This is a genomic window from Actinosynnema sp. NPDC050801, from assembly GCF_040673975.1.
Classification (GTDB): Bacteria; Actinomycetota; Actinomycetes; order Mycobacteriales; family Pseudonocardiaceae; genus Actinosynnema.
In genome coordinates, this window is record NZ_JBFAQZ010000001.1 from 408739 (window position 1) to 632830 (window position 224092).

The 224092-nt window shown below is 71.2% G+C and carries 229 protein-coding genes, 5 tRNA genes and 1 other RNA gene (2 of these 235 running past the window's edge); 131 read left to right on the top strand and 104 right to left on the bottom strand.

Annotated features, from left to right (window positions below; all coding sequences use genetic code 11):
* Positions 1 to 403: the 3' portion of an HIT family protein gene (locus AB0K14_RS01995; RefSeq protein ID WP_360454843.1), read on the top strand. Its footprint begins 95 nt before the window's first position; only the last 403 of its 498 coding nucleotides appear in the window; the start codon falls outside the window, past its left edge; it ends in the stop codon at positions 401 to 403.
* Here AB0K14_RS01995 and AB0K14_RS02000 read toward each other — a convergent pair.
* The 4 genes from AB0K14_RS02000 to AB0K14_RS02015 form a co-directional block, all read right to left on the bottom strand.
* Positions 388 to 948 carry a class I SAM-dependent methyltransferase gene (locus AB0K14_RS02000; protein ID WP_360454481.1) on the bottom strand — a complete coding sequence of 187 codons (561 nt, stop codon included), beginning with the start codon at positions 946 to 948 and terminating at the stop codon, positions 388 to 390. The two genes, AB0K14_RS01995 and AB0K14_RS02000, sit on opposite strands and share 16 nt — an antisense overlap.
* Before the next feature lie 71 nt (positions 949 to 1019).
* Positions 1020 to 1787 carry a hypothetical protein gene (locus AB0K14_RS02005; RefSeq protein ID WP_360454484.1) on the bottom strand — a complete coding sequence of 256 codons (768 nt, stop codon included), beginning with the start codon at positions 1785 to 1787 and terminating at the stop codon, positions 1020 to 1022.
* The gene (gene thiL, locus AB0K14_RS02010; protein ID WP_360454487.1) at positions 1784 to 2860 is read right to left on the bottom strand and encodes a thiamine-phosphate kinase; all 1077 of its coding nucleotides are present in this window, start codon (positions 2858 to 2860) and stop codon (positions 1784 to 1786) included. Before thiL ends, AB0K14_RS02005 begins: the two co-directional genes overlap by 4 nt.
* A gap of 3 nt (positions 2861 to 2863) precedes the next feature.
* Complete coding sequence (locus AB0K14_RS02015; RefSeq protein WP_360454490.1) at positions 2864 to 3781, bottom strand: HIT domain-containing protein; 918 nt, start codon at positions 3779 to 3781, stop codon at positions 2864 to 2866.
* Between the two features lie 44 nt (positions 3782 to 3825).
* On the opposite strand from AB0K14_RS02015, the gene AB0K14_RS02020 reads away from it, so the two are divergent.
* The 6 genes from AB0K14_RS02020 to AB0K14_RS02045 all read left to right on the top strand — a co-directional run bounded on the left by AB0K14_RS02020 (position 3826) and on the right by AB0K14_RS02045 (position 7957).
* Positions 3826 to 4122, top strand: coding sequence for a nucleoside triphosphate pyrophosphohydrolase (locus AB0K14_RS02020; protein ID WP_360454493.1), 297 nt, complete (start codon positions 3826 to 3828; stop codon positions 4120 to 4122).
* Between the two features lie 704 nt (positions 4123 to 4826).
* Complete coding sequence (locus AB0K14_RS02025) at positions 4827 to 5366, top strand: SigE family RNA polymerase sigma factor (RefSeq protein ID WP_360454496.1); 540 nt, start codon at positions 4827 to 4829, stop codon at positions 5364 to 5366.
* Positions 5356 to 6210 carry a hypothetical protein gene (locus tag AB0K14_RS02030; protein ID WP_360454499.1) on the top strand — a complete coding sequence of 285 codons (855 nt, stop codon included), beginning with the start codon at positions 5356 to 5358 and terminating at the stop codon, positions 6208 to 6210. The genes AB0K14_RS02025 and AB0K14_RS02030 overlap by 11 nt, the downstream gene beginning before the upstream one ends.
* 143 nt (positions 6211 to 6353) lie before the next feature.
* Positions 6354 to 6773 (top strand): hypothetical protein, encoded by a 420-nt coding sequence (locus AB0K14_RS02035; protein WP_360454502.1) that lies wholly within the window; start codon positions 6354 to 6356, stop codon positions 6771 to 6773.
* Positions 6774 to 6995, top strand: coding sequence for a helix-turn-helix transcriptional regulator (locus AB0K14_RS02040; RefSeq protein WP_360454505.1), 222 nt, complete (start codon positions 6774 to 6776; stop codon positions 6993 to 6995).
* Complete coding sequence (locus tag AB0K14_RS02045) at positions 6995 to 7957, top strand: NAD(P)-dependent alcohol dehydrogenase (protein ID WP_360454508.1); 963 nt, start codon at positions 6995 to 6997, stop codon at positions 7955 to 7957. The genes AB0K14_RS02040 and AB0K14_RS02045 overlap by 1 nt, the downstream gene beginning before the upstream one ends.
* On the opposite strand, the gene AB0K14_RS02050 is transcribed toward AB0K14_RS02045, so the two are convergent.
* Together AB0K14_RS02050 and AB0K14_RS02055 are read right to left on the bottom strand one after the other, a co-directional pair.
* Complete coding sequence (locus AB0K14_RS02050) at positions 7958 to 9937, bottom strand: glycosyl hydrolase family 28-related protein (RefSeq protein ID WP_360454511.1); 1980 nt, start codon at positions 9935 to 9937, stop codon at positions 7958 to 7960. It abuts the gene before it with no gap.
* A gap of 112 nt (positions 9938 to 10049) precedes the next feature.
* On the bottom strand, positions 10050 to 10871 hold the full coding sequence (locus AB0K14_RS02055; protein ID WP_360454514.1) for a serine hydrolase domain-containing protein: 822 nt from the start codon (positions 10869 to 10871) through the stop codon (positions 10050 to 10052).
* Between the two features lie 17 nt (positions 10872 to 10888).
* On the opposite strand from AB0K14_RS02055, the gene AB0K14_RS02060 reads away from it, so the two are divergent.
* Positions 10889 to 11776, top strand: coding sequence for a ribonuclease Z (locus AB0K14_RS02060; RefSeq protein WP_360454517.1), 888 nt, complete (start codon positions 10889 to 10891; stop codon positions 11774 to 11776).
* Between the two features lie 3 nt (positions 11777 to 11779).
* Here AB0K14_RS02060 and AB0K14_RS02065 read toward each other — a convergent pair whose 3' ends face one another.
* Positions 11780 to 12634 carry an NAD-dependent epimerase/dehydratase family protein gene (locus tag AB0K14_RS02065; protein WP_360454520.1) on the bottom strand — a complete coding sequence of 285 codons (855 nt, stop codon included), beginning with the start codon at positions 12632 to 12634 and terminating at the stop codon, positions 11780 to 11782.
* A gap of 117 nt (positions 12635 to 12751) precedes the next feature.
* Here AB0K14_RS02065 and AB0K14_RS02070 point away from each other — a divergent pair, with 117 nt between their 5' ends.
* Together AB0K14_RS02070 and AB0K14_RS02075 are read left to right on the top strand one after the other, a co-directional pair.
* Positions 12752 to 12964 (top strand): hypothetical protein, encoded by a 213-nt coding sequence (locus AB0K14_RS02070; protein ID WP_360454523.1) that lies wholly within the window; start codon positions 12752 to 12754, stop codon positions 12962 to 12964.
* A gap of 150 nt (positions 12965 to 13114) precedes the next feature.
* Positions 13115 to 14545, top strand: a complete 1431-nt coding sequence (locus tag AB0K14_RS02075) for a hypothetical protein (protein WP_360454526.1) — start codon at positions 13115 to 13117, stop codon at positions 14543 to 14545.
* Between the two features lie 15 nt (positions 14546 to 14560).
* On the opposite strand, the gene AB0K14_RS02080 is transcribed toward AB0K14_RS02075, so the two are convergent.
* The gene (locus AB0K14_RS02080) at positions 14561 to 15349 is read right to left on the bottom strand and encodes a hypothetical protein (protein WP_360454529.1); all 789 of its coding nucleotides are present in this window, start codon (positions 15347 to 15349) and stop codon (positions 14561 to 14563) included.
* A gap of 83 nt (positions 15350 to 15432) precedes the next feature.
* Here AB0K14_RS02080 and AB0K14_RS02085 point away from each other — a divergent pair, with 83 nt between their 5' ends.
* The 3 genes from AB0K14_RS02085 to AB0K14_RS02095 all read left to right on the top strand — a co-directional run bounded on the left by AB0K14_RS02085 (position 15433) and on the right by AB0K14_RS02095 (position 19098).
* Positions 15433 to 16644: a DNA cytosine methyltransferase gene (locus AB0K14_RS02085; protein WP_360454532.1), complete on the top strand. Its 1212-nt coding sequence runs from the start codon at positions 15433 to 15435 to the stop codon at positions 16642 to 16644.
* Between the two features lie 391 nt (positions 16645 to 17035).
* Positions 17036 to 18268 (top strand): thioester domain-containing protein, encoded by a 1233-nt coding sequence (locus AB0K14_RS02090; protein WP_360454535.1) that lies wholly within the window; start codon positions 17036 to 17038, stop codon positions 18266 to 18268.
* Between the two features lie 206 nt (positions 18269 to 18474).
* Positions 18475 to 19098 (top strand): putative glycolipid-binding domain-containing protein, encoded by a 624-nt coding sequence (locus tag AB0K14_RS02095; RefSeq protein ID WP_360454538.1) that lies wholly within the window; start codon positions 18475 to 18477, stop codon positions 19096 to 19098.
* A 136-nt stretch (positions 19099 to 19234) separates the two neighbouring features.
* Here AB0K14_RS02095 and AB0K14_RS02100 read toward each other — a convergent pair whose 3' ends face one another.
* The 5 genes from AB0K14_RS02100 to AB0K14_RS02120 all read right to left on the bottom strand — a co-directional run bounded on the left by AB0K14_RS02100 (position 19235) and on the right by AB0K14_RS02120 (position 26416).
* A complete protein-coding gene (locus tag AB0K14_RS02100; RefSeq protein ID WP_360454541.1) occupies positions 19235 to 20419 on the bottom strand; it encodes a thiolase family protein in 1185 nt (394 codons plus the stop codon).
* 13 nt (positions 20420 to 20432) lie between these two features.
* Entirely contained in the window at positions 20433 to 22226 is a 1794-nt protein-coding gene (locus tag AB0K14_RS02105; protein WP_360454544.1) for a fibronectin type III domain-containing protein, read from the bottom strand.
* A 77-nt stretch (positions 22227 to 22303) separates the two neighbouring features.
* Positions 22304 to 24058: a fibronectin type III domain-containing protein gene (locus AB0K14_RS02110; RefSeq protein WP_360454547.1), complete on the bottom strand. Its 1755-nt coding sequence runs from the start codon at positions 24056 to 24058 to the stop codon at positions 22304 to 22306.
* Positions 24059 to 24067: 9 nt separating this feature from the next.
* Positions 24068 to 25018, bottom strand: a complete 951-nt coding sequence (locus AB0K14_RS02115) for a prephenate dehydrogenase (RefSeq protein ID WP_360454550.1) — start codon at positions 25016 to 25018, stop codon at positions 24068 to 24070.
* Between the two features lie 162 nt (positions 25019 to 25180).
* The gene (locus AB0K14_RS02120) at positions 25181 to 26416 is read right to left on the bottom strand and encodes a M20 family metallopeptidase (protein WP_360454553.1); all 1236 of its coding nucleotides are present in this window, start codon (positions 26414 to 26416) and stop codon (positions 25181 to 25183) included.
* Positions 26417 to 26505: 89 nt separating this feature from the next.
* Here AB0K14_RS02120 and AB0K14_RS02125 point away from each other — a divergent pair, with 89 nt between their 5' ends.
* From AB0K14_RS02125 to AB0K14_RS02135, 3 genes are all read left to right on the top strand, one after another.
* The gene (locus AB0K14_RS02125) at positions 26506 to 26994 is read left to right on the top strand and encodes a tRNA adenosine deaminase-associated protein (RefSeq protein ID WP_360454556.1); all 489 of its coding nucleotides are present in this window, start codon (positions 26506 to 26508) and stop codon (positions 26992 to 26994) included.
* Between the two features lie 31 nt (positions 26995 to 27025).
* Entirely contained in the window at positions 27026 to 27460 is a 435-nt protein-coding gene (locus tag AB0K14_RS02130; protein WP_360454845.1) for a nucleoside deaminase, read from the top strand.
* Positions 27461 to 27543: 83 nt separating this feature from the next.
* Positions 27544 to 27628, top strand: a tRNA-Ser gene (locus AB0K14_RS02135).
* A gap of 88 nt (positions 27629 to 27716) precedes the next feature.
* Here AB0K14_RS02135 and AB0K14_RS02140 read toward each other — a convergent pair.
* The 3 genes from AB0K14_RS02140 to AB0K14_RS02150 all read right to left on the bottom strand — a co-directional run bounded on the left by AB0K14_RS02140 (position 27717) and on the right by AB0K14_RS02150 (position 31014).
* Entirely contained in the window at positions 27717 to 28007 is a 291-nt protein-coding gene (locus AB0K14_RS02140; RefSeq protein WP_360454559.1) for a tyrosine-type recombinase/integrase, read from the bottom strand.
* Positions 28008 to 28497: 490 nt separating this feature from the next.
* A complete protein-coding gene (locus tag AB0K14_RS02145; RefSeq protein WP_360454562.1) occupies positions 28498 to 29292 on the bottom strand; it encodes a hypothetical protein in 795 nt (264 codons plus the stop codon).
* A gap of 612 nt (positions 29293 to 29904) precedes the next feature.
* A complete protein-coding gene (locus tag AB0K14_RS02150; RefSeq protein ID WP_360454565.1) occupies positions 29905 to 31014 on the bottom strand; it encodes a toll/interleukin-1 receptor domain-containing protein in 1110 nt (369 codons plus the stop codon).
* Between the two features lie 255 nt (positions 31015 to 31269).
* Here AB0K14_RS02150 and AB0K14_RS02155 point away from each other — a divergent pair, with 255 nt between their 5' ends.
* Both AB0K14_RS02155 and AB0K14_RS02160 read left to right on the top strand, forming a co-directional pair.
* On the top strand, positions 31270 to 33714 hold the full coding sequence (locus AB0K14_RS02155; RefSeq protein ID WP_360454567.1) for an endonuclease/exonuclease/phosphatase family protein: 2445 nt from the start codon (positions 31270 to 31272) through the stop codon (positions 33712 to 33714).
* A 419-nt stretch (positions 33715 to 34133) separates the two neighbouring features.
* On the top strand, positions 34134 to 34577 hold the full coding sequence (locus tag AB0K14_RS02160; protein ID WP_364337140.1) for a hypothetical protein: 444 nt from the start codon (positions 34134 to 34136) through the stop codon (positions 34575 to 34577).
* Between the two features lie 566 nt (positions 34578 to 35143).
* Here the strand turns inward: AB0K14_RS02160 and AB0K14_RS02165 are convergent.
* The 3 genes from AB0K14_RS02165 to AB0K14_RS02175 form a co-directional block, all read right to left on the bottom strand.
* Positions 35144 to 35228: transfer RNA gene (locus tag AB0K14_RS02165), tRNA-Ser, on the bottom strand.
* Between the two features lie 44 nt (positions 35229 to 35272).
* On the bottom strand, positions 35273 to 35545 hold the full coding sequence (locus AB0K14_RS02170) for a hypothetical protein (protein ID WP_360454572.1): 273 nt from the start codon (positions 35543 to 35545) through the stop codon (positions 35273 to 35275).
* Positions 35542 to 35838 (bottom strand): hypothetical protein, encoded by a 297-nt coding sequence (locus AB0K14_RS02175; protein WP_360454575.1) that lies wholly within the window; start codon positions 35836 to 35838, stop codon positions 35542 to 35544. The genes AB0K14_RS02170 and AB0K14_RS02175 overlap by 4 nt, the downstream gene beginning before the upstream one ends.
* Positions 35839 to 35959: 121 nt before the next feature.
* Here AB0K14_RS02175 and ffs point away from each other — a divergent pair.
* The 5 genes from ffs (at position 35960) to AB0K14_RS02200 (ending at position 39748) form a co-directional block, all read left to right on the top strand.
* Positions 35960 to 36054: signal recognition particle sRNA small type (ffs, locus tag AB0K14_RS02180), an RNA gene on the top strand.
* A gap of 31 nt (positions 36055 to 36085) precedes the next feature.
* A complete protein-coding gene (locus AB0K14_RS02185; RefSeq protein WP_360454578.1) occupies positions 36086 to 38272 on the top strand; it encodes a DNA polymerase III subunit gamma and tau in 2187 nt (728 codons plus the stop codon).
* 74 nt (positions 38273 to 38346) lie between these two features.
* The gene (locus tag AB0K14_RS02190) at positions 38347 to 38673 is read left to right on the top strand and encodes a YbaB/EbfC family nucleoid-associated protein (RefSeq protein ID WP_360454848.1); all 327 of its coding nucleotides are present in this window, start codon (positions 38347 to 38349) and stop codon (positions 38671 to 38673) included.
* A complete protein-coding gene (recR, locus tag AB0K14_RS02195) occupies positions 38673 to 39266 on the top strand; it encodes a recombination mediator RecR (RefSeq protein WP_158852803.1) in 594 nt (197 codons plus the stop codon). Before AB0K14_RS02190 ends, recR begins: the two co-directional genes overlap by 1 nt.
* Positions 39263 to 39748, top strand: a complete 486-nt coding sequence (locus AB0K14_RS02200; protein ID WP_360454581.1) for an AAA family ATPase — start codon at positions 39263 to 39265, stop codon at positions 39746 to 39748. Before recR ends, AB0K14_RS02200 begins: the two co-directional genes overlap by 4 nt.
* Before the next feature lie 17 nt (positions 39749 to 39765).
* On the opposite strand, the gene AB0K14_RS02205 is transcribed toward AB0K14_RS02200, so the two are convergent.
* Positions 39766 to 43026, bottom strand: coding sequence for a BTAD domain-containing putative transcriptional regulator (locus AB0K14_RS02205; RefSeq protein WP_360454586.1), 3261 nt, complete (start codon positions 43024 to 43026; stop codon positions 39766 to 39768).
* 229 nt (positions 43027 to 43255) lie between these two features.
* On the opposite strand from AB0K14_RS02205, the gene AB0K14_RS02210 reads away from it, so the two are divergent.
* The 5 genes from AB0K14_RS02210 to AB0K14_RS02230 all read left to right on the top strand — a co-directional run bounded on the left by AB0K14_RS02210 (position 43256) and on the right by AB0K14_RS02230 (position 49084).
* Positions 43256 to 44938 (top strand): ABC transporter substrate-binding protein, encoded by a 1683-nt coding sequence (locus AB0K14_RS02210; protein ID WP_360454589.1) that lies wholly within the window; start codon positions 43256 to 43258, stop codon positions 44936 to 44938.
* 37 nt (positions 44939 to 44975) lie between these two features.
* On the top strand, positions 44976 to 45980 hold the full coding sequence (locus AB0K14_RS02215) for an ABC transporter permease (protein WP_360454592.1): 1005 nt from the start codon (positions 44976 to 44978) through the stop codon (positions 45978 to 45980).
* Positions 45981 to 45986: 6 nt separating this feature from the next.
* On the top strand, positions 45987 to 46919 hold the full coding sequence (locus AB0K14_RS02220) for an ABC transporter permease (protein ID WP_360454595.1): 933 nt from the start codon (positions 45987 to 45989) through the stop codon (positions 46917 to 46919).
* A gap of 3 nt (positions 46920 to 46922) precedes the next feature.
* Positions 46923 to 47918: an ABC transporter ATP-binding protein gene (locus AB0K14_RS02225; protein WP_360454598.1), complete on the top strand. Its 996-nt coding sequence runs from the start codon at positions 46923 to 46925 to the stop codon at positions 47916 to 47918.
* A gap of 62 nt (positions 47919 to 47980) precedes the next feature.
* Positions 47981 to 49084, top strand: a complete 1104-nt coding sequence (locus AB0K14_RS02230) for an ABC transporter ATP-binding protein (protein WP_360454851.1) — start codon at positions 47981 to 47983, stop codon at positions 49082 to 49084.
* A 76-nt stretch (positions 49085 to 49160) separates the two neighbouring features.
* Here AB0K14_RS02230 and AB0K14_RS02235 read toward each other — a convergent pair whose 3' ends face one another.
* The gene (locus AB0K14_RS02235; protein WP_360454601.1) at positions 49161 to 49868 is read right to left on the bottom strand and encodes an SDR family oxidoreductase; all 708 of its coding nucleotides are present in this window, start codon (positions 49866 to 49868) and stop codon (positions 49161 to 49163) included.
* An 83-nt stretch (positions 49869 to 49951) separates the two neighbouring features.
* Between AB0K14_RS02235 and AB0K14_RS02240 the strand changes: the two genes are divergently transcribed.
* Positions 49952 to 50395 (top strand): helix-turn-helix domain-containing protein, encoded by a 444-nt coding sequence (locus AB0K14_RS02240; RefSeq protein WP_360454603.1) that lies wholly within the window; start codon positions 49952 to 49954, stop codon positions 50393 to 50395.
* Between the two features lie 95 nt (positions 50396 to 50490).
* Here AB0K14_RS02240 and AB0K14_RS02245 read toward each other — a convergent pair whose 3' ends face one another.
* A complete protein-coding gene (locus AB0K14_RS02245) occupies positions 50491 to 51054 on the bottom strand; it encodes a TIGR03086 family metal-binding protein (protein WP_360454606.1) in 564 nt (187 codons plus the stop codon).
* Positions 51055 to 51102: 48 nt separating this feature from the next.
* Between AB0K14_RS02245 and AB0K14_RS02250 the strand changes: the two genes are divergently transcribed.
* A complete protein-coding gene (locus AB0K14_RS02250) occupies positions 51103 to 51804 on the top strand; it encodes a TetR/AcrR family transcriptional regulator (protein ID WP_360454609.1) in 702 nt (233 codons plus the stop codon).
* 245 nt (positions 51805 to 52049) lie between these two features.
* A complete protein-coding gene (locus tag AB0K14_RS02255; protein WP_360454612.1) occupies positions 52050 to 52433 on the top strand; it encodes a hypothetical protein in 384 nt (127 codons plus the stop codon).
* Positions 52434 to 52621: 188 nt separating this feature from the next.
* Here the strand turns inward: AB0K14_RS02255 and leuA are convergent, their stop codons facing one another.
* Entirely contained in the window at positions 52622 to 54412 is a 1791-nt protein-coding gene (leuA, locus tag AB0K14_RS02260; protein WP_360454615.1) for a 2-isopropylmalate synthase, read from the bottom strand.
* Positions 54413 to 54640: 228 nt separating this feature from the next.
* On the opposite strand from leuA, the gene AB0K14_RS02265 reads away from it, so the two are divergent.
* Positions 54641 to 54940, top strand: coding sequence for a hypothetical protein (locus tag AB0K14_RS02265; protein WP_360454618.1), 300 nt, complete (start codon positions 54641 to 54643; stop codon positions 54938 to 54940).
* A gap of 42 nt (positions 54941 to 54982) precedes the next feature.
* On the top strand, positions 54983 to 55300 hold the full coding sequence (locus AB0K14_RS02270; protein WP_360454621.1) for a hypothetical protein: 318 nt from the start codon (positions 54983 to 54985) through the stop codon (positions 55298 to 55300).
* On the opposite strand, the gene AB0K14_RS02275 is transcribed toward AB0K14_RS02270, so the two are convergent.
* On the bottom strand, positions 55265 to 55867 hold the full coding sequence (locus AB0K14_RS02275; RefSeq protein WP_360454624.1) for a nitroreductase family protein: 603 nt from the start codon (positions 55865 to 55867) through the stop codon (positions 55265 to 55267). The two genes, AB0K14_RS02270 and AB0K14_RS02275, sit on opposite strands and share 36 nt — an antisense overlap.
* Complete coding sequence (locus AB0K14_RS02280) at positions 55867 to 57066, bottom strand: glycosyltransferase 87 family protein (protein ID WP_360454627.1); 1200 nt, start codon at positions 57064 to 57066, stop codon at positions 55867 to 55869. The genes AB0K14_RS02275 and AB0K14_RS02280 overlap by 1 nt, the downstream gene beginning before the upstream one ends.
* Before the next feature lie 101 nt (positions 57067 to 57167).
* Here AB0K14_RS02280 and AB0K14_RS02285 point away from each other — a divergent pair, with 101 nt between their 5' ends.
* From AB0K14_RS02285 to AB0K14_RS02295, 3 genes are read left to right on the top strand one after another with little or no spacing between them, the layout of a single operon-like run.
* Positions 57168 to 58433, top strand: coding sequence for an aspartate kinase (locus AB0K14_RS02285; protein ID WP_360454630.1), 1266 nt, complete (start codon positions 57168 to 57170; stop codon positions 58431 to 58433).
* Positions 58430 to 59521: an aspartate-semialdehyde dehydrogenase gene (locus tag AB0K14_RS02290; protein ID WP_360454633.1), complete on the top strand. Its 1092-nt coding sequence runs from the start codon at positions 58430 to 58432 to the stop codon at positions 59519 to 59521. The genes AB0K14_RS02285 and AB0K14_RS02290 overlap by 4 nt, the downstream gene beginning before the upstream one ends.
* An 11-nt stretch (positions 59522 to 59532) precedes the next feature.
* The gene (locus AB0K14_RS02295; protein WP_360454636.1) at positions 59533 to 60960 is read left to right on the top strand and encodes a gluconokinase; all 1428 of its coding nucleotides are present in this window, start codon (positions 59533 to 59535) and stop codon (positions 60958 to 60960) included.
* On the opposite strand, the gene AB0K14_RS02300 is transcribed toward AB0K14_RS02295, so the two are convergent.
* Positions 60943 to 62118, bottom strand: coding sequence for an MFS transporter (locus AB0K14_RS02300; protein WP_360454639.1), 1176 nt, complete (start codon positions 62116 to 62118; stop codon positions 60943 to 60945). The two genes, AB0K14_RS02295 and AB0K14_RS02300, sit on opposite strands and share 18 nt — an antisense overlap.
* 85 nt (positions 62119 to 62203) lie before the next feature.
* On the opposite strand from AB0K14_RS02300, the gene AB0K14_RS02305 reads away from it, so the two are divergent.
* Entirely contained in the window at positions 62204 to 62674 is a 471-nt protein-coding gene (locus AB0K14_RS02305; protein ID WP_360454642.1) for a Fur family transcriptional regulator, read from the top strand.
* Positions 62675 to 62705: 31 nt separating this feature from the next.
* A complete protein-coding gene (locus tag AB0K14_RS02310) occupies positions 62706 to 64154 on the top strand; it encodes a catalase (protein ID WP_360454645.1) in 1449 nt (482 codons plus the stop codon).
* A gap of 245 nt (positions 64155 to 64399) precedes the next feature.
* On the opposite strand, the gene AB0K14_RS02315 is transcribed toward AB0K14_RS02310, so the two are convergent.
* Entirely contained in the window at positions 64400 to 64642 is a 243-nt protein-coding gene (locus tag AB0K14_RS02315; RefSeq protein ID WP_360454648.1) for a hypothetical protein, read from the bottom strand.
* Between the two features lie 91 nt (positions 64643 to 64733).
* Between AB0K14_RS02315 and AB0K14_RS02320 the strand changes: the two genes are divergently transcribed.
* The 3 genes from AB0K14_RS02320 to AB0K14_RS02330 are packed head-to-tail and all read left to right on the top strand — an operon-like array spanning position 64734 to position 66022.
* Positions 64734 to 65033, top strand: a complete 300-nt coding sequence (locus AB0K14_RS02320) for a YbaB/EbfC family nucleoid-associated protein (RefSeq protein WP_360454651.1) — start codon at positions 64734 to 64736, stop codon at positions 65031 to 65033.
* A gap of 27 nt (positions 65034 to 65060) precedes the next feature.
* A complete protein-coding gene (locus AB0K14_RS02325; protein WP_360454654.1) occupies positions 65061 to 65381 on the top strand; it encodes a DUF2563 family protein in 321 nt (106 codons plus the stop codon).
* Complete coding sequence (locus AB0K14_RS02330; protein WP_360454657.1) at positions 65378 to 66022, top strand: hypothetical protein; 645 nt, start codon at positions 65378 to 65380, stop codon at positions 66020 to 66022. Before AB0K14_RS02325 ends, AB0K14_RS02330 begins: the two co-directional genes overlap by 4 nt.
* 172 nt (positions 66023 to 66194) lie before the next feature.
* On the opposite strand, the gene AB0K14_RS02335 is transcribed toward AB0K14_RS02330, so the two are convergent.
* A complete protein-coding gene (locus tag AB0K14_RS02335; protein WP_360454659.1) occupies positions 66195 to 67262 on the bottom strand; it encodes an alpha/beta hydrolase in 1068 nt (355 codons plus the stop codon).
* A 77-nt stretch (positions 67263 to 67339) separates the two neighbouring features.
* Here AB0K14_RS02335 and AB0K14_RS02340 point away from each other — a divergent pair, with 77 nt between their 5' ends.
* The 3 genes from AB0K14_RS02340 to AB0K14_RS02350 all read left to right on the top strand — a co-directional run bounded on the left by AB0K14_RS02340 (position 67340) and on the right by AB0K14_RS02350 (position 68938).
* Positions 67340 to 67900 (top strand): NAD(P)H-dependent oxidoreductase, encoded by a 561-nt coding sequence (locus AB0K14_RS02340; RefSeq protein WP_360454662.1) that lies wholly within the window; start codon positions 67340 to 67342, stop codon positions 67898 to 67900.
* A 113-nt stretch (positions 67901 to 68013) separates the two neighbouring features.
* Complete coding sequence (locus AB0K14_RS02345) at positions 68014 to 68436, top strand: organic hydroperoxide resistance protein (protein ID WP_360454665.1); 423 nt, start codon at positions 68014 to 68016, stop codon at positions 68434 to 68436.
* A 16-nt stretch (positions 68437 to 68452) separates the two neighbouring features.
* Positions 68453 to 68938, top strand: coding sequence for a DNA starvation/stationary phase protection protein (locus tag AB0K14_RS02350; protein WP_360454668.1), 486 nt, complete (start codon positions 68453 to 68455; stop codon positions 68936 to 68938).
* A 183-nt stretch (positions 68939 to 69121) separates the two neighbouring features.
* On the opposite strand, the gene AB0K14_RS02355 is transcribed toward AB0K14_RS02350, so the two are convergent.
* The 3 genes from AB0K14_RS02355 to AB0K14_RS02365 form a co-directional block, all read right to left on the bottom strand.
* Positions 69122 to 70930 (bottom strand): prolyl oligopeptidase family serine peptidase, encoded by a 1809-nt coding sequence (locus AB0K14_RS02355; protein ID WP_360454671.1) that lies wholly within the window; start codon positions 70928 to 70930, stop codon positions 69122 to 69124.
* A complete protein-coding gene (locus AB0K14_RS02360; protein WP_360454674.1) occupies positions 70927 to 71715 on the bottom strand; it encodes a methyltransferase domain-containing protein in 789 nt (262 codons plus the stop codon). Before AB0K14_RS02360 ends, AB0K14_RS02355 begins: the two co-directional genes overlap by 4 nt.
* A 106-nt stretch (positions 71716 to 71821) precedes the next feature.
* The gene (locus AB0K14_RS02365) at positions 71822 to 72034 is read right to left on the bottom strand and encodes a hypothetical protein (RefSeq protein WP_360454677.1); all 213 of its coding nucleotides are present in this window, start codon (positions 72032 to 72034) and stop codon (positions 71822 to 71824) included.
* A 255-nt stretch (positions 72035 to 72289) separates the two neighbouring features.
* Between AB0K14_RS02365 and AB0K14_RS02370 the strand changes: the two genes are divergently transcribed.
* The 3 genes from AB0K14_RS02370 to AB0K14_RS02380 all read left to right on the top strand — a co-directional run bounded on the left by AB0K14_RS02370 (position 72290) and on the right by AB0K14_RS02380 (position 74314).
* Positions 72290 to 72490: a hypothetical protein gene (locus tag AB0K14_RS02370; RefSeq protein WP_360454680.1), complete on the top strand. Its 201-nt coding sequence runs from the start codon at positions 72290 to 72292 to the stop codon at positions 72488 to 72490.
* A 92-nt stretch (positions 72491 to 72582) separates the two neighbouring features.
* A complete protein-coding gene (locus tag AB0K14_RS02375; protein WP_360454683.1) occupies positions 72583 to 73344 on the top strand; it encodes a class I SAM-dependent methyltransferase in 762 nt (253 codons plus the stop codon).
* 610 nt (positions 73345 to 73954) lie between these two features.
* Positions 73955 to 74314: a MerR family transcriptional regulator gene (locus AB0K14_RS02380; protein ID WP_360454686.1), complete on the top strand. Its 360-nt coding sequence runs from the start codon at positions 73955 to 73957 to the stop codon at positions 74312 to 74314.
* 81 nt (positions 74315 to 74395) lie between these two features.
* Here the strand turns inward: AB0K14_RS02380 and AB0K14_RS02385 are convergent, their stop codons facing one another.
* The 3 genes from AB0K14_RS02385 to AB0K14_RS02395 all read right to left on the bottom strand — a co-directional run bounded on the left by AB0K14_RS02385 (position 74396) and on the right by AB0K14_RS02395 (position 76070).
* On the bottom strand, positions 74396 to 74863 hold the full coding sequence (locus AB0K14_RS02385; RefSeq protein WP_360454689.1) for a hypothetical protein: 468 nt from the start codon (positions 74861 to 74863) through the stop codon (positions 74396 to 74398).
* A 149-nt stretch (positions 74864 to 75012) separates the two neighbouring features.
* A tRNA-Pro gene (locus tag AB0K14_RS02390) sits at positions 75013 to 75086 on the bottom strand.
* 24 nt (positions 75087 to 75110) lie between these two features.
* Complete coding sequence (locus tag AB0K14_RS02395) at positions 75111 to 76070, bottom strand: metallophosphoesterase (RefSeq protein WP_360454692.1); 960 nt, start codon at positions 76068 to 76070, stop codon at positions 75111 to 75113.
* 64 nt (positions 76071 to 76134) lie between these two features.
* Between AB0K14_RS02395 and AB0K14_RS02400 the strand changes: the two genes are divergently transcribed.
* Entirely contained in the window at positions 76135 to 76602 is a 468-nt protein-coding gene (locus AB0K14_RS02400) for a GatB/YqeY domain-containing protein (protein ID WP_360454695.1), read from the top strand.
* 694 nt (positions 76603 to 77296) lie between these two features.
* On the opposite strand, the gene AB0K14_RS02405 is transcribed toward AB0K14_RS02400, so the two are convergent.
* The gene (locus AB0K14_RS02405) at positions 77297 to 79768 is read right to left on the bottom strand and encodes a transglycosylase domain-containing protein (RefSeq protein WP_360454698.1); all 2472 of its coding nucleotides are present in this window, start codon (positions 79766 to 79768) and stop codon (positions 77297 to 77299) included.
* 258 nt (positions 79769 to 80026) lie between these two features.
* Between AB0K14_RS02405 and AB0K14_RS02410 the strand changes: the two genes are divergently transcribed.
* Positions 80027 to 80317: a WhiB family transcriptional regulator gene (locus AB0K14_RS02410; protein WP_106616446.1), complete on the top strand. Its 291-nt coding sequence runs from the start codon at positions 80027 to 80029 to the stop codon at positions 80315 to 80317.
* Positions 80318 to 80331: 14 nt separating this feature from the next.
* Here the strand turns inward: AB0K14_RS02410 and AB0K14_RS02415 are convergent, their stop codons facing one another.
* The 4 genes from AB0K14_RS02415 to AB0K14_RS02430 all read right to left on the bottom strand — a co-directional run bounded on the left by AB0K14_RS02415 (position 80332) and on the right by AB0K14_RS02430 (position 83096).
* The gene (locus tag AB0K14_RS02415) at positions 80332 to 81459 is read right to left on the bottom strand and encodes an ArsA-related P-loop ATPase (RefSeq protein WP_360454702.1); all 1128 of its coding nucleotides are present in this window, start codon (positions 81457 to 81459) and stop codon (positions 80332 to 80334) included.
* On the bottom strand, positions 81456 to 82448 hold the full coding sequence (locus AB0K14_RS02420; RefSeq protein ID WP_360454704.1) for an ArsA-related P-loop ATPase: 993 nt from the start codon (positions 82446 to 82448) through the stop codon (positions 81456 to 81458). Before AB0K14_RS02420 ends, AB0K14_RS02415 begins: the two co-directional genes overlap by 4 nt.
* Positions 82449 to 82544: 96 nt before the next feature.
* On the bottom strand, positions 82545 to 82796 hold the full coding sequence (locus AB0K14_RS02425) for a hypothetical protein (protein WP_360454707.1): 252 nt from the start codon (positions 82794 to 82796) through the stop codon (positions 82545 to 82547).
* Between the two features lie 36 nt (positions 82797 to 82832).
* Entirely contained in the window at positions 82833 to 83096 is a 264-nt protein-coding gene (locus AB0K14_RS02430; RefSeq protein WP_360454710.1) for a hypothetical protein, read from the bottom strand.
* A 94-nt stretch (positions 83097 to 83190) separates the two neighbouring features.
* Between AB0K14_RS02430 and AB0K14_RS02435 the strand changes: the two genes are divergently transcribed.
* From AB0K14_RS02435 to AB0K14_RS02460, 6 genes are all read left to right on the top strand, one after another.
* Positions 83191 to 84048: a helix-turn-helix transcriptional regulator gene (locus tag AB0K14_RS02435; protein WP_360454713.1), complete on the top strand. Its 858-nt coding sequence runs from the start codon at positions 83191 to 83193 to the stop codon at positions 84046 to 84048.
* Positions 84045 to 84236, top strand: a complete 192-nt coding sequence (locus AB0K14_RS02440; protein WP_360454716.1) for a DUF397 domain-containing protein — start codon at positions 84045 to 84047, stop codon at positions 84234 to 84236. Before AB0K14_RS02435 ends, AB0K14_RS02440 begins: the two co-directional genes overlap by 4 nt.
* A 77-nt stretch (positions 84237 to 84313) precedes the next feature.
* A complete protein-coding gene (locus tag AB0K14_RS02445; RefSeq protein ID WP_106616451.1) occupies positions 84314 to 84469 on the top strand; it encodes a hypothetical protein in 156 nt (51 codons plus the stop codon).
* Positions 84466 to 84924, top strand: a complete 459-nt coding sequence (locus AB0K14_RS02450) for a RidA family protein (RefSeq protein WP_360454719.1) — start codon at positions 84466 to 84468, stop codon at positions 84922 to 84924. The genes AB0K14_RS02445 and AB0K14_RS02450 overlap by 4 nt, the downstream gene beginning before the upstream one ends.
* A gap of 1 nt (position 84925) precedes the next feature.
* Positions 84926 to 85528: a hypothetical protein gene (locus tag AB0K14_RS02455; RefSeq protein WP_360454722.1), complete on the top strand. Its 603-nt coding sequence runs from the start codon at positions 84926 to 84928 to the stop codon at positions 85526 to 85528.
* Positions 85529 to 85566: 38 nt separating this feature from the next.
* On the top strand, positions 85567 to 86874 hold the full coding sequence (locus AB0K14_RS02460) for a hypothetical protein (RefSeq protein WP_360454725.1): 1308 nt from the start codon (positions 85567 to 85569) through the stop codon (positions 86872 to 86874).
* A gap of 70 nt (positions 86875 to 86944) precedes the next feature.
* On the opposite strand, the gene AB0K14_RS02465 is transcribed toward AB0K14_RS02460, so the two are convergent.
* Together AB0K14_RS02465 and AB0K14_RS02470 are read right to left on the bottom strand one after the other, a co-directional pair.
* On the bottom strand, positions 86945 to 87844 hold the full coding sequence (locus AB0K14_RS02465) for a Gfo/Idh/MocA family oxidoreductase (RefSeq protein ID WP_360454854.1): 900 nt from the start codon (positions 87842 to 87844) through the stop codon (positions 86945 to 86947).
* 8 nt (positions 87845 to 87852) lie between these two features.
* The gene (locus AB0K14_RS02470; protein WP_360454728.1) at positions 87853 to 88209 is read right to left on the bottom strand and encodes a hypothetical protein; all 357 of its coding nucleotides are present in this window, start codon (positions 88207 to 88209) and stop codon (positions 87853 to 87855) included.
* A gap of 28 nt (positions 88210 to 88237) precedes the next feature.
* Here AB0K14_RS02470 and AB0K14_RS02475 point away from each other — a divergent pair, with 28 nt between their 5' ends.
* The 3 genes from AB0K14_RS02475 to AB0K14_RS02485 all read left to right on the top strand — a co-directional run bounded on the left by AB0K14_RS02475 (position 88238) and on the right by AB0K14_RS02485 (position 90915).
* Positions 88238 to 89041, top strand: a complete 804-nt coding sequence (locus AB0K14_RS02475) for an NUDIX hydrolase (protein ID WP_360454730.1) — start codon at positions 88238 to 88240, stop codon at positions 89039 to 89041.
* Positions 89038 to 89805 (top strand): MBL fold metallo-hydrolase, encoded by a 768-nt coding sequence (locus tag AB0K14_RS02480; protein WP_360454733.1) that lies wholly within the window; start codon positions 89038 to 89040, stop codon positions 89803 to 89805. The genes AB0K14_RS02475 and AB0K14_RS02480 overlap by 4 nt, the downstream gene beginning before the upstream one ends.
* A gap of 63 nt (positions 89806 to 89868) precedes the next feature.
* On the top strand, positions 89869 to 90915 hold the full coding sequence (locus AB0K14_RS02485; RefSeq protein WP_360454736.1) for a toll/interleukin-1 receptor domain-containing protein: 1047 nt from the start codon (positions 89869 to 89871) through the stop codon (positions 90913 to 90915).
* Between the two features lie 2 nt (positions 90916 to 90917).
* Here the strand turns inward: AB0K14_RS02485 and dnaN are convergent, their stop codons facing one another.
* From dnaN to AB0K14_RS02505, 4 genes are all read right to left on the bottom strand, one after another.
* Positions 90918 to 92021: a DNA polymerase III subunit beta gene (gene dnaN, locus AB0K14_RS02490; RefSeq protein WP_360454738.1), complete on the bottom strand. Its 1104-nt coding sequence runs from the start codon at positions 92019 to 92021 to the stop codon at positions 90918 to 90920.
* Between the two features lie 40 nt (positions 92022 to 92061).
* Positions 92062 to 93297 (bottom strand): MFS transporter, encoded by a 1236-nt coding sequence (locus AB0K14_RS02495; RefSeq protein ID WP_360454741.1) that lies wholly within the window; start codon positions 93295 to 93297, stop codon positions 92062 to 92064.
* 435 nt (positions 93298 to 93732) lie between these two features.
* Positions 93733 to 94407, bottom strand: coding sequence for a Crp/Fnr family transcriptional regulator (locus AB0K14_RS02500; protein ID WP_033441932.1), 675 nt, complete (start codon positions 94405 to 94407; stop codon positions 93733 to 93735).
* Positions 94408 to 94603: 196 nt separating this feature from the next.
* Positions 94604 to 94855, bottom strand: coding sequence for a hypothetical protein (locus tag AB0K14_RS02505; protein ID WP_015097743.1), 252 nt, complete (start codon positions 94853 to 94855; stop codon positions 94604 to 94606).
* A gap of 176 nt (positions 94856 to 95031) precedes the next feature.
* Here AB0K14_RS02505 and nth point away from each other — a divergent pair, with 176 nt between their 5' ends.
* From nth to AB0K14_RS02535, 6 genes are read left to right on the top strand one after another with little or no spacing between them, the layout of a single operon-like run.
* Positions 95032 to 95799, top strand: coding sequence for an endonuclease III (gene nth / locus AB0K14_RS02510; RefSeq protein ID WP_360454744.1), 768 nt, complete (start codon positions 95032 to 95034; stop codon positions 95797 to 95799).
* A complete protein-coding gene (locus tag AB0K14_RS02515; protein ID WP_360454747.1) occupies positions 95796 to 96398 on the top strand; it encodes a TlpA disulfide reductase family protein in 603 nt (200 codons plus the stop codon). The genes nth and AB0K14_RS02515 overlap by 4 nt, the downstream gene beginning before the upstream one ends.
* On the top strand, positions 96395 to 97063 hold the full coding sequence (locus AB0K14_RS02520; RefSeq protein ID WP_360454750.1) for a CoA pyrophosphatase: 669 nt from the start codon (positions 96395 to 96397) through the stop codon (positions 97061 to 97063). Before AB0K14_RS02515 ends, AB0K14_RS02520 begins: the two co-directional genes overlap by 4 nt.
* Positions 97064 to 98251, top strand: a complete 1188-nt coding sequence (locus tag AB0K14_RS02525) for a MarP family serine protease (protein ID WP_360454754.1) — start codon at positions 97064 to 97066, stop codon at positions 98249 to 98251.
* Between the two features lie 30 nt (positions 98252 to 98281).
* Positions 98282 to 100153, top strand: a complete 1872-nt coding sequence (locus AB0K14_RS02530) for a toll/interleukin-1 receptor domain-containing protein (protein ID WP_360454757.1) — start codon at positions 98282 to 98284, stop codon at positions 100151 to 100153.
* Entirely contained in the window at positions 100150 to 101457 is a 1308-nt protein-coding gene (locus AB0K14_RS02535; protein WP_360454760.1) for an AAA family ATPase, read from the top strand. Before AB0K14_RS02530 ends, AB0K14_RS02535 begins: the two co-directional genes overlap by 4 nt.
* 22 nt (positions 101458 to 101479) lie before the next feature.
* On the opposite strand, the gene AB0K14_RS02540 is transcribed toward AB0K14_RS02535, so the two are convergent.
* The 5 genes from AB0K14_RS02540 to AB0K14_RS02560 form a co-directional block, all read right to left on the bottom strand.
* On the bottom strand, positions 101480 to 102406 hold the full coding sequence (locus AB0K14_RS02540; protein ID WP_360454763.1) for an alpha/beta hydrolase: 927 nt from the start codon (positions 102404 to 102406) through the stop codon (positions 101480 to 101482).
* 8 nt (positions 102407 to 102414) lie between these two features.
* Positions 102415 to 102894 carry a phage holin family protein gene (locus tag AB0K14_RS02545; protein WP_360454766.1) on the bottom strand — a complete coding sequence of 160 codons (480 nt, stop codon included), beginning with the start codon at positions 102892 to 102894 and terminating at the stop codon, positions 102415 to 102417.
* Between the two features lie 59 nt (positions 102895 to 102953).
* Positions 102954 to 104150 (bottom strand): Na+/H+ antiporter NhaA, encoded by a 1197-nt coding sequence (nhaA, locus tag AB0K14_RS02550; protein WP_360454768.1) that lies wholly within the window; start codon positions 104148 to 104150, stop codon positions 102954 to 102956.
* A gap of 143 nt (positions 104151 to 104293) precedes the next feature.
* Positions 104294 to 106270, bottom strand: a complete 1977-nt coding sequence (gene acs, locus AB0K14_RS02555) for an acetate--CoA ligase (protein WP_360454771.1) — start codon at positions 106268 to 106270, stop codon at positions 104294 to 104296.
* A gap of 202 nt (positions 106271 to 106472) precedes the next feature.
* Positions 106473 to 107042, bottom strand: coding sequence for a GNAT family protein (locus tag AB0K14_RS02560; protein ID WP_360454774.1), 570 nt, complete (start codon positions 107040 to 107042; stop codon positions 106473 to 106475).
* Positions 107043 to 107134: 92 nt separating this feature from the next.
* Between AB0K14_RS02560 and AB0K14_RS02565 the strand changes: the two genes are divergently transcribed.
* Positions 107135 to 107860, top strand: coding sequence for an oxidoreductase (locus AB0K14_RS02565; protein ID WP_360454777.1), 726 nt, complete (start codon positions 107135 to 107137; stop codon positions 107858 to 107860).
* Between the two features lie 234 nt (positions 107861 to 108094).
* Here AB0K14_RS02565 and kynU read toward each other — a convergent pair whose 3' ends face one another.
* Complete coding sequence (gene kynU, locus AB0K14_RS02570; RefSeq protein WP_360454779.1) at positions 108095 to 109225, bottom strand: kynureninase; 1131 nt, start codon at positions 109223 to 109225, stop codon at positions 108095 to 108097.
* Positions 109222 to 110037 carry a tryptophan 2,3-dioxygenase family protein gene (locus AB0K14_RS02575; protein ID WP_360454782.1) on the bottom strand — a complete coding sequence of 272 codons (816 nt, stop codon included), beginning with the start codon at positions 110035 to 110037 and terminating at the stop codon, positions 109222 to 109224. Before AB0K14_RS02575 ends, kynU begins: the two co-directional genes overlap by 4 nt.
* A gap of 107 nt (positions 110038 to 110144) precedes the next feature.
* Between AB0K14_RS02575 and AB0K14_RS02580 the strand changes: the two genes are divergently transcribed.
* On the top strand, positions 110145 to 110594 hold the full coding sequence (locus AB0K14_RS02580) for an Lrp/AsnC family transcriptional regulator (RefSeq protein ID WP_360454785.1): 450 nt from the start codon (positions 110145 to 110147) through the stop codon (positions 110592 to 110594).
* Here AB0K14_RS02580 and murQ read toward each other — a convergent pair.
* From murQ to AB0K14_RS02610, 6 genes are all read right to left on the bottom strand, one after another.
* A complete protein-coding gene (murQ, locus tag AB0K14_RS02585) occupies positions 110563 to 111498 on the bottom strand; it encodes an N-acetylmuramic acid 6-phosphate etherase (RefSeq protein WP_360454788.1) in 936 nt (311 codons plus the stop codon). The genes AB0K14_RS02580 and murQ overlap by 32 nt on opposite strands.
* A complete protein-coding gene (locus AB0K14_RS02590; protein WP_360454791.1) occupies positions 111495 to 112412 on the bottom strand; it encodes a MurR/RpiR family transcriptional regulator in 918 nt (305 codons plus the stop codon). Before AB0K14_RS02590 ends, murQ begins: the two co-directional genes overlap by 4 nt.
* 109 nt (positions 112413 to 112521) lie before the next feature.
* Complete coding sequence (locus tag AB0K14_RS02595) at positions 112522 to 114201, bottom strand: serine hydrolase domain-containing protein (protein WP_360454794.1); 1680 nt, start codon at positions 114199 to 114201, stop codon at positions 112522 to 112524.
* A gap of 13 nt (positions 114202 to 114214) precedes the next feature.
* Positions 114215 to 115462, bottom strand: coding sequence for a DUF1343 domain-containing protein (locus tag AB0K14_RS02600; RefSeq protein ID WP_360454857.1), 1248 nt, complete (start codon positions 115460 to 115462; stop codon positions 114215 to 114217).
* Positions 115463 to 115467: 5 nt separating this feature from the next.
* Complete coding sequence (locus tag AB0K14_RS02605) at positions 115468 to 117072, bottom strand: glycoside hydrolase family 3 N-terminal domain-containing protein (protein WP_360454860.1); 1605 nt, start codon at positions 117070 to 117072, stop codon at positions 115468 to 115470.
* A gap of 751 nt (positions 117073 to 117823) precedes the next feature.
* The gene (locus AB0K14_RS02610; RefSeq protein ID WP_360454797.1) at positions 117824 to 118636 is read right to left on the bottom strand and encodes an HAD-IB family hydrolase; all 813 of its coding nucleotides are present in this window, start codon (positions 118634 to 118636) and stop codon (positions 117824 to 117826) included.
* A 471-nt stretch (positions 118637 to 119107) separates the two neighbouring features.
* Between AB0K14_RS02610 and ssd the strand changes: the two genes are divergently transcribed.
* The 9 genes from ssd (at position 119108) to AB0K14_RS02655 (ending at position 125221) form a co-directional block, all read left to right on the top strand.
* Positions 119108 to 120166, top strand: a complete 1059-nt coding sequence (gene ssd, locus AB0K14_RS02615) for a septum site-determining protein Ssd (protein WP_360454800.1) — start codon at positions 119108 to 119110, stop codon at positions 120164 to 120166.
* 220 nt (positions 120167 to 120386) lie between these two features.
* Entirely contained in the window at positions 120387 to 120539 is a 153-nt protein-coding gene (locus AB0K14_RS02620) for a hypothetical protein (protein WP_364337184.1), read from the top strand.
* The gene (locus AB0K14_RS02625; protein ID WP_360454803.1) at positions 120523 to 121653 is read left to right on the top strand and encodes a TadA family conjugal transfer-associated ATPase; all 1131 of its coding nucleotides are present in this window, start codon (positions 120523 to 120525) and stop codon (positions 121651 to 121653) included. The genes AB0K14_RS02620 and AB0K14_RS02625 overlap by 17 nt, the downstream gene beginning before the upstream one ends.
* A complete protein-coding gene (locus tag AB0K14_RS02630; RefSeq protein WP_360454806.1) occupies positions 121650 to 122411 on the top strand; it encodes a type II secretion system F family protein in 762 nt (253 codons plus the stop codon). Before AB0K14_RS02625 ends, AB0K14_RS02630 begins: the two co-directional genes overlap by 4 nt.
* Before the next feature lie 385 nt (positions 122412 to 122796).
* Positions 122797 to 123351: a type II secretion system F family protein gene (locus AB0K14_RS02635; RefSeq protein ID WP_360454809.1), complete on the top strand. Its 555-nt coding sequence runs from the start codon at positions 122797 to 122799 to the stop codon at positions 123349 to 123351.
* A 28-nt stretch (positions 123352 to 123379) separates the two neighbouring features.
* On the top strand, positions 123380 to 123556 hold the full coding sequence (locus AB0K14_RS02640) for a DUF4244 domain-containing protein (protein WP_360454812.1): 177 nt from the start codon (positions 123380 to 123382) through the stop codon (positions 123554 to 123556).
* A complete protein-coding gene (locus tag AB0K14_RS02645; RefSeq protein ID WP_360454815.1) occupies positions 123553 to 124029 on the top strand; it encodes a TadE family type IV pilus minor pilin in 477 nt (158 codons plus the stop codon). Before AB0K14_RS02640 ends, AB0K14_RS02645 begins: the two co-directional genes overlap by 4 nt.
* Complete coding sequence (locus tag AB0K14_RS02650; RefSeq protein WP_360454817.1) at positions 124022 to 124354, top strand: Rv3654c family TadE-like protein; 333 nt, start codon at positions 124022 to 124024, stop codon at positions 124352 to 124354. The genes AB0K14_RS02645 and AB0K14_RS02650 overlap by 8 nt, the downstream gene beginning before the upstream one ends.
* A 264-nt stretch (positions 124355 to 124618) precedes the next feature.
* A complete protein-coding gene (locus AB0K14_RS02655) occupies positions 124619 to 125221 on the top strand; it encodes a bifunctional DNA primase/polymerase (RefSeq protein WP_360454820.1) in 603 nt (200 codons plus the stop codon).
* Here the strand turns inward: AB0K14_RS02655 and AB0K14_RS02660 are convergent.
* Entirely contained in the window at positions 125191 to 127644 is a 2454-nt protein-coding gene (locus tag AB0K14_RS02660) for a DEAD/DEAH box helicase (RefSeq protein ID WP_360454823.1), read from the bottom strand. The genes AB0K14_RS02655 and AB0K14_RS02660 overlap by 31 nt on opposite strands.
* A 226-nt stretch (positions 127645 to 127870) precedes the next feature.
* On the opposite strand from AB0K14_RS02660, the gene AB0K14_RS02665 reads away from it, so the two are divergent.
* The 8 genes from AB0K14_RS02665 (at position 127871) to AB0K14_RS02700 (ending at position 139432) form a co-directional block, all read left to right on the top strand.
* The gene (locus AB0K14_RS02665) at positions 127871 to 130162 is read left to right on the top strand and encodes a sodium-translocating pyrophosphatase (protein WP_360454826.1); all 2292 of its coding nucleotides are present in this window, start codon (positions 127871 to 127873) and stop codon (positions 130160 to 130162) included.
* A 144-nt stretch (positions 130163 to 130306) separates the two neighbouring features.
* A complete protein-coding gene (locus AB0K14_RS02670) occupies positions 130307 to 130888 on the top strand; it encodes a hypothetical protein (RefSeq protein WP_360454829.1) in 582 nt (193 codons plus the stop codon).
* Positions 130889 to 130928: 40 nt separating this feature from the next.
* Positions 130929 to 131534, top strand: a complete 606-nt coding sequence (locus AB0K14_RS02675; RefSeq protein ID WP_360454832.1) for a hypothetical protein — start codon at positions 130929 to 130931, stop codon at positions 131532 to 131534.
* 92 nt (positions 131535 to 131626) lie between these two features.
* The gene (locus tag AB0K14_RS02680) at positions 131627 to 132604 is read left to right on the top strand and encodes a hypothetical protein (protein ID WP_360454835.1); all 978 of its coding nucleotides are present in this window, start codon (positions 131627 to 131629) and stop codon (positions 132602 to 132604) included.
* A gap of 126 nt (positions 132605 to 132730) precedes the next feature.
* Positions 132731 to 135508 (top strand): type I DNA topoisomerase, encoded by a 2778-nt coding sequence (topA, locus tag AB0K14_RS02685; protein WP_360454838.1) that lies wholly within the window; start codon positions 132731 to 132733, stop codon positions 135506 to 135508.
* Positions 135509 to 135521: 13 nt separating this feature from the next.
* Positions 135522 to 136100 carry a hypothetical protein gene (locus tag AB0K14_RS02690; protein WP_364337195.1) on the top strand — a complete coding sequence of 193 codons (579 nt, stop codon included), beginning with the start codon at positions 135522 to 135524 and terminating at the stop codon, positions 136098 to 136100.
* 84 nt (positions 136101 to 136184) lie between these two features.
* Positions 136185 to 138212, top strand: coding sequence for a dTMP kinase (locus AB0K14_RS02695; RefSeq protein WP_360466162.1), 2028 nt, complete (start codon positions 136185 to 136187; stop codon positions 138210 to 138212).
* Between the two features lie 20 nt (positions 138213 to 138232).
* Complete coding sequence (locus AB0K14_RS02700) at positions 138233 to 139432, top strand: DNA polymerase III subunit delta' (RefSeq protein WP_360466164.1); 1200 nt, start codon at positions 138233 to 138235, stop codon at positions 139430 to 139432.
* A gap of 10 nt (positions 139433 to 139442) precedes the next feature.
* Here AB0K14_RS02700 and AB0K14_RS02705 read toward each other — a convergent pair whose 3' ends face one another.
* Complete coding sequence (locus tag AB0K14_RS02705; RefSeq protein WP_360466166.1) at positions 139443 to 141044, bottom strand: hypothetical protein; 1602 nt, start codon at positions 141042 to 141044, stop codon at positions 139443 to 139445.
* A 122-nt stretch (positions 141045 to 141166) separates the two neighbouring features.
* Between AB0K14_RS02705 and AB0K14_RS02710 the strand changes: the two genes are divergently transcribed.
* Both AB0K14_RS02710 and AB0K14_RS02715 read left to right on the top strand, forming a co-directional pair.
* Positions 141167 to 141240 (top strand) — tRNA-Thr (locus AB0K14_RS02710).
* A 168-nt stretch (positions 141241 to 141408) separates the two neighbouring features.
* Entirely contained in the window at positions 141409 to 141585 is a 177-nt protein-coding gene (locus tag AB0K14_RS02715) for a hypothetical protein (protein WP_360466169.1), read from the top strand.
* Here AB0K14_RS02715 and AB0K14_RS02720 read toward each other — a convergent pair.
* Positions 141572 to 142522: a TIGR03617 family F420-dependent LLM class oxidoreductase gene (locus AB0K14_RS02720; protein WP_360466172.1), complete on the bottom strand. Its 951-nt coding sequence runs from the start codon at positions 142520 to 142522 to the stop codon at positions 141572 to 141574. The two genes, AB0K14_RS02715 and AB0K14_RS02720, sit on opposite strands and share 14 nt — an antisense overlap.
* Positions 142523 to 142671: 149 nt before the next feature.
* Here AB0K14_RS02720 and AB0K14_RS02725 point away from each other — a divergent pair, with 149 nt between their 5' ends.
* The gene (locus AB0K14_RS02725) at positions 142672 to 143175 is read left to right on the top strand and encodes a MarR family transcriptional regulator (RefSeq protein ID WP_360466175.1); all 504 of its coding nucleotides are present in this window, start codon (positions 142672 to 142674) and stop codon (positions 143173 to 143175) included.
* Positions 143175 to 144848 carry an MDR family MFS transporter gene (locus AB0K14_RS02730; RefSeq protein ID WP_360466177.1) on the top strand — a complete coding sequence of 558 codons (1674 nt, stop codon included), beginning with the start codon at positions 143175 to 143177 and terminating at the stop codon, positions 144846 to 144848. Before AB0K14_RS02725 ends, AB0K14_RS02730 begins: the two co-directional genes overlap by 1 nt.
* Positions 144849 to 144929: 81 nt before the next feature.
* Here the strand turns inward: AB0K14_RS02730 and AB0K14_RS02735 are convergent, their stop codons facing one another.
* The gene (locus AB0K14_RS02735) at positions 144930 to 145433 is read right to left on the bottom strand and encodes an inorganic diphosphatase (protein ID WP_360466180.1); all 504 of its coding nucleotides are present in this window, start codon (positions 145431 to 145433) and stop codon (positions 144930 to 144932) included.
* 38 nt (positions 145434 to 145471) lie between these two features.
* Positions 145472 to 145732: a hypothetical protein gene (locus tag AB0K14_RS02740; RefSeq protein WP_360466182.1), complete on the bottom strand. Its 261-nt coding sequence runs from the start codon at positions 145730 to 145732 to the stop codon at positions 145472 to 145474.
* 82 nt (positions 145733 to 145814) lie between these two features.
* Between AB0K14_RS02740 and dacB the strand changes: the two genes are divergently transcribed.
* The 4 genes from dacB (at position 145815) to hpt (ending at position 149870) form a co-directional block, all read left to right on the top strand.
* Positions 145815 to 147164 (top strand): D-alanyl-D-alanine carboxypeptidase/D-alanyl-D-alanine-endopeptidase, encoded by a 1350-nt coding sequence (gene dacB, locus AB0K14_RS02745; protein ID WP_360466185.1) that lies wholly within the window; start codon positions 145815 to 145817, stop codon positions 147162 to 147164.
* A 201-nt stretch (positions 147165 to 147365) separates the two neighbouring features.
* Complete coding sequence (locus AB0K14_RS02750) at positions 147366 to 148379, top strand: zinc-dependent metalloprotease (protein WP_360466187.1); 1014 nt, start codon at positions 147366 to 147368, stop codon at positions 148377 to 148379.
* A 10-nt stretch (positions 148380 to 148389) separates the two neighbouring features.
* Positions 148390 to 149301: a tRNA lysidine(34) synthetase TilS gene (gene tilS, locus AB0K14_RS02755; protein WP_360466190.1), complete on the top strand. Its 912-nt coding sequence runs from the start codon at positions 148390 to 148392 to the stop codon at positions 149299 to 149301.
* A 17-nt stretch (positions 149302 to 149318) separates the two neighbouring features.
* Positions 149319 to 149870, top strand: a complete 552-nt coding sequence (gene hpt, locus AB0K14_RS02760) for a hypoxanthine phosphoribosyltransferase (protein ID WP_360466193.1) — start codon at positions 149319 to 149321, stop codon at positions 149868 to 149870.
* A 123-nt stretch (positions 149871 to 149993) separates the two neighbouring features.
* Here hpt and AB0K14_RS02765 read toward each other — a convergent pair whose 3' ends face one another.
* A complete protein-coding gene (locus AB0K14_RS02765) occupies positions 149994 to 151694 on the bottom strand; it encodes a substrate-binding and VWA domain-containing protein (RefSeq protein ID WP_360454346.1) in 1701 nt (566 codons plus the stop codon).
* A 420-nt stretch (positions 151695 to 152114) separates the two neighbouring features.
* Between AB0K14_RS02765 and ftsH the strand changes: the two genes are divergently transcribed.
* From ftsH to AB0K14_RS02805, 8 genes are read left to right on the top strand one after another with little or no spacing between them, the layout of a single operon-like run.
* Positions 152115 to 154421: an ATP-dependent zinc metalloprotease FtsH gene (gene ftsH / locus AB0K14_RS02770; RefSeq protein WP_360454343.1), complete on the top strand. Its 2307-nt coding sequence runs from the start codon at positions 152115 to 152117 to the stop codon at positions 154419 to 154421.
* Positions 154422 to 154459: 38 nt separating this feature from the next.
* A complete protein-coding gene (gene folE / locus AB0K14_RS02775) occupies positions 154460 to 155062 on the top strand; it encodes a GTP cyclohydrolase I FolE (protein ID WP_360454369.1) in 603 nt (200 codons plus the stop codon).
* Positions 155063 to 155091: 29 nt separating this feature from the next.
* Positions 155092 to 155880 carry a dihydropteroate synthase gene (gene folP / locus AB0K14_RS02780; RefSeq protein WP_360454367.1) on the top strand — a complete coding sequence of 263 codons (789 nt, stop codon included), beginning with the start codon at positions 155092 to 155094 and terminating at the stop codon, positions 155878 to 155880.
* Between the two features lie 28 nt (positions 155881 to 155908).
* Positions 155909 to 156271: a dihydroneopterin aldolase gene (gene folB, locus AB0K14_RS02785; protein ID WP_360454364.1), complete on the top strand. Its 363-nt coding sequence runs from the start codon at positions 155909 to 155911 to the stop codon at positions 156269 to 156271.
* The gene (gene folK / locus AB0K14_RS02790; RefSeq protein ID WP_360454341.1) at positions 156264 to 156746 is read left to right on the top strand and encodes a 2-amino-4-hydroxy-6-hydroxymethyldihydropteridine diphosphokinase; all 483 of its coding nucleotides are present in this window, start codon (positions 156264 to 156266) and stop codon (positions 156744 to 156746) included. Before folB ends, folK begins: the two co-directional genes overlap by 8 nt.
* A gap of 55 nt (positions 156747 to 156801) precedes the next feature.
* A complete protein-coding gene (locus AB0K14_RS02795) occupies positions 156802 to 157458 on the top strand; it encodes a maleylpyruvate isomerase family mycothiol-dependent enzyme (protein ID WP_360454338.1) in 657 nt (218 codons plus the stop codon).
* A 17-nt stretch (positions 157459 to 157475) separates the two neighbouring features.
* Positions 157476 to 157928 carry a DUF3180 domain-containing protein gene (locus AB0K14_RS02800; protein ID WP_360454336.1) on the top strand — a complete coding sequence of 151 codons (453 nt, stop codon included), beginning with the start codon at positions 157476 to 157478 and terminating at the stop codon, positions 157926 to 157928.
* Between the two features lie 50 nt (positions 157929 to 157978).
* A complete protein-coding gene (locus tag AB0K14_RS02805) occupies positions 157979 to 159937 on the top strand; it encodes a DUF6779 domain-containing protein (RefSeq protein WP_360454333.1) in 1959 nt (652 codons plus the stop codon).
* Between the two features lie 3 nt (positions 159938 to 159940).
* Here the strand turns inward: AB0K14_RS02805 and AB0K14_RS02810 are convergent, their stop codons facing one another.
* From AB0K14_RS02810 to AB0K14_RS02820, 3 genes are read right to left on the bottom strand one after another with little or no spacing between them, the layout of a single operon-like run.
* Positions 159941 to 161005, bottom strand: coding sequence for an NADH-quinone oxidoreductase subunit D (locus AB0K14_RS02810; protein WP_360454330.1), 1065 nt, complete (start codon positions 161003 to 161005; stop codon positions 159941 to 159943).
* A gap of 41 nt (positions 161006 to 161046) precedes the next feature.
* On the bottom strand, positions 161047 to 161493 hold the full coding sequence (locus AB0K14_RS02815) for a DUF1203 domain-containing protein (RefSeq protein ID WP_360454327.1): 447 nt from the start codon (positions 161491 to 161493) through the stop codon (positions 161047 to 161049).
* A 55-nt stretch (positions 161494 to 161548) separates the two neighbouring features.
* A complete protein-coding gene (locus AB0K14_RS02820) occupies positions 161549 to 161947 on the bottom strand; it encodes a MarR family winged helix-turn-helix transcriptional regulator (protein ID WP_360454324.1) in 399 nt (132 codons plus the stop codon).
* A gap of 91 nt (positions 161948 to 162038) precedes the next feature.
* Between AB0K14_RS02820 and AB0K14_RS02825 the strand changes: the two genes are divergently transcribed.
* A complete protein-coding gene (locus AB0K14_RS02825) occupies positions 162039 to 162362 on the top strand; it encodes a cupin domain-containing protein (protein WP_360454321.1) in 324 nt (107 codons plus the stop codon).
* A 20-nt stretch (positions 162363 to 162382) separates the two neighbouring features.
* Here AB0K14_RS02825 and AB0K14_RS02830 read toward each other — a convergent pair whose 3' ends face one another.
* Positions 162383 to 163294, bottom strand: coding sequence for an SAM-dependent methyltransferase (locus AB0K14_RS02830; RefSeq protein WP_360454318.1), 912 nt, complete (start codon positions 163292 to 163294; stop codon positions 162383 to 162385).
* A gap of 30 nt (positions 163295 to 163324) precedes the next feature.
* On the opposite strand from AB0K14_RS02830, the gene AB0K14_RS02835 reads away from it, so the two are divergent.
* The 5 genes from AB0K14_RS02835 (at position 163325) to AB0K14_RS02855 (ending at position 167687) form a co-directional block, all read left to right on the top strand.
* Positions 163325 to 164497, top strand: coding sequence for a PrsW family intramembrane metalloprotease (locus AB0K14_RS02835; protein WP_360454315.1), 1173 nt, complete (start codon positions 163325 to 163327; stop codon positions 164495 to 164497).
* Between the two features lie 91 nt (positions 164498 to 164588).
* Entirely contained in the window at positions 164589 to 165497 is a 909-nt protein-coding gene (locus AB0K14_RS02840; protein ID WP_360454313.1) for a DUF2520 domain-containing protein, read from the top strand.
* Entirely contained in the window at positions 165494 to 166384 is an 891-nt protein-coding gene (gene panC, locus AB0K14_RS02845) for a pantoate--beta-alanine ligase (protein WP_360454310.1), read from the top strand. Before AB0K14_RS02840 ends, panC begins: the two co-directional genes overlap by 4 nt.
* 10 nt (positions 166385 to 166394) lie before the next feature.
* Positions 166395 to 166889, top strand: coding sequence for an aspartate 1-decarboxylase (gene panD / locus AB0K14_RS02850; protein WP_360454308.1), 495 nt, complete (start codon positions 166395 to 166397; stop codon positions 166887 to 166889).
* Positions 166890 to 166901: 12 nt separating this feature from the next.
* Entirely contained in the window at positions 166902 to 167687 is a 786-nt protein-coding gene (locus AB0K14_RS02855) for a type III pantothenate kinase (RefSeq protein ID WP_360454305.1), read from the top strand.
* 39 nt (positions 167688 to 167726) lie between these two features.
* Here the strand turns inward: AB0K14_RS02855 and AB0K14_RS02860 are convergent, their stop codons facing one another.
* A complete protein-coding gene (locus tag AB0K14_RS02860; protein WP_360454302.1) occupies positions 167727 to 168482 on the bottom strand; it encodes a methyltransferase domain-containing protein in 756 nt (251 codons plus the stop codon).
* A 62-nt stretch (positions 168483 to 168544) separates the two neighbouring features.
* Between AB0K14_RS02860 and lysS the strand changes: the two genes are divergently transcribed.
* The 3 genes from lysS (at position 168545) to AB0K14_RS02875 (ending at position 172212) form a co-directional block, all read left to right on the top strand.
* Entirely contained in the window at positions 168545 to 170056 is a 1512-nt protein-coding gene (gene lysS / locus AB0K14_RS02865) for a lysine--tRNA ligase (protein WP_360454299.1), read from the top strand.
* 114 nt (positions 170057 to 170170) lie between these two features.
* Positions 170171 to 170518, top strand: coding sequence for an Lsr2 family protein (locus AB0K14_RS02870; RefSeq protein WP_204842672.1), 348 nt, complete (start codon positions 170171 to 170173; stop codon positions 170516 to 170518).
* Between the two features lie 359 nt (positions 170519 to 170877).
* Positions 170878 to 172212: a TIR domain-containing protein gene (locus tag AB0K14_RS02875; protein ID WP_360454295.1), complete on the top strand. Its 1335-nt coding sequence runs from the start codon at positions 170878 to 170880 to the stop codon at positions 172210 to 172212.
* Here the strand turns inward: AB0K14_RS02875 and AB0K14_RS02880 are convergent.
* The gene (locus AB0K14_RS02880; RefSeq protein WP_360454292.1) at positions 172209 to 173009 is read right to left on the bottom strand and encodes a (2Fe-2S)-binding protein; all 801 of its coding nucleotides are present in this window, start codon (positions 173007 to 173009) and stop codon (positions 172209 to 172211) included. The genes AB0K14_RS02875 and AB0K14_RS02880 overlap by 4 nt on opposite strands.
* 394 nt (positions 173010 to 173403) lie before the next feature.
* Between AB0K14_RS02880 and AB0K14_RS02885 the strand changes: the two genes are divergently transcribed.
* Positions 173404 to 175962, top strand: a complete 2559-nt coding sequence (locus AB0K14_RS02885) for an ATP-dependent Clp protease ATP-binding subunit (RefSeq protein WP_360454289.1) — start codon at positions 173404 to 173406, stop codon at positions 175960 to 175962.
* 93 nt (positions 175963 to 176055) lie between these two features.
* On the opposite strand, the gene pcp is transcribed toward AB0K14_RS02885, so the two are convergent.
* Positions 176056 to 176688 (bottom strand): pyroglutamyl-peptidase I, encoded by a 633-nt coding sequence (gene pcp, locus AB0K14_RS02890; protein WP_360454286.1) that lies wholly within the window; start codon positions 176686 to 176688, stop codon positions 176056 to 176058.
* An 18-nt stretch (positions 176689 to 176706) separates the two neighbouring features.
* Here pcp and AB0K14_RS02895 point away from each other — a divergent pair, with 18 nt between their 5' ends.
* Positions 176707 to 177681: an endonuclease/exonuclease/phosphatase family protein gene (locus AB0K14_RS02895; protein WP_360454283.1), complete on the top strand. Its 975-nt coding sequence runs from the start codon at positions 176707 to 176709 to the stop codon at positions 177679 to 177681.
* Here AB0K14_RS02895 and AB0K14_RS02900 read toward each other — a convergent pair.
* From AB0K14_RS02900 to AB0K14_RS02915, 4 genes are read right to left on the bottom strand one after another with little or no spacing between them, the layout of a single operon-like run.
* Positions 177653 to 178486, bottom strand: a complete 834-nt coding sequence (locus AB0K14_RS02900) for a Sir2 family NAD-dependent protein deacetylase (protein ID WP_360454280.1) — start codon at positions 178484 to 178486, stop codon at positions 177653 to 177655. The genes AB0K14_RS02895 and AB0K14_RS02900 overlap by 29 nt on opposite strands.
* Positions 178487 to 178494: 8 nt before the next feature.
* Complete coding sequence (locus AB0K14_RS02905; RefSeq protein ID WP_360454277.1) at positions 178495 to 178803, bottom strand: antibiotic biosynthesis monooxygenase; 309 nt, start codon at positions 178801 to 178803, stop codon at positions 178495 to 178497.
* A gap of 9 nt (positions 178804 to 178812) precedes the next feature.
* Positions 178813 to 179424, bottom strand: a complete 612-nt coding sequence (locus AB0K14_RS02910) for a CGNR zinc finger domain-containing protein (RefSeq protein WP_360454274.1) — start codon at positions 179422 to 179424, stop codon at positions 178813 to 178815.
* A 39-nt stretch (positions 179425 to 179463) separates the two neighbouring features.
* Positions 179464 to 180945: a M1 family metallopeptidase gene (locus tag AB0K14_RS02915; protein WP_360454271.1), complete on the bottom strand. Its 1482-nt coding sequence runs from the start codon at positions 180943 to 180945 to the stop codon at positions 179464 to 179466.
* Between the two features lie 17 nt (positions 180946 to 180962).
* Between AB0K14_RS02915 and AB0K14_RS02920 the strand changes: the two genes are divergently transcribed.
* Positions 180963 to 181709 carry an alpha/beta hydrolase gene (locus AB0K14_RS02920; RefSeq protein ID WP_360454268.1) on the top strand — a complete coding sequence of 249 codons (747 nt, stop codon included), beginning with the start codon at positions 180963 to 180965 and terminating at the stop codon, positions 181707 to 181709.
* On the opposite strand, the gene AB0K14_RS02925 is transcribed toward AB0K14_RS02920, so the two are convergent.
* Genes AB0K14_RS02925 through AB0K14_RS02935 form a run of 3 tightly spaced genes read right to left on the bottom strand, consistent with a single transcriptional unit; the run spans position 181658 to position 183562 of the window.
* The gene (locus tag AB0K14_RS02925) at positions 181658 to 182155 is read right to left on the bottom strand and encodes a 2'-5' RNA ligase family protein (protein WP_360454266.1); all 498 of its coding nucleotides are present in this window, start codon (positions 182153 to 182155) and stop codon (positions 181658 to 181660) included. The genes AB0K14_RS02920 and AB0K14_RS02925 overlap by 52 nt on opposite strands.
* A gap of 1 nt (position 182156) precedes the next feature.
* On the bottom strand, positions 182157 to 183026 hold the full coding sequence (locus tag AB0K14_RS02930; RefSeq protein ID WP_360454263.1) for an A/G-specific adenine glycosylase: 870 nt from the start codon (positions 183024 to 183026) through the stop codon (positions 182157 to 182159).
* 44 nt (positions 183027 to 183070) lie between these two features.
* The gene (locus tag AB0K14_RS02935; RefSeq protein ID WP_360454260.1) at positions 183071 to 183562 is read right to left on the bottom strand and encodes a carbonic anhydrase; all 492 of its coding nucleotides are present in this window, start codon (positions 183560 to 183562) and stop codon (positions 183071 to 183073) included.
* 140 nt (positions 183563 to 183702) lie between these two features.
* On the opposite strand from AB0K14_RS02935, the gene AB0K14_RS02940 reads away from it, so the two are divergent.
* Complete coding sequence (locus AB0K14_RS02940) at positions 183703 to 184365, top strand: hypothetical protein (protein ID WP_360454257.1); 663 nt, start codon at positions 183703 to 183705, stop codon at positions 184363 to 184365.
* 24 nt (positions 184366 to 184389) lie between these two features.
* On the opposite strand, the gene AB0K14_RS02945 is transcribed toward AB0K14_RS02940, so the two are convergent.
* The 3 genes from AB0K14_RS02945 to AB0K14_RS02955 all read right to left on the bottom strand — a co-directional run bounded on the left by AB0K14_RS02945 (position 184390) and on the right by AB0K14_RS02955 (position 187495).
* A complete protein-coding gene (locus AB0K14_RS02945) occupies positions 184390 to 184983 on the bottom strand; it encodes a YdcF family protein (RefSeq protein ID WP_360454361.1) in 594 nt (197 codons plus the stop codon).
* Positions 184984 to 185231: 248 nt separating this feature from the next.
* On the bottom strand, positions 185232 to 186335 hold the full coding sequence (locus AB0K14_RS02950; RefSeq protein WP_360454255.1) for a LacI family DNA-binding transcriptional regulator: 1104 nt from the start codon (positions 186333 to 186335) through the stop codon (positions 185232 to 185234).
* Positions 186336 to 186442: 107 nt separating this feature from the next.
* The gene (locus AB0K14_RS02955; protein ID WP_364337222.1) at positions 186443 to 187495 is read right to left on the bottom strand and encodes a LacI family DNA-binding transcriptional regulator; all 1053 of its coding nucleotides are present in this window, start codon (positions 187493 to 187495) and stop codon (positions 186443 to 186445) included.
* Between the two features lie 231 nt (positions 187496 to 187726).
* On the opposite strand from AB0K14_RS02955, the gene AB0K14_RS02960 reads away from it, so the two are divergent.
* The 3 genes from AB0K14_RS02960 (at position 187727) to AB0K14_RS02970 (ending at position 190867) form a co-directional block, all read left to right on the top strand.
* Complete coding sequence (locus tag AB0K14_RS02960; RefSeq protein ID WP_360454249.1) at positions 187727 to 188983, top strand: extracellular solute-binding protein; 1257 nt, start codon at positions 187727 to 187729, stop codon at positions 188981 to 188983.
* A gap of 109 nt (positions 188984 to 189092) precedes the next feature.
* Positions 189093 to 189974: a sugar ABC transporter permease gene (locus tag AB0K14_RS02965; protein ID WP_360454358.1), complete on the top strand. Its 882-nt coding sequence runs from the start codon at positions 189093 to 189095 to the stop codon at positions 189972 to 189974.
* The gene (locus AB0K14_RS02970; protein ID WP_360454246.1) at positions 189974 to 190867 is read left to right on the top strand and encodes a carbohydrate ABC transporter permease; all 894 of its coding nucleotides are present in this window, start codon (positions 189974 to 189976) and stop codon (positions 190865 to 190867) included. Before AB0K14_RS02965 ends, AB0K14_RS02970 begins: the two co-directional genes overlap by 1 nt.
* 37 nt (positions 190868 to 190904) lie before the next feature.
* On the opposite strand, the gene AB0K14_RS02975 is transcribed toward AB0K14_RS02970, so the two are convergent.
* Positions 190905 to 191306 carry a type II toxin-antitoxin system VapC family toxin gene (locus AB0K14_RS02975; protein WP_360454243.1) on the bottom strand — a complete coding sequence of 134 codons (402 nt, stop codon included), beginning with the start codon at positions 191304 to 191306 and terminating at the stop codon, positions 190905 to 190907.
* The gene (locus AB0K14_RS02980) at positions 191299 to 191571 is read right to left on the bottom strand and encodes a PhdYeFM domain-containing protein (RefSeq protein WP_360454240.1); all 273 of its coding nucleotides are present in this window, start codon (positions 191569 to 191571) and stop codon (positions 191299 to 191301) included. Before AB0K14_RS02980 ends, AB0K14_RS02975 begins: the two co-directional genes overlap by 8 nt.
* A gap of 237 nt (positions 191572 to 191808) precedes the next feature.
* Here AB0K14_RS02980 and ugpC point away from each other — a divergent pair, with 237 nt between their 5' ends.
* From ugpC to AB0K14_RS03000, 4 genes are all read left to right on the top strand, one after another.
* Positions 191809 to 192909: a sn-glycerol-3-phosphate ABC transporter ATP-binding protein UgpC gene (gene ugpC / locus AB0K14_RS02985; RefSeq protein ID WP_360454237.1), complete on the top strand. Its 1101-nt coding sequence runs from the start codon at positions 191809 to 191811 to the stop codon at positions 192907 to 192909.
* Between the two features lie 159 nt (positions 192910 to 193068).
* Positions 193069 to 194052, top strand: a complete 984-nt coding sequence (locus tag AB0K14_RS02990) for a zinc ABC transporter substrate-binding protein (RefSeq protein ID WP_360454234.1) — start codon at positions 193069 to 193071, stop codon at positions 194050 to 194052.
* A complete protein-coding gene (locus tag AB0K14_RS02995; protein WP_360454231.1) occupies positions 194049 to 194882 on the top strand; it encodes a metal ABC transporter ATP-binding protein in 834 nt (277 codons plus the stop codon). The genes AB0K14_RS02990 and AB0K14_RS02995 overlap by 4 nt, the downstream gene beginning before the upstream one ends.
* Entirely contained in the window at positions 194882 to 195712 is an 831-nt protein-coding gene (locus AB0K14_RS03000; RefSeq protein WP_360454228.1) for a metal ABC transporter permease, read from the top strand. The genes AB0K14_RS02995 and AB0K14_RS03000 overlap by 1 nt, the downstream gene beginning before the upstream one ends.
* A gap of 51 nt (positions 195713 to 195763) precedes the next feature.
* On the opposite strand, the gene AB0K14_RS03005 is transcribed toward AB0K14_RS03000, so the two are convergent.
* From AB0K14_RS03005 to AB0K14_RS03055, 11 genes are all read right to left on the bottom strand, one after another.
* On the bottom strand, positions 195764 to 195952 hold the full coding sequence (locus tag AB0K14_RS03005; protein WP_360454225.1) for a hypothetical protein: 189 nt from the start codon (positions 195950 to 195952) through the stop codon (positions 195764 to 195766).
* A gap of 252 nt (positions 195953 to 196204) precedes the next feature.
* Positions 196205 to 197605: a GGDEF domain-containing protein gene (locus AB0K14_RS03010; protein ID WP_360454223.1), complete on the bottom strand. Its 1401-nt coding sequence runs from the start codon at positions 197603 to 197605 to the stop codon at positions 196205 to 196207.
* 302 nt (positions 197606 to 197907) lie between these two features.
* Positions 197908 to 199131 carry an MFS transporter gene (locus AB0K14_RS03015; RefSeq protein ID WP_360454220.1) on the bottom strand — a complete coding sequence of 408 codons (1224 nt, stop codon included), beginning with the start codon at positions 199129 to 199131 and terminating at the stop codon, positions 197908 to 197910.
* 360 nt (positions 199132 to 199491) lie between these two features.
* A complete protein-coding gene (locus AB0K14_RS03020) occupies positions 199492 to 200913 on the bottom strand; it encodes an MBOAT family protein (protein ID WP_360454217.1) in 1422 nt (473 codons plus the stop codon).
* A gap of 291 nt (positions 200914 to 201204) precedes the next feature.
* Positions 201205 to 202173: a 23S rRNA (guanosine(2251)-2'-O)-methyltransferase RlmB gene (rlmB, locus tag AB0K14_RS03025; protein WP_360454214.1), complete on the bottom strand. Its 969-nt coding sequence runs from the start codon at positions 202171 to 202173 to the stop codon at positions 201205 to 201207.
* Positions 202174 to 202177: 4 nt separating this feature from the next.
* Positions 202178 to 203569: a cysteine--tRNA ligase gene (gene cysS, locus AB0K14_RS03030; protein WP_360454211.1), complete on the bottom strand. Its 1392-nt coding sequence runs from the start codon at positions 203567 to 203569 to the stop codon at positions 202178 to 202180.
* 45 nt (positions 203570 to 203614) lie between these two features.
* Complete coding sequence (locus tag AB0K14_RS03035) at positions 203615 to 204226, bottom strand: HAD family hydrolase (RefSeq protein WP_360454208.1); 612 nt, start codon at positions 204224 to 204226, stop codon at positions 203615 to 203617.
* Between the two features lie 289 nt (positions 204227 to 204515).
* Positions 204516 to 204911 carry a PPOX class F420-dependent oxidoreductase gene (locus tag AB0K14_RS03040; protein WP_360454205.1) on the bottom strand — a complete coding sequence of 132 codons (396 nt, stop codon included), beginning with the start codon at positions 204909 to 204911 and terminating at the stop codon, positions 204516 to 204518.
* Positions 204912 to 204916: 5 nt separating this feature from the next.
* Positions 204917 to 205390, bottom strand: a complete 474-nt coding sequence (gene ispF, locus AB0K14_RS03045) for a 2-C-methyl-D-erythritol 2,4-cyclodiphosphate synthase (RefSeq protein WP_360454202.1) — start codon at positions 205388 to 205390, stop codon at positions 204917 to 204919.
* A complete protein-coding gene (gene ispD, locus AB0K14_RS03050; protein WP_360454199.1) occupies positions 205387 to 206085 on the bottom strand; it encodes a 2-C-methyl-D-erythritol 4-phosphate cytidylyltransferase in 699 nt (232 codons plus the stop codon). Before ispD ends, ispF begins: the two co-directional genes overlap by 4 nt.
* A gap of 31 nt (positions 206086 to 206116) precedes the next feature.
* Entirely contained in the window at positions 206117 to 206605 is a 489-nt protein-coding gene (locus AB0K14_RS03055) for a CarD family transcriptional regulator (RefSeq protein ID WP_012782996.1), read from the bottom strand.
* 301 nt (positions 206606 to 206906) lie between these two features.
* Here AB0K14_RS03055 and AB0K14_RS03060 point away from each other — a divergent pair, with 301 nt between their 5' ends.
* From AB0K14_RS03060 to radA, 3 genes are all read left to right on the top strand, one after another.
* Positions 206907 to 207698 carry a hypothetical protein gene (locus AB0K14_RS03060; RefSeq protein WP_360454196.1) on the top strand — a complete coding sequence of 264 codons (792 nt, stop codon included), beginning with the start codon at positions 206907 to 206909 and terminating at the stop codon, positions 207696 to 207698.
* 118 nt (positions 207699 to 207816) lie between these two features.
* Entirely contained in the window at positions 207817 to 208584 is a 768-nt protein-coding gene (locus AB0K14_RS03065; protein ID WP_360454193.1) for a hypothetical protein, read from the top strand.
* 50 nt (positions 208585 to 208634) lie between these two features.
* Positions 208635 to 209999, top strand: a complete 1365-nt coding sequence (radA, locus tag AB0K14_RS03070; protein ID WP_360454190.1) for a DNA repair protein RadA — start codon at positions 208635 to 208637, stop codon at positions 209997 to 209999.
* A 44-nt stretch (positions 210000 to 210043) separates the two neighbouring features.
* Here radA and otsB read toward each other — a convergent pair whose 3' ends face one another.
* The 3 genes from otsB to AB0K14_RS03085 all read right to left on the bottom strand — a co-directional run bounded on the left by otsB (position 210044) and on the right by AB0K14_RS03085 (position 215563).
* Positions 210044 to 212578 carry a trehalose-phosphatase gene (gene otsB / locus AB0K14_RS03075; RefSeq protein WP_360454187.1) on the bottom strand — a complete coding sequence of 845 codons (2535 nt, stop codon included), beginning with the start codon at positions 212576 to 212578 and terminating at the stop codon, positions 210044 to 210046.
* A gap of 55 nt (positions 212579 to 212633) precedes the next feature.
* Positions 212634 to 214070, bottom strand: a complete 1437-nt coding sequence (locus AB0K14_RS03080; RefSeq protein ID WP_360454184.1) for a trehalose-6-phosphate synthase — start codon at positions 214068 to 214070, stop codon at positions 212634 to 212636.
* A gap of 155 nt (positions 214071 to 214225) precedes the next feature.
* Positions 214226 to 215563: a threonine/serine exporter family protein gene (locus tag AB0K14_RS03085; RefSeq protein ID WP_360454181.1), complete on the bottom strand. Its 1338-nt coding sequence runs from the start codon at positions 215561 to 215563 to the stop codon at positions 214226 to 214228.
* Positions 215564 to 215843: 280 nt separating this feature from the next.
* On the opposite strand from AB0K14_RS03085, the gene AB0K14_RS03090 reads away from it, so the two are divergent.
* Together AB0K14_RS03090 and AB0K14_RS03095 are read left to right on the top strand one after the other, a co-directional pair.
* Positions 215844 to 215919 (top strand) — tRNA-Thr (locus AB0K14_RS03090).
* 100 nt (positions 215920 to 216019) lie between these two features.
* On the top strand, positions 216020 to 216934 hold the full coding sequence (locus AB0K14_RS03095; protein ID WP_360454178.1) for a tyrosine-type recombinase/integrase: 915 nt from the start codon (positions 216020 to 216022) through the stop codon (positions 216932 to 216934).
* A 388-nt stretch (positions 216935 to 217322) separates the two neighbouring features.
* On the opposite strand, the gene AB0K14_RS03100 is transcribed toward AB0K14_RS03095, so the two are convergent.
* Genes AB0K14_RS03100 through AB0K14_RS03115 form a run of 4 tightly spaced genes read right to left on the bottom strand, consistent with a single transcriptional unit; the run spans position 217323 to position 219131 of the window.
* Positions 217323 to 217502, bottom strand: a complete 180-nt coding sequence (locus tag AB0K14_RS03100) for a DUF397 domain-containing protein (protein WP_360454175.1) — start codon at positions 217500 to 217502, stop codon at positions 217323 to 217325.
* 15 nt (positions 217503 to 217517) lie between these two features.
* Positions 217518 to 218384 carry a helix-turn-helix transcriptional regulator gene (locus AB0K14_RS03105; RefSeq protein WP_360454172.1) on the bottom strand — a complete coding sequence of 289 codons (867 nt, stop codon included), beginning with the start codon at positions 218382 to 218384 and terminating at the stop codon, positions 217518 to 217520.
* Between the two features lie 16 nt (positions 218385 to 218400).
* On the bottom strand, positions 218401 to 218925 hold the full coding sequence (locus AB0K14_RS03110; RefSeq protein ID WP_360454169.1) for a DUF6879 family protein: 525 nt from the start codon (positions 218923 to 218925) through the stop codon (positions 218401 to 218403).
* Complete coding sequence (locus AB0K14_RS03115; RefSeq protein WP_360454166.1) at positions 218925 to 219131, bottom strand: hypothetical protein; 207 nt, start codon at positions 219129 to 219131, stop codon at positions 218925 to 218927. The genes AB0K14_RS03110 and AB0K14_RS03115 overlap by 1 nt, the downstream gene beginning before the upstream one ends.
* A 264-nt stretch (positions 219132 to 219395) precedes the next feature.
* Between AB0K14_RS03115 and AB0K14_RS03120 the strand changes: the two genes are divergently transcribed.
* The 7 genes from AB0K14_RS03120 (at position 219396) to AB0K14_RS03150 (ending at position 223137) form a co-directional block, all read left to right on the top strand.
* The gene (locus AB0K14_RS03120; protein ID WP_360454163.1) at positions 219396 to 219530 is read left to right on the top strand and encodes a hypothetical protein; all 135 of its coding nucleotides are present in this window, start codon (positions 219396 to 219398) and stop codon (positions 219528 to 219530) included.
* On the top strand, positions 219527 to 219862 hold the full coding sequence (locus AB0K14_RS03125) for a hypothetical protein (RefSeq protein ID WP_360454160.1): 336 nt from the start codon (positions 219527 to 219529) through the stop codon (positions 219860 to 219862). Before AB0K14_RS03120 ends, AB0K14_RS03125 begins: the two co-directional genes overlap by 4 nt.
* Entirely contained in the window at positions 219859 to 220191 is a 333-nt protein-coding gene (locus AB0K14_RS03130) for a hypothetical protein (protein ID WP_360454157.1), read from the top strand. Before AB0K14_RS03125 ends, AB0K14_RS03130 begins: the two co-directional genes overlap by 4 nt.
* Before the next feature lie 58 nt (positions 220192 to 220249).
* On the top strand, positions 220250 to 220639 hold the full coding sequence (locus AB0K14_RS03135) for a hypothetical protein (protein ID WP_360454154.1): 390 nt from the start codon (positions 220250 to 220252) through the stop codon (positions 220637 to 220639).
* 112 nt (positions 220640 to 220751) lie between these two features.
* Complete coding sequence (locus AB0K14_RS03140) at positions 220752 to 220880, top strand: hypothetical protein (RefSeq protein ID WP_360454151.1); 129 nt, start codon at positions 220752 to 220754, stop codon at positions 220878 to 220880.
* Between the two features lie 59 nt (positions 220881 to 220939).
* Positions 220940 to 222547 carry an asparagine synthase C-terminal domain-containing protein gene (locus AB0K14_RS03145; protein WP_360454148.1) on the top strand — a complete coding sequence of 536 codons (1608 nt, stop codon included), beginning with the start codon at positions 220940 to 220942 and terminating at the stop codon, positions 222545 to 222547.
* Between the two features lie 101 nt (positions 222548 to 222648).
* The gene (locus AB0K14_RS03150) at positions 222649 to 223137 is read left to right on the top strand and encodes a hypothetical protein (RefSeq protein WP_360454145.1); all 489 of its coding nucleotides are present in this window, start codon (positions 222649 to 222651) and stop codon (positions 223135 to 223137) included.
* A gap of 66 nt (positions 223138 to 223203) precedes the next feature.
* Here AB0K14_RS03150 and AB0K14_RS03155 read toward each other — a convergent pair whose 3' ends face one another.
* The 3 genes in view from AB0K14_RS03155 to AB0K14_RS03165 are tightly spaced (at most 58 nt apart) and all read right to left on the bottom strand, a layout consistent with a single transcriptional unit that may run on beyond the window.
* Positions 223204 to 223476 (bottom strand): hypothetical protein, encoded by a 273-nt coding sequence (locus tag AB0K14_RS03155; protein ID WP_360454143.1) that lies wholly within the window; start codon positions 223474 to 223476, stop codon positions 223204 to 223206.
* 58 nt (positions 223477 to 223534) lie between these two features.
* Positions 223535 to 223678, bottom strand: coding sequence for a hypothetical protein (locus AB0K14_RS03160; RefSeq protein WP_360454140.1), 144 nt, complete (start codon positions 223676 to 223678; stop codon positions 223535 to 223537).
* Positions 223675 to 224092 carry the 3' portion of a peptidoglycan-binding domain-containing protein gene (locus AB0K14_RS03165; protein ID WP_360454137.1) on the bottom strand. It continues 278 nt past the right edge of the window, so the window shows 418 of its 696 coding nt (coding positions 279-696); its start codon lies beyond the right edge, outside the window; the stop codon is at positions 223675 to 223677. Before AB0K14_RS03165 ends, AB0K14_RS03160 begins: the two co-directional genes overlap by 4 nt.

The following is a 224092-nucleotide window of genomic DNA, read 5'->3' on the forward strand; positions in this document are numbered from 1 at the left end:
AACGGCCGCGCAGGGCGGTTGCCTGTTCTGTCAGATCTATGACGAATCAATTAACCACCTGCTGGCGGAAAGTGACCTGTTCTACGTCAGGTGGGACAACTACCCGGCGGCGGAGGGGCACGTGGAGGTGGTGCCCAAGCGGCACGTGGAGTCCTACTTCGACCTCACGGACGAGGAAGCCGCCGAGGCTTACCGCATGGTGAAGCTGGCGCAGCGGATGCTCGACTCCAAGTACCACCCCGCCGGTTACACCATCGGGGTCAACGAGGGGCGTGCGGCCGGCCGTACGGTGGACCACCTGCACATCCACCTCATCCCCAGGTACACGGGTGACGTGACCGACCCCCGGGGCGGTGTCCGCCATGTGCTCCCCGGCACCGACCCGGATCAGTGGGGGTCCTGACCCTTCGTCGCCTCCGCGATGAACCAGGTACCGCGACCGCTCGGGTGGACCTCCGCCCTGATGAACCCCGCTTCGTGCAGTTCACGCACCACCGAGTCCGGCTTCCTGAGCGAGAACCACCGCGGGAACGAGAGTCGCCCTCCGGTCATCCAGGCTTCCTCGTCGCCATCCTTGAGGCTGATGGCCGCCAGTCCATCCGGGAGCAACACCCGGTGCACCTCGCGGAACGCCTCGATGTGGTGGCGGCGGGGGATGTGCAAGACACTCGCGCACGCCCAGACCCCCGCGAACACGTCGTCGCGGAACGGCAAGGACGTCAAGTCGAACTGCACCACGCCCGCCGGTGCGCACCGCAGGCGCGTCATCGTCAACAGCCGCTCGCTCAAGTCCCCCGAGATCACCATCGCGCCGCGGTGGACGAGGTACTCGGTGTCACGGCCGGCACCGCACCCCAAGTCCAGCACGGGGCCCGCCGGCAGTGCGTCGAGGAAGCGGTCCAGTTCCTGGTCGAGTCCCGGGAACTGTGCCAACCGACCAGTGGTCATCGCGTACTCGTCAGCGTTCCGGTTGTACGTGGCACGTGTGTGGGCGACCACCTCCCTGATACCGGGCTCTGTCATGTGCACTCGAAGTCTTCTCGTCCGATCGCCATGCCGAGGTTGCTCATCTCCTCGAGCAGGTCGCGACGGAGCAGCACGTCGTAACCGTGACTGGCGTCCACACTGATGCAGCCGACGAACCTGTTGCGGCCGTTCCTGATCGGCGTCGCGAACACCGCGCCGCGGTGCTTGACGACTTCGAACGTCTTCCATGTCAAGTTCATCACCGACGCCGGACCGTGCTGCGAGACGAAACTGTCGAACGTCGCCTCGTCGGTCAGCCGCGCGGCCAACGGCTCCACGTCGAAGTCGACCTCGCGGTCGTACAACCAGCACAGACCCACCACGCCGACTCCCTTGCGGGGGGAGAAGCTCCGCGTCGTCGGGTAGGAGGCCATGCGGTAGGTGGCGACCCGTTTCAGCACGCCCTGCACGGGATGGCGGAGAGTCCTGCGCTTGCGCCAGATGTGCAGTGCCAGGTCACCAGTGGCCAACGGCGGCTGCACTTGCCCTCCAATGTCGAGCAGCCTCCCGAAGGTCGACAGGACGCGCCTGCGCATCGTCACGTTGCGGTCGGCCAATGACCGCGTCTGCCAACCCTCGAACGGCGTGAGCGCGCCGAAGGCGCCTGCCACGCCCAAGAGGACCAACATCAGGTACGACCGGTCGTGCAGGATCGCGTCCCAGATCTCCTTGGACGGCACGTTGTACGTCTTCCCGGCGAGCAACAACGTCGTGACCAGCAGCAAGGACTTGTCGATCGCCTTGGCCGTCGTGCGCCTCATGCCCTGCGGTCACCCGGTTCGTCCGACACGTGACGCCACGCCCTGCCGGGTAGTGGTGTCATCGTGCCGTCCCTGCGGACGAGCACGACTCCCGCGTCCTGCTGCACAACGCCGATCCGGTGAAAGTCGAGCCGCTCGGCGAGCCCTTCGACCTCCGCTCGCGCAACGGTGAAGACGAGCTCGAAGTCGACCGAGTCACCCATCACGACGCCCAGGGGGTCGAGGTCGAGGTGCTCGGCCACGGCCGCCACCGCTTCGGGGATCGGCAGGTCTCGTTCTTGCACGGTGATGCCCACCCCGCTCGCCGATGCGATCGACTCCAGCGTGGCCTTCAGCCCGTCCGACGTGTCCTGACAGCTCGTCACCACACCGCTGGCACGCAGCGCCCGCCCCTCGCGGACCCGTGCGTGCGGACGTTTCCAGTTGGCCAGCATCGTGGCGAGGTGCTGCTCGTCTATGACGTCGTCCGGCTTGTCGGCGCGGAGGTAGGCCATCGCCGCCCCCGCGAGGCCTGTGGGCGAGGTGAGGCATACGACGTCGCCGGGTTTCGCCCCTGACCGCAATAGGGATCCGCCACCAGGGCAGACGCCCAGTGCGGCGGCTGAGAGGATGAGTCGCTCGGCACCGCCGATGTCGCCGCCGACGTTGAGGCAGTCGAAGCGGGAGCAGGCGTCGCGGATTCCTCGCATGACGCGCTCGAAGAGGTCGTCCGTCATGTCCGGCGGGTAGCGCACAACAGACAGGACGCCGATCGGGGTGGCGCCCATGGCGGCGATGTCGCTGACGTTCGCGGCCACCAAGTAGTGCCCGAGGTCGTACTCGTCGAGGTATCCCATTTCGTACAAGCGGAACTTGGGTCCCCGAACGTAGTCCGAGCCGACCACCAAGTCGTGGTCGCCGCTGAGCCTGAACACAGCGCAGTCGTCCTGCGCGTCGGCGCCAGCGATCAGGTCGACTGCACCCCCTTCCGGCCACCTGACGGGAGCAAATTCACCGACCTGATCGCCGAAGATTCGGACGATCGTGTTGGCCAACCGCGTCGGTTCGTCCGAGAACACCGGTTTGGTGGACATGTGTCACGCTCCCGGATCCGGACGGACGTAGCTGAGCCGGTCGGACCAGTGTTCGACCATCCGCATCGTCGAACGCAGGTCGTCTTTACGCATAACGACCGCGTAGTCCCATTCGGGATCTTCGATCGAGAGGACGGCGCCAGCCACCGAGCGCAGGTACTGGCGCTTTTGCTGTGCGGTCGGTAGGTAGACGCGGCAGCGTCCGTTGAACAAGCGCAAGAAGTAGCTCGACCCCGGCCAGGGGTCTTGCGCCAGTTCGCTGATGGAGTTCAGGTCTTGGTAGGCCAAGCCGTCTCGGAGCAGGAGGTCGTCTACCGCATTGCCGTCCACTGGCAGCAAGTGCAGGTGTGCGTGGGTGATGCATGCGTGGTCCTCTTGGCCCGGCCCGGATCCGTGCTCCATGACCAGCGGCTGTCGGAAAGTTTCCGCATAGATTTCGACTATGTTATCCACCAAGTCCTCTGTCTCGCCTGGGTGTGCGGTCAGCACTTGGGCGAAGGAAAGGTAGTGCTTCTTTGGGAGCAGCAGCAGGTGGCCGGCGGTGAGGGGCGACATGTCCGCCAAGAGTTCGAAGTTCTCGGTTGCATACACACGTCGCGATGGTGGATCACCATCGTAGAAACGGTTGAACGCGGTGTCGATGGCGCCGGAGATCTCTTCACAAAAATCCGCGCCCGTGCACTGTGTCGCGCTGGCCATGGCTTCCCCCTGGTCGTCTCCCGCTGGGTGTGGATCGGCTTGGTCTGAATCTTCGCGCATGCTAGGGGTGAGCCGCGTGGTTCGGGCCGAGTTTAGCTCGAAGGTACCAATGTGTATGTCCGCAATTGTGCGGGTCGCAATGTCGATCAGCGGTGTTCGGAACGTCTCGGATTCCTCGGCGAGGTGGATTTCTGCTCGAGCGAAGGCTGAGTCGCAGTTCATCGCACCCGTTAAGCTGCGATCCTGTGGACCCTAACGGCAAGCTCGTGCGCGGCTTGGTGCCCGATCTCATCCGAGTCGGGGGCGGCGACCCTGTGGTCCGCCGCGCCACTCCCGGCGAGTACCGGGAGAGACTGCTCGCGAAGCTGGTCGAGGAAGCGGTTGAAGCCGCGGGGGCCGTCGGTGACGACCTGGTCGAGGAGTTGGCCGACATGCTGGAGGTGGTGCACGCCATCACCGCGCACCACGGCGTCCCGTTCGATCGGATCGAGGGGACGCGCGTCCGCAAGGCTGTCGAACGCGGTGGCTTCGCGGGCGGCGTTGTCTGGCTAGGGAATCGCTAGCCGGCGGACACCATCGCCAGTTGGCGCCGAAGCCCGATCTTCGGCAACACCCGCTGGCGTCTCGATCGCTTGAGGTCATTGAACATGCGCTTGGGCGGTTGGCAGGTCACTGAAGACGTCGACGACTTCCCACCCGGACCGGGGACTGTCTTGCGCTCGCACCTCGCCCTGCGCGCCATGCTGTTGGCGTTGGTCGAGAGGTTGCGGACGGGTTGGGTGGAGGAAGCGACCCTGTTCGGCTGGCTGAAACGCGGGCCGAGGTTCGTGGTTTCTTCTACCGCCAGCCGACCCGTCGGGTGAGTGTGAGCCTCCCCGACGCCGAACGCACCGGCAGCCTCTTTGCCCACCTGGCGAGAATGCTGCCTCGATGTCATCTGCGTCACGGCGATGCACGACACCGCGTCTGCTGAGGCGTGGCAGCGGAGCACGGGTGCGGTGGCAGCGCCGGGGTGCGGGTCCGCCATCATCCGCCCGTAGTCACACGGGCGCCGTCACGGTCGACGTGAGCCGGGCCGCGCTCTCCGGCGGTGCGATGGCCCCAACCGGCAACGCCTCCTACCGGCGCATCGGGTACGTCCGGATCGCGAACTTCGCCGGCTGGAAGTTCCAGTAGCGGTGCCAGCGGGCTGCTGATGCCAACCGCCGACTCGAAAATTCCGGCCGGCGTGACAACCCGGTCGGGCGGGAAGACGTTCATCCTGGTTGTGTTCTTCAGACGGAGTACCGGCGGGCTGCCCGACGCCCGCTTCGAGCAGTTCGTGCGCGCACAGTCGCCCGGCCTGCTGCGCCTGGCGTTCCTGCTGGTCAACGATCGCGGGCACGCCGAGGACCTGCTGCAGACGGCACTGCTGAGAACGGCGCTGCGCTGGCACCGGGTGCTGGAGCACCCCGAGGCGTACGCACGGCAGGTGCTGGTCAACCTCGCGCGGGATCGGTGGCGGTGGGTGAAGCGGCGCGTCGCCGAACAGCCGTTGAACGACCTGGTGGCGCCGCCCGACCCGGGTGATCACGCCCGGGGCGTGGTGGACCGGCAAGCCGTGCGGCAGGCCGTGGCGGCGTTGCCGCAGCGGCAGCGCGAGGTCGTCGTGCTGCGGTTCTTCGCCGACCTCTCCGTCGCGGAGACCGCGCGGACGATGGGCATCACCGAAGGAACGGTGAAGTCCCAGACCCACCGGGCGCTCTCACTGCTGCGGCAGTCGCTCGACGACGCCGAGACCTTCCAGGAGGCCAACGATGTCCACTGACGACCGGCTCGACGACACCTTCGTGCACGAGTTGCGCACCGCACTGCGGTCGGGCGAGGAGGAGGTGCCGGCCACCCTGCTGCCGTCGCTGGCCAAGCGCTACGGCCGCCGCATCGCCCTCCGGCGGGCAGGGCTCACCGCGGTGCCGGTCGTGCTCGCGCTGACGGTCGGGGTCGTGGGCCTGCGGCCGGGATCGGCCCCGCCGGACGCCGGTCAAGCGTCGTCGTCCTCAGCCCCGGTGCCGAACGTCGACATCACGCTGGTGGCGCGCGAGGTCACGACCGCGCTCGACGGCGTGGACGGCTGGGTCGTGCACAGGACCACGACCGAGGAGTCCGGCAAGTACGGCAAGCCGGGCAGGCCCGCCGTCTACGACAACCACAGCCTCGGCGACGGCACCGCGTTCCGGTCGTCGGTCCTGGTGGGCGGCAAGCCCGTCATGGACACGAGCATCGAGCCCGACGGCGCCACCACCTCGGTCGACCACGTGAACCGGACGTGGCGGCGCACGCCGGGGTACCACTCGCCGGGCGAGGCCGTGGCGGACACCGACGTGTTGACCCCCACGCAGATCAAGCGCGCGCTCGCCGACGGACGCCTGCGCGTGGTCGCCCAGGGTGAGTCCGTCAACGGCAAGCCGACCGTCCACCTGGAGGGTGACCTGGGTCTGAAGGCCACGCCGCCCGTCGGGCTCTGGGTCGACGTCGACACGTGGCTCCCGGTGCGGCAGCAGCACCTGCAGGACGGCGCCCCGCCGGCCGACCTGGAGTGGTTGCCGCCGACCCCGGAGAACCTGGGCAAGCTCCTCGCCCCCGTCCCGGACGGGTTCACCGAAGCGCGGTGAGCGCGATCGCCCCGCAGCGCCAGGGCGGTGCCGCGCCCCACCGGTGATCGCGCCCCTGCCGGGCAATGTCAAAGATGCTTGACATCATGTCAAGCAAGGCAGACACTGGCCATGTCAAGTTTCCTTTACATGGGGCGGGCGCGATGTCGTACGAGGAGAGAGGAACCCTGGTGTACCTGGTGGTCAGCGTGCTGACCTACCTCGGGTACGCCGCGGTCGTCCTGGGGCGGGCGGGTGACCGGCCGTTGGTCGAGGTGTCCTACGTGGCGCCCATGTTGTGGGCGATCGGCGTCTCCATCGCGCTGTCGATCACCAGTCGGATCGCGATGGAGGTCGCCAAGCCCAGCGGCAGCTACAAGGCCGACGCCCGCGACCGCGACATCAACCGGTTCGGGGAGCACGTGGCCGGGATCGGGCTCGGCGCGGGCATGGTGCTGCCGCTGGTGTTGGCGCTGGTGGAGGCGCCGCACTTCTGGATCGCCAACGCGATCTACGCCGTGTTCACCGCGTGGGCCGTGTTCGGGGCGGCGGTCAAGCTGGTCGCGTACCGGCGGGGGTTCTGAGTGGGCAAGCCGACCAGGATCACCAACTCGATCCGAGCACTCCGCTTCGCGCACGGCGAGATGACGCAGGCCGAGCTGGCCCGCCGCATCGACGTCACGCGCCAGACCGTCATCGCCATCGAGCAGGGCCGCTACTCGCCCTCGCTGGAGATGGCGTTCCAGATCGCCCGCGTGTTCCGAGTCCCGCTCGGCGACGTGTTCCAGTACCCGGAGGAAGACTGATGAGAGCCATCACCCAGGACGCGTACGGCGCGCTCGAAGAAGTGCTGCGGCTCGACGACATCGACAAGCCGCCGGTCGGGGACGGTGAGGTGCTGATCCGCATCCAGGCCGCCGCCGTCTCCGGCTCCGACTGGCACATCCTGCGCGGCCTGCCCTACGCGGCACGGCCGGTGGTCGGTCTGCGACGTCCGCGCAACAGGGTGCCCGGGCTGGAGCTGGCCGGCACGGTCGAGGCGGTCGGCCGGGGCGTGACCGGCGCGAAGGTCGGTGATGAGGTGTTCGGGTGGTGCTCCGGCGCGTTCTGCGAGTACGCCGTCGTGCCCGAGGGCCAGGTGACGGCGAAGCCCGCCAACATCACCCCGGAACAGGCGGCGGCGGTGCCGATCGCCGGGTTCACCGCGTTGCAGGCGGTCCGGGACGCGGGTCGGGTCCGCGCCGCGCAGAAGGTGCTGGTCACCGGCGCTTCGGGGTGCGTCGGGGTGTACGCCGTGCAACTCGCCAAGCATTACGGCGCGGAGGTGACCGCGGTGTGCAGCGCGGCGAAGGCGGACCTGGTCACGGGGCTCGGGGCGGACCACGTGCTGGACTACGCGGCCGGGCCGTTGGCGGGCAGCGGGTTCGACGTGGTGGTCGACCTCTACGGCAACCCGTCGCTGCGCACCCTCAAGCGGCTGTTGAAGCCGGGTGGGACGGCCGTGCTCGCCGGCGGCACGGGCGGGCGGTGGTTGATGGGCATGGACCGGTGGGTCCGCGGGCTGGTCGCGGCGCCGTTCCTCGGCATCAAGGTGCGCCCGCTGGTGCACAAGGACCGCTTGGACGACCTCGTGCTGCTGCGCGAGCTCATCGAGGCGGGCGAGGTCACACCGGCGCTGGACCGCACTTACCCCCTGGCCGAGGCCGCCGCCGCGATCGAGGACGTGCGGCGCGGCCGGGTGCGCGGCCACGCCGTCGTCACGCCCTAGTCACCACCGCGACGGCGCGGGCGGCGGCACGACCGGTGGCCGGTCGTCGCAGGTGATCGTGTTCGGCAGCAGCCACGGCGCGAGCCAGCCGTCGTTGCCGCCGCGGTCGGTCAGGGCGAACTCCGAGCCGGTGGCCGGGAAGTGGAACGCGCCGCAGTTGTTCACCGGCACCGCGCCGACGTTGCGGGCGTCCACGTTCTCGAACGTCGCCGACCCGGCCGAACGGGCGCTCACCACCGACGTGCCCGTTCCGTCGACCCGGACGTCCTGGAAGTGCACGTTGGTGATCGAGTGCAGGTCCTTCACCGACCACTCGCTCACCATCATGATCGCGTTGTAGGTGTTGTCCAGGAAGTGGTTGCCCACGACCCGGACGTCGGCGTCGATGTCGCGTTCCAACGCGTAGAACCAGATCGCGCCGAGCCCGATGTTCCAGTTCAGCTCGTGCGTGCCGGCCCGGACGGTGGTGTTGTCGGTGATCCGGACCGACCCGGTGAACGGCTGGGCCCCGAACCGCGAGCCGAGCTGGATGCCGCTGCCCTCGCGCACCGGGTCGGCGATCAGGTTGCCCACCACGGCGTTGTCCGTGCCGCCGTACAGCGCGATCCCGTTGGCCAGCACGGGTGACTGCACGGTGTTGCGCTCGAACCGGTTGCGGGCGTTCTGCCGGTGCTCCGACCACATGGCCAGGCCGTCGTCACCGGTGTTGCGGATGAAGTTGTTGCGCACCAGGGAATCCGTGACACCGGTGTGGAAGTTGAGCGCGTCGGCGACCTGGTCGACCACGATGTTGTCGGTGACCGAGACGTTCGACATCGGACCGTCGAACCACAGCCCCACCTTGGTGTGGCGCAGGTGCAGGCCTCGGATGGTGGAGTCGCTGAGGGCACCGCCGATCCCGTTGACCTGGTCGGTGTCGATGCGCTCGCGCACGTCGCCCTCGATCGCGAACCCGCGCAGGTGCACGTTGCGGCTGCCGCCGGCCTCGGCGGGCTTGCCGTAGAAGCCCACTCCGGTGTGGACGGAGCCGTCGGGCGCGGGCTCGGGGAGGGTGACTTCCCGGCCCTTGAACACGGTGTGCCAGTTGCCCGCGCCCTCGATCGTGACGTCGTCCACGACGATGTGACGGTCGACCCGGAACGTGCCCGGCGGCACGTACACCGGGAGCCGGTGCCGCTTGGCGAACGCGATGGCGCGGTCGAGCGCGGCGGCCGAGTCGCGCCTGCCGGTCGGGTCCGCGCCGAACAGCAGCACGTTCGCGGCCACCGGGTGCACGCGCGGCGCGGGCACCAGCTCGGAGTCCAGCAGGTCGATCACGGTCCACGCGGCGTTCGTGCCGACGGGCGCGGTGAGCCGGACGCGGTCGCCCGCGCGGTGCGTCCTGTCCAGCTTCAGGCGCTGCTCGTCGTAGAAGTGGCTGGGGCGGAACGGCTTGCGGATGACGGGCGCGGGCGAGGTCTGCGACGGCACGCACGCGCACTCGGTGATCCACCAGTCCGGGTGCGGCAGGTCGGCGTCCGGGTCGTTGGTGAACGGGTACTGGTTGTACAGCCACGCGTACTGCGAGGTGAGCGTCATCGTCCTGCGGTGCTCGCCGTTCACCGCCACGTCGAGCGGTGCGGTGATCCCGCCGCCGGTCGGCGCGTCCGGGATGCTGTACCGCACGGTGATCGCGTCGGCGGCCTTCGGCAGGGTGAACTCGACGTGCTCGCCGGGCAGCAGCCGGACGGCCTGACGTCCGGACGCCTCGGACGGCAACGTGTACGCCGTGCGGTCGGGCCCGATGACCGTGCCGGTCGTGGTGGCGTGCTCCGCCTCCTGTTCCACGAACGCGACGTCCGCGCCCCGGCCCGCGACGAGCGCCGGGTCGAGCGCCGCCCTGGTGACGACGGGTGCGGGCACGGCCTGGGCCGCGGGCGTCACGAGCCCGGCCGCCACCACCGCCGCGACCAAGCCGAACCTCACGGACGTCCGCGGCATCGGGGTCTCGTTTCTCTCGCGCAGGCAGGGCGACGCGACCCTAAGCGGGTTGTGCTCTGCATCACAAGAGTTTGTCGAGGAATTGCGCGAATCAGTCGACTAGTTGCAGCGCCTACCGGGTGCGGCCCAGCTCCGCCAGCACGCCGTCGGTGAACACCGGCCACGCCGCGGCGGCCCACTCGCCGAAGTTCCGGTCGGTCAGCGCCACGCACGCCACACCGGCGTCCGGGTCCACCCACAGGAACGTGCCGCTCTGCCCGAAGTGCCCGACCGTGCGCGGCGAACTGGCCGACCCCGTCCAGTGCGGCGACTTCGCCGCCCGGACCTCGAACCCGAGGCCCCAGTCGTTCTCCTTCTGCAGCCCGAACCCGGGCAGCACGCCGCGCAGCCCCGGGAACGCCACCGTCGTCGCCTCGGTCACCAGCTCGGCCGACACCAGCTTCGGCGCCTGCACCTCCGCCGCGAACCGCACCAGGTCCGACACCGTGGACACCGCGCCCGCGCCGGCCGAGCCGGTCAGCTCCGACGACGCCATGCCCAGCGGCTCGAACACCGCCTCCGCCAGGTACCGCGCGAACGGGATCTCCGTGGCCGCCGCCACGAAGTCCGCGAGCACCTGGAACCCGGTGTTGGAGTAGATCCGCTTGGCCCCCGGCGCGGCCTGGACCTCGGCCGAGTCGAACGCCAACCCGGACGTGTGCGCGATCAGGTGCCGCACCGTCGACCCCTCGGGCCCGGCGGGCTGGTCCCACTCGACCGCGCCCTCCTCCACCGCCACCAGCACCGCGTACGACGTCAGCAGCTTGGTCACCGACGCCAGCGGGAACCGGTGGTCGACCGGCCCGTGCGCGCCCAGCACCTCGCCCCGCGCGTCGACCACGGCCGTCGCCGCGGTGTCCACCGGCCACGACGACACGGCCTGCAAGCTCTCCATGCCGCAGACTCTGCCATGTGTCACCCCGAGAGCTGGTCGTGCTCGGCACCGCGAGCCAGGTGCCCACCCGCGCCCGCAACCACAACGGCTACCTGCTGCGCTGGGACGCCGAGGGCTTCCTGTTCGACCCGGGTGACGGCACGCAGCGGCAGATGGTGCGCGCGGGCGTCGCGGTCACCGACGTCACCAGGCTCTTCATCACGCACTTCCACGGCGACCACTGCCTCGGTGTGCCGGGGGTCGTGCAGCGCATGTCCCTCGACCGGGTCCCGCACACCGTGCACGCGCACTTCCCGGCCGAGGGCGCGGAGTACTTCGAACGGCTCCGGCACGCCAGCTCGTTCCACGACGTGGCCGACGTCCGCGCGCACCCGGTCACCGAGCCGGGCGTGCTCGCCGAGGGGCCGTTCGGGCGGGTGGAGGCACGGCGGCTGGACCACACGCTGCCCGCCTTCGGCTACCGCCTGGTCGAGCCGGACGGCCGCACGATGCTCCCCGAGCGGCTGGCCGCCCGCGGCATCCGCGGCCCGGCGATCCGCGCGCTCCGGCCGCCGCTGCTGGACGAGGTGAGCGTGCCGCGCCGGGGCCAGCGGTTCGCGTTCGTCATGGACACCCGCCTGTGCGACGGGGTGTTCGAACTGGCCGACGGCGCCGACCTGCTGGTCATCGAGTCGACCTACCTGCACGTCGACGAGCCGCTCGCGGTGGAGCACGGCCACCTCACCGCCCGCCAGGCGGCGACCGTCGCGGCCCAGTGCGGCGTGCGCAAGCTCGTCCTCACCCACTTCTCGCAGCGCTACACCGACCCCCGCCTGTTCCACGACGAGGCCGCCGAGGTGTTCGACGGCGAGGTCGTGGTGGCCGCCGACCTGGACCGGGTGCCGCTGCCGCGGCGGCGGGCGTGACGCTCAGGTCCGATGTGGACCCTCGGCCGCCCACTGGTCGCGGACCAGGTCGTCGAGGTCGGAGCAGGTCGGCGCCCAGCCCAGCGCGCGCAGCCGGGTCGTGTCCGCGCGCAGCTCGCGCACCTCGCCGGGGTGCGCGGGCCGCCGCACGACCGGCACCGGCCGGCCGGTCACCCGTGCCGCGGCGGCCAGCACGTCGGCCACGCTCGCGGGCGTCGCGCCCACGTTGAGCACCGCGTACTCCGGCCCCTCGCACTCCACGGCGGTCACGAACGCCCGCGCCACGTCCCGCACGTGCACGAAGTCCCGCACCGCCGACCCGTCGCCGAGCACCTCCACCGACGGCAGCCGCCCGGCCGCCACCGCGCACACCTTGGTGATCAGGCGCGTGTCGTCCACGTCCCCGCCGCCGGCGACGTTGAACAGCCGCAGCACCACCCCGCTCACCCGACCGGCGGCGGCGGCCCACGCCAGCACGTCCTCGGCGGCGGCCTTGGAGGAGGCGTAGGGGTTGGTCGGCGCACGGGGGCAGTCCTCGGTGATTGCCGCCGCCCCGGACACGGCGGCCCCGTACACGCCCGCCGTGGACGCCAGCACGAACCGCGGCGGCGGCGACCGCAGCAGGTTCACCGTGCCGCCCACGTTGACGTCGTAGTACCGGACCGGGTCGTCGAACGACTCGCGCACCCGCGCCAGGCCCGCCAGGTGCACGACCGCGTCGACGTCGCCGAGGCCGCCGAGCCCGTCGGGCGAGCGGACATCACCCGAAAAGGGGATGGGGGAGTGACCGGCGGCGGAGAGCTCGGCGAGAACCGCCCGTCCGACGTACCCGCTGGATCCGGTGACCAGAACGCGCATGGCCACATCCCAGCACGTCCGCCGCTCGGCAGGGGGTCCGGAACTCGGTGCAAATTCACCCTAAAGGTGGGGACCGGTGGGGCCGATACAACCCAAGTGAGTTACCCGCATCCAGCCATGCACACGAGCATCGAGGGCGTTCTCGCCGAGCACGCCGTGCACGAGGCCAAGCGGCAGCGCTTCCTGGAGACCGCCGCCGCGATCGTGGCCGCCGCGCCACCGTCGGTGGACGACACGCTGCTCGGCCTGCTGCTCCCGTTCCCCAAGGCCAAGGGTCCGCGTGCTTTCCTGAACCGGGTTGACCAGGTACTTCGCCACGCCGCTCGATGATCTCGCGCAACCGTCCCCGATCCCATCGGCAAGTTTCATCCGGTCGTTGCCGGACCGTGCTGGGCCGATCCCATCGCCTGCCTCTACAGTGCGTGACACCCGGCGCTCGCCGGTTGTCTCGTCTGCTTCTCATAAAGCGAGTTCTCGGCGATGGATCACGTCCTTTCCGCGCTTCAAGCGCGCCTCGGAAACCTGTTCGGCGACCGGTTGGTCGTGCTCGCGGGCGGCACTCGGCTGAGTAGTCGCGCGGGCGAGCTCCACCAGCTCGGTGCCCGCCACACGCTCGTGCTGTCGACGGACGACCACGCGCCGCTGCACGACTCGGAAGTGGCCCGCTGGGTGCCGCTGGGCATCGCGGGCGGCTTCGTCGCGGTCGAGCAGAACCGGCTCACCAAGCTGCTCACCTCGCCCAACCGCGAGGTCCGCGAGGTGCTGGCGGACTTCGACCCGCACGGCGAGGCGCTGGTGATCAGCACCCCGTACGTGCACACCCCCGAGTTCGCGGGCAGGCCGGTGCTCAACGCCCGCCGCCCCGAATGGGTGGAGTTGGAGAACAAGACGACGATCGACGGGCTGTGGGACGAGCTGTCCGCGCCGCGTGCGCCCGCCGTCGTGCTGGGCCTGGACTTCGAGGGGCTGTGGGCGGCGACCCGGCGCTTGGACCGCGGCGCGGGCGTCGTCTGGTCCGGCGACGGCCCGGCGATCAACGGCGGCGCGAACTTCGTCCGCCGCGTCCGCGATCGGCAGGAGGCGCAGGACGCCTTCGACGTGCTCGCGCCCAAGTGCGACTTCGTCCGGGTGATGCCGTTCCTGGAGGGCATCCCGGTGAGCGTGCACGGGATCGTGTTCCCGGACGGCACCGCGGTGCTGCGGCCGATCGAGATGGTCGTGCCGCGCCGCGCGGGCCAGGCCCGGTTCCTGTACGCGGGCTGCGCGTCGTACTACGACCCGCCCGGGTGGATCCGCGAGGAGATGCGCAACCTGGCCCGCCGGGTCGGCGAGCGGCTGCGCGAGACGGTCGACTACCGCGGCACGTTCACCCTCGACGGCATCGCGACCGCCGACGGCTTCCTGCCCACCGAGATCAACACCCGCTACGGCGGCGCGATGGTGTGCTTCGAGGACGCCCTCCCGCAGCTGCCGCTGGCGTTGGTCCAGGTCGCGCTGGTCGCCGGGCACGACCTCGGCGTGTCGTCCATCGAGTTCGAGGAGCTGCTGGTCTCCGCCGCCGACGACTACCGGCACGGCTCGGTCGGCGCGAACGTGCGCGCGGTTCACCCGACCGACGTGGTGGAACGCTCGATCGTGTTCACCGAGTGGTCGTGCCGGTTCGCGCACCCCGAGGAGGCGCCGCACGGCGTGCTGCGGCTGCGGCCGTCGCCGCTGGGCGCGCGGCTGGAGCTCGACTTCTACGCCGACCAGCTGCCGCCCGCCCGTCCGGTGGTGGCGTTGACCGTGGCCGCGTTCGCGCTGGCCGACCAGGAGTGGGGCACCGCGCTCGGCCCGCTGGAGCCCGCGGTGCCGGTCGCCGACGACGAGGCCGCCGCGGCGGTCGTGGAGCCGACCGCCGTCACGGCCTGATCGTCGGCGTGATCGTCACCGGGTGATCGTCACGTCTTCCTGGTCGTCACCGTAGGCGGCCAGGAAGGCGTACCGGTACCCCATCAGCTGCAACGTCACCGCGGGCGGCTGGTTGGGCGGGAAGGCGTTGCCCCGGTAGGCGCGCAACAGGTGCGGGTGGCACTGCGCGGTGGCGCGCAGCAGCGCGGGCGTGACCGGCTCGTCGTCCACCAGGTGCAGCACCACCCGCGCGGCCAGCGCCAGCAGCCGCGGCGAGCGGTCCGCGGAGGCGAGCGCCTCGGCCACGTCCACCACGTGCCGCGGCACGACCTCCGGCACCGCGATGGCCAGCGCCATCGAGCACGCCACCTCCGCGCCCGCCAGCGCCTCGAACACCTTCGGCGCGCCCTTGGCCACCTCGTACCGCGTCTGCGTGATCCAGTCCGGTGGGCGGCGGGGCAGCTCGCGCCCGAGCGCGTTCCACCGCCGGCGGGTGCGCTTGCCGTCGTCGGTGAAGCCCGCGCCGGCCAACGCCATCGCGGCCAGCATGAAGATCACCCGATCGCGGCTGTCCGCGGGCACGCGGTAGCTCGCGCCCATCTCGACCAGGAAGGGCACGGCCCAGACGCTGGCCTCGGACACGGTGTCGTCGCCGAGCAGCCGGTCGGCGAGGGCTTCGCAGGCGACCTCCCGGGTCACCCGCTCGCCGTGCACCACGCGCCGCATCAGGTCGTCCACCCCTGACCCGTGTGCCAGCACCGACCAGGGCATGTCCTCCAGTCCACGCAACGGGTCCGGCCGTTGCCACGCAGGTGGGAGCTCCATGGCGGGCAACGTACGCGATCAAGCGCGTGAGTACCGGTGGGATCACTCGCCAGAGGGGGACGACCCCACCGTACGATCGCGCGGTGCGCGGACCCACCTTCAAGGTCGTCGACCTCTTCTCCGGCGCCGGTGGCATGAGCCTCGGCTTCCAAGCGCACCGCGACTTCACCATCGTCGGCGCGGCCGACGCGCAGATCGGCAAGCCGTCGTCCCGGCTGGGCTCCTTGCGCTGCAACGGCATCTACCGGGACAACATCGGCGTCGACCCGTTGCAGGTGGACCTGGGCAGGCTCGACCCGGCCGTGCTGCGGCAGGTGTGGAACCTGCGGCGCGGGGAGTTGGACGTGCTGGTGGCGTGCCCGCCGTGCTCGGGCTTCACCCGGATCGCGCCCGCCAACCACCTGCGTGACGACCCGCGCAACTCGCTGGTCGGCCGCGTCGCCGCGTACGTGGCCGAGTTCCGGCCGCGGGTGCTGGTCCTGGAGAACGCGCGGGAGCTGGTCAAGGGCAAGCAGCGGCACCACCTGGAGGGGTTGGCCGACCAGCTGCTCGAGATCGGGTACGAAGTGGACGCGAGCACCCACATGCTGTCCCGCTTCGGCTTGCCGCAGCTGAGGGAGCGGGCGATGGTCGTGGCGGTCGACGCCGGCGTGCCGCTGCGCACGTTGGAGGACCTGTGGCAGGGCTGGGAGGTCCGGCCGGGCGCGGTGACCGTGCGGCGGGCGATCGGCAAGCTGCCGGCGGTGGAGGCGGGCGAGGCGCACGTGGAGGACGCGATGCACGTGTCGCCGTCGTTCCGCCGTGACCGCTCGCTGGACCGGATGCGGGCCATCCCGGCCGACGGCGGGTCGTGGGGCGACCTGGTCGGCTCACCGGCGGAGCTGCTGCTGAACCCGGCCCAGCGCAAGATCATCGAAGAGGGCAAGTGGGGCTCGCACCCCGACGTCTACGGCCGGCTGTGGTGGGACGAGCCGGCGCGCACGATCAAGCGCGAGTGCGGGCACGTCGGCAACGGGCGCTACTCCCACCCCGAGCAGCACCGGTTGTGCACCGTGCGGGAGATGGCGCTGCTCCAGGGGTTCCCGCGCAGGTTCCGGTTCGACGTCTCGGTGATCGGCAACGCCTACCGCCACCTCGGCGACGCCGTGCCGCCGCTGATCTCGTTCCAGCTCGCGTCGCTGGTGAAGTGGATGCTGACCGGCCGCCCGCCGACCGCCCGCGACCTGTGCCTGCCGGGCACGTCGCTGCGGGTCGGCGACATCCGTCCGGTCGCGCCGTCCGCGTTGGTGGCATAGATCACCGTTTGGCAACGGTGTGGCGTCGAAAGCGGGTCGCCGACTATTACGTGCAATCCACTGTGGACCGTCTGAGCTGCACTGATCGTCCGGCGGCGGGTGGTGGTGTCCGTTTCGGCCGGCGTCGAAGCGAGCGGTCGGAGTCCATTTCCGACGCCCCGTCGACTGCCTTGGATCGTCCATTGTGGACGGTTGAGACGTGTTTCCGCTGCTGGTGATAGGTGATACCCACGGTTGCACCCTTCCTCGATCGAGTGAACGGGATCGGATAGTGTTCGGTCGATTCCTGTCGTTTCGGTGTTGAGCGCTCTGCCAAGTAGCTCCCCGGACGACACGGACCGCCGCCTCGAACCACACCAACGGGCTACCCTCGCGAGCCTCAAGGAGACAAATGGCATCCCGGTTGAGTCCGAAGCGCCTCGGGGCCGCGGTCCTCGGCGCCTCGCTCGCGCTGATGACTGCGGCGCTGCCCGCAGCCGCCGACCCGATCAAGATCATCCCGATCGAGCGCGACGACCCCGACTTCGGCAAGCACCACGAAGAGGGCATCGAGCTCGGCCTCAAGGGTGAGTCGCGCGAGTGGTTCGACGCCAACCTGATCCCGCTGTACGTCATCGAGAACGGCGACAAGACCGTCGTCAAGGCGTACTGCGTGGAGCTGCCGACCCAGCTGCAGAACGGCACGCCGCTGCACGAGGTGCCCTGGAACGAGCACCCGAACGACCGGACCAAGTTCAAGGAGAACGCGGCGAAGGTCAACTGGATCCTGCACAACAGCTACCCGCTGCTGGAGTCCGACGCGCTGTCGGAGGCGACCGGCCGCGACATCGACAACCGTGAGGCCATCGCCGCCACGCAGGCCGCGATCTGGCACTTCACCGACGGTGCGAGCCTGAAGGACGACCCGACCAAGGACTCGAACCCCGAGGTCGACGCCGACGTCAAGGCCGTCTACGCCTACCTGACCGGCGAGAAGAACACGGGCATCGAGCAGCAGCCCGCGCCGACGCTGAAGGTCGACCCGAAGGAGCTGTCCGGCAAGGCCGGCGAGCTGATCGGGCCGTTCACCGTCTCCACCACGGCCGACAAGGTCATGCTGGAGGCCGACCTGCCGGAGGGCGTCACGCTCACCGACAAGGACGGCACCGAGCTGCCCACCGCCACCGAGGGTGACATGGGCGCCCAGGCGGTCGAGACCAAGACCGCCGACGTGTACGTCAAGGTCGCCGCGGGCACCGAGCCCGGCGAGGTGGAGTTCTCCGTCAAGGCGAACGCCCAGCTGCAGCACGGCCGGCTGTTCGTGTCGGTCGACAGCAGCAAGAAGACCCAGTCGCTGATCATCGCCAAGCCGTCCGAGGTCAAGGTCGAGGCCGACGCGAAGGCGAAGTGGGTCGAGGGTGCGGTCGTGACCACGACCACCACCGCCGCCCCCACGACCACCACCACGACGACCACCACCACCGTGGCGCCGACCACGACCACCACGGTCGCGGCCGGTGGCGGCACTGACGACGACCTGGCCAACACCGGTGCGTCCATCTTCGTGCCGCTGCTGATCGGCCTCGGCCTGCTGGGTGCGGGTGCCGGCGCGCTGCTGTACCTGCGTCGCAAGCGCACCGCCTGACATCTGGTCTGAGCTCCACCCGAACGGCCCTCTGGGACTCCCAGGGGGCCGTTCGGGCGTGCTGGGGGTTACTCGCGCCGGTGGCCGCTGGGGGTGGGGGATCGATTCGGGTAGCCTTCGTCAGGAGTGCGAAGGAGCACGATGAGCTTCGACCAGACCAGCGACAGGGCGGCCGAGCAGGCCGACGACATCCTTCCGGGTGGAGAGTGAACTCGTTCAACACGGCTGAGCGGGCGAACCCGTCCGGCGAGACCCGTTCCGCCGCCGCGCAGATGGTGACCTGGCAGGGCTACGACGTGCCCAGGCTGGAGCAGGTGCGCTTCCTGCTCTCGGAGCGCAAGCTGCGAGCCTCGGGCCGTTTGGTGACCGCCGGTCCGGCCGAGCAGTTCAGCGGGTCGTTCGAGGTGTCGGTCGGTGAGACCGGTGCCGTCACCCGGCTGCTGCTGCGCACGGCCACGGTGTCGGAGGAGCGGCAGATCTCGGTCAGCCGTTCGTCGGAGGGCATCTGGCTGGTCGACGCGGGCCAGGGCGCGGAGCGGGCCGACTTCGAGGGTGCGGTGGACGTGGACGTGCAGTTCGCGGTCCTGTTCAACGCCATCCCGATCCGCAGGCTCAACCTCCAGCAGGAGGAGGGCGAGCACGAGATCCCGGTCGTCTACGTGACCCTGCCGGACCTGTCGGTCCAACTGGTGCGCCAGCGCTACCGCACGGTCTCGATCGGCGAGGACCGCTCGGTGGTCTCGTTCACGCACGGTGAGTTCGAACAGGACATCACCGTCGACCGGACCGGCCTGGTGGTCGACTACCCCCGCATCGCCTACCGCATCTGAACCCCACAACGGCGCGAAGCCCTGGCTCCCGCCGTCCGACGGGCCCACCAGGGCTCACTTCCTCGGTCGAGCGACCTCGGCTGGGACCAAACCTAGCGCGCCGATCCCGGCCGCGCTGTCGCTCGATCGGGCGGTCTCACACCCGGACGGCGATCGCCATGCCCTGGCCGACCCCGACGCACGCCGCCGCGACGCCCAGACCGCCGCCGCGGGCGCGCAGGTGCCGGCACAGGTCGATGATCACCCGCGGGAAGGACGCGCCGAGCGGGTGGCCGTACGCGATCGCGCCGCCGTGCACGTTCACCTTCTCCCGGTCCACCTCGGGCAGGTGGTGGAGCACCGACAGCGCCATCGCCGCGAACGCCTCGTTGATCTCCCACAGGTCGACCTGCCCGGCCTCGATCCGCAACCGGTCGAGCAGCTTGCGGACCGCCGACACCGGGGCCAGGGTGAACCGCTGCGGCTCCTCCGCCGTCACGGCGGACCCCAGGAACTCACCCAACGGCGTGATCCCCAACGAGGACGCCGTCTCCTCCGACCCCATCAGCACCGCCGCCGCACCGTCGCTCAACGGCGACGAGTTGCCCGCCGTCACCGGCCCGCTGTCCGAGAACGCCGACTTCAGCTTGGCCAACTTGTCCGCCGACGTCTCCGGCCGCACGGACTCGTCCCGCCGCACCGGCGCGCCGTCCCGCAGCTGCACGGGGAACGCGAACCCGTCGTGCACCCCCGCGTCCCAGGCCGCCGACGCCCGCCGGTGCGACCGCAGCGCGAACAGGTCCATCTGCTCCCGCGTGATGCCCAACGCCACCGCGACGTCCTCCGCCGCACGTCCCAGCGGCACGGTCCACTCGGCCTTCATCCTGGGGTTCACCAGCCGCCACCCCAGCGCCGTGGACACCGACTCCAGCCGGTCGGCGAACGGCCGGTCCGGCCGCGGCACGACGAACGGCGCCCGCGTCATCCCCTCCACCCCGCCGGCCACCAGCAGCGAGGCGTCACCCAGCGCCAACGCGCGCGCCGCCTGCACGATCGCCTCACCACCCGACGCGCACAGCCGGTTCACCGCCACCCCCGGCACCGACGTCGGGAGCCCGGCCAGCAGCGCGGCCATCCGCCCGATGTTCCGGTTCTCCTCGCCCGCACCGTTGGTGTTGCCCAGCAGCACGTCGTCGATCGACGCGGGGTCGAGGTCGGGATGGCGTCGCAGCAGTTCCACGATGGGCAGCGCGGCCAGGTCGTCCACGCGCACACCGGACAGCCCACCGCGGTAGCGGCCGAACGGCGTGCGGGCGGCGTCGAGGATGAGGGGGCGCGACATGCACCCCATCTTCTCACCGGCCGACGAAGAACGGGATGTAAGCCGAGGTGGGGCGGGTCTCACCGGACGTGCCGAACAGCCGCACCTCGATCATGTGCGGCCCGATCGACATGTCGCCGGTGTTCAGCGCGAACCGGTACCGCCCGGCGACACCGGGCCCGCCGGACGCGGTCGGCACGACGGCCACCCGCTCGTCGTCCACCCGCACGCTGAACCCGGCCAGCCCCGCCAACGCCACCCCGGGCCGCCCCTCCAGCAGCAGGTCGAACACCATCCGGCCGCGCTGCACCGCGGCACCCTCGGGCACGGTCTGGCCGCTGGCGTCGAGCACGGTGCCGTTCACCCTGGCCAGCTCCAGCTCCCGCCCGTGCAACGGCGCCTTCTCCGTGCTCGGCGGCGTGCCCGGGAACGACCCGCTCAGCTCCAGGTCCACGTGCGTGGCCTGCACCCGCAACCCGGTCACCAGCGTGACCGCCAACTTCCGCGACGACGTCACCCGCAACGCCTCCACCGGCAGGTCCGCCACCACCGGGTAGGCCACGCCCGCCCGCCACGGCGCACCGGCCGGCGCGGGCCGCAGCGGCACCACCACACCCGCCACCGACACGCTGAACGACGGCGCTTCCGGTGACGCGTCGGTGTGCAGCAACGCCATCCGCAGCTGGCCGCCCGTCACGCCGGGCCACGCCTCCAGCGGCCCGGCGTCGGGCGGTTCGACCGCCACCGCGACCTCCACCTCCGGCCCCGGCACCCACGCGGGCGCCACGGCCGGCGCCGCGTCGAACGCGACCAGGCTGACGGCCGCGCGCTGCCCGGTCGGACCGGCGACCGACACCAGCGCCGTCGCCTCACGCCACGCGGGCACCGCCGGGCTGGTCGCGACCACGTCGCCGTCGAACAGCACCCGTGCGCCGTCACGCCGCAGCACCAGTTCCCACCGGTGGCTGATGCCGGTCTCCAGCGCGGGCACCGCGCGCACCACCTCCGTCGGCGTCCCGGCGGGCACGACGACCTGCACGGACGTCGTCCCGGCACCGGTCGCGACCCGGAGCCGCACCGCGTCCGGCGGCAGCGCGTCGCCGCTGACCAGCGACACCGGTCCCGGCACGAGGTCGAGCACCAGTTCGCCGTCACCGCCGGGCGCGTCGGTCTCCACCACGAACCGGCCCAGCTCGTCGGCGTCGCGCAGCACGAACGGCGTCCGCGACCGCAACGTCGCCGGAGCCGCCGCGCAGTTGCTGCTGAGCACCAACCGCCGCCCGTCGTCGCCCTGACCCGGCGTGGCGCGGGCGCAGTTGCCCCGTGACGCCAACCGCCACCGGGTCGGGTCGGGCGCGTCGGGCTGGTCGAACCGGTCCTCCAGGGCGTAGTCGCCGGAGGGGAGCGCGTGCGGCGTCCCGGTGGCCTTCGCGGGCGCGGAACGCTGCCCGAACGCGTCCACGGCGTACACCGCGACCTCGTACATGCGTTCGTCCTCAAGCCCGTCGATCTGGGTCACCGGCTCGGTGATCAACCGGGAGTGGTCGTCGCCCCACCGCACCTCGTAGCCGGGCGCGTCACCACTCCAGCGCAGCTGCAACCGCCGGGGACCGGACGTCACCCTCAACCCTTGCGGCGGCTCGGGCAGCGGACCGGCGGTCGGCACGAGCACGCCCTCCGCGGCGTACGGGGCGAGGGACGTCGGCGGCGGCGCGGACACGCTGGTGGCGGTGACGGGGTCGCCGACGCCCGCGGTCCGCATCACCGCGACCGCACCGGCGAACAGCACCGCACCGGCGGCGATCAGGGCGATCCGGCGACGTTCCATGGCGTCAAGCTAGGTGGCGCGGTGATGGAGGTCACTACGTCGTTGCGGACCCGAGACCAACGAACCGCCGCCGGGGCCTACAGCGGCCGGATCTCGAACGTCTGCTGCTGCGACTGCACGCCGGACCGCTCGTCCACCGGGACCACCCGCACGTCCAGCTCGTGCCGTCCCGAGGACAGCCGCGCCAGGTCCAGCAGGAACTCGTGCCGCCCGCCCGCCGAGCCGTTGGTGGGCAGCACGACGATCCGATCACCGTCGAGGTCGACCTCCAGCGCCTTGACGGCGGCGACCTCGCGCGCCCGCGAGTCCGCGAGCTCGACGGCCAGCCGCACCTTGCCCCCGTGCGGGAACCCCGAGTCGTCCCCGGACTCGTGCACCACGGAGACGGCGGGCAGCGGCACCTGCGGATCGGGGTCCGCGCGGCTGACGAGCCGGGGCAGCGGGTGGCGTGCGTCCGGCCCGTCGGCGATGACGAGGTGCGCGTCGTAGGCGGTGAGGCCGCCGTCGGAACGCAGCCTGACCTTGGGGTTCGAGTCGGGGTGCGGCAGCGGGAAGTCGGCGTGCACGACGGACGGGCGGGACCGGTCGAGGCCGCGGTCGGGTGGCATGAACACCGCCGGCGCGGACCGCGTGCCCAGCTCCACGGTGATCGGCGCGGTGCGTTCGGCCACCACGGACGCGACCACGCGCACCGAGGACGCGCCCGCCAACTGGGAGTTGGCCACGTTGCCCAGCGACACCCCACCGTCGTCGGTCGCGCCCGGCCCGAGCGGTGCCACGGACCCCGGTGCCGGCATGCCCGGCGCGCCGCCGATGCCGAACGTGTCCACGTGGGTGCCCTGGGCCTGCCGGAACACCAGGCGCGCGCGGGCGGACGTCCACGGCAACCGCACCGGCGCGGCCGCCACCTCGACCCCGTCCCGCAGCGCCAGCACGCTCTCCGGCAGGACGCGCAGTTCCCAGCGGTGGCGCACGCCCCAGGTCGGCGGCGGGTAGGTGCCGCCCAGCTCGTTCGACGGCGCGTCGTCACCCAGGACGAACTGCGCGCCGAACGGCGTGATGCGCAGGACCACGGCGCCCGGCGGGAACGGTGCCTCCAGGTGACCGAGGTCGTGCACCGGGTCGGGCAGCAGGGCGATCAGCACGGCGCTCTCGTCCGGCCGGTGGCCGATCGGACCGTCGGTGGTGAGCGAGACCCGGGCGATCGCGCCGTCCGGTGCGGGCGCGCTGAACCGCACCGGCACGTTGGACTGCAGGTCGACGCGGTCGCAGTCGATCTCCACCCGCTTGCCGTTGAACGGGCGCAGGCAGAGGCAGTCGGTGTGGCCGCGGTCGAAGACCCGCCACCGACGGGGGTTGAGCGCTTCCGGGCCGTCGAACAGGTCGATGGGCGCCATCAGGTGCGACAGCCACGAATCGTCGTACGCCAGCCGAGGCACGGCGTGGGCGGCCGCGGGGTCCGACCGGTTGCCCATCGCGTCGAGCGCGCGCACCTCCACCGCGGTGTCGGCGTTGGCGTCGAGGTCGGTCAGCTCCGTCTCGGTGCCGCGGACCAGGCGGGTCCGGCCGTTCCAGCGCACTTCGAAGCCGCCGTGGCCGATGCCGTCGGTGGCCGTCCAGGACGCGCGCAGGCTGGTGCGGTCCAACGCGGTCAGCTCAAGGTTGGTGGGCGCCACCAGGCGTTGGGTGTCGGGGACGTACTCGACCCCCTCGTCCAGGAACCGTTCGAGGGTCCGGGGACGCGGGGGAGCGGATTCGTCGCGCAGGACCGCCACCGCACCGCCCAGGAGCACGAGGCCGCCGACCAGTGCGATGAGTCTCCGACGCTCCACCGGTGCACCTTATGGTGTGCGTGCGAGCGCGGTCGTGCCGTTCAGCCCGACGACCCGGCCTCCGCGTGAACCCAGGTCGCGCAGGGCTTGCCGGGCGTCGGGCGCGGTGAGGTCGATGGTCAGGTCGGTGTGCGCGGGCTGGTTCTCCAGCGCGAGGCGTGCGGTGTGACCGGCGTCGATGGTCTTGGCCAGGCCGCCGGTGGAGGCCAGCGAGCCGCGGGCCGCGCCGAGCCGGCCCAACGCGTCGTCCACGGCGTCGAGCAGCGCACCGCGGTTGCCCTCGCACATCGCGCGGACCAGTTCGGGTCGGCTGCCCGCGACGCGCGTGCCGTCGCCGAACGAGCCCGCGGCCAGCGAGAGGGCCAGCGGTCCGCCGTCCGCGCCGACGCTGGCCAGCACGGCGGCCAGCAGGTGCGGCAGGTGCGAGATGCGGGCCACCGCGGCGTCGTGCTCCGCGGCACTGGTGGGGACGACGTGCGCGTTCGCGTCCAGCGCGAGTTCGATGACGTCGGTGAGGACGTCCTGGTCTGCGTCGTCCTCGGCGGTGACGACCCAGGCCGCGCCGTCGAACAGGTCGGCGCGGCCCGCGGCCCAGCCGGAGGCCGAGGCGCCCGCCATGGGGTGGCCGCCGACGTACCGGGCGTGCGGCGCGACCCGGTGGACCAGGTCGTCGACCGGGCCCTTGACGCTGACCACGTCGGTGAGCCGGATGCCTTCGGGGAGCGCGCGGAGCACTTCTTCCACAGCCGGCAGGGGAACGGCGACCACGACCAGCGCGTCCTGGACGTGCGCGCGTTCGAGTGCCGAGGCGAGGTCGACCACGTCGTGGCCGTCTTCGCGGGCGGCCGCCGCGTCGGCTGTCGAAGCGGTCGCGCCCCAGGTCACGCGCCCCGCGGCGGCCGCCGCGCGCAACACCGAACCACCGATCAACCCGAGCCCGACCACGCAGACGCTTCGCACGGCGCCCATCCTGCCGGCGTCGACCCCGGCGCCTCACTTGTCCACAGGACAGGAGTTGTCCACAGGTACGCGATCACCCCTCGTCCCACCCGCCGCGCGCGGGCAAAGTCGAGGCCGTGAACACCACCACGGCCCCGACCCGGCCCACCGCCCGCCTGCGGCCTACCGAAGGGCGTCCAGCGCGAACGCGGTGTAGACCACCACTCCGTGCTCCATGGCGGCCTCGTCGAAGAGCACCCGGCTGGAGTGGTTCGGCTCCGCCTGGGCCAGCTCGACCCCGCGCGGGCAGGCGCCCAGGAACGCCATCGCGCCCGGCACTCGTTGCAGCACGTAGGAGAAGTCCTCGGCACCCATCAGCGGGTCCTCCATGTAGGAGGCCCACCGCGAGCCGAGGGCCGCCGTGGTCACGTCGATGACGTGCGGGCCGACCACGTCGTCGTTCACCGTGACCGGGTAGCCGGGCACGATCCGCACCTCGGCCGTGCAGCCGTGCGCGGCGGCCACGTGCGTGACGACCTGTTCCAGCTCGCGGTGCACCAGGGTCCTGGTGTCCTCCGAGAGCGTCCGGATGGTGCCCTCCACCAGGGCGGTCTCCGGGATGATGTTGGTCGTCGTGCCCGCGGCGATGCGGGCGATGGTGACCACCGCCGGGTGGTGCACGCTGACCCGCCTCGCGACCATGGTCTGCAGCGCGCCGACCATCGCGGCGGCCGGCGGCACCGGGTCGATCGCGTCGTGCGGCATCCCACCGTGCCCGCCGCGGCCCTTGACGGTGATGTGGAAGGTGTCCGCCGAGGCCATCGTCGGCCCGGGGCGGGAGATCACGACGCCGGACTGGAGCGTGGAGGTGATGTGCAGGGCGAACGCCTTCTCCACCGGCGTGCCCGCCGCGTCGAGCACGCCCTCGTCGAGCATGTGCCGCGCGCCGTGCTGGCCCTCCTCGCCGGGTTGGAACATGAACACGACCTGACCGGCCAGCGCGTCCTTGCGCGAGGAGAGCAGTCGTGCGGCGGAGGCCAGCATCGCGACGTGCGTGTCGTGGCCGCAGGCGTGCATGGAGCCGTCGACCTCGGAGGCGTAGGCGAGACCGGTCTCCTCCTGGAGCGGCAGCGCGTCCATGTCGCCGCGCAGCAGCACGGTCGGTCCCGGCTTGTCGCCGCGCAGCACCGCGGTGACCGAGCTGCTCGACGTGCCGGTGGTCACCTCGACCGGCAGGCCGGACAGCGCGTGCTGGATCGCGGCCTGGGTCGCGGGCAGGTCCAAGCCCTGCTCCGGGTGCCGGTGCACCTGCCGTCGCAACGCCACTGTCCTGGGCTGGAGTGCTCGGGCGGCCTCCACCAGCCCCGTGAACCGGGGCTCGGGGGCGGTCGTCTGTGCGTTCGGCAGCGTTGTGCTCATCCTCCGATAGTGGCACCGCGCGGCCCCGCATGCCCGTGGCCGAGGCCCCCGTGCTACCGGGTGCGTCGGTGTGGCCCTACGGTGTGCACATGGCACACCAGGAGCCGGTCAACGGCTTCGCTGTCGCGGTCGTCCGTGAAGACGGCCGGTGGCGGTGCAGCAAGATGGACGGCTCAGCGCTGTCCGAGCTCGACGCGGCGATCACGGAACTGCGCCAACTGCGTTCGACGGGTGCCGTCTTCGGGTTGCTGGCGGTGGACGACGAGTTCTTCATCGTCCTGCGCCCGGTGCCCGGCGGGGTGTCCCTGCTGCTGTCCGACGCCGCGGCCGCGTTGGACTACGACATCGCCGCCGACGTCCTCGACCTCCTGCGGGTCGACCCGCCGGACGAGGAGGACGACGAGCTGTGGCCGGAGGGCGACCTGGCCGTGCTGGCCGACCTCGGGATGCCGCAGCACGAGATGCAGGTGATCGTGGACGAGGTCGACCTGTACCCGGACGAGCAGCTGCAGATGATCGCGCAGCGCTGCGGGTTCGGCGACGAGTTCGTCAAGCTGCTGGACAGCATCCAGGCGTGACCGCGTGATCAGCCAGGCGTCCGACGAGGCGATGGTCGAAGCCGCCCTGGCGGTCGCCGCCGAGGCCCCCCGGACGGGCGACATCCCGATCGGCGCGGTCGTCTACGGCCCGGACGGCGCCGAACTGGCGCGCGCCTGCAACGCCCGCGAAGCCCTGGGCGACCCGACCGCGCACGCCGAGGTCCTGGCCCTCCGCGCCGCCGCCTCGGCGTTCGGCGACGGCTGGCGGCTGACCGGCTGCACCCTGGCGGTGACCGTCGAGCCGTGCACCATGTGCGCCGGCGCCCTGGTCCTGTCCCGCGTGGACCGCGTCGTCTTCGGCTGCTGGGAACCCCGCACCGGAGCCGTGGGCTCCCTGTGGGACGTCGTGCGCGACCGCCGCCTCAACCACCGCCCCGAAGTCGTCGGCGGCGTCCTGGCCGAGCGCTGCGCGTCCCTGCTGGAGTCCTTCTTCGCCGACCTGTGACTCTCCACATGCTCTGACCAGCGCAAATCCGACCTGCCACCCCCTGTTGGGTCAGAGCACGCCGGTCTTGTATTGTTCTCGGCGGTGGCGTGTCCGAGCGGCCGAAGGAGCACGCCTCGAAAGCGTGTGAGGTGAAAGCCTCCGTGGGTTCAAATCCCACCGCCACCGCAGGTCAAAGGGCCGGACACCTCACCAGGTGTCCGGCCCTTTGTCATGTCGTCTCAGTCTTCGTCTCAGTCGTGCGCCTCAGGCCCGTTCAGGCCGCGTCTGCGTCGTCCTCCGGGCCGTCCGTCGGGGACGGCTTCCAGAGCAGTCCACCGACCCGCTGAGCCACGTCACGGCGGATCGCTGAGGTGATGTGTTGGTACCGCGCGGCCATCGCCGTGTTCGACCAGCCCATGATCCCCATGACGGTCCGTTCGGCCACTCCGAGCAGCAACAGCACCGTGGCGGCGGTGTGTCGAGCGTCGTGCAGCCTGTCGTCCGGCACCCCGGCGCGATCCCGAAGGTCGGCGTTGGCCTCGATACAAGGCGAGCGACGATGCAACAGCTCTGAAAGTCAGTGGACTGATCTGGTGAGAACGGCAAAGAGCAAGTGATCCGGCTAGATTGGAATCGCGAGCGATGGGCTATATAGTGGCGAAGCAGTAGGATCAGATCGATTCTTGGCGGGACCGCTACAGGAAAGCACTAATCGAGGGCTCGGGCGGAGAGTGGGAAGCGGCCGTCGTCTTCGATTTTGAACGCAATCGAGTACGATCTTGCGCCAGCCGTATATGCGGTACAGTGGAAAGATCCTGCCAAAGTCCCTATTGCTGTGAAAATCTTCGGATACACTCCAAATCTTGCGCCGCGAGTGTTCTTGATCGGTCAGACGGGAAATCAACACGTACTGCGAGTTGCAAAAGAGAAAAAGATCATATATGTGAGCATGGATGAGGTGTACTTGACAACGGCGGATAAGATCGAGCGGCAGAACGACCGGTGCGATTTCGAACAGTGGATCGCAGACCTCGGAAGCGAGACCTCGAGCCGATCTACTGCTCATGGCGATCATCAAGCCGTTTTTGCCTTAGGTCAATTACCGCCAAAGGTGCCGTAATGGCGAGTGCTGAGACGACAAGGATCAAAGCGAGCCAAGAAATATTGCCTTCCAGTGCGCCCTCTGTAAGCAACGCTACTCCCGTGACCATCAAGGGGAAGCTGGCAGAGATTGCAATGAGAAACTTGGGTAGTGGATACGCCAGCTTCGAATCGCGGATAATCACGTTTTCAAGGTCGCCGACTGGATGGAAATCCGGCTTACCGTTGAGTAGTACGGTATAACGCAGTCTGTGTCGGCGGGTCAGCAGAGCCGGACCTACATGCAGTGCGGTGTCAACGACTTCGACCCTTGGTTCGCGTACGGCTGGACGTCCTGCGTCCACGGACTGCTTCAGCAATGCCACGATCGGCACACTGAAGTCTAGTTCCAACGGCTGGCCGCCAAATGCCGCCGCAGAGATGTCCAATGCCCCTCGACTCGCCATCTCCACCTCGACGACATAGGGCGACCTCAACTTGTGGCCATCGAGAGCCACTGTCAACTGGCGGCCGTGCAGGCCCGGCGCAGTGTTAACCAACGGCACCAGCGACTCCACCCATATGTGCAATGTTCGACGTGGGCGGGCCGAGCGGAAGGCTGCCCACACTGCCCACGACCCAAGCATGACCGCGACGACGATCCCGACGATCGTCCACGCTGTGCCCGAGGTGTACCAGGGCTCCTGCGGTACCTGCTGCTGACCTAACGGCATTCGGACATTCAAGCAGTAGAGCACGTAGAGCATCATTGGTCTGGTGGAACCTGGAACGCGGGCACTGGGCCGCGAAGGTCCGCGGGGGTGGAAGCGCCCCCAGCGTCCTAAACCTCCCGCCGCAGGTCAGCCCTGGGACGCTGTGATCGGCCGGGACGCTTGAAGCGTCCCAAGTACGCGGCTGGGACGCTTCAAACGTCCCACGGTTCCGAAGCGTCCCAGGGCTGACCTGGGCTGGGACGCTTGGGACGCTTTACCCCCTCCGTGGGAAGCAACCTGGCGGACTATGGTGCGGTCTGACGGCACCTTCGTAGGGGATTGGTCCAGCGGTGACGAAAGCGACCGGGGCGCAATCGTCACCAGTGTCCGCAGGGGATGCGTTACTGCCCGCGGGGCATACGTCACGCGGTGGCTCGGCCGTCTCAGTTGTCCTCTCAACCCTGTCCCGTTCGGCGGTGTTCGCCTGTGTTCATCAGGGTGCGGGATCGTGGCCAGTCGCTCTCTGACCAGTCCAAACGGCCTTTGGCGGTCACTTCTGGATGATGGATCGCAGACCTCGAAAGGGTGTGAGGTTAACGCCTCCGTGGGTTCAAATCCCACCGCCACCGCTCCGCAGAGCCCTGGGTGCCATCACGGCACCTGGGACTCTCACTTTGCCGCCTCCCGAGCCGCCGCGAGTTGCTCCGCCCACCGCAGGACGATCGCGTTGCTGTCACCGACCAGCCGCTTGTACTCCTGGTCCAGCCTCACCAGTTCTTGGAAGGTCCGGCTGAGCTTGACGTGCCGGGCGTAGAAATCCGCAACGTCGTCTTCCCGTGAGACTTTCTTTCCTTCCTCGATATTGATCACCGCGTCGTCAATCGCGTCGCCGATCGACTCGATCAAGGCCGGGCCCGCGGGGTGATCGGACGCGGCGCGCAGGAGCTTCGTCATCACCGGGTCCAGTTCGATCGAGCGCGCGGAGTACCGTGCCGCCTCGCCGTTGTGGCGCAGGCTCAGCAGCTTGCTCTCGTTCGCGTGCCGGATCAAATTCGAGAGGTGAGCGGACTGCTTCGCGCCCCGGGCGCGCAATCGTCCCTTGGTGGAGTAGTAAGTCTCGGACGTGGCTCGGCGTTGAGCGTAAGTCGTGCGGGCGCTGACGACCGCGTCGTGCCATTCCGGGAGCAGGGCCTCGACCTTGGCGATCAAGCCCACCAAGTCGTCCTCGTCCTCCTCGGGTGACGACGGCTCCTCGTTGCGCAGCTGGACCTCCGCCAGGCGCGACTCGATCTCGACGAGCCGGGACGCCACCCGGTGCAGCGCCTGGCGGTAGTCGCTGGAGTCGCTGTCCGTCAGGCGCAGCGCGGACCAGTCCTCGTACTGGGTGCGGGCGACGTTGGCCATCAGCTCGTCGGGGCTGTCCACGGTCAGGTCGGCGACCTGGACGTAGAGGATCGGCAGGATGAATTCCTGCAACCCCAGGCTGGTGGCCTGCGCGGAGAACTCGATGAACTCGCGGCGGCACTCGGGGCGGCTGAAGTACCTCGGCGTGATGATCGGGATGAAGAAGGTCGCCGCCGACAAGCCCGTGTCGATGCGTTCCTTCCAGTTGTCGCCCCACTGCAACGCGGTGCGGTCGACGAAGAGCTCCAGGCTCCGGCCGGTCAGGAGGTCGTATTCCTCGGCAATGCTTTCCGCGAGCTTGAGGATGCCGCCGCGCGCCGAGCGGTCGTCGTCGTGCGCGTAGCTCCAGAAGCCGATCGCACCACCGGTCGTCATCCCGGCGACGATAGTCGGGCGGCCCGACGCGCACGGGCGCCGAGCCGGTCCTCGTCAGGTCCGGGTCGGCGCCCCTGTGGTGCGTGGCGTGCCCGGACCGGCGCTGGGAGGGCCACCGGGAGGCACGGCCATGACCCTACCCTACGTTCGAACACACGTTCGAGTGAGGGTATAGGTCAACCGTTAGTCACGGTGTCTTCCGCCGTTCACTCGATCCGGGGAGGATGCGCGCAGCCGCCAACTACGGAGGACCCGTTGAGACCTACCCCGCTCCGCGTCGGACTGGCGGTCACCGCCGCCTCGGCCGTGACGTTCGCCCTTGCCACGCCGATCCACGCGGCACCGAGCCAGGACGCCCTCATCGCCGAGGTCTACGGCGGCGGCGGCAACTCCGGTGCCACGCTGACCCAGGACTTCGTCGAACTCGGCAACGCGGGCAGCGCCCCGGTCGCCGTCGACGGCTGGAGCGTGCAGTACCTCCCGGCGAGCGCGAGCGCGTCCAGCCAGTGGCAGGTCACCCCGCTGACCGGCTCGATCGCGGCCGGCGCGCGGTTCCTGGTCGCGCAGTCCAAGGGCTCCGGCGGCACGGTGGAGCTGCCCGCGCCGGACGTCACCGGCACGGTCGCCATGGGCGGTTCGGGCGGCACGATCGCGCTCGTCACCGCGACTTCCCCGCTGACCTGCAAGACCGCCGCCGACTGCGCCGCCGACACCCGCGTGCGCGACCTGGTCGGCTACGGCACGTCGACCGTCGTCCGGGAGACCACCCCCACGGCGAACCCGGGCAACACCACTTCGGCAGCCCGCAGCACGTTGGCCGACACCGACGACAACGCGGCCGACTTCACCATCGGCGCGCCGACCCCGGTCAACTCCAAGGGCCAGGGCCCCGGCACCCCGGACCCCGACCCCGAGCCCGGCGACAAGCGGATCCGCGACATCCAGGGCACGACCCGCGTCTCGCCGCTGCTGGGCCAGAAGGTCGCCGGCGTGCCCGGTGTCGTCACCGCCACCCGCGCCATCGGCGACCGCGGCTTCTGGATCCAGGACACCGCCCCGGACAACGACCCGCGCACCAGTGAGGGCGTGTTCGTCTACACCGCGGGCCTCGCCCCGACCGTCGAGCCCGGCGACGACGTGCTGGTCTCCGGCACGATCGCCGAGTACCGGCCGGCCGGTGACGCGGCGAGCAACTCCAACCAGACGCTCACCGAGATCACGAGCGCCACGGTCACGGTGAAGTCCAAGGGCAACGCCCTGCCGCCCCCGGAGACCCTGAACCCGCCGGCGGGCTACCTGCCCACCGCGGGCGGCGGCAGCATCGAGGCGCTCCCGCTCGACCCGGCGACCTACGGCCAGGACTACTACGAGTCCCGCGAGGGCATGTACGTCCAGGTGGACGACGCCCGCGTGGTCGGACCCACGAACGGCTTCGGCGAGACGTGGATCACCACCAACCCGGCCCAGAACCCGACCGCCCGCGGCGGCACGATCTACCTCGGCTACGACCAGCCCAACAGCGGCCGGATCAAGGTCAAGCCCGGCGCCGCGGCGCCGCAGACGAGCAACGTCGGTGACGTGTGGCGCGGCACGACGGTCGGCAACGTCGAGTACACCAACTTCGGCGGCTACACGCTGGCCACGAAGACGGTCGGCGAGCACGTCTCCGGCGGCATCACGCCGGAGGTCACGGACGCGCAGCGCTCCTACGAGCTGTCGGTGGCCACGTACAACGTGGAGAACCTGGCCGCCACCAACGACCAGGCCAAGTTCGACCGCCTCGGCGCGGCCGTCGTGAACAACCTCAAGAGCCCGGACGTCGTGGTGCTGGAGGAGATCCAGGACAACAACGGCGCGACCGACGACGGCACGGTGGCGGCGGACGCGACGTTCGCCAGGTTCACCGACGCCATCGCGGCCGCGGGCGGCCCGCGCTACCAGTGGCGGCAGATCGACCCGGTGAACAAGGCCGACGGCGGCGAGCCGGGCGGCAACATCCGGGTGGCGTTCCTGTTCAACCCGGCGCGGGTGTCCTTCGTGGACCGCGCGGGCGGCGACGCGACCACCGCGGTGTCGGTCGTGAAGCAGCACGGCCGGGCCGCGCTGTCGGTGTCACCGGGCCGCGTCGCGCCCACCGACCCGGCGTGGAACAGCAGCCGCAAGCCGCTGGCCGGCGAGTTCAAGTTCCGCGGCCGCACGGTGTTCGTGGTCGCGAACCACTTCAACTCCAAGGGCGGCGACCAGGCCATGCACGGCCGCTACCAGGAGCCGGTGCGCGGTTCCGAGGTGCAGCGCGCCCAGCAGGCCGCTTTGCTGCGCGGTTTCGTGGACCAAGTCAAGGCGGTCGACAAGGGCGCCAACGTGGTCCTCGCGGGTGACATCAACGACTACCAGTTCTCCCCGGTGGTGCGGACCCTGACCGGCAACGGCGACGTGGTGGCACTGATCGACACGCTGCCCGCGAACGAGCGGTACAGCTACGTGTTCGAGGGCAACTCGCAGACCCTCGACCACATCCTGATCAGCGCCAACATCACCCGCTACCGCTACGACGTGGTGCACGTCAACGCCGAGTTCGCCGACCAGGCCAGCGACCACGACCCGCAGGTCGTGAAGCTGCGCCCGAGCACCGGCAACGCGCACGTCGACCAGCTGCTGTTCCTGCTGGAGGACATCGCGGACCGCCTGCCGAGGGCGTAGCCCGCAGCCGGCGTGAGGCCCTCTCGGATGCGGCCTGAGGGGGCCTCACGCGACGCGAGGGGGAGCAGAGGGGAAGCAGGACGGGGCGGGGGATTTCCCCCGGTGCTTCCCTCTGCAACTTCCCCAGGGCGACCAGCGCCGATGCCGTCAGGGGAAGATCATCGGCTGTGCCCGTGTCGGGCGTGAGAAGCGCCCCTGGTCAAAGCCACCACCTGCACTGGACCTGGTGGCGGCGACGACGCCACCAAGCCCGCGCCCGCTGGTACCACCACCGCACCCGACCACGCCGGGACCGGCAAACATGGCCAACAAGGCAAAGTGCGGCTGCCCTACGAGGCGAAACCGGCGGTTCTCCCGTTTTCGCCTGTCGGGTGTTCGCCGGACACCGGCAGAGAGGCCGCTCTCTTAACTTAATGGTCATGAAGATGAGCAACGCCTCGCGCCGCAGCGCGAGGCTGGGTCTGATGGCGGTGGTGATGGTGGCGGTCAGCCTGCTGACCGCCACGGCCGCGCACGCGTTGACCTGGTACGACTCTGTGCCCGTCAATGCCTCGAACGTGACGACCATCGCAGACGACGCGCTGCCTGACGGCGGTGTCGTCCAGATCCGACGCGGCACGTACGACGGCAACACGTACTACTGGGGACGGGTCTCCTCCCCGGGTTCGACATACAACAGCGGCCACGACCTGAAGTTCAGTGTCGGCGGGAATTGCGTGAACAACAGTGCCGGTTCGAAGATCAAGGACATCAACCGGACGACCTACACCTCCGCCGTGCGGCGGAACAACAGCTGCAGTTACGGCGCGCACGTCATCAACAGGAGTACAGGCAAGTCTGTCAAGGTCGCCGTGTACTACTGATCGGCGACGCTCCTCGGCACGCGCCGTCGGACACCATCCGCTGTGCAGGAACCCCGGAAACCACCGGGGGCCTGGCGGTCTGCCTGATCCCCCTCGCGTGCTTCCCCCTCGACAGCCGCCCGCCGCGCCGGAAGTCGGCCCACGGCCGGCGGCACCGACCCTGGCTCCAGGGGGTGGCACCTAGGGTGTTCGACGGTCGCTGACCAGGCCGCTGGCGGCTCTAGGTCCAGACCCGCCGCCCTCTGGACCTGGACCCCCGTCCAGAGCCCCGAAGGGCGGCTGAGCTGACCCCTGGACTCCAGACCGCGACAGGGAAGCAGCCAGGGAAGCGCCGGGGAGGCAGGGATTTCCCCTGACCGCTTCCCTGGCCGAGTTCCCTGCGCCCACCTCGGGCGATGCCCGGCAGGGAAGATCATCGGGAGTTCGTGGGGGGCGTCGGACGACGATGACGACGGCCCTGCCGGTGTGCTCGTTCCGGCCTGACGAGCAGGGGTGATGAGCCCCGAACTGAGACTCACCAACGACGAGAGCCCCGATCACCTGACGGTGACCGGGGCTCTGGTCTGCGGAGGATACGGGATTTGAACCCGTGAGGGGGTTAACCCAACACGATTTCCAGTCGTGCGCACTAGGCCACTATGCGAATCCTCCGCCGGAGAGACTACCGGACGGCCGGTGAGCCGCCCAAAACGGGGCTAGCAGAACCAGCCGTCGGCGACCCAGCCGTGGGCGTTGATGTGCCCGTAGGCGAAGCCGTAGACGTAGTTGCCGACCTTCGGTCCCTTCACCAGGAACGTCTGGCCGCGGTAGAGGGTGCCCATCCACGGGCCGTCGTTGGGCGCGGTGCGCACGTAGAGGTCGTTGGCGCACACGGTCTCGCGTTCGCCGATGGTGCCGTTGGCGGCCTGGGCGGTGGTCGCGGTCGCGACGAGGGCGACGGCGGTGACCAGGACTGCTGCTGCCCTCACCACGAGTCGTACCCCCCGATGCACTCGATCCGCAGGTAGCCCCAGTCGTTGGGGCCGAAGTCCATGCTCGCCGCCCACCCGTTGTAGACGGGGTGTGCTCCGGGCGTGTGGCCGATCTTGTTGCCGTAGGTCAGGGTGCGCTTGAACTCGACCGGGCCGACCGCGTGGTTGTAGTTGCCGTAGAAGCTCGCGGTCTGGCAGACGACGATGGCGTGCCGGGGCGGTACCGGTTCGGCCGCGGCGGCCGTGGCTCCGAGCAGCAGGGCTGTGCACGCGAGGACGAGAGCCCTCATCTGGTTCCTCCTTCACCGGGTAGTGCTACTAGCCGGTGAAATTTTCCCGTTCCGTGCCCGGGTCCGGACAGGGCCAAGCGTGGGTCCGGGCAGACCCGGCGGGGCGACCGGCTACACTTGCCTCGGACCTCGTGCGGCACACATCTCGCGAATCTCCCCAGGGCCGGAAGGCAGCAAGGATAAGCGGGCTCTGGTGGGTGCACGGGGTCCCCTTTCTTTGTCGGACCCTCCCGGTAAGGTCGCCGACGTGGCGCTCGCCCTCTACCGCAAGTACCGTCCGGCGACCTTCGGCGAGGTCGTCGGGCAGGAGCACGTCACCGAACCGCTGCGCACCGCCCTGGCAGCTGGTCGGGTCAACCACGCGTACCTGTTCTCCGGGCCGCGCGGCTGCGGCAAGACGTCCAGCGCCCGCATCATGGCGCGCTCGCTGAACTGCGTGAAGGGCCCGACGCCCGACCCGTGCGGCGAGTGCAACTCGTGCGTCGGACTCGCGCCCAACGGGCCGGGCAGCGTGGACGTGGTCGAGCTCGACGCGGCCAGCCACGGCGGCGTGGACGACGCCCGCGACCTGCGCGACAAGGCGTTCTACGCGCCGGCCGAGTCGCGGTACCGGGTGTTCATCATCGACGAGGCCCACATGGTCACCACGCAGGGCTTCAACGCCCTGCTGAAGATCGTGGAGGAGCCGCCCGAGCACCTCATCTTCATCTTCGCCACCACCGAGCCGGACAAGGTGCTGCCCACCATCCGCTCGCGCACGCACCACTACCCGTTCCGGCTGATCCCGCCGGGCTCGATGCGGGCGCTGCTGGAGCGCAACTGCGCGGCCGAGGGCGTGGCGGTCGACCCGTCGGTGTTCCCGCTGGTCATCCGCGCGGGCGGTGGGTCGGCCCGGGACACGCAGTCGGTGATGGACCAGCTGCTGTCCGGCGCGGGCCCCGAAGGGGTGCGCTACGACCGGGCGATCTCGTTGCTCGGCGTGACGGACGTGGCGCTGATCGACGACGTGGTGGACGGCCTCGCGGCGGGCGACGGCTCGCAGGTCTTCGGCACCATCGACCGCCTGGTCGACGCCGGGCACGACCCGCGCCGGTTCGCCTCCGACCTGCTCGACCGGCTGCGCGACCTGGTGCTGCTGCACGCCGTGCCGGACGCGGCGCAGCGCGGCCTGGTGTCCGCGCCGGACGACGAGCTGGCCAAGATGATCGCCCAGCGCGAGGCGACCAGGCCCGCGACCATCACCCGGTGGGCGGAGATCCTGCACCAGGGGCTGACCGAGATGCGCGGCTCGACCGCGCCCCGGCTGCTGCTCGAACTCGTGACCGCGCGGATGCTCCTGCCGTCCGTCGGCGACGTCGAGTCTGGCCTGCTGCAACGCGTTGAGCAGCTGGAACGCCACGGCCCACCGGCCGGCGGCGCGGCCGGGCCCGCCCCGGAGACCAAGTTCCAGCGGCCCTCGCAGCGCCCCGCGGAACCGGCCGCCGCCCCACCGCCCGCCGCCGTGCCACCCGCTCCCGCGCAGGCCGCCGCGCCCGCGCCGCAAGCCGCCGCGCCCGGGCTGCCCGCTCCTCCGGTGCTGCGGTCGGCGGCGATGAGGCAGGCCGGCGACCCGGCCGCACCCGCCCAGCCGCAGGCCGGTGCCCAGGACGTGCAGGGTGGTCGGGCCGCCGTGCCGGCGCCCGCCGCACCGGAGCCGCCGCAGGGTGGTCGAGGGGTCGTGCCGCCGCCCGCCGGCGCACCGGACGCGCCATCGAACACCGCGGTGGGCGGTGCGCCCGTGGTCCCGCCGCCCGCCCCGGCCGCCGACCGGTACCCGGACCAGCCGGCCGAGGTCCCGGCCGCCCCTGCCTCGCCCTCGGGCGGTGTCGACGCGGTCGAGGTGCGTCGGCGCTGGTCGGAGCTGTTGGGCGTGGTCCGCGGCACGAGCCGCAGCACCGAGGCGATGCTCACCAACGCCACCGTCGCCGACGTCGACGGCACCACGGTCACCCTCACCCACGCCTCCGCCCCGCTGGCCCGCCGGCTCGCCGAACCGCGCAACGCCGACACGATCGCCGCCGCGTTCGCCCAGGTCCTCGGCGGCACGTGGCAGGTGCGGTGCGTGCACGGCGACGCGAGCGCCGCACCGGCCCGGCAGGCGCCGCAGAAGCCGCAGCGGCCCGCGCCGACCAGGCCGAGCCAGGCGCAGGGCCAGGCGCGCCACCCCGAGCCGAACCGCCCGGCGCCGTCCGGCCGGGCACCCGCCGACGACGTGCCGCCGCCACCCGAGCCGCCGGAGCCCGATGAGCCCCTCCCGCCGGAGCCGGTGGACGAGGAGGAGATGCTGGCCGAGGCCGCCCTGCCGGGCGACGCGGACGACCAGCGGCTCGACCCGGAGGCCGTGGTGCTCAAGCTCCTCGCCGACGAGCTCGGCGCGCGGCCGTTGAAGGGCTGATCGACGCGACTACGCTGGCGAACGGCGGCAGACCCCGAAGAGAGGAACCCGCGGTGCAACCCGGTGGGCCCAACATGCAGCAGATCCTCCAGCAGGCGCAGATGATGCAGCAGCAGCTCGCCGCTGCGCAGCAAGAGCTGGCCGAGGCCGAGGTCACCGGCACCGCCGGTGGCGGTCTGGTCACCGCCGTCGTGTCCGGCGGCGGCGAGCTCAAGAGCCTGAACATCGACCCGAAGGTGGTCGACCCGGACGACGTCGAGACGTTGTCCGACCTGGTGGTCGCGGCCGTGCGCGACGCCAACCGCGCCGCGCAGGAGCTGGCGGCCCAGAAGATGGGCCCGCTGGCCAGCGGCATGGGCGGGATGGACGACCTGGGCGGTCTCGGGAAGCTGTTCGGCTGATGTACGAGGGGCCCGTCCAGGACTTGATCGACGAGCTCGGCAGGCTGCCGGGCGTCGGTCCGAAGAGCGCGCAACGCATCGCCTTCCACCTGCTCGCCGCGGACCCGGCCGACATCGGCCGGCTCCAGGACGCGTTGCAGAAGGTCAAGGACGGCGTGGTGTTCTGCGACGTGTGCGGCAACGTCTCGGCCGAGACGACCTGCCGCATCTGCCGCGACCCGCGCCGCGACCTGACCCTGATCTGCGTCGTGGAGGAGCCGAAGGACGTGCTGGCGGTCGAGCGGACGCGCGAGTTCAAGGGCCGCTACCACGTCCTGGGCGGTGCGCTCGACCCGTTGTCGGGCGTCGGGCCGGACCAGCTGCGGATCAGGCAGCTGCTGACCCGGATCGGCACCGACGTGAGCGAGATCATCATCGCCACGGACCCGAACACCGAGGGCGAGGCGACCGCGACGTACCTGGTGCGGATGCTGCGTGACTTCCCGGGCCTCACCGTCACCAGGCTCGCGTCGGGCCTGCCGATGGGCGGCGACCTGGAGTTCGCCGACGAGCTCACCCTCGGCCGGGCCCTGTCCGGCCGGCGCAGCATGTGAGGCTCGTCGCCGTCGACGGGCCGTCGGGCTCGGGCAAGTCGACCTACGCGGCGCGCCTGGCCGAGGAGCTGGGTGCCGCGGTGGTGGCGACGGACCACTTCGCCACCTGGACCGACCCGGTGTCGTGGTGGCCCCGCCTGGTCGCCGAGGTCCTCGACCCCCTCCGGCACGGCCGCGAGGCCCGCTACCGGCGGATGGACTGGACGCTCGGGTGGCCGAGACCCGGTGACCTCGTGGTCGTGCCGGTGCCGGACGTGCTGATCGTCGAGGGCGTCTCGGCGGCCCGCCGCTCGATCGCGCCGCTCCTGGACGAGGCGATCTGGGTCGAGGTGCCCGACCCGGAGGAACGGCTGCGCCGGGCCGTCGCCAGGGACGGCGAGGCGAGCCGAGAGCACCTGCGGCGCTGGCAGGCGTTCGAACGCGGCTGGTTCGCGGTGGACGGCACCAAGGCCCGCGCCGACCGGATCGTCCTGGTCGACTGACCGGCACCCCCGGGGCGCTACCCGTCGAGTGCCGCCCGCACGACGTCGGCCTCGGGCGACCCGATGGCGGTGAACCACTCCAGCGCGGTGCCCCAGTGCTGCCCCGCGGCCACGACGTCGCCGGTGGCGGCCAGCGCGTCACCGGCCAGGTGGGCGGCTCGCGCCCGCACGAACCGCTGCCCCGTGGCGCCGCTGAGCTCCAGGCACCGCAGCGCCAGGTCGAGCGCCTGGGCCACGTCGCCCTGGTCGAGCCTGATCCGGCCGAGCACGGCCAGCACGTCGACTTCGGCGATCCGCAGTCGGTAGCGGACCGCGCTGTCCAGCGCCTGGCTCGCCGAGTACTTGGCCTCGTCCAACCGGCCCGCCGCGCGGTGGACCAGCGCCAGGCTGCGCCGCGCCGCGCAGATGCCCAACGGGTAGCCGGTCTCCTCGGCGATCCGCAGCGCCTCCGTGCTGCGCTCCACCGCCTCCTCCAGCCGACCCAACCCGCACAGGGCCTCGCTCAGGGCGATCTTCGCGTCGCACAGGCCCTTGAGGTTGCCCAGTTCCTGCGCGATCGCGACGGCCCGCCCGGCCTCGTGCGCCGCGTCCGCCCACCGGCCTCGCATCACGCAGGTCAGCGCCAGGCCCTCGTGCGAGAAGTGCGCGAAGCCGCGCGCCCCGGCCCGTTCGTAGAGCTCGCCGCACCGCACGTAGAGCTGCGCGGCCCGTTCCGGCTGCCCCAGGAACAGGTGCACCTCGGCCAGCGCCCGGTGGCTGTCGGCCTGCGTCATCCACGCGCCAAGCCGGTTGCCGACGTCCAGCGCGCCCTCGAACGACGACACCGCCCGGTCCAGCTGCCCGAGCTGCATGTAGACACCGCCGAGGTTGAGCTGGGCGATGCCCTCCTGCTGCAGCGCACCGATGTCCCGCGTGATGACCAGCGCGCGTTCGAGGTGCTCGGCGGCCTGCTCCAGCTCGCCGATGTCGATGCAGACCGCGCCGAGGTTGGCCAGCACGGCCGCCTCGACGGCGGGCGCGGCGCCGGTGCGCTGCTGGATCGGGATGGCCCGGCGGAAGTAGTCGACGGCCACCCGGTGCTGCCCGATCGCCCAGTACAGCGTGCCCAGCGACGACAGCATCGCCACCTCGCCGACCGCGTCCTGGGAGGCCTGCGCCACCGCGAGCCCGGCCTTGGCGGTCGCCAGCCACTCCACCGGCAACCCGATCGTGTAGAAGTACCGCCGCAACGCGTCGGCCAGCTGCCACACGTCGCGGTCGGGCCGGCGGTCGGCGGCGTGCACGACGAGCCCGACCAGGTTGCCCCGCTCGGCGTCGAGCCAGGCCAGCGCCTCCGCCGAGGTGGAGAACAGGCGCGGCGTCACGCCCGGCACGACGTCGGTGCGCGGCAGCCGCAGCAACGTGCTCTTGAACGCGTCCGTGGCGTTGTCCACCGACCGGATCGACCAGTCCAGCAGCCGCCGCGCGGCCTGCGCGCTCTCCGCCGCGTCGTCCTCGAACTCGCGCCGCTCGGCCGCGTAGTCCCGCAGCAGGTCGTGGAACTGGTAACGGCCGGGCGCGTGGTTGTCCACCAGGTTCGCCGTGGCCAGCCGGTCGAGCCTGCGCCGCGCGTCCTGCGTGGTCAGCCCGCCCAACGCGGCCGCGACGTCCGGCGTGATGTCGCCCGGCGCCAGCGACAGCAGCCGGAACAGCGTCGCCAGCTCCGGCTTCAACGCGGTGTAGGACAGGTCGAACGCCGCGTGCACGGCGGCCCGCTCGTCGCCCTCCACGGCCAGCGCCGCCAACCGGTTGCCCGCACGCAGCTCCTCCACGTACGAGGCGATGGTGATCTCCGGCCGGGACAGCAGGTTCGCCGCCGCGATCCGCAGCGCGAGCGGCAGGTGGGCGCACAACTCGGCCAGCTCCTCGGCCGCCTCCGACTGCGACGCCACCACGTCCTCGCCGAGCATCCCGACCAGCAGCGCCCGCGTCTCGGCCCGGTCGAGCACGTCGAGCCGCACGTTGGACGCGGCGTGGCTGACCGCCAGCCCGCGCAGGGTGTCCCGGCTGGTCACGAGCACCGCGCAGCCCGGCGAGCCGGGCAGCAGCGGCCGGATCTGCTCGGCGTTGGCCGCGTTGTCCAGCACCAGCAGCACCTGCTGGTCGGTCAGCCGCGACCGGAACATCGCCTCCTGCTCGTCCTGGTCCAGCGGCACCGACTCGGGCGGCACGCCCTGCGCGCGCAGGAACCGCGGCAGCACGTCCACCGCGCTCAACGGCGGGCCCTGGGCGTAGCCGCGCAGGTTCACGTACAGCTGCCCGTCGGGGAAGAAGTGCCGCATCTTGTGCGCCGCGTGCACGGCCAGCGCCGTCTTGCCCACGCCGGGCGGCCCGGCCAGCGTCACCACCGGCACGCCCTGCGCGGTCCGCAGCAACGCCTCGATCAGCTGAACGGCCTGCTCACGGCCCACGAAGTCGCCGATGTCGGCGGGCAGCTGCGAGGGCACCACCCGGTCGCGCCGCGCCGCGGGCGCGTTCTGCCCCAGGTCCAGCGACGGCGACCCGCCGAGCACCTGCTGGTGCACCCGCCGCAGCTCGTCACCGGGGTCGATGCCCAGCTGCTCGGCCAGCAGCCCGCTGACCCGCCGGTACGCGCCCAGCGCGTCGGCCTGCCGCCCGGACCGGTACAGCGCGATCATCAGCTGCGCCCACAGCCGCTCCCGCAGCGGGTGTTCGCTGGTCAGCCGGGACAGCTCGGGGATCAGCTCGGCGTGCCGGCCCAGGTCGAGGTCGACCTCGACCCGGCGCTCCTCGACGTGCAGCCGCCGTTCGCCCAGCCGGGGCACCTCGTCGCGGTGCAGCACCTCCGAGGGCACGTCCACCATCGCGGGCCCGCGCCACAGCGCCAGCGCCGCGGTGAAGATCGCCGACGCCGACTCCAGCCTGCCCGCGGCCCGCTCCCGCTCACCCTCCTCGACCAGCTGTTCGAACCGCATGACGTCGATCGTGCGTTCGTCGACGTCGATCAGGTAGCCGTCGGGCACGGTCCGGATCGGCACGGCCGGGCCGAGCACCTGGCGCAGCCGCATCACGTAGGTCTGCAACGTGCCACGCGCCCGCGCGGGAGGGTCGGCGCCCCAGATGTGCTCCGCCAGCTCGTCGACCGAGACGCCGGCGCCGGCGCGCATGAGAAGCGACACGAGCAGGGACCGCTGCCGGCCCGCCCGCACCACGACCTGCTCGCCGTCGACCAGCACCTGCAACGGGCCGAGGACGCGGAACTCGACCACAGGGCTCACCGGCGACCTCCCTCCGCACGTGTGCAGGTTTCTGTTGTCCGTTGTACAGCGTAGGAGGGCGTTTGCCCGATCCGCCGTCGTCACGTTGGGCCAGCGAACGTGCGCCGGACGTATGAGAATGCAGATTCGCGTGGCCGGATCGTGACCTGTGCTGCGCCGGAAGGGGTGTGGTGACCGGTTAGGGTCCGTGACCACACCGTGAGATCCCGGATTTCCCTAGGGGTGTTTGATGGTTCATTCCCGAACGGCCCGGCGCCGTTGGACGGCCGCGATCGGCCTGACCGGCGTCGCTGCGCTCGCACTGTCCGCCTGCGCCGAATCCGGCCGCACGGACGACCCGGGGGCCGGCCAGGTCGGTGGCACGCTCACCTTCGGTGCGGCCGGTGCTCCCAAGCTGTTCGACCCGTTCTACGCCACTGATGGCGAGACGTTCCGCGTCGCCCGCCAGATGTACGAGGGCCTGGTCGGCTTCAAGCCGGGAACCGCCGAGGTGGAGCCCGCACTGGCGACCGACTGGGACTCCTCCGAAGACGGCAAGACGTGGACGTTCACACTGAAAGAAAATGTGAAATTCCACGACGACTCCGCCTTCAACGCCGAAGCGGTGTGCTTCAACTTCGACCGCTGGTACAACCAGAAGGGCGCCGGTCAGTCCGACGCCGTTTCGCAGTACTGGCTGGACAACTTCGGCGGCTTCGCGGACACCCCCGACAAGCCGTCGCTGTACAAGTCCTGCGCGGCCAAGGACCCCAAGACCGCGGTCATCGAGCTGAACGAGGCCACCTCGCAGTTCCCGTCGGTCCTGGGCTTCACGTCGTTCTCCATCTCCAGCCCGACGGCGCTCAAGCAGTACGACGCGGACAACGTGGTCGCGGCCGGTGACAGCTTCACCTACCCGGCTTACGCCAACGAGCACCCGACCGGCACGGGCCCGTTCAAGTTCTCGAAGTTCGACAAGGCGAACAACGTCGTCGAGCTCGTCCGCAACGAGAACTACCACGGTTCGAAGGCGAAGCTCGACAAGATCGTCTTCCGGATCATCCCGGACGAGACCGCCCGCAAGCAGGCGCTGGAGGCCGGCGACATCGACGGCTACGACCTGCCGAACGCGGCGGACTGGCCGGGCCTGAAGGAGAAGGGCTTCAACGTCGCGGTCCGCCCGGCGTTCAACGTCCTGTACCTGGGCATCAACCAGAAGAACAACCCGAAGCTGCAGGACCTGCGGGTCCGCCAGGCCCTCATGTACGCGATCAACCGCGAGCAGCTGGTGAAGTCGCAGCTGCCCGAGGGCGCGACGGTGGCCACCCAGTTCATGCCGAGCACGGTCGACGGCTACAACAAGAGCATCTCCGAGGTGAAGTACGACCCGGAGAAGGCCAAGTCGCTGCTGGCCGAGGCGGGCGCGTCCGACCTGACGCTGAAGTTCTTCTGGCCGACCGAGGTCACCCGGCCGTACATGCCGAGCCCGAAGGACATCCAGGCCGCCATCGCGGGCGACCTGGAGAAGGCCGGCATCAAGCTCGACGTGTCCAGCAAGCCGTGGAACGGCGGTTACCTGACCGACGTCGACCAGGGCATCCCGGACCTGTTCATGCTGGGCTGGACCGGTGACAACGGCACCGCGCACAACTGGATCGGCACGTTCTTCGGCCGCGCCGACAACCGGTTCAACACCGGTGCGTCGCCGTGGGGCGCGGAACTGGCCACCGAGCTGGGCAAGGCGAGCGCCGAGCCCGACGAGGACAAGCGCCGCGGCCTGTACGAGGGGCTGAACAAGAAGATCATGGAGGAGTACCTGCCCGCCGTCCCGGTGTCGCACTCGCCGCCGGCCCTGGTGCTCAAGTCGGAGATCAAGGGTGTCGTGCCCAGCCCGCTGACCGACGAGAGGTTCGGTTCGGCCAGCAAGGGCTGAGTCGCACAACTCCAGATAGAGACCACGGGGTAGCTCAATGCTCCGCTACACGATCCGACGGCTCATCCAGCTGGTCGGCGTGGTGCTGGTGCTGTCCCTGCTGCTCTTCGCGTGGCTCCGCGCTCTCCCGGGAGGACCGGTCTCGGCCCTCCTGGGGGAGCGCTCCACGCCCGAGTCGCGGGAAGCCCTCACCAAACAGCTCGGCTTGGACCAGCCGATCTTCGTCCAGTACTTCAAGTTCATGGGTCGCGCGCTGTCGGGTGACTTCGGCGTCTCGACGGGCGTGCAGCCCGGCGACTCGGCCCTCGACATCTTCCTGCAGCGCTTCCCCGCCACCCTCGAACTGAGCTTCCTGGCCATCGTCATCGCCATCGCCATCGGCATCCCGCTGGGGTACATGGCCGCGAAGCGCCGCGGTGGCTGGTTCGACAACCTCAGCGTCGGCGGCTCGCTGCTCGGCGTGGCCGTGCCGGTGTTCTTCCTGGCCTACGTGCTCAAGGACGTGCTGTCGTCCGCGCTGGGCCTGCCGACCGGTGGCCGCCAGGACGCGATCGACGCCACCCGGGTCACCGGGTTCTTCGTCCTCGACGGCGTGATCACCCAGGAGTGGGACGCGGCGCTGAACGCGCTGGAGCACCTGATCCTGCCCGCGATGGCGCTGGCCACCATCCCGTTCGCGGTGGTGTTCCGGATCACCCGGGCCGCCGTGCTCGACGTGCTCGACGAGGACTTCGTGCGCACCGCCGAGTCCAAGGGCCTCACCGCGCAGACCATCCGGCGCAGGCACGTGCTGCGCAACGCGATGCTGCCGGTCGTCACCACCATCGGCCTGCAGACCGGCGCGCTGCTGGCGGGCGCGGTGCTCACCGAGAAGGTGTTCGCGTTCGCCGGTGTCGGCGAGGCGCTGGCCCTCGGCTTCGAGCGACGCGACTACCCCGTGCTGCTGCTGCTGATCATCATGGCCACGGTCGTGTACGTGGTGGTCAACCTGCTGGTGGACCTCTCGTACGCGCTCATCGACCCGCGGATCAGGACGAGGTGAGCCGCGATGGTCACTCCCACCCGTAAGAAGGACCGCATCGACAAGCTCGCCGAGAGCAGCGCCGACGCCGGCGTGAGCCTCGCCGCGAGCGCGTGGCGGACGCTGCGCCGCAGCCCGGTGTTCCTCGTCGGCGCCACCATCATCGGCCTGTTCGTGCTGGTCTCGGTGCTGTCGCCGTGGCTGGCGCCGCACGACCCGTCCGAGGCCATGCTGATCGACCAGGTCATCAAGGCGCGCAACGAGATCCCGCCGCCCCAGGACGGCCACCCGCTCGGCGGCGACCTCCAGGGCCGCGACTTCCTGTCCCGGCTGCTCATCGGCTCGCAGCAGACGCTGATCGTCGGCGTGCTGGCGACCCTGATCGGGCTGGTGGGCGGGCTCACGCTCGGCACGCTCGCGGGCGCGTTCGGCGGCTGGGTCGACTCGCTCGTCATGCGCGTGGTCGACGTCATGCTGTCGCTGCCCAGCCTGCTGCTGGCGTTCAGCATCAGCGCGATGTTCGCCAAGCCCAACCAGTACACCGTGATCATCGCGGTGGCGGTGGTGCAGATCCCGGTGTTCGCGCGGCTGCTGCGCGGGTCGATGCTGGCCCAGCGGCACAGCGACCACGTGCTGGCCGCGACCGCGCTCGGCGTGAAGCCCGGCGCCATCGTGTTCCGGCACATGCTGCCCAACTCGCTCGGCCCGGTGATCGTGCAGTCGACGCTGGTGCTGGCCACGGCCATCATCGACGCCGCCGCGCTGTCGTTCCTCGGCCTGGGCAACCCCGACGACCGGATCCCGGAGTGGGGGCAGATGCTCGGCGACGTGCAGACCGTGTTCGACACGCACCCGCAGCTGGCGTTCTGGCCCGCGGGCGCCATCATCGTCGTCGCCCTCGGCTTCACGCTGATGGGTGAAACGCTGCGTGAAGCCCTCGACCCCAAGAGCAGGCGGTGAGTCGTGCCACTCCTGGAAGTACGTGACCTCACCGTGGTCTTCGAGCGCAAGGGGGAGAAGTCCTTCACCGCCGTGGACCACGTGAGCTTCGACGTGGAACCGGGCCAGACCGTCGGCCTGGTCGGCGAGTCGGGGTGCGGCAAGTCCGTGACGTCGCTGGCGATCATGGGGCTGCTGCCCAAGCGCGGCGCGCGCGTGTCCGGTTCGGTGCGGTACGAAGGCGTGGACCTGCTGTCGCTGTCGGACCGCGAGATGCGCGACCGGCGCGGCCGCGACCTGGGCATGGTGTTCCAGGACCCGCTGTCCTCGCTGAACCCGGTGATCCCGATCGGGTTGCAGGTCACCGAGGTGCTGGAGCGGCACCGCGACCTGCCGCGCAAGAAGGCGATGCTGGAGGCGGCCGAGCTGCTGGACAAGGTCGGCATCCCCGACCCGACCCGGCGGCTGTCGGAGTACCCGCACCAGCTGTCCGGCGGCATGCGGCAGCGCGCGCTGATCGCCATCGCCCTGGCGTGCCGGCCGCGGCTGCTGATCGCGGACGAGCCGACGACGGCGCTGGACGTGACGATCCAGGCGCAGATCCTGGCGCTGCTGAAGGAACTGGTGCACGACATGGGCACCGCGCTGGTCATGATCACGCACGACCTGGGCGTGGTCGCGGGCCTGTGCGACGAGGTGAACGTGCTCTACGCCGGGCGCGTGGTGGAGAAGGCGCACCGGCACGAGCTGTTCGCCGCGCCGCGCCACCCGTACACGCACGGCCTGCTGTCGTCGATCCCGCGGCTCGACGCGCCGCGCGGCGAGAGGTTGAACCCGATCAGGGGTTCGGTGTCGGACAACATCCCGTGGACGCAGGGGTGCGCGTTCGCGCCCCGGTGCCCGAACAAACTGGACGTGTGCGTGCAGGTGACGCCCGAGCAGGAGGACATCGGCGGCGGCCGGTTGCTGCGCTGCCACAACCCGGTGCGGCCGCCGGTGGTCGAGGAGGTGTCGGTGTGAGCACCGCGACCACCCCCCAACCGGAGAGCCCCCAGCCCGGCGCTCCGGCGTCCGAGAGGCCCCTGGGCGAGACGTTGGTGTCCGTCGAGGGCATCAAGGTGCACTTCCCGATCAAGCGGGGCGTGATCCTCGACCGGACGGTCGGCCACGTGTACGCGGTGGACGGGGTCGACCTGTCCGTGCGGCGCGGCGAGACCTACGGCCTGGTCGGCGAGTCCGGCTGCGGCAAGTCCACCCTCGGGCGGGCGGTGCTGCGGCTGTCCGAGCCGACGGCGGGGCGGGTCGTGTTCGACGGCACGGACCTGTCGACGTTGAAGGGCGAGCAGCTGCGCCGGATGCGCCGCCGGATGCAGATGGTGTTCCAGGACCCGATGTCGTCCCTGGACCCGCGGCAGTCGGTGGAGTCGATCCTGGTCGAGGGCCTGCGGGCGCACGACCTGGACAAGGGCCGCGAGCAGACCGGCGAGCGGTTGCGCTCGTTGCTGTCGGCGGTCGGGCTGCCGTCCACGTCGCTGCGCAAGTACCCGCACGAGTTCTCCGGCGGTCAGCGGCAGCGCATCGGCATCGCGCGGGCGCTGGCGGTCGAACCGGACCTGATCATCGCCGACGAGCCGGTGTCCGCGCTGGACGTGTCGGTGCAGGCGCAGGTCGTCAACCTGCTGGAGGAGCTGCAGGAGGAGTTCGGGCTCACCTACCTGGTGATCGCGCACGACCTCGCCGTGGTGCGGCACATCTCCGACCGGGTCGGCGTGATGTACCTGGGCGGCCTGGTGGAGGAGGCGACCTCGGACGGCCTGTACGCCGAGCCCCTGCACCCGTACACCAAGGCGTTGCTGTCCGCGATCCCCGTGCCGGACCCGCTGGTCGAGGACCGGCGCGAGCGCATCCTGCTGTCCGGCGACCTCCCGTCGCCCGCCAACCCGCCCAAGGGCTGCCGCTTCCACACCCGCTGCCCGTGGAAGCAGGCGACCCGCTGCGACACCGAGCGGCCCGAGCTGCGCGAGGTGCTGCCGGGGCACAAGGTCGCCTGCCACTGGGCGGAGGACATCCGGGCGGGCGCCATCCGGCCGCACGAGGTGCAGGCCGTCCTGGTGGAGGAGGACGGCATCTCGCCGGACGTCCCGCTGGTCGGCCCGGCCTCGGTGACGGAGGCGTTGAACCCGTGAGCCGTAGGTCCGGGGCGCCGTCCACCGACGGCGCCCCGGACCGGCGGTGCGGACCGGTCGGCCGGACCCGGACCGGTCAGACCCGGGCGGCCCGCGGGTAGAGCAGGGTCGGGTCGGCGGCCAGGGCGGCCTTGAGGTCGACGACCCCCTGGTCGGCCAGCACCTCGATCCGGTCGGCCGCGACACCGTCGAGGGCGGCGCGCACCACGTCGGCCGGGTCGTTCTTGGGCATGTCGAGGCCCGCGGTCATGTCGGTGTCGGTCGGGCCCAGCAGCAGACCGGTGACCAGCGTGCCCTGGCCCGCGAGCTCCACGCGGACGCCGTTGGTGAGGCTCCACTGCGCCGCCTTGGCCGCGCTGTACGCGGTGGCGCGGTCGTAGGACACCCAGGACATCGAGGACAGCACGTTCAGGATCGCCCCTCCGCCGTTGGCGGCCAGGACGGGCGCGAACGCGCGGATCACGTCCAGCGTGCCGTAGAAGTGGGTGTCCATCTCCAACCGGATCGCGGCCGGGTCGCCGGTGACGAGGTTCTCGCCGGTGATCACGCCCGCGTTGTTGACCAGCAGGGTGACGTCGGCGGCGACGCTCGCCGCGGCGGCGATCGACCCGGGGTCGGTGACGTCCAGGCGCAGCACCTCGACGCCCGGCAGGTCGACCCGGTCCGGGTTGCGGGCCGTCGCGTAGACCTTGGCCGCGCCCCGGTCCAGCAGCTGCCGCGCGAACTGCCGGCCGAGGCCGCGGTTGGCCCCGGTGACCAGGGCGACCGAGTTGGCGATCTCCATGCGTTCTCTCCCCTGAGCGTGGGTTGGTGCGCCCAACCTAGCGGGGGCTGGCTTGGGTCTGACAACCCAGCCATACTGGGGCCGTGACGGCACCCGACGGCTCGCCCTGCGCCATGGTCAAGGCGGTGGAGGTCGTCGGCGAGCGCTGGACGTTCCTCGTGCTGCGCGAGGCGCTGGCGGGTGCCAGCCGGTTCTCGGAGTTCCGCGCCGCGCTGGGCATCGCCTCCGACGTGCTCGCGGCCCGGCTCGCCAAGCTGGTGGACACCGGGCTGATGTGCCGGCGGGGCTACCGGGAGCCGGGGCAGCGCCCCCGCGAGGGCTACCACCTCACCGAGGCGGGCAGGCGGCTGAGCGTGGTGCTGTGCGCGTTGCAGCAGTGGGGCGACGAGCACATCCCGTGCACCACCCCCACGGTCGACTACCGCGCCACCGACGGGCGTGCGGTGTCGGTGCGGTTCGTGGACGCGGACGGTGTCGTGGTCCCGGCGCACGACGTCCGGGCGGAGCGCACGGCGCCGGTTGCCTAGAGGTCCGGCGGTACCGACCCGGCGGTCAGGTCAGGTCGGGGGGAACCGCGTCGGGGCGCCTCCCCCTGTCGGCGGCGCCCCGACGCGGTGGTCGGTCAGGCGGACCAGGTCGGCGCGCGGCCGAGCAGGGCCACCAGGCGGTCCGTGACCGGCGCGTCCTCCGGCACGGGGACCGGCATCGCGAACGCGCCGCCCGGACCGCGCACGTCCGGCGTCGTCGGGTAGTGCCGCGCCATCCGGTAGGCGGCGGTCGCGAGTTCGGGGTCGAGGGTGCTGTCGACGCCGATCGCGCGGGACAGGTCCCAGGCGTGCACCAGGTTGTCCACGAAGTGCCCGGCGACCAGGTCGCGGCCCGGGCGGCGGCCGTAGCCGGGGAACTCGGCGTCGCGCTCCAGCACGCCCTCGGCGCGGAACGCCTCGGTGGCCGCGTCGGTCGCCGCCCGGTACGCGGTGAGCATGTCGTCGTCGGCCGGCGCCTCCACGTCCGCGTGGCGGATGGCCGCGGTGAACGACAGCGTCATCTCGACCTGGTGGCGCAGCAGTTCGTAGACCGTCCAGCCGGCGCACGGCGTGGCCAGGTCCAGGTGGGCTTCGTCGAGCTCCGCCATCAGCTTCAGGTTGAGGTCGAGTGCCGACCGGTTCAGGTCCAGGAGATCCATGGTGTCCACCCCTCAAGTTGTACGAACGATCGTACAATTAGTTTGGCGGTGGTCAAGGGGGATAGCGTGGACGTCGTGAAGGTCGACGGACGGGTGGAGCGCGGCGAGCAGACGCGGCGGCAGATCCTGCGCCGGGCGGCGGAGATCGCGTCGGTCGAAGGGCTGGAGGGCCTGTCGATCGGGCGGTTGGCCACCGAGCTGGAGGTCAGCAAGAGCGGGGTGTTCGCGCACTTCGGGTCGAAGGAGGAGTTGCAGCTGTCGACCGTGCGCGCGGCGGCGGCGATCTTCGCGCGGCAGGTGGTGGAGCCCGCGCTGACCGTGCCGCCCGGGTTGGCGAGGTTGGAGCTGCTGCTGGACGGGTGGCTGGCGTACTCGGAGAACCGCACGTTCCCCGGCGGGTGCTTCTTCTACGCCGTGCAGGCCGAGTTCGACGCCCGGCCGGGGCGGGTGCGCGACGCCATCGCCGGGTACGGGCGCGAGTGGAACTCCTACGTGCGCCAGACGATCGGCGAGGTCGGCGGGATAGCCGACCCGGACCAGCTGACGTTCGAGCTGATCGCGTTCCTGGAGATGGCCAACGCCCAGTCCGTGCTGCACGACGACCCGGACGCGTACGAACGGGCCCGCGTCGCGGTGCGCAACCGCTTGGCTCAGGCGGGTGCGGCGTCCGGTGCGGCGGCGTCGGGCACGGCGGCGTCGGGCACGGCGGCGTCGGGCACGGGCACGGCGGCGTCCACGGCCCGGCGCTGAGCGGCCTTGACCGCCATCCCGATCGGCACGCTGATCAGCGTCGCCACCCCGAACGAGATCAGCGTGGCCACCACCGGGTCGGTGAAGACCTGGCCGCCGAAGTAGCCCACCGTGGCCGTGTAGGCGCTCCACAACGTGGCGCCGACGAGCGCGATCGGCGTGAACCGCCGGAGGGGCCACCGCAGCGCGCCGGCCAGGATGGCCCCGCAAGCCCGCCGCCGGGCACGAACCGCACCCCGACCAGGATGGACTCACCGCGCGTGGCCAACCTGGCCGCCGTCCACGTGATCACCGCCCGCGGCCCGGGCCGCCGCCCGACCCGCGCGAGCGCCCGCATCCCCGCACCGCGCCCGATGCCGAAGTTGATCAGGTCGGACAACGCGCAACCGGCGGCCGCCACCGCGATCACCGCCGTCAACGACAGCTCACCGGACGCCGCCAGCACCCCGTACCCGATCAACACGGCCTCGGTCGGCGCCAGCGGCACGACGGCGACGACGAACAGCACCACGAACGCGGTCATGACCGGGGAACGCCGCCGGGTTCCCGATCATCTCCGACCTGTCGAGGTCTTCAGCAACCCGTCACCCGCGGGTCGCGAATCCGCTGGTAAGGCGCGGGCGATGTGATGTGCGGCACGGGTCTCGCTGAGATCCCCGGTGCAGAACGCGGCGGTCAGGTGCGCTGTCGCGACTTCAGCAGCCGTTGGCAGGAGCCCTGGCGTTCACCGGTTCCCCGGTCGCGGTGCCGGGCACCGCCGCCGCCCGCCGCGCGTGGTCGCCCCGCCGTCGTGGAACGGCGGGGCGACCACCGCTCACTACCGGTTGGCGCGGTTGATCGCCGACACCAGGGCGCGCAGCGACGCGGCGACCGTGGAGCTGTCGATGCCGACGCCCCACAGCACCCGGTCGGAGACGGCGCACTCCAGGTAGGCCGCCGCGCGGGCGTCGTCACCCGACGACATCGCGTGCTCGAAGTAGTCCAGCACCCGCACGTCGTACCCGATGGTGGCCAGCGCGTCCACGAACGCGGCGATCGGGCCGTTGCCGCCGCCGGTGATCTCCTGCGTCTCGCCGTCCACCACCACGACGGCCTTGATCGTCTCGTGGCCGCTGCCGTCGCCGGACACCTTCTGCCGCACCAGCCTCAGCGGCGCGGTGGCGTCCAGGTACTCGTCGGAGAACGCGTCCCACATGTCCTTGGGGCCGATCTCGCCGCCGCGGGTGTCGGTGACCTCCTGGATGACCCGGGAGAACTCGACCTGCAACCGGCGCGGCAGGTCCAGGTGGTGCTCGGTCTTCATCAGGTACGCCACGCCGCCCTTGCCGGACTGCGAGTTCACCCGGATCACGGCCTCGTAGTTGCGGCCGACGTCCTTGGGGTCGATCGGCAGGTACGGGACCTCCCACGGGAACTCGTCCACGTGCTGCCCGGCGGCCTTGGCGGCGTCCTCCAGGGCCTCGAAGCCCTTCTTGATCGCGTCCTGGTGGGAACCCGAGAACGCGGTGAACACCAGGTCGCCGCCGTACGGGTGCCGTTCGGGCACGGGCAGCTGGTTGCAGTACTCGACCGTGCGCCGGACCTCGTCGATGTCGGAGAAGTCGATCTGCGGGTCGACGCCCTGGCTGAACATGTTCATGCCCAGCGTCACCAGGCACACGTTGCCGGTGCGCTCGCCGTTGCCGAACAGGCAGCCCTCGATCCGGTCGGCGCCCGCCAGGTAGCCCAGCTCGGCGGCCGCCACGCCGGTGCCGCGGTCGTTGTGCGGGTGCAGCGACAGGATGATCGACTCACGTCGCGCCAGGTTGCGCGACATCCACTCGATCGAGTCCGCGTACACGTTCGGGGTGGCCATCTCCACCGTCGCGGGCAGGTTGATGATCAGCGGCTTCTCCGGCGTCGGCCGGATGACCGCCGACACCGCGTCGCAGACCTCCAGCGCGTACGACAGCTCGGTGCCGGTGTAGGACTCGGGCGAGTACTCGTAGCGGAACTCGGTCTCCGGGTAGTCCTTCTCCTGCTCCAGCGCGAACGCGGCGGCGTCGGTGGCGATCTTCTTGATGCCCTCGCGGTCGGACTTGAACACGACCCGGCGCTGCAGGATGGACGTCGAGTTGTAGAAGTGGACGATCGCCTTGGCCGCGCCGCGCAGCGACTCGAACGTGCGGCTGATCAGCTCGGGCCGGCACTGGGTCAGCACCTGGATGGTGACGTCGGGCGGGATCGCGCCGTCCTCGATGATCTCGCGGACGAAGTCGAAGTCGGTCTGCGACGCGGCCGGGAAGCCGACCTCGATCTCCTTGTAACCCATCCGGACGAGCAGGTCGAACATCTTGCGCTTGCGCGCGGGCGACATGGGGTCGATCAGGGCCTGGTTGCCGTCGCGCAGGTCGACGGCGCACCACAGCGGCGCCTTGGTGATCCGCTTGGTCGGCCAGGTCCGGTCGGGTACGTCGACCGCTTCCACCTGGTCGTGGAACGGCCGGTAGCGGTGCACCGGCATCGACGTGCCGCGCTGTGGGTTCCACGCGGGCTGGTCGGGCACGGGACGGGCCGGGGGCCGGATGCGGCTGGTGCCGGAGGTGTAGGCATCGTGACTGGTGTTCATGTTCGCGGTGCTCCTGCTGCTGCCGGTGGGATGACGACCGGCGGGCAACGCTCGTTCCCGCGACGGGGGGCCGGTCTGATCAGACCCCGTCACGGCGGCGAAGCAGGAGGGCACGTGCCATGCCGCACAGGTTAACCGCATTCCGCGCCGGCGTGGAACCGAGCGCCCATATGGTGGAACTTCACCCATCCGAGTTTCACTCGATCGTGCATTGGGCATCTTCTTGACATGTCCAGATGGCGAACCTCAACGCGCAGCGGCAGCTCCACGGCCGCGCGAGTGATCCGCGGTGTCGGTGCCGTTTTCGCGGGCATCGAGGTGCTGTACATCCTCATGCTCCTCATCGGGGTGAACACGGCCAACGCGTTCTTCCGCTTCATCCAGCAGCTCGCCGAGCCGCTGGCGCTGTTCTTCCCAGGCCTGTTCCAGACGGGCAACGCCAACCTCGACGTGATCCTGAACTACGGTCTCGCGGCTGTGTTCTGGCTCGTCGTCGCCGGCCTGCTCGCCCGCCTCGTCGCCCGCTAGCGGGCCGTCGAAAGTCGCGGGAAGGCGTGCCACACTCCCGTCATGGCTGAACACCGGACCGCGCACCGCTCGGTGCGCACGAAGGTCGTGTCGGTCGTGGCGGGAGTGCTCGGTTGGGCGGGTCTGCTGGCCGCCGTCGTGCTCGTGGCGCACGTCCTGCTGACCGTCGGCGGCGCGAACCCGGCGAACTCGATCACCACCACCGTCGCGACCTGGGCCGACCGGCTCGCGCTCGGGTTCCGCGACCTCTTCACCCCTGAGGACGCCAAGCTGCGCGTGCTGGTCGACTACGGCTTGGCGGCGCTGTTCTGGTTGGTCGCGCGCTCACTCGTGCTCAGGCTCGTCCGCCGCCTCGCCTGAGCCGGGGAAGGCGGGCCGGCCCCACCGCCCCGTGAACGCGGTCTCGGTGAGCGGCTTGCGCACCCGCGGTCGCCGTTCCCGGGCACGCAGGTCCTCGGGCAGGTCCGCATCGTCGCCGAGCAGCCCGACCGCGATCACCACGACCGGCCGCACGTGGTCGGGCAGCCCGAACGCCTCCCGCACCGCGTCCGGTGAGAACCCGCCGATCTGGTGCGTGACCAGGCCGGACTCCACCGCCCGCAGCACCAGGTTCTGCACCGCGAGGCCCAGCGCGAACTCGGTGTTCGGCACCGGACCGCGTTCGTCGGTCTCGGCCACCGCGCCGACGAGCAGCACCGAGGCGCGCCCGGCCCACGTCCGGTTACCGGGCCGCAGCGCCGCGAAGATTCGCTCGAACGTGTCGTCGCCGCGGTACCCGACGAGGAAGCGGGCGGGTTGCGTGTTGCCGTGCGAGGCCGCCCACCGGGCCGCTTCCAGCAGCACGCGCACGGTGTCCGGCGACACCTCGGCCGTGCCGTCGAACGCCCGCGGGCTCCAGCGCCGTGCGATCAGGTCGTCGAGTTCCATCAGATCGCATACTGCCAAGCCGTGATGGCGTACGCGCCGAACCACGCGCTGAACACCGAAACACCCACCAGCACCGCCACCACCGTGCTCGTCCGCCGCCGCGCCAGCGCCACCGCGACCGGTACCAGCAGCGTGAACGCGGGCAGCAGCAGCCGCGCCTTCGAGTTCATCAGGCCGTTCGACCCCAGGTCCATGGCGAGCACGCCGACGCCGTACACGATCAGCGGCCACGCCAGCCGGCGCCGGAAGCTCAGCACCACCAGCGCCAGCGCCACCACCAGCAGCCACACCGTGGTCAGCTCCAGCACCGACCTCGGGTCACCCAGGATGAGCAGCGCGAACTTCCCGGTGGCGGCACCGCCGTCGAACCGGGAGTCCCACCCGGTCCGCTGCACGGCGAACCAGCCGTCCCACCGGCCGGTGCGCAGCGCGACGTACCCGAGGTACCCGAGCAGGCCGAGCGGCGCTACCAGCCCGCCGACCCACGCCCGCCAGTCGTCCCGGCGGTGCCACACCGCCACGGCCGCCGCCGCGCACACCGCCAGGACCAGCGCCGCCGCCGTCGGCCGCACCAGCCCCGCCGCCGCGCAGCACACGCCGGCCGGCACCCAGCGCCGCTCCACCACGCCCACGAGCGACCACACGGCCAGCGCGCAGAACGTCGCCTCGGAGTAGGTCATGGACAGCGCCACCGCCATCGGTGACGCCGCGAACAGCACGACCAGCACCAGCCCGGCGCGCCGCGACCCGTCGAACACCCGCGAGCCCAGCCGCGCCAGGCCGTAGGCGCAGCACACGCCGCTGACCAGGCTCACCGCGAACGCCGCGCCGACCGTCGGCACACCGGGCAGCCCGTCGACCCACCGCACCAGCGTCGGGTAGCCGGGGAAGAACGCCAGCGGCGTCTCCGCGGTGCGCCGCCCGAACGCGTCCACCAGCCACTCCGGCACGTTGCCGTAGCCGCCCTCGGCGATGCCCAGGAACCACTGCCCGTCCCACGACGTGAGCGCCCTGGTGACGTCCTTGTCCCACCGCGCCGCCATCAGCTGCAGCACGAGCAGCCCGAGTTCGCGCACGGCCAGGTAGAGCACGGCCGGCGCCAGCACGACGGTCACCCGGTGTCCGGCCACGCGCGCCGGCAGCCCACGCGCGCGGGGCGCGTCGTCGGGGTCCACGCGAACGGCCTCCAGGGTCGACACGGGGTCGAGAGTAGTGGGCGTCACGGCGACCGCTGTCCACTCCTTGGGCCAGGTAGTCTCCCCGGTGAGCTGGGCTTGAAGCACCTGGGAGGAGTGGGTCTGTGGCGCTCGTCGTCCAGAAGTACGGCGGTTCCTCGGTCGGGAGCGCCGAGCGGATCAAACGGGTGGCCGAGCGCATCGTCGCGACCCGCAAAGCGGGCAACGAGGTCGTCGTCGCCGTCTCCGCGATGGGCGACACGACCGACGAGCTGCTCGACCTCGCCCGCCAGGTGTCCCCGGTGCCGCCCGCCCGCGAGATGGACATGCTGCTCACGTCCGGTGAGCGCATCTCCATGTCGTTGCTGGCGATGGCGATCAGCTCGCTGGGCGCCGAGGCGCGCTCCTACACCGGCTCGCAGGCCGGCGTGATCACCACGTCGGTGCACGGCAAGGCGCGCATCATCGACGTGACGCCCAGCCGCATCCAGGACGCGCTGGCCGAGGGCGCCATCGCGATCGTCGCGGGTTTCCAGGGCGTCAGCCAGGACAGCAAGGAGATCACCACGCTCGGCCGCGGCGGCACCGACACCACCGCGGTGGCGTTGGCGGCGGCGCTGAAGGCCGACGTCTGCGAGATCTACACCGACGTGGACGGCGTGTTCACCGCCGACCCGCGCATCGTGCCGAACGCCAAGCGGCTGGAGACCATCACCTACGAGGAGATGCTCGAGATGGCGGCGAGCGGGGCCAAGGTGCTCATGCTGCGCTGCGTCGAGTACGCCCGCCGCTACGGCGTCCCGGTGCACGTCCGATCTTCGTTCAGCAACAAGCCCGGGACCATCGTGTCCGGGTCAGTGGAGGACCTTCCCGTGGAACAGGCGATGATCACCGGCGTCGCGCACGACCGGTCCGAGGCCAAGGTGACCGTGACCGCGGTGCCCGACCTGCCCGGCATGGCGGCGCGGATCTTCCGCGTCGTGGCCGAGGCGGAGCTCGACATCGACATGGTTGTGCAGAACGTCTCGCAGGCCGTGTCCGGCCGCACCGACGTGACGTTCACCCTGCCGAAGGACGACGGGCCGCGCGCGGTCGCCGCGTTGGAGAAGGCGCGCGAGGAGATCGGCTTCGACCAGGTGCTCTACGACGACCACGTGGGCAAGGTGTCGCTGGTCGGCGCCGGCATGCGCTCGCACCCCGGCGTGACCGCGCAGTTCTGCGAGGCGCTGGCCGCGGCGGGCGTCAACATCGAGATCATCTCCACCTCGGAGATCCGGATCTCGGTCATCTGCCGCGACACGCAGCTCGACGACGCCGTGCGCGCGCTGCACGACGCGTTCGAGCTCGGCGGCGACGAGGAAGCCGTGGTCTACGCGGGGAGCGGACGATGAACGAGACCTCAGGTGTGATCGTCCCGCAGGGACCGGTGCTGGCCCTGGTGGGCGCGACGGGCGCGGTGGGCACCGTCATGATCGACATCATCAACGGCCGGGAGTCCGTGCCGTGGGGTGAGATCCGGCTGATCGCGTCACCGCGCTCGGCCGGCAAGAAGATCACCGTGCGCGGCGACGAGCTGACCGTGGTCGCGCTGTCGCCCGAGGCGTTCGACGGCGTCGACATCGCCATGTTCGACGTGCCGGACGAGGTCTCGGCCGAGTGGGCGCCGATCGCCGCGTCGAAGGGCGCGGTCGCGGTGGACAACTCGGGTGCGTTCCGGATGGACCCCGAGGTGCCGCTGGTGGTGCCCGAGGTGAACGCGGACCGGATCGGCGAGCGTCCCAAGGGGATCATCGCGAACCCCAACTGCACGACGTTGTCCATGATGGCCGCGCTGGGCGCCCTGCACCGGGAGTTCGAGCTGCGCGAGCTGGTCGTGGCGTCCTACCAGGCGGCGTCGGGTGGCGGGCAGGCGGCGATCGACCGGCTGTACGCGGAGACCTCGGCGTTGGCGGGCAAGGAGGTCGGCGTGCGCGCGGGCGACGTGCGGGAGACGCTGGAGGCCGCCGGGCTGCCGGTGTCCGACTCGCCGTTCCCCGCACCGCTGGCGTTGAACGTGGTGCCGTGGGCGGGGTCCTTGAAGGACGACGGGTGGACCAGCGAGGAGCTGAAGGTCCGCAACGAGTCCCGCAAGATCCTGGGCATCCCGGAGCTGAAGGTGTCCGCGACGTGCGTGCGCGTGCCCGTGGTGACGACGCACTCGTTGGCGGTGCACGCGACGTTCGCCCGCGAGGTCACCGTCGAGCAGGCGCACAAGATCTTCGACGCGCAGCCCTCGATCGTGCTGGTGGACGACCCGGCGGCGAAGCGGTTCCCGACGCCCGCGGACGTCGTGGGCGGCGACCCGACCTACGTCGGCCGGGTGCGCCAAGCGCTGGACTTCCCGAACACGCTGGACTTCTTCGTGTGCGGTGACAACCTGCGCAAGGGTGCGGCGCTGAACACCTACGAGATCGCCGAGGAGTTGGCGGGCCGCCTGTAGGTTTCACTCCCATGGCTGACGTAGTGCTCGCGATCGACCTCGGTACGACGTCGACCAAGGTCATCGCGGTGGACCGGAACGCGGGCGTGGTGGCATCGGCGGAGCACGGCTACCCGATGCGCACCACGCCCTCCGGTGAGGCGACCCACGACCCCGTCGAGGTGTGGGACGCGGCGCTGCGGGCGCTGCGCGAGGTCGCGGCGCAGGGCCACGTGGTGCGGGCGCTGTCGTTGACCGGCGCGATGCACACCCTGGTGGGGTTGGACTCCTCGGGCACGCCCGTCACGCCGTCGTTGTCGTGGGCGGACAACCGCGCGGTGGAGCAGACGGCACGCCTGCGAGGCACGGCCGAGGGCATCGCGCTGCACCGCGCCACCGGCACCCCGATCCACACCATGTCGCCGCTGGTGAAGCTGGCGTGGTTCAAGGAGCAGGCGTTCACGGCGGCGCGCTGGTGCGGCCTGAAGGACTTCGTGGCGCTCCAGCTGACCGGCGTGCCGGTGACCGAGCACTCCACGGCGTCCGCGACCGGCTTGATGGACCTCGAATCGCTGGACTGGCACCCGGACGCGCTGGACTTCGCCGGTGTCCGCGCCGACCAGCTGCCGGAGCTGCGCGCGCCGGTCGACTCGTTCCCGCTGACGCTGGACGTCCCCGGTGTGCCCGCCGGCACCCCGGTCGTGCTCGGCGGCGGTGACGGGCCGATGGCGAACCTCGGCGTCGGCGCCGTCCTGCCCGGTGTGGCGGCCGTGTCGCTCGGCACGAGCGGCGCGCTGCGCGTGGTCCGCGACCGTCCCGCCGTGGACGAGCGGGGCCGGGTGTTCTGCTACGCCATCGCCGAAGGGCTGTGGGTGCTCGGCGGTGCCGTCAGCAACGGCGGCGTGGTCGCGCAGTGGGCGGCCGAGGCGTTCGGCGCCGACCTGGTGGCCCTGCTGGACGAAGCCGCCGAGGTGCCCGTGGGCGCGGCCGGCGTCACCGCGTTGCCGTACCTGCTCGGCGAGCGCGCGCCGTGGTGGGACGCGGGCGCGACGTCGGCGGTGATCGGCCTGCGGCGTGAGCACGGGCGCGCAGTGATCACCCGCGCGCTGGTCGAGGGCGTGTCGCAGCAGTTGGCGCTGGTGCTGGACGCGGTGCGGTCGGTGGCCGACGTGCACGCGGTCCGGGTGACCGGCGGCGCGTTCCGCAGCGACCTGTGGGCGACCGTGCTGGCGTCCGCGCTGGGCCTCCCGCTGGAACTGGCCGACGACAGCGAGGGCTCCGGCGTCGGCGCGGCCCTGGTCGCCTGGCGGGCCCTGGGCGAGATCGGGTCGCTGACTGTCGCCGCCGACCTGATCAAGCCGGTGAAGACGATCCCGCCCGACCCCGACGCGGTCCGCCACTACGCTGCGGCACGCCCCGGCATCGACCGCCTCTACCAGGCGCTACGCGACCTGGTGTGACGTGCGGACGCGGCCGCCGAGCACCACCGTGCCCGCCGCGACCACGACCGCGCCGACGCCCGCCACCGCGAAGCCCCACCCCGGTGACGAGTGGTCGATCACGACACCGGTGACCGGCGCGCCCACCGCGACGCCCAGCGTGAACGCCGAGCTCTGCAAGCCCATCGCCACACCGCGCGCGGACACCGGCGCGTACTTCGTGATCAGCTCGCCGGTGGCGGTGATCGTGGGCGCGCACAGGAAGTTCGTCGGCACCAGCGCCAGCGCGAGCCACCACGGCGACCAGCCGAACAGGCCGATCGGCACGGCCAGCAACCCCATGCCGCCCATCAGCGCCCACAACGGCGGCACGCGCGTCAGACCGCCGTAGAGGAAACCGCCCGCCAGCGACGCCACGCACATCACCACGATCATCGCGCCGGTCCACCCGGTCAGCCCGAGCCCGCGCATCGACGCCACCACCGACACCTCGACGCCCGACAGCACGAACGTCGCGCCGCCCGCGCTGATCAGCACGCCCAGCAGCCTGCCGTCCAGCCACTCCCGCCGGGGCACCCGCGCGCCGCTCGTCTCGCCCTCGTGCCGCACCGGCGGGTTCACCGCGTACAGGATCGCGCCGATCAAGACCATGGACGCGCCGATCGCCCACATCGCCGTCCGGCTCGACGCCTGCGTGGTGAGCGCCACGCCCAGCGCGGGCCCGGCCATGAACGAGACCTCCACGGCCATCGAGTCCATCGCCAGCGCGGTGCGCCTGCGGTCCTCCGGCACGAGCGCGGTCAGGATCTGGCGACCGAGCGACATGACGGGCATCACGGTGATGCCGGTGGCGAAGCACGTGACGAGCAGCACCTCGTAGGACAGCAGCGGGGCGACGAACCAGAAGACGCCCTCGGTGACCACCGACAGGGCCAGCATGGCGCGCAGGCCGCGCCGGTCGACCAGGTGTCCCATCAGCGGCGAGCCCACCGCGATGCCGATCGTGCTGACCGCCCCGACCAGGCCCGCGGCACCGTAACCCCGGTCCAGGGCGAGCAGGACGTGCATGGTGATCGTCATGCCCGCGGCCGTCGGGGGCACGCGCGCCAGCAGCATCAACAGCATGAAGCCGGGCACGCGCGGCGTTCGGAGGACGGCCAGGTAGTGAGAGACGTTCACGTGCCCATCTTCACGTGCGGCGGCAACAGGTTTAACCGTTCGTTTTCTTGACTCGTTCCAGAAAGCGTGGTGGAGTGGTGGAGCCATGACCCCAGAACCCCGTCAGCTGCTCAAGGACGCCGGCCTGCGCATCACCGCACCCCGGCTCGCGGTCCTCGACTGGCTCGCCGCACACCCGCACGCCACGGCCGACGCGGTCGCCGAGGGCGTGCGGGCCAGGTTGGGAACCGTGTCGACGCAGGCCGTCTACGACGTGCTGAAGGCGTGCGCGCGGACCGGGTTGTTGCGCCGGATCGAACCCGCCGGGCACCCGGCGCGGTACGAGACGCGGACCGGCGACAACCACCACCACCTCGTGTGCCGGGTCTGCGGCCGGACCGAGGACGTCGACTGCGTCCACGGCGCCGCACCCTGCCTGGAACCCTCCGACACGGTCGGCTTCGCCGTGGACGAGGCGGAGGTCCTGTTCTGGGGTCTGTGCCCGGACTGCCTCCGGGCCCCGGAGCGACCCGGGGACCCGGATCGACCTGGGGCCCCGGATCGAATCGGGCACTGACTGCCGCCCCCCACCAGAAGGAGTCACCAGCGTGACCGAACCGCGTCACACCACCAACAACGCAGGCATCCCGGTCGCGAGCGACGACCACTCGCTGACCCTCGGCGCCAACGGCCCGATCCTGCTGCAGGACCACTACCTGATCGAGAAGAACGCCCAGTTCAACCGGGAGCGGGTGCCCGAGCGGGTCGTGCACGCCAAGGGTGGCGGTGCGTTCGGTTACTTCGAGACGAGCGAGGACGTCAGCCGCTTCACCAAGGCGGCGCTGTTCCAGCCCGGCGTGAGGACGGAGACGCTGCTGCGGTTCTCCACCGTCGCCGGTGAGCTCGGCTCCCCCGACACGTGGCGCGACCCCCGCGGTTTCGCGCTGAAGTTCTACACCACGCAGGGCAACTACGACCTCGTCGGCAACAACACCCCGGTGTTCTTCCTGCGCGACCCGATCAAGTTCCCCGACTTCATCCGCTCGCAGAAGCGCCGCGCCGACACCGGCCGCCGCGACCACGACATGCAGTGGGACTTCTGGACCCTCCAGCCGCAGACGTCGCACCAGGTGACGTGGCTGATGGGCGACCGGGGCATCCCGAAGACCTGGCGGCACCAGAACGGCTACGGCTCGCACACCTACCTGTGGGAGAACGCCGCCGGCGAGAGGTTCTGGGTCAAGTACCACTTCAAGACCGACCAGGGCATCGAGACCCTGACCTCGGAGCAGGCCGCGAAGATCGCCGGCGAGGACGCCGACGCGCACCGCGCCGATTTGTGGCACGCCATCGAGCGCGGCGAGTTCCCGTCGTGGACGCTGCACGTCCAGGTCATGCCGTACGCGGACGCGGCGACGTACCGCTTCAACCCGTTCGACCTGACCAAGGTGTGGCCGCACGCCGACTACCCGTTGATCAGGGTCGGCAAGCTGGTCCTCGACCGCAACCCGGCCGACTACTTCGCCGAGATCGAGCAGGCCGCGTTCGAGCCGACGAACCTGGTGCCCGGCATCGGCACGTCGCCGGACAAGATGCTGATCGGGCGGATCTTCTCCTACCCGGACGCCCACCGGTACCGGATCGGCGCGAACTACAACGAGCTGCCGGTGAACCGGCCGAAGTCGCCGGTGAACTCGTACTCCAAGGACGGCGCGATGCGGTTCGGCAACGCCGTCGACCCGGTGTACGCGCCCAACTCCTACGGCGGCCCGCACGCCTCCGCCGAGGCGTCCGGCGAGGTGGCGTCGGCGTACGGCGTCGAGGACGCTGTCACCCGTTCGGCGTACAGGCTGCACGCGGAGGACGACGACTTCGGCCAGGCCGGCACGCTGATCCGCGAGGTCATGGACGAGGGCCAGCGGGAACGCCTCGTGCAGACCGTGATCGCGCACGCCTCGAACGGCGTGTCCGAGCCCGTGCTGGAGCGCGTGTTCGAGTACTGGCGCAACATCGACAAGCAGACCGGCGACAAGATCGCCGCAGCCTTCGGCAAGTGATCGTCCCCAGGACTGTGCACCCCTGATAGTGCACACCCCGACAGGGCCGCCCAGATGAGTCCGCCCGGACGAGTCCGGGCGGCCCTGTCCCTTCTCCCGGGGGGCAGAACCGCTCCGCATCGCCGGCGAGGGGAATGTCCGCGCAACCCGCCGACGGGTGCGTCGGACGAGGAAGAAGACGTCTCCCGAACCCGGTCCCCACGAGCCAAGTACCGAGCAGGGGTCGCCGGAATTCCGAGCCGACGCTACGAACCGGTCTCCCGGCCCTTCTGCCACGGATAGCGCGGCACCACCAGCTCGAACGAGTCCACCAACCACGTCTCCCGCGTCTCCGCCTCCGATGGGAACGCGGAAGCGGGTCCCGCCGGCCGCTCCGCGGCGGCACCGGTCCCACGCGTGGTGACCCGGACCCACCGAGGCTCGCCGTCGGTCACAGGTGCGGCGGGCGGTGGTGCGTCACCCACCCGAACCCGCACCCAATAGCTCACGATCTTCAGATTACCGTAGCCATATCGGAACCAACCTCGGATGATCTACGTCCGAACGGGTACACCGTGCCGCTGATCGGGGGACGCGCGCGTGACGGATCAACCATCGCTGGACGAGCTGGCGGCCCGCGCCGAACGGCTCGACCAGGCGCGGCTCGCGCTCAAACGGGACCTGGCCGAACGCGTCGTGCTGGGCCGCGACGACAGCGGCCTGGTCGAGATCGGCGTGGACCACACGGCCGAGGTCGTCGAGGTCGCGGTGAACGCCGCGCTGGTGGGCAGGGTCGACCCGAAGGTGCTCGCCAACGCGGTCCTCCAGGCCGCGGGCGAGGCGCAGCGCAAGGCCCGCGAACTGGTCGCGGAGCGGCGTTCGTACTACCTGGGCACGTAGCATTAGCAGGTCAGCAGGGGGGAAGACATGGCAGGTTTCAAGGTCGACACCGGTCGGCTGCGCGAGTCCGCCAACGGGTTCCAGCGCGCAGGCGACCACGCGGGCGCGGCGGCGGGCTCGTTGGGCGGCACCACCGTCCCGAGCGGCGCGTTCGGCGTCTCCGGCCCGGCCCGCGGGCTGGCCGCGGACCTGGACGCGATCGTCGCACGTCGTCACGACCGGGTCGCGCAGCGCCGCGACCGGTTGGCCGAGATCGCCGACCGGGTGCGCCGGGACGCCGACGAGTACGACCGCTCCGACTCCGACGGCACGGAGGACATCAACCGATCCGGTGAAGGACTGCGATGACCCACCCCGCACTGCAGCAGGCGGCGGACGGCTGCGCCCGGCTCGCGCAGGCCGCCCGCACCGTCGGCTCACCGGACCCGGTCGCCGCGATCCGGCAGGTCGACTACGACCCGCAGGCCGTCGAGGCGTACGCCCAGCAGCTCGGCGCCGTCGCGGCGGACCTCGACAAGGCGATCGCCGAGCACGAGCAGGCGATCGCCGAGCACGAGGCGAGCTCCGAGGGTTCCGCGTCGGACTCCGCGCACGTGGCCATGAGCGAGGAACTGGCCAAGCTCCGCGACGAGCGCAAGCTGGTGCAGGTGCTGGTCGACGAGGTCCATCGGATCGCCACGCGGATGGACGAGCTCGCCCGGTCCGCGTCCGAGGAGATCCTGGCGATCGCCGCGCGGGCCGACCCCGCCGTCGCCGTGGTGCTGGACGGCAGCTGGCTCGACGACGCGACCGGCGAGGGCGCGCGGGCCGAGGAGACCGTGCACCTCGCCATCGCCGAGATCATCAAGGTGTGCCAGAAGACCCAGGACCAGGTCGCCGTGCTCCAGTCCGAGCTCAACGCGACGATGGACACCGCGGAGGGCGGCGGTGGCGATTCCGCCGCGGCCGGCACCCCGAGCGGCGGAGCCGAAGCGGGCACGCCCGACTGATCCTGCACGCCCGACTGATCCTGCACGCCCGACTGATCCTGCACGCCCGACTGATCCTGCACGCCCGACTGATCCTGCACGTTCGACTGAACCTGCACGTTCGGCTGAACCGACAGCCGCTTGAACCGGCGGAGCGGGCCGGTCGCCCCCACGCGGCGCGACCGGCCCGCCGTCACGCGGTCTCGGGGATGTCCTGCCTGGTGTTGGCCAGCGCCAACCCGGTGCGCAGCGACCCCACCGCCTCCGCCACCGCCTCACGGAACACACCGCCGACGCCGAGGATGTTCGCGTACCCGTGGAACAGCCCCTCGTACCGCCGCAGCACCACCGGCACGCCCTGCCGCGCCAGCTTCTCCGCGAACGCCTCGCCCTCGTCCCGCAACGGGTCGAACCCGGCGGTCGCCAGGTACGTCGGCGGCAACCCGCTCAAGTCCTCCGCCAGCAGCACGGACAGCCGCGGGTCGGTGTGCGTGTCGCGTGACGGCGCGTAGTGGTCGAGGAACCAGTCCATCTTCTGGTCGGTGAGGAAGAACCCGTTGCCGAACAGCTCCCGCGACCGCCGCCGCACCGACGCGTCCACCGCCGGGTAGAACAGCAGCAGGAACACCGGCTTCACCTCACCGGCGTGCAACGCGGTCACCGCCGCCAGGTTCCCGCCCGCGCTGTCACCGCCCAACGCGATCCGGCGCGGGTCGATCCTCAGCTCCTCGGCGTGCGCCACCGCGTACTCGAACGCGGCCCGCGCGTCGTCCGTCGCGGCCGGGAACGGGTGCTCCGGCGCCAGCCGGTAGTCCGCCGACAGCACCCGCACCCCGCCCTCGACGGCCAGGAACCGGCACAGGTTGTCGTGGCTGTCCAGGTCGCCGCTGACCCACCCGCCACCGTGGTAGAAGACGAGCAACGGCGAGCCGGCGGCCAGGCCGGTCGGCTCGTAGAACCGCGCGCCGACGCCGTCCAGCGACAGCGAGCGCACCGCCACGCCGCCGATGACCGGACCGCAGACCAGCGCGTTGCTGCGGCTCAGCGCCTTGCGGTTGGCGCTGGGTGTGGTCGTCTGCCAGTCCTCGCCGCTGAGTTGCTGCAACTTCAGCAGGAGCTGGGCTTCCGGGTGGAGCCGCTGTCCGTCCAGCGTGATCGGGGGGCCGGCGATCAACCTGCGCAGCGACGTGGGCAGGCCGAACACGAAGCGGAGGGCACCGGCCAGGACACCGGGAGGGAGCGACTCGGCGAGCTTCGACATGAGACGCACGTTACTAGTCGGTAGGGGTTCGGGCGAGCGTTGGACCTCCAGTTAGGTGCAGGTGGCAGGATCGACGCATGACGGTCACCGTGGTGGGCATCGGCGGATCCCTCCGCCCCAACTCGCAGTCCGAGCGCGCGATGAGGATCGCCCTGGAGGGCGCGGTGGACGCGGGCGCGAAGGTCGTCGAGGTGTCCGGACCCGACCTGGTGCTGCCGTTCTACGACCCGGCCATCCCGGACCGCACCGACAACGCCCGGCGGCTGGTGGAGGCGCTGCGCGTCGCCGACGGCGTGGTGCTGGTGTCACCGGGCTACCACGGCACGGTGTCCGGCCTGGTCAAGAACGCCCTGGACTACATCGAGGACCTGCGCGGCGACGAACGCCCCTACCTGGACGGCCGGGCGGTCGGCTGCGTGGCGACGGCCCAGGGCTGGCAGGCGTCGGTGACCACGCTCACCGCGTTGCGCTCGATCGTGCACGCTCTGCGCGGCTGGCCCACGCCGTTGGGCGCGGCGGTGAACTCGCGCGAGGTCGAGTTCGACCTCGAAGGCGGCTGCTCGGTGCCCTCGGTGGCCGACCAACTGCGCACGATCGGGCGACAGGTGGCGGACTTCGCCGTGTCGAGGGCGGGCTGAGCGGGTACGTGTGGGAGGGGCGTGAGCTGCCACACGACCGGGTGTGGTTCGGCCTCGGCCGGGTGTTGGGCTGATCGACGGGCCCACCACCAGCTCAAAGGAGAGCGTTCACCATGCAGGTGCTCTACACCGCGCAAGCCATCGCTGTCGGAGACGGACGCAACGGAGAGGTCCGCTCCTCCGACGGGGTGATCGACGAACAGCTCTCCACGCCCAAGGAGCTGGGCGGCCCCGGCGGGGACAAGACCAACCCCGAGCAGCTGTTCGCGGCCGGGTACGCGGCGTGCTTCCACAGCGCGCTCAAGGTCGCCGCCCGCCAGGCCAAGGTCAAGCTCGGCGAGACGACGGTGACCGCGAAGGTCGACCTCGGCCCGAACGGCAGCGGCGGCTTCCAGCTGGCCGTGGAGCTGGTGACGCACATCCCGGGCGTCGAGCAGGACGTGGCCGACGGGCTGGCCGCCGCGGCGCACCAGATCTGCCCCTACTCCAACGCAACGCGAGGCAACATCGAGGTGGCTCTCACGACCACCGTTTAGAGGAGGCGTCAGACCCATGGGCAAGTCTCAGAAGTCTCCGATCACCAGCTCGCTGTCCGACGCCGACAAGGCGTCGGTCGCGGGGGTGCTGCAGGCCACGCTGGTCGACCTGGTCGACCTGTCGCTGGTGGCCAAGCAGGCGCACTGGAACGTGGTCGGCAAGAACTTCCGCAGCGTCCACCTCCAGCTCGACGAACTGGTGACGACGGCGCGGACCTACACCGACGAGGTCGCCGAACGGGCCGCCGCGCTCGGCATCTCGCCCGACGGCAAGGCGAAGACCGTGGCCGAGGGCTCGGGCGTGCCGGAGTTCCCCGGCGGGTGGTTGAAGGAGGAGCAGGTCGTCACCGCGGTCGTCACCGCGCTGGGCGAGCTGATCGTGCGGCTGCGCGGCCGCATCGACGAGACCGACAAGTCCGACCTCGTCACCCAGGACCTGCTGATCGAGATCACGAAGAACTTCGAGCAGGCCCACTGGATGTGGCAGGCCCAGCAGGCCTGACCAGCGGCTCGACGGGCCTGATCAGGCCTTCACGGGGGCCACCGGACCACCGGTGGCCCCCGAAATCGTCAGACCTCGTCGGTAACCTGAAAGCAGGGGACCCCCTGGCGGGGACGCCTGCGCAGCTCCGCCGTCGGCCGCGGCCATGGAGCACGCGCCGAACGGCGGCCCTGGAGCAGGCGCCTAGAGCACGCGCTGCACGAAAGCGACCTCCGCCGCCGTCTGCCGGATCGTCTCGGCGACCACCAGCGAACCGTGCCCGGCGTCGTACCGGTACACCTCGTAAGCCGCACCGCGCGCGGCCAGGCGGTCCAGGTAGTTGTCGATCTGGCGGATCGGGCAGCGCGGGTCGTTCTCACCCGCCAGCACCAGCACGGGCGCCCGCACCGCGTCCACGTAGGTCAGCGGCGAGCACTCGCGGTACCGGTCGGGCAGCTCCTCCGGCGACCCGCCGAACAACGCCCGGTCGAACGCCCGCAGCGGCTCCATCTCGTCCTCGTACGCGGCCAGGTAGTCCGCCACCGGCACACCCGCGACACCGGCCGCCCACCGCTGCGGCTGCGTGCCCAGCGCCAGCAGCGACAGGTACCCGCCCCACGACGCGCCGTTGACCACGCACTTCGCCGGGTCGGCGAACCCCGACTCGACGGCCCAGTCGTGCACCGCCGCCACGTCCTCCAGCTCGGTCAACCCCGGCCGGCCCTCGATCGCGTCACGCCACTTCGACCCGTACCCGGTCGAACCGCGGTAGTTCACGTGCACCACGGCGAACCCGGCGTCCAACCACACCGCCCGGTAGGCGGAGAACCGGTCCTCGTCCGCCGAGTGCGGTCCGCCGTGCAGGTGGAACACCGTCGGCAGCGGACCGTCCGGCGCGCCGGCAGGACGCGCCACCATGGCGTGCACGTCACCCACGAACACATCGGTCAGGTCCACCGACTCCGGCGCCTTGTGACCGGCCGGCTCCAGCAGCACGCGCTCGTCGCCGTCCACGTCGAGCACCCGCACCACCCCGGGCCGCGCGGCCGACGACCACGAGTACTCCACCGCGCCGTCCGGCCGCACGTGCGCGCTGCCGACCGTCCCGTGTGGAGTGTCCAAGGCGTGCAGGGCGCCGGTCGCCAAGTCGTAGCGGTGCAGCGTGTTGCGCGCCTGGAACGTGTGCACGACCAGCAGCGACTGCGCGTCCGGGTACCAGTCGGCGCTGATCTCGCCGGGCAGGTCGACCACGATCTCGGTCTCGGTGTCCGCGGCGACGTCCCAGATCAGCAGCTCGTCCTTGCCGCGCCGCTCGTGCCCGACCAGCAACCGGTTGTCACCGCGCACCGGGCTGAACGCGATCGCGTCCAACCCCTTGCCCGGCCCGTCCCACTTCTCGGTGACCTTCTCACCCGTCGGGGTCACCACGCGCAGCGCCGCGTGCCGGTTGTCGCCGTGCTCCGAGTGCGACAGCACCACCAGCGTCTCGTCCTTGGACAACGCCGACACGCCGCCGTCGTTCTCGTGCGCGTAGATCACCTCGGCCGGGCCGCCGTCGCGCGCGACGTACACCGTGGTGCCGTCGTCGGTGGACGTGCCGACCGCGACGACCCCGTGCCCGATCTCCAACCCGGCCGGGTACCCGGCGGGCACGCCGTCCACGGCGGCGCCCGGGGCACCGCCCGGCTCGAACGGCTCGCTGACCCACGTGCCGAACTCGTCGCCGTCGGTGTCGGCGAACCACCAGATCGTCTCGCCGTCCGGGCTCAGCGCGCCGTGCGACGTGCCGTTCGGGCGGTCGGTGACCTTGCGGTGGGTGTCGGTGGCGCGGTCCCAGGAGTAGATCTCCCACACGCCGCTGGAGTTCGACAGGTACAGGCTGCGGTCCGGGGCGTCGTCGGCCCACCCGGGCAGGCTCACGCGCGGGGCCGTGAAGCGGGCCCGCCAGCGGGCCTCGGCCTCGGCGTCGGCGAACAGCGGGTCGGGCACTTCGGCGGTCGGGTGCGTCGTCACCCACCCGATCCTGCCGGCTTCCGCGCGGTGACCAGGTAGTAGTCCACCAGACCGAGCTCGGCGGCGCGCAACCAGCTGCGGTCCCACCGGTCCCGGTGCGGTCCCAGTTCGAGCCACCGGTCCAGGCCGCGCCACACGTGCTCGCCGATGCTGCGCGCGGTGACGTCGGCGAACCCGGCCTCGCGCAGGTCGCGCAGCACGTCGTCGACCGGGTGGGGGCGGTCGAGGCCGGAGGCGAACGTCCTGAGCAGCTCGGCGAGCCGGGGGCCGGCGTCCTCGGCGCAGGCGAAGAACGTGGTGACGGCGATCCGCCCGCCCGGTACGAGCACGCGGGCGCTCTCGCGCGCGAACCCCGGGACGTCCTCGAAGTGCTGGGCGGCCTCCACGGACAGCAGCGCGTCGAAGGAGGAGCCGGGGAACGGGAGGTCGTCGGACGAGCCCTGGACGAACGCCACCCGCGGGTCGTCGTTGGCCTCCGTCGCCCGCGCGACCTGCTCCGGCACCAGGTCCACGCCGCGGACCACGGCGGGATCGCGGCGCAGGACGCTCCGTGCGCCCAGCCCGCGCCCGGAGCCGACCTCCAGCACGCGGTCCCCGGCCCGCACCGCGAGGGCGTCCAGGACGACGTCGTACAGCGCTTCCTGGGTGGCGACGCGCTGCTCGACGGTGACCTCGCCGGTCAGGTCGACGTCACGCCAGTAGCCGAAGTTGATGAAGCCGCCCGCGAACACCGGTAACGCGGCCAGGTCACCCGGGCCGTACACGCGGCGCAGTTTGTCTCCCACACCCGCGATCATGCCAACGCCGTTCACGTTGCGTGAGAACGTTCACCGCCTCGGACGCCACGCACGGTCACTTGATCGTGCGCGGCACGACCGGTCGTGAAGGGGCCTAGGGGTCGAGTTCCTCGTCCAGGATCCGGTCCAGCTTGTGCGCCGCGCGGACCATGGCGCGGCCGACCAGGGCGATCACCCCGACCACCGCGCCGACGACCACGGCGGCGGTGGGCGAGAGGACAACCGCCAGGAGACCGGCCAAGCCGAGCCCGACCTGGGTCCACGCGACGACGGGGATCCAGCGGGCGGTGGAGGTGGTGGTGGTCATGCGGCTTCTCCCTGCTGGCGGTGGTGGGGCGTCGGGGCGGACGCGTTGACTCGTCGTCGTACGAGCACCGCCGCTTGTTACGCATAGTGACTTGAATCGGCAATATTCACCTGATCGGGTTAACAGAACGTGACGAAGGTTCGCCTGGACGGCCTCGAAACCGAATTAGGCAACAGCGAGGAGTGATTCGTAACGTCCTCGTTGGTCCGAACGAATCACGAGGTACACGGTGGTGACACAGGGGAGGTCTGACCGATGATCGAGAACACGGTTCGGCAGGGCGTTCGGGTCGGCTGCGTGGACGCTCTGGGTCGTCGGAGGACGCTGGAGGTGTCGCTCACCGAGGAGGGCAACGTCTGCATCCACACCCCGCCCGGCGAGTCCGCGAAGCTCGACTGGAACGAGGTCGGCGAACTCCTCCGGCGCCTCGCGGAGCTGCGACCGCACGTGAAGTGACGTCCGATCGGTGTGCCCGGGAGGCCCGACCGACCTCCCGGGCCGGCGCTTAACCGCTTGGTCGGTCGGCGGCACCCCGCTCCAATGGGCACATGATCGACCACACGGAGCTCAACCGCCGCCACTGGGAGGACAGCGCCGCCGCCGCGCACGGACCGCTGGCCCGCGAGCACTGGGCGCGCACCGAGCCGTGCTGGGGGCTGTGGGCCACCCCCGAGTCGGAGGTCTCCGTCCTGCCGCCGGACCTGGCCGGGATGGACGTGATCGAACTCGGCTGCGGCACCGCGTACGTGTCCGCCTGGCTCGCCCGGCTCGGCGCCCGCCCCGTCGGCATCGACATCTCCGAACGCCAACTCGCCACCGCCCGCGAGATGCAGGCCGAGTTCGGCCTGGACTTCCCGCTGCTGCTGGGCGACGCCGAACGGGTGCCGCGCGAGGACGGCTCGTTCGACCTGGCGATCAGCGAGTACGGCGCCTCCCTCTGGTGCGACCCGTACCGCTGGATCCCGGAGGCCGCCCGCCTGCTCAGACCCGGCGGCCACCTCGTCTTCCTGCACCGGTCACCGCTGTTCGCCCTGTGCGCCCGCCCCGGCGACACGGCGTCCACGTCCCTGCGGCGCCCTCAGTTCGGCCTGCGCCGCGTCGACCACGGCACGTCCGCCGAGTTCACCCTCCCGCACGGCGAGATGTTCAGGCTGCTGCGCGACACCGGCTTCACCGTGGACGACCTGGTGGAGATCCAGGCGCCCGACCCCGCGAACCGCGAGTACCACGAGGTGTCGTCCGCATGGGCGCGCCAGTGGCCCAGCGAGGAGATTTGGCGGGCGCGACTGACATCTCCGCAGGTGAGGTAGCCGAAGCTCCTCGGACGAGTAAATCTATGATCGCTGGAGTAGACATTCCGCCCCCGCTGTGTGTAGTGTTCTCGTTGTACGAGAGAGAACGTCCGATCGGCACGGGAGATGACGAACTACCCGTGATGCGAGGGCAGTCGGCGCGTGCAGTACCGGGAGCGCAAGCGATTTACGCAAGACGGCAATGCGCACCCGGAGCCGACAGACCCGCGCGTGCAGTGGCAAGGCGGTCAGGCGCGTCGGAGCCGATCAGTGGAAGGGGTTCCAGCGCGGTGGCCGGACGGTCGGCGAGGTGAACCGGAGCAAGCGAGAAGTCCGGTGCCGTCCGTCGAACGGGTGACAGGCAAGTCGGTAACCAGAGAAGAAGGGACGGGTTGTACACCATCGGATAGCCCGCCGGGAGTTGAAGTCGAGCCGGGCGGGTACCGCAGTCCAGCACGATTGGAAGGTGGTCTCCGGTTACGAAAACGCGATCCTCGCAGTCTCCGCAGCTGTTCGGCGGATGACGCGGATACGGTAAGCCGGCCTCAGGGCCGGATGGTGGGAACCCAAAACCCCGGGGCCCCGGTGCTGATGTTGGCACCGGGGCCCCTCGTGGCGCGGAGGTGCGATGACCCCAGAAACGAACGAGCCGCGACCAGCGGCTGGCAACTTGGACGACGACCACTACCCCGCCTACACGATGGGCAGAGCCGCGGAGATGCTCGGCACCACGCCGGGATTCCTGCGCAGCCTGGACGAGGCGAAGCTGATCGAGCCGGAACGCTCGTCAGGCGGCCACCGCCGCTACTCCCGGTACCAACTCAGGTTGGCCTCCCGGGTCAGGGAACTGGTCGACCAGGGCATGGGCCTCGACGCCGCGTGCCGCATCGTCACCCTGGAGGACCAACTCCAGGAAGCCAGGAACCTCAACAAGCAGAACACACCGCCCGAGCCGGACCAGCCGTACCCGCCGCTGCGAGGCGTGTGACCGGGTCGGGAACGTCGACCCGACACCGGAGAAGAGGAGCGCGCGTCACGGCCTCACCAACCGTGACGCGCCCGCCCACACCTACGGGCAGCTCAACGTGTCCAGTGGCGGCCGCTTCGCCGTCGTGAAGCCGTAGCCCACGGTCGACGACTGCCAGCTGATGGCCTGGTAGCTGGTCTTCGACATGGTGAACCTGACCGTCGCGTAACCGGCCGGCCCCCAGCTGGCGGTGTAGGCGCTGTCACCGACGCCGGTGAAGTCACGGCGGGTGTTCCAGTTCACGTAGAACGACACCGCGACGTTGTTCGGGCGCTTCGCCCGCACCTTCAGGGTGATCGTGTCAGGCGTCTGGGCGACGCGGCAGGCGCTGAACGCCGGCGTGTTGCGGTTCGTGGCGTAGTCGGACGGGATGGCCGTCCAACCGGTGGCCTGGACGCCGTACTCGGCCGTCGAGACCTGCGGCGCCGCGGAGGCACCCGTCGGGACGACCGCTAACGCGGCGAGCGCTGCGACCAGCACTCCGGTGAAGGACGAAACGGACCTGCGCACTTGGGTGCACCTTCCACTCGGAAAAGGGACTCGGCTGCCGATCGCCAACGCCGACGCCGCACGCTCCGGACGCCCCCCGGTGCAGCCACTCACGAGTCAGGCCCCGTCCACAACTACCGTGAACGGGGCCTGACCTGCACTAACCTTTGTCGGGGTGACAGGATTTGAACCTGCGACCTCTTCGTCCCGAACGAAGCGCGCTACCAAACTGCGCCACACCCCGGCTTGGGATCGAACGAGGAGAACTCTACCTGACGTTCCCACCCACTCCGAACCGGGTATCCCTTTCCGCGCCGGACACGTCCTGACCTGCGTCGACAGGACGCGGGACCAAGGTCAGCAGGCTCGCCTCCGGCGGGCAGGCGAAGCGGACCGGCGCGTACGGCGACGTGCCCAGGCCGGCGGAGACGTTCAGCCACATGTGCGAACCCCAGCGCGAGACGCCGCGGGCGCGCGAGCGGTCCAGGTCGCAGTTCGTCACGATCGCGCCGTAACCCGGGATCCGCAGCTGACCGCCGTGCGTGTGACCCGCCAGCACCAGGTCGTAGCCCTCGGCGGCGAACGGGTCCAGGACCCGCGGCTCCGGGGAGTGGGTCACGCCCAGGCGCAGCGGTACGTCCGGCACCGGGCCGCTGATCTCGTCGAACCGGTCGCGCTTGAGGTGCGGGTCGTCCAGGCCCGCGGCGAAGACCTCCAGGCCGTTCACCTCGAACCGGCGGCGCGCGTGGGTCAGGTCCAGCCAGCCGCGCTCGACCATCGCCGCACGCAGGTCCTGCCACGGCAGCGGGATGCCGTGGATCCGCTTCTTCTTCGCCGACGGCATCAGGTAGCGGGCCGGGTTCTTCGGGCGCGGCGCGTAGTAGTCGTTGCTGCCGAACACGAACACACCCGGACGGCTCAGCAGCGGACCGAGCGCGCGCACGACCGCGGGCACCGCCTGCTGGTGCGCCAGGTTGTCCCCGGTGTTCACCACCAGGTCGGGCTCCAGCTCGTCCAGCGCGGCGACCCACCGCTGCTTGGACTGCTGACCCGGCATCATGTGCAGGTCCGACAGGTGCAGCACGCGCAGCGGCGACGAACCGGGCGCGAGCACCGGCACCGTCGCCTCGCGCAACGTCCACCGCCTCCGCTCGATGCCCGCCGCGTAGGCGAGCGTGGCGGTGCCCAGGGCGGTCGTGGCAAGCAGCGTTCGGCCCAGCGTGTTCACATCGTCGAGGGTAGGGGGTTGACCGGTTCGGGGTGGAACGGGCCGCCCGGTACCGTTCCGGCTCATGGCGGAGCTGAAGGCGCGGTTGCAGGCGGACCTGACGGTGGCGATCAAGGGCCGGGAGACGGTCCGGGCGGGCGCGCTGCGGATGACGCTGGCCGCCCTGACCACCGAAGAGGTCTCCGGCAAGAGCGCTCGTGAGCTGAGCGACGACGAGGTGCTCAAGGTCATCACCCGTGAGGTGAAGAAGCGCAAGGAAGCGGCGGAGGCGTTCGCCGGCGCCGGGCGGACCGAGCAGGCGGAGCTGGAGCAGGCCGAGTCCCAGGTGCTGGAGGCCTACCTGCCCGCGCAGCTGTCGGACGACGAGCTGGCGACCCTGGTCGACGCCGCGGTCGCCCGGGTGGCCGAGCAGCTCGGCGAGCAGCCGGGCCAGCGGCAGATGGGCCAGGTCATGAAGGCCGTCAACGCCCAGGTCGCGGGCCGCGCTGAGGGCGGCCGAGTCGCCGCTGCGGTGAAGGCCAAGCTGGCTTAGGGTTCGCCGCGGACCGGGTCGAGACGACGGCGTCCGGGCACCGGGGTACCGGTACGGCCAACGGTGGGAACGACGGGGCGGGGCAGGTACACGATCGGGTGATCATCGCCCGAAAATGTACGGAAACACTGTTACCGCACCTCGGTTGAAAACCAGCGGAGCGCCGAAACCACCCCCCACCGCCCAGACCCATCCGCCCACCGCGACTCGTCTCGACCCGACCACCCGACCTGGCCTGGTCTGGCCCCACCTGGCCTGGCCGCCGAACCGGACCTGCGGCCAGGACCGCCGGACCGGATCGCCGACCGGACTGCCGGACGGGATCGCCGGACCAGGCCATCGGATCGGGCCATCGGATCGGGCCTACCGCCGGACATGACCGCCGGACATGACCGTCCGACCGAACCGCCGACCCGGCCGCCCGACCCGACCTGACACCGGATGGGATCGCCGGATCTGACCGCGCCGGATCTGACCGCCCGACCTGACGCCGGGCGGGATCGCCCGACCTGACCGCGCCCGATCGGACCGCCGACCCGACGCCAGGCAGGATCGTGCGGCTCGACGCTTGGTCCGGCCGTCGACGTGATCGCCTGCCGGCGTGGCGATCGCCTGCCGGCGTGGCCGCCCGGCCCGTCAGCGAAGCCCTCAGCCCCCCCGCCGGGATGCCGGGTGGGGCGCGGCAGGGCGGGCGTCAGCGGCGTGGTGGGTCGGTGGGGATGGTGATCTGTGGTGGGTCGAAGGGGCGGCCCGGTTCGCCCGGCTGGCCGGGTTGGCCTTGGCCCGGGTTGGGTGACTCGGTGGTGGGTGGCGGATCGCTCGGCTGCGGCGGGGGGACGTAGCCCGTGGAGACCATCAGGGTGACCACGGTGCCCTTGAGGGCGCTGCCGCGGGGGGTTTGGCTGACCACCTGGCCCTTGGGCTGCTCGGAGTTGCGGTTCTGCGCCGAGACCTTGTAGCCCGCCTGTTCGAGGATCCGGGTGGCGTCGTTGACGTTCCGACCCACGACGTCCGGTACGCGGATCTCGCTGCCGCCCTTGAGGTAGCGCTCCTCGACCGGCGGCATGCCGCGGACCGGTAGGCCGTCGTGGATCTTCGTCATCGTGTCGAACCACGTCCGCGCGGGCACCGTGCCGCCGTAGATGTCGCCCTTGCCGCACAAGCGGGGCGGTCCGCCGTTGACGCAGATGCCGCGCGGCTCGACGCCGTCGTTGAACGTCTGCACGGCACCGGCGAAGTCGGGGGTCGCGCCGATGAACGCGGCCGACTTGTAGTCCTCGGTGGTGCCCGTCTTGCCCATCATCGGCCGCGTCCACTTGAACTGGCGCGCCGCCGCGGCCGCGGTGCCGCTGCCCTGGTCGTCCTTCGACATCCCGACCGCCAGCCCGTTCGCCAACGGCTCGGCGACGACCTGCTCGCACGGCGCCTCGTTCATCGGCACGGCGGCGCCGTTGCGGTCGAGGATCTGGCCGATCGGGGACGGCGGGCACCACACGCCGCCGCTCATGATCGTCGCCGCCACGTTCGCCAGCTCCAACGTGCTCACCGGCGCGGGGCTCAACGTGAAGGAAGCGTTGCCACCGTTGGACTTGTAGAACTCCGTCTGCGAGATCCGCAGCTCCCGGTTCTTCGCCTTCGGGTCCGGCCGCACGCCCGCGATGTTCGTCGCCATCGTCTCCCGCATCCCCAACCGGGACGCCATGTCCACCACCGGGTCCATGCCCAACTGCTCTTCCAGGATCACGAACCCGGTGTTGGGCGAGGTCTGCAACGCCGTCTGCAACGACATCTGCGGCGGGTAGTTCGACGACGCGTTCCCGAGGCAGTACCACCGGGTGCTCGGCTCACCCGTCGGCGGGCACTTGTCCCCACCGCCCTTGAACACCCGCGACACGTGCGTGTTGGGCGTGGCGATCGTGTTCTCGATGCCCATGCCCTTCTCCAACGCCGCCGCCGCGGTGAACACCTTGTAGACCGACCCGGCGCCGAACTTGTTCTCCACCCCGGACGGCAGGTCGAACTGGGTCTGGAACTGGTCCGCCTTCAACCCGTAGTCCCGGTTCGCCACCAGCGCCACGACCTCGTGCCGCTCCTTGCCCGGCCGCACGACCGCCATCGCGTTCGCGATCCCGTCGGTCGACTTCCCGACCTGCGCCTCGGCCGCGAGCTTGGCGTGACCGGTGATCGTGCGGTCCAAAGTGGTCCGAACGGTGTAGCCGCCGGTCTTCAGCTGCTCCAGGCTGAAACCGTTGCGCTGCAAGTAGTTCAGCACGTACGAGCAGAAGAACCCGTGCTCCGGCCCGGCACCGACGCACCCGCTGGGCGGCGTCCGCACCGGCACCGCCAACCCCAGCGGCTCGGCCTTCGCGGCCTCGGCGGCGTCGCGCGACAACTTGTCGTTCTCGACCATCTTGTCGATCACCTGGTTGCGCCGCTCCAACGCCTTCTCCGGGAACACCTCCGGGTTCAGCGCGGACGGGCTGTTGACCATGCCCGCGAGCATCGCCGACTGCGCCACGGTCAACTTGTCCGCGGTGGTGTTGAAGTACGCCTGGGCCGCCGCCGCGATCCCGTAGATCGTCGAACCGAACGGCACCACGTTCAGGTACCCGGCGAGGATTTCCTCCTTGCCCAGCTTCTGCTCCAGCTGCAAGGAGATCCGCCATTCACGGGCCTTGCGCGCGACCGTCTGCTCCTGCGCCTTCTGCTGCTCCACCTGGTTGTTGCGGGCAACCACGTGCACGAGGTAGTTCTTCACGTATTGCTGCGTGAGCGTGGAGGCACCCTGCGTGACCGAGCCGCTGAACTGGTTGGTCAACCCGGCCCGGATCGTGCCCCGCCAGTCCACGCCCTGGTGCTCGTAGAACCGGCGGTCCTCGATGGACACGAGGGCGGCCTTCATCGTGGGCGAGATCTGCTCGGGCGGGACGAGCACGCGGTACTGGTCGTACAGGTACGCGATCGGCGCGCCGTCCTTGTCCGTGATCGTGGAGATCAACGGCGGGTCGGTGGCGACGAGGTCGGCGGAGATGCTGTCGACCGTGTCGCTGGCTCTGTTGGACACCATCCCCAACGAGCCCACGACAGGGAACAACATGCCTGCCAGCAGCACCCCCGCCAGCAGACACAGGCCGAGCAGTTTCAGCACGCCGTTCCTGGCTCGCATGCAGGTCAGCGTACGCGGCACCTGAAGAGGTGATCGGTATCGCGCACAGTTGATTACACAGGATGAGTACTCGTACTCAAGACAGGTAACAGGTGCGCAACCCAGGGTTGGAGGTGGAACCAGAAGGCTCTACAGTCCGTCACTGTCCAAGACAGCAGCCGAGGGCGCGACCACTCGATGGTGAGCCTACGGCATCCGCGGCAGGGGTGTGGCGGATTTAGGAAGTCTGGACACTGTGTGAACTGAGGTGGGGGAGATATGCAGCAGGGGGATTGGCGGATCAAGGCCTCGTGCCGTGATGAGGAGCCGGACCAGCTCTTCGTCAGAGGTGCGGAGCAACGCAAGGCCAAGGTGGTGTGCCTGGGTTGCCCGGTGCGCACCGAGTGCCTTGCCGAGGCCCTGGACAACCGGATCGAGTTCGGTGTGTGGGGTGGAATGACGGAGCGTGAACGGCGTGCGTTGCTGCGGCGACGCCCGGATGTCACCTCCTGGCACGAGCTCCTGGACACGGCACGTCAGGAGCACCACGAGGAGTCCAAGGTCGGTTAGTAGGCCCCTACTCCCTACTCGCCCGCCAACCGCCGACCGATCTCGTGCAGGCCCTCCAGGTCATGCACGTCGGTAGGCAGCGCGGGTACCCCGATCAGCGGAACACCGGGGTGCGCACGGGTGAACCGCGCGAGCAGTCGCTTCTCCCGATCGGCGACCGCCACGCGATCCGCGTGCACCCGCAACACCGCGGCAGCCAGCGGAGCGTCCCCAGTGCGCTCCAGCCGGTCCGCCGCCGCCAACGCACCGGGTGCCGGCAAGGGGGCCAGCACCGGGTGCGTCCGGTTCGCGACCAGGCCGGTCAACGGCATCCGTTCCGCGCTCAACCGCTCCACGAAGTAGCTGGCCTCGCGCAACGCGTCCGGCTCGGCCGCCGCGACCACCAGGAACCCCGTACCGGGTGATCGCAGCAGGTCGTAGGTGGCCTGGGCGCGTTGCCGGAAGCCACCGAACATGCTGTCGAACGCCTGCACGAACGTCGAGGCGTCTTGCAGGAGTTGGCCGCCGACGATGGTGGACACGGCTTTGGTGAACAGGCCGAAGCCCGCGCCCACGATCTTGCGGATGCCGCGCCCGCCCGCACGGGCGGGCGCCGACAGCATCCGGATCAGCTTGCCGTCCAGCACCGTCGACAGCCGTTGCGGCGCGTCCAGGAAGTCCAGCGCCGACCGGCTCGGCGGCGTGTCCACGACGATCAGGTCCCACTCGTCGCGCTCGACCAGCTGGCCGAGCTTCTCCATCGCCATGTACTCCTGCGTGCCGGAGAACGACGTGGAGATCGTCTGGTAGAACGGGTTCGCCAGGATCTGCTCGGCCCGCTCGCGGCCGGCGTGCTGCCACACCATGTCGTCGAACGTGCGGCGCATGTCCAGCATCATCGCGTGCAGCTCGCCCTTGTGGTCGTCGTCCAGACCGTCCACGACGACCCGGCGCGGCTGGTTGTCGAGCTCGCCCAGGCCCAGCGACTGGGCCAGCCTGCGCGCCGGGTCGATGGTCAGCACGACCGCCCGCCTGCCGCGTTCGGCGGCCCGCACGGCCAGCGCCGCCGCCGTGGTCGTCTTGCCGACGCCACCGGACCCGCAGCACACCAGGACCCGTGTCTCCGGGTCGTCCAGCAACGCGTCCACGTCGAGCCGGTTCACCGCACACCCCGCCCGACCAGCACCTCGGCCAGCTCGTAGAGCGCGGCCACGTCCACCCCGTCGGTCAGCTCCGGCAGCTCCACCGTCGGCAGGTCCGACTCGGCCAGCCGCTCCTTCGCCCGCTCCTCCATGCGCACCCGCAGCGCGTGCTCCACGGTCTGGTCGACCAGACCGGCCAGCACCTCGTCGTCCACGTCGAGGCCCGCCGCCGCCAGCCCGGTGCGGACCCGCCCGACGTCGACCCGGCCCTCGGCCGCCGACGCCACCGACCGCGCGGGCAGCCGAGGCGGGCTGACCCGGTTCACGAACACCGCGCCCGGCCTGAGGTCCGCGGCGTCCAGCTCGGCCACCGCGTCCAACGTCTCGCGCACGGGCATCTCCTCCAGCAACGCCACCAGGTGCACCGCCGTGTCGCCGGAGTGCAGCAGTTTCACCACGCCGTCGCTCTGGCCCTTGATCGGCCCGACCTTGGCCAGGTCGGCCATGGCCCTGGTGACGTCCAGGAACCGGACCACCCGCCCGGTCGGCGGGGCGTCGAGCACCACGGCGTCGTACTCGTGCCGCCCGGTCTTGCGGACGCGGCGCACGCACTCCTTGACCTTGCCGGTGAGCAGCACGTCCCGCAGGCCCGGCGCGAGGGTGGTGGCGAACTCGATCGCGCCCATCCTCTTCAACGTCCGGCCGGCGAAGCCGAGGTTGTAGAACATGTCGAGGTACTCCAGCAGCGCCGCCTCGGGGTCCACGGCGAGCGCACGCACCTCGCCGCCACCTGGTGCGGACGCGATCCGCTCCTCGGAGTACGGCAGCGGCGGCCGGTCGAACAGCTGCGCGATGCCCTGCCGGTTCTCCACCTCCACCAGCAGCACGCGCCGTCCGCCGGTGGCCAGCGCCAGCGCGAGCGCCGCGGCGACCGTGGTCTTGCCGGTCCCGCCCTTGCCCGTCACCACGTGCAGCCGCGCGCGGGTGAGTTCGTCGGTCCAGCCGTTCACCAGATCAGCCTATGCGCGCTGCCCTGAGAACCGCTGGCCACGCCGCCTGGCGCGCCGGCTGCCGCGGCCGGTCCGGCCGAGGTCGATCCGGTCACGTCAGTCCATCATCGTGACGAACACCACCGCGATGGCGGTCGCCGCGACCACGCCCCACGCCGCGACCGACGGCAGCACGTACGCGATGAGCACCGCGACGACGGCGACGATCACCGCCCCGATCAGCAACGCCCGCATCACGTCGGCCCGCCTGGCGCCCTTGCGATCCCGCGCCTGCGCCATCCCGACGAGGATCATCACCAGCCCGCCCAGCAGGAACGCGCTGGTGGCGACGATCCGCCACGTTTCCACGTGATCAAGCTAGCGCCGTGTGATCGCGCAGTCACGTCACGCTTTGACGGCCTCCCGCACCACCTCCCGCTCCACCCACACCAGGCGCGCCCGCGCCGTCTTGTCGATCGCGAAGTACCAGAGCGCCCGCTCAGCGCTCGTGGTCGAGATCCGCAGGCCGGACCCGCCTTTCGGCCCGGTCACCTCCGCCGAGCCGTCCCCGAAGTCCAGGCCCCACGCCGCGACCCACCCGTCCTCGGCGTCCTCCTGGACGATCGCGAACAGCCTCGGCGCCTCCGCGACCACTTCTGCATCTTCCATGACTGAATGCTACCGTTCGAGCGGTTCAAATCCTTGAAATCGAACGAGTGAACTTGCGCGATGGACCGTTACCGAGAGTGGTTAGGGTGATCCAATGGCTATCGGCTCGACCCGCGGCAAGCGCCGCCTCGGACGCCACCTCCGCCCGATCCTGGAGAGGTCCGGTCTCAAGGTGGACGAGGTGGTCAAGCGGTCGCGCGTGTCCCGCCCGACGATCACCCGGATGCTGTCCGGCGAGGCCCTGGCCCGCTGGCCCGCGCTGTCGATGGTCCTGGACGTCATCGGCGCGACCCCGGAGGAGAAGACGCGGGCGCTCCAGCTGTGGGAGGTCGCCGACGTCGACCCGTCCGCGATCGAGCACGCCCGTGACCTGCCCGCCAACTACAAGCGCCTGCGGATGGACGAACTGGAGGCGGTCCGCGAGCGCACCCTCGACTCGGCCCTGGTCCCCGGCCTGCTCCAGACCGCGGGCTACGCCGAGGCCCTCGCGCGTGCCGCGCGTCGGCGGATCGTCGGGGAGAGCTGGGACTCCCGCGCGGCGGCCGAGCGTGCCGACCGCCAGGCGGCCCTGACCAGGGAGAACCCGGTCGAGTACCACGCTTTGATCGACGAAGCCGCACTCCGTCGCCTGGTGGGCGGGCCCGAGGTGATGGCGGAGCAGCTGGACCACCTGGTGCGAGCGGCGGAACGGCCGAACGTGACGATCCAGATCCTGCCGTACGCGGCCGGGGCCTACGGCGCCCAGGTCGGAGCGATGTTCCTGCTCGACTTCGACCAGTCGGACGAGCCGCGGGCCGCCTACGTGGAAGCCCTGACCGGGATGGTTCCCGTGGAGGATGAGGAGGCCGAGGTGTTGTCAGCGGTCTGGGACGACGCTGCGCGCCTCGCGCTCACGGTGGAGGAGTCCGTGGGGCTCATCGGGGCAGTGCGGCGGAGGCTGGGAGAAAGATGATCGGCCGGACATGGCGCAAGAGCAGCAGGAGTGGTTCCGACGCCCAGTGCGTCGAGTTGGCGGTGACGGAGAGTGTCGCCGGTGTACGGGATACAAAAAACCGGGATGGGGGAACGTTGGTGTTCCCCGCCGCGGCGTTTTCGGCGTTCCTGGCCGACGTCAAGCGTGGTGACAGCAGGATTCTGTAGATTGTATACAGGATCTTGACACGAACGGGGGTACTCGACCGGGTGTCCCTGTTCGGCACCCCGCTAGGCTGCCGCTCATGCAGAAGTGGGAGTACGCGACCGTCCCGCTGTTGATCCACGCCACCAAGGCGATCCTGGACCAGTGGGGCGACGACGGCTGGGAGCTGGTCACCGTGCTGCCGAACCCGAGCGGTGAGCAGCACGTCGCCTACCTGAAGCGGCCCAAGGCATGAGCTGGACGGCCCGCTTGGCCGAGCTGGGCGTCGAGCTGCCCGAGGTCGCGGCCCCGGTCGCGGCCTACGTGCCCGCCGTGCGCACCGGGCAGCTGGTCTTCACGTCCGGGCAGCTGCCGTTCGTCAAGGGCTCGCTCGCGGCCACCGGCAAGGTCGGCGGCGACGTCAGCCCGGAGGAGGCCAAGGCCCACGCCCGCACCTGCGCGCTGAACGCGTTGGCCGCCGTGGACGCCCTGGTCGGCCTGGACAAGGTCGTGCGCGTCGTCAAGCTGACCGGGTTCGTCGCCTCCGCGGACGGCTTCACCGGCCAGCCCGCCGTGATCAACGGCGCGTCGGACCTCCTCGGCGAGGTGTTCGGCGAGGTCGGGCAGCACGCGCGGGCTGCGGTCGGCGTGGCCGAGCTGCCGCTGGGCGCGCCGGTCGAGGTGGATCTGATCGTCGAGATCGGGGAGTGAGATGTCGGACACGTGCCACGAGCTGTTGCTGAGGCTGGCCGGGCGGATGCCGGACGACCTCCTCTGGAGGTTCCGCGACTGGGCCGCCACGGACGCCATCGCGGTGCTCGCACGGGCCCTGCCGCGCACGTTGCTGCACGACCGGATCGGTTTGACGGACTACGAGCAGCGGCTGCTGGCGGACGCCCTCGTGCCGCACGGGGCCGACCGGTCCACGATCAGTTCGGTCAAAGGGCTGGACGAACTGCCCGAATCCGGCTACACCTTCTCCCCGGAATCACCCGATCGGGTGTCGATGGGTGATTCCGCGACCGTGGTGCTCGGAGCGACCTTGCGGGGACGCCTCGGGGTCGGCGAAGTCCGGTCCTCGTGGCGGCTGGGCGGGGGCGAACCCAGGAGGCTGATCCTGGTCACCGCCACGACCGGCGAAGCCCGGTTGACCGGTGAACTCCAACGGGTGCTGCGGGCGCTCGGCGAGCACGACCCGTGCGTTGAGGTCCTGCCCGCCGGACTGGACCTGCCGCCCTACCACAGGGCGGCGTTGGCGGCATCGGAGCTGGTGTGCGCCGGCGCTGACGCCGACGGGCACTTGGTGCCCGTATAGAGCTCGGCGCTCCCGCGCGAGCCGGAAGGAGAACAGGCGTGACGAACGACGGAGTGGGACTCCCCGTCCGTTTACACGACCTCCTGTTGGCGTTGGCCGGACGTGTCGACGACGACGCGTTGACCCAGGCTCGGGAGCTGCTGGCGGTCGCGGAGCTGGACAGAGCCGTGGAGCTCGTCGTCGGCTGCCTGCTGGCCGGGCGCATCCCGGTGTCGCCGGAGGAGCGCCGCGAGGTCGGCTGGCTGCTGGGCGAGGTCCGCTCGGACCGCGCGCTGGCGGACCGGCTGTTCGCGGTCGAGCGGGTGCCGGTGGTCAAGCACCGGTTCAGCGTCGAGTCCGACCCGGCCGAAGGCCTCGGTGACGTGCTGGGCAAGACCGTGTCGGTGCTGCCGGACGTGCGCGGCGTGCGTGCCACGTGGCGGTCCAGCCCGGCCGGCGCGACGCCCGGACCGCTGCCGCAGCGGGTCGTCCTGGTGGACATCGGTCCGTCGGGGTTCGCCCCCGCCACCGCCTACCGGGTGGACACCGTGCTGCGCAAGGCGGGCATCCGCGCGGCGGTCGAGGTGCTGACCGTCGGCACGCAGCTCGGCGAGTACCACGCGGCGGCCGTCACGACGGCGCGCGAGGTGTTCTTCCCGTCCGGTTCCACGAGCCCGCAACCACCACCCGACCCGGCCGCGTGGTTCGACGGTGAACCGCGGGGCCAGGCACCGGTGGTCGAGCCGGAACCGGTGCCTGTCGAACCCCAGAACGGCTCCAAGTCACGTCGGGCGCGCGTCGAGTCGTACGAGGGCGCGCAGCCGTTCCCGCCCAAGCCGGTGAAGCGGATGCCGGTGCGCGAGCCGGTCGAGGACGTCCGCGTCGTCGACGAGGTCCGGGTGGACGAGGTGCGCGTCGAGGACGTCCAGGATGCCCGGGACGCTCAGGGTGTCCGGGACGCTCAGGATGTTCAGGGCGTGCACGAGGCTCAGGACATCCGGGTCGAGGACGTCCGGGTCGAGGAGATCCCCGTCCAGGAGGCGCCGGTCGAGCCGCCGCCCGTGGTCGAGGAGCCGCCGGCGCCGGTGTTCGCGTTCCCGGACGACCACCCGTTGTCGCGGGCCGAGGTGACCACGGAGCTCGGACCGGACGACCTGGCCGCGTTGCAGGCCGCGTTGGCGGAGGGGCAGGCCCCGGCCGCCGTGCAGCTGCCGCCGACCGTGGACGCGAAGCTCAGCGACCGGGAACGGGCGTTGCTGCAGCAGCTGCACGAGGAGCTGGCGCAGCGCGAGCAGCAGTCGTGGCCGGGTGGGCCCGAGTTCGTCAACGGGGTGCCCAAGCCGACCAACGGCAAGTACCCCGGCTAAAGATCTTGAGGTTCGACCACCGGCTCGGCCCTGTCGTCCCGCGGAGCGCGGGCGGCAGGGCCGAGCCGCGTCACGCCTCCGACTTCCGCCGGGCCAGGTCGATGATCCGCTGCAGGTGCAGGCCGCGGCGGACGTCCAGCGGGTGCTCGGTGGTGCCGCTGTCGACCATGGCCACGAAGTCGTCCAGCAGGTTGGTGAAGGCCTGTTGCGCGGTGGTGCCGCGGTCGGCGAGCACCCGGTGGCCGTGCTCGCCGTAGACGATCACCTCGGCGATGCCCGGGTCCAGCGGCAACGTCATGGTCATCGTCGCCACGCTGGTCGCGCCGGTCTCGTGCTGGAACACGACCTGCCACAGCCCGTGCTCGGACCGGTTCGCCGCGATGACGTCGGTGATCGTGCCCAGGGTCGCGTCGAGCAGGTCGAACGCGTGCGGGCCGATGTCGTCCAGCGGGCCGCGCTCGTGCCGCCACGGCGAGTGGGAGAACGGGCCGCCGAGGAGCGCTCCGGTCAGCCAGCGCGCGCTGCCACCCACCCAGCCGCCGGCTTCCCGGAGCTGGTCGAGCTGTTCGCGGGTCTCGGGGGCGAACCGCTTGGTGAGGACCACCAGGGACGCGACGTCGTTGCGCTCGACGGCGTCGGCGAGGCGTTCGGCGTCCTGGAGGCTGCCCGCGATCGGCTTCTCCAGGATCAGGTGCTTGCCCTGCTCGGCGGCCTTGGTGGCGATCTCGGCCTGCACCTGCGGCGGCACCGCGAACGCGACCGCGTCCACCTGGTCCAGCAGCTCCTCCGGTGTCCTGGCGGTGGTCGCGCCGTGGGCGTTGGCCAGCTCCGCGGCCGCCTCGTCCCGGCGGGCCCAGATCGTGGTCAGGCGGGTGCCCGGGTGATCGGCGATGCCCGGTGCGTGCACCATGCCCGCCCAGGGGCCGGCACCGATGAGTCCTACGCGCAGCTGTTCGTCCACCTGGCCCATCCTGCCTTTCATCGGCCGCCGATGTAAGTCGATTCGGGGACGAAGATCCGGCCGCCGTTGTCGAACCTCAGCTCGACGCCGTCCGGTCGGCGTTCGACATCGGGGCTGTCGTCCCAGCCGTCGGGGATCTCCACCAAGTGCCCGTGGTCGGGCGACCGGCCGAGCCAGACCTCGCGGTCCGTGCCGCCGACGAGACTGGACCGCTCCTTGACGTAGACGTTCGGCGTGCCCTCGTTCGTGCTGGTCGTGGAGGTGCCGGGGAGGAAGAGGAGGACGGCCGCCGTGGCCGTCAGGCCCGTGCCCACGATCGCGCCCACGACGAACAGCAGGACGTTGACTAGGCAGCCTTTGCGCGTGGTGTCCACACGCGGATGATCCTCGTAGGCTCGGGTGGTGCGCGAACTACCCGAGGAACTGGTGCTGCCGGCGAGCGCGATCCCGGAGGACTTCACCGGTCCGCCCGTCGAACCCCGTGACGCCGCGACCGTGGTGCTGGTGCGTGACGGTGCGGCCGGGCTGGAGGCGTTCCTGCTGCGGCGGGTGGCCGGGATGGCGTTCGCGGGCGGGATGACGGTGTTCCCCGGCGGTGGGGTCGACCGGCGCGACGCGGACACGTCCGTGGCGTGGACCGGGCCGCCGCCGTCGTGGTGGGCCGAGCGGTTCGCGTGTTCCGTCGAGTTGGCCACGGCGTTGGTGTGCGCGGCGGTGCGGGAGACGTTCGAGGAGTCCGGGGTGTTGTTGGCCGGGCCGTCTACGTCGTCGGTCGTCGCCGACACGGCCGCCTATGCCTCGGCGCGTGCGGCGTTGGTGGCGCGGGAGTTGTCGTTGGCGCAGTTCCTGGCGACGGAGGGGTTGGTGCTGCGAGCCGACCTGCTGCGGCCGTGGGCGAACTGGTTGACGCCGGTGGAGGAGCCGCGGCGGTACGACACGTTCTTCTTCGTGGCGGTGCTGCCCGCCGGGCAGAGCGCGGACGGGGTGACGACGGAGGCCTCGGACGCGGCGTGGCAGCGGCCCTCGGACGCGCTGGGTGACTGGAAGGCCGGGCGGCGGGCGTTGATGCCGCCCACTTGGGTGACGTTGGCGGAGTTGGACGAGTTGGGGTCGGTGGCGGCGGTGTTGTCGGAGTCGCGGACGGTGTCGAAGGTGATCCCCAAGCTGGTGCGGGACGGTGGCGTGGTGCGGGTGGTCGTGCCGTGAGCGCTTATGGGGTGTTGCGGCAGGTCACGCCCACGGCGGCGGTGCTGTTGGCGGAGAACCCGGGTGTGATGACGTTGGAGGGGACGAACACGTGGGTGCTGCGTGCGCCCGGGTCGTCGTCGTGCGTGGTGGTCGATCCGGGGCCGGCGGATCCGGTGCACCTGGGGCGGATCGCGGAGCAGGCGCCGGTGGAGGTCGTGTTGCTGACGCACGGTCATCCGGATCATTCGGATGGGGCACGTTCGTTCGGGCGACAGGTGGGTGCGCCGGTGCGGTCGGTCGACCCGGCGTTCCGGCTGGGTGGGCAGGGGTTGGCGGAGGGGGACGTGATCGAGGCGGCGGGGTTGTCGATCCTGGTGCTGCCGACGCCGGGGCACACGGCCGACTCGGTGTGCTTCCGGTTGGACGACGCGGTGCTGACCGGGGACACGGTGCTGGGCCGGGGGACGACGGTGGTGGCGCACCCGGATGGTCGGCTCGGTGACTACCTGGAGTCGTTGCGGCTGCTGACCACGCTTCCGGCGGGCACGATCGGGTTGCCGGGGCACGGGCCGGAGCTGCCGGACGTGGTGGCTGCCGCGGGTGGGTACCTGGTGCACCGGGAGCAGCGGTTGGCGCAGGTCCGGGCGGCGGTGGCGAACCTGGGCGGCTCGCCGACGGCGCGCGAGGTGGTGGAGCTGGTGTACGCGGACGTCGATCGTTCGCTGTGGCCGGCGGCGGAGTGGTCGGTGCGGGCGCAGCTGGAGTACCTACGCGACGCCTGAGTAGGCTCGAATCCGCGGCAGTTCTCGATCTCGGCGGCGATGGACCAAGGGCGGGAGAGTTCGTTGGCGGGCCACCCGGAGTACGACCTCTTCATCAGTTATTCCCACCGTCAGCGCGAATTCGTCCAGGCGCTCGCGGTAAAGCTTCGGCGATCGCAGCTGCGGGTGTGGTTCGATGATTGGGAGATGCAGCCCGGCGACTACCTGCGGGATCGGATCGTCAGCGGCATCGGCCAATCCCGATACCTGCTGGTCCTGATGTCCACGGATGCGCTCACGTCGAATTGGGTCAAATACGAGTTGAACTGTGGAATCACCTCGGAGATCGAGGCGCTGGGGGTGGTGGTGATCCCGGCCCTTGCGCCGGAGATGTCTCCGGAATTGCTCCCTCTCGACCTCAAGGCTAAGTACTACCGCGACATGCGGTCGGCCGACGCAGTGCAGCAGTCGATTCTCAAGTTGACCAAGATGGCCAACCCCTGGCACTACCGACGGATCGGGCAGGCGGCCGAGCTCAAAGAGAAGGTCCGTACCCAAGTCCTGACTGTCGAGGAGTTGTGGGACATCCTGCACGGCGACTACCTGGGCGGACTGTCGCACGGGGTAGAGCTCGCCGTCGTCTCGAAACTTGAGAAGATCAAGGGATGGGACGCCGTCATCGTGCTCGCTCAGCGCGCCCTGTCGTACAGCCGCATAGGCGTGCTGGTACGAACGTTCAACGCTCTGTCGCGCTGTGTCGATGACGGTGGACTGCTTCCTCTTGCGGCGTCGATGACGTTCGACGGGCGCGTGTGGGCCGACAAGCTGAAAGCCATCGGCAGAGGAGTCGGAGCCTCGGTTTTCCAAGATTTCGCTCATGCCGTTCCCGGTGTGCGACGGCACCTGAAGAGTGAAGTTCTGCCACTGTTGCTGGCGTTCGAGGCTTCTGGTGTGGACGACCTGAAGTACGGCAGTGTGCTGTGTCGACATTACGATAGGACCGTCGATCCGGCTGGCGAGTCGCTTCCACTGCCCGATGACAACCTGCGTGCGGAGGCCGAGCAATACGCGCAGGAACGCCTTCCCGGATTGCTGAAGTTGATCAGGTCGGCCACGTTCGGCCAGTTCTGAGGCTAAGAGACGGTGCGCAGGGGTACGACCAGGTAGGTGAGTTCTACACCGTCTTCGCCCACCTGGCTCGTCAGGACGGTGGAGCGCAGACCGTCTTGGATCTTCAGTTCCACCCGGCGGCCGCTGAACGCCCGCAGCGCATCCGCCAGGTACCTCGCCTGGAACGTCTTCGTCACCCGGTTGCCGTCGACGGTCGCTTTCACCGACTCCTCCGACTCACCGCTCTGCGGATCGCTGCCGCGCACCCGCAGCTCCCCGTCGTCCACCTGGATGGTGACCGAACCGTGCGGCCCGGTGTAGGGCACTGCCCGTCGCACCGCGCCGGCCAGCACATCGGCTTCCACCACCACCGTGCTGTCGATGACCGCCTCCAGCAGCTTCCGCACTCGGTCGTCGGGGAACGGGGCCGCCAGCAGCGCCGTGCTCACGCTCCCACCCGCCCACGACAGGGCGATGCGGTCGGCATTGGCGTGCACCGTCACGTCGGCGGCGCGGCCCGGCTGCCTGGACGCCTCGGCCAGCACCACCGCCGGCGCCAGGACGTCCAACTCCCCTGTCGCCGCCCAAGGTAGCGATGCGAACGCCATCCGGTAACGGTCCGTGGCGATCAGTTCCAGCCGCCCCGCCACGCCGTGCATCCGGACGCCGGTGAACACCGGCAGGGCGTCGTCCTTCGACGCCGCACCGGAAACCGGGACCAGCGCACCCGCCAGCGCACGCGCGGAGATCGTGCCGACCGCCGGCGGCAGCGGCGGGATGCCGGGGTGCGCGGCCAGGTCGAGCAACGGCAGGGCGAAGCGGGCCGTCGACGTCCGCACCGCCAGGCGCGACCCCTCGACGACCAGTCTGACCTGGGGGTCCGCCAGGCCGCGCAGGGTGTCCGCCAGGGGGCGCGCCGGGACGACCACGGCACCGTCCGCGTGCACCGTCGCGGCACGGGTCAGGCGGACGGCGTGCTCGCGGTCGCTGCCCGCCAGCTCGACCCCGTCGGCGGAAGCGCGCAGCACGAGGCCGGCCAGCACCGGGTCGTACACCCTGGTCGGCAGGAGTCGGGCGACGTCGGCGGCGGCAGCGGCCAGGTCGGCGGTGGTGGCGGTCAGGTCCATGGGGCAGAAGGTAGACCCGACCACCGACAATTCCGTGGGATCAGCGGCCCACGAGGGCCAGGTCCTCGCGGGACACCGGCACGCCCGCCGCGACGGTGCCGCGGAAGACCCACACCAGCACCGCGATCGCGAAGCCCGACACCGCCGCCGCGACGAACGCCGCGCCCGTGCCGTAGGACTCGACCAGCTGGCCGCTCGCCGACTGCCCGATCGCCAACCCCACGGTCACCGCCGTCACCACCCAGCCGAACGCCTCGGTGGCGGTCCCGGCGGGCGCGACCTGCTCGATCGCGGCCGAGTGGGTGGTGGCCTGCGGCGTGATCAGGGTGCCGACCACGAGCAGCGCGGCACCCAGGCCGATCAACCCGGTCGGCACGGCGAGCAGCAGCGACAGCACCGCGAACCCGCCGAGCAGCACGGGCAGCCGCAGGTGCATCGCCCGCGGGAACGGCTTCATCGAGTACAGGATGCCGAACAGCACCGAGCTGACCGACCACAGGCTCAGCAGCAGGCCGCCCATGCCGACGTGACCGGCCTGCGCGGCGGCGGCGGGCACGGCGACCTCGATGAACCCGATCGTCACGCCGAAGCCCAACGCCGCCAACGCGACCGTGCGCATCCCCGGTGACGCCAACGCGCCCAGCAGGTTCCGGCTCATGGCCACCGGCCGCACGCCGCGCACCGTCGGGTTCAGCGCGAACCACAGCGCGCCGACCACCATCGACGCCGCGCCGATCACCACGCCGGTGCCCGCCCACGGCGCCGCGACCAGCAGTCCGGCCAGGCCGGGGCCGAGGATGAAGAACACCTCCATGCTGATCGCCTCGTAGGCGTACCCGGCCAGCCGCGCGGGCCCGGCGGGCAGCACCTGCGACCACAGCGCGCGGGACGCGGAGCCGACCATGGGTTCGTTGAGCCCGACCAGGAACGCGACGGGCACGAGCACGGTCAGCGCCGCGCCCGCCTCGACCGCGGCGATGGCCAGCGCGACGAAGACCGCGAACAACGACACCGCGGTGAGCAACGGGCGGGTCGGCCCGAGCCGGTCCATCAACCTGCCCTGCACGATCGACCCGACCGCGACGCCCACCAGCGACGCCGCCGACACCAGACCCGCCGCGGCGAACGAACCGGTCTCGCGCTGCACGTAGAGCAGCAGCGAGAGGCCGACCATCGCGATCGGCAGGCGGGCGAGCAGGGACGCGACCACGGGGCCGCGCATGCCGGGGGTCGTCAGGGCGGTGCGGTAGTCGGAGAGGCGGGCAGAGTGGGACATGCGTACCAGTATGCCGACAGTGGTACGTACGTACCAGTCAATTGCCGGTGCGATCCGTCACCGGCTCTTCCCGGTGCTCCGGATGGTCTTGGACCGTCCACCCGGTGGGAGTTGGTTGCAGTTGGATCACAACAATGGGATGACCGGGTGAAACCACCCCGAGAAACCGCTGAACAGAGGGTCCTTGAGGGTGAACGGCCTTGAGTTGCGGGGTGGGTGGCGTGCGATCGTGGGAGGAGCCACTCCCACTGCCACCCCGTTTCGACCGAGGTCGAGGCGGGTAACCCAGCCTCCTTCCGGCGCTACGAGGGTCGGGGCCTGCGGGCGCCGGAGGTGTGGAAAGAGCACGGTCTGTCGGGGGATGGGCCGTGCGACAACAAGACCGGTGCGCCGCGTCGGGGGCGGCGCCCGGTCTTGTTGTGCTTCTCGACGCCGCTAGCGGGCGCGGCGGGCCAGGCGCTCGGGGTCGAGGATCAGCACGCTCTTGCCCTCCAGCCGGAGCCAACCGCGGTGGGCGAAGTCGGCCAGGGCCTTGTTCACCGTCTCGCGCGAGGCGCCCACGAACTGGGCGATCTCCTCCTGCGTCAGGTCGTGGGTGACCCGCAGCAGACCGGCCTCCTGGCTGCCGAAGCGCTGTGCGAGCTGCAGCAACGCCTTCGCCACGCGGCCGGGCACGTCGGTGAAGATCAGGTCGGCCAGCATGGAGTTCGTCCGGCGCAGCCTGCGGGCCAACGCCCTCAGCAGCTGCTCGGCGATCTCCGGCCGGTTGGTGATCCACTGCCGCAGCGCGGGTCGGTCCATGCTGACCGCGCGCACTTCGGTCACCGTGGTCGCGGTGGACGTGCGCGGACCGGGGTCGAAGATCGACAGCTCGCCGAACATGTCGGACGGTCCGAAGATCCCCAAGAGGTTCTCCCGGCCGTCCGGCGACTTGCGGCCGATCTTCACCTTGCCGGACTGGATGATGTAGAGCCGGTCGCCCGGCTCGCCTTCCGCGAAGATCACGTGGCCACGCGGGAATTCAACAGACTCCAGCGTCTGCGCCAGTGCCTCCGCTGCGGCCTGTTCAACCCCCTGGAAAATGCCCGCGCGGGCCAGGGTCTCGTCCACCTCGTCCCTCCTGTCGAGACGCGGCGGCATGGTTGAGCGCGTTCCGCCTTCTGGCGGATCAGCGCCTGCCGCCGATCACTGAGTGCAGTCTAAGGGCTGTGGTCGGGATCGCCTTTCGGCGCGCCGCCAACCAGCCCGGACAGCCCGATAAGGCCCGCGGGGGTTGACCCCGTGGGCCTCGCCGGTCCTACCCCGCTTAGCGGCGGGTGCGCCGCTGACGCAGGTTCCTGGCACGACCGCCCAGCCTGCGCAGCCGGAACAGTTCCAGCGCGCGGCCGATGCCGTGCCCGTAGAGCGCCCTGACCTCGTCGGGGCGCGCCGACTCCAGGAACTCCTCGACCTCGTCCTCCTGCACGGCGACGTGCCGCAGACGAGCTTCAACGCGCTCCATGAAGAGCGCGAAGAACATGATCACGATCGGAACGGCGATGACGAACCAGGCAGTCATGATGGCTCCGATCCTTGCGCATCCGGTTCGGCGCGCGGTCAAGGGGGGTCACTCTGGCGTGTCGGTTCGAGGTCGTTATAGGGACGTGCGCGATCGGCCTGTGGTTGCTTGCCCGTGATCGTGCCGGGCCAAACCCGCTCCCGCCCGGCGAAGCGGAGGGCCAGTAACCTCGTCGCATGGCGAAGAGCGCGGTGAAGCAGCCGGAGACGAGGCTGGGGCTGGTCCGCCGGGCGCGTCGCATGGTCCGGGTCCTCGGCGAGGGTTACCCCGACGCGCACTGCGAGCTGGACTTCGCCGACCCGTTGCAGCTCCTGGTCGCGGTGGTGCTCTCCGCGCAGACCACCGACGTGCGGGTGAACCAGGTCACGCCGGCGTTGTTCAAGCGCTACCCCACGGCCGCCGACTACGCGTCCGCGGACCGCGCCGAGCTCGAAGAGCTGATCAAGTCGACCGGCTTCTACCGCAACAAGGCGACGTCCGTGATCGGCCTGGGCGCCGCGCTGGTCGAGCGGTTCGGCGGCGAGGTGCCGGGCCGGCTCGAAGACCTCGTGACGCTACCCGGCGTGGGCCGCAAGACCGCGAACGTGGTGCTGGGCGACGCTTTCGGTGTGCCGGGGATCACGGTCGACACGCACTTCGGCCGGCTCGTGCGCCGCTGGGGCTGGACGCAGGAGGAGGACCCGGTCAAGGTCGAGCACGTGATCGGCGCGCTGGTCGAGCGCAAGGAGTGGACCTTGCTCTCGCACCGCACGATCTTCCACGGCCGCCGCGTCTGCCACGCCCGCACGCCCGCCTGCGGCGCGTGCCTGCTGGCGCCCCAGTGCCCGTCCTACGGCATCGGGCAAGTCGACCCGGTCAAGGCCCAGAAGCTCGTCAAGGGCGAGGAAGCGCCGCGGTTGATCGAGCTCGCCGAACGCGTTCGGGCGGGGGAGAAGCTGGCGTGAGCGCGGCAGCGCGGTGGGCCGTCGTCGTCCTGGTGCTGGCGGTGGCGGGCGTGGTCGCGCTGTGGCCGCGGTCACCGGCCCCGGTCGATCAGGGCGCGATCCCGACGCGCAGCCCCGTCACCGACGACGTGGACGGCGCGCGGGCACGGGCCGCGCTCAGGCCTTGCCCGCAGGGCCCGCCGGACGGTCCAGGACCGGAGCAGCTGCGCGGTGTCGCGGTCACGTGCCTCGGCGACGGCCGCCCGGTCGACGTGGCGTCCACCGTGACCGGACGGGCTGTGGTGAACTTCTGGGCCACCTGGTGCGTTCCCTGTCAAGAGGAGCTCAAGGTGCTGGACGCCTACGCGCGTGAGCCCGGTGCGGTGCCGGTGGTGGCGGTCCTGGTGGAGAGCAAGGAGGCGGACGGTCTGGAGCTGCTGGCGAAACTCGGCGTGCACCTGCCGTCGGTCGTCGACCCGGCCGACGCGGTGCGCAAGGCCGTCCGCGCGCCCCGGACGCTGCCCCTGAGCTACGTCGTCGGCGCGGACGGCTCGCTGACCCAGATGACCGACCCCGTCGTCTTCACGTCGGTCGACCAGGTGCGCGAGGTGGTCGGATGACGGCCCTGGTCGACCCGGACGACGTCCCCGGGTGGATGAGCGGGCTGGTCCGGGCGACCGCCGGGACCGACGCCCGCGCCTTCACCCGCATCAAGCCGCCACCCGACGGCACCGGACGGCCCGCCGCCGTGCTCATGCTGTTCGGTGAAGGCCCCGGCGGCCCCGACGTGCTGCTGCTGCGCCGCGCCGACACCCTCGGCTCGCACCCCGGCCAGGTCGCGTTCCCCGGCGGCGCCGCCGACCCCACCGACGACGGACCGGTGGACACGGCGCTGCGCGAGGCGTTCGAGGAGACCGGTGTGCTGCGCGAGGGCGTCCGGCCGGTGGCCACGCTGCCGCAGCTGTACGTGCCGGTGTCCGGGTTCGTCGTCACGCCGGTGCTGGCGCACTGGGACGCGCCGTCGCCGGTCGCGCCGGTCGACCCGGCCGAGACCGCCGCGGTGGCCAGGGTGCCGATCGCGCACCTGGCGGACCCGGCGAACCGCTTCCGGGTGAGCCACCCGTCGGGCTACGTCGGTCCGGCGTTCTCCGCGCCGGGCATGCTGGTGTGGGGCTTCACCGCCGGCCTGCTCGACGGCCTGCTCGCGCTGGGCGGGTGGGAACGGCCCTGGGACACCGGGGACGTGCGTGATCTCGACCTGGCCCTGCGCGCGGTGGAGGTGTGAGTGAACTGGGTTGACCTGCTGGTGCTGGCGCTGGCCGCCTTCGCCGCGGTGTCCGGCGCGCGGCAGGGCATGGTCGTGGCGCTGCCCGCGTTCGTCGGCGTGCTCCTCGGCCTGGCGCTCGGCACGCAGGTCGCACCGCTGGTCGTCGCCCAGTTCGACAACGTGGTGACCAAGGTCGTGTTCGCCGTCGGCATCGTGGTGCTCCTGGTGGCGCTGGGCGAGACCCTGGGCGTGTACGTGGGCCGCACCATCAAGCCTCGGGTCAACTCCAGCCCGTTGCGCGGCGCGGACAACGCGCTGGGCGCGATCGTGCAGGGCGCGGTGGTGTTCGTGGTGGCGTGGATGATCGCGCTGCCGCTGACCATGGTCGCGGGCCTGCCGTCGCTGGCGAAGGCGCTCAACCAGTCGGTGATCCTGTCCACCGTCGACGACACCATGCCGCAGGCGGCGCGGACGTTGGCCGACGACCTGCAGACCCTGTTCGACGTGTCCGGTTTCCCGGCCGCGATGGACCCGTTCGACCAGACCCCGTTGCGGGACGTGGGTCCGCCGGACCCGGCGTTGAGCGGGAACCCGATCGTTCGGAAGCTGGAGCCCAGCGTGCTGAAGGTGCGCGGGCGCGCGCCGTCGTGCTCGCGGGCGTTGGAGGGGACGGGTTTCGTCATCTCGCCCGAGCGGGTGATGACGAACGCGCACGTGGTCGCGGGCACCACCGACGTGACGGTCGAGGTCGGCATCGGCGAGTTCGACGCCACGGTCGTGCACTACGACGCGCAGACCGACATCGCGATCCTGGCCGTGCCGGACCTGGAGGCGACGCCGCTGCAGTTCCGCACCGACGAGATCGCGCCGGGCGAGGACGGGATCGTGCTCGGCTACCCGTTGGACGGCCCGTACACGGCGTCCGAGGCGCGGGTGCGCGAGCGGATCAAGATGCTGCGCGGGCCGGACATCTACGACGCGCAGACCGTGACGCGGGACGTGTACACGGTGCGGGCGAAGGTGCGCAGCGGCAACTCCGGCGGGCCGTTGGTCGACCCGCAGGGCCGGGTGATGGGCGTGGTGTTCGGCGCGGCGGTGGACGACCAGGAGACCGGGTTCGTGCTGACGGCGGACGAGGTCGCGGAGGAAGTGTCGAAGGCGCCGACGATGGTGCGGCGGGTGTCCACCCAGACCTGCGCGTCGTAACCGATCCGGGTCACGGCACGATTACTCACCGTGCCCCAGGTCTTCATCTCGTACCAGCTCCGCGACCACGAGCTGGTCGAGAAACTCGCCGGAGCGTTGGGGTCCGTCGGGCTCGGCGTGTGGCTGGACACTGACAAGGTCCAGATCGGTGACTCGTTCCAGGACACCATCGAGCTGAGGATGGATACGTCCGACGCCATGGTGGTGCTCGTGACTGGGGAGGAACTGTCACCGTGGACCCTGCGCGAGATCGAAGCGGCGGAGTTCTCCGGCATGTTGCTCATTCCGGTGCTCACCACCGACGCGTCGCGGCGGCGGCTGCCACACAGCCTGGCGAGCAGGGTGAGCGCCACAGTCGACTTCTCCTCGCCGGAATCGTTGCGGCGGGTGGCGGAGGAAGTGCGGCACGCCATCGGCGCCCGGCAGGAACGCGTGCGCTACCGCGCGGCGCCGGATGTCCGCGACGGCGCGTTCAGCCACGACGAGCTGGCGGACGTGCGCGACATGGTGGTCGAGGCGTTCGCCGCCGCGCACCGGCCGCTGCGCCCCGACCCCGACACGTCGACGCTGCTGCACCCCGGACCCGTGTGGATCTCGACCGAGGTGGCGCCCACCGGCGGTGAGCTGGACCGGTTCGCCGAGCACATCCCCCACGGCGGCCTCGGTTACTTCGTGCACGTGGGCGAGCTGAGCCGGGAGGCGCAGATCGCGCTGGACCAGATGAGGGTCGGCGGCAAACCGGCGGTCGCGATCACGGTGCGGTCGTTGCGGGCCGCCCTCGCCGACCAACGGGTGGGTGCGTTCCTCGGCGAGCTGGAGCGCGACTACGGCAACCGGGACAACCTGTTCGACACCAGGAACGCGCTGATCGACGAGCGGTTCCTGTACGGGCGGGACGTGCTGCTCAACACGATCGGCAGCGCGTTGCGGCGCAACGAGCACGTCCTGGTCACCGGGCTGCGCAAGGTCGGCAAGACCAGCCTGCTCAACATCCTGCGCCAGCACCTGGTCGACCGGCCGGTGTGCCAGGTGGACCTCCAGCGCTTCGACCGGCACCGGGAGGACTGGCCGCGCGAGCTGTTCTCCTTGGTGCTGCGGGCGTTCGACCGGTGGGGACGGGTCGAGCGCGGCGACTGGCCGTTCGAGCCGGCGCGGCCGGGGACGGCGACGGAGTTGGAGGACGAGCTGGACCGCCGCCAACGGCACCTGGACTCGCCGACGACCGTCGTGGTGGTGCTGGACGAGCTGGAACGCGTCTTCCCCGCGCCCGGCGAGGACCACGCGGCCCGTCAGTGGGTCCTGGCGGCGGGCGCGTTGCGGGCGTTGGCGCAGGGCGAGCACCGGCACCTGGTGGTGATCGCCGCGGACCTGCGGGCGGAGGTCAACCGCGCCAACGACCTCGGCCCGGCGGGCACGAACCCGTTCTTCTCGTTCTTCCAGGAGACGCCGGTCCCGATGCTCGACGGCGACGCGGTCGACGAGATGGTGCTGTCGCTGGCCGGCGCGATGGGCGTCGACGTGGTCGGCACCGACTTCGTCGGCGAGTTGTTCGAGCTGACCGGCGGCCACCCGTCGCTGGTGCGGACGTTGGCGGGCGAGGCGTACCGGCAGCGGCGGCGGCCCTACGAGCTGGCGGTGGAGGGCCTGCGCGCGGGCCTCGACCGGCTGGAGGACACCGACGCGGTCGGGTTCTTCCTGCGCAACAACCTGTGGCAGCTGATGACCCCGGTCGAGCGGGAGGTGGTGCTCGCCGTCGTGCACGACCGGCCCGTGCCGGAGTTCGTGCCCCGTGCCGCCGAACGGCAGGCGCGGGCCGCGTTGCGGGCGCAGGGCCTGGTCGACGGCGACGGCGTGCGCATCGGCCTGTTCCGGCAGTGGCTGCTGGACGGGGAGGCGGGGTGAACCCGTACTACTCGTCGGCGTTGTTCGTCGGCCGCCACGCCCAGCTCGCGCAGGTGGCCGGGATGCTGGAGCAGGGCCGCTCCGCGCTGCTCATCGGCGGTCGACGAGTCGGCAAGTCGACTTTCGCCCGGCACCTAGCGAGCGAGCGCAGGTGGTTGGTGCGCACGGACGTGATGGGCTGGGACACGTCCTCGGAGAGCGCCGCGTTGGGCGCGCTGCTCAGCGCCGTGGAAGGCAGGCAGGAGACGGCGCACGCGTCGGCGACCCGGCACGAGGTGGCGGAGGCGTTGGCCGCGCGGCGACCGGTGACGCTCGTGGTGGACGAGGCGGACCGGGTGCTGGCGACCGCGTGGGGACCGGGGTTCTTCGCGTTCCTGCGCTGGCTGGACGACACGCACCTGCGTGACGACATCGCGATCCTGCTCGCGGGCGGACCGGTGCTCGCGCTGTTCCGCGACCCGGACGACCGGGGCTCGCCGCCGTTGAACACGGCCGAGCCGAAGTTCCTCGACCCGCTGGACCGCGACGCGGTGGCCGAACTGGCCGCGCCGACCCCCGGAGCCGACGTGGACCGGCTGCTCGACCACGGCGGCGGCCACGCGTGGCTGACGACCCGGCTGCTCGCCGAGCTGCACGACGGCACGCCGTTCGACGACGCGGTGGACGACGTGTTCGACCAGGTCGTCGGCACGTTCCCGGTGTGGGAGCGGCAACTGGGCGAGGCCGGGCGGCGGCTCGTGCGCGACCTGCCCGACGGCGGCCTGACGCGCGAGGAGCTGCGCCGTCCGCCGTGGTCACGGCACCGCGAAGCGGTCCGGTTGGGTCGCAGCGTCGGCGCGTTGCGGTTCTCGGGCGGTCGGCTCACCCGCGGCCCGCGGCTGTTCACCGAGTGGCTGCTCGGGCGCGACCCCGACGAGCTGGTGTTCGACCTGGCGATCTCCTACGCCTCCGAGGACGAGCCGCTGGCCAGGCAGCTCAACCACCAGCTGCGCGCGGAGTTCAAGGTGTTCTACGCGCCGGACCAGGACGCGGCGCTGTGGGGCGGCGACCTGACCCGGTTGCTGCCCAACACCTACGGCGTGCGCAGCCGGTACGTGCTGGTGCTCAGCACCGAGGTCTACGCGGCCAAGCACTGGACGCGGGTCGAGTACGACTCGGTCGCCGCGCGGCACCCGGACCGGATCCTGCTGCTGGACTGCGGCCGGTTGCCCGACGACCTGCCGGCGGGGCTCGTCTACCGGGGCGGCAGCCCGGCGGAGCTGGTCGGGCTCGTCGGCGCGCTCAAGCGGAAGCTGACGGCGTAGTCGGACCGGCCGGAGCTCCCGGTCAGACCTTCGCCAGGAAGTCCGTGATGATCCGGCTCGTCGTGTTCGGCGCCTCCTGGTGCGGGAAGTGGCCCACCTCGGGCAGCACCCGGTACGACGAGCGCGCGCCCGTCCACCGGGACGAGTCCGACGCGGTCGACTCCAGCACCACCGGGTCGAGGGCGCCGTGCAGCTGGAGCACCGGGACGTCCAGCCGGCGGTCCACCGCCTCGGCGAAGCGGCGGCCGTCGCCGCGCAGCTGGGACCGCACCGCCCAGCGCTGGTACTCCATCGAGCTGTGCGCGACGCCGGGCACCAGGAACGCCTCGCGGTTGCGGCGCACCACCTCGTCGAACTCGGGCGACACCCTCCACTTCGGACCGCCCCACGCCTCCAGCATCCCGGCCACCGCCGCGCCGCGGTCCTTGGTCAGCCACCGCTCCGGGTACACCGGCAGCTGGGAGCGGAACAGGTGCGCGCTGGCCCGGCCCTGGCCGCGCGGGTGGCGGCGGATCGCACGGCGCAGCGCCAGCGGGTGCGGCGCGGCCACCGCCGTCACGGAGTAGACCAGCCGGGAGTGCATGGCGGCGACCGTCCACGCGAGCATGCCGCCCCACGCGTGGCCGACGAGGTGGGCCCGCGGTTCGCCGAGCGCCTTCACCAGGCCCGCGACATCACCGGCGAGCGTGAACCCGTCGTACCCGCGCGGGGGTTTGTCCGAGTCGCCGTAGCCGCGCAGGTCCACCGCCACCGCCCGGTAGCCCGCCTCGGCGATCGAGACCAGCTGGTGCCGCCAGGTCCACCAGAACTCCGGGAACCCGTGCAGCAGCAGCACGAGCGGGCCCTCGCCGAGCTCGGCGACGTGCAGGCGGATGCCGTTCGCGGACACGTCGCGGTGCGTCCACGGGCCGGGCACCCGAGCGGTCGACGGGTCCGGTGGCAGCCGCACGGCGTGGCTCAGCGGCCTTCGCGGTCTTCGCCGCGGTGCCGGAGGGCCGCGACGGTGTCCCTGGCCGAGTCGATGGTCCGCTGGGGCGCCCGCAGCTTCTTCACCTTGCGGTAGCCCAGCAGCGCGAACAGCACCGCGGTGAGCAGCATCAGCCCGAACACGATGAGGAACGCCGACCAGCGGGGCAGCCACACGTCCAGCAGCTCCGCGCCGAAGAAGAAAAAGAAGAACGAGCTGAACAGCAGCACCGTCAGCGCGACGATGAAGAAGACGCTGCCCTTCACGCCCTTCTTGATCTCGCCCGCGACCTCGGACTTGGCCAGCTCCACCTCGGCCCTGACCAAGGTGGACAGGTGGGCCGTGGCGTCGCGCACCAGCCCGCCGATGGACGTTTCCTCCGCGATCTTGACCGCGCTCTCCGCGGTCAACGGGATCGACGGAACAGGTGGCAGTCCGCTGCCGTTGGTGTTCTCCCGAGCGCTGGTCACCGGCTCATCGTGCCATGCACGCCGGCCGGGGGCCGCCCGACCGGCTGATCCACTGCGGATTACTCGTCGTCATCGGCGCGTTGGTGCACCCGACTCCGTCGCACCAGCAGAACCGCGGCCAGCAGCGACGCCGTCAACGACGCCAGCAGCACGGCCGCCTTCGCCCGTTCGGCCGCCGGCCCGTCCAGCGCCAGGTCCGCGATCAGCAGGCTCACGGTGAACCCGACGCCGCCGAGCATCGCCACCGCGAAGATGTCGCGCGGTCCGGCACCGCTCGGCCACACCGCGGCCTTGAACAGCACCGCCAACGCCGACGCGCCCACGATGCCGACCACCTTGCCCACCACCAGGCCCAGCATCACGCCCAGTGCCAACCGGTCCGAGAACAGCGAGCCCAGGACCGCGCCGTCGACCGGGATACCGGCCGCGAACAGCGCGAACACCGGCACCGCCACGGCCGCCGACCACGGCTGCAACCGGTGCTCCAACCGCAGCGCCGGCGCCTCGTGCTCGTAGCGGTCCTTGCGCACGCGGGTCAGCAGGGCCAGTGCGACGCCCGCGATGGTGGCGTGCACACCCGCGGCGTGCACGGCGACCCACGTGCCGAGCGCGATCGGTACGTACAGCCACGGTGTCGTCACGCGCTTGTGCTGCAGGAGCGCGTACAGCGCCAGCAACGCGACCGCCGCGGCCGCCGCGACCAGGTTGAACGACGCGGTGAACAGCACCGCGATGAGGAGGATCGCGCCGAGGTCGTCCACCACGGCCAGGCTGAGCAGGAACAACCGCAGGCTGTTCGGCAGACCGGAGGCGGTGATCGCGAGCACGCCCAGCGCGAACGCGATGTCCGTGGCCACCGGGATCGCCCACGCCCGTTCCACGCCCGGCTCGCCCCACCCGACGCCCAGCGCGATCGCCGCGGGCACGACCATGCCGCCGGCCGCGGCCACCACCGGCAGGATCGCCGACTTGAAGTCGTTCAGCTCGCCGATCACGAGCTCGCGCTTGAGCTCCAGCCCGGCGACGAAGAAGAAGATCGCGAGCAGGCCGTCCTTGGCCCAGTCGCCGACGCTCAGGCTCAGGTGCAGCGACTCCGGCCCGAGGTGGAAGTCGCGCAACGCCGTGTAGCTGCCGGAGATCGGCGAGTTCGCCCAGATCAGCGCGACGGCGGTGGCCGCGAGGAGGATCATCCCGCCGACGGTCTCGGTGCGCAGGTAGCGCGCGAACTCGGCGGCGGTCGGGCGAATGCGGTTCAAGATCGACTCCGGTGGTTCGGCTACGACTCATCCTCGTGCCGACCAGGCTTCCCGGCTCACCGGGAGTGATCCTAACCCGGGAAGGGGTCCGCCGACGATCGGCGGACCCCTTCCGACGTGCTCGATCCTCAGTCCTGCCGCGCTCAGTCCTCGGAGGCGCCGGACTTCAGGCCGTTCGAGATCAGGTCCATCACCGACGAGTCCGCGAGCGTGGTGACGTCGCCGACCTGCCGGTTCTCCGCCACGTCGCGCAGCAGGCGGCGCATGATCTTGCCCGAGCGGGTCTTCGGCAGCTCCGGCACGACCATGATCTGGCGCGGCTTCGCGATCGGGCCGATCTCCTTGGCCACGTGCTCGCGCAGCGCCTTGATCGCCTCCGCACCGTCGGAGCCCTCGGCCACGCCGCCGCGCAGGATCACGAACGCCACGATGCCCTGGCCCGTGGTCGGGTCGGTCGCGCCGACCACCGCCGCCTCGGCCACCGTCGGGTGCGAGACCAGCGCGGACTCGACCTCGGTGGTGGAGATGCGGTGCCCGGACACGTTCATCACGTCGTCCACCCGGCCCAGCAGCCAGATGTCGCCGTCGGCGTCGTACTTCGCGCCGTCACCGGCGAAGTAGTAGCCCTGGTCGCCGAACCGCGACCAGTACGTGTCGCGGTAGCGCTCGTCGTCGCCCCAGATGCCGCGCAGCATCCCCGGCCACGGCTGGTCGAGCACCAGGTAGCCGCCGCCACCGTGCGGCACCTCGTTGCCCTGGTCGTCCACGACCTTCGCGCCGATGCCGGGCAGCGGGCGCTGCGCCGAACCGGGCTTGGTGGACGTGGCGCCGGGCAGCGGCGAGATCATGATCGCGCCGGTCTCGGTCTGCCACCAGGTGTCCACCACGGGGGTCTTGCCCGCGCCGATGGTCTCCCGGTACCAGATCCACGCCTCGGGGTTGATCGGCTCGCCGACGCTGCCCAGCACGCGGAGACTCGACAGGTCGTACTTGGCGGGGATGTCCGCGCCCCACTTCATGAACGTGCGGATCAGCGTCGGCGCGGTGTAGTAGATCGACACGCCGTACTTCTGCACGATCTCCCAGTGCCTGCCCTCGTGCGGGGTGTTGGGCGTGCCCTCGTAGACGACCTGCGTGACGCGGTTGGACAGCGGGCCGTAGACGATGTAGCTGTGCCCGGTGACCCAGCCGATGTCGGCGGTGCACCAGTACACGTCGGTGTCGGGCTTGAGGTCGAACACGTTGTGGTGCGTGTACGACGCCTGGGTCAGGTAGCCGCCGGAGGTGTGCAGGATGCCCTTGGGGCGGCCCGTGGTGCCCGACGTGTAGAGGATGAACAGCGGGTGCTCGGAGTCGAACGCCTCCGGCGTGTGCTGGTCGGACTGGCGCTCGACCACGTCGTGCCACCAGACGTCGCGACCCTCGGTCCACTCGACGTCGTCGTTCGTCCGCTTGACGACCAGCACGTGCTCGATGCTCTTGGCGTTGGCCACGGCCTCGTCCACGGCGGGCTTGAGCGCCGCCGGCTTGCCGCGCCGGTACTGGCCGTCGGTGGTGATCACCAGCTTGGCCTGCGAGTCCTCGATGCGGGTGCGCAGGGCTTCGGCGGAGAACCCGCCGAACACCACGCTGTGCATCGCGCCGAGGCGGGCGCAGGCGAGCATGGAGAAGATGGCCTCGGGGACCATCGGCATGTAGATGGCGACCCGGTCCTCCGCGCCGACACCGAGCTCGACGAGCGCGTTGGCGGCCTTGGAGACCTCGCGCTGGAGCTCGGCGTAGGTGATGGTGCGGCTGTCGCCGGGCTCGCCCTCCCAGTGGATCGCGACCTGGTCGCCGTGACCGGACTCGACGTGCCGGTCGACGCAGTTGTAGGCGACGTTGAGCTTGCCGCCGACGAACCACTTGGCGAACGGCGCGTTCGACCAGTCGAGGACCCGGTCCCACTTGGTGTCCCAGGACAGCCGCTCGGCCTGCTTCGCCCAGAACGCCTCGCGGTCGGCGTCCGCCTCCTCGTAGAGGGCGGCGGTGGCGTTCGCCTGCGCGGCGAACTCCTCGCCGGGCGGGAACGTCCTGGTCTCCGTCGACAGGTTGTCCAGGGCGGCTTGCGGCTCTGTCATGGTGGGCGGACCTCCTGAATCCGTGGGGATGCGCACTGACCGTAGTGCGATTCAGCTCACTGCGCACCCAAAAGGTTCAGACCAATTTCGGCCGAGTTCGAAACGCGTGGGTAACTGTGTAACCCGGCCCGTGCCGCGTGACCACTGCGGTGCCGCCGAACGACACGTAGGTTGCGACCAGCGGCACCCTCCGTGACGCGCGTCACGTCGTCAGCCTGGCCTTCAGCTCCGGCCACTCCGCGGCGGTCATCGAGTAGACGACCGTGTCGCGCAGCGTGCCGTCCGGGCGGATGCGGTGCACGCGGAGGATGCCCTCGCGGGTCGCGCCGAGGCGTTCGATGGCCTGCTGCGAGCGCTCGTTGCGCAGGTCGGTGTGCCAGCCGACGCGCAGCGCGCCGAGGTCCTCGAAGGCGCGGCGCAGGAGCAGGAACTTGGCGTTCGTGTTGAGGGCGGTGCGCTGCCAGCGCGGGCCGATCCAGGTGTGGCCGATGTAGAGGCCGCGGTGCTTCGGGTCGATCTCGTAGTACGACGTGGTGCCGGCGACCTCGTTCGTCCGCGGGTCGATCTGCGCCCAGGCGAGGCGGGTGGTGTCGGCGAGCCCGCGTTCGATGTACGCGCGGGTCTCGTCGACCGTGGCCGGCTGGGGCGAGCTGAGCCAGGTCCACACCTCGGGGTCCTTGCCCGCCTCGTGCAGGCCCTCGGCGTGATCGGTGGTGAGGGGTTCGAGGCGGACGTGGTCGCCGGTGAGCACGGGGCGGTCGTACCAGTTCATGATCGGACGGTAACTCGGGTCAGTGGCTATCTTGAATATCCATTTCCGACTAGTTGTGAAGGGCCACTTACCGGCGGGTAGTGTGCTCCGGCGTGACCGATCCGCTTGCTCCGCTGCTGGACCTGCCCGGTGTGGCCGACGCCGTCGTGGCGGCGCGCGACGCCGTGTTCCAGGTGCACCGGCACCGGGTGAACCTGCGCGGGTGGGCGACCACCGCGGCCGAGGCGTCCGTGCGCGCCGCCCGTGCGTCGGCGGCGCTGGACGGCGGGCCGACCGCCATCCCGTCCGACGGGACCGTGTCCGATCCCGTGCTGGCGGGTGCGTTGCGGGTGGCGGAGTCGTTGGGCGCGGTGTTCCCGACGTGGCAGCGGGCGCCGTTGCAGGCGTTGGCGCGGCTGCACGTGCTGGCGGCCGCCGACCTGGGCGGTGAACTGGGCCGCCCCCGCGCCGCGCCGGGTGTCTCGGAACGCCTGGGGATGGTCTCCGAGCTGGTCACCGGCGGCACTTCCGTCCCCGGTCCGCTGCTGGTGGCCGTGGTGCACGGGGAGCTGATGTCGCTGGCGCCGTTCGACACGGCCAACGGCGTGGTGGCGCGTGCGGCGTCCCGCCTCGCGTCCATCGCGACCGGCCTGGACCCGAAGTCGCTGGGCGTGCCCGAGGTGCTGTGCCTGCGCCGCCAGAACGACTACGCCTCCGCCCTGCACGGCTTCTCCACCGGCGACCCCGAGGGCATCGCCCGCTGGGTCCTCTTCTACTGCGAGGCCTTGACCGCCGGCGCCCGTGAAGCCCGCAGCATCGCCGACGCCGCCACCCCGTAACTCGCGAGTCGTACCTCCAGCACCCGCGTGTCGTACCTCCAGCACGCGCGTGTCCTACGTTCAGGACCACCGTGTCCTACGTTCAGAACACCCGAGTTCAACGCTCAGAACACGGGTGGCCGTCCTGAGCGTTGAACTCGGGGTACCTGAACGTAGGACACGCGGGACGTGAACGTAGGACACGCGCGTTCTGGAGGTAGGACACGCTGGTGCTGGGCGTTGGACTCTCGTGGGTCAGAGGAGTTCTTTCAGGGTGGTGGCGGCGCGGTCGGCGTCGTCGAAGGTGTTGTAGAGCGGGGCGAAGCCGAAGCGCAGCAGGTCCGGTGGGCGGTGGTCGCCGATGACCTGGCGTTCGACCAGCTCGTCGATGAGCCGGGCGGCTTCGGGGTGGCGGAGTGAGACCTGGTGGCCGCGCCACTCGTCGGCCGGGGTGATCACCTCGATGCCGGGGAGGTCCTGCACCAGGGCGCGGAAGTGGGCGGTCAGGGCCAGGCCCTTGGCGCGCACGTCCTTCAGGTCCACGTGGTCCCAGACGTCCAGGGCGGCGTCCAGCGCGAGCATCGAGATGATGTCCGGCGTCCCCACGCGGGCACGGGAGACGCCCGGGTCCGGCGTGTACTCCGACGACATCGCGAACGGCACCTCGTGGCCCGTCCACCCCGTCAACGGCTGGTCGAACGTCGGTTGGGCGTGCTTGGGCACGTACAGGAACGCGGGCGAGCCCGGCCCGCCGTTGAGGAACTTGTACGTGCAGCCGACGGCGAGGTCGACGTCGAGCGCGTCCAGCTCGATCGGCAGCACGCCGGCGCTGTGGCACAGGTCCCACACGACCTTCGCGCCCACCGCGTGCGCCTGCTCGGTCAGCTTCGCCATGTCCAGCAGCCGACCCGTGCGGTAGTCGACGTGGTTGAGCAGCACGACCGCCGTCGTGTCCCGCAGGTCCAGCTCCTCCGGCGGCGCGGGCCGCAACGCCAGACCGGTCAGCTCCGCCACCGACCGCGCGATGTACCCGTCGGTCGGGAACGTCCCCGCGTCCACCACGATCTCCATGCGGTCGGTGTTGCGCACCGCCGCCATCAGCGCCTTGAACAGGTTCACGCTGGTCGAGTCCGCCACCACGACCTGTCCCGGCTTGGCCCCGACGAGCCGCCCGATGCGGTTGCCGACCCGTTCCGGCGCCTCCCACCAGCCCTCCGACCAGCTCCGGATGAGCCGTCGGCCCCACTGGTTGCGGACCACGTCCTGCACCCGTTCGGCGACGGCCTTCGGCGGCGCTCCCAGGGAGTTGCCGTCCAGGTAGACCACGTCGTCGTCGAGGTCGAACAGGTCGCGAACGTGCGCCAGCGGGTCGGTCGTGCGCGTCATACGTGACTCCTAGCCGTCCACAGCTCGGGGAAGACAGAGCGTTGCGTGCGCTTCTCCAACCACGCAACCCCCGCGGAGCCCCCGGTTCCGGTCTTCGCGCCCATCGAACGGCGGGTGGCGAGCAGGTGGTCGTAGCGCCAGCGGGCGAACTCCTCGGCGATGTCGGTCAACGCCTCGCCCAGCTCCAGCAGGTCACGCGACCCGCCGCGGTAGATGTCCGCCCACACGGCCTCCACCTCGGCGTTCGGCTCGTACGGTTGGCTGACGTCGCGCTCCAGCACGTCGGCGGGGATCGGCAGGCCCTGGCGCCGCAGGGCGGCCAGCACGTCGTCGTACAGGCTCGGCTCGTCGAGCAGCGCTTCGAGCGCGTCGTGCTGCTGCGGCACGGCGCGGTGCGGCACGAGCATCGACCGGGACTTCTCGCCGAGCAGGAACTCCACCTCGCGGTACCGGCCCGACTGGAAGCCGGAGCCCTCGCCGAGCGCGTCGCGGAACGAGTTGAACTCGGCGGGCGTCATCCGGGCGATCGGCCGCCACGCCGCGTTGAGCGCCTGCATGTGCAGTTCGCTGCGGCGCAGGGTGCGCACCGCGGCACGCAGGTCGTCGGCGCGCAGCTCGGTCTTGGCCTGCCGCCACTCGAAGCACAGCAGCCCGAAGTACAGCTCCATGACCTGCGTGATCACCAGGAACGACATCTCACGCGGGTCCTTGGACCACTGCTGTTGCAGCGAGTGCAGCACGGAGGCGTGCACGTAGTCCTCGTAGGGCGTCGTGCCGCCGAAATCGAGTTTGGGTGCGACCGGACAAGTCATGCCTTCCATCATGACCGCGCCTTCGGGTGAATTGAATGGGCAACGGACGGCGTTGCGTCGAGAAGTTCTTACAAACGAAAGGAGATGGCGCGAGTAGCTTTGTGGTCGTGAGCATCGAACTGGACGGCGTGGATTGGGGCCTGCTGGAGGCCCTGCAAGAGGACGCGCGGCTGTCGTACAACGAGTTGGCACGGCGCGTGCACGTGTCGCCGCCGACGGTCGCGCAACGCGTGCGGCGGCTGGAGAACGCGGGCGTCATCACCGGCTACCGGGCGACCGTGGACCCCACGGCGGTGGGGCGGTCGGTGGTCGCCCTGGTGCGGATGAAGTGCTACGGCCCGCGGTGCATCACCGTGCACCCGGAGCTGCTCGACGACTGCCCCGAGGTGGTGGAGGTGGTGCGGCTGACCGGCGACATCTGCTCGGTGGTCAAGGTCGTGACCACGTCGATCAGCGAGCTGGAGCGGTTGCTGGTGCGGCTGGGCGGCTACGGCGAGACGTCCAGCGCGATGGTGCTCTCGACGCCTATCCCGTGGCGCCCGGTGCTAGCTGGCTGAGCGCCATCCGGACGTGCCCTTGAGTGCGTTCCAACGCCTCGGCGGCGCGCGCGGCGGGGACGTCGGCCAACAGGTGCACCAAGGCCACCTTCAGGTCGCCGCCCGCGTCGGCCAACGCCGTCGTGCACTCGTGCTCGTCCAGGCCGGTCGCCTCACGCAGGATGCGCACCGTGCGGCCGCGCAGCTTGGCGTTGGTCGCGCGCATCGACACCATCAGGTTCGAGTACGTGCGGCCGAGCCGGACCATCACGGCGGTGGAGAACGAAGTCAGCACCAGCTTCTGCGAGGTGCCCGCCTTCATCCGGGTGGACCCCGCGATCGCCTCCGGGCCGGTGTCGACCGCGATCAGCACGTCCACCTCGACGGGCGCGGGCGCGGTCGGGTTGTTGGAGACCAGCACGGTGTGCGCGCCCAGCGTCCGAGCTTCTTCCAGCGCGGCCATCACGAACGGCGTGCGGCCCGACGCCGTGACGCCCACGACCAGGTCGCCCGCCGCCGCGTGCTTGCGGATCTCGGCGGCGCCGTCGGACCCCTGGTCCTCGACGTCCTCCACGGCGTTGACCAGGGCATCCCGGCCGCCCGCGTGGTGGGCGACGAACCAGTCCGGCGGCGCGTTGAACGTCGGCACGAGTTCGGCGGCGTCCAGCGTGGCCAGCCGGCCCGACGTGCCCGCGCCGACGTAGTGCACGCGGCCACCGGCGCGCAGGGCGCCCACGGCGAGGTCCGCGGCGCGCGCGAGTTCGGGCAGCACGGCGGCCACCGCCCCGGGCACCAGGTGGTCCTCGGCGTTGATCAGGCGGAGCACGTCCAGCGTGGAGAGCCGGTCGATGTCCTCCGTCCGCGGGTTCCTGGCCTCGGTGGGTGAGTCCACGCGGACCGCGACATCGTGCCGGGGCGGCGTCATTTACCGGACTCCCGGCGTCGCCTGCCATCCGGTCGGGCGCCGAGGCGATGCCCCGACACCGCGTCGTACGTCGCTTCGAGGGCTGTCTTGGCGCTGTCCACGTGCCGCTGGGCGACCCCGATGAACAGGCAGTCGATCACGGTGAGCTGGGCGATCCGGCTGGCCATGGCGCCCGAGCGGAACGTGGTCTCGCGCGCCGCCGTGGTCAGCACGTGGTCGGCGACCTCGCTGATCGGCGAACGCGGGAAGTTGGTCAACGCCACCGTGGTCGCGCCGTGCTCCTTGGCCACCCGCAGCGCCTCCACGGTCTCGGAGGTGGAGCCGGTGTGCGATATCCCGACCGCGACGTCGGCCCCGGTCAGCACGGCGGCCGACGTGAGCGCGATGTGCGTGTCGTTCCAGGCGAAGCAGGTGCGCCCGATCCGGTGCAGCTTCTGCTGGAGGTCGAACGCGACGAACGCGCTCGCGCCGAACCCGTAGACGTCCACCCGGCCCGCGCCCGCGACGGCCTCGACCACCGCTTCGAGCGTCTCCACGTTCAGCTGCTCGGCGGTCTCCTCGACCGCCCGCGCGTCGGCGAAGGCCACCTTGCCCACCACCTGGCGCATGTCGTCGCCGGGGCCGATGTCGCCGCCCAGGTCGCGATCGGGGCGCATCGAGGTGCGGGCCGTGTCGGCGGCCAGCGCTATGCGCAGCTCCGGGTAGCCCCCGACGCCGATCGCCTTGCAGAACCGGGTCACCGTGGTCTCGCTGGTGCCCGCGGCCTCGGCGACCTCGGTGATGCTGCGGTGTGCGACGGTCGCCGGGTTGTCCAGCACGACCTTGGCGACCCGCTGCTCCGCCCGGGCCAGCCCGGGCAGGAGTGATCGGATCTTGACCAGGGGACTGGAGTCGGCGGTACTTTCGGTGGACACGTGGGAAACTTACTAACCGTCCAACATTCGGTCAACGCGGGGCGGGGGTAACTCACCCCAACCGTGACCGAATCGCACCGCTTGGAGGGCCACCGCGGCGCCGATGTCACTAACGGTCCGCGGCTCGCCACCCTTCGGGGTGCAAACCCGCTGGTTCGCGCTCCGCGTCGAGTGCGACGCCCCGTTCGTCGGTGACGCGCACGGCGTCCACGTACGCGCCGCGACCGCCGTAACCCGTGCCGCGCACGTACCGCCAGCGGAACTGCGTCGCCGACGCCGTCTCGACCTCGACCCGCTGCCAACGCCGTTGTCCGTAACCGGCCAACACCTGGACATCGCGCCAGGCGGCCCCGTCGTTAGTCGCCTCGACGACGACTTGGTCGCCGGGGTCGAGGTCGACGAACGCCCAGAACGACAACCGCTGCCGCTCACCGCGCTGCGGCAGGTCGCGCGTGGTCAACGTGCCGCCGTCCTGCTCCGGCGTCCACGCCGTGCCGTGCCGCGGCCGCACCGCCAGGGCCTGCGCCAGGCCGTTGGCCACCGCGCGCCGCGCCGGGTTGATCGAGCCCCAGTTCCGGCTCGGGTGCACGCGGTTGGTCAGCAGGATCGCGATCGACCGCGACAGCGGGTCCAGCACCAGCGTGGTGCCCGTGTAGCCGGTGTGCCCGGCCGCCCTCGGCGAGGTCAGGGCGCCCATGTACCAGCGCTGGTCCAGCTCGAAGCCCAGGCCGTGCGAGTTGCCGGGGAAGCCCTGGTTGAAGTCGGTGAGCATCAGCTCGACGGTGTCCGCGCGCAGGATCCGGCCGCCCGCGTAGGCGCCGCCGTTGAGGATCGCCTGACCGAGCACGGCCAGCTCGCGCGCGGTGGAGAACATGCCCGCGTGACCCGCGACGCCGCCCAGCGACCACGCGTTCTCGTCGTGCACCGTGCCGCGGATGATGCCCCGGCCCGCCTGGTACTCGGTGGCCGCGATCCGGTCCAGCTTGGCCACCGGCGGGTTGTAGCCGGTGTCCACCAGGCCCAGCGGGCCGGTGATGTCCTCGCGGACGAGCTGGTCCAGCGTCTTGCCCGACCACTTCTCGACCAGCACGCCGAGGGTGATCAGGTTCAGGTCCGAGTACAGGTACGTGGTGCCGGGCGCGCTGCGGGGCGTCGTGTCCATCACGGCCTTGAGCCGGGACGGCACGTCCGGGTACTGCGACCACAGCGGCAGCCACGCCACCAGGCCGGAGGTGTGGGTCAGCAGCTGGCGGACGGTGATCGCCCCCTTGCCGTTGACGCCGAACTCGGGCAGGTGTCGGGCGACAGGGTCGTCCAGCCCGAAGCGGCCCAGCTCGTGCTGCCGCATCACCACGATCGAGGTGAAGAGCTTCGAGATCGAGGCCAGGTCGAAGATCGTGTCCTGCGCCATCGGCACCCGTTGCGCCTCGGGCAGCTCGGTGCCGGCGGCGTCGGCGTAGCGGACCGCCCAGCCGGTCGGTTCGTGGGTGACCACGACGCCGTCGTGCGCGAACAGCGTGACGGCGCCCGCGAACAGGGGGTGCCCGGTCGGGTCCTGCCCGGGAGAAGCGGACACGGTGTAGCGCTCGATCTGCGCCAGTGCGGCGTCCAGCGGAGCCGGGTCGAGTCCCACGCGCTGCGGGGTACCCGTTCGCAGCACGCTGCTCGACCAACCGTCGTGCGGCTGGTCGAAGCGGGCCTCGCGGCGGTCGGCGTGCGCCGGCAGGGCGACGGCGGTCAGCATGGTGGTCAGCGTGGTGGTCGCGATCAGCAGGGCGGGGATGCGCATCGCTTGTCTCCCTCTACCGGTAGCGCAGGTACGGCCGGCGGGTTCGGTCGAACGCGGCGAGCTCGTCGGCCCAGGCGCCGACCACTTCATCGGTGCCCGCGCCCGCGTCGACCATGCGGCGCAGCCGGTCCGAGCCGCTGAGCTTGTCGATGTAGAGGTCCGGGCGCCACGCGAAGACCTCGGGGTAGCGGGCCTTCGCGGTGACGATCATGGCGACGGCCGTGCGCGGCGCGTCGAAGCGGTGCGGGTCGGTGAGGTGCAGGGCGACACCGCCGCACAGCTTGGTCGCGAACTTGTTGAACGTGGGCGTGAAGTAGGTCTCGCGGAACCGGACGCCGGGCAGCCCCAGCGCGTTGAGGTCCTCGGCCCACCGCCAGTCCAGGCCCGGCGCGCCGATCGTCTCGAACGGGCGGGTGGTGCCGCGACCCTCGGAGAACACGACCCCTTCGAACAGGCACGTGCCGGGGTAGACCAGCGCGGTGTCGTGCGTCGGCACGTTCGGGCTCGGTGGGATCCACGGCAGGCCGGAGTGCAGGTCGTCGCGCTTCCAGCCCCGCACGTCGACCACTTCGAGGCTGCTCACCCGGCCGCCGTCCGTGGGCAGGAACTCGCCGTCGAACAGGCGCGCCAGCTCCCCGATCGTCATGCCGTGCTGCTGAGCGATCGGCTTGCGGCCCACGAACGTCGCGTAGGCCGGGTCGAGCTGCGGACCGCGCGCCGTGCCGCCGACCGGGTTGGGGCGGTCGAGCACGACGAACCGCACGCCGGTCGCGGCGGCCGCCTGCATGACCGCGTACATGGTCCAGATGTAGGTGTAGAAGCGCGCGCCGATGTCGGCGATGTCGAACACGAGGGTGTCGACGCCCGCCTTGGTGATCATCCCGGCGATCTTGGCGGTGCTCGCGCCGTAGGTGTCGTAGACGGGGATGCCGGTGCGCGGGTCGAGGTAGTCGCCCTCCGAGCCGCCTGCCTGGGCGGTGCCGCGGAAGCCGTGCTCCGGGCCGAACGCGGCCTGCGGCCTGAGCCCGGCGGCGACCATCGAGTCGACGATGTGGGTCTGGTCGCGCAGCGCCCCGGTCGGGTTGGTGACCACGCCGATCCGGTGGCCCGCGAACCGGCGCCAACCGTCCTCGGCCAACTGCTCCGCGCCGGTCCGCAGGGGGCGGTGGCGGTCGGGGGCCTCGTCCGCGGCGGGCGGGTCGAGCGCGGTGAGCGCCGGTACGGCGAGGGCGCCGGCGGTGAGGAAGTGCCTGCGGTCCATGTCGGTCACCACACCAATCCGTGGCCGAAGGGGTACGGCGTCGGTCCGGGCACCGCGACCGGCAGCGTGCCGACGGGCGCGACCTCGCCGGTGATCACCCCGGCCAGCGCGGCCATCGACACCGCGCCGTAGGAGTAGGTCGCCAGCCAGGTCGGCGCGGCCGTGTGCGCCACGTCGTACGGGTTCTGCACGGCGACCGCGACGACCGGTTTGCCGGTGGCCAGGAGCCTGGTCAGCAGGGTTTGCTGCGCCGGTTGGCGGGATAGCGCGTTGGTCAGCACGACGACCACGTCGGCGGCGCCCGCGGCCTGGACGGCGGCGGTGATCTGGGCTTCGGTCGGCGTGCTGCCGGTGGGCAGCGCGGTGCCGCCGAGGACGCCCGCCAGGGTGCGGGTCGTCGTTTCGCCCCAGCCCGTGACCAGCGCGGCGGTGGGCTTGGCCCGCAGCGGCAGGACGCCCGCGTCGTTGCGGACGGCGGTGACGGTGCGCTCGGTGATCCGCCGGGCGGCGTCGAGGTGCTCGGCCGGGCCGACCGCCGAGTCGACCTCGTCCACGTCCACGAGCGGGCCGGTGAGCATGCCGCGCAGGAACTTCATCCGCAGCACCCGCAGCACGCTCCGGTCGATGCGCTGCTCGGTCAGCTCGCCGCCGCGCACGGCCGCCAGCACGCTGTTCACCGCCAGCTCCAGGTCCACCGGCATGAGCAGCTGGTCGACGCCCGCCTTCAGGGCGAGCACGGGGATCTCGGCGTCGCTGTGCAGCTGGCGCACGCCCGCCATGGCCAGCGAGTCGGTGATGACCACGCCGTCGTAGCCGAGGTTCTCGCGCAGCAGGTCGAGGGAGGGCTTGGACAACGTCGCCGGCTCACCCGACGGGTCGATCCTCGGCATCTGGATGTGCGCGGTCATGACCGAGTCGACGCCCGCGGCGATGGCGGCCCGGAACGGCGGGGCGTCCACCTCGTTCCACTCCGCCTCGGTCCGGTCGACCTTGGGCAGCGTGGTGTGGCTGTCCTGGTCGGTGTCGCCGTGGCCGGGGAAGTGCTTGGCGGTCGCGCTCACCGCGTGCGGTGACAGGAAACGGCCCTGGTAGCCGCGCACCTGGGCGGCGGTCAGCTCGGCGGCCAACCCCGGGTCGCTGGAGTAGGAGCGCACGCCGATGACCGGGTTCGCCGGGTTGGAGTTCACGTCCGCGTCCGGCGCGAAGTTCTGGGTGATGCCCATGGCGCGCAGCTCGCGGGCGGTGATCCGGGCGGCCTGCTCGGCGTCCGCGGCGCTGCGGCCCGCGCCGAGGGCCATGTTGCCGGGGAACTGGGTGGCGGGCGCGCCGATGCGCGTGACGATGCCCATCTCCTGGTCGGTGGCGATGGCCAGGGGGATGCGGCCGGCGCGTTGCAGGCCGTTGGAGAGGGTGGCGATCTGGCGCGGGGTGTCGATGTTGTCGTAGCTGGAGTTGTTGAAGTAGACGACGCCGCCCGGCTGGAACTTCGCCACCACCTCGGCCGGGGTGGCGACGCCGAAGTCGCGCAGGTTGCCGGGGTGCGCCTCGTCCGGGGCCTGGCCGTGCAGGTAGGTGACGAAGAGCTGGCCGACCTTCTGCTCCAGCGACATGCCCCGGACCACGGCGTTGAGGTGCTGCGCCTGGTCCGGTGCGGCGTTCGCGGGGGCGGCGTTCGCGGGGGCGGCGTGCGCGGGTGCCGGGTGCGCCGGCGCGGCGTGTGCCGGTGTGGTCACTGCGGAAGCCGCGGCCATGGCGACGGCGACGAGCGGACGGAGCACTGCGGCCTCCCCACTGGGAATCTTCCACCACCAAGTGGTGCGTTTGGCAAGTTACCCACGTCACAGAGGCGGGTCAACGGGTTGCGCTGTGTGGCCATTGTGGGGAGGGGTACCGACAAAACCAGGGGTTTGCCGCGTCACTCGTTCGGGCACATGTGGAGTGCGTTGGCTTTCGGGGCAGAAGGCGGACACAAAGACGGTGGGGCCCCTCGTGAGGGGCCCCACCGTCGTCAGCGCGGGCTTCTGAGTTACCAAGCGTGCAACTCGTGTCGTACCGACCTGGCCTCGGCGTCCGGCGTCCCGGTACGCAGGCCCTAGACGACAAGCCTCCCGCGGCGTGCTGCGCGTGGGTGTCTCGAAGTCCGCGCACGGAGCTCTGCCGGGGTGGACGACGCTTCTCTTCCGCTTCGTCCCTGGCCGACCCGAGGTCCGCACTTCCTTTGTAGTGCGTGTGGACGGTCACGGCAAGGGCTCGATGGAGTGCACCGGTCAAGCGACGTTCAGTAGCGGAAAAGCTTCTGTGACAGTGATTTCGCGCCGGCCGAGCGCCCGGTACCGCTGACCGGGGGGACGCCGGGGTGAATCAGCTCCGACGCCGCCTGCGCAGGCCGTACCAGGCCACGCCCGCCGCCGTCGCGGCGCCCAACCCGATCGCGGTCACGGCGACCGCGGTGCCCGACGGGCGGGGGATGCGGGCGCGCAGCGACACGGGGTCGGAGAACGTCAGGACGGGCCAGCCGCGTTGGGCCGCCACCCGGCGCAGCGCGCGGTCCGGGTTGACCGCGGTGGGGTGGCCGACGGCCTCCAGCAGCGGCAGGTCGCTGATCGAGTCGGAGTAGGCGTGGCAGCGGCTCAGGTCGTAGTCGTGCTGCTCGGCGAGCTGCTTGACGGCGATCGCCTTGTTCTCGCCGGCGCAGTAGAAGTCGACGTCGCCGGAGTAGCGGCCCTGGGCGACGACCATCCGGGTGCCGACGCTGTGCGTCGCGCCGACCATGGTGGAGATGGGCGCGACCAGCTCCTCGCCCGACGCGGACACCACGACCACGTCGTGACCCTCGTCCTTGTGGTCGGTGATGAGCTGCGTGGCCTCCTTGTAGACGAGCGGGTCGACGATGTCGTGCAGCGTCTCCTCGACGATCGAGCGCACCTGCTCGACGTCCCAGCCCTCGCAGAGCGCGGTGATGTGCGAGCGCATCCGGTCCATCTGGTCGGCGTCGGCGCCGGCCAGCATGAAGACGAACTGCGCATAGGCGCTCTTGAGCACCGCACGCCGGTTGATCAGGCCTTCTTGGAAGAAGGGCCGGCTGAACGCCAGCGTGCTCGACTTGGCGATGACGGTCTTGTCCAGGTCGAAGAACGCGGCGACACGACGGCCTTCGGTGGCGTGCTCGGTCACCGGTCAAGCTTAGGCGGGGTGGGTCGGACCGGCCGCCGGTGGCTGTTCGGGAGTTTACGAACCAGGTGTGCGGTCTATTGAATTTTTGCGTCCCTCTAACGGAAGACACGCGTGACCCTGTCCCGTGGGGATACAGTAGTCCTGTCCGGCTCGACCGGACAGGTTCAGTCCGACCCCCCGGGACTGAACCAATGACGACCCCCGTCCCTCCCCCCTGGCGGGGGTCGTCCCATGTCCGGGGTCGGTTTCCCGGGTACCTCGCGCTGGACCTCGGCCCACTTGCGGCCCTTCTTGCATCAAGCCTCGATCCTTTGCCCGACCGCCCGTGGCGGCGTTCGCGCGGCCCCTCGTGGCACCCCGGGTTGTCCACAGGCAGTCCGGTTGTCCACATGTTGATCATGCGTCGTTGTGTGCTTCCTCACCGCTAGCCACCGTGGAACCAGCAGATCCACGACGGCAGAGGAGGGCGTGATGAGGCGACCGGTGGCCTTGGTGGCCGACGGCGGTGTGGTGGACGAGGTGCTGCACGCGGCGGCCGTCGTCGGCTGCGAGCTGGAGCGCGTGGTCGACGTGACGGCGTTGCGGGGCCGTTGGCACGCCGCGTCGGCGGTGGTGCTCGACGAGGCGGCCGTCGTCGCGTGCGCGGCCTCCGGGTTCCCGCGCAGATCAGGTGTGCACGTCGTCGGCGCCGGGCCGCCGGGTGAGCAGGTGTGGCGGCGGGCGCTGGCGTTGGGCGCCGAGCAGGTGTTGGAGCTGCCCGGAGACCAGGAACGGCTGCGCGCGGTGCTGGCCGATGCCGCCGAGGGCGAGCCCGTCGGTGACGGCCGGGTGTTGGCGATCCTGGGCGCGCGCGGTGGCGCCGGGGCGTCGGTGCTGTCGGTGGCGGTGGGGCAGGCCGTGCTGTCCGCCGGTGGCCACGGCCTGCTCGTCGACTGCGACCCGTTGGGCGGCGGTCTCGACCTGACGTTGGGCGCCGAGCGGCAGGAAGGGCTGCGGTGGCCCACGTTGCGGTTGACCGGTGGCCGGGTGCCCGCCGCGGCGCTGCGCTCGGCGCTGCCGGGTCGTTCCGGCGGGCGCGGCAGCCTGACCGTGCTGTCCTGCGGTCGGACCGGTCCCGGACCGGAGCCGGACGCGGTGGTGGCGGTGGTCGAGGCGGGCAGGCGGGCGGGCGGGACGGTGGTGTGCGACGTGCCGCGGCAACTGACCGGCGCCGCGTGCGCCGCCCTCGACCGGGCCGACCTGGCGGTGTTGGTGGTGCCGGCCGACGTGAAGGCGTGCATGGCGGCCAAGACGGTGGTCGACCAGGCCGCCGAACGGGGCGTGCGGCTCAAGGCGGTGGTGCGTGGTCCGGCTCCCGGCGGCCTGACCACGGCGCAGGTGGTGGAGGCGATAGGCCTGCCCCTGCTGACCACCATGCGCCCGGAGCCCCGGCTGGCGAGGGCGTTGGACAACGGCCACTTCCCCGCCACCACCCGCGGTCCCCTGGCCAAGGCGGCCCGGCAAGTCCTGGCGGCCCTCCATGACCACTAGTCGCTCGGCGCGACCCGGGATCCCGGTCCCGCACGACGGCTGTCACCCGCGAGCCGTGCGGATCCTGGCCGTCCAACCACTTCCGCCGCGGGTGGGCGTGCCGGGTGATGGCCGTGCGATGCGGCCGGATCGGTGGTGGGTCGTGAGTGGTGATCGCAAGCCCGCGGTGAGGCGGCACCCCGCGTTCCGACCGCCGCGGGTGTTCCGGACTTGTCGTCCAGTGCCGCTGACGACCGTCGTGCTCGGCGAGTTGGCGGCGCACTTCCCGGCCGGGCCGGGTGGGCGGCGGGTGTTGGTGGAGGCGGCGTCGGAGGTCGTGGCGAGGCGTCGCACGGGGTTGTCGAAGGAGGTCGGTCGTGAACGATCTTGTTGAGCGCGTCCGCCTGCGGCTGGCCAACGGGCATGGCGACCTCACGTCGGCCGCCGTCGCGGCGGCGGTGCGCGGGGAAGCCGGCGGGGTCCTGGGCGACGAGGACGTCCAGCGGGCGCTCGCCGTGCTGCGGCAGGAGTTCGTCGGCGCCGGTCCGCTCGAACCGCTGCTGCGGGATCCCGGCACCACCGACGTCCTGGTCACCAGACCCGACGAGGTGTGGGTGGACGGCGTCGGCGGCCTGCGGCGCACGGACGTCGCCTTCCCCGACGAAGCCGCCGTTCGCCGGCTCGCGCAGCGGCTCGCGGTGGTGGCGGGGCGGCGGTTGGACGACGCGGCGCCGTGCGTCGACGGGTGGTTGCCCGGCTCGCTGCGGTTGCACGCGGTGCTGCCGCCGATCTCGCCGTTCACCTGCTTGTCGTTGCGGGTCCTCCGCCCGGCGGTGCACGACCTGGCGACGTTGCGGGCGTGCGGCACGTTCGACCGGCCGACGGCCGACCTGCTCCGCGCGATCGTGGTGGCCCGGCAGGCCTTCCTGGTCGTCGGCGGCACCGGCTCGGGGAAGACCACGCTGCTCGCCGCGTTGCTCGGGTGCGTGCCGCACCACGAACGGGTGGTGTGCGTGGAGGACGCGGGTGAACTCCAGCCCGACCACCCGCAGTTCGTCCGGCTGCTGGCGCGCGGCCCGAACGTCGAGGGCGCGGGCGAGGTGACGGTGCGCGACCTGGTCCGGCAGGCGTTGCGGATGCGGCCGGACCGGATCGTGGTCGGCGAGGTGCGGGGCGCGGAGGTGTGCGAGCTCCTGTCGTCGCTCAACACCGGGCACGACGGCGGGGCCGGGACGCTGCACGCGAACTCGCCCGCCGAGGTCCCCGCCCGGCTGGAGGCGTTGGCCGCGCTCGGCGGGCTCGACCGGCAGGCGTTGCACAGCCAACTCGCCGCGGCGGTCAAGGTCGTGCTGCACGTGCGCCGCGCCGGCGACGGCAGCCGGCACCTCGCCGAGATCGGTGTGCTGGAACGGCGTTCCGGACACCTGGTCGTCCGGCCGGCGTGGCGACGTGACGGAGGTTGGCAGGAGGCCGCCGCGGCCCTGAAGTCCACGGTGGGGTGGCCATGAGCTGGCTGTTGCTGGCGGCCGCCCTGGTGGTCCTGCCGTCGGCCGAGGCGCGGCGGCGGCTCGGCCGGCTTCGGGGGAGACGACGGTGGAAGGGGGTCAGGCCCAACCTCTGGTGGGCCGTGGCGGCGGGATTCCTCCTCGGCATCCCGGTCGGCGTCGGCGGGGCGGTCGCGGGTGCGTTGCTGGCCGGGACCGTGTGGCGGACGTACCGCGAGACGATCCGGCAGCGGGACCACCTGGCGGCTTCGGTCGCCCTCGCGGACGGGCTGAAGGGGTTCGTGGCCGAGTTGCGTTCGGGTGCCCACCCGGCCGACGCCGCCCTCGGTGCCGCCGAGGACGCGGAACCACCGGCGAGCGAGGTGCTGCGCGCGATCGCTTCGACTTCGGCACGCGGTGGTGATGTCGAGGCGGCGCTCGCCGACTTCCCGGACGCCCACCACCTGGCCCGGGCGTGGGGGCTGTCGGCGGCGCACGGCGTGCCGTTGGCCGATGTGCTGGACGCGGTCCGCCGCGACCTCGATCGGCGCACCGCGTTCGCCGGTCAGGTCAACGCCCGCATGGCCGGTCCGCGGGCGGGCGCGGCGGTGTTGGCGGGCCTGCCGCTCTTCGGCGTGGTGCTCGGCGAACTGGGCGGCGCGGGCCCGTTGGCGATCCTGACCGGCACCGCGTCGGGACAGGCGCTGCTGGTCGCCGGGGTGGTCCTGATCTGCGCGGGCCTGCGGTGGAGCGGTCGGATGACCAGGCAGGTGATCGCATGAGCGCGCCGCAGACGGCCGGCCGTGACCCGTGCGGCGTCGCGGTGGGGCGGCCGGTCGATCGGACGGGTGATCGCATGAGTGTGGCGAGCGTGGGCGTGATCCGCGCCTGGGCGGAGTGGAACGACAGGCCGTCTGGGCGGGGTGGTCGCGTGATGCTGGCGCGGGTGGCCGGGAAGGCCGTGATTCGTACGGGGTCGCGGGTTGGATGGCCGGTCGATTGTGCGGGTGATCGCATGAGTGCGGTGCGCGCGGGCGTGATCTGCGCTGTGGCGCGGTGGAGTGGCCGGCGGTTCGGGCGGGGTGGTAGCGCGGTGCCGGTGCCGGCGCGGGTGGCCGGAGTGGGCGTGATCCGGGTTCGGCGGCGGTGTGGTGGGCGGGTGGTCGTGTGAGCCTGCTGTTGCTCGCCTTGGCGGTGATCGCGTTCCCGGTGCGGTCGAGGGCCGCGTCGCGGCTGAAACCGGTGCGGGAGCGGAAACCTGAGCCGAAGGCGCGGCCGCCGGACCCGTTCGCCGCGGCGGCTACCTGGGACCTGCTGGCCGCCGCGTTGCGGGCGGGGTTGCCGGTGGCCGGGGCGGTGCGCGCCGTCCTGCCCGGCGTCCCGCCGGGGCCGGCCGAGTGCCTGCGCGAGGTGGTCGACCTGCTCGCGCTGGGCGCGGACCCGGTGCACGCGTGGGCCGGGGCGCTCGGCCACCCGGACACCGCGCCGCTGGCCCGTGCGGCCCGCCGCACCGCCCGGTCGGGCGCCGCGCTGGCCGGTGCGGCGGCGGACCTCGCGGTGGAGGCGCGGGCGAGGGTGGCCGACCAGGCCGAGGCCCGTGCGCAACGCGCCGCGGTGCTCGTGGCGGGACCGCTGGCGCTGTGCTTCCTGCCCGCGTTCCTGTGCCTGGGCGTCGTGCCGGTGGTCCTCGGCATCGTCGCCGGCGTGACCGACAACTGGTGAAAGTCCATAATGGACGGAAGGGTGGAACATGATTGCCGGCAAGCAGGTGTTGTCGGACGACCGCGGTATGTCCACGGTGGAGTACGCGATCGGCACGCTCGCCGCCGCCGCGCTCGCCCTGCTGCTGTTCTCGTTGATGAGCGGCGACTGGGTGGAGGGCCTCCTGCGGGGCCTGGTGCTACGGGCGTTCACGGTGGACGCGTGAACCGCGGCGGGGGCGCGCTCGCCGACGACGGGGGCGTGTTCGCAGGTGGCCGGAGCGTGCTCGCCGAGGAGCGGCGCGTGTTTGCAGGCGGCCGAGGCGCGTTCGTCCGTCACCAGGGCGTGTTGGCCCGGGACCGGGGCGTGCTCGCCGACGACCGGGGCGGGGTGACGGTGGAGGCGGCGGTGGCGGTGTGCGGGTTGGTGGCCGTCCTCGCCCTGGGCGTCGCCGCCGTGATGGCGGTCGTGGGCCAGCTCCGGTGCACGGACGCGGCGCGGGAGGCGGCCCGGTTGGTCGCCCGCGGCGACGTCGGGCGCGTGGACGGCGTGGTCGGGGCGATCGCGCCACCAGGGGCCCGGTGGGCGGTCCGGCGAGAGGGGGACACGGCCTCGGTCGAGGTCACCGTCTCGCGCCTGGGCGTGGAGCTCCGGGCCCAGGCTTACGCGGTGGTCGAGCCGGGGGTGGCCGGTGGATGACCGGGGGTCGGCGTCCGTCGTGGCGGTGGCGGTCGCCGCGGTGTGGTTCGGGCTGGTGGTGGTCGGCGTGCACGTCGGCGAGGCCGTCGTGACCAGGCACCGGGTGAGCGCGGCGGCCGATCTCGGCGCGTTGGCGGCGGCCGGCCGGTTGACCTCCGGCGTCGCGCAGGCCTGTGCCCGTGCAGGGTGGGTCGTCGAACGGATGGGCGGTCGGCTGGTCGCGTGCCTGGTAGAGGGCTGGGAGGTGACCGTGAGGGTGTCCGGCGGGACGACCGCGTTCGGCGCGGTGAGCGCACGTGCCCGCGCAGGTCCGGCCGAACCGTGACCCCTACCCGACGCGACGAACGGTCATCCGTCGACGGTGAGCGGACTCACACGACCGCAGATTCGCGGCTTCGCGGTGGGTGAACGGCTCGTGACGCGTTCTGCCGCACGCCCCCACCCACCGCGCTCGCCGTGCCACAACGACCAGTTGTCGACTGGCGGTTACCAAAACCCCCGGTCATGCCGTTAGTTCAAGTGGTGGCACCGACACGGTGTCGAACAACACGCGACACGGTGTCGTGGAACCGCAGGAGGCGAACGAAAGATGGAGTGGTCGGATAGCTGGCGCGGGGCCTTCCGCATCGAGCTGCGCGCAGAGGCGGTCAACCTCGCGTGGCACGGGTGGCCTGTGCTGCCGGGTACCTATCCGGCGGGTGAGCAGTGGGCCGGGCGCGACGGCGTCGAGGACGACGGGCCGGTCCCGGTGCACCGCGACTGGCAGGAGCGGATCGGCACCAAGGCGGAGCAGGTCGCCACCTGGTGGACGGGCCACTCCTACAGCATCCTGCTGGCCACGGGCCACGGCGTGGACGCCATCGAGGTCGGCGCCGACCTGGGCCGCCGGGCCGCGGTGGAGCTGCGCGCCGCCGGCGTCCCCGTGCCGATCCTGGCGACCCCCGAGGGCCGCTGGATGTTCCTGGTCGCCTCCGGCGGCGAGCCGGTCACCGAGCCCGGGGTCAAGCACCACGGCAAGGGCGAGTACGTCGCGCTGCCGCCGAGCCCGGCCCACGTCGGCGTCGTGCACTGGCGGGTCAAGCCGCAGATCTGCGCGTGGCACCTGCCGCACGCGGACGTGGTCCGCGACGCCCTCCTCCAGGCCGCCGACCGCACCACCGACTACGGCCTGGTCGCCGCCGACCGGTCGTGATCCACGTGGCCGTGCCGGGCGTCGTGGCGGCTCTCCCCGACAACCCCGAGCACGACGTCCAGCACGGCCACACCGCCCGCCTTGTCCAGCGGATCGTTGCCATTCCCGCACTTCGGCGACTGAACGCAGGACGGGCACCCGGCCGGACACGCGCAAGACGCGATGGCCTCCCTAGTAGCGACCAACCACGGGACTACCGCGGTGAACCCGCGGTCGGCGAACCCGGCTCCCCCGGGATGACCGTCGTGCACGAACACCGTCGCCTCCCCGGTGTCCTGGTGCAGCGCGGTCGAGACTCCGCCGATGTCCCAGCGGTCACAGGTCGCGAAGAGCGGTAGCAGGCCGATCGCCGCGTGTTCGGCGGCGTGCAGTGCGCCGGGGACGCGCGCCGGAGCCAGACCGGCGCCCCCCGGCGCACTGCCCACACCCCGACCGTCCGCCGAGCCGGCGCCCGACACCTCGGCGCCCAACAACTCGGCCGACACCGTGTACCAGACCGCCCGCGTCACCAACGTCTGCGCGGGCAGCGACAGCGGCACCGAGTCGATCACCTGACCGGACGGCAGCTTCCGCAGGTAGCCGACGACCTGCGAGGTCACCTCGACCTCGCCGAGGCACACCGTCACCCCGTCGAACTCGCGCTTCTCCAGCACCCGCACCACCGAGATGTCCTTGGTGTCACGGGCCGTCGTCGACCAGTCCGGCTTCTCCGCGTGCACCATCGCCAGACCGGCGTCGAGGTCCAGCTCGTCCACCACGTACGACTCGCCCTGGTGCAGGTACACGGCCCCGGAGTGCACCTGCCAGCACGCCGAACCGGGGTCGACCGTGCCGAGCATCCGCCCGGAGTCGGCCTCCACCACCACGACCTGCTCGCCACCGGACCCGCGGATGTCCACGGCGGCGTGCGGCCGGTCGTGCGAGGTCCAGTACCAGCCGTTGGGCCGCCGCCGCAGCACCCGCCGCGCCGTCATGTCCTCCACCACGGCCAGCGCCGCGGCACCGCCGAACGACTCCAACGACTCGGGCGTCAACGGCAGCTCGGCCGCCGCGCACGCCAGCTGCGGCTCCAGCACGTACGGGTTCGTCGGGTCCAGCACCGTCGCCTCGACCGGCTTGTCGAGCACCGCCGACGGGTTGTGCACCAGGTAGGTGTCCAACGGGTCGTCACGCGCCACGAACACCACCAGGGCGTCGGTGTCCCCGGTCCGCCCCGCCCGCCCGGCCTGCTGCCAGAACGACGCCAGCGTGCCCGGGAAACCGGCCACCACCACCGCGTCCAACCCGACGATGTCGACGCCGAGCTCCAACGCGTTCGTCGTCGCCACGCCCAGCAACTCGCCCGACGACACCGCCCGCTCCAACGCCCGCCGCTCCTCCGGCAGGTACCCGCCCCGGTAGGCGGCCACCCGGGAGGCCAGCGACGGGTCGACCTCCGAGAGCACCCGCCGCGCCCCCAGCGCGGTCAGCTCCGCGCCCACCCGCGACCGCACGAACGCCAACGACCGCGCGCCCTCCACCACCAGGTCGGCCAGGATCCGCGCGGTCTCCGCACCCGCCGACCGCCGCACCGGCGCGCCGTTCTCGCCCTCCAGCTCGTCCAGCAGCGGCGGCTCCCACAACGCCACCGTCCGCCCCGCGCGCGGCGACCCGTCCTCCGTCACCGCCTCGCAGGGCGCGCCCAGCAGCGCCGCGGCCGACGCCGCCGGATCGGCCACGGTCGCCGACGCCAGCACGAACACCGGGTCCGCGCCGTACCGCTGCGCGACGCGCCGCAGCCGCCGCAACAACAACGCCACGTGCGAACCGAAGACACCGCGGTACGTGTGGCACTCGTCGACCACCACGTACGACAGCCGGCGCAGGAACCTGATCCACCGGGCGTGGTTGGGCAGCACCCCCCGGTGCAGCATGTCGGGGTTGCTGAACACCCAGTTGGCGTGCGCGCGCACCCAGTCGCGTTCGGCCATCGGGGTGTCGCCGTCGAACGACGCCGCCCGCACGCCCGGCACGCCCAGACCGCTCACCGATCTCAACTGGTCCGCGCCCAACGCCTTCGTCGGCGACAGGTACAGAGCTGTTGCCCTCGGATCAACCGTCAACGCGCTCAGCACCGGCAATTGGTACGCCAGCGACTTGCCCGACGCGGTGCCCGTCGCCACCACCACGTGCGACCCGGACCACGCCGACGTCGCCGCTTCCACCTGGTGCCGCCACGGTTGCGCCACACCCCGCTCCACCAGCGCGGACTTCACCGGGGGCGGCACCCACGACGGCCACGGGACGGGTTGGGCCGGACGCGGCGGCTGCTCCTCGGCGTGCGTCAACGGCGATTCGCCCGCCGGCACCCCGGCGAGGACCCGGTCCAGCAAACGACGTCCCTGGTTCGCCACGGGGCGCAGCTTCGCACATCGCGCCGACATCACGGACCCCTCCGGAAGGGATGCGACACAGCCTGCGCGGATAACGGTGTGTGCACGGAACGGGACGCCTCGTTGCCTGCTTGCGCACTATGAATAGACTCCGCCGCTATCGCATCCAATGAGGGGTGCATCACGTTGTGTCGGGGCTGACAGTCGCGTGAGTGACCCGCCTCACACCAGCGGGGTGGCCCTGGCATTGGGCTTGGAAAACTCACCAGGAGGACGGATGTCCCGGCAATTCCTCGCGGAGGGCCTAGAGCTCTCCGGAGGTGATCGCGGCCTCGTCGCCGTGGTCGCCGTGGTCGCCCTGGCTGCCCTGGCCGTGGGCTACGTGCTGCTCCGGGAGGTACTGGCCGCGGGCCAGGGCACCTCCAAGATGCAGGACATCGCCAAGGCGGTCCAAGAGGGCGCAGCGGCCTACCTCAACCGGCAGTTCCGAACGCTCGGCATCTTCGTCGTCATCGTGTTCGTGCTGCTGTTCGCGCTTCCTGCCGAGGACATCGGCGAACGGATCGGCCGGTCGCTGTTCTTCCTCGTCGGCGCCGGCTTCTCCGCCGTCATCGGCTACCTCGGCATGTGGCTGTCGACCCGCGCGAACGTGCGCGTCGCCGCCGCGGCCAAGGAGACGGGCGGCCGGGAGAAGGCCATGCGGATCGCGTTCCGCACCGGCGGCGTGGTCGGCATGTTCACCGTCGGCCTCGGCCTGTTCGGCGCGGCCCTGGTCGTGTTCGTCTACGTGGGCCAGGCGCCGCGCGTGCTGGAGGGCTTCGGCTTCGGCGCCGCGCTGCTGGCCATGTTCATGCGGGTCGGCGGCGGCATCTTCACCAAGGCCGCCGACGTCGGCGCGGACCTCGTCGGCAAGGTCGAGCAGGGCATCCCCGAGGACGACCCGCGCAACGCCGCGACCATCGCCGACAACGTGGGCGACAACGTCGGCGACTGCGCCGGCATGGCGGCGGACCTGTTCGAGTCCTACGCCGTCACCCTGGTGGCGTCGCTGATCCTCGGCACCGCCGCGTTCGGCGCGAAGGGTCTGCTGTTCCCGCTGATCGTGCCCGCGATCGGCGTGCTCACCGCGGTCATCGGCGTCTACATCACCAGCGCGCGGACCGGTGAGAACGGCCTGACCGCGATCAACCGCTCGTTCTACATCTCGGCGGTCATCTCGGCGGTGCTGTGCACGGTCGCCGCGTTCCTGTACCTGCCCAGCTCGTTCGCGGGCCTCGCGGGCGTGGACGAGACGATCGCCCGCACCCCGGGCAACCCGGCCCTGATCGCCGCGGTCGCGGTGATCATCGGCATCGTGCTGGCGGGCGTCATCCTCTGGCTGACCGGCTACTACACCGGCACCGAGCACAAGCCGGTCAAGGAGGTGGGCCGCACGTCGCTCACCGGCGCGGCCACGGTCATCCTGTCCGGCATCTCGGTCGGCTTCGAGTCGGCGGTCTACACCGCGCTGGTCATCGGCGGCGCGGTCTACGGCGCGTTCCTGCTCTCCGGCTCGGTCGTCGTGGCGTTGTTCGCGGTCGCGCTGGCCGGTTGCGGCCTGCTGACCACGGTCGGCGTCATCGTGGCCATGGACACCTTCGGCCCGGTCTCCGACAACGCCCAGGGCATCGCGGAGATGTCCGGCGACGTGGACGGCGAGGGCGCGCAGATCCTCACCGAGCTCGACGCGGTGGGCAACACCACCAAGGCCATCACCAAGGGCATCGCGATCGCCACCGCCGTGCTGGCGGCGACCGCGCTGTTCGGCTCCTACAAGGACGCCATCGACAAGGCGCTGGACGCCGTGGGCAGCGAGTTCCGCGACGTCGACTTCGTCGCGTTCGCGCCGAACGTGCTGGTCGGCCTGATCATCGGCGCGGCCGTGGTGTTCATGTTCTCCGGTCTCGCGGTCAACGCGGTGACCCGCGCCGCGGGCGCGATCGTGTTCGAGGTGCGCCGCCAGTTCCGGGAGAACCCGGGCATCATGGACGGCACGGTCAAGCCCGAGTACGGCCGGGTCGTGGACATCTGCACCAGGGACTCGCTGCGCGAGCTGGCCACCCCCGGCCTGCTGGCGGTGCTGGCGCCGATCGCGGTCGGCTTCGGCCTCGGTGTCGGCCCGCTGGCCGGGTACCTGGCCGGTGCGATCGCGACCGGCACGCTGATGGCGGTGTTCCTGGCCAACTCCGGTGGCGCCTGGGACAACGCGAAGAAGCTGGTCGAGGACGGCAACCACGGCGGCAAGGGCTCCGAGGCCCACGCCGCGACCGTCATCGGCGACACGGTCGGCGACCCGTTCAAGGACACCGCCGGTCCGGCCATCAACCCGCTGATCAAGGTGATGAACCTGGTCTCGGTGCTGGTCGCGCCCGCGATCATCACGTTCTCGGTCGGCGCGGACGCGTCGGCGGGGATCCGGTACACGATCGCGATCGTGGCGACGCTGATCATCGTGGCGGCCGTGGTCGTGTCCAAGCGGCGCGGCACGGCCATCGCGGACACCCCGGCGGAGGCCACCACCTCCGCGTGACGTGCGGGTAGGGGCGGGGTGCCGGGATCCGGGGCACCCCGCCCTCGCACGTCCAGGGCAGGTCGGGTGGGCTCGCCCGGATGGGGGCACACTGTTGGGTGTCGCCCGGAGTCGAACCCACACAGAACGATGGGGAGCACCCTGATGAGACTTCTTCCGCTGGTCGCCGCGACCGCCGTGGTCGTGGCGCTCGTCGGGTGCGGGTCCGGGGGTGACACGACCGCGCCCACGTCGTCCACGTCACCCTCCGACGCCGCTGCGGTGGCGTACATGGACAAGGTGTGCACCGCGGCGGCGTCGTTCGCCACGGTGCAGAAGACGCCGCCGCAGCTGGACGCGAACGACCCGGCGAAGCTCAAGGCCGACATGGGCGCCTACATGGGCCAGATGGCCGACGCGTTCAGCCAGACCGCGGCCAGGCTGCGCGACGTCGGGCCGTCGCCGGTGGCGGGCGGCGACCAGCAGGTGGAGCAGATGGCGGCGACGTTCACCGACATCGCGAAGAACTTCACCGACGCCAAGGCGGCCATCGAGGCGGCGGACGCCAACGACCCCGTGGGCGGGCTCCAGGCCGCCGGTGAGGCCATCACACGTCTGGATGATTTCGTGGCGCCGCTGAAGCAGCTGGAGGCGTCACCGGAGCTGTCGTCGGCGGCCGAGAAGGCCGGTGCCTGCCAGGACCTGCGAACCCTGAGGCCGTCGGAGTCGGCGTCACCCACCTCGTAGTAGGTTGCGCCATCGACTGGTCATCTTCTTGGGGGTATTAGTGAAGCACCGTGTCGCGCTCGCCGGCGTGTTCGCCGCCGTCCTGGTCACCTCCGCGTGCGGTGGTGGCTCGTCGTCCTCGGGGTCGGGCTCGTCCACGGCCGCCGCGACCACCACCACGGCGGCCAACGCCGACCCGGTGAAGTGGACCGGCACGTTCTGCGACGGTCTCGGGCCCACGATCGAGGGCGTGATGAACCTGCTCAAGACGATGTTCGAGGGTGGCGCCGAGGACCCGGCCCTGCAGAAGACCGCGATGCTCGACTACACCTCCAACGCGGGCAAGGCGCTGACGGACTCCGGCGCGCAGCTGGAGGAGCTCGGCGCGCCCTCGCCGGAGACCCAGCAGCTGCACGACGAGCTGGTCAAGTTCTTCCAGGACTCCGGCGAGGAGCTGAAGAAGGTCAACACCGAGCTGGCCGCGCTCGACCCGAACGACCCGGAGTTCAGCACCAAGCTCGGCGAGCTGGGTGGCGACCAGGCCGACCCGTCGAAGCTCCAGGAGCAGATCAAGAAGCTCCAGGAGGACCCGAAGCTCGCCGAGGCGTTCAAGCAGGCCCCGCAGTGCGTCAAGATGGCGGACGCGCTGAAGTCGCTCGGCGGCTGACGCCCCGCTGGGACCGCTGAGACCGGTGGGGCACGTGGTTCAGCCCTTCGGAGACTGGCCGTGGTCGAACGTGTGTTCTACGCTGCGTTTCCGTGGGGCAACTGTCCTTCTACTCGGCCGAGGCGAGACAGCCTTGCGTCGGTGACCTGGCGGGCCTGCTGTGCGGACCCGGCCGGGCGCTGGGCTTCGCCCGGGGACGTGCGGCCCGGGTGTCGGTGGACCTCGACACCCGGGACCGAGCCGTCGCCGTGGTGGCGGCGCTGGCCGAGCGCGGGGTGCAGGCGCGGGTCGAGCTGATCCGCTCCCGGCCGGTGCGGGTCGAGGCGGCCGAGCCCGAAGCCGTCCCGGACGAGGACGCCGGTGACCGTGGGACGGGATCCGAGCCAGCCGGGCACGAGCCGAGCGCGGCCGACGAGCCCGCGGATGAGCTGCCGGACGACGAGCCGACGGACGAGCTGCCCGACCACGAGCCGATCGACGACGAGCTGATCGACCACGAGCCGGTGGACGACGAGCCGGACGGGTTCGCGCCGGTGGTGATCGGGTCGGGCCGCCGCGGTCCGGTCGAGTCGGAACCCGAGCCCGCCGCCGACCCCGAGGCGCCCGACTCCGACGAAACCGACTCCGGGATGACCGATCCCGAGGCGACCGATCCGGACCTGGCCGATCCGGACCTGGCCGAACCGGAGATCACGGAGTCTTGGCAGGTCACGACGCCGTTCCGGGCGGACCTGGCCGGGTTGGCCGGGCAGTGGTTCGACGGCGACCGCAAGGTCGTGCCCCCGGACTTCACCCTCGACGGCGGCGCGCTGCGGCTGTGGGCGCTCGCGTCCGGCAGGTGGGTGGAGTCCGGCTCCGGGTACCTGCTCGGCCTCGACCCGGACGCGCCCGACACCCACGAAACCCTCCGAAAAGCGTTGGCCACGTCGGGCCTCCCGGCGACACTCTTGGCGGGGAGAGCCGGGGGACCGGCGCTGCGTGTCGTCGGCCGACGGCGGCTCGAACGGCTCGCGGAGCTGGTCGGACGCGCGCCGAGGGGCGTCGCGGAGCGCACCTGGCCGGCCGCGTAGCGCGTCGGGTTGGCGGAGGATCCGGCGCAGTTGTGTCACCCTGTCCCGACCAGGGCTGCCCAGCGGCGACAAAGGACAGTGCACACTGGCGGGTCGGGACACAGTGTTCGAAGAGAGCGGGACGGCGTGGCTGGATCGACACGGGCGAGGAAGACAAACGGGGGATCAGCGAGCGGCAACCGGCGGTTGGTGATCGTCGAGTCGCCCGCGAAGGCGCGGAAGATCGCGTCGTACCTCGGCAACGACTTCGTCGTGGAGTCATCCAAGGGGCACATCCGGGACCTGCCCCGCGGCGCGGCCGACGTGCCCGCGAAGTACAAGGGCATGCCGTGGGCCCGGCTCGGTGTCGACGTCGACCACGGCTTCGAGCCGCTCTACGTCGTCACGCCGGACAAGCGCTCGACCGTCGCGGAGCTGAAAGAGCTGCTCAAGGACGTCGACGAGCTCTACCTCGCGACAGACGGCGACCGCGAGGGCGAGGCCATCGCCTGGCACCTGCTGGACACGCTGAAGCCGAAGGTCCCGGTCCGGCGGATGGTGTTCCACGAGATCACCGAGCCCGCGATCCTCGCCGCCGCCGCGAACCCGCGCGACCTGGACCAGGACCTGGTCGACGCGCAGGAGACCCGCCGCATCCTCGACCGCCTCTACGGCTACGAGGTCAGCCCGGTGCTGTGGAAGAAGGTCATGCCGAAGCTCTCGGCGGGCCGCGTGCAGTCCGTGGCGACCCGGATCGTGGTCGAGCGCGAGCGCGAGCGGATGAAGTTCGTCACGGCCTCGTACTGGGACGTCTCGGCGACCATGGACGCGGGCGCGGACGCCTCGCCCCGCACGTTCGGCGCCCGGCTGATCGCGGTCGACGGCACCCGCCTGGCCACGGGCCGCGACTTCGGCTCCGACGGCAGGCTCAAGGCCGCCCAGAAGGAGGGCGCGGCCGATGTCCGGGTGCTGGACGAGGCGCAGGCCAGGGCCATCGCCGAAGGCCTGGTCAACGCCGCCATGACGGTCTCCTCGGTGGAGGAGAAGCCGTACACGCGCAAGCCGTACGCGCCGTTCATGACCTCCACGTTGCAGCAGGAGGCGGGCCGCAAGCTGCGCTTCTCCGCGGACCGCACCATGCGCACCGCGCAGAAGCTGTACGAGAACGGCTACATCACCTACATGCGCACCGACAGCACGACGCTGTCGGAGACCGCGATCACGGCGGCCCGGGCGCAGGCCACCGAGCTGTACGGCTCGCAGTTCGTGGCCAAGGAGCCGCGCCAGTACACCCGCAAGGTCAAGAACGCGCAGGAGGCGCACGAGGCCATCCGCCCGGCCGGCGAGGTGTTCCGCACCCCCGGCGAGGTGGCCCGCGAGCTGGAGTCCGACGAGTTCAAGCTCTACGAGCTGATCTGGCAGCGCACGATCGCCTCCCAGATGGCGGACGCGCGCGGCAACACGACCAGCGTCCGCATCTCCGGCACCACGGCGGCGGGCGAGGCCGTCACCTTCGCCGCCTCCGGCCGCACGATCACCTTCGCGGGCTTCCTCAAGGCCTACGTGGAGACGGTCGACTCGGAGGCGGGCGGCGAGTCCGACGACGCCGAGTCGCGCCTGCCGCAGCTGGTCAAGGACCAGTCGGTGCTGGCGGCCGAGCTGTCCGCGGACGGCCACTCCACCAGCCCGCCGCCGCGCTTCACCGAGGCGAGCCTGATCAAGACGATGGAGGAGCTCGGCATCGGCCGCCCCTCCACCTACGCCTCGATCATCAGCACCGTCCAGGACCGCGGCTACGTGTGGAAGAAGGGCTCCGCCCTGGTTCCGTCGTGGGTGGCGTTCGCCGTGGTCGGGCTGTTGGAGCAGCACTTCGGCCGGCTGGTGGACTACGACTTCACCGCCGCCCTGGAGGACGAGCTCGACGGCATCGCCGCGGGTCGCCAGGAGCGCACCACCTGGCTGTCCGGGTTCTACTTCGGCGGCAACGTCGGCCCGGAGTCGTCGGTCGGCCGGTCCGGCGGCCTGAAGAAGCTGGTCGGCTCCAGCGTCGAGGCGATCGACGCCCGCGAGGTCAACTCGATCCCGCTGTTCTCCGACGACGAGGGCCGCACGGTCTACGTCCGCGTCGGCCGCTACGGGCCGTACCTGGAGCGCGAGGTCGAGGGGCCGGAGGGCGGCACCAGCGCGCAGCGGGCGAACCTGCCCGACGACCTGCCGCCGGACGAGCTGAACCGCGAGGTCGCGGAGAAGCTGTTCTCGACGCCGCAGGAGGGCCGCTCGCTGGGTACGGACCCGGTCACCGGGCACGAGATCGTGGCCAAGGAGGGCCGGTTCGGGCCGTACGTGACCGAGGTGCTCCCCGAGGCGCCCGAGGGCACGAAGAAGCCGCCGAAGCCGCGCACCGGGTCGCTGTTCAAGTCGATGGCGCTGGACTCGGTGACGCTGGACGACGCGCTGAAGCTGCTCTCGCTGCCGCGCGTGGTCGGCAAGGACCCGGAGACCGGCGCGGAGATCACCGCGCAGAACGGCCGGTACGGGCCGTACCTGAAGAAGGGCACCGACTCGCGGTCGCTGACCAGCGAGGACCAGCTCTTCTCGGTCACCCTCGACGAGGCGCTGAAGATCTACGCCGAGCCGAAGAAGCGGGGCCGGGCGGCCGCCGCGCCGCCGTTGAAGGAGCTGGGCGCGGACCCGGTCTCCGGCAAGCCGATGGTGGTCAAGGAGGGCCGGTTCGGCCCTTACGTGACCGACGGCGAGGTGAACGCCTCGCTCCGCAAGACCGACAGCGTGGAAGGCCTGTCCGACGAACGGGCGGCCGAGTTGCTGGCCGAGAAGCGGGCCAAGGGGCCGACGACGAAGAAGAAGGCCCCGGCGGCCAAGAAGGCGCCCGCGCGCAAGAAGGCTCCGGCGAAGACGAAGAGCTAGGGGAGGCGGGGCGGTGGACGGCTCAGACCCAGGTCGGCCCGGTACCGACCAGCCAGGGGCCGGCCTGCCCGGTGCCGCCCAGTCCGGGCCCGGCCAGTCCGGTGCGGGCCGGACCGGCGCCGGTCGCTCGGGTGCCGGTCGGTTCGGTGCCGGTTGGTTCGGTGCCGGTCGGTTCGGTTACGACGGCACGCAGCCGCCCCCGCCCCCGCCGCTGTTCCCGGACGCGCTCGCGGGGCTGGTGACGGGCGAGCGCTACGAGGCGAAGGCCGCGCCGCCGGTCGTGCCGCCGCCACCGATGCCCGTGCCGCAGCCAGGACCGGCCTACGTCCCGCCGACCCGCCGCGCGGCTGCTCGCGAGCAGCCGCGCGAGCCCGTGCGCGCTCCGGTGCAACACGTGTCCGGGATGCCCGCGGCACACGTGCCGCACGCGCAGCTGGCCAGTCACCAGCCTCAGCAGGACGCGGTGCGGCAGGGTCCGAAGAAGGGCAAAGGCGGGCTGATCGGGTGCCTGGTCGTGCTGGCCGCGCTCAGCGGGCTGCTGTTCAACGTGCTGCGTGAGATCATCGAAGCCGTGGTCGACCTGGTGCGATGATCTCGCTTCGGTCACCCGAACGGCGGATGTGGTCAAGCGGGTGAATCGGTCCGGCTACCCTTACGGCCTGCATCATCGGCGGGGGTGAGCACCATCCAAGACGGCGGCACAGCGGCCTCGACCAGCCACCGGATTCGCAGCGTGTTGGCGATCCGGCCGTTCCGCAGGCTCTGGGGTGTCACCTATCTGTGCAGCGTCGGTGACTGGCTGTCACTGCTGGCGCTGACCGGCCTGGTCACCAAGATGATGGACAGCTACCAGTGGCAGAGCTTCTCGCTCAGCCTGGTCGTGCTGACCCAGCTGCTGCCCGGCATCCTGTTCGCCCCGCTCGGCGGTGTGCTCGCGGACCGGTTCGACCGCCGCAAGATCATGGTGGTCTGCGACCTGCTGCGCGGTGGCCTGTTCATCTCTATCGCGCTGGTCGGCACGGCGTGGTGGCTGTTCATCGCGAACTTCCTGGTCGGCTGCTGCGCGATGCTGTGGATCCCGGCCAAGGACTCGGCCGTGCCGAACCTGCTGCGCCGCCCGGACCAGGTGGAGACGGCCAACCAGCTCGGTCTGGTGATGACCTACGGCATCTCGGTCATCTCCGGCGCGGGCCTGTACTCGATCATCTCCGGCATCCCCGGCTACCTCGGCCTGCAGAGCAACAACATCGAGTTCCGGATCGCGACCATCGCGGTCATGGTCAACGGCGCGCTGTACGTGACGTCGGCCATCATCGTGGCGACCCGCATCCCGGAGCTGTCCGGGCGGATCGCCGCGGTCAAGCGGACCCGGGAGAACGGCGAGGCGCCCGGCTTCTTCGCCATGCTGCGCGACGGCATGAAGTACGCCGCCCGCACACCGCTGGTCCGCGGCCTGGTCATCGGCATGATCGGCGCGTTCGCCGCGGCCGGCGCGGTGATCGGCACGGCCACCCCGTACTCGCAGTCGTTGCTGGGCGGCGACTCCACGTTCGGCCTGCTGTTCGTGGCGGTGTTCGCGGGCCTGGCGCTGGGCATGGCGACCGCGCCGCGGATGGCCCGGCGGCTGCCCTACGACCGGCTGTTCGGCGTGACGATCCTGGTCGCCGGCCTGAGCCTGCTGTTCGTGGCCTTCGCGCCGCACCTCTGGATCGCGCTGGTGGCGGTGGCGTTCGTGGGCGCGTCGGCCGGCATGGCGTTCCTCACCGGCCTGACCATCGTCGGCTCGCAGGTCGAGGACGCGATGCGCGGCCGGACCGTGGCGCTGCTCCAGTCGCTGCTCAAGGTGGTGCTGTTCGCCGCGTCGGCGGCCGCGCCGCTGCTGGTCACGCTGGTGCAGAAGCGGACGATCACGATCTTCGACCACCCCATGCAGGTGGACGGCACCCGGCCGGTGCTGTTCGGCGCGGGCGTGATCGCCGCGCTGCTCGGCCTGATCGCCTACCGGCAGATGGACAACCGGCGGTCCGAGCCGATCCTGTCCGACCTGCTCGCGGCATTGCGCGGCCGGGCGCGGCGGACGGGCGGCCTGCTGATCGCGGTCGAGGGCGACACCCGGCAGGACACGTCCGTGCAGGCCAGGAGGCTGGCCGAGGCGTTGCGCGAGACCGGGCGCGAGGTGGTGCTGGCCTCCGACCCCGACCTGGACGAGCAGCGGTTGCGCAACCTGCTGACCACCGCCGACCTGGCCGGTGTGCGGGCGCACGCCCTGGTGGCCGCCGCCGTGCGGGCCGACGTGGTGGAGCGCGAGGTGCGCCCGGCGCTGGACAACGGCGCGCTGGTCGTCATGGAGCGGTACGTCGACAGCCCGTTGGCGCACTTCAGCGCGGCGGGCAGCGTGGAGCCGCGCGAGGTGGAGGGCCTGGTCGACTGGGCCACCGGGCGGCTGCGGCCGGACGTGACGGTGCTGCTGGACCGGATGCCGTCCCAGGTGCGGGCCGCCGGCGGCACGCTGGACACCGTCGAGCACCACTGGCGGGTGCAGAAGTTGCTGACCGACATGGCCTCGGCCGACCCGGAGCGCTACGTCGTGGTCGACGCCGACGGGACCGAGGACGAGGTGGCCGAACGGGTGCGGACCTCGGTGCTGCCGCTGCTGGCCCGGCGGACCAGGATGCCGGTCGAGCCGGTGGCGGAAACGTCCTGACGGATCGGTACGGTCGGCTGGTGAACCGTGGTGTGTGGGGCGACGTCGTCGGTCAACCCGAGGCGGTCGCGGTGTTGTCGGCGGCGGCCGAGGCCGCCGCGTCGATCGTGGCGGGCGGGTCGCCCGCGCCGGGTGCGATGACCCACGCGTGGCTGTTCACCGGGCCGCCCGGGTCGGGGCGCTCGGTGGCGGCACGGGCGTTCGCCGCCGCGTTGCTGTGCACCACCGCGGACGACCGGCCGGGCTGTGGTTCGTGCGCCGGGTGCCACACGGCCCTGGCCGGCACGCACGCCGACGTGCGGGTGGTCGCGCCCGAGGGCCTGTCGATCTCGGTGGCCGAGATGCGGTCGCTGGTGCAGGTGTCGGCCCGGCGGCCGACGTCCGGGCGGTGGCAGGTGGTGATCATCGCCGACGCCGACCGGCTCACCGAGGGCGCGGCGAACGCGCTGCTCAAGGCCGTCGAGGAGCCTCCGGCGCGGACCGTGTTCCTGCTGTGCGCGCCGTCGGACCACCCCGAGGACGTGTCGGTGACCATCCGGTCGAGGTGCCGGATCGTGTCGCTGGCCACGCCGCGGGCCGCGGCGATCGCGTCGGCGCTGGAGGACGAGGGCGTGGCGCCGGAGGTGGCGTCGTGGGCGGCCTCGGTGTGCGGCGGGCACGTGGGCCGGGCGCGGCGGTTGGCGACCGACGAGCAGTCCCGGTCGCGGCGCGAGGCCGTGCTGCGGATCCCCGTGGCGTTGCGGCGGCCCGCGGACATCTTCACCTGCGCCGACCAGCTCGTCTCGGCCGCCGAGGGTGACGCGTTGACCGCGAACGAGGGCCGTGACGTGGCCGAGCGCGAGGCGTTGGAGACCGCCATGGGCGGTGGCGGCACGGGCAAGGGCACGGCCGCCGCGTCACGCGGCGCCAAGGGCGCGTTGAAGGACCTGGAGAAGCGGCAGAAGTCGCGGGCCACCCGGACCCAGCGCGACTCCCTGGACCAGGCGCTGGTCGACCTGGCCGCGTTCTACCGGGACGTGCTGGTGACGACGACCGGCGCGCGGGCCGTGCTCAACCACCCGGACCGGGCCGAGGACGCCCGTGCGGCGGCGTCGGAGTGGACGCCGGAGTCGACGTTGCGCAGGCTTGAGGCCGTGCTGAACTGCCGGACCGCGCTGGAGCTGAACGTGAAGCCGCGCATCGCCATCGAGGCCATGCTCACCACGCTCCAGCGGGGCTGACGGCCCGTGCTCAGGCCGCCGGCGGTGGCTCGGGCGATCGGGTCTTGACGCCGGCCGGGCGTGCCGTCGGACGGCGGCGGTTCGGCAGCGCGCCGACCACGACGGCGCCGATCAGCAGCAGGGCCGTCCCGGTCCAGAAGATCGGCACCGCCTTGTACGCGGCGTTGGTGTAGGCCAGCGGTTGGCCCTTCGGCGGTGCCGCCTGCCCGCCACCGCCCGGCGGCGCCTGCGTGGGAGCGCAGACCACGCCGCCGCTCGGCGCCGCCGCGCGCACGATCTGCTCACCCAGGGACACCTGTGCCAGCGCCGACGGCAGGTTCGGCAGACCGAGCGCGTCGGTCGGCAGCAGCTGGAGGTCGAGCAGGCGCGCGGTGGCGCCGAGCATGAAGCCCTTGATGGTGGGACCGTCCTGCTGGAGTGGTCCGTCGAGCACCATGTCCTTCTGGTTGAGCTGCGCGATCTGCAGCCGCAGCACGCCGATGTCGAGCTTGGGCAGCCCTTCGGCCAGGGCGCCGACGAGCGGCAGCTTCTGTCCGGGGGCGAGGCCGATCGGGACGTCCAGCCTGGGGTTGGCCGCGTCGAGCGTGCCGAGCTCCCGGCCGCCCTGGACGACCCGCAGCACCGGGGCGGTGTAGGTGATCTTCGACGTGGCCTGGTCGCCGGTGGACAGCGCGACGAGGGTCGGTTGGCCGACCACGTCGACGCGGATCTCGGCCGGCGTGCCGGCCAGCAGCCGCACGCTCGCCGCCTGGAGCGTGGACGTGGATCGGACGGCCTTGTTCGGGCTGCCGGGCAGGTCGACCAGCTCGACCGTGGAACGGGCGCTGAGCGTGTCCGGGAGGCTGAGCAGCGAGCCGTCCGCGCCGCTGTCGGGCGTGCCGGAGAGCAGGCCGCCGAGTTGGCTGAGCGGCGCGGTCAGCTGCTTGACCTGGTCGATCAGGGACTGCTTGGCGGTCGCGTCGAGCTTCGGCGCGTCACCGGCGAGCAGGTCGGTGAGGTCCGGCGTGCTGGGCAGGGTGGGGATCGCGTTGAGGACGCTGAGGGACGCGACGGAGGTCTCGGCGTCCGCGAGCGGTTGCACGCACGGGCCGAGGTCGTCGTCCCAGCGGGCGTGCACGCTGCCGTTGAGCAGGCCGACCTTGAGCAGCGCGTCCAGTGGCGTGGCGGGCGGCGTGAGGCCACCGGTGACGGGTCCGGCGTTGTCCGGCGAGGCGGTCTGCACCAGGGTGCCCGGTGTCTGCGGCGCCCGGCCCCGCACCGCGAAGCCCAGCGGCGACGCCTGCGCCACCGAGCGCTCGGAGGCGAGGTAGGACTCGGTGTTGGCCTGGGCGGAGGCCAGCCCGACGCCGATCTCGGCTGCCGGCTGCCGGGGCAGCTGCTCGCCGAAGCCGGGCAGGATCGTCTCGGTGGGCGTCGAGTCCGGCGCGAGCCTGACGACGGCCAACCCGGTTCCCGCGTCGCCGATCGCGTGCGCGGTGGGTGCCGGTCCGGCGGACACCGGCGGCTGGTTCGGGTCACGCGGGCCGGGCACGGGCGTCGTCGGCTGGGCGAGGGCGGGAGCGGCGCAGAGCGCGACCAGCACGGCGGCGGCGGGCACGGCCATCAAACGCATGTGGTCGAACCTCCAGGGCGGCGTCATCCTCGCGACGCGCGCGTGAGCAGCGTCACTCCTGCTCTAACGAGTCAACCCCGGCGCGGTGACGCTCATGGGTTGGGCTATAGTTGTCGCGTCTCGCCGCCTTAGCTCAGTCGGCCAGAGCGGCTCACTCGTAATGAGCAGGTCATCGGTTCGATTCCGATAGGCGGCTCGCGAGATCCGAAGGCCCCGGGTGTCCCACCCGGGGCCTTCGTCGTGCCCGGCCCCGTTCCGCTCGCCCACCGACTACGGGGCGAGTCGGTCGCACTGCTCCATCGGGGTGACCTTTTCACCATTGGCGTCAGGTGTGGGCGACGGTGTCGTTGCCACCGTGGAGGTGATGGCGATGCTCACGATGGTCGTGGTGACCGTGCTGGCGTTGCCGCTGGCCGTGCTCGCGGCGCGGGTGGGACGTCGGCGCTGGGTGCGGCGGCGGACCGTGGCGCGGGTCCGGGCCGAGTTGTTCCGGCACTGGGTCAGGGAAGACCCGAGCGGACGGCACCTCATCCGGTCCTGAGGACCGGTGCCGCGATCCTGGTGATCACGTCGCCGTAGCGGCGGGTCGCCTCGGCCTTCGCCTCCTCGGGCGTGCCCACGACCGCGAAGGCCTCCAGGACGTCGTCGGTGACGGCGGCGGCCATGTCGTCCCACCGCTGCCGCCGGGACAGGCGGTGCAGCTCTTCGTGCAGATCACCCCAGCCGTGCAGGTCGAGCACCTTGCGGTAGGCGGGCGTGGAGCCGTAGAACGCGATCTGCCGCCTGACCCCGGCCACGGCGGCCTCGTCGCAGGCCACCAGCGACGGTCCGCTGATCTCCAACCCGGCGAGGGTCCTGCCCGCCTTGGCCCGGCCCCGGGTCAGCGCGGGCAGCGTCACCTCGCGCAGGTACCGCTCGGTGGTGAAGGCGTGGCACAGGAACCCGTCCGCCACCTCGCCCGCGACCTCGGTCATCAGCTCGCCGACGCCCGCCAGCCACACCTTCGGCGGGCCGTGCGGGTTGGGGCCGGGGTCGAAGAACGGCGTCATCAGCGTGTGCGTGTAGAACTCGCCCCGGAACCTCAGCCGCTCCCCGGTGGCCCAGGCGTCCCAGATCGCGCGCAACGCCAGCACGAACTCGCGCATCCGCGCGGCGGGCCGTGACCACGGCATGCCGAACCGCTTGGTGACGTGCGGCTCCACCTGCGAGCCCAGCCCGAGGTTGAACCGGCCGCCGGACAGCAGCTGGAGGTCGTTGGCCTGCACCGCGGTGCTCATCGGGTTGCGCGCGAACGCCACCGCGATCGCCGTGCCCAGCTCGACCCGTGCCACCTGCCCCGCCACGCGGCCCAGCGCCAGGAACGGGTCGTGCCGCGTCTCGGCCACCCAGAACCCGTCGCACCCCTCGGCCTCGGCCGCCCGTGCCGCGTCGAGGACGGTCCGCGGGTCGTACTCGATCTCCAGCCGGTCCACCTTCATGGGGACGTTCTACTACCCCCGTGATCAGCGGCGACCGTGAGACCGGGGTCACCGGTATTTCGTTTGCCAACGCGCTCGACGAAGTCCATGCTTGTACTCAGCAACTAGTTGGTTGATGCAAGCAAACGGAGTGTGGGATGGCGACCCCGGTGAGTGACGGAGTGCGGGCCGACGAGCTCGCCATGGCCGACCGCCTCGGGATGGCGCTGGTCCGCATGAACAAGATGCACGCCTGCGTCGCCGCGCACATGAGCAAGTCGGGCCTGGACAAGGCCTCCTTCGTGCTGCTGGCCAACCTCAACCAGCTCGGCCCGTCGCGGGCGAGCGCGCTGGCCGAGGCGGTGTTCTCCGACCCGTCCACGGTCAGCCGCCAGGTGGCGACGCTGGTCAAGGACGGCCTGGTGGAACGCCGGGCCGACCCGGAGGACGGCCGGGCGAGCGTGCTGGCGGTGACCGGCGCCGGCGCTCGCCTGCTGGCCGAACGCCGGGCGCAGCGCAACGCGGCACTGGCCCGCTTGTTCGCGGACTGGCCCACGCAGGAGTGGGGCCAGTTCATCGAGTACTTCGAGCGCTTCGTGGGGGACTACGAGAAGGCGCTACCGGATTTCATCGCTGAGAGCGGACTGGGGCCGCGCTCAGAAGGGGAGAAGTGATGTCGGAAGCGACAACCCGAGCGGACGCGACGCCACCCGGCGCCGCCCTGCTCACCCACCGGCAGATCCTGACGATCCTGTCGGGCCTGCTGCTCGGGCTGTTCCTGGCCGCGCTCGACCAGATGATCGTGGCCACGGCCATGAAGACCATCGCGGACGAGCTGCACGGCCAGACGTTGCAAGCGTGGGCCACCACCGCGTACCTGATCACGGCGACGGTCTCCACGCCGCTGTACGGCAAGCTGTCCGACATCTACGGCCGCAAGCCGATGTACCTGACCGCGATCTCGCTGTTCCTCGCCGGCTCGCTGCTGTCCGGCATCGCGAACTCGATGTACGAGCTGGCCGCGTTCCGCGCGGTGCAGGGCCTGGGCGCCGGCGGTCTGATGTCGTTGGCCATGGCGATCCTGGCGGACATCACCTCGCCGCGTGAGCGCAGCCGCTACACCGGCTACTTCATGGCCGTGTTCGGCATCTCCAGCGTCGCGGGCCCGGTCGTCGGCGGCCTGTTCGCGGGCATGGAGTCGTTCCTGGGCACGGCCGGCTGGCGCTGGGTGTTCCTGATCAACGTGCCGATCGCCCTGATCGCGCTGGCCGTGGTGGCCAAGGTGCTCAACATCCCGCACCAGCGGGTGAACCACCGGATCGACTTCGTCGGCGCCGGTCTGCTGACCGTCGGCCTGGTGCCGCTGCTGATCGTGGCCGAGCAGGGCCGCGAGTGGGGCTGGGCGTCGGGCACCGCGATCGCCATGTACGTCGTCGGTGTGCTGGGCCTGATCGGGTTCGTGCTCACCGAACGGCGCATGGGCGACGAGGCGCTGCTGCCGCTGCGGCTGTTCAAGCGGCAGACGTTCTCGCTGGGCAACGGGATCAACTTCGTGCTGGGCATCGGGATGTTCGGCGCCATGGTGTCGCTGCCGCTGTACCTGCAGATCGTCAAGGGCTACTCGGCCACCGAGTCGGGCCTGATGATGCTGCCGCTGACGCTGGGCATCATGACGGCGGCGGGCACGAGCGGCAACATCACCGCGAAGACCGGCCGCTACAAGGTGTTCCCGGTGATCGGGTTCGGGCTGATGACGGTCTCGCTGTTCCTGTTCAGCTTCGTCGGCACGGACACGCCGAGCTACCAGCCGCTGGTGCTGATGTTCTTCACCGGCGCGGGCCTCGGCCTGTGCATGCAGACGTTGCTGGTGGCCATCCAGAACGACGCCGAGCCGCGCGACATGGGCGTGGCGACCTCGTCGGCCACGTTCTTCCGCCAGATCGGCGGCACGGTCGGTACCGCGGTGTTCCTGTCGATCCTGTTCAGCACGGTCGGCGACAAGATCGGCAACGCGCTGCGCACGGCCTCGGGCACGCCCGACTTCCAGGCCGCGCTGGCCCGACCGGAGAACCGCGAGTTCGCCGCCGGGCTGCAGGGCGGCGGCGGCTTCGACCTGGACAACACCGAGTTCCTGACCAAGCTCGACCCGGTGCTGGCCCGGCCGTTCCTGGACGGCTTCTCCGAGTCGATCGACCTGGTGTTCCTGGTCGGCAGCGTGGTGACGCTCATCGGTTTCGCGATGATCTGGTTCCTGCGCGAGGTGCCGCTGTCCAACCGGTCCGGCCTGGAGCGGGTGCAGGACGCGAACGCGGAGGACGAGAAGCCCGCCCCGATCGCGACGCACTGACCCGGTAGGACCGGGACCGCACAGCGGAAGAGGCCCGCCCCCCGATCCGGGGGGCGGGCCTCTTGTCGGCTCAGGTTCGGCTCAGTGCTCTTCGCCGCGCGCCACGGCGTCCTTCAGGCGCTGGTACGAGCGGACGATCTCGGCCTCGGCCTCGGTGCGGCCGACCCACGTCGCGCCCTCGACGCTCTTGCCCGGCTCCAGGTCCTTGTAGACCTCGAAGAAGTGCTGGATCTCCAGCCGGTAGAACTCGTTGAGGTGGTGGATGTCGCGCAGGTGCTCCGAGCGCGGGTCCTCCGCCGGGACGCAGAGCAGCTTGTCGTCGCCGCCCTTCTCGTCGGTCATGCGGAACATGCCGATCGCGCGCGACTTGATCAGGCAGCCGGGGAACGTCGGCTCCTGGACGATCACGAGCGCGTCGAGCGGGTCGCCGTCCTCGCCCAGCGTGTTGTCGACGAACCCGTAGTCCGCCGGGTACTGAGTGGCCGTGAACAGGGTCCGGTCCAGCCGGATGCGCCCCGTCTTGTGGTCCATCTCGTACTTGTTGCGGACCCCCTTGGGGATCTCGATGGTGACGTCGAACTCCACTGCGCGGTCCTCGCTCGTCTTCGCCGTTCGTTACGCCACTAGTGTGGACTACGACGTCTCGTCAACCCCTTGCCGAGGGTGTGACGTTGCCCGTACTCGACCGCGGAGGACTGCGTGCCCGACGAGCCATCGTGGCCGACCGTTGACGGTGACGAGGTCGACCGCGAGCCGCCGACGGTGCAGGTCAGGCGGCCTGACCCGCCCACCATGCGGATCACCGCGCCGGTGCGCGCCGAGCCCGTCAGGGTGCCGCCGAAGCCCGCCTCGCCGCCCGCCGCGGCGCCGCCGACCGAGATCAAGTCGGAACCTGAACCGGTCCCTGAACCGATCACGGAAAGTGAGGCGCCGGCGGCCCCGGCGCGTCGCCGGAAGCGTCCGTTCGTGCTCGCCGCGGTGGCCCTGGTGGTGATCGCCCTCGCGGGCACGGCGGTGACCGGCACCCGGATGGGGTGGTTCGACACCACCCCGGCGCCGACGACGGCCGCGCCGCTGCCCCCTGCGCCGGTGTCGTTGGCGATGAAGGGGGTCGGTGCGGGCGGCACCCCGGCCACGGCCGCGGGCGTGCGCGCGGTGCTGGCCGGTCCGGCGGCGAACGGGATGCTGGACCCCGTGTCGGGCGTGGTGGTGGACCCGGTCACCGGGACGGTGCTGTGGAACCAGGGCGAGGCGACGCCGTCGACGCCCGCGTCCACGATCAAGATCCTCACCGCCGCGGCGGCGCTGCTGAGCCTCGACCACACGTCCCAGCTGTCGACCAAGGTCGTGCGGGGCGCGCAGCCGGGGTCGGTCGTGCTGGTCGGCGGGGGCGACCCGACGCTGTCGTCCCTGCCCGCCGGGCGGCCGACGGTGTACCCGGGCGCGGCGACGATCGACGACCTGGCCGCGCAGGTGCGTGCCTCCGGCGGCCCGGTGACGCAGGTGCAGTACGACGTGTCCCGGTACGCGGGACCGGGGACCGCGCCCGGTTGGCACCCCGACGACGTGCCGGGCGGGTACGTCGCGCCGATCGAGCCGGTGATGCTGGACGGCGGGCGTGAGGACCCGACGAAGGACGAGGTGCGGCGCACGTCGACCCCCGCGGCGCTGGCGGCGCAGGCGTTGGCGCAGCGGTTGGGCGTGCCGGCGGTGGCGGCGGGCGTGGCGCCGTCGGGCGCGGAGGTGCTCGGCGAGGTGAAGTCCGTGCCGGTGGACCGGCTGGTCGAGAACCTGATGCAGATCTCGGACAACGTGCTGGCCGAGACGATGGCGCGGGAGGTGGCCAAGGCGCGCGGGGCGGAGCCGTCGTTCGCGGGCGCGGCCAAGGCCGTGCGGGACGTGCTGACCGAGAACGGGTTCGACCTGTCGGCGGTCACGATGGTGGACGGCAGCGGGTTGTCGCCCAACGACAAGGTGCCCGCGAAGCTGCTGGCCGACGTGCTCGCGGCGGCGGCCAAGCCGGACGCCTCCGATGCCAGGACGGCCAAGCTGCGCCCGTTGCTGACGGCCCTGCCGGTGGCGGGCGGCAGCGGCACGCTGGCCAACCGCTACGAGGAGTGGGGTGCCGGCGGGCGTGGCTGGGTGCGGGCCAAGACCGGGACGTTGACCAGCGTGAACTCGCTCGCGGGCGTGGTGGTGGACGCCGAGGGGCGGCTGCTGGTGTTCGCGTTCATCTCGTTGAGCGGCGACGAAACCCCGAAGGTGCGGGGCGCGCTGGACGAGATGGCCGCCGCCCTGCGCGGCTGCGGCTGCTGACCTGTCCCGAGCGTTGAACTCGGGGTACCTGAACGTAGGACACGCCTGTCCTGAACGTAGGACACGCGGGACGCGAACGTAGGACACGCGCGCGTGTCCTACGTTCGGAACGCGCGAGTCGAACGTTCAGGTCGGGTGAGTCGTACGTTCAGGACGTGGGAGTTCTACGTTCGGGCCGGTTGCGCAGGTAGCGTCAGGAGGGTGAACCCGGCGACGCAGGACCGCAGTGCCCCGGTCGATTGGGCCCTGGCCGTCACCACGGCGACCAGGCTCGTCCGCCCCGGCCCGGTCGTGCCCAGAGCCGAGGCCGACGTCGCCGTGCACCGCCTGCGCGAACTCGCCGTGGACGCCGAGGTGCACGTCCGCGACCTCACCGGCCTCGGTCACGGGCTGCCGCTCAAGCAGGGCGAGGTGGTCGACCGGCCGGCGTGGGTGCGCGCCGCCGTGCAAGGGCTGGCCGCGCTCACCGACGGCGCCCTGCCGAAGCAGTCCGGCGCGCTCAGCGGCGTCCTCGCGGGCACGGCGGGCGTCCAGGCGGGTGTCGTCATCGCGTTCCTCAGCGGCCGGGTGCTCGGCCAGTACGACCCGTTCTCCGAAGGCGGCCGGTTGCTGCTGGTCGCGCCGAACATCGTCGGCGCCCAACGCGCCCTCGACGTCTCCGGCGAGGACTTCAGCATGTGGGTGTGCCTGCACGAGGGCACCCACCGCCTGCAGTTCACCGCCGTGCCGTGGCTCGCCGACCACTTCGCGGGCCTGGTCGGCACCCTGCTCGGCAGCATGGACGAGAGCTCCGCGCCACGCCTGCGCGACCTGCCGAAGCGGCTGCGCGAGGCGGGCGGCCTGGTGGAACTGCTCCAGAGCCCCGCCCAGCGCGAGGTGCTCGACCGGCTCATCGCCCTGTCGACGCTGCTGGAGGGCCACGCCGACCACGTGATGGACGCCGTCGGCCCGGACGTCGTGCCGTCGGTCCGCACGATCCGCGAGCGCTTCACCGCCCGGCGCCAGGGCGGTGGCGTGCTGGACCGGGTGCTGCGCACCCTCCTCGGCGTCGAGGCGAAGGTCCGCCAGTACGCCGAGGGCGCGGCGTTCACCGGGCACGTGGTCGACGCGGTCGGCATGGACCGCTTCAACACCATCTGGACCAGCCCGGACACCCTGCCCACGCGCGCGGAGATCACCGACCCGGCGGGGTGGCTGCGTCGCGTCCAGCCGTGAGCGACCGACCGTGAACGGACCCCTCGCCGAAGTGCGCACGGCCGTCAAGCGCTTCCTGCACGAGCACCGACCCGAACAGGTGACCGTCGCGGTGAGCGGCGGCGCGGACTCGCTCGCCCTGGCCGCCGTCACGGCCGGGCTCACCGAGGCCGAGGCGGTCGTCGTGGATCACGGCCTCCAAGCCGACTCCGCCGACGTCGCCGAACGGGCCGCGCGCACCTGCCGCGAGCTGGGCCTGACCGCCGAGGTGCGCCGCGTCGTCGTCACCGGACCGGGTGGTCCTGAGGCGGCCGCCCGCCGGGCCAGGTACGCGGCGCTGAGACCGGAGCGCGGCCTGGTGCTGCTCGGTCACACCAGGGACGACCAGGCGGAGACGGTGCTGCTCGGCCTCGGCCGCGGCTCCGGCCCGCGCAGCATCGCCGGGATGCGCCCGCACGACCCGCCGTGGGGCCGTCCGCTGCTGCGCGTCTCCCGGGCCGTGACGAACGCCGCCTGCGACGAACTCGGCCTCACGCCGTGGAGCGACCCGCACAACGAGGACCCGCGCTACACCAGGGTCCGCCTGCGCCGCGAAGTCCTCCCGCTGCTGGAGGAGGTCCTCCAGGGCGGGGTGGCCGACGCCCTCGCCCGCACGGCGGCCCACCTGCGCGAGGACAACGACGCGCTGGACGAGCTCGCCGAGGCGTTCGACGGCGACTGCCGCTCGGTCGACGACGTGGCACGCCTGCCGACCGCGCTGCGCCGCCGCGTCCTGCGCCGCTGGCTGCTGGCCGAGGACGTGCCCGAGTTGTCCGACTCGCACCTGCGCCGGGTCGACGCACTGGTGAGCGAGTGGCGCGGACAGGGCGGCGTGTGGCTGCCCGGCGGCTTTGTGGCACGGCGCGCGCATGGCAGGCTGCGAGTGGAACCAGTGCAGTCATGACAAAAGGGGAACCGTCCGTGTACGACGGCGACATCAGTTCCGTGCTCATCAGCGAGCAGGAGATCAGCGACAAGGTCACCGAGCTGGCCAACAAGGTCGCGGCTGACTACCCGGCCGACGGCGCGAACGACCTGGTGCTGATCACCGTGCTCAAGGGCGCGGTGATGTTCATGACCGACCTGGCCAGGGCGCTGCCGGTGCCGGTGCAGCTGGAGTTCATGGCGGTGAGCTCCTACGGCTCGTCGACCTCGTCCTCCGGCGTGGTGCGCATCCTCAAGGACCTCGACCGGGACATCGCCGACCGCGACGTGATCATCGTCGAGGACATCATCGACTCGGGCCTGACGCTGTCGTGGCTGCTCAAGAACCTGGCGTCGCGCAAGCCGCGGTCGCTGGAGGTGTGCACGCTGCTGCGCAAGCCGGACGCGGTGAAGGTCGAGGTGCCGGTCAAGTACGTCGGTTTCGAGATCCCGAACGAGTTCGTCGTCGGCTACGGCCTGGACTACGCCGAGCGCTACCGCGACCTGCCCTACATCGGCACCCTGGACCCGAAGGTGTATTCGAGCTGAGCCGCGAGGCCGCGTCGGCCTGTCGCGTCGCCTTTCCCGCCGATCACGCTCTTCGATCGGCGGGAAAGGCGACGCGATGGGCCGACTTCCAGGCGGCCGAGCCGCCGTCTGCGGAGCAGCGGCCTAACAGTTCGGCCGGCAGCGCCGTTGGGAGATGCCGTCCAGGAGGACGCCGCGGATGTCCTCCGGCTCCATGGCCTGGTAGGCCTTGCCGCCGGTGGCGTCGGCGATCTGGCGCAACGCGTTCATGTCGGCGTCGGCGCCCAGGCCCACCATGATCATCGGCACCGGGCGGGCCGGGTCGGCCTCCTGCTTCAAGGTGGCCAGCAGGCCGGGCAGGTCGATGCTGGAGATGTCGTCGTTGCTGCCGTCGGTGATCAGCGTGACCGAGTTGATCTTCGACGGGTCGTAGGTCTGCTGCACGTGCCGGAACGCGGCCAGCGCGGTCTCGTGCAACGACGTGCCGCCGCCGACCAGGGCGGGCAGGTTCCCCGCGCCCTTCTGCAGCTGCACCCGCCGCGGCGCGCCGCCGATCGGCTCGCCCAGCGGCCCGACCGGCACGAGCTCGATCCAGTCGTTCGGCGGCTTCTTGTTCGTCGAGAACGCCCAGAGGCCGATCTCCGAGGTGTCGGGCAGCATGCCCAACGCGGTCAGCGCCGCCTCCCGGGCCGCCTCGATCCTGGTCTGGCCGTTGCTCATCTTCTCGGCCATCGAACCGGACACGTCCAGCACGGCCAGCAGCCTGGTGTCCAGGCTCACCGCGCCCCACGTGCGCAGCAGCTCGGAGACCTGGTCCGGGTCCGGCGTCTTCAGCACGGCCACGTCGTCGCCGCGCACGCCGTGCTCCTCGTTCGTCCACCCGCCGGGCGCGCTGCCGTCGGCCGTGCGGAAGCCCGCCTCGGTGAACCGCTGGGCGGTCCGGCCGGTGCGCAACGCCTTCTCGAAGTCGACCGCGGCCTGCGCGGTGCCCGCCTGCTCACCCGACCGGCTCACCCGCACCAGCGGGTAGTCGAACGAGACCGTGCCCTCCTTCGGGTAGGACGCGACCACGCGGCGCGCCCCGGCCGCCCGGTTGGCGGCCAGCACGGACTGCTCCGAAGCGGTGAACACCGGCGCGTTCTCCGCGCCCTGCACGGCCTTGCCGAACGCGTCGCGCACGGACGGCAGCGCGTTGCGGCCCACCCGCAGCAGCGCGCCGATCAGCTCCGGCTTCGGCGTGCCGTCCGGGTTGCCCAGCTGCGCGCGGATGACCGCCAGCGTGGCCAGGCCCTCGGTGGACGTGGTCGGGTCGCTCAGCGTCACCGGCACCGTGGGGTCGACGACCTTCGCCCAGGTCACGGGCGAGATCGGCCAGCCGAGCGCGGTCATCGCCTGCTCCGAGCCCGCGATCACCAGCGGCGAGCTCGCCAGCGGGTCGAGGATGTCCAGCCGCGGCGCCTCGGCGCCCTCGTCACCGGCCTGCCGCTGGGTCTCGGCCGCCCACATGGACGAGTCCGGCACCCACAGCGCGGGCGGGTTGATCTGCGCGGTCGGCAGCTCGTTGGCCACGTCGGCCGCACCGCGCGCCTCCACCTGCACCTGCACGCACTTGCCGTCCACCATGGGTTGGGTGGTCTGGTAGTCGTCGGCGGCGCCGCGGACGACCTCCTCGATCGCCGGGGTGACCGCGATCTTGAGCGGGAGGGTGCCCCTGCACTCGGGGCCGCTGGTGGCTCGCAGCGCCACCACGGTGACGCCCGCGGCGGCGATGACGCCGACCAGCGCGCCGACGGGCAGGAGGACGCGGCGGAAGCGACCGGGCTTGTCCGGGTTGCGAGCTGACATGCTTCGTACCTTCGGTCGGTGTTCACCCTTTCGGGTGGGCGAAGAACACTCGGTGGTCGGCCGAGGATGACACGGCTCACTCACATGACAAACTCTCGTGTTCTACATCACTCGAATGGTCCTCACATCGTCGCTACCTGCTAGTAACGGACCACCCCATGTAAGTGTTACGGGGTTGAGCCCCACCTGGTTCATGATCGAGTCATCCGACCGGATGAACCGCGCTGACCTGGGATCCGTGTTCGCGGTCACCACGGGAACCCCGGGCGCCCCTCGCCCGTTGGTCGGGCAAGACGCGACAGGGCCCGCACGCGGAGCGCTTCGCCCGAGCCATGGGCGGTAGTCTGGTCGGACGGGTGTGCCCGTCTGCGCCCGTCGACAAGTCAGGGAGGGTCGAGGCCGCCCGCCGGCCGTAAGTGCATGGACCGCAAGCGCCTGCTTCGCAACCCGCTGCTGTGGATCGTGGCGGTGTTGCTGCTCTTTTACGCCTTCAACGTGCTCTTCGACGACAACCGGGGCTACACCCCGATCAAGACGTCCCAGGCACTGCAACAGATCCGGGACGGCCAGGTCAAGGAAGCCACGATCGAGGACAAGGAGCAGCTCCTCAAGCTCACCCTCAACGACGGGGTGACCGTCGAGGGCAGCAACCGCGTGCGCGCCCAGTTCCCGGCGAGCTCAACGGACGAGATCTTCACCATCCTCGACCAGGCGGGCAACAAGCCGGTCGTCGAGACCAAGGTCACCCAGGACTCGTTCCTGATGCAGATGCTGCTGTACCTGGTCCCGCTGGGCCTGCTGCTGCTCCTGCTGATGTGGATGATGAACAACGCCCAGGGCGGCGGGAACCGCGTCCTGAACTTCGGCAAGTCCAAGGCGAAGCAGCTGTCCAAGGACATGCCCAAGACGACGTTCGCGGACGTCGCGGGTGCCGAAGAGGCCGTCGAAGAGCTCTACGAGATCAAGGACTTCCTGCAGAACCCGGGCCGCTACCAGGCCCTGGGCGCGAAGATCCCCAAGGGCGTGCTGCTGTACGGCCCGCCCGGCACCGGCAAGACGCTGCTCGCGCGCGCCGTGGCCGGTGAGGCCGGCGTGCCGTTCTACTCGATCTCCGGCTCGGACTTCGTGGAGATGTTCGTCGGCGTCGGCGCCTCGCGCGTCCGCGACCTGTTCGAACAGGCCAAGCAGAACGCGCCGTGCATCATCTTCGTCGACGAGATCGACGCGGTCGGCCGCCACCGCGGCGCCGGCATGGGCGGCGGGCACGACGAGCGCGAGCAGACGCTCAACCAGCTGCTGGTCGAGATGGACGGCTTCGACTCGCGCGGCGGGATCATCCTGATCGCGGCGACGAACCGGCCCGACATCCTCGACCCGGCGCTGCTGCGCCCCGGCCGGTTCGACCGGCAGATCCCGGTGTCCGCGCCGGACCTGAAGGGTCGCAAGCAGATCCTGCGCGTGCACTCCAAGGGCAAGCCGCTGCACGCCGAAGCCGACCTCGACGGCCTGGCCAAGCGCACCGTCGGCTTCTCCGGCGCCGACCTGGCCAACGTCGTCAACGAGGCCGCGCTGCTCACCGCGCGCAAGAACGGCACGATCATCACCAGCGTCGAGCTGGAGGAGTCGGTCGACCGCGTGATCGGCGGTCCGGCGCGCAAGAGCCGGATCATCTCCGAGAAGGAGAAGAAGATCACCGCCTACCACGAGGCCGGGCACGCCCTGGCCGCGTGGGCGATGCCGGACATCGACCCGGTCTACAAGGTCACGATCCTGGCCCGCGGCCGGACGGGTGGTCACACCCTCTCCGTGCCCGAGGAGGACAAGGACCTGATGACCAGGTCCGAGATGATCGCCCGGCTGGTGTTCGCGCTGGGTGGCCGCTCCGCCGAGGAGCTGGTCTTCCACGAGCCGACCACGGGCGCGTCCAACGACATCGAGCAGGCGACCAAGATCGCCCGCGCGATGGTGACCGAGTACGGCATGTCCGCCCGGCTCGGCGCGGTCAAGTACGGCCAGGAGCAGGGCGAGCCGTTCCTCGGCCGCAGCATGGGCCGGCAGGCCGACTACTCGCTGGAAGTCGCGCACGAGATCGACGAGGAAGTCCGCGAGCTGATCGAGGCCGCGCACACCGAGGCGTACGAGGTGCTCAACACCTACCGCGACGTGCTCGACGCGTTGACGCTGGAGCTGATCGAGAAGGAGACCCTGCACCAGAAGGACCTGGAGCGGGTCTTCGCCGGCGTCGAGAAGCGGCCGCGGATCACCAAGTTCAACGACTTCGGCAACCGCACCCCGTCGGACAAGCCGCCGGTCAAGACCCCGGCGGAACTGGCCAAGGAGCGCGGCGAGCCGTGGCCGCCCGCGATCGAGGACACCCTGGACCAGGAGCTGCCGCCGGCGCAGGACCCGGTGCCGACGCCGACCAACGGCAGCAACGGCGTGCAGGCCCCGCCTCACCCGCAGGGCCAGAACCACCCGCAGGCGCAGCCGTACCCGCAGGCGCAGCCGTACCCGCAGGCGCAGAACCACCCGCAGGCACAGCCGCAGTCCTACCCGCCGCAGCCGCAGCACCCGTCGTCCGGTCCGCCGAACTACGGCGCGCCGCCCGGGTGGACGCCTGCCACGGTGCCCGGCGGCGCCCCGCAGCCACCGCAGTGGCAGCCGGAGCCGACGGACGCGGAAGCGGGGAAGCGGTCCTTCGACACGGACCCGGACAACCGCACGTGACCGAGCAAGGCACCGCGATCGACCAGACCGGCCTCTCCGTGAACGGGGGGGCCGGTCTCGCGCGCCGGCCCTTCGACCAGAAGCGGGCCGAGGAGGCGGTGCGCGAGCTGCTGCTCGCGTGCGGTGAGGACCCGGAGCGCGAAGGGCTGCGGGACACGCCCGCCCGGGTGGCGCGCGCCTACCGGGAGCTGTTCGCCGGGCTGCACACCGACCCGGACAGCGTGCTGGCCAAGACGTTCGACGAGAGCCACGAGGAGTTGGTGCTGGTCACCGACATCCCGATGTTCTCGTTCTGCGAGCACCACCTGCTGCCGTTCCACGGCGTCGCGCACGTCGGGTACATCCCGAACGAGCACGGCCGGGTGACCGGGCTGTCGAAGCTGGCCCGGCTGGTCGACCTGTACGCCAAGCGGCCGCAGGTGCAGGAGCGGCTGACGTCGCAGGTGGCCGACGCGTTGATGCGCCGGCTCGACCCGCGCGGCGTGATCGTGGTGGTCGAGGCCGAGCACCTGTGCATGGCCATGCGCGGCGTGCGCAAGCCCGGTTCGCGGACCACGACGTCGGCGGTGCGCGGGTTGCTGCGCAGCTCGGCGTCGTCGCGGGCGGAGGCCATCGAGCTGATCAAGGGACGTTTGCGGTGAGCGTGCCCAGGCCGGGGCACTGCGTGGTGATGGGCGTGCTCAACGTGACCCCCGACTCGTTCTCCGACGGCGGCCGGTACCTCGACCTGGACGAGGCGGTGGCGCACGGCGTGGCGATGTTCCGGCGCGGCGCGGACCTGGTGGACGTCGGTGGCGAGTCGACGCGGCCCGGCGCGGACCGGGTGCCGCCGGAGGTGGAGGCGCGGCGGGTCACGCCGGTGATCCGGGCGCTGGTCGCGGAGGGCGTGCCGGTCAGCGTGGACACCACGCGGGCCGAGGTGGCGCGGGCCGCGCTGGACGCGGGCGCGACGATCGTGAACGACGTGTCCGGCGGGTTGGCCGACCCGGCGATGGCGCCGCTGGTGGCGTCGGCGGGCGTGCCGTACGTGCTGATGCACTGGCGTGGGCACAGCAGGCGGATGGACGAGCTGGCCGTGTACGACGACGTGGTGCGCGACGTGCGCGACGAGTTGTGCCGCCAGGTGGACGCCGCCCTGGCCGCCGGGGTGGCGGCGGACGACATCGTCCTCGACCCGGGTCTCGGCTTCGCGAAAGACGCCACGCACAACTGGCAGCTGCTGCACGGGCTGGACTCGTTGCTGGAGCTGGGTTTCCCGGTGCTGGTCGGCGCGTCGCGCAAGCGCTTCCTGGGCGCCCTGTTCGGCGAGCGGCCGCCCGACGGCCGGGAGGACGCGACCGCGGCGGTGTCGGCGCTGGCGGCGTTCGCGGGCGCGTGGGGCGTGCGGGTGCACGACGTGGACCGGTCGGTGGACGCGGTCGCGGTGGCGCGGGCGTGGAGGAGGGGCAGTGCCCACTGACGTGAGCGCCCCAGCGGAGGTGGCCGAGGTGTCCGACCGGATCTCGTTGCGCGGCCTGCGGGTGCGCGGGTTCCACGGCGTGTTCGAGCACGAGAAGCGCGACGGCCAGGACTTCCTGGTCGACATCACCGCGTGGCTGGACCTGTCGCGCGCGGCGGCCACGGACGACCTGCGGGAGACGTTGCACTACGGCGAGTTGGCCGAGCGCGCGGCGGCGATCGTGGCCGGCGGGCCGTACGACCTGATCGAGACGGTGGCGGGCAAGGTCGCCGACGAGGTGATGACCGACCTGCGCGTGCGGGCGACCGAGGTGACCGTGCACAAGCCGTCCGCGCCGATCCCGTTGGCGTTCGAGGACGTCTCGGTGACGATCAGGCGCACCCGTGACTAGGGCGGTGCTGTCGCTCGGCTCGAACCTGGGCGACCGGCTGGGCCACCTGCGGCTCGCGGTGGCCGGGTTCGCCGACGTGCTGGTGGCCGCGTCGCCGGTGTACGAGACCGCGCCGTGGGGCGTGACCGACCAGGACGACTTCCTCAACGCGGTGCTGGTCGTGTCCGGCGACGTGGACGAGTGGGGCTGGCTGCGGCGCGGGCAGGCGTTGGAGCAGGCCGCCGGTCGGGTGCGGGAACGGCGGTGGGGGCCGCGCACGCTGGACGTGGACGTCGTCACGGTGGACGGCGTGCGGTCGTCCGACCCGGAACTGCTGCTGCCGCACCCCGGCGCGCACGACCGCGCGTCGGTGCTGGTGCCGTGGCTGGACGTGGAGCCGGACCCGGTCGTGCCGGGGCACGGCCCGGTGCGCGACCTGCTCGCGGACCTGGACGTCTCCGGGGTCACCCGGCGGGACGATCTCCGGCTGACCTGAGCGGCGCTGCGCGGCCCGGGCCACCGGGCGTAGCGTTGGCCGCGGAGGTGGCGCGATGAGCAACGCGGTCACTTACGACGCCGCACGGCGGCGGATCATCAGCCTGGTCACCGGTGGCGATCCCGACGCGCCGGTGGCCGCCTGCCCCGGGTGGACGGTCAAGGACGTGCTCGCGCACCTCGCCGCGGAGCTGGGTGACTTCACCGAGCAGCGGTTCGACGGGGTCGAGGACGGGTCGTGGGGCGAGCGGCACGTCACCGACCGGCGCGGCCGCGGCACCGGCGAGTTGCTGGTCGAGTGGGAGCGCAGCTTCCAGGTCGCCGAAGGGCTGTTCGACTCGCCGATGGGCGCCGTGCTGGTCGCGGAGATCGTCTCGCACGAGCACGACATCCGCACCGCGCTGGGGCGCCCCGGCGAGCGGGACAACGTGGCCGTGCGCGCGGCGTTGACCCGGCCGTTGCAGGAGTTGGACAAGCGGATGCGGGCCCGGCACCTGCCCGCGTTGCGGATCACGCTGGAGCACGGCGACCGGGTCGTGGGCGAGGGCGAGCCCGCGGGCGCGCTGCGGACCTCGTCGTTCGAGCTGCTGCGGGTGCTGGGCGGACGGCGCAGCGACGACCAGGTGCGCGCGCTGGACTGGGACACCGATCCCGCCCCGTGGCTGCCCGTGCTGTCGATGTTCGGCAGGCGGGACACCGCGCTGGTCGAGTAGTCGGGGACGATGGAGGGGTGAGGTTCACCAAGCCCCGTGACCTGCTCGCCGCCGGACTCGTCGCGGGCCTGCTCGCGCACCTGCTGATCAGGCTCGCCTACGACACGCTCCCGCCGCTGCCGACGTTCGCCGGTTTCACCCTGCTCGTGATCGCGGCGGTCAACCTGTGGCTCGCGTTCTCGCTGCGCGCCCGCATCCTGCGCAAGCCGGGCGCGCGGCCGGTCGAGCCGTTGGCCGCGGCGCGGGCGGTGGCGTTCGCCAAGGCCTCGTCGCTGCTGGGCGCGATCATGCTCGGCGCGTGGACCGGTGTGCTCCTTTACGTGCTGCCGGCGCGCGGTGAGTTCGAGGCGGCCGACAACGACACGGTCAGCGGCATCGTCGGGGTGGTCTGCGCGGTCGTGCTCATCGCCGCCGCGTTGTGGCTGGAACGGTGCTGCAAGACGCCCGACGACCCGCATCTCGATCAATAGATACGGACGCCGAGGTCTCAATCGGGTAACTGACCGGTACGGTAGACGCCATGACCGGGCGAGGCGCGTCGGATGATGACGAGCAGCAAGATCACGGTCGTGGCTCCGGGCGACTACTGCTGGTAGCGGCATTGGCACTCGCCCTCGGTGCCGCGGCGGTGCTGGTGCTGAGCGACAACGCCCGCTGGCTGCGGTTGGCCGTGGTCGCCGCGCTGTGGGCCGCGCTGGTCGGCGCGTTCCTCGCGGCCCGGTACCGCAAGCAGATCACCGAGCGCGAGGACGAGGTGGCCGACCTCCAGTCGGTCTACGAGCTGGAGCTGGAACGCGAGGTCGCGGCGCGGCGCGAGTACGAGCTGGAGGTCGAGGCCGAGACCCGCAAGCGGGTGCAGGAGGAGGCCAAGGACGACCTGGAGGCGCTGCGCGGCGAGCTGCGCGCCCTGCGGGAGAACCTGGAAGCCCTGCTCGGCGGCGAGGTGCTGGTGGAACGCGTGGCGTTGCGCGCCGAGTCGACCCGGATGCGCGCCCTGTCCGACCAGTCCCGGCTGATGGCCGTGGGCGACAAGCGGATCATCAACGCCGGTCCGGCCGTGCCGGTGACGAAGAAGGTCGCGGAGAAGCCGCAGGTCGACCGCACCGAGCTGATCGAGCGGGTCAACGTGGAGACCTCGCGCAAGGACCAGGTGCGGCGTCCCGAACCGACGCGCCCGGAGCCCGCGCGGCGCGAGCAGGCCCAGCCGGTCCGCCGGGAGGCCGCCCGGGCGACGGCCCAGCCCCGCCCGACGCCGCCCGTGGTGGTGCGGCGGGAGCCGGATCCGACCGAGCGGGTGAACCGGGACGTGGCGGCGCGGTTGGGCGCGCCCGCGGCGACCGCTCGGACCGCCGAGCCCGCCGATCGGACGCGGGCGGCCGAGCCGTCCAAGACCGAGCACACCGTGCAGCGGCGCAGCCGGGTGGCCGACCGGACCGAGATGATCAGCCGGGAGGCGCTGGCCGAGGGTCAGGCGCGGCGACCGGACACCGCGGGTGGGGCCGTGCGGCGGACGCCGGGCCGTCCCGAGTCGACGGGTGAGCAGCGTGCCGTGCCCCGGGCCGAGTCGACCGGCGAGCAGCGGTCGGCGGCGTCGCCGGACGTGCGCCGGCCGTCGACCGCGCGGGTGGAGTCGACCGGAGAGCACCGGCCGGTGGAGCCCCGCCGGCCTGCGGCGCGGGTGGACGCGACGGGTGAGCACCGGCCCGTCGGGCGTCCGGATCCGGTCGAGCCCGGTCGTCGGCCTGCCGCGCGGGTGGACGCGACGGGAGAGCACCGGCCGGTGGGTCGTCCGGATCCGGTCGAGCCTGGTCGTCGGCCCGCGGCGCGGGTGGACCTGACCGGTGAGCACCGTCCGGTCGGTCGTCCCGATCCGGTCGTCGAGACGGACCGCCGGTCGGGTGCGCGGGTGGACGTGACGGGTGAGCCGCGGGCCGCGGCGCGCCCGGATCCGGTGGGCGAGACCGGTCGTCGGTCGGCTGCCCGGGTCGACCTGACCGGTGAGCACCGGCCCGTGGGTCGTCCGGACCCGAACCGCGAACAGGCGCGCCGACCCGCGGCGCGGGCCGAGCCGACCGGTGAGCACGTGCCGGTCGCGGCTCGGTCGGAGCCCGCTCGCCGCACCACCGAGGACGACGTGCGCCGGTCGCGCCGCGCGGACGAGCCGGCCGGTGGGCACCGGCCGGTGGTCGGTGAGCCGGAGTCGATCGGCGGGCGTTCGGCGGACTCCGCGTCGGCTTCCGTGACGCCGCCGGAGGGCCGCCGTCGGGCGACCGGGCCCGCGGCCGAGCCGGGCGGTCGGCGTCGGGCCGAAGAGCGCTGGGACTCGTGGGAGGACACCCCCAAGCCGTCCGGCAGGCGCAGCGCGCCGGAGCCGGCCGAGCCCGCCGGGGCGCACGCGGACGGCAAGTCGGTCAGCGAGCTGCTCGCCGCGTTCGGCGGCGCCGACTCGCCCCGCCGCCGTCGCCGCCGCGAGGACTGACCCTCACTTGTCGATGTCGCCGACGACCACGGCGAACGACCCGAGCACCGCGGGCAGGTCGGCCACCCCCGTGCCGGGCAGCAGCGCGGACAGCGCCTGCACGTTGTTGAACGACGGTGTGCGCAGCTTCAGCCGCCACGGCGTCTTCTCGCCCCGTGACGCGAGGTGCACGCCGGACGTGCCCAACGGCGCCTCGACCCACGTGTAGACCGAGCCCTCGGGCGCCTTGATCGCCTTGGGCAGCCGCAGGTTGACCGGGCCGGTCGGCAGCCGGTCCAGGCACTGGCCGGCGAGCGCGACCGAGTGCCGCACCTCGTCCACCATGCCGCGGACGCGGGCCAGCGCGTCGCCCTCGGACCGGACGACCGGGCGCACGTCCAGGTTCCGGTAGCCGGGCAGCGGGTCGTCGCGGCGCAGGTCGAAGTCCACTCCGGACGCACGGCCGATCGGACCGGTGACGCCGTACGCCAGCGCGGCGTCGCGGGTCAGCACCCCGATGCCCGCCAGGCCTTCCGGCGCCTCACCGGGGTCCACAGTGGACAGGACCTCGCGCACCCGGTCGGTCCAGCCCGCGGGCACGTCCTCGCGCAGGCCGCCGATCCGGTTGGCCATGAAGTGGATCCGGCCGCCGGACGCCTCCTCCAGCACCGCCTGCACGGCGTCGCGGTCGCGGGCGCCGGTCAGCGGTGCGAGGAAGACCAGGTGCGCCATGATCCGGTTGAGCTCGCACAGCAGCACGCGCAGCGCCTGGGCGCGGGGCGGGACGTCCATGCCGGTCATCCGCTCCACGGCCAGCGCGACGGCCAGCTCGTTGCAGAAGGCGGCGAGCCAGTCGTGCCGGTTGGCGAGGGTGAGGACCTGCCGGTAGTCGCGGACCTCGAAGAGCTTCTCCGCGCCCCGGTGCAGGTGGCCGACCAGGGGCTCGGCGGCGGTGATGACCTCGTCGTCGCGGACCGTCAGCCGCAACCGGTACGCGCCGTGCGCCGACGGGTGCAGCGGGCCGAGGTCGACGACGCGGTCGACCCCGAGGTGCCGCGCACCGGCGCCGACGCCGACGGTGATCTCCACCCGTCCATCGTCGCACGGCCCGTCGCCGCCGGGGTCGAGGCCTAGTCGCGGGTGATCGCGAACAGGAAGCACCCGTGGGAAGCGCTGCGGACCTGGACCTCGGCGACCTCCGGGTGGTCGAGCAACGCCTCGACGCGGTCCGACAGGCTGCCCGGCTCCACGACCTCGCCGCCGTGGATGCGGCCTCCGGCGGTGTAGGCGCGCAGCGTCCGCCGCGCGTGGCGGAACGCCTCCGGGAACTCCGCGGTGCTCGCGGGCCCGTCGCACGGCTCGGCGTGGGCGAACACCGGCCCCAGCTCCTCGTACGGCCCGGCGCCGGCCGTGGGCGTGTGGCGGAAGAGGATCACCGGCTCGCCCGGTCCGGCCTTGCGCAGGCAGCAGCGCAGTGGTGCGCCGGGTGACTCGTCGTGCAGCTCGTGGTGCTCGTCGGTGCCGGCGAGCCCGCGAGCGCGGTCCAGCACGTCGTCCGGCAGCGCGTGGATTCTCATGCGCTCGACCCTGGTCGGTCGCGGGCCGCGGTGCCGGCGGTCTTCGGCCGTCGTGTCACCAGACCGGGCGGAGGCCGCCGTCCACGTCCGCGAGGTAGGTCTCCAGGGCCGCGCGCAAAACGGCCAGCCGTTCCGCGCCGACGACGGCCGCCAACTCGTCCTCCAGCTCCGCCCAGAGGGCGTCGGCGAGGCGGAGGTACGACCGACCCTTGCCGGTCAGGGCCAGGACCCGGGCGCGGCGGTCGTTCGGGTGCGGGGTCCGGTGGACGTAGCCCCAGTCGACCAGCTCGGCCACGGTCTTGGTCGCCGCCTGCTTGGAGACGCCGAGGTGGGCGGCGAGGTCGACGGCGGTGGCGGAGGGACGGCTGGCGAGGTAGCGGAAGACGAAGCCGTGCGCGGGGCGCAGGGGTTCCAGGTCGCGTTCGGCCAGTCGTTCGTGGAAGCGGTCGGTCATCACTCGGAACGTCCTGGCGAACAACATCGACACGGGTTCCACAGTCGCCTAGTCTGCAACTAGACAACCACATTGACTAGTTTGGAGAGCGATGTTCGAGCGCCACGGCTTCGTGTTCCGCCCCCACGCCACGCCGTCGAAGGGCGGTAGCACCCAGATCGCCCTGTGGACGGTCGAGGTGCCGGTGGACGCGAGGAGCGAGCGGCACCAGGTCGACAAGGAGGAGGTCTTCCACGTCCTCGAAGGCCGGGTGACGATCAACGAGGTCGAGGCGGGCGCCGGGGAGACGGTCGTCGTCCCGCCGCACGTGGAGTTCCAGCTGGTCGGCGGCCCGGCCAAGGTCCTGGTCGCCACGTCGGTGGGGATCACCGGCCTGGTCGGGGACCAGCGGATCACGCCGCCCTGGTCCCAGTAGGGCTCTGGTCGCAGTAGGGCTCAGGGCCGCCACGGGGGCAGGGGCGGGAGCAGGGACGACACGGGCACGCCGACCCCGTGCAGCAGCCAGCCGAACGACCCCAACCCGCCCTCGGCCCGCAGCTCCGCGATCCGGGACGCCCGCTCGGCCGCCGTCAGCCAGCCGGGCTCGCCGGGCGACACCGTCCCGACGAGCCCCAGCGCCGCCAGGGCGTCCCGTTGCGAGACGAGCACCCACTCGCCACCGGCCGCCTCGGCGCACGCGTCCAGCGCCACGTGCGCGGTGAGGTCACAGCTGCCGTCGAACACCGGCTCCACCCGTCGCCCGCCCCGGTACGCCGCGAACGTCCCCGCCGCGTACCGACCCGCCGCCCGGTCGGCCAGCACGTGCCCGTAGTCCACCGCCAACGCCGCACCGCGCTCGACCCGTGACACGGCATCCGCCCAAGCCGCGTCCCTCGGCGCCCCGATCTCCGCCCGCAGCCCCTCTCCCACCGGCCACCACCGATCCAGCCAGGGGTGCGACAACGGCCCCGTGACCAGCGGACAAGGCACGGCGTCCAGCCATTCGTGCCCCACCAGCAACCCGCACACCGAGGACGGCAGGGTCGACCGCCACCGCACACCCGGCACCGACCGCGACGGCCCGACGTCCACCGCGGTCACCACCAACCGCGCCGCCAGCGACCCGGTCGCCCCCGACCGCACCGCCGCCGCCAGCTCCCCGCCACCGGCCCCGACGTCCACGAAATCCAGCCGCGCCGGCCTGCCGAGCGCGAAGTCCACCCGATCGAGCAGCGAGAGCAGCGCTTCGGCCAGCTCAGGACCCACCAGGGGCGCGGTCCGGAAGTGGTCGGCGGGCACCTCACCGCGGGTGAAGAACCCCGACGGCCCGTACAACGCCTCCCGCCACAGGGCTTCCGAGTCCACCACCGGTCAAGTGTCCCTTTAAAGTTCCACCTCGTGACCACTCCCGCCCGCAAGCGCGTCGACCAGCAGCGCTGGACCGTCCTGCTCCCGGTCCTGGGCTTGATCGCGCTCGGCGTGTGCGGACTGGTGCTGCTGGGCCTGGGCACCTCCCAGACCGGCCTGCTGCCGATCCTGGTCGGCGCGGTGGCCGCGCTGCTGCCCGTGCTCGCGGTGATCGGCGCCTACCTGTGGGTCGACCGCTGGGAGCCGGAGCCCGCGAAGATCCTCCTGCTGGCGTTCCTCTACGGCGCGTGCGGCGCGACGATCACCTCCCTGGTGTTCAACCAGACCGCGCACGTGCTCGGCCAGCTGATCGACGGCGGTGACGGCAGCACGTTCGCCGCCGTGGTGGGCGCGCCGATCACGGAGGAGGCCGCGAAGGCGGCGTTCATCGTGGTGCTGTTCCTGCGCCGGCGGCACGAGTTCGACGGCGTGGTGGACGGCGTGGTCTACGCGGGCGTCACGGCCGCGGGCTTCGCGTTCACCGAGAACATCTGGTACTTCGCCCGGGTCTTCTCCGACAGCGGTTTCGGCGACCTGGGCAGCGGCGTGATCGCGCTGTTCATCCTGCGCGGCGTGCTGTCCCCGTTCGCGCACCCGCTGTTCACGTCGATGACCGGCATCGGCATCGGCATCGCGGCGATGAGCGCGAGCAGGCGGGTGCGGGTGATCGCACCGGTCCTCGGCTACCTCGGCGCGGCGGGCCTGCACTCGCTGTGGAACTTCTCCACCACCGTCGGCACCGGCTCCACCTTCATCAACCTGTACTTCCTGATCATGGTGCCGATCTTCGCCGGCATGGTGCTCATGGTGGTCTGGCAGCGCCGCCGCGAGCAGCGGATCGTCGCGGGCCAGCTGCCCGCCATGGCCGCCAACAAGTGGATCGCCTCCAGCGAGGTCACCCTGCTGGCCAGCCTCCAGGGCCGCAGCCGGTGGCGGCGCACGGTGCGGCGGCGGGTCGGCGACGAGGCGGCCAAGGCGGTCGCGGGGTACCAGGTGGCCGCCACGGAACTGGCGTTCCTGCGGCACCGCATGGCCAACGGCACCGCGGGCCACGACGCGGAGCAACGCCACTCCCAGCTGCTCGCCGCGCTCGTCGCCGCACGTCAGGCCGCCGTCGACGCCCCCGGTGCGCTGAAGGCCGCAGGTGGCGTTCGTCGCAGTTGACGGTCCACCGCCACGCACCGGATTACGCTCGCGGCCGTCGTCCGGTACCCGGGCATCGGGACTGGAACGCCGCGGTGAAGGAGTACGTCGCATGGACGCGACCCCCCGCCCCGCGCGGTTGGCCGTGGGAGTGATCTCGGCCGGCCGGGTGGGTTCGGTGCTGGGCGCCGCGCTGTCCCGAGCGGGGCACGTCGTGAGCGCCGTCGCCGCCGTTTCCCGGGACTCGTTGCGCCGCGCCGAGGAGCTGCTGCCCGACGTGCCCGTGCTGCCGCCGCCGGACGTCGCCGCCTCCGCCGACCTGGTGCTGCTGGCCGTGCCGGACGACGAGCTGGCGGGCCTGGTCCGCGGCCTGGTCGCCACCGGTTCGCTGCGCGCCGGGCAGATCGTCGTGCACACGAGCGGCGCGCAGGGCGTGGACGTGCTGCGGCCCGCCGCCGAGCTCGGCGCGCTGTGCGTGGCGCTGCACCCCGTGATGACGTTCACCGGCCGCGTCGAGGACGTGCAGCGGATGAACGCGTGCTCGGTCGGCGTCACCGCGGCCGACGACGACGAGATCGCCTGGCACGTCGGCGAGGCGTTGGTGGTGGAGATGTCCGCCGAGCCGGTGCGCGTGCCCGAGGCCGCCCGCCCGCTCTACCACGCCGCCCTGGCGCACGGCGCGAACCACCTGATCACCCTGGTCGCCGACTGCGCGGACCTGTTGCGCGGCGCGGGCATCGCCGACGCCGAGCGGATGCTCGGCCCGCTGCTGTCCGCCGCCCTGGACAACGCCCTGCGGCACGGCGACCGCGCGCTCACCGGCCCCGTCGCGCGCGGCGACGCGGGCACCGTCGCCAAGCACCTGGCGGTGCTGGCCCGAGTGGCCGCCGACACCGGCACCGACACCCTGCCCGCCTACCGGGTCCTCGCGCTCCGCACCGCGGCGCGCGCCCAGGCCGCCGGGCTGCTCAAGCCCGAACTGGCGTCCGACGTCCGCACCACCCTCGAAGGACAGGCATGACCAAGCCGCTGACCAAGGACGACTACGCGCCGGGCGACGTGACGGTGCACCGCGACCCGGACCGGCTGCGCCGGGTCACCAGGGCGTTGAAGGCGGCGGGTCGCAACATCGCCCTGGTGCCGACCATGGGCGCGCTGCACGAGGGCCACCGCAAGCTGATCCGCGAAGCGCAGGTGATGCAGAACACCGTGGTCGTCGTCTCCCTCTTCGTGAACCCGACGCAGTTCGGGCCGAACGAGGACTTCGACCGCTACCCGCGCAGCTTCGACGCCGACGTGGACATCTGCCGCGAGGAGCGCGTCGGCCTGGTGTTCGCGCCGTCGGTCGACGACATGTACCTGCCCGGCAGCACGGTCACCGTCGACCCGGGCCCGCTCGGCGACGAGCTGGAGGGCCGGACCAGGCCCGGCCACTTCACCGGCGTGCTGTCCGTGGTCGCCAAGCTGTTCAACATCGTGCAGCCCACCTACGCGGTGTTCGGCGAGAAGGACTACCAGCAGCTCACCCTGATCCACCGGATGGCGCGCGACCTCAACTTCCCGCTGGACGTGGTCGGCGTGCCGACCGTGCGCGAGCCGGACGGCCTGGCGCTGTCCTCGCGCAACCGGTACCTGTCCGAAGAGGAGCGCGCCGCCGCGACCGCCTTGTCCGCCGCTCTGGTGGCGGGCGCGTACGTCAGCGGCCAGGGTGCGGACGCCGTGCTCAAGGCCGCCGGCGACACCCTCGCCGCGGCGCCCGGCGTCGACCTCGACTACCTGGAGCTGCGCGCGCCCGACCTCGGTCCGGCGCCGGAGAACGGCGACGCCCGCCTGCTGGTGGCCGCCCGCGTCGGCTCCACCCGACTGATCGACAACGCCGCCGTGCTGCTCGGCACCGGTGACGAGTAAGGGGACCGCCATGTTCCGCACCATGCTCAAGTCGAAGATCCACCGGGCCACCGTCACGCAGGCCGACCTGCACTACGTCGGCTCGGTCACGGTCGACGAGGACCTGATGGAGGCCGCCGACCTGCTGGCCGGCGAGCAGGTCGCGATCGTGGACGTCACCAACGGCGCGCGCCTGGAGACCTACGTCATCCCCGGCGACCGCGGCACCGGCGTGATCGGCATCAACGGCGCGGCGGCGCACCTGGTGAAGCCGGGTGACCTGGTCATCCTCATCGCCTACGGTCAGATGGACGACGCCGAGGCGCGGGCGTACCAGCCGAAGGTCGTCTTCGTCGACGCCGACAACAAGGTCGTCGAGCTCGGCGCGGACCCGGCGCACGCGCCGGAGGGTTCGGGCCTGGTGAACGGCTCGACGTCGGCCCACGCCCCGGCGCAGCCGGAGCCGGTGGCGGCGGAGACCGAGGACGCGGCGGCGCTGGACGCGTTGATCCAGGCCGAGGACTAGAGAGGACGCGCAGTGCTGCTCGCCATCGACGTCGGCAACACCAACATCGTGCTGGGCCTGTACGACGGCACGGGGGACTCCGCCGCGCTGGTCCGGGACTGGCGGATGCGCACCGACGCCCGGATGACCGCCGACGAGCTGGCGCTGACCATGCGCGGCCTGCTCGGCGAGTACGCCGACAAGATCACCGGCATCTCGGCGCTGTCCACCGTGCCCGCGGTGCTGCGCGAGCTGCGCGTGATGCTCGGCCGGTACTACGGCGGCGTGCCGAAGGTGCTGGTGGAACCCGGCGTGCGGACCGGCGTGCCGCTGCTGGTCGACAACCCCAAGGAGGTGGGCTCCGACCGGGTGATCAACACGTTGGCCGCGCACCACCTGCACAGCACGGCGTGCGTGGTGGTCGACTTCGGCACGTCCACGAACCTCGACGTGATCTCGGCCAAGGGCGAGTTCCTCGGCGGCGCGCTGGCGCCGGGCATCGAGATCTCCGTGGACGCGTTGGCGGCACGCGCCGCGCAGCTGCGCAAGGTCGAGCTGGTGCGACCCCGTTCGGTGATCGGCAAGAACACCGTGGAGTGCCTCCAGTCCGGCATCGTCTACGGGTTCGTCGGCCAGGTGGACGGCCTGGTGCGCCGGATCGTGGACGAGCTCCAGCTCAGCGAGCCCGGCCCGGTCACGGTCATCGCGACCGGCGGCCTCGCGCCCCTGGTGGTGACCGAGTCGGCCACCATCCAGGCCCACGTCCCGGACCTGACCCTGCTCGGCCTGCGCCTGGTTTTCGAACGCAATATGAAGTGAGCACCAGGCCTTTCGCCGCCGTCGGCGAAGCAGCGACGATCAAACCCGGCGCAGGCGCTTCACGTAGGTGGTCAGGGGGAAGTCGAACTCGCCGGTGGCGGTTTCGGGGAGGGACTTGAGGAACGCGAGCATCCGCGCGTTCATCGCGGCCCGCTCCTCCTCCGGGACCACCAACGCGTGCGAGTGCGTGTTGACCGTCGCCACCAGGGACTCGGCGGTGCGCCGGTGCACGTGCGGGAAGACCCGGCTGACCGCGTCGGTGAAGAGCTCGTGCTCCACCATCGGGTCGAAGTCCAGCTCGTCCTGCGCGCTGACGCTGGACCGCGCGGTCCGGATGAACTCCGCCATCCACGGCACCGAGTCGTCGTAGTCGTTCCACAGCGCCGCCAGCACGCCACCCGGCCGCAGCACGCGGGCGATCTCCGGCATCGCCCGCTCCGGGTCGAACCAGTGGAACGCCTGGCCGACCACGACCGCGTCCACCGTGCCGTCCGGGACGGGGATGCGCTCCGCGCTGCCGGGCAACGCGCGCGCCGCACCGTGGTGGCGCACCAGCTCCGACAGCATCGCCTCGTCCGGCTCCACGGCGGTCACGTGGTGCCCTTCGGCGAGCAGGCCGCCGGTCAGCTTGCCCGTGCCCGCACCGAGGTCGAGCACCTGGTGCGGCCCTTCGCCCAGCGGTTCCAGCACCCAGCGGACGGCCTCGGCGGGGTAGTCCGGTCGGTGTTCCGCGTACGCCGAGGCGCGCGCTCCGAAGGAGTTCGCCCGCCTGGCCCGCAAGTCATCTCCGGTCACCCACCCGAGCCTAGTGAGATCCGGTTCGATTTCCCGAGCGGTCTTTCCGTACTCTTCGTCGTGTGAGTGAGCAGCCAGCGACCGGTTCCGCGACCAGCGACGACGATCTCCCCGAGCAGCTGAGGGTGCGCCGGGAGAAGCGGGCGCGACTGCTGGAACGCGGCACCGATCCCTATCCGGTCGAAGTGCCCCGCACGCACACGTTGCGCGAGGTGCGCGAAGCGCATCAGGGCCTGGAACCGGACACGTCGACCGGTGATGTGGTCGGTGTGACGGGCCGGGTGATGTTCATCCGCAACACCGGCAAGTTGTGCTTCGCGACGCTGCGCGAGGGCGACGGCACCGAACTGCAGGCCATGCTGAGCCTGAACGGCGTGGGCGAGCAGGCGCTCGCCGAATGGAAGTCCGATGTCGACTTGGGCGACCACGTATTCGTGCACGGCGAGGTCATCACCTCCCGCCGCGGCGAACTGTCCGTGATGGCGGACCGGTGGTCGATGGCGGCGAAGGCGTTGCGCCCGCTGCCGGTCGCGCACAAGGAACTCGCCGAGGAAACCCGCATTCGCCAGCGGTACGTGGATCTGATCCTGCGCGAGCAGGCGCGGAACACGGTGCGCGACCGGGCTGCGGTGGTGCGCTCGTTGCGGGAGTCGTTCCACCGGCGCGGTTTCACCGAAGTCGAGACCCCGATGTTGCAGACGTTGCAGGGTGGCGCGACCGCCCGGCCGTTCGTGACCCGCTCGAACGCGCTCGACATCGACCTGTTCCTGCGGATCGCGCCGGAGCTGTACCTCAAGCGGTGCGTGGTCGGCGGTATCGAGAAGGTCTTCGAGATCAACCGCAACTTCCGCAACGAGGGCATGGACTCGTCCCATTCGCCCGAGTTCTCCATGCTGGAGTACTACGAGGCGTACGCCACCTACGACACGAACGCGGTGCTGACCCGCGAGCTGATCCAGGAAGCCGCGATGGCGGTGGCCGGTTCGCACGTGGTGACGTTGGCCGACGGTTCCGAGTACGACCTCGGCGGCGAGTGGACGACCTTGGGCATGTACGAGTCGTTGTCCGAAGCGGCGGGCGAAGAAGTCACGCCCGAAACCACTCCGGAGCGGCTGCGCGAGCTCGCCGACAAGCACGGCCTGGAGACCGACCCGAAGCTCGGGCACGGCAAGCTGGTCGAGGAGCTGTGGGAGCACTTGGTCGGGGACGCCTTGCACGCGCCCACGTTTGTGCGCGATTTCCCGGTGGAGACCTCGCCGCTCACCCGTCAGCACCGCAGCCGACCGGGCGTGGCCGAAAAGTGGGACCTCTACGTGCGGGGTTTCGAGTTGGCCACGGGATACTCGGAACTGGTGGACCCGGTGGTCGAGCGGGAGCGGTTGGAAGCCCAGGCCCGCCTTGGCGCCACCGGTGACGTCGAGGCCATGCCGGTCGACGAAGACTTTCTGCGATCGCTGGAGTACGGAATGCCACCGAGCGGTGGTGTGGGAATGGGCATCGACCGGCTGCTGATGGCGCTCACGGGCCTCGGTATCCGGGAGACGATCCTGTTCCCCCTCGTGCGCCCGGAATGAGTAACTTCTCGGACTCCAGGCGGCGCATTCCGGTAGTTGTGCGCTAACCTGCACTCGCCAATGCTTTAGGTCGCGGTCGGGGAACACCGCGCATTCGAGTCCAGGAGGATACGCATGGCGCAGAAGGTCACCGTGACCCTGGTCGATGACCTGGACGGTGGGAAGGCGGAGGAGACGGTCGGCTTCGGATTGGACGGCGTGTCCTACGAGATCGACCTTTCCTCGAGCAATGCGGGCAGGCTCCGCGACGCTCTCGCCGACTTCGTCGCCAGTGCCCGCAAGGCGGGTGGCCGCAAGCGCGGCCCGGGTCGTCCGGCCGGTGTGAAGGCGGCGCGTCCGGCTTCGGCGGATCGCGAGCAGAACCAGGCCATTCGGGAGTGGGCGCGCAAGCAGGGGATGAAGGTGTCCGATCGTGGACGCATCCCGGCCGAGGTGCTGGAGGCATACCACCAGCAGGGTTGATGTCGATGTCGCCGGTGTGAGTTGCCGGCGTGACTTGTCGCCGTGGCGCACGCCACGGCAATTACGTCAATCGACGAAGGGGCGCCGGATTCATCCGGCGCCCCTTCGGTTGTTTTTCGCAACTCCACCGCGCCCCCCGTGTTTGAAGATCCATTTCCTGGGTCGGCCGGTGGGGATAGTGATCTTCGACTCGACCGTTCGGCGGCATGCGACCCGGCGCGTGTCCTACCCCCGGAACGCGCGTGTCCTACCTCCAGTACGCGCGTGTCCTACGTCCGGAACGCGCGAGTCCTACGTCCAGGAGCGGTGAGTTCAACGCTCGGGGCGGTCGGCGGGTGCTGCCAGGGGATCATGGGGCGGTGACCGAGGTCTTCATCAGCTACAGCCGCAGGCAGCAGGTCTACGCCCGGGCGTTGGCGGGCCACCTGCGCGAACGCGGCGTGCCGGTGTGGATGGACGACGAGCTGATCAGCGGCGACCGGTGGGAACAGGTCATCAAGGACCGGATCGACGGGTGCGCGGCGCTGGTGGTGGTCATGACGCCGGACGCCGAGGAGTCGGCCTGGGTGCGGCGCGAGCTGTCCCGGGCGCAGGACCGCGGCAAGACGGTGTTCCCGCTGCTGCTGGAGGGCGAGGTGTTCTTCCGGCTGGCGGACGTGCAGGCCGAGGACGTCCGGGGTGGCGCCATGCCCGGCGACCGGTTCGTGCGGGCACTGCTGCGCCTGGTCGGGACACCGGAGGCCGGACCGGTGCTCCGGACAGCGGCTCCGGCGGCGGGCCGCCCGGCGGAGTCACCGGCGGCCCCGGCGGAGTCACCGGCGGCGCCACGCCTGGTGCGGACGCTCGGCCCGGTCGGCACGGGCGGCCGCGTGGCCTCCGTGGCGTTCCGCGCGGACGGGACGCGGCTGCTCGCGGCGCACGGGGCCGGCACGCTCCGGGAGTGGGACGTGGCGACCGGACGGTTGCTCCACGACTGGCGGAACAAGGGTTTCCTCGGCCACGTCGAGTACGCCTTCGACGGCCACCTGGCGATGTTCACCAAGCTGTGGTCGCAGTCGTGGAACCGGGTCGTGCTCTGGGACGCCGCCGCCCGGGTGGTCGCCGACCGGCGTTTCAAGGAGGCGGTCACGGACGTGGCCTGGGACGGCGACACGGGCCGGTGCGTGGTGGTGAGCGGCGGGCACCGGGTCACGGAGTGGTCGGTGCGGGGTGCCGCGGCCGAGTGGCAGGCCGAGCACGGGTCGGTGCACGGCGCCTTCTACCGACCCGACCACGGGTTGTCGCTGTTCTCGACCTCCCCGCACGACCTGGTCGCGTGGGACGCGGCCACCGGGACCGAGTTGCTGCGCTGGGACCAGCCGAACGACTACCTGCGGCACCACGTCGGCCCGACGTGGTTCGCGGCGGTCGGCGACCGCGAGGCGCGGATCTGGTCGTCCGCCGGCGGGCTGGAGCACCGGTGCGCCCTGCCGGAACACCCGCGGTGGCGGTGGTACCGGGTGGACCCGCTGCGCCGGTGGCTCGCGGTGCCCGGTGAGGTCGACGACGAGGTGCACCTGCTCTCGCTCGCCACCGGTGGGCTCCGGCACGTGCTGCGACAGGCCTCGCGGGTGTACCGGCCCGAGTTCTCGCCCGACGGTTCGACCCTCGCCGCGGGTGACGACAAGGGCCGGGTGCACGTCTGGCGGCTCTAGCAGACGCGGGGGCAGGTGCCGCAGGCCTCGGCGTCCGGCAGCACGAAGTGGAAGCAGCAGCTCTCCCGGCGGCGGGTCCAGCCGGTGTCGGTGGCCTTCAGGGTGGACGCCGAGGTGAACGGGTCGAGCTTGGCCGGCAGCAGCAGCGCCGAGTCCATCACGCCCGCCGTCTCGTCGCCGCACAGCTGGCCCACCGTCCACGCCGCGCTGTCCAGCGCGTCCGTGGCCGCCGCCCACAGCATCCGCCGGCCCAGTCGCACGGTCGGGCCGAACGCGCCCACGAACTGCGCGCTGTGCGCCGCGAAACGGGCCCTCAGCAACCCCGCCAGCGCGGTCTCGTCGGCCACCACGGTCGCCGCCGGGTGGTTGCCGGCCGGGTCGTCGGGCAGGCACGCGAAGTCGTCGGTCAGCAACGCCACGCCGACCACGTGCGGCCGGCCGTCGGGCGCGAGCCTGATCGCCACGTCGGCCGGACGCAGGGACGGCACCCGGCGCGCGGTGTGGAACAGCAGCCCGCCCAGCACGCCGACCACGTTGAGGTACCAGCTCATGACGTACCCGGCCGTCGTCCGGTCGGGCGCCTCGCCGTACTGCTCGGTCAGCCACTCCGCCAGCGCCTTGCGCCAGGAGTCGAACCGCTCCGGCTCGCCGAGGAACTCCGAGCAGGGCACCCAGTCGCCCCGGTCGGCCGGCAGGCCGAACCGCACCTCGAAGCCCTCGTACAGCGACACCCTCGCCAAGGACTGCGCGACCGGCGTCATCACGTCGCACGCGGTCGTCCTCACCGGTACGGTCATGTCCAGAAGGTCCTCGTCGGTTCGAATGGGCCGAGTGGTTCGAGCGGGTGCCGAGCGGGTTCGGCGGGTCGAGCGGTGCGGGTTGAGGCTTGCCTAACCTTACCGAGGTTCACCTAACTTGCACGACATCGGTGACCCCGGTCACCCCTGGTGTCGCCGAACGGTTGAATGTTCGCGCTCAGCGGACAACCCCCGTTCCGTGGAATCTGCCTGGCAGATCACGCGTTGGTACCGATGTCAGAGATCCCCGAAGACGGCTGCCTGCGATCGGGAACTGAGAGTGTCGGGGCTGACGACTACAGTGGTCCCACGGTGCCGCGCTCTCCAACGGTCAGCCAGACGGTCGGCCAGGGGTGAGCCCGAGGACCGCCGGCGCAGCAGTCAGGGAGTGCGAATGTTCGAAAGGTTCACCGACCGCGCGAGGCGGGTGGTTGTCCTGGCCCAAGAAGAGGCCCGGATGCTCAACCACAACTACATCGGCACCGAGCACATCCTCCTGGGGTTGATCCACGAGGGTGAAGGTGTCGCGGCCAAGGCGCTGGAGTCGTTGGGGATCGCGCTGGAGGGCGTCCGCCAGCAGGTCGAAGAGATCATCGGCCAGGGTCAGCAGGCCCCGTCCGGCCACATCCCCTTCACCCCGCGCGCCAAGAAGGTGCTCGAGCTGTCACTGCGCGAAGCGCTGCAGCTCGGGCACAACTACATCGGCACGGAGCACATCCTGCTCGGCCTGATCCGCGAGGGCGAGGGCGTCGCCGCGCAGGTGCTGGTCAAGCTCGGCGCGGACCTCAACCGGGTGCGCCAGCAGGTCCTCCAGCTCCTGTCCGGCTACTCCGGCGGCAAGGAGCCGACCGAGTCCGGCGGCCGCGGTGAGGGCACCCCGTCCTCGTCCCTGGTCCTCGACCAGTTCGGGCGCAACCTGACCGCCAGCGCGCGGGAGGGCAAGCTCGACCCGGTCATCGGGCGCACCAAGGAGATCGAGCGGGTCATGCAGGTGCTGTCCCGCCGCACCAAGAACAACCCGGTCCTGATCGGCGAGCCCGGCGTGGGCAAGACCGCCGTGGTCGAGGGCTTGGCCCAGATGGTGGTCAAGGGCGAGGTGCCCGAGACGCTGAAGGACAAGCAGCTCTACACGCTCGACCTGGGTTCGCTGGTGGCGGGCTCGCGCTACCGCGGTGACTTCGAGGAGCGCCTGAAGAAGGTGCTCAAGGAGATCCGCACGCGCGGCGACATCATCCTGTTCATCGACGAGATCCACACCCTCGTGGGCGCCGGTGCGGCCGAGGGCGCGATCGACGCCGCGTCGATCCTCAAGCCCATGCTGGCCCGCGGCGAGCTCCAGACCATCGGCGCGACCACCCTCGACGAGTACCGCAAGTACGTCGAGAAGGACCCCGCCCTGGAGCGCCGGTTCCAGCCGATCCAGGTCGGCGAGCCGTCGCTGGAGCACACGATCGAGATTCTCAAGGGTCTGCGGGACCGGTACGAGGCGCACCACCGCGTCTCCATCACCGACTCCGCGCTGGTCGCCGCCGCCACGCTGGCCGACCGGTACATCAACGACCGGTTCCTGCCGGACAAGGCGATCGACCTCATCGACGAGGCGGGCGCGCGGATGCGCATCCGCCGGATGACCGCGCCGCCGGACCTGCGCGAGTTCGACGAGAAGATCGCCGACGTGCGCCGGGACAAGGAGTCCGCGATCGACGCGCAGGACTTCGAGCGCGCCGCGAAGCTCCGCGACCAGGAGAAGACCCTGCTGGGCCAGAAGGCCGAGCGGGAGAAGCAGTGGAAGGACGGCGACCTCGACGTCGTCGCCGAGGTGGACGACGAGCAGATCGCCGAGGTGCTGGCGAACTGGACCGGCATTCCCGTGTTCAAGCTCACCGAGGAGGAGACCACGCGTCTGCTCCGCATGGAGGACGAGCTGCACAAGCGGATCATCGGCCAGGTCGACGCCGTCAAGGCGGTCAGCCAGGCGATCCGCCGCACGCGGGCGGGTCTGAAGGACCCGAAGCGCCCGTCGGGCTCGTTCATCTTCGCCGGCCCGTCCGGTGTGGGTAAGACCGAGCTGTCGAAGGCGCTGGCGAACTTCCTGTTCGGCGAGGACGACGCCCTGATCCAGATCGACATGGGCGAGTTCCACGACCGGTACACGGCGTCGCGCCTGTTCGGTGCCCCTCCCGGCTACGTCGGCTACGAAGAGGGCGGCCAGCTCACCGAGAAGGTGCGCCGCAAGCCGTTCTCCGTGGTGCTGTTCGACGAGATCGAGAAGGCGCACCAGGAGGTCTACAACACGCTGCTCCAGGTGTTGGAGGACGGCCGCCTGACCGACGGTCAGGGCCGGACGGTGGACTTCAAGAACACCGTCATCATCTTCACGTCCAACCTGGGCACGTCGGACATCAGCAAGGCCGTCGGCCTCGGCTTCACCTCGGGTCAGGACACCGCGTCCAACTACGAGCGCATGAAGAACAAGGTCAACGACGAGCTGAAGAAGCACTTCCGGCCCGAGTTCCTCAACCGCATCGACGACATCATCGTCTTCCACCAGCTCACGCAGGACGAGATCATCAAGATGGTGGACCTGATGATCGCCCGCGTCGAGACGCAGTTGAAGAACAAGGACATGGCGATCGAGCTCACGGATCGCGCGAAGATGCTGCTGGCCAAGCGCGGGTTCGACCCCGTGCTCGGCGCCCGGCCGCTGCGCCGCACGATCCAGCGCGAGATCGAGGACCAGCTGTCGGAGAAGATCCTGTTCGGGGAGATCCAGCCCGGCCAGATCATCATCACCGACGTCGAGGGCTGGGACGGCGAGAAGGAAGCCGACGACAAGGCGCACTTCACCTTCCGCGGCGAGACCAAGCCGCTGCGGGTGCCGGACGCCCCGCCGGTCGACCTCGCGGCCTCCGGTGGCGACCTGGGCGGCGAGTCCGACTCCGAGTCGGCCTGACGCACGACCGACGAGACGCCCCCCGGGTTCGCCCGGGGGGCGTCTCGCGTGTCCGAGGTCGGTGCGTGTCCGAGGTCGGTGCGGGGCCGGGGGTCAGTGCAGGGTGCCGGCGGTGGTGCGCAGGTCGGCGGCCGTGGTGAGGGACGTGCGCACGATCACCTCCAGCGCCCGGGCCGTGGTGGCGACGGGCAGGCTCGGGTGCCGGCCGGTGGAGGCCTGCTCCGGGGCGAACGGCACGTGCACGAACCCGGCGCGCACGCCGGGGTGCTCGGTCGCGACCAGGTGCATGAGGCCGTAGAACACGTGGTTGCAGACGAACGTGCCCGCCGAGTGCGACACCGACGCCGGGATGCCCTCGGCCTCCAGCGCCGCCACGCACGCCTTCACCGGCAGACCGGTGAAGTAGGCCGCGGGCCCGCCGGCGACCACCGGCTCGTCGATGGGCCGCGCGCCCGCGTTGTCCGGGATCCGGGCGTCGTCCAGGTTCACCGCGACGCGCTCCGGCGTGATCCCGACCCGACCGCCGGCCTGGCCCACGCACACGACCACGTCGTAGCGACGGGCGGCGAGGGCCTCGCGCAACGCCGCGAGCGAGTCGCCGAACACGCACGGCAGGCGCAACGTCGTCAGCCGGTAACCGCTCGGTCGCACCGCGTCGACCGCGTCCCACGACGGGTTGGTGTCCGCGCCGTCGAACGGCTCGAAGCCGGTCAGCAATACCTCCACTCGGGCAGACTAGATCCCGTGGTCGACATCGGGGAACGCCGCACCAGGCACCGGGGGATGACGTTCCTGCTGGTGGTGGCCGCCATCGCGTTCCTGCTCGCCGCGCTCACCCGGCTGCTGGGCATCGACGGCACCCGGTACATGGTCGCCACGACCGCCCTCACGCCCTACTTCACCGCGGCCGGGGTGGTGCTGGGCGCGCTCGCGCTGCTGCTGCGGCGTTGGGCGGTCGGCACGGTCACGACGCTGGTCGCGATCGTGCTGGTGGCGGCGGTGGCGCCGCGGGCGTTCCCCGACTCACGGCCGGTGGGCGTCGGGCAGGAGGTCACCGTCATGGCGGCGAACCTGCTGGTCGGCAGGGCCGAGGCGGAGGCCGTCGTGGCGGCGGTCAAGGCGCACGACGTCGACGTGCTGGCGTTGCAGGAGCTGACCCCGGAGATGGTGCGCGACTTCGAGCGCGCGGGACTGGACGACGTGCTGCCCTACCGGCACTTCCTGGACGAGCCGGGCGGCTCCGGGTCCGGCATCGCGTCCCGCTACCCGGTGTTCCCGCGCACGCTGACGCCGCCGAGCACGTTGCGCCAGGCGGCCGCGCTGGTCGACCTGCCGGGTGAGGACGTGGAGGTCGTGTCGGTGCACCCGTTGCCGCCGGTGGTCGAGGCCGGGCCGGAGAGCTGGCAGCGGGACATGGCGGGCCTGCCGAAGCGGGTGCTGGACGGGCCGGTGCGGGTGCTCGCGGGCGACTTCAACGCCACCCTGGACCACGTGGGCCTGCGCCGGCTGCTCAACGGCGGTTACGTCGACGCCGCCGACCAGGTCGGCGCGGGCCTGAACCCCACCTGGCCGTCCGACGGCGTGCTGTGGCCGCCGCCGGTGGCCATCGACCACGTGCTGGTGGACGACCGGTGCCCGGTGGACACCTTCGCCGTGGTCGACGTCCCGGGCTCCGACCACCGGGCCGTCGTCACCCGGTTCGTCGTGCCGGCCCGATGATCGCGTCCAGCGCGGTGATCGCGTCGAGCGCGCCCATCGGCAGCGACACGCCGCGCCCGTGCCGGACCTCCGGCTCCCGCGGGTTGACCCTGATCAGCGCGCCGGACGCGGCGGCGGCCAGTTCGGCCTGACGGCGCACGGTCGGCACGGCGAGGCCGGCGCCGAGTTCGAGCACGACGAGTCCGCGCCGACCCGGAGTCCGCCCCTGATCCCGCCGCCACCGGGCGAGCGCGTCCAACGCCTGCCGCGACGGCCCGTCCACCCACGACCAGTCGCCGAACATGAGGATGTTCGGCCGGGCCAGGCCGCCGCAGTTGCGGCACGCCGGCAGCGGTCCGGTCGCGCGCATCGACTCGGGGTCCACGTCGACCACGACGTCGTCGGCGGGCCACACGTCGTCCGTGCAGGGCTGCACGCACTGGAGGTGGTGGATCGAGCCGTGCACCTCGGCCACGTCGGCGAACCCGGCCCGCTGGAACTGGCCGTCCACGTTCGACGTGAACACCCGCGCGCCCCATTCCCGGAGCACGCGGAAACCGTCGTGCGGCACCGTGCGCCGGTAGAGGTCGAGCCGGTGGCCGTAGAAGCCCCACGCGAGCGCGGGGTCCGCCGCGAAGTGCGCCGGGTCGGCCAGCTCCTCGAACCGCAGCCCCAGCCGCTCGTAGGGCGGGTAGGCCTGCCAGAACCCGGCGGCGCCGCGGAAGTCGGGCAGGCCGGAGTCGACGCCCATCCCGGCACCCGCGCACACCAGCAGCGCGCCGGCGGCCTCGATCAGCTCCGCCGCGCGGTCGAGCGCCTGGTCCACCCCCGGCGTTACTTCTTCGCCTCGGAGCTGAGCACGACCTCGAACTCCAGCAGGTCCGACCCCGTGCCCACCGGCCTGGCCCGCTCGCCCGAGTGCGCCTCCTTGGCCCGGCCGCCCATCCAGTTCTGGAAGTCCTCCTCGGTCTCCCACTGGGTCACCACGAAGTACCGGTCGTCGCCCTTGACCGGCCGCAGGAGCTGGAAGCCGAGGAAACCGGGTTCGGAGTCGACCGCGCCGAGCCGTGCGGCGAACCGCTTCTCCAACTCCGGGCCCGAGCCGTCGGGCACGTGGATCGCATTGATCTTCACAACCGCCATGCCCCGACGTTACTGCGCCCCGGCCGGTTCCGTCTCGTGACGGGCGCGGTGGGCGCGGACCTTGTGCCGGTTGCCGCAGCGCTCCATCGAGCACCAGCGGCGGTTGCCGGACCGCGAGGTGTCCAGGAACAGCAGCTCGCAGGTCGACGACGAGCACTCGCGCACACCGCCCCGGGCCACCAGCTCGACCGCGTCACGGGCCGCCGCGCCGAGCACCTGGGTGCCGGTGATGGGCACCGCCCACGCCAGCGCGCGCGTCCGGGCGTCGAGCACCGGCCGGGGCGTCTCGGCGGTGGCCGCGTTGAGCACGTCCAGGTCGGCCGGCGCGATCCCGGTGTCCCGGGCCATGGCCTGGGCGACCCGCCAGAACGCGTCGCGCAGCTCCTTCACCGCGGCCAGCTCGGCTTCGGTGACGCGCACGTCGGCCGGGGTGAACGGCGCGGTCGCGGCGAGGCGCGAGGAGGCCAGCCAGTGCGCCAGGTCGTCCGGCGCGTGCAGCACCTCGTACCGCCGGTACTCACCCGGACCGCCGCTGACCAGCAGCTCCAGCGCGAAGCTGCCGGGGTCGAAGCGGAACCGCTGCCCGTCGTGGCCGGTCAGCGTCCTCGTCCACGTCGTCACGTAACCACTGTAGTGGGTTTCGCTAACCGGCTGAGCCGGTTACCGGCGCAGCGTGCCCGGGTACAGGTGGTCGTCGGCGGGCACCTCGTCGCCCCGGAACCACGCGCCGAAGAAGCCGTCCAGGTCCTGCCCCGACACCTGCTCCACGTGCGCCTCGAACTCCGGCCACGACGCGTTGCCGTCCCGGTTCGCGGACGTCCAGCCCTTGAGCACGCGGTCGAACGCCTCGTCGCCGACCTGGCGGCGCAACGCGTGCAGCGCGAGCTGGCCCTTGTCGTAGACGCCGCGGAACTCGTTGCCCCGGCCCATGTCGTAGAGCTTGCGGCCCCAGTACGTCTCGCGGTCGCCGACCCGCTCGACCTCGGCGAGGTACCGGGCGTCCAGGTCGGCGTCGTCCTTCGCCTCGGCCCACAGCCACTGGGCGTAGGAGGCGAAGCACTCGTTCAGGCAGATGTCGGCCCAGTTCTCCAGGCTGACCGAGTCGCCGAACCACTGGTGCGCGTTCTCGTGCACCACGGTGTCGAGGTCGGCCCACCCGGCGTAGACGGGCCGGGTCTGGGTCTCCAGGGAGAAGCCGATGTTGTCGGCCAGGAAGATCCCGCCCGCCGACGAGAACGGGTAGGGCCCGAACTTCTCCGCCAGGAACGCGAGCACCTCGGGCAGCCGCTGCTGGTGCACGCGGCCGTTCTGCGCGCCGGGCGCGTAGGCGTCCACCACGGGCGTGCCGTCGGGCAGCGTGGACCGCTCGACGGTCCACCTGTCGATCGCGATGGTGGTCAGGTAGGTGGCCATCGGCTGCTCGGCGACCCAGCGGAACGACGTCCAGCCGTCGGCGGTGGTCGAGCCCCGCTCGACGCCGTTGGAGATCACCGACCAGCCCTCGGGCACGCGGGCGGTCAGCGCGAACGACGCCTTGTCGCGCGGGGTGTCGTTGGCCGGGAACCAGGTGGTCGCCGAGTGCGGCTCGCCCGCCGCGAACGCGCCGCCGGACGAGGAGACCTGCCAGCCGCTGCGGCCCAGCGCGCGGTCCTCGAACAGAGTCGGCTCGCCGCCGTACCGGACGGTGGTGGTGAACTCCTCGCCGCTCGCCAGGGAGGAGGCGGGCGTGACGACCAGCTCGTGGTCGCCCTCCTGGCGGAACTCGGCCGCCTGCTCGCGCACGTCCACGCCGGTCACCTTGAGGGCGTACAGGTCGAGGTTGAACCGGGCCAGGTCGGCGGTCGCCCTGGCGGTGATGCGGGCGACCCCGTCCAGCCGCCTGGTCGCCGGGTCGTAGGTGACCGACACGTCGTAGCCGCTGACGTCGTAGCCGGTGTTGCCGTCCTGCGGGTAGTACGCGTCGCCCGCGCCGTCGCCGCCCTCGGCGTCCACCATCGGGGGAGTGCTCGCCGCCGCCGACGCCGACGCCGCGGCCGGCTGGTCCGCCCGGTCCCGGGGCAGCTTCGCCACCACGATCCCGGCCACCACCAGCACCACGACGACGAGGATCAGGTACGGGCGCGCCTTGGAGCTGATGGCCATGCCGACATGATGCACGCATGAGCGTTGCGGAGTTCGGGGGATCGGGGCAGGGCATCCTGCTGCTCCACGGCCTGATGAGCCGGGCGAGCACGTGGTGGACGGTGGCGCAGTGGCTCAAGTCCTACGGGCGGGTGGTGGCGCCGGACGCGCGGGGGCACGGCCGCAACCCCGTGCGGGGACCGTTCCGGACCGAGGACTTCGTCGCCGACGCGGTCGGGGTGATCGAGCGGTACGACCTCGCGCCCGCCGTGGTGATCGGGCACTCCATGGGCGGGCTGCACGCCTGGGCGCTCGCCGCGACCCGGCCCGACCTGGTGCGCGCGGTCGTGGTGGAGGACGTGGTGCCGGACAACCGCGGTCGCACGGTCGACGAGTGGCGGTGGTACTTCGACACGTGGCCGCCCGCGTTCGAGTCCCTGGCGCACGTGCGGACGGTCGTGGACGTGCCGCGGGTGGAGGAGATGTTCGAGGAGCGCGAGGACGGTTGGCACCTCATCGCCCACCTGTCCGACCTGTACGAGATCGCCACCGAGTGGGGCGAGCGGGCGTACTGGGACTACGTGGACGCCATCCGGTGCCCGATGCTGGTCGTCGAGGCCGGGTTGGGCGGGCTGCGCGCGGGGCAGATGGCCGAGGTGGCGCGGCGCGCCGGTGCGACGCACGTGGTCGTGCCCGAGTCCGGGCACGTCGTGCACGACCAGGCGCCGGAGGTCTACCGGGGCGCGGTGGAGGCGTTCCTGAGCGGGTCGATCCCGCCGGACTGAGTGTCCACGATCGCCATCTCGCGGGTCTTCGCGCGGATCGGCGTGATCGGGTGCAGCTCGGCGAAGGCGGCCCTGACGTCGGCCTCCTCGCCGTCGACCAGCGTGCAGTGCGGCACCCAGTTGCCCGGCAGGTGCTGGGCGTTGGGGTGCTTCACCCGGCCCGCGAGCACGTCGTGCACGGCCGAGTGCACGGCCAGCAGCTCGCCGTCCACGACCGCGCCGAGCTGGAGGCGGTTCTCCGTGGCGCTGAGGGTGTGCAGCCACACGTCGGGCAGCCACAGCCGGGACAGGTCCTCGCGCAGCTCGGCGCGCACCTTCGGGCCGATCGTGCCCGCCGCCGCGTAGGTCAGGTGCGGCGGCAGCTCGAACCTCGCGCCGATCCGCCGCCACAGGGCCCGCACCGCCTGGTCGGCCTCGGCGTCGAAGAACACCACCAGCGCGTGCACGTCAGTGCTCCCCGGGCAGCGCGAACAGGCCCTCGCGGGTCTGCTCGACCAGGCCGTCGACGAGCAGCGAGTGCAGGCACCGGTCCCGCTGGCCCGCGTCCGACCAGACCAGGTCGAGCCGGGACTTGGCGACGGGTTCGCTGGTGCCGCGCAGCACGTCCAGCAGCAGGCCGCGCACCTGCCGGTCGGTGCCCGCGAACCGCTGCACCACCTTGGCCGGGCCGTCGTAGGCGGGACGACCGTTGCGCTGCCACGCGCAGGCGTCGAACACCGGGCAGTCGGCGCACTTCGGCGCGCGGGCCGTGCAGACGAGCGCGCCCAGCTCCATCAGCGCGGCCGAGTAGACGGCGGCGTGCTCGTCGGGCAGGAGGACTTCGACGTCCCTCATGTCCTTGGTGGTGGACGGCGGTCCCGCGTCACCCGCGCCGTGCACGGCCCGCGCCACCACCCGGCGGACGTTCGTGTCGACCACCGGGCACTTCTGCCCGTAGGCGAAGGCCGCGACCGCCCGTGCCGTGTACGCGCCGATGCCCGGCAGGGCGAGGAGCGTGTCCACGTCGCTCGGGACGACGTCGTCGTGCTGCTCGGCGATGGCCTGCGCGGCGGCGTGCAGCCGGAGGGCGCGGCGCGGGTAGCCGAGCTTGCCCCAGGCGCGGAGCACCTCGCCCTGGGTCGCCTTCGCCATCGCCGACGGGGTCGGCCACCGGGCCAGCCACTCGTGCCAGATCGGCTCGACCCGGGCCACCGGGGTCTGCTGCAGCATGATCTCGCTGACCAGCACGCCCCAGGCGGTGCACTCCGGCCGTCGCCAGGGCAGGTCGCGGGCGGTGTCGGCGAACCAGTCGAGGAGGAGCTCGGCGTCCAGGCTCATAGCGCCGCACAGTCTTCCACGACCGGTCCGCCGGCCACCGCCGGTCAGACGACTTCGGTGAGCTCGCCCGTGTGCACGTCGTAGACGAAGCCGCGCACGTTGTCGCGGTGCGGCAGGAAGGCGCTGCGCCGGACCCGGTTCATCGAGCCGCGCACGCTGTCCTTGACCTCGCGGAACGCCTCGACCGACCACGTCGGGCGCAGGCCGGAGTCCCGTTCGAGCTCGTCCTTGAAGTCGTCCTCGGTGACCAGCTGGAGGCCGCAGTTGGTGTGGTGCACCAAGAGCACCTCGCGGGTGCCCAGCTTGCGCTGGCTCAACGCCAGGGAGCGGATCATGTCGTCGGTGACGACGCCGCCCGCGTTGCGCAGCACGTGCGCCTCACCCTGCTTGAGGCCGAAGATCTCGAACACCCTGATCCGGGAGTCCATGCAGGTCAGGATCGCCACCTGCATCGAAGGGCGCGGCGACGATCGGTCGCCGGGCACGATGTTGCCCAGTTCGGCGTTGCGGTGGAGCAGCTCGTCGATCGCGGTCATCGCACACCTCCCGTGTTTCCCCCGGATTGGAACCCGAGTCCCGGATGCCGGCAAGCGGATCGCGGCGAACCTCACGTCCACCCCATCGGGTGACCGACGCCTACGGGGGTATTCCAGGTGGGCGGGCTACCTTCGAGCGCGTGATCGACTCCACGGGCCCGCGGCCGCGGTCGGTGTACTGGCGGCGTCGTGCGCTGGCCGTCACCGGGTCCGCGGTCGCGCTGGTCCTCGTGGTCTGGCTGGTCGGCGCGCTGATCGGGCACGGCGACCCGGCGCCGGTGGCGGCGCAGCCCTCGTCCAGCCCGCCCGAGCCGGCGCGGACACCGGTGGTCACGTCGTCGTCCTCGACCACGCCGCCTCCACCGCCCGCTCCCGTCGAGCCGCCGAAGCCGACCTTGCCACCGGGTCCGCCGCCGCCGTGCGACGACGCCCAGGTGGCCGTGGCGGCGGAGGTCGACCCGGTGGAAACGCCCGCCGGCCGGCCCGTGCGGTTCACCATCGTGGTGTCCAACACCGGCCCGCTGCCGTGCGCCAAGGAGATCGGCCGCCGGGTGCGGGAACTGGTCGTCACGAGCGCGGACGGCGTGACGCGGCTGTGGTCGAGCAACGACTGCTTCGTCACGGAGGGCTCGGAGGTGCGCGTGATGCAGCCGGGGGAGCGGTTCACCTACGGCCTCCAGTGGACGGGCGGCACGTCGGAACCGGGCTGCCGCGAGCACGGCAGGCTGGGCGCGGGCGACTACCTGCTCACCGCGCTGGTGGCGGGCAAGGCGGGCAACCCCGTCATCTTCCGCGTGACGTGACCCGGCGCGCGGGCCTGCCCGGCGTCAGCGCAGCAGACGGCTGTCGAAGCCCTCGGCGACGAGGCGGTCGTAGGCAGAGCGCACCTCGGCCGGGACTTCCTGCCTGATCGCGAAGCCCCGTTCCGGGTAGACCATGACGCGCTGCAAGTCGCCCACGAGCATGTCGACGACGAGCCGCGCGTCGCCGATGGAGCGGACGTAGCCGTCGAACGCCAGGGGTTCCGAGGCGCAGGTGATGTCGACCTCCGGCCACAGCCGGCGGCAGGTGGCGAACGCGCGGCGTTGCGAGTACGGCTTCGAGATCAGCAGCACGGAGCCGGGCTGGTGGCCGTGCCGGGCCAGGAGCTCCCGGGACAGGACGACGTTCTGGCCCGTGTTGGCCGCCCGCGGCTCCACCAGGATCGCGCTGTCCGGCACGCCGAGGCTCATGGCGTGCTCGCGGTAGTGGACGGCCTCACCGCGGGGGAAGCGCTCGGCGGTGGTCGGGCTGTTGCCGCCGCTGAACACGACGAGGGGGAACAACCCGACCCGGAACAGCTCGGCCGAGAAGGTCGCCACCCCGAGGTCGTGGCTGCCGAGCCCGATGGCCACGTCGCACGGTCGCGGCTCGTGGCCCATCCGGTGGTAGTGCCAGATGGCCTCGGCGTCACGCCACTGCTGCTCGGTGACGTCCGCTGATCGCGGCACGGCTTCACCTCGCTTCGGACGGCTCGGAGCGTGCCCGGACCGGCCGGCGGGCGGACGAACGGAATTGTCGTACCCCGCCGGCAGAATAAAAGCAGGGGTCCCCTGGGCGGGGACCCCTGCTGAGCGTTCGAGAGCGGTGGGGTGAGGTCCGGCTGGTGGCAGTCAGGCCGGACCGCGGGTCACGGGCCGAACCAGCGTTCCTCCGCCGTGCCGCGCGGTGAGGCGGCGGTGGTGCCCAGGACCAGTTCGGTGGACAGGGTGACCGCCCGGGGGCGGGTGCGTTCGGCCGAGTCGAGCAGCAGCTTGCCCGCCGCGCGGCCCTTCTCCAGGACCGGCTGGCGGACCGTGGTGAGGCCGGCCGCCTCGGCCTCGCGGATGCCGTCGAAGCCGGTGACGGTGATGTCGGTCGGCACGCGCAGACCCCGCCGCTGGACCTCGCCGAGCGCGCCGAGGGCCAGTATGTCCGACGTGCAGATCAGCGCGGTGATCTGCGGGTCGCGCTCCAGCACCTGCGCCGCCGCCGACGCGCCGGACGCCATGGTGTGGTCGAACCGCTCCGCGACCGGCACCGTGGCCCAGTCCACGCCGACCGACGCGAACGCCTGCGCCAGCCCGGCCAACCGGGCCCGCTGCACGTGGAAGTGCGCCGCCTGCTGCCGTTCCGGCGTCACGAAGTCGTCGTTGCGGTCACGGGCCAGCCGCATGCACACCACGCCGACCCGCCGGTGCCCCAGCGAGATCAGGTGCTGCGCCAACGCATGCATGGCCGCTTGGTCGTCGATGCCGACGCGGTCGACGTTGCCGAGGTCGGGCTGGTCGCACACGACGGTCGGCACGGGTCGCTCCAGCACCGCCGCCAGGTGCGGGTCGTCGTCGGGCACCGAGTACACGACGAAACCGTCCACACCGGCCCGGTGCACGGCCGCCACGTCCTCGCGCTCGGGGTTCGCCGGCACGAGCAGCAGCCCGGTCCCGGCGTCCTCGCAGGCGAGCGCCAACCCCTCCAGGAACCCGATCGCCGCCGGATCGCGGAACGCGTAGGACAGGTTCTCGGTGAGCAGCAGGCCCACCGCACCGGCCTTCCTGGTCCGCAGTGAACGGGCCACCGGGTCGGGCCCCGGGTACCCGAGTCGTCTCGCTGTCTCCAACACCCGGCGTCGCAGCTCTGGCGAGAGCTGGTCGGGACGGTTGTACGCGTTGGACACCGTTGTCCGGGAAACACCCAGCTCCGCCGCCAGTGAGGCGAGCGTCGCGGGGCGTCGCACATGCATCGACCGCGCCATGAAGTGACCGTAACGGTTCAGAACCAATTACAGAAGTGGGGGTGACCGGCGTCCCTTCACAATCTCATCAGTGCAGTTGGGATGGGGTTACCTCAGAGTACAATGGTCTAAACCAATGAGGGTCTCGCGGACGACTCGCGCACCACCAACCGGGGTCGGAAAACGCGCGTGTAGTTGCCCGCCGGACGCCTGCGCCGATCCGGGTCGAGCCGGTGCACCAACTCGTCCACGGCCGCCGCCGCCATCTCCTCGATCGGCTGCGCCAGCGTGGTCAACGACGGCGAGCAGTACGACGCCAGCGGGATGTCGTCGAACCCCACCACCGACAGGTCGCGCGGCACGGTCAGCCCGCGCCGGTGCGCCTCCCGCAGCACGCCGATCGCCATGTGGTCGGACGAGCAGATCACCGCCGTCGGCCGCACGGTGTCCAGCAACGCCGACACCGCCTCGGCCCCGCCCTCGGGCCCGAACGGCGCGTGCGCCACGAAGTCCGACGTCGCGGGCAGCCCGTCCTCCTCCATCGCCGCCGCCCACCCGGCCCGCTTGAGCCGCGACGGCAACGACCGCGCCGGCCCCGAGACGAACCCGATCCGCCGGTGCCCCAGCTCCACCAGGTGCCTGGTCGCGGCGTACCCGGCGTGCTGCTCGTCCACCGTCACGTCCGGCACGTCCAACGACGGCGTGGCCCCGTTGACGAACACCATGTGCACGCCGTCGGCCAGCAGCTTCGCGTAGTACGACGGCCGCGGCGCCTGGCCGAGCGGCACCTCGACGTTGGTGATCTCCGGCGACACGAACACCATGCCCTCGACGCCGCGCGCGAGGAGCATCCGCACGTACTCCTCCTCGCCCATCGCCCCCGCGCCGGTCGCACGCGTGTTGCACAGCAGCGAGGAGTACCCCAGCCGCGCGGCGCGCACCTCCAGCGCCTCGGCGAACGCCGGGAACACCGGGTTCGACAGCTCCGGCACGAGCAGCCCGATCACGCCGGTCCGCTGCAGGGCGCCCAACCCGCGCGGGGTGTAAGGCATTTCCGCAAGCACCGCGAGCACGCGCTGGCGCGTCTCGTCGTTCACGCCCGCCCGGCGGTTGAGCACCCGGCTGACCGTGGAGATGCTCACCCCGGCTGCCCTGGCGATCTCGGACAGACCGGACACCATGCCTCCTCGCTGACTCGTGCGTGACCTCGGGTGCCGTGCAGCCTGCCGTCAGCGGCAAAATTTTGCAACGCCCACCGTGGTTTCCACCACCCGCGCAGCGCCGTTACGGCTTGGTTACGTCAAGACCCTTGACCCGGCCCTGGTCGGCGGGATGAAATCCGCGTCAACAATTTCGCAAGTTCTTGCAAGAGCCTTCATCACGGTGGAGGCGCAGGAGGGACGACAGCAACGATGCGACGTACCACCCTCGTGACCGCAGTGGCGGCAGTCGGCGCCCTCGTCCTCACCGCGTGCGGTGGTGGCGACGGCGGATCGGCGTCCGGCGACTCCGGTGAGATCACCTTCTGGGACACCAGCGGCCCGAACGAGAGCCCGGTGTTCACCGCGATCGCGCAGGAGTGCGCGACCAAGGGCGGCTACAAGGTCAAGACCGAGACGGTCGCCTTCGACCAGGCCCTCAACAACTACCGGACCGCCGCGCAGGGCGGTCAGGGCCCGGACGTCTTCCGAGCCGAGGTCGCGTGGGTGTCGCAGCTGGCCAAGCTCGGCTACGTCGTCGACCTGACCGGCACGGAGCTGGCGAGCGACACGTCCGACTTCCTGGAGACCCCGCTCGGCTCCACCAAGTACGACGGCAAGACCTACGGCGTGCCCCAGGTGACCGACTCGCTGGCGCTGTTCTACAACAAGAAGACGCTGGCCGACGCCGGTGTCGAGCCGCCGAAGACGTGGGACGAGGTCAAGACCGCCGCGGCCAAGCTCGGCGGCGAGAAGACGATCTTCATCAACAACGACGCGTACTACGCGCTGCCGTTCATCTACGGCGCGGGCGGCGACCTGGTCGACGCCGACGCGAAGAAGATCGTGGTCAACTCCGCGGACAACGTGAAGGCGCTGGAGACCGCCAAGGGCCTGCTGGACGCCAAGGCCGCGTCCACCGCGCTGGACCCGGCGAACTCCTACAACAACATGCAGGCGGCGTTCACCTCCGGCGAGGTCGCCATGGTGATCAACGGCCCGTGGTCGGTCGCCGACTACCTCAAGGGCGCCACGTTCACCGACCCCGCCAACCTGGGCATCGCGCCCGTCCCCGGTGACACCGCGGGCAAGGGTTCCGCGCCGGTCGGCGGCCACGACTACGTGATCCGCCAGGGCACCAAGGCCAAGGACTCGTCGGTCAAGTTCATCGCCTGCATGAGCAGCACCGAGTCGCAGGTGCGCGTCGCCAAGGAGCTGGGCCTGCTGCCCACCCGCAAGTCGGCCTACGAGAACGCCGACGTGAAGTCCCACGCGGTCGTCTCCGCGTTCGAGCCGGTCGCCACCGCCGCCCACCCGCGCGCGTGGATCCCGGAGGGCGGCCAGCTGTTCGACCCGCTGAAGATCGCCTACGCCGACGTGCTGGCGGGCAAGAAGGACGCCAAGACGGCGCTGGACGAGGTCGCCAAGGCCTACAAGGACACCGTCGTCCCCGAGTACACCGTCGGCTGACCACACACCTCGCGGCGCCCGGCTCCACCCCTCGGAGCCGGGCGTCGCGGGCAGGCGAAGGGAGACTTCGGTGCGCAGGTTCCTGGACCGGCACTGGTACGCGTACGCGATGGTGCTGCCGGTCGTGCTGGTCATCGCGGTGTTGGTGCTGTTCCCGCTCGCCCAGGGCGTGTTCTTCACCTTCACCGACATCAACGAGGGCAACATCGCCAACCCGATCCTGGACCGGCCGGCGACCTACGTCTCCGTGGGCCTCGACAACTACCTGAACGTGCTGTCCGGCGACGCCAGCTACGGCGCGTTCTGGTCGACGCTGGTCCGCACGCTGATCTGGACGTTCGGCTGCGTCTTCTTCCACTACACGATCGGCCTGGGCCTGGCGCTGCTGCTCAACCGGGAGGTGCGCGGCCGGGCGGTTTACCGGGTGCTGCTGATCCTGCCGTGGGCGGTGCCCGCGTTCATCAGCGCGTTCGCGTGGAAGTACATGTTCAACGCGCAGTACGGGATCATCAACCAGTTCCTGCGCTTCCTCGGCCTGGACGACCCTCCGGTGTGGCTGGGCCAGTCGGACTGGGCGCTGGTCGCGGTGATCATCGTCAACGTGTGGCTCGGCGTGCCGTTCATGATGGTGGCGCTGCTCGGCGGTCTCCAGTCGATCCCCGGCGACCTCTACGAGGCCGCGGAGGTCGACGGCGCGACCGCGTGGCAGCGGTTCCGCAACGTGACGCTGCCCGGCCTGCGGTCGGTGTCCGGCACGGTGGTGCTGCTGGGCATCATCTGGACGTTCAACATGTTCGCGATCATCTACCTGATCACCGGGCCGAACCCGAACACCCGGATCCTGGTGACCTACGCGTTCGAGCGGTTCTTCTCCGCCGCGTCCCGCGACTTCGCGGTGGCGTCGACCTACGGCGTGCTGATCCTGTCCGTGCTGCTCGTGTTCGCGGGCGTGTACCGGCGCGCGCTGCGCAAGCAAGGCGAGGTGTGGTGATGACGGTCGAAGCCGCGTCGTTGAAGGCGGTCCCGCAGGCCCGCGTGCGCTCGCGCTCGCGACGGTCGCCGCTGGCCGGCGCCGGGCTGCACGGCGCGCTGGTCGTGGCGTCGCTGGTCGCGGTGTTCCCGGTGTTCTGGGTGCTGGTGACGTCGTTCAAGCCGGACGCCAAGGCCGTGGAGACCACGCCGAAGCTGGTCAACGACTCCAGCCTGGACAACTACGGGCGGATCCTGGCCGGCGAGAAGGGCGACTTCCTGGCCTGGTTCGGCAACTCGGTGCTGATCGCGCTGATGACCACGGTGCTGGCGGTGTTCCTGTCGGCGACCGCCGGGTACGCGGCGTCGCGGTTCCGGTTCCCGGGCAAGCGGTCGCTGATGCTGTCGTTCCTGGTCGTGCAGATGTTCCCGTTCGCGGTGCTGATCGTGCCGCTGTACAACATCCTGCTCGACCTGGGGTTGCAGGGCACGTCGCTCGGCCTGGTGCTGGTGTACTGCACGACCGCGGTGCCGTTCTGCACGTACATGCTGAAGGGGTACTTCGACACCATCCCCACCGACATCGACGAGGCGGGACGGGTGGACGGCCTGTCGCCGTTCGGCGTGTTCTGGCGGCTGGTGCTGCCGCTGGCCCGGCCCGGCCTGGCCGTGACCGCGTTCTACGCGTTCCTGACGGCGTGGGGCGAGGTGGCGTTCGCGTCGGCGTTCCTGTCGGCGGCGGACGAGTCGAAGACGCTGGCCGTGGGGTTGCAGGTGTTCGTGCAGCAGAACCGGACCGAGTGGGGCCACCTGGCGGCGGCCTCGATCCTGGTCGCGATCCCCGCGGTCGTCGTGTTCTACCTGGTGCAGAAGTTCCTGGTGACGGGCCTGTCGTCGGGCGCGGTGAAGGGCTGAACCGGGCGGGGCCTCCGCCACGTGCGGGGGCCCCGGCTCACACCTCGATGACCTCGACCAGCGATTCCAGGCCGACGAAGTCCTTCGGGTTGCGGGTGTAGAGCGGCAGGTCGTGGCACGAGGCGATGGCGGCGATCATCAAGTCCAACTTGCGTGATCGAGGGTCGCGGTTCGCCGCGATCGTGAGCCCGACCAGGCTGCCGTACCGGGTGGACGCGTGAGCATCGAAGGAAAGTGGATCGAAGTCCACGATCGCGGCGGCCACTTGCGCTGTCCGGGCGGCGCGGGTCATCGCGTCCCTCGCGGCTACCACGCCGTGGTGCAACTCGGCCATCGTGATCGTGGTCAGTCGGGGAGCGTCCGGCAGGACCCTCGGGTGCAGCACGCCGAGGTCGATGTACGTGGACGTGTCCAAGACGCCGGATCGGCGATCAGCCACGGCTGCGCTCCCAGGGGTCGTCATCGATGCGACCGACGCCGAAGACTTCGTCGATATCCGCCCGCATCTCCGCGAAGTCGACCTGCGGCAGGCACTTGTGCCGCTCGACGAGCTCCTTCGCGGTCCACGGCCGCCCGTCCTCTCGCGGGTGGAGCTCTATGACTTCGCCGTCGCGACCCGTGACGCGGAGCGCATCACCGGGTTCGAGTGCTTCCAGTGCTTCTGCGGGGTTCCTGTCGAACTCCCGTTGGCTGATGACCTTCACACCGCAGAGGTTAGGGAGCCGGTGACGGGCGCGCCAGGAGTAAGGCCGCTGGTCAAAGGCCTGGTCCGCAGGCCCCGGCCGGGTGGTCGTCGCCCCACCGGACCCGGCAACCCGCCGGCACCGGCGAACTCGTGCGAAGGACTGAACCGATCCGGGATTAGACCAATTCACCCGTTCCCGTAAGCGCTTGCAATCCCTAGCGTTGCGGCAAAGCTAGGGTAGTGAAAGGTGCGTGGCATGGCTGAGGTCGCCTACGTCAAGGCTTCGCGGATCTTCTCCGGCAACCCGCCGGTCCGCGCGGTCGACGAGCTGTCGTTGGACGTCACCGACGGCGAGTTCCTGGTCCTGGTCGGTCCGTCCGGCTCCGGCAAGTCCACCGCGCTGCGGATGCTCGCGGGTCTGGAGGACGTCGACGAGGGCGCCATCCACATCGCCGGCAAGGACGTCACCAACGTGCCGCCCAAGGGCCGTGACATCGCGATGGTGTTCCAGTCCTACGCGCTGTACCCGCACATGACGGTCGCCGAGAACATGGGCTTCGCGCTCAAGCTGCGCGGCGTCAACAAGGCCGAGATCAAGCAGAAGGTCTCGGAAGCGGCCAAGATGCTCGACCTGGAGAAGTACCTGGAGCGCAAGCCCAAGGCGCTGTCCGGCGGTCAGCGGCAGCGCGTCGCGATGGGCCGCGCGATCGTCCGCGAGCCCTCCGTGTTCCTCATGGACGAGCCGCTGTCCAACCTGGACGCGAAGCTGCGCGTGGAGACCCGCGCGAACATCGCCGCCCTCCAGGCGCGGCTGGGCACCACCACGATCTACGTCACGCACGACCAGGTCGAGGCCATGACCATGGGCCACCGGGTCGCCGTGCTCAAGGACGGCCTGCTCCAGCAGTGCGACACCCCGCGCGCGCTGTACGACAAGCCGGCCAACGCGTTCGTCGCCGGCTTCATGGGCTCGCCCGCGATGAACCTCAAGACCGTGCCGCTGACGTCGGAGGGCGCGAAGCTCGACGGCATCGTGGTGCCGCTGGAGCGCCGCATGATGGACAAGGCCGCCGGTGAGGGCCTGTCCGAGGTGACGTTCGGCATCCGGCCCGAGTCGCTGGCCCTGGTCAGCTCCTCCGAGCAGGGCATGGACATGACCGTCGAGCTGGTCGAGGAGCTGGGCGCGGACGCGCTCATGCACGGCTCGATCCGCATCGGCGACGTGCCCGAGCGGTTCGTGGTCCGCGTGGACGGCCGCACGCCGCCCACCCTGGGCCAGACGGTGAAGATCGCCGTGCGCGACGCCACCGAGGTCCACCTGTTCCACCCGGAGACGGGCCACCGCCTCACCGACTGACCGTCCACACCCCACAGGGGCCACCTCGCCGCAGGGCGGGAGTGGCCCCTGTGGTGCGTAAAACACCCGGTCGGTGGACGTGTCGGTAGCGGAGCGTTCTAAACTGAACTCGACAACGGTTTCCATTGCCTATGTGTCAGCCTGTCGAGGAGTTCTCTGATGATCGTCCGCAACGCGTTGCTCGGCGCGGTGGCCGCCGCGACCGCCGTCGTCCTCACCGCCTGCGGCGCGCAGGACACCCCCGCGGCGAACAACGACGGCAAGATCAAGGTCGTGTCCTCCACCAACGTGTGGGGCAGCGTGGTCAAGGCCGTCGGCGGTGACGCCGTCGAGGTGACGTCGATCATCGACGACCCGTCCGGCGACCCGCACTCCTACGAGAGCAAGCCGTCCGACCTGGCCGCGGTGCGCGACGCCAAGCTGGTCATCTTCAACGGCGGCGGCTACGACGACTTCTTCGCCACCCTGCTCGGCCCCGAGACCGAGGGCGCCAAGAAGATCGAGGCGTTCCCGGTGTCCGGCAAGGCCTCCGGGCACGACGAGCCCTCGGCCGAGCCCGAGCCGTCCGCCGATCCCTCCGCCGAGCCCGAAGGCCACGCCGAGGGCGAGGAGGGCCACGCCCACGCCGTCAACGAGCACGTCTGGTACGACTTCGAGACCGTCCGCAAGGTCGCCGACCAGGCCGCCGCCGACCTCGGCGCCATCGCGCCGGACAAGAAGGCGACCTTCGAGGGCAACGCCGACGACTTCACCGCCAAGCTGGGCGAGCTCGAACAGCGCGTCGCGGGCAAGGGCGCGGGCAAGAAGGTCGTGGCGACCGAGCCGGTGGCGCACTACCTGCTCGACACCGCGGGCGTCGAGGACGTGACCCCCGAGTCGTTCAGCGAGGCCGTGGAGGACGAGACCGACATCCCCGCCGCCGCGCTCGCCGAGGTCACCCGGCTGATCGAGCAGAAGCAGATCACCGCGGTGGTCAACAACGCGCAGACCGAGAACGCGGGCACCAACCAGGTGGTCGACCAGGCCAAGGCGGCGAACGTGCCCGTGGCGGAGGTGACCGAGACGTTGCCGGAGGGCGTCACGGGTTACCTTGACTGGATGACGAAGCAGGTCGATTCGCTGGTGGGAGCGCTCGGCGCATGAGAGGTCCGGGCGCGACAGCCGAGGTGACGGACAGGTCGACGGCCGCCGCCGTGGCGTTGCGCGGCGCGCGGCTGTCCTACGGCGACCGGGTGCTGTGGGACGGGCTCGACCTGGACGTCGCCCCCGGCGAGTTCGTGGCCGTCCTGGGGCCCAACGGCTCCGGCAAGACCAGCCTCATCCGGGTGCTGCTCGGCCTGCAACCGCTGTCCGCGGGCAGCGTGCGCGTGGCCGGCGGCAACCGCCGCATCGGGTACGTCCCGCAGCAGCGGGCGATCGACTCGACCCTCTCCCTGCGCGGCCGTGACCTGGTCGGTTTCGGCCTGGACGGGCACGGCTGGGGCATCGGCTGGCGCCACCGGCGCGAACGCCGGACCAGGGTGGCCGCGGCGCTGGAGTCCGTCGGCGCGTCCCGGTACGCCGACGAGCCGGTCGGCCTGCTCTCCGGCGGCGAGCAGCAGCGGCTGCGGGTGGCGCAGGCCCTGGTCGGCGACCCCGAGGTGCTGCTGTGCGACGAGCCGCTGCTCTCGCTCGACCTGCACCACCAGCGCGTGGTCAGCGACCTGATCGACGCGCGGCGCCGGGCCGCGGGCACGGCCGTGCTGTTCGTGACCCATGAGATCAACCCGATCCTGCCGCTGGTCGACCGGGTGCTGTACCTGGTCGACGGCCGGTTCCGGATCGGCACGCCGGCCGAGGTGATGACCTCGCGGACGTTGACCGAGCTGTACCGCACGAACGTCGAGGTGGTCCGCGTGCGCGACCAGATCCACGTGGTCGGCGCGCAGCACGTGTGCGAGGACGAGCCGCACCACGTGGCGGATGAGGGCTGATGGAAGGCTTCTTCGACGTCGGGCTCACGCTCGAGCTGCTCGGCTACGTCCAGCCGATGCTCATCGCGGGCGCGGTGCTGGGGCTGCTGGGCGGGCTGCTCGGCCCGCTCGTGGTGACCCGCAAGATGGCGTTCGCCGTGCACGGCACGAGCGAGCTGGCGTTCACCGGCGGCGCGGCGGCCCTGCTGATCGGGATCGGCGTCGGGTACGGCGCGCTGGCCGGGTCGGTCATCGCCGCCCTGCTGCTGGGGCTGCTGAGCACGCGTGACTCCGACCGCGACTCGGTCATCGGCGCGATCCTGGCGTTCGGCCTCGGCCTCGGGATGCTGTTCCTGGCCCTCTACAACGGACGGGCGGCGAACAAGTTCGGCCTGCTCACGGGGCAGGTGGTGAGCGTCGGGTCGACCGACCTGTGGCTGCTCGTCGGCTCCTCGCTGGTCGTGCTGCTGGTGCTGGCGCTCATCTACCGGCCGCTGCACTTCGCCAGCGTGGACGCCGCCGTGGCCGTGGCTCGCGGTGTGCCGGTGCGGACGCTGTCGCTGGTGTTCGCGGTGCTGGTGGGTGTGGCGACGGCGTTGAGCGTGCAGCTGGTGGGCGCGCTGCTCGTGCTGTCGGTGATGATCACGCCTGCGGCGGCGGCGACCAGGATCACCGCGAGCCCGGTGCGGGCCACCGTGCTGGCCGTGGTGTTCGCCGAGGTCTCCGTGCTGGGCGGGATGGTGCTGTCGCTCGCGCCGGGCATGCCGGTGAGCGCGTTCGTCACCGCGGTCTCGTTCTTGATCTACCTGGTCTGCTGGCTGGCGAGCCGCAAGCGGCAACGCGTCCACTAGGTGGGACGGGCTCGCGGTGGCGCAGCGGCCGGGGGCCGGCGGGCTTTTCGACTACCGCGTCGGCGTCCCGGTGACGATCGACGAGTCCCCCTGCATCGACCGCTGCCGGCTGTGCGTGGACGTGTGCCCGTTCGACTCGCCGGCCATCCACCCCGAGACCGACAAGGCCCACGTGCACGTGGACGAGCGCTGGTACGGCGGCCCGTGCACCGCCCGCTGCCCTGGCGCGGTCCGGATCAACGTGAGAAATGCTAGAAAAGTCGGTTCAAGAAGTTTGGGATCGGTCAAAAGCGGGTACGCCTTCCTCAAGGGGGCACCGAGGCCCGCGCGGCGGGCCGCGCGGAGACGGGTGCCATGCGGACCAGCACGAGCACGCTCTCGAACCACCACCACCACCGCGGTCGCGGTGGTGGTTCAGGGCGTGCTCCTCGCCGTGCGCGTGACCGACGTACCCGGCACCACGGCGAACGGGCCCGGGGCGTCTCCGGCGCCTTACGCGGTGCGGGTCACCTCGGCGGCGCCCTGCTCGGCGGCGTCGCCCACCGGCTGGTCCACCCGCGGCGCGGGCAGCAGCCGGATCTCGCCGGCGGCCACCCGGACCTGGTTGCGGCCGTTCTCCTTGGCCGCGTAGAGGGCCGCGTCCGCGCAGTGCTGCGCGTCGACGAGGCACTCGCCGTTGTCCGGCAGCACGGCCACGCCGATGGACGCCGAGATGGCGCGCACGTCCGGCCCCTCCGCGGTCAACGGCAGGTTCCGGCCCCGCAGCGTCACGGTGTTGCGGTGCTTGTCGGTGGTCACCACGGACATCTCGCCGATCGCCTCGCGCACCCGTTCGGCGATGGCCGTGCCCTGCGCCAGACCCGTGTCGGCGAGCACCACGACGAACTCCTCGCCGCCGTCGCGCCCGGCCACGTCGCCCGGCCGCAGCTTCTCCCGCAGGATCCGACCGACCTCGGCCAGCACGGCGTTGCCCGCCGGGTGGCCCCAGGTGTCGTTGATCCGCTTGAAGTGGTCCAGGTCGATGGCCAGCACGGTCACCGGCTGCCCGTCGTGGCGGCAGCGGTCGGTGAGCCTGCCCCCGTACTCGGCCAGGCCGTTGGTGTTGAGCAGCCCGGTCCGGTAGTCGGTGTGCGCGTCCTCGGCCAGCCGCGCCTGGAGCTGTTCCTGCTCGCGCAGCAGCCGTTCGAGGTGCGACCGCCGCTGCGCCGCGTGGTAGAGCAGCGCGTTCACCAGGATGACCGGGAAGACCAGCAGCAGCGGGCCCACCCAGTGCGTGGTCATCAGCATGCCCAGCATGGCGCCCGCGCCCAGCGTGCTGAGCTCCAGCATGTTGTCCGCCCGCGAGCCCAGGAACTCCTGGATGCGGGTGTGCGGGGTGACGATCTTCAGCGCGATGGCGATGTTCATGCCCTGCGCGCCCCAGTTGACCACCCCGGCCACGATGAGCACGAGCACCAGGCCCAGGTCGGTCGGGATGCGGCCGGTGGCCAGCAGCGACAGTCCGGACAGGTGCACCACGGCCCAGGCCAGCATGGTGCCGCCGAGGATGCTCGCGGAGCTGAACACGAACCGGTACGGCTGGCGTCGCGCGATCGGCTGGATCAGGATCCGCATCCAGATCGTGGCGAGCACGGCCAGCGCGCCCGGCAGTGCGATCGCGGCGGCGAACGTCCACACCGACGTGAGGTCGATGTGCGGACCGGCCGACTCGTTGCGCCGCGACTCCTCGGCCCGGCGCACGATCATCAGGTGCACGGTGATCGCGAACATCACCGCGCCGAATCGCAGCCAGTCGGCGTTCGAGACGGAGTCCAGGCCGGTGAGCAGCCAAACGGCGGCAGCGGCTACGGCCGATTCGATGACGAAGAAGTACACCAGTGCGGCCGGTCGCAACGTCCACAGATCCCAGTTGCGAATCGAGGGCCGGCCGACTGCCCCAGATGCGTTCTGGTCAGTCAAACTGTTCTTCACCACGACCCCCTACCCTCTGCCCGGCGTCGCGTGGCGAACGCCGTTCGCAGCGGCACGTCCGTGCCCGAGAAGCGCACTGAGGAGGTGTTCGCCATGCGCAACCGCGACATGTGACCACCTCCTTCCACCCCGGACCGAATGTTCACCGTACGTGCCCGCGGGCTAGCGGGCCGCAGCCGAGGGGTCCTTCATGTTTGACAATCGCGATATGTGATGGGTCCGTTTCAGATCGCCACCGCCTTCGGATCGTTCCGGGTGCGGGCCCGTCGCCAGGCTACGGTCGCCTGAGTGGCGAGCAACAGCCCGATGCCGCCTGCACCCGCGATCGTCGCGGTCACCGAGCCGATCGAGTGCGCCACGACGCCCGCCAGCGCCATGCCGCCGCCCTGCGACGAACGCAGCGCCGCACGGCCGATGCCGTACGCCCGACCCCGGTAGGCGTCGGGCAGGATGCGCATCCACGCCGAACGCGCTGGCGTGTGGTACGCACCGGCCATACCAGCTATGACCAGCAGCGCGATGGTCCAGGTCAGGTTCGGGTTCAACGCGAACATGACCAGTGGGGCCAAGGACAGTATGGCGAGTGGACCGATCAGCCGCTCGCGTTTCGCGGGATCGCGCACCAGCCGGAACAGCACGGCCACGCCGAGGACGTTGGCGGCGGGCTCGATCGCCAGGATCAGGCCGACGGCCCACACCGCGTCCAGACTCGCCGCCAGGGGCACGGCGAGTCCCTCGGGAACCATCGCCAGACCTGCCAGCAGGCGCATGCCCATCAGGCTGCGCAGCCGGGGTTCGGTGACCATCAGCGTGAACGCGCCCTTGGGTCCTTCGGGGTCCCGCTTGGCGCCGCGCGGGTCGGCGGCCGGTCGGTGCTCGACCGACAGCTGCACCACGATCGCCACCCACACGAACGTGGCCGCGTCGATCGCGAGCGCGACGTTGGCGCTCGTGCCGATGACCAGGAAGCCCGCGGCGGCCAGGCCGGCCATCTGGGCGATGTCCACAGAGGTGCCGAACACCGCCACGCCGTCGTCGTAGCGCTTGTCCGGCAGCACGTGCGGCAGGCTCGCCTCCTGGGCCGCCAGGAACGGCGACGAGATCATCAGGACGATCACCAGCAGCACGATCATCAGCCACAGCGGCACGCCCGGCACGGCCATGAGACCGACCAGGGCGGCCTGCAGCCACGCGCACCACACCATCACCGTGCGGCGCGGGAAGCGGTCCGCGACCCAGCCCAGCAGCGGGCCGGAGACCAGGGGCGGGAACAGCGTCAACGACCAGGTGAGGGCGGTCCAGGCCACCGACTGGGTGCGCTCGAACACCAGGAGCGACAGGGCCACCGCCGCGAGCTGGTCGCCGACGGTCGACACCGTCGAGGCGATCCACATGCCGCGGAACTCGCGGTTGCCCACGAGCGCGCGGATGGTCCCCCCGGAAGTCACAACTCCCCCAGGTTGGTCGGCCCCGATGAGTGAGTCACGTTACCCCCACCCGAAGTAACAATTCCCTCGGTTAGCACGGTAGAAGCTGCCGGATGTGCAATCTCTGTCCTACCACACTGTGTACCCGAACGGAGCAGGTCGGTTACATAAAGTAGTTACAACGGCGAAAAATCGCCCACATATTCTTGACAGTTGACGGTAGGTGACACGGCGTGAGCAATCCTCGCCTACCCTACGTCGATCGGGGCACCATTGGGGTACGGCGGCGCTGGTCCGACCGGGCCAGCGCGTTCCTGCGGTCGCCGACTCGCCCCGCGTGGGTGACGAGTCAATTGTTGAACATTGGCCGCGTGTCGATCTTCAGAACTGGTAGTACAGGAACGGGCTGAAGGTGCCGCTCGCCACCAGGATCGCCGCGTAGCCGACGCCCAGCGTCATCAGGGACACCCTGGCCGCGGTGGCGACCTTGTCCCGCGAAGACTCCAGGTAGGGCCCGGTCACCGGGTGGTCGGGCATTGCGACAATTGCCAGCGCGAGCACCAGCAGAACAATCCGCTGATTGGTCGCCGCGGCGGCCACGGCTTCGGTCAGCCCGCTGAAATCCGGCCACAGCAGGTGGCCGATGATTGTGAACGCGGTGCCGAGGTCGGCGGATCGGAAGAACACCCAGCCGATTACCACCAGCAACATGGTCAAGGCCCGGCGGGCAATTCGAGCACGCGCAGTGACGGGCGGCGAATCCCAACCGAATCGGCGCTCCAGCACGAGCAGCCCGCCGTGGAACAAACCCCACGCCAGGAACGTCCAGTTGGCGCCGTGCCAGAAACCCGTGAGCACGAAAACGATCGTCAGGTTCCGGTACGTCTGCAGCACGCCGCCGCGGTTGCCGCCCAGCGGGATGTAGACGTAGTCGCGGAACCAGCGCGACAGCGACATGTGCCAGCGGCGCCAGAACTCGGTGATCGTGACCGACGAGTAGGGGCGGGCGAAGTTCTCCGGCAGCCGGAAGCCGAGCATGCGGCCCAGGCCGATGGCCATGTCCGAGTAGCCGGAGAAGTCGAAGTACAGCTGGAGGGTGTAGCCGATCGCGCCGAGCCAGGCGATCGACGTGGTCATCTCGTCGGCCGGGGTGGCGAAGCAGGCGTCGACCATCGGCGCGAGCGAGTCGGCGATGATCACCTTCTTGCACAGGCCGAGGGCGAACCGCGGGAAGCCCGCCGCGACGTCGTCCCAGCGGTGCAGCCGCGACTGCGGCAGCTGGTCGGCGATCTCCCGGAAGCGCACGATCGGGCCCGCCACGAGCTGCGGGAACATCGCGATGTAGGTGACGAACGCGACCGGCTCGCGCAGCGCCGGGCGTTCGCCCCGGTACACGTCGACCACGTACGAGATGTGGTGGAACGTGTAGAACGAGATGCCGATGGGCAGCGCGAGCTCCACCACCGGCAGGTCGGCGCCGACGACGGCGGCGATGTCGTGCAGCTGCTCGGTGGCGAACCCGGCGTACTTCCAGATCAGCAGCACGCCCAGGTTGACCGCGATCGCGCCGACCAGGACCAGCCTGCGGTCACCGGGGGCACCCGGCTCCAGCCGCCGCCCGGCCAGGTAGTTGACCGCCATGCAGGCCAGCAGCAGCAACGTCGTCCCGCCGGCGCCGGAGACGTAGAACAGCAGGCTCGCCACGGCGACCACGCCGTTGCGCCAGTTCCTGGGCGTGGCGAGGACGGTCGCGAGCACGACCGGGAGGAAGAACCACAGGAACAACGGGCTGGCGAAGGACATCGCCGCAGACCTTATCCGCCGCTCACGCGCTCCCGGCGCGGATCACTCACAAACCGTCCCACCTCACACACCGACCCACCCCAACCGCGGAACCCACGGCCCCCGACCGTTCGACACACGGGCCCTGAGTGTTCGACTCACGGGTCCTGAACGTTCGACACACGGGTCGCGAACGTAGGACTCGCGAGAGTCCTACGTTCAGCTCGCGCGAGTCGAACACTCAGACCCCGCGAGTCCTACGTTCAGGACGCGCGAGTCCCACGTTCAGGTACCCCGAGTTCAACGCCCAGGTCAGGCGCGGACGTCCAGGCGGCGTCGGCGGGCGACCTCGGCGAGCACGACGCCGGCCGCGACGGAGGCGTTCAACGACTCCACGCCGGCCGCCATCGGGATGGACACCGTCTGGTCGCACGTCTCCTTGACCAGGCGCGACAGGCCCCGGCCCTCGGAGCCGACGACGACCACCAGCGGCCCGGTGGCCAGGTCGAGCCCGTCCACGTCCACGTCGCCGTCCGCGTCCAGACCGATGATCATCAGCCCGGCCTCGGCCCACTCCTTGAGCTGACGGGTCAGGTTCGTCGCCACCGCGATCGGCATCCGCGCCGCCGTGCCCGCGCTGGTCCGCCACGCCACCGCGGTGATCCCCGCCGAACGGCGCTGCGGCAGCACGACCCCCTGCGCGCCGAACGCCGCCGCCGACCGCACCACCGCACCCAGGTTGCGCGGGTCGGTCACCCCGTCCAACGCCACCAGCAACGGCGGCCGACCGGACTGGTTCGCGATCTTGAGCAGCTCACGCGGCTCGGTGTACTCGTACGGCGGCACCTGGAGCCCCAGCCCCTGGTGCATCGCGCCGCCGGTGATCCGGTCCAGCTCACCGCGCTGCACCTCCAGCACCGAGATGCCCCGCGTGGCCGCCAGCTGCACCGCCTCGGCGACCCGGTCGTCCGCGTCGATGCCCAGCGCCACGTACAGCGCCGTCGCCGGGATGCCGGCACGCAGGCACTCGACCACCGGGTTGCGCCCGGCCACGGTCTCCGGGCCGTTCTCGGCGGCCTTGCGCCGCTGCGTGCGGACCTGATCGGCCTTCGCCGCCGCGGTGGCGCGCTTGTACGCGGGGTGGTTCGGTCGTTCCGCCGCCTTGGGCGTCGGGCCCTTGCCCTGCAAGCCCTTCGACTTCTGCCCGCCGGAACCGACGACCGCGCCCTTCTTGGAGCCGGGGTTGCGCATGGCGCCCCGGCGCTTGGAGTTACCAGCCACGAGCTCAGTCGTCCTTCAACGTCCACAACGGACCGTCGGGGGTGTCCTCGACGGCGATACCGGCCAGCAGCAGGTGGTCGCGCAGCGCGTCCGCGCGCGCGAAGTCCCTGTCCTTGCGGGCCTGCGACCGCTCTTCCAGCAGCCGATCCACCAGCACGCCCAACGCGTGCCTGCCCGCGCCACCCGCCGCGGCGTCGTGCCACCGCGGTGACAGCGGGTCCAACCCGAGCACGTCGGTCATCGCGCGCACCGACTCGGCCGCGGCACGCGCGCCCAGGTCGTCACCCGACTCCAGGGCCGTGTTCCCCTCGCGCAGCCGCTTGTGGATCGCGGCCAACGCGCCGGGCGTGCCCATGTCGTCGTCCATCGAGGCCACGAACGCGGGCGACAGCTCGCCGGCCACGTCCACGGCCCCGGTGCGCTCGACCACGCGCCGCAGGAACGACTCGATCCGCCGGTAGGCCGACACCGACTCGTCCAACGCCTCGGGTGAGTACTCGATGTGCGACCGGTAGTGCGGCCCCACCAGGTAGTACCGCAGCTCGGGCGCCCGCACCCGCTCCAGCATCGCCGGGATGGACACCGTGTTGCCGAGCGACTTGGCCATCTTCTCGCCGCCCATGGTGACCCAGGCGTTGTGCATCCAGTACCGGGCGAACCCGTCACCGGCCGCCCGCGACTGCGCCTGCTCGTTCTCGTGGTGCGGGAAGATCAGGTCGATGCCGCCGCCGTGGATGTCGAACGTGCCGCCGAGGTACGCGGTCGCCATCGCCGAGCACTCCAGGTGCCAGCCCGGCCGGCCCGGACCCCACGGCGTCGGCCACGACGGCTCGCCCGGCTTCGCCGCCTTCCACAGCGTGAAGTCGCGCGCGTCGCGCTTGCCGGTCGCGGCGGACTCGCCCTGGTGCACCTCGTCCAGCTTCTGCCCGGACAGCGCGCCGTACTCGGGGAACGACGTCACCGAGAAGTACACGTCGCCCTCGGAGGCGTACGCGTGGCCCTTCTCGATCAGGCGCTCCATCAGCTCGACCATCTGCGTGACGTGGCCCGTCGCGCGCGGCGAGTACGAGGCGGGCAGGCAGCCCAGCGCGTCGTAGGCGTCGTCGAACGCGCGCTCGTTGCGGTAGGCCCACTCCCACCACTCGGCGTCGTGCTCGGCCGCCTTGGCGAGGATCTTGTCGTCGACGTCGGTGACGTTGCGCACCAGCCGCACGGTCGAGCCGTCACGGCCCAGCCAGCGCCGCAGCACGTCGAAGTTGAGGCCGCTGCGCACGTGCCCGATGTGCGGAACGCCCTGCACCGTGGCCCCACACACGTAGATCGACGCCGTTCCGCTGACCTGCGGGACGAATTCCCGCATGGACCGGGTCGCGGTGTCGAATAGGTGGAGGCTCACGTGGAGATGGTACGGGCGATGACCGCTGGGGGTTGAATCGCCCGGTCAAATGTGCTTGCGGAGGACCTGCAGCAGAGCGTCCGGCCGGCTGCCGGTGGGCAGCGGCTCGACGATCTCCACCAGGCACCCGACGGCCGCCGCGCCGCCGTCCGCCTCGGCGCTGTCGCCGATCATCAGGGCCTCGCTGGGGTGCACGCCCAGGCGGTCGCAGGCGATGCGGAAGATCTTCGGGTCCGGCTTGGCGACGCCCTCCTGGTAGGAGAGGACGAACTCGTCGACCCGGCTCTCGACGCCGTGACGTGCGAAGACGGCGCGGACGTCCCAGGCGATGTTGCTGACGACCGCGGTCGGCACCTCGCTGCCAAGCGCTTGCGCGGTGTCCGGGTAGGGCTGCCAGAACGGCGGGCTGCACAGGTCGGCGTAGAACTGCTCCGGATCCTTCGCGCCCGCCTTCGCCAGCACCGCGAGGTGCATCTCGCGGTGCGCGTCGGGGTCGAGGTCGCGGCGTTCCCACTGCTCGGGATCGACGTCCAGGCTCTCCGCCACGCCGACCGGCGCGGTGAGCGCGAGCATCAGCTCGGCGTGGGCGGCCAGCGAGTCGTGCTCCAAGCGGAACAGGGTGCCGGAGAAGTCGAACAGCACGGCGCGGATCGTCACGAAGCCACGTTACGTGGCTCGGACATCGGAGGTCTCACCCGTGGGCGAACCGAGACGAGTTTCACTGTGTTGGATGCCGCTGCTCCGCAGACGGCGGCTCGGTCGCCGGGAAGTCGACCGTTCGCGCCCTGATTTCCCGACGATCGAAAAGCGTGATCGTCGGGAAATGAGGACGCGAACGGTCGACGCGACCTCGCGGGGTGGGTGCCAGGGCGGCTCGTGCACGAGGGCGGCCAGGGGAGGGGAGAGGAGGAGGGGAGAGCAGGGGGTGGTGAGGGGGGGAGGGGGATCAGGTGGCGTTGCCGGTGACCTTGGTCGGGGTCAGGCGCAGGATGACGCGGGTCTTGTCGGGGGACTCGGTGGGGAAGTCCTGGCCCGTGTACTTGAGGGAGAGGGTGTTGGCCAGGGTGCGGCCGGTGTCCTCGGCGATGGTCACGGTGCCCCGGATCTCCGCGTAGACCTCGGGGTCGGCGTTGCTCCACACGCTCACGCTGGCCCGCGGGTCGCGGCGGAGGTTGCGTTCCTTCGCGCGGTCGCGCAGCGTCGAGAACAGCAGGTCGTCGCCGTCCCGGGCGACCCACAGCACCGATGTCTGCGGGCTGCCGTCCGGGTTGAGCGTGGCCAGCACGACGTAGTTCCGGTCGTCGAGCAGGGCGCGCGTCGCCGCGCTGAGGGTGACCGCCATGCGGCTCAGGCTAGCGGGAAGATCAACGCGGTCGCGATGGCGGCGATGCCCTCGCCCCGGCCGGTCAGCCCCAGGCCGTCGGTGGTCGTGCCGCTCACCGACACCGGACCGCCGACCGCCGCGGACAGCACCTCCTGCGCCTCGTCCCGGCGCTTGCCGATCTTCGGCGCGTTGCCGATGACCTGCACGGCGGCGTTGCCGACCTGGTAGCCGGCCTCCTCGACCAGGCGGCGGGCCTCGGCCAGGAACTCCACGCCGTGCCGGCCGGACCACCGCGGGTCGCTCGTGCCGAACACCGCGCCCAGGTCGCCCAAGCCCGCGGCGGACAGCAGCGCGTCGCACAGCGCGTGCGCGGCCACGTCACCGTCCGAGTGGCCGGCGCAGCCGTCCGCGTCATCCCAGCGCAGGCCGGCCAACCAGCACTCACGGCCGCGTTCCACCTGGTGGACGTCCGTGCCGATGCCCACCCTGGGTATCACGGTGCTCCTTCGTTCCCGACCAGCAGCGCCTCGGCCACGGCGAGGTCGAACCTCGTGGTGATCTTCATGGCGTCGGGGTGACCGGGCACGGTGACGACCGGCACGCCGAGCCGTTCCACCAGGCCCGCGTCGTCCGTCGCACCCAGCCCGGCCTCGTGCGCGCGCAGCAGCACGGCCGCGTCGAAACCCTGCGGGGTCTGCACGACGCGCAGCGACGACCGGTCGGGTGTGGCGATTACGACACCGTCCTCGTCGACCTGCTTGACCGTGTCCACCACCGGCAGCACCGGGATGACGGCCGGGTGACCTGCGGCGACGGCCTCCACCACGGCCCTTACCACGGCGGGTGGCGTGAACGCGCGGGCCGCGTCGTGAACGAGCACGATAGAAGTGTCGGGGATCTCACGCAGCGCGTACGTTAGGGCCAGGCGCACCGAGTCCGACCGCTCGGCGCCACCGGCCACGACGTGCACCGCCCCGTCGGCTGGGGCCAACGGGGCGGTGACGGTACTCACAATGTCCAGATCGGACGGGGGCGCGGCGATCACCACGTGCCGAACGCAGCCGGAGTCGAGAAGGCCGCGCACCGCACGCACGAGCAGCGGAACGCCGTCGACCGGCACGAGCGCTTTGGGCATGCCATAGCCCAACCGCTCACCCCGGCCCGCCGCGGGCACGAGCGCGACCACACCCATGTTCGCGGTTTCCGAAATGTTGGTGGAACGATCAGGACGCGGTAGCCAGGACCTCGTCGAGGAGGACCTCGGCCTTGTCCTCGTCGGTGCCCTCGGCCAGCGCCAGTTCGCTAACCAGTATCTGTCGTGCCTTCGCCAGCATCCGCTTCTCACCAGCGGACAGTCCGCGATCCTTCTCGCGCCGCCAGAGGTCGCGCACCACTTCGGCCACCTTGTTCACGTCACCGGACGCGAGCTTCTCCAGGTTGGCCTTGTACCGCCGGGACCAGTTGGTCGGCTCCTCCGTGTGGGGAGCACGCAAGACCTCGAAGACCTTGTCGAGACCCTCCTGGCCGACGACGTCGCGCACGCCCACGATCTCGGCGTTGTCGGCGGGGACGCGGACCGTGAGGTCGCCCTGGGCAACCTTGAGGACGAGGTACTTCTTCTCCTCGCCCTTGATCACGCGGGTCTCGATTGCTTCGATGAGAGCGGCACCGTGGTGCGGGTAGACGACGGTCTCTCCGACCTTGAAAACCATGTGTCCTCTGCCCCTTTCGCTAACCCCATCCTAACACGCCGAGCAATCCCCTCTTCGGCGTCCGGAGATCGGTTAGCGCTGGTCAGGGCCGCGAGGGGGCTTGACAAATCACCCGGTCGCATGCAACACCCAAGGTCGATCTTGCTCCACTGTGGACGTGCGGGCGAGGGGGCCGGCGTGCCGTTGGGCACCACATGCCGCAGGTCCGGGGCCACCCCGTTAGGCTCCAGCACTGGTGGTCGGACCCAGTGCTACCGGGTACGACCCGCCTCGTCAGCACACCGGAAGGATCCGAGCAGCCGTGGGTCGCGCACTCCAGAAGTCCACCGCGTCGCGCCGCCTGGCCGTAGTGGCCGCACTGGCGACGGGCCTCGGCTTGGCCGCCGCAGGTTGCAGCGCAGGTCAGGTCACGCAGACGGACACCCAGGTGGCCGTCGTCAACGGGGCCGGTGGGCAGGTGGGAGACATCGCCGTCCGCGACGCGCAGTTCCTGTTCCCGACGGCGCACGGCGCCTACGAGGAGGGCGACGACGCCCCGATCACGGTCGTGATCGCCAACAACGGCACCACCGCGGACACGCTGCTGGGCGTGACCAGCGAGTTCTCCGCGCCCGCCGAGGTCACCGGCGACTCGCGGCTGGAGCCGAACTCGGCCATCCTCGGCAGCGCCGAGCAGGACGACGCGGGCAGCCACGCCACGACGACCAAGCCGGCGTCCTCCGCGTCGCACTCAGCCTCGGCGTCGCATGCGCCGTCGGACTCCCACGCGACGACGACGACCACCACGACGCCGTCCGGTTCCGGCTCGGCGACCACGACCACGACCACCACGCCCACCGGCTCGGCGACGCCGACCTCGGGTAGCGGCACCTCCATCTCGGCGCCGCCGACCACGGGCACGAAGCTGCCGTCGTCGGTGGACCCGACCGAGCCGGGCGCGGTCAAGATCGTGCTGAAGGGCCTGAAGAAGCCGCTGCGGCCGGGCCAGACGATCCGCGTCACGTTCCTGTTCGAGAAGGCGGGCGAGCTGACCTTGGAGCTCCCGATCGCCGCCTCGCCGGAACCGCGCGAGGACGCTCCCTCGGAGCACTGAGCGCACCACCGAGCTGCCGAGCAGGGGTTCCCGTCCGGGGAACCCCTGCTCTTGTTCTGCCGCGGGTACCGGCGGTGCGCCGGTACCCGTCGGCGACCGGTCGAGGAAGGCGAATGGCGTGAAGGTGGTCGGACGGGTGACGGCGGCGTTGGTCGGCGCGGGTCTCGCGCTGGGACTGGTGGTCGCCGTCGGTACGACGGCGGCCGCGGCCGCGGCGGACGGGTACTACAAGCAGCCGTTCGACGCGACCGTGTGGCGCGTCGACGGCGGCGTGGCCCGCGCGATCACCTACGACGAGTGGGCCGCCGCCGGTTTCCCGCAGCCCGCGGCGTCGCCGACGGACTACGTCCAGTACCCCTGGTCCTGGACCATCTACGCGGTCACGTTCTGGGGGGACCCGGAGTCGACGTGGGACTGGGACCGGTTGACCGAGCCCCAGTGGCGGGCGTCGGGCAGCCCCGCACCGCGCGCGGTGGGCTGGGTCGAGGGCAGCCGCGTCTACCGGTGGGAGACCAACTTCCAGGAACTCTTCGTCGAGGCCCCGGACCGGACCTCCCACAAGCTCACCTACGACGAGTGGGCGGCCGCCGGGTTCCGCCCTCCCGGCTGGAACCACAACTCGGGCTTCCTCAAGCTGTCCTGGGCGCCGAACATCATGCGGATGACCGACCTGAAGAGCGGTATCGGCCGCTCCATCGACCAGGGGGACTGGCACCGCGAGGGGTACCCGACACCGCAGGTCGTGCGCCGGGTGGCGAACGACCACTTCTACAAGTACGACTCCAGCCCGGTGATCTACTACCAGGGCCCCGCGTTCCACCGGGCCATCGGCTACGAGGAGTGGGTCGGCGCGGGCACGCCCTCGCCGGAGCTCCGCTCGCCCTGACGAGCGCACGGGCCGGCGGCGTTGTGGGGGTGCCGGATAGCCTCCGTCGCGTGGCGAAGACAGCACGGGTGGCCAAGCCGACGTACCGCTGCGCCGAGTGCGGGCACGAGGTGTCCAAGTGGGTCGGGCGGTGCCCGGAGTGCCAGGCCTGGGGCACCGTGGAGGAGCGGGGCGCCTCCGCCGCGCCGCGGTTCCTCGCGGGCACGCCGAGCAGTGAGGCCCGGCCCATCGCGCAGGTCGACATCGAGTCCGCCCGCGCCGTCTCGACCGGCGTGCTGGAGCTGGACCGGGTGCTCGGCGGTGGGCTGGTGCCGGGCGCCGTGGTGCTGCTGGCGGGCGAGCCGGGTGTGGGCAAGTCGACCCTGTTGCTGGAGGTCGCGCACCAGTGGGCGCTGTCGGTCGGCCGCTGCCTCTACGTCACCGGTGAGGAGTCGGCGGGCCAGGTGCGGTTGCGGGCCGACCGGACCGGCAACCTGCACGACGAGATCTACCTGGCCGCCGAGAGCGACATCTCCGCCGTCCTCGGCCAGGTCGACGCGGTCAAGCCGAGCATGCTCATCGTGGACTCCATCCAGACCATGTCCTCGCCCGCGGTCGACGGGGCGCCCGGCGGGGTCAGCCAGGTCCGCGCCGTCACGGCGGGCCTGATCGCGGTCGCCAAGGAGCGCGGGCTGCCCGTGGTGCTGGTCGGCCACGTGACCAAGGACGGCTCGGTCGCGGGGCCGCGCGTGCTGGAGCACCTGGTGGACGTGGTGCTGCAGTTCGAGGGCGACCGGCACTCGACGCTGCGGCTGCTGCGCGGCGTGAAGAACCGGTTCGGCCCGGCCGACGAGGTCGGCTGCTTCGAGTTGCGCGACGACGGCATCGCGGGCGTGCCCGACCCGTCCGGCCTGTTCCTGCACCGCCGTGACCAGCCGGTGTCCGGCACCGCCGTCACCGTCGTCGTGGAGGGCAAGCGGCCGATGCTGGGCGAGGTGCAGGCGCTGGTCACGCCGACCGCCCTGCCCGCGCCCCGGCGCGCGGTGAGCGGCCTCGACTCGGCCCGCCTGGCCATGGTCCTGGCCGTGCTGGAGAAGCGCGGCAAGGTCGGGTTGGGCAACAAGGACGTCTTCACCGCCACCGTCGGCGGCATGCGGCTGGTCGAGCCGGCGGTGGACCTGGCGGTGGCGTTGGCGGTCGCCTCGGCGGCCACCGACCTGCCCCTGCCGCACGACCTCGTCGTGGTCGGCGAGGTGGGCCTGTCCGGTGAGCTGCGCCGGGTGAACGGCGTCGGCCGCCGGCTCACCGAGGCCGCCCGGCTCGGCTTCACCAAGGCCCTGGTGCCGCCGGACGCCGGGCCGCTGCCCCAGGGGACGCGGACGCTCGTCGCGCACGACCTGCTCGACGCGCTGCAACTGCTCAAGCTCACGAAATAGCGAACGGCGCCCGGTCGTGACCGGGCGCCGTCCGCGGAAAGCACTTACTTCGTCGCCGCCAGCAACTGCGCGCAGCGGATCAGCCCCAGGTGGCTGTAGGCCTGCGGGTGGTTGCCCAGGGAACGCTCCGCGATCGGGTCGTACTCCTCGGGCAGCAGACCCGTCGGCCCGGCCGCGTCCACCATCTGCGCGAACAGCTCCTCGGCCTCGGTGCGCCGCCCGGTGAGCAGGTAGGCCTCGATCATCCACGCCGCGCACAGGTGGAAGCCGCCCTCGTCGCCGGGCAGGCCGTCGTCACGCCGGTACCGGTACACCGTGGAACCGGACCGCAGCTCGGCCTCGACCGCGGTCACGGTGGCCTGGAACCGGTCGTCGGTCGGGTCGATCAGACCCGACAGCCCGACGTGCAGCGACGCCGCGTCCAGGTCGTCACCGTCGTACGCGGTGGTGAACGACTGCGCGTCCTCGCTCCACCCGTGCTTGAGCACGTCGTTGGAGATGGTGTCGCGCAGCACCGGCCACGACGGGTCGACCTCCCGCCCGTAGGTCTCGGCCAGCGTCACCGCCCGGTCGAGGGTCACCCAGCACATGACCTTCGAGTACACGTGGTGGCGCGGCGCGTGCCGCTCCTCCCAGATGCCGTGGTCGGGCTCGTGCCAGCGGCGGGCGACCGCCTCGGCCATCGCCTGCACCATCAGCCAGTCCTGGTCGGTCAGCGAGCCGCGCGCGGCGGCCAGCTGCACGACCAGGTCCACCACGGGCCCGAACACGTCCAGCTGCACCTGCTGGTTGGCCAGGTTGCCCACGCGCACCGGCCGCGACCCGGCGTAACCGGGGAGCGTGTCGATGACGGCCTCGGCGCCCAGCATGGTGCCCTGCAACGTGTACAGCGGGTGCAGGCGCTCGGGGCCGGGCAGGGTCGACAGGACCCCGTGCACCCAGCCCAGGAACGCCTCCGCCTCGCCGAACGACCCGACCGACACCAGGGCCTGGGCGGTCAGCGCCGCGTCGCGCAGCCAGCAGTACCGGTAGTCCCAGTTCCGGATGCCGCCCAGCTCCTCGGGCAGCGAGGTGGTGGCGGCGGCCATGATCGCGCCGGTGTCGTGGTGCACCAGGCCCTTCAACGTCAACGCCGACCGCAGCACCAGGTCCGACTCGACCGGCGGCAGCTTCAGCGTCGCCGCCCAGTCCGACCAGAACGCGCCGGCCCGCGCGCGCCGCTCCGGCTCGCCCAGGGTGGCCTCGGACAGGTCGTCCGTGCCGCAGCGCAGCTCCAGCAGGATCGGCGCGCCCTCCCGGGGGCGCACGACGGCCGTCGCGGTCTCCTGGATGCCGTCGGAGGTGATCTGCCAGTCGACGCCGGGTGAGCGCAGCACCATCGGGTCCGAGGTGCCCACGATCCGCAGGCCGTCGCGCTCGCGCAGCAGCCGCACCGGCACCTGGCCGAACTCCGGCCGCGGCGCGAACGTGATCACCGCGTTGGTCGAGCCGGAGACCCGCCGCACCAGGTCGGTGCGGTGCGAGGCCAGGTCGTGGTCGAGGTAGTCGGTGACCAGCAGCCGCGACCAGCGGGTCTCCACGATCATCGTGCCCGGCACGTACCGCTGGCCCAGCGGCAGCGAGCCGTGCTCCGGCTTGATCGAGAAGTGGCCGGCGGCCGGTCCGCCGAGCAGGTCGGCGAACACCGCCGCCGAGTCCGGCTCCGGGTGGCACAGCCAGTTCAGCCTGGCGTCGGGGGTCAGCAGCGCGACCGACCGCTCGTTGGCGAGCATGGTGAGCCGCTCGATCGGCACGGCCTGGTCGCCGTGCAGCCACGCCCGCCGCTCCTCCAGCAGGAACGCCAGCACGGTGGCCACGTCGAGGGTGTCGTCGACGAAGTACTGGGCCAGCGACTCGCCGTCGCCGACCTTGATGCCGACGTCCGGCCCGCTGAGCCGGGCGAACGCCTTCTCGTCGGTCACGTCGTCACCGACGAACACGGCCGCGGTAGCCGACGCGCGGTGCCGCAGGACGTCCAGGGCGTGGCCCTTGTCCGTCTGCACCACGGCCAGCTCGATCACGGCCTTGCCCTCGGTGACCTGCACGCCGTCCCAGGTGGCCGGACCGGTGCGGACGTCGTCCAGAACCCGCTCCCCCACGGCGGGGTCGGCACGGCGCACGTGCACCGCGATGCTCGCGGGCTTGACCTCGAGGCCGACACCCTCGTGGCCGGCGACGATCTCCTCCAATCGGATTTCCAGGCGGCGGTGCAGTTGTTTCGCATCAGCGTCCAGCGCGTGCACGAAACCGACGTCGAACTCGGATCCGTGGGAACCCACCAGGTGCACCTCGGACGGCAGGCGCGACAGCGTCGCCAGGTCGCGCAGGGCGCGCCCGGAGATCACCGCCGTCGTCGTCTCGTGCAGACCGGCCAGGGAGCGCAGCGCGCCCACCGACTCGGGCAGCGGGCGGGCGTCCTCTGGGTTGGCCACGATCGGAGCCAATGTCCCGTCGTAGTCGCAGGCGACCAGCAGGCGCGGTGTGCGTGCCAACTGCACGATCGCACGACGGAGTTCGGCGGGGAGGGCCTCGGCGGTCAACGCCCCTCCTCAATGCTCGGTGGGACAGGTGGGTGATAGTTCGGTCTGAACTGATTCAGATCGTGGACTGCGTGCCCAAGGCATCAAGAAACGATCGAGCCCATCGGTCGACGTCGTGCGTGAGGACTTGGCGGCGCAGCGCGCGCATCCTACGGCGGCCTTCGGCCGGATCCAGCGTGAGGGCGGCATCCAGGGCGTTCTTCACGCCGTCCAGGTCGTGGGGGTTGACCAGGAAGGCGCTCGTGAGTTCGGCCGCCGCCCCGGCGAACTCGGAGAGCACCAGCGCGCCGCCGAGGTCGTAGCGCGTGGCGACGTACTCCTTGCACACCAGGTTCATCCCGTCACGCACCGGAGTCACCACCATGACGTCCGCGGCGGTCATGAACGCGGTCAACTCCCGCCGGTTGACCGATTGGTGCAGGTAGTGGACCACGGGGTGGCCGACGGTGGAGAACTCGCCGTTGATCCGGCCGACGGCCTGCTCGATCTCGCCCCGCATCTGCTTGTAGTGCTCGACGCGTTCGCGGCTGGGCGTGGCGAGCTGCACCATGGTGACCTCGCTCGGGTCCACGCGGCCGTCGGCGAGCAGTTCGTGCAGCGCGCGCAGGCGCACGTCGATGCCCTTGGTGTAGTCGAGGCGGTCCACACCGAGCAGGATCTTCTTCGGATTCCCGAGGTCTTCGCGGATTTGCCGCGCGTGTTTTTGGACTTCTTTGTCGCGCGCGAGCGCGTCGAGCCCCGCCGAGTCGATAGAGATTGGAAATGCCCCGACCCGCACGGTGCGGTCCCCGACCTGGACGACACCGGGCCTCGTGCGCACGCCGACCGCGCCGCGGCTCGGTTCCAGACCCACCAGGCGGCGGGCCAGCCAGAGGAAGTTCTGCGCGCCGCCGGGCCGGTGGAAGCCGACCAGGTCGGCGCCGAGCAGCCCGCGGATGATCTCCGTGCGCCACGGCAGCTGCATGAACAGCTCGACCGGCGGGAACGGGATGTGCAGGAAGAAGCCGATGCGCAGGTCCGGTCGCAGCTCGCGGAGCATGGCGGGCACCAGTTGCAACTGGTAGTCCTGCACCCACACGGTGGCGCCCTGGGCGGCGACCTTCGCGGTCACGTCGGCGAAGCGCTGGTTGACCCGCACGTAGGCGTTCCACCAGCGCCGGTGGAACGCGGGCGGCGCGACCACGTCGTGGTAGAGCGGCCAGAGCGTGCCGTTGGAGAAGCCCTCGTAGTAGTCGGCCACCTCGGCGGCGCTCAACGCCACCGGGTGCAGCTGAAGGCCGTCCTCCTCGAACGCCTCGACCTCGGCGTCCGCGATGCCGGGCCAGCCGACCCACGCGCCGCTGTGCGTGCGCAGGAACGGCTCCAGCGCGGTCACCAGGCCGCCGGGGCTGTGCTTCCAGCGCTGCGTGCCGTCGGGCAGGCGCTCCAGGTCAACCGGCAGGCGGTTGGCCACGACCAGGAAATCCGCGCCGTTCTCGCCAATGCTGCTCACCGGGTAGCGCCTCCTAAGGGATTCGTCTCGCCCACCGTCGAGGTTAGTGGGAACGCGCAGGTTGGATGCCCTGTCGTCGGCCCCGTCACACTGTGTTGACTTGACGAAAGCTCCTCAGGTGGGCGATCTCACGTGGAAAGCCGGTGTTCAGGCGGTCAGCGCCGGGAACGGGCGGCCAACCGGCCCAGGCCGGTGCGGACGGGGCGACCCAGATGTTCACCCAGGACGACGCCGCTCGCGAGTGCGAGCGCGGTGCCGGCGGCCAGCACGAGGGTCGACAAACCGGCCGCGTCGCCCTCCGCGGTCAGCTGGTAGAGGCCCCGGTAGATGGTCCAGCCGGGCAGCAGCGGCACCATGCCGGCCACCGCCACCAGCAGGGGCGGCATGCGCAGCCGGCGGGACACGATCGTGCCGCCGAACCCGACCGCGGTGGCCGCGACGGCGGCACTGGCGATGGCGTTCGTGCCGGTCAGCGCGAGCAGGCCGTAGGTCGCCGTGCCGACCGCGCCCGCGGCGGCGGCCATCGGGAGCGCCCGCGGCGGGGCGTAGCTGGCCAGGGCGAAGAACGCGGAGGTGGCCGCGCCCGCCGCGAACTGCACCGGCACGTCGGAGATCAGCGGCGGCAGCGGGTCGGCGATGTTGGTCCGCACGCCGAGCTGCACGCCCGCGCGCAGGGTCAGCGCGATGCCCGCGATGAGGCCCGCGGTGAGCAGCGCGACCTCCACCGTGCGGCCGGCCGCGGTGACGTTGTAGCCGGTGATGGCGTCCTGCACGGTGCCGACCAGCGACAGGCCGGACAGCAGCACCACGATCCCGGTGGCGATCAACAACGACGGCCGCACGCTCGGCAGCAGGTCCGTCGCGTACATCGCCACCGCCACCGACGTGGCCAGCGCCCCGCCGACGACCTGCTGGAAGAAGAACGGCAGCCCGCGCCGGTTGAGCACGCGCCCGACCCGGTCGACGGTCGCCGTGACGACGGCCGCCATCGCGGCCAGCAGCGGTCCGCCGCCGACGAGCAACGCCACCGCGCCCGCCATGCCCGCCCACGCCAGCGTGGCGACCCAGCGGGGGTACGGGTGGTCGGCGCGGCTGATCCGGTCGATCTCGGCGGAGGCCTCCGCGGCGGTGGTGGCGTCGGTGGTGATCCGCCGGATCAGGTCCTCCACGGCGGCGAGCCGGGTGTAGTCGACGCTGCGGCCGCGCACCACGCGCATGGACGTGACGGGCGCGGCCTCCGTGCCGCGGTGGCAGGAGACGGTGATCGACGTGTAGATCACGTCGACCTCGGTGTGGGGCAGCCCGTAGGCGTTCGTGACCGCCAGGATGGTGGCCGTCACGTCGGCCGCGCCCGCCCCGCCGGCCATCTGCGCCTCGCCGACGCGCAGGGCCAGGTCGAGTACCAGGTGGACGGTCGAGTCGTCCGGGAGGGACGGTCCTTCGACCGGTCGGGCCCGCTCGACGTGCTCGAACCGCCGGCGCCACAGCCGCACCCGGCGTCACCTCCCTGACTCGCCCGGCCGCCACGCCGACCGTGTCGGATTCGAGGCTGTGTCATGCGCCACCCCTGGACGGGGTACCTGGACCGGGTGACTTGATCACTGTGGGTTCAATACTGTTGATACCGCTGGCCAGGGGTTTTGTGGGTGCCCAGGACCACCCGGACGGTACCGGGACGTCCGGACGGACCAACGAGGGCCCACCGTGAGCAGACCGTTCGCCGCAGGTAGCACCCCGTGCGGGCGCTTACGATGTTCCCGGCCTCCTGGCCACGCCGGTGTAGCTCAATTGGCAGAGCACTCGCCTTGTAAGCGAAAGGTTAGGGGTTCAAGTCCCCTCACCGGCTCCACAGACCCCCTGACCAGCCCCTACGGCTGGGCCAGGGGGGAAGTTGATCAAGACGTATCCTTGCACAGCGCTCGGTGACACTCCGCTTGGAGGGTTCGAGCGTGGCAAAGACGATCATCTACCCCGGTGGTGACTGGGGTCTGCACGCGCGTGGTTGGTACCGCGCCCTGAAGGCTCAGAACAAGTCAGACAACACCGCACGCATCTACGTGTACGCCGTGCGGCAGCTCGGCGACTGGGCGCTCGCGCAGGCCGAGCCGCTCGAAGCTGACGACATCACGCCGGACCACATCAACGAATTCATGGCGCAACTGATCGACAAGACGTCGGCGGCGAACGCGCACACCAACTACCGGGCGTTGCGGACGTTCTTCAAGTGGCTTGTCGAGGTCGAGGAAGAGATCGACCGCTCGCCGATGGACCGGACGAAGCCGCCGCACGTTCCCGAGCAGCCGGTGCCGATCGTGAGCGACGACGGCGTTAGCGGATTGATCAAAGTCTGTTCCGGCAAGGATTTCGAGTCGGTCCGCGACGCGGCGATCATCCGTCTGTTCGATGACACGGCGGCACGGCTGTCCGAGGTGGTGCTGCTCGTCGACGACATCGACCTTGATGCCGACATGATCCGCGTCATGGGCAAGGGACGTCGCTTGCGAACGATCCCGTTCGGCCCGAAGACAGGGACGGCCCTTACCCGCTACCTGAAGGTGCGGCGAAAGCACAAGTTCGCCCACCGGCCCGAGCTGTGGCTCGGCCTTCGCGGGCCGTTGACTCCGGACGGGGTCAAGCAGATGATCAAGCGCCGAGGTCAGCAGGCGGGCATCGAAAACATGTTCGCTCACCGTCTGCGCCACACGTTCGCGCACAACTGGCAGGCACGCGGCGGCAATGAAACCGACCTTATGAGGATCATGGGGTGGAAGTCGGAACAGATGTTGCGCCGCTACGGCGCCAGTGCAGCCGACGAACGAGCGCGTGAGGCGCACCGAACGATGGCGCTCGGCGACCGCATCTAAGCCGCCAACGCGGTGACGAGGGTGCGCTGTGCTGGTGGCATGGATGAGAGCTTGACACCGGCGCAGCGCACCTTGCGGGCCAAGCTCGCCGCCCATGCCTCATGGGCAAATACGGCAGATCGAACGGCCCGGACGGAAGCCGCTCGAAAGGCGGCCTCAGATCGTTTCCTGCGGCAGGTCGACCCCGAGGGGGTGCTGCCGCCCGCCGAGCGCACGAGGCGAGCGGAGAGCGCCCGCAAGGCCCACATGGCTCGGCTTGCTCTCCTCAGTGCACAAGCTCGTCGACGCGGAGGCCGATCCACCGGCACCGCCGGCTGACTGATCGTCCAGGGGCGGAGCAGAGGGCGCCCGTCGCCGGGCGCCCTCTGCTCCGAGCCGTTGTGTTTCTCTATTCGGCGCGTTCGAAGCTCCGTAGGAACGCGCCGAAGCTGGAAGGGGAGAAGTGTAGTTCTGTTTTGGGATTCTTGCTGTCTCGAACCCCTACGGCGTTCCTGAGTTGGGCAAGTTCGACACACTGCTCGGGGTTGCCTACGCTGCGGCGTGACTTCCGCCACCGTACTTGTTCCATGTCCCTGATTCGCCCCTAATTGCTGCCACTGTTCAGATTGTGTGTATGCGCGATAGCGGTCGAACAGTTCATCAGCACGCGGCGCGCTTCGTCGCCTTCGGCCGCTACAGTCCACAACATGTCGGCGAGCTTGTGGTAAGTCGCCAGGTCCGTAGGGGAATCCGTATTGATCTCGGTATCCACTGTCTCAATAAGAACCGTATTCCCGACGATCCAGAAACCGTTTGTCGGTACGGCTGGCATCTGCGTGTCCAGTGGAATGATTCCGAACCTGACCGTCGGGAGGCCGAGCAGTGCTAGCAGACGGTCGATCTGTGCAAGCATGACCTCTGCCGGGCACACGAAGAACCTCAAGGCAGATTCGCACATCAACAGCTCGATGTGCTTCGCGCTATCGTACAGCGCGTGCTGGCGCTCAAGGCGGATGCGAACGGCATCGTCCGTGTCGGGCGGCGTTTCTTGGAACTCCGCTGCACGAATGAACACATGACGAGCGTACTCCGCAGTTTGTACGAGACCGGGAACGACGATCAGTTCGAACACGCGGATGATGGAAGCGGCGCTCTCAATCTTGCTGCTGTACTGCTGTCGGCCACTGTGGCCGGTTCGGAGCTGTCGCTTCCACGAGTTGGACGCGATTCGGATTCCTCGTAGATCATCCCGCATACGCGCCACGACCGACTCCGACGCTTCAACGGCGGTGAGCCACTGCGACACGTCGGAGTCGGTCGGGTCCTGCTTGCCGTTCTCGATCTTCGACACCTTGGACGCGTGCCAGCCCACCTTGCCCGCAAGCTCCTTGCCGGACAGACCGGCCTCAACACGGAGGCGTCGAAGCTCGTCGGCGAACTCAAGACGGCGCTTGTCTGGCGTGCTGCTCACGGGCTCCTCTTGATGGCTATGGCTGTGCGTAGTCCTCGAACGCGACCGCGTGTCGCCACGCGACGTCACGCCACGACCGGTGTCGCGCCACCGTAGCGGGATCGGTGATGATCTCGGCTCCGTCCAGATCGTTCGCGGTGAAGTGCAGCACGGCGACCCGTTCGTCATCGAACAGCCAGAAGTCATAACCCGGCAGATCGAGCGCTCGCGCATCGGCCTCCGGGAGTACACGGATGACCTCGCCGGCCGCGATGTTCGCCGGTGTTACCTCCATCTGCCAACGCAGGTACTCGGTCAAGGGGTCGGTGAGCACTCGCACCCGCTCGAACCTCCTGCCGGCGCGGGTGGCGGTACGAACGTCTTCGAGCCACGGACTCAACCACTCAAGATCGTCTGTTGCCGGAACGCCTTCCCGCCACCGCTGCCACGGCTCTGCCTCGTCGGGCTGCCGGTAGGTGCCCTGAGCTTCCCATCGCCATGCCGAACGGGAGAACCTCCGGAACAGGTCGGCGAACCCCTCTCCTCGAACCAGATCCGGCATCACGCGCCCTTGGGGGCGAAGCTCAACAACGCAGCGGGAATCTCGACAGCAGTCTCGTGGTCAGGCAAGCCGCGCTCGTGGAGGGCCGCCAATGCCTCGGGGTCGGTGATCTTCGAGCCCTGCACCACGTACGTACCGCGGTCGGTCGCGTAGAGGTTGGGGCACGAGCCGCTGTTGCTGGTCGTGCCAAGGAACGTCAGCTTCATCTGTCCTCCTACGTTGCGTGGTTCAAGCAACCCTAGGAGCAACTTTCGCACACGACGCGTTGCCGCACGTCACACCGCAGCCAACTTGGTAGCTGTCGGTAGCTAGATGTACGCCGATCGGCGTAAGTGTGCGCAAGAATTGCTCAGATTGCTTGTGTGTGCGCGGGTGGTTAGGGACAGTGAGACGAGCGGGGCCGGTGGTCGTGCCCCCGACCGGTCGCCGGTCCCGCTCTCCAGCGCGCCGGAGGTAGACAGGAGGTCTCAGTGCAGACGTCACCGATGGAAGTCGTGGCCGCGATCGTGACGGGGCTGGTGGTGCTCGGCCGCCTCGCCCTGAACCTGTTCGAGTCGTGGGAGTGCTCGCAGGTCATCGAACGCCGAGCACGGGGTGCTCGATGAACGAGCATCCGGTTATCGCACGCCTGCGAGCGGCAGGCTTCCTCGTGGCGCCGAACTTCGACGGGAACGGGTTCGACTCCGGACTGCTGTTCGTGCAGCAGCGACAAGGACACATGGCGGTGGTGTGCGCCTACAGCGACGACTACGCACTTGGTGCTCGGCTGCCGCTGTTGCGCGACTGGTCAAGGCCGTTCGAGTCCACGCTCGCACATCCTGCGGCGGTCGCTCCGTTCGCCGACGTGGTCGACGAGTTATTGCGGCCTGCGCGCAGTGCGGGCACGAGCGGTGAGGTAGACGTCAACCGCGCAGGGGTCGAGGGTGGTGCCCGGTGAACGGCTCCGATGCCGCGCTGCGGGCTCTGATCAGGGCGCGGTTCGAGGTTATCCAAGGGCCGCCCTACAAGAAGAACGGCGACGAAGTTCCCTTCACCCTGCTTTACATCCGACCCTGGGGTGTGCGGTTCACGGACGTTGTGCACGTTCGCGGAGAAGAGGACTTCGTCGTCCGCCGAGCACGGGCCGACGGCCCGAATAACGATCTGTTCGCCGAAGCGAACCGCGTCTGGAGCAGTGCGGACGGTGTCACGCTGGCCGAAGCTATTGACGAATTGCTCGCCTTGAATCCGCCTGACGTGGATGGCGGTTTCTCCGTCGAGCGCTGATCCGACCTTATTTGCGCGCTTGCCTCCCTGCTTCGTCTCTCCCTCTCGTGAGGTTCCGGTGACTCTCTTTGTGCTTATTTTGATCATTGCAGGTATCCCTGCTGTGGTTCTTGCATTTCTCGCTTGGTACTACCTGCGTCCTTCCAAGGGGCAGCACGGCAATCCGGCGGGTGCTGCTTTTACGGTCGACACCGCCAGGCATGAGAAGGCTGCTTCGTCTACCGATCAAACGGAGGGTGCCACACGCAAGCGGAGCGCGCTCCGAGCGTCGACCCTCCACTCACCTCGACCGGTCGAGGTGTTCGTCGCAGACGACCAGCCGTTACTCCTCGTGCGGCCGTACGTGCAGCATAACGAGGTCCAACGCGAGGCGCTCGCCCGTGCGCTGCGGGTGGAGAGCGAGCGCGCGGAAGGACGGCGCGGGGTGGTTGAACCGATGGCGGCTTGACCGGCTTCATCGACAACCGGGTATTTCCGGTGTGTCGTCCTGATCGGCCCTAAGGGCACTTGGGGCGCAAGAGAAATGGTGCACCCCATCGGGGTGCAGGAAGGAGAATGGCGTGATCATTCAGGCTGTCGAGAACTTCGACGACGTGTTCGAAGGCCCGGCGTCGATCTCGGTGCAGGCGACGGAGTACCACAAGGTGGCTGGTTCGTCCGACACCCGTACCAAGTACGACGAAATCTGACCGACTCATTCCGGGGGGCGGGCGTTTAGCTCGCCCCCCGGTGCCTGTCTGGAGTTGTCATGCTCGAACTCTGTTTACGAATGCGCCCTGGTATTGACTGGCGCTGGAACGGTGAGCGCTGGTCGGACGGTTTGAGCACACTACGCCCCTACGGGCACCCGATGCTCGAACACGCAGCGGTCACAGACGGCGTTTCGACTTTCCTCGTCGTGCGCGAGCGCGCTCGCGAGATCGCAGGATTCGGCCAGGCGCAGATGTTCACCACCACGGACACACCGACCTATCGGCGACTGCTCGACGAGATTAAGGCATGGCCGCTCGACTTCGTGCTCGTCGAGTGCACGCCTGCGGACGGGTTCCGCATCACGTCCGGTACGTGGGGCACGGCACCGCTCTACCTGACCGATGCCGGGGGACGGCTGCGCGGGTCGTGGTCCCTGCCCGACCTTCGGCAACAGCTCAGCCTCGACGCACTCGACGAGCGCTCGGTCGCCCGCCTGCTGACCGAGCGCACTCGCTACGCACGAGAGACCCTGTTTAAGGGGGTCTACATGCTGACCGAGCGGGCGCACGCCACCTACGGCCACGACGGTCTCGCGATGCACTACCCGGCGCCCGCCGAGCACGCCTCGCCCCGTGAGGTGCGTGAGGGTGTCGACGTCGTCGACGTCTACCGACAGGTTCTCTCCGATGCGGTGTACGTGCGTCCGTTTGACCCGAGGGCGACGGCGGTCGAGTTGTCCGGTGGAATGGACTCGGCGTCGGTGGCGGTCACCCTCGCCGAGGAACATCGCGGTGAGGTGCTCGCCTACGCCCTCGCGATCGGAGGTGAGGCAGGCGGGCAGCAGCTACGCCGTCGCGCCGAGATGCTGCGCTACCTCGGGTTTCCCGACCTAACCGTCGACGCGCTACCGCTCGCGCCACTCAACCCCGACGGTGCACGAGCCCGCAGGGTGTTCGTCGAGCCCGATGCCGAGCCTTTTCACGAGGCGGTCGGCGCCATTCTCGCCGCAGCTCGACGGCAGGGGGTGCGGACGGTGTTCACCGGAGACGGGGGCGACGAACTGCTCAGCCTGCGCGGTGAGGAGTGGGCGTCGGTGGGCAAGGTGCGCGGACGGTTCTCCGATCACGAGCGGTTGCCCGCGTGGCTGGGCCGCCGCACGGTCGACCAGCTCGACGCCGTTGACGACGACCTCGCGCCGCCGACGGTGATCAACGAGGCGACGCTGCTCGGGTTCGCGGTGCGCTCGCCGCAGTTCCTCGACGCGGGTATCTGGCCGGTATCGCCGCTGTGCTCACCACGGTTGATCCGGTTCGCCGAACAGCTCCCGGTGTCGTGGCGGGTCGACAAGCACATCTGTCGCGAGCGGTTCCGCCGGATTGGGTTCTCCCACGACGCCAGGTATCCACACCTTCGGGAGAACTTCCGGCATGTCATGGGCGCGGGGCTGCGCGAGTACGGTATGCCGTTGCTCGCAGAGCTGTTGGCCGAGGCGATCACGGTCGATCATGGGTTCGTCGACGGGGACGCGCTGCGCGCAGCGGTGGAGCAGTGGAAGCAAGGCGAACCGATCGACATGAAGGTCTTCCCCGTGCTCTCGCTCGAACTCGCGCTACGAGCGATGACGACCGGTACCAGCCAACGGGAGGGCGTCCTGTGTACGTGATTCGACCGGCCGAGGCGAGAGACCGCGACGGTGTCGCCGAGCTGGTGCGCTGCCGTGCGGAGTGGATGCGCGATCAAGGGCTCGGCCGGTGGCGGGGGTGGGTGAGTTCGGCCGAGCACCTCGCCGACCAGGTCGCCGAACCCGACTGGCCGGTGTGGGCGCTCGTCGACGACGGTGTTCTGCTCGGCATCACCACGACCGACGAGACACCGGTGCTCGGGTGGACCGAGCAGGAACGCGCCGAGTCGGCGATCTTCCTGCAATCCACGGTTACGCACCCGTCGCGGGCGGGCGCTGGCCTCGGGATGGTCGTTGCGTTCTGGGCACTCGACCGCGCCGCCCGCCAAGGTCGGCAGTGGGTGCGTCGCGGCGTACTCAGCGACAGCGAGGGGGGAAACCTCGGGCTGGTGCGCTACTACCGGCGGCAGGGATGGCGCGTGGTGCGCGCGGTTCCCCACCCGCGCAAGCCGGACGAGATTACGGTGTGGTCGCTCGCACGCCCGGCCGCGAGGCAGCCCGATCTCGTCGGCATCGTGATCGAGGTCGAACACCAGGGCGACGAGTCCCGAGCGCACCTCGCGCCCGCCTGAACCTCCTACAACGCAACAGCGCCCCCGCACCCGGCCAGGGTGCGGGGGCGCTGTGCGGATATGGGTTCAGCCGTCCAACGGCAGTCGGGTGTCGGAGTAGGTCGGTGACTTCGCCGAGCCGAGCAGCACGCGCGTCAGCCAAGCGGGCAGGTGCGTCTCGGCGGAACGTGCCAGCGGGTAGACCACGCCGACCACGATCGGCACAACGAGCAGCTCGGCCGCGCCGTCGAGCGCGTCGGTGAGGTAGGCGGGTGCGCCGAGGCTGATCAGCCAGGCGACGAGAGCCGACCACGCGACCGGAACCACGGTGCGCAGCCAGGCGACGAGACGATCGGACACAGGTTCCTCCACAGTTGGGGACAAGCTTGGGGATAACTCGAACACTCGTTCGATTGGGTTAATCGCGGTTGGCGAGTTCGCGGTCGGCGGCGCGCAGCTCGGCCTCGATGCGGCCGAGCTGGACCCACGCGCGGGCGGCGAGCGCGGCGAGCGCGACGAGCGCCAGGGCGAGCCCGGCGGTGAGGGTGCGCACGGTGGTCACCCGCCGAGCAGTCGGCGCCACGTGTTCGGGCCGACCACGCCGTCGACGGTCAGGCCGGCGCGGCGCTGCATGTACTTGACGCGGTCCTCGGTGGCCGGGCCGAAATCGCCGTCGACGGCGAGCCGGGCCAATCCGGGGTACCAGGCGTTGAGGATGCGCTGAACCTCGCGCACGGCGTCGCCGGTGGAACCGCGGCGGATGGTCGGGCGCCCGCCGGGATTCGGCGTCGGCGTCGGGGCGGGCTGCCCGCCGCCGTTGCCGCCGAGCACCTGCTGCAGCCGCTCGGCGGTGAGCGTCCGGGCCGAGTTCCACGAGAGTTCTACGTGCAGGTGGTCGGTGTGCGGGTGGCTGCCGTTGTACGGGCGCCACCCAGCGTGGGGGTAGCTGCCCGACCAGATGCGGCGGTCGTAGATC

What these genes read in the sequence shown, in the direction of transcription:
- AB0K14_RS02605 (WP_360454860.1), bottom strand. Translation starts at nt 117,072, where the DNA reads ATGTCGCTGGAGCAGAAGGTCGGCCAGCTCTTCGTCACCTACCTGCAC.
- panC (WP_360454310.1), top strand. Translation starts at nt 165,494, where the DNA reads ATGACCAAGCCGCTGACCAAGGACGACTACGCGCCGGGCGACGTGACG.
- panD (WP_360454308.1), top strand. Translation starts at nt 166,395, where the DNA reads ATGTTCCGCACCATGCTCAAGTCGAAGATCCACCGGGCCACCGTCACG.
- AB0K14_RS02705 (WP_360466166.1), bottom strand. Translation starts at nt 141,044, where the DNA reads ATGCGTTTGATGGCCGTGCCCGCCGCCGCCGTGCTGGTCGCGCTCTGC.
- AB0K14_RS02080 (WP_360454529.1), bottom strand. Translation starts at nt 15,349, where the DNA reads ATGGAGCTCCCACCTGCGTGGCAACGGCCGGACCCGTTGCGTGGACTG.
- AB0K14_RS02175 (WP_360454575.1), bottom strand. Translation starts at nt 35,838, where the DNA reads ATGAGGGCTCTCGTCCTCGCGTGCACAGCCCTGCTGCTCGGAGCCACG.
- AB0K14_RS02030 (WP_360454499.1), top strand. Translation starts at nt 5,356, where the DNA reads ATGTCCACTGACGACCGGCTCGACGACACCTTCGTGCACGAGTTGCGC.
- AB0K14_RS02960 (WP_360454249.1), top strand. Translation starts at nt 187,727, where the DNA reads ATGCGACGTACCACCCTCGTGACCGCAGTGGCGGCAGTCGGCGCCCTC.
- AB0K14_RS02995 (WP_360454231.1), top strand. Translation starts at nt 194,049, where the DNA reads ATGAGAGGTCCGGGCGCGACAGCCGAGGTGACGGACAGGTCGACGGCC.
- acs (WP_360454771.1), bottom strand. Translation starts at nt 106,270, where the DNA reads ATGACAGAGCCGCAAGCCGCCCTGGACAACCTGTCGACGGAGACCAGG.
- AB0K14_RS02405 (WP_360454698.1), bottom strand. Translation starts at nt 79,768, where the DNA reads ATGCGAGCCAGGAACGGCGTGCTGAAACTGCTCGGCCTGTGTCTGCTG.
- AB0K14_RS02345 (WP_360454665.1), top strand. Translation starts at nt 68,014, where the DNA reads ATGCAGGTGCTCTACACCGCGCAAGCCATCGCTGTCGGAGACGGACGC.
- AB0K14_RS02630 (WP_360454806.1), top strand. Translation starts at nt 121,650, where the DNA reads ATGAGCTGGCTGTTGCTGGCGGCCGCCCTGGTGGTCCTGCCGTCGGCC.
- AB0K14_RS02370 (WP_360454680.1), top strand. Translation starts at nt 72,290, where the DNA reads ATGATCGAGAACACGGTTCGGCAGGGCGTTCGGGTCGGCTGCGTGGAC.
- AB0K14_RS02930 (WP_360454263.1), bottom strand. Translation starts at nt 183,026, where the DNA reads ATGAGCCTGGACGCCGAGCTCCTCCTCGACTGGTTCGCCGACACCGCC.
- nth (WP_360454744.1), top strand. Translation starts at nt 95,032, where the DNA reads ATGGCGAAGAGCGCGGTGAAGCAGCCGGAGACGAGGCTGGGGCTGGTC.
- AB0K14_RS02990 (WP_360454234.1), top strand. Translation starts at nt 193,069, where the DNA reads ATGATCGTCCGCAACGCGTTGCTCGGCGCGGTGGCCGCCGCGACCGCC.
- AB0K14_RS02215 (WP_360454592.1), top strand. Translation starts at nt 44,976, where the DNA reads ATGCTCCGCTACACGATCCGACGGCTCATCCAGCTGGTCGGCGTGGTG.
- AB0K14_RS02720 (WP_360466172.1), bottom strand. Translation starts at nt 142,522, where the DNA reads ATGAAGGTGGACCGGCTGGAGATCGAGTACGACCCGCGGACCGTCCTC.
- recR (WP_158852803.1), top strand. Translation starts at nt 38,673, where the DNA reads ATGTACGAGGGGCCCGTCCAGGACTTGATCGACGAGCTCGGCAGGCTG.
- AB0K14_RS02210 (WP_360454589.1), top strand. Translation starts at nt 43,256, where the DNA reads ATGGTTCATTCCCGAACGGCCCGGCGCCGTTGGACGGCCGCGATCGGC.
- AB0K14_RS02765 (WP_360454346.1), bottom strand. Translation starts at nt 151,694, where the DNA reads ATGTCAGCTCGCAACCCGGACAAGCCCGGTCGCTTCCGCCGCGTCCTC.
- AB0K14_RS02410 (WP_106616446.1), top strand. Translation starts at nt 80,027, where the DNA reads ATGCAGCAGGGGGATTGGCGGATCAAGGCCTCGTGCCGTGATGAGGAG.
- AB0K14_RS03100 (WP_360454175.1), bottom strand. Translation starts at nt 217,502, where the DNA reads ATGGAACAAGTACGGTGGCGGAAGTCACGCCGCAGCGTAGGCAACCCC.
- AB0K14_RS02000 (WP_360454481.1), bottom strand. Translation starts at nt 948, where the DNA reads ATGACCACTGGTCGGTTGGCACAGTTCCCGGGACTCGACCAGGAACTG.
- AB0K14_RS03020 (WP_360454217.1), bottom strand. Translation starts at nt 200,913, where the DNA reads ATGTCCTTCGCCAGCCCGTTGTTCCTGTGGTTCTTCCTCCCGGTCGTG.
- AB0K14_RS02660 (WP_360454823.1), bottom strand. Translation starts at nt 127,644, where the DNA reads ATGTCGGCGCGATGTGCGAAGCTGCGCCCCGTGGCGAACCAGGGACGT.
- AB0K14_RS02245 (WP_360454606.1), bottom strand. Translation starts at nt 51,054, where the DNA reads ATGGATCTCCTGGACCTGAACCGGTCGGCACTCGACCTCAACCTGAAG.
- AB0K14_RS02955 (WP_364337222.1), bottom strand. Translation starts at nt 187,495, where the DNA reads ATGGTGTCCGGTCTGTCCGAGATCGCCAGGGCAGCCGGGGTGAGCATC.
- AB0K14_RS03125 (WP_360454160.1), top strand. Translation starts at nt 219,527, where the DNA reads ATGAACGAGCATCCGGTTATCGCACGCCTGCGAGCGGCAGGCTTCCTC.
- AB0K14_RS02375 (WP_360454683.1), top strand. Translation starts at nt 72,583, where the DNA reads ATGATCGACCACACGGAGCTCAACCGCCGCCACTGGGAGGACAGCGCC.
- folP (WP_360454367.1), top strand. Translation starts at nt 155,092, where the DNA reads ATGGGCGTGCTCAACGTGACCCCCGACTCGTTCTCCGACGGCGGCCGG.
- AB0K14_RS02150 (WP_360454565.1), bottom strand. Translation starts at nt 31,014, where the DNA reads ATGACGACCGGTGGTGCGATCGGCTTCTGGAGCTACGCGCACGACGAC.
- AB0K14_RS02520 (WP_360454750.1), top strand. Translation starts at nt 96,395, where the DNA reads ATGACGGCCCTGGTCGACCCGGACGACGTCCCCGGGTGGATGAGCGGG.
- AB0K14_RS02220 (WP_360454595.1), top strand. Translation starts at nt 45,987, where the DNA reads ATGGTCACTCCCACCCGTAAGAAGGACCGCATCGACAAGCTCGCCGAG.
- AB0K14_RS02130 (WP_360454845.1), top strand. Translation starts at nt 27,026, where the DNA reads ATGGTCGAAGCCGCCCTGGCGGTCGCCGCCGAGGCCCCCCGGACGGGC.
- ssd (WP_360454800.1), top strand. Translation starts at nt 119,108, where the DNA reads ATGAGGCGACCGGTGGCCTTGGTGGCCGACGGCGGTGTGGTGGACGAG.
- AB0K14_RS02795 (WP_360454338.1), top strand. Translation starts at nt 156,802, where the DNA reads ATGAGCAACGCGGTCACTTACGACGCCGCACGGCGGCGGATCATCAGC.
- AB0K14_RS02820 (WP_360454324.1), bottom strand. Translation starts at nt 161,947, where the DNA reads ATGACCGACCGCTTCCACGAACGACTGGCCGAACGCGACCTGGAACCC.
- ftsH (WP_360454343.1), top strand. Translation starts at nt 152,115, where the DNA reads ATGGACCGCAAGCGCCTGCTTCGCAACCCGCTGCTGTGGATCGTGGCG.
- AB0K14_RS02495 (WP_360454741.1), bottom strand. Translation starts at nt 93,297, where the DNA reads ATGTCCCACTCTGCCCGCCTCTCCGACTACCGCACCGCCCTGACGACC.
- AB0K14_RS02905 (WP_360454277.1), bottom strand. Translation starts at nt 178,803, where the DNA reads ATGGCGGTTGTGAAGATCAATGCGATCCACGTGCCCGACGGCTCGGGC.
- AB0K14_RS02330 (WP_360454657.1), top strand. Translation starts at nt 65,378, where the DNA reads ATGACCCACCCCGCACTGCAGCAGGCGGCGGACGGCTGCGCCCGGCTC.
- AB0K14_RS03145 (WP_360454148.1), top strand. Translation starts at nt 220,940, where the DNA reads ATGCTCGAACTCTGTTTACGAATGCGCCCTGGTATTGACTGGCGCTGG.
- AB0K14_RS02730 (WP_360466177.1), top strand. Translation starts at nt 143,175, where the DNA reads ATGTCGGAAGCGACAACCCGAGCGGACGCGACGCCACCCGGCGCCGCC.
- ugpC (WP_360454237.1), top strand. Translation starts at nt 191,809, where the DNA reads ATGGCTGAGGTCGCCTACGTCAAGGCTTCGCGGATCTTCTCCGGCAAC.
- AB0K14_RS02595 (WP_360454794.1), bottom strand. Translation starts at nt 114,201, where the DNA reads ATGCGCATCCCCGCCCTGCTGATCGCGACCACCACGCTGACCACCATG.
- AB0K14_RS03055 (WP_012782996.1), bottom strand. Translation starts at nt 206,605, where the DNA reads ATGGTTTTCAAGGTCGGAGAGACCGTCGTCTACCCGCACCACGGTGCC.
- AB0K14_RS02465 (WP_360454854.1), bottom strand. Translation starts at nt 87,844, where the DNA reads ATGGGCCAGGTGGACGAACAGCTGCGCGTAGGACTCATCGGTGCCGGC.
- AB0K14_RS02915 (WP_360454271.1), bottom strand. Translation starts at nt 180,945, where the DNA reads ATGGCCATCAGCTCCAAGGCGCGCCCGTACCTGATCCTCGTCGTCGTG.
- AB0K14_RS03040 (WP_360454205.1), bottom strand. Translation starts at nt 204,911, where the DNA reads ATGGCGGTCACCCTCAGCGCGGCGACGCGCGCCCTGCTCGACGACCGG.
- AB0K14_RS02295 (WP_360454636.1), top strand. Translation starts at nt 59,533, where the DNA reads ATGGCTGACGTAGTGCTCGCGATCGACCTCGGTACGACGTCGACCAAG.
- AB0K14_RS02290 (WP_360454633.1), top strand. Translation starts at nt 58,430, where the DNA reads ATGAACGAGACCTCAGGTGTGATCGTCCCGCAGGGACCGGTGCTGGCC.
- AB0K14_RS02335 (WP_360454659.1), bottom strand. Translation starts at nt 67,262, where the DNA reads ATGTCGAAGCTCGCCGAGTCGCTCCCTCCCGGTGTCCTGGCCGGTGCC.
- AB0K14_RS02880 (WP_360454292.1), bottom strand. Translation starts at nt 173,009, where the DNA reads ATGACCGTACCGGTGAGGACGACCGCGTGCGACGTGATGACGCCGGTC.
- AB0K14_RS02970 (WP_360454246.1), top strand. Translation starts at nt 189,974, where the DNA reads ATGACGGTCGAAGCCGCGTCGTTGAAGGCGGTCCCGCAGGCCCGCGTG.
- AB0K14_RS02055 (WP_360454514.1), bottom strand. Translation starts at nt 10,871, where the DNA reads ATGGAGAGCTTGCAGGCCGTGTCGTCGTGGCCGGTGGACACCGCGGCG.
- AB0K14_RS02070 (WP_360454523.1), top strand. Translation starts at nt 12,752, where the DNA reads ATGCACACGAGCATCGAGGGCGTTCTCGCCGAGCACGCCGTGCACGAG.
- AB0K14_RS02145 (WP_360454562.1), bottom strand. Translation starts at nt 29,292, where the DNA reads ATGATGCTCTACGTGCTCTACTGCTTGAATGTCCGAATGCCGTTAGGT.
- AB0K14_RS02805 (WP_360454333.1), top strand. Translation starts at nt 157,979, where the DNA reads ATGACCGGGCGAGGCGCGTCGGATGATGACGAGCAGCAAGATCACGGT.
- AB0K14_RS02325 (WP_360454654.1), top strand. Translation starts at nt 65,061, where the DNA reads ATGGCAGGTTTCAAGGTCGACACCGGTCGGCTGCGCGAGTCCGCCAAC.
- AB0K14_RS02840 (WP_360454313.1), top strand. Translation starts at nt 164,589, where the DNA reads ATGGACGCGACCCCCCGCCCCGCGCGGTTGGCCGTGGGAGTGATCTCG.
- thiL (WP_360454487.1), bottom strand. Translation starts at nt 2,860, where the DNA reads ATGTCCACCAAACCGGTGTTCTCGGACGAACCGACGCGGTTGGCCAAC.
- AB0K14_RS02265 (WP_360454618.1), top strand. Translation starts at nt 54,641, where the DNA reads ATGTCCAGATGGCGAACCTCAACGCGCAGCGGCAGCTCCACGGCCGCG.
- AB0K14_RS02065 (WP_360454520.1), bottom strand. Translation starts at nt 12,634, where the DNA reads ATGCGCGTTCTGGTCACCGGATCCAGCGGGTACGTCGGACGGGCGGTT.
- AB0K14_RS02105 (WP_360454544.1), bottom strand. Translation starts at nt 22,226, where the DNA reads ATGGAACGTCGCCGGATCGCCCTGATCGCCGCCGGTGCGGTGCTGTTC.
- AB0K14_RS02665 (WP_360454826.1), top strand. Translation starts at nt 127,871, where the DNA reads ATGTCCCGGCAATTCCTCGCGGAGGGCCTAGAGCTCTCCGGAGGTGAT.
- AB0K14_RS02435 (WP_360454713.1), top strand. Translation starts at nt 83,191, where the DNA reads ATGGCTATCGGCTCGACCCGCGGCAAGCGCCGCCTCGGACGCCACCTC.
- AB0K14_RS02045 (WP_360454508.1), top strand. Translation starts at nt 6,995, where the DNA reads ATGAGAGCCATCACCCAGGACGCGTACGGCGCGCTCGAAGAAGTGCTG.
- AB0K14_RS02120 (WP_360454553.1), bottom strand. Translation starts at nt 26,416, where the DNA reads ATGAGCACAACGCTGCCGAACGCACAGACGACCGCCCCCGAGCCCCGG.
- AB0K14_RS02100 (WP_360454541.1), bottom strand. Translation starts at nt 20,419, where the DNA reads ATGTCGCGCCCCCTCATCCTCGACGCCGCCCGCACGCCGTTCGGCCGC.
- AB0K14_RS02655 (WP_360454820.1), top strand. Translation starts at nt 124,619, where the DNA reads ATGGAGTGGTCGGATAGCTGGCGCGGGGCCTTCCGCATCGAGCTGCGC.
- AB0K14_RS02160 (WP_364337140.1), top strand. Translation starts at nt 34,134, where the DNA reads ATGAAGATGAGCAACGCCTCGCGCCGCAGCGCGAGGCTGGGTCTGATG.
- AB0K14_RS02380 (WP_360454686.1), top strand. Translation starts at nt 73,955, where the DNA reads ATGACCCCAGAAACGAACGAGCCGCGACCAGCGGCTGGCAACTTGGAC.
- AB0K14_RS02920 (WP_360454268.1), top strand. Translation starts at nt 180,963, where the DNA reads ATGAGCGTTGCGGAGTTCGGGGGATCGGGGCAGGGCATCCTGCTGCTC.
- kynU (WP_360454779.1), bottom strand. Translation starts at nt 109,225, where the DNA reads ATGACGCGCACGACCGACCCGCTGGCGCACGTTCGCGACCTGTTCGAC.
- AB0K14_RS02350 (WP_360454668.1), top strand. Translation starts at nt 68,453, where the DNA reads ATGGGCAAGTCTCAGAAGTCTCCGATCACCAGCTCGCTGTCCGACGCC.
- AB0K14_RS02400 (WP_360454695.1), top strand. Translation starts at nt 76,135, where the DNA reads ATGGCGGAGCTGAAGGCGCGGTTGCAGGCGGACCTGACGGTGGCGATC.
- AB0K14_RS02945 (WP_360454361.1), bottom strand. Translation starts at nt 184,983, where the DNA reads ATGGGCCACGAGCCGCGACCGTGCGACGTGGCCATCGGGCTCGGCAGC.
- AB0K14_RS02815 (WP_360454327.1), bottom strand. Translation starts at nt 161,493, where the DNA reads ATGAGAATCCACGCGCTGCCGGACGACGTGCTGGACCGCGCTCGCGGG.
- AB0K14_RS03110 (WP_360454169.1), bottom strand. Translation starts at nt 218,925, where the DNA reads ATGCCGGATCTGGTTCGAGGAGAGGGGTTCGCCGACCTGTTCCGGAGG.
- AB0K14_RS02075 (WP_360454526.1), top strand. Translation starts at nt 13,115, where the DNA reads ATGGATCACGTCCTTTCCGCGCTTCAAGCGCGCCTCGGAAACCTGTTC.
- AB0K14_RS02870 (WP_204842672.1), top strand. Translation starts at nt 170,171, where the DNA reads ATGGCGCAGAAGGTCACCGTGACCCTGGTCGATGACCTGGACGGTGGG.
- AB0K14_RS02640 (WP_360454812.1), top strand. Translation starts at nt 123,380, where the DNA reads ATGATTGCCGGCAAGCAGGTGTTGTCGGACGACCGCGGTATGTCCACG.
- AB0K14_RS02340 (WP_360454662.1), top strand. Translation starts at nt 67,340, where the DNA reads ATGACGGTCACCGTGGTGGGCATCGGCGGATCCCTCCGCCCCAACTCG.
- AB0K14_RS02255 (WP_360454612.1), top strand. Translation starts at nt 52,050, where the DNA reads ATGGACTCACCGCGCGTGGCCAACCTGGCCGCCGTCCACGTGATCACC.
- AB0K14_RS02885 (WP_360454289.1), top strand. Translation starts at nt 173,404, where the DNA reads ATGTTCGAAAGGTTCACCGACCGCGCGAGGCGGGTGGTTGTCCTGGCC.
- leuA (WP_360454615.1), bottom strand. Translation starts at nt 54,412, where the DNA reads ATGAACACCAGTCACGATGCCTACACCTCCGGCACCAGCCGCATCCGG.
- AB0K14_RS02015 (WP_360454490.1), bottom strand. Translation starts at nt 3,781, where the DNA reads ATGAACTGCGACTCAGCCTTCGCTCGAGCAGAAATCCACCTCGCCGAG.
- AB0K14_RS02305 (WP_360454642.1), top strand. Translation starts at nt 62,204, where the DNA reads ATGACCCCAGAACCCCGTCAGCTGCTCAAGGACGCCGGCCTGCGCATC.
- AB0K14_RS02440 (WP_360454716.1), top strand. Translation starts at nt 84,045, where the DNA reads ATGATCGGCCGGACATGGCGCAAGAGCAGCAGGAGTGGTTCCGACGCC.
- AB0K14_RS02935 (WP_360454260.1), bottom strand. Translation starts at nt 183,562, where the DNA reads ATGACCGCGATCGACGAGCTGCTCCACCGCAACGCCGAACTGGGCAAC.
- AB0K14_RS02450 (WP_360454719.1), top strand. Translation starts at nt 84,466, where the DNA reads ATGAGCTGGACGGCCCGCTTGGCCGAGCTGGGCGTCGAGCTGCCCGAG.
- dnaN (WP_360454738.1), bottom strand. Translation starts at nt 92,021, where the DNA reads ATGGACCTGACCGCCACCACCGCCGACCTGGCCGCTGCCGCCGCCGAC.
- AB0K14_RS02035 (WP_360454502.1), top strand. Translation starts at nt 6,354, where the DNA reads ATGTCGTACGAGGAGAGAGGAACCCTGGTGTACCTGGTGGTCAGCGTG.
- AB0K14_RS02455 (WP_360454722.1), top strand. Translation starts at nt 84,926, where the DNA reads ATGTCGGACACGTGCCACGAGCTGTTGCTGAGGCTGGCCGGGCGGATG.
- AB0K14_RS02950 (WP_360454255.1), bottom strand. Translation starts at nt 186,335, where the DNA reads ATGGCGCGGTCGATGCATGTGCGACGCCCCGCGACGCTCGCCTCACTG.
- AB0K14_RS02445 (WP_106616451.1), top strand. Translation starts at nt 84,314, where the DNA reads ATGCAGAAGTGGGAGTACGCGACCGTCCCGCTGTTGATCCACGCCACC.
- murQ (WP_360454788.1), bottom strand. Translation starts at nt 111,498, where the DNA reads ATGACGCCGCCCCGGCACGATGTCGCGGTCCGCGTGGACTCACCCACC.
- AB0K14_RS02275 (WP_360454624.1), bottom strand. Translation starts at nt 55,867, where the DNA reads ATGGAACTCGACGACCTGATCGCACGGCGCTGGAGCCCGCGGGCGTTC.
- AB0K14_RS02235 (WP_360454601.1), bottom strand. Translation starts at nt 49,868, where the DNA reads ATGGAGATCGCCAACTCGGTCGCCCTGGTCACCGGGGCCAACCGCGGC.
- AB0K14_RS02270 (WP_360454621.1), top strand. Translation starts at nt 54,983, where the DNA reads ATGGCTGAACACCGGACCGCGCACCGCTCGGTGCGCACGAAGGTCGTG.
- AB0K14_RS02715 (WP_360466169.1), top strand. Translation starts at nt 141,409, where the DNA reads ATGGCGATGCTCACGATGGTCGTGGTGACCGTGCTGGCGTTGCCGCTG.
- AB0K14_RS02125 (WP_360454556.1), top strand. Translation starts at nt 26,506, where the DNA reads ATGGCACACCAGGAGCCGGTCAACGGCTTCGCTGTCGCGGTCGTCCGT.
- AB0K14_RS02050 (WP_360454511.1), bottom strand. Translation starts at nt 9,937, where the DNA reads ATGCCGCGGACGTCCGTGAGGTTCGGCTTGGTCGCGGCGGTGGTGGCG.
- AB0K14_RS02005 (WP_360454484.1), bottom strand. Translation starts at nt 1,787, where the DNA reads ATGAGGCGCACGACGGCCAAGGCGATCGACAAGTCCTTGCTGCTGGTC.
- AB0K14_RS02575 (WP_360454782.1), bottom strand. Translation starts at nt 110,037, where the DNA reads ATGACTTGTCCGGTCGCACCCAAACTCGATTTCGGCGGCACGACGCCC.
- AB0K14_RS03115 (WP_360454166.1), bottom strand. Translation starts at nt 219,131, where the DNA reads ATGAAGCTGACGTTCCTTGGCACGACCAGCAACAGCGGCTCGTGCCCC.
- AB0K14_RS02825 (WP_360454321.1), top strand. Translation starts at nt 162,039, where the DNA reads ATGTTCGAGCGCCACGGCTTCGTGTTCCGCCCCCACGCCACGCCGTCG.
- AB0K14_RS02600 (WP_360454857.1), bottom strand. Translation starts at nt 115,462, where the DNA reads ATGGACCGCAGGCACTTCCTCACCGCCGGCGCCCTCGCCGTACCGGCG.
- AB0K14_RS02090 (WP_360454535.1), top strand. Translation starts at nt 17,036, where the DNA reads ATGGCATCCCGGTTGAGTCCGAAGCGCCTCGGGGCCGCGGTCCTCGGC.
- AB0K14_RS02505 (WP_015097743.1), bottom strand. Translation starts at nt 94,855, where the DNA reads ATGACTGCCTGGTTCGTCATCGCCGTTCCGATCGTGATCATGTTCTTC.
- ispD (WP_360454199.1), bottom strand. Translation starts at nt 206,085, where the DNA reads ATGGGTGTGGTCGCGCTCGTGCCCGCGGCGGGCCGGGGTGAGCGGTTG.
- AB0K14_RS02365 (WP_360454677.1), bottom strand. Translation starts at nt 72,034, where the DNA reads ATGACCACCACCACCTCCACCGCCCGCTGGATCCCCGTCGTCGCGTGG.
- AB0K14_RS02965 (WP_360454358.1), top strand. Translation starts at nt 189,093, where the DNA reads ATGGTGCTGCCGGTCGTGCTGGTCATCGCGGTGTTGGTGCTGTTCCCG.
- AB0K14_RS02190 (WP_360454848.1), top strand. Translation starts at nt 38,347, where the DNA reads ATGCAGCAGATCCTCCAGCAGGCGCAGATGATGCAGCAGCAGCTCGCC.
- AB0K14_RS02560 (WP_360454774.1), bottom strand. Translation starts at nt 107,042, where the DNA reads ATGAACTGGTACGACCGCCCCGTGCTCACCGGCGACCACGTCCGCCTC.
- AB0K14_RS02430 (WP_360454710.1), bottom strand. Translation starts at nt 83,096, where the DNA reads ATGGAAGATGCAGAAGTGGTCGCGGAGGCGCCGAGGCTGTTCGCGATC.
- AB0K14_RS03000 (WP_360454228.1), top strand. Translation starts at nt 194,882, where the DNA reads ATGGAAGGCTTCTTCGACGTCGGGCTCACGCTCGAGCTGCTCGGCTAC.
- AB0K14_RS02670 (WP_360454829.1), top strand. Translation starts at nt 130,307, where the DNA reads ATGAGACTTCTTCCGCTGGTCGCCGCGACCGCCGTGGTCGTGGCGCTC.